The organism is Shewanella sp. NKUCC01_JLK (genome assembly GCF_019345615.1).
In the GTDB taxonomy this organism is placed as follows: domain Bacteria; phylum Pseudomonadota; class Gammaproteobacteria; order Enterobacterales; family Shewanellaceae; genus Shewanella; species Shewanella oncorhynchi.
Window position 1 is genome coordinate 57,672 of the sequence record NZ_JAHKRD010000002.1, and the last position, 230,686, is coordinate 288,357.

The window sequence follows — 230,686 nt, forward strand, 5'->3', positions numbered from 1 at the left end:
CATGCGCACTGTGTGGGGGATCATTAACCCGACAAAACCGATACCGCCACAGGTAGCCACCAAAATAGCGGTAATCAAGGAGCAGAGCAGCAACATATTGAGCCGCAGCTTAGGCACATTCACCCCTAAGGTATGCGCCGTTTCATCCCCCGCCTGCAACGCCATGATCTGCCGTTTCATGCCTAAAATAATGAATAAACTCGCGCCAATCACCAGTGTCGGCAGTACTAACAAGGACCAACTGGCCTTAGCGAAACTGCCTAAACTCCAAAACAGCACAGAGGCTGTCGCCTGCGGACTGGCGAAATACAGCAGCAGACTCGTTAATGCGCCGAACATAAAGGAGGTCGCCACACCAGAGAGCAGCATGCGCTCCACTTGACTATTGAGCCCTAAGCCTGACAAAGCAAGCACTATCAACACCGACAAACTCGCGCCAATAAAAGCGCCCAAGGGCAAGCTAAACCAAAGTAATCCAGACAAGGCACCCGAACCGCTAAAAAGCCCAGAATGTGCCGCCATGCCCGCATTATCAAAAAATCCAGAGCCAGTGAATAAGGTCAACATCACCACAGCGCCAAAGGACGCGCCAGAGCTAATGCCAAACAAATAGGGATCGGCGAGCGGATTGCGAGTCACGGTTTGCAACACACTGCCCGCCAGTGACAAACCCGCACCCGCCACAAAGGCAAGTAAAATGCGCGGTAGCCTGAGCTCCATCACAATGCGTTCGGTCATGCCATTGGCTTGAGTGAGGTTCGTCGCCTTATTGATAAATACTTGAATAACATCCGTAAAACTGATGTTCGCCGCACCAAAACTCGTCGCGGCAATAGGCGTTATCAAAGTGATGATACCTAATACGAGCAGCATCAGTTGTTGTCTCGTCAACGGTGTCACGATACGCCCCAAATATGAGATGAAATATTGTTTACTCCCCTGAGTCATCCACCCTCGCCTCGCTCATTCAGGCCATGATCTACATGGTGGTAACCATAAAAATAGCTGATTAAGGGCTTTTTATGTTGTGGATGGGGCGATACCTGAGCACACACGCCAAACACATCACCAATTCGCGCCTCGGTTAATACTTCGGTTGGCGTCCCCATAGCGCTGACTTCCCCGTTATGGATCAACAGCAAACTGTCGCACAGGGCACTGGCTAAATTAAGATCATGAATAGAGGCAATCACGCTGATGCCAAGGCTACGCACCAATTCGAGGATTTGAATTTGATAGCGCACATCGAGGTGGTTCGTTGGCTCATCGAGGATTAAAAGCTGCGGCTGCTGCACTATGGCGCGGGCAATCAAGGCGCGTTGCTTTTCACCGCCAGATAAGTGCTCATATTGTTGGTGCATCTTATGGCTCAAGCCAACTTTCTCTAAAGCCTTAGCAATACGCTCAGTATCACAGCTCGAATTGGTATCAAACATGCCCTTGTGGGGCGTTAAGCCCATGCTGACCAATTGCTCTGTGGTGAGGTCAAAATAGTGCGGTGTATCCTGCTGCACTACGGCAACGCGACAGGCAAACGCCTTGGGCGACAAACGCTCAATATCTTGATCAAAAAGGGTAATTTTGCCCTGAGTCGGGCGAACAAACCGATACAAACATCGCAACAAGCTAGACTTGCCCGCACCGTTAGGGCCAATCAACCCCAGCATCTGCCCCGTTGTCAGCGTAAAGTTAATATTGGAAAGAATGGTTTTGCCATCGATACACCAGCTCAACTGGCTCACATTGAGCGCGACTGACGGGCTCAATGATGGGTTAGTGTCATTCACGGGGCTATTAGTTTGGATTGCGGAAAGTTTCACCTAAGCGGCGCTCCTATCGAGTCCAAACCTGTATAAAAAAAGGTTGTGCATATTGTCATCTGCTCCCTCGAGTCACCCGCTCGAGAACTAAGGCTGCACGCAGCGATAACAGAAATAGGCAGGTCTCCTGACTCGTAGAAAAGAAGGAGCTAGGCTCTAGAATCTAGATTCTAGGTGCTTCTTTAAACTACTCACAGTTGCGGGCACAGTTCGGGCTGACTGACGAGCAGCTCCCCGATTCCCTATTATGTTTGGGTTGATATGCTCTTTGTTAACAACGCCACTGTGAATAAAAACAACGGAGCGATTCGAACAAAGAGAGTCTATTCCCAACACCTATTTCTGCGACGTTATCACTCATTGCGCATGTAATACGCTATCTCGTTCAAACGTCAGGGAAAAGCATTATCCTACATCTATCCCATTAGGCAATGCTGTTTAAATCAGAATATTTTCATGTCAGCTTATTCTCGCCAAACGATCACGCCTACATGATAGCGCCGAGATAGTGAAATAAGGCCTCAACACCTGCGCCCACTCGGCCAATCTAAACGCCAATAGCAGGCACCCTGTTCATCTTGCAGCACATTAATAGTCACCACGGCCGCCACGGGTAAATCGAGTTGACTATAAAACCCCACCGCCCGTTCAACCCCTAAGGCACGCGCCATTAAGTGACGGATCACACCGCCGTGGGTCACGACCCACACTTGAGTGGCTGGCATATTGTCACCGTTTTCATTAACGGCACTGTTTTCATTACCCATTTTATGTGAGTCAAGGGTCAATCGTTCAAACTCGGCGGCGAGTATCTGGTCAATCGTCCCATTCACCCGCGACTCGAAACTGGCCATAGTTTCCCCATTGGGCGGCGGTGTTTGCCAAGGGTTTTGCCAATAGGCCGCTAAGCGTTTGCCCTCTTGCTGATACAGCTCATCGAGTCGACAACCGTCCCAATCGCCAAAATCAATTTCCTGTAAACCCGACAAAAACTGCGCCTGTAATGGCCTTGACTCAGATATCAGTGCCGCCGTCGAATGCAGCTCGGCGGCAAAAGCGTGGGCAAAATCGGCGCAGCGGCGTGAAGTCGAGCTATAAATCGCGCTACACACGCTGGCCTGTGACTCAACTGCTGCCGACATTTGTTGCCAACCCTTTTTGCTTAAAGGCACATCCACACGACCCCGCAAAATAGCGCCGCCTTCACACTCACCGTGGCGTAACAATAACAATCGAACTTGTTTCATATATGCCTTTTTAGTTAGGGACTAGATGCTAGGAACTCAAGCCAAGGGCCTAAATTCTTGATTCTCGATTCTCGCTCCTAATGCCTTTGACTTTCATCTTGCCCTGACAATCATAAGTCGCGTATTATGGACGTCTATACGTTTAAATGTCCAAAACAAATTTTTAAGAACAAGTATTAAAAAATGTCGGCTGACGACAATAAAATGCACTTAGCATAACAATGGCCGATTTTTGGACTTAACTTAGCTGTATTTAAGGTAATTATTTATGACGATACCCTCTACCAAAGCCGGCCAGATATTGGCAGACATACGCAAACAGCTTGCAGAGCGCATTCTGATCTTAGACGGTGCCATGGGCACTATGATCCAAGGCTACAAGCTGGAAGAAGAGGACTATCGCGGCGAACGCTTTAAAGATTGGCACACTGACGTCAAAGGCAACAACGATTTATTGGTCTTGTCACAGCCTCACATCATCAAACAAATTCACACCGACTACTTAAACGCCGGTGCCGACATCATTGAAACCAACACCTTTAACGCCACCACCATCGCCATGGCCGACTACGACATGCAGTCGCTGTCCGCCGAAATTAACTTAGTCGGCGCGCGCCTCGCCCGTGAAGCCTGTGATGAAGCCTTTGCTGCCACAGGCATTCCACGCTACGTCGCCGGTGTGTTAGGACCCACTAACCGTACGTGTTCGATTAGCCCTGATGTGAACGACCCTGGTTATCGCAACGTCAGCTTCGATGAGTTAGTGACTGCTTACAAAGAATCCACTAAGGCGCTGATTGAGGGTGGCGCGGATATCATTATGGTCGAGACCATATTCGATACCTTAAACGCCAAAGCCGCGCTGTTTGCGATTGAATCGGTATTTGATGACTTATTCGGTCAGCATTCTAAAGACAGATTGCCGATCATGATTTCGGGCACCATTACCGATGCCTCTGGCCGCACACTGACTGGCCAAACGACTGAAGCCTTTTACAATTCCCTTCGCCATATCAAGCCGTTATCTATCGGTTTAAACTGTGCACTTGGGCCAAAAGAATTGCGCCCCTATGTAGAAGAATTATCCCGCATCAGCGAGTGCTATGTGTCGGCGCATCCGAATGCTGGCCTACCGAACGAGTTTGGCGGTTACGATGAAACCCCAGAGGACATGGCGAATGTGATCGAAGATTGGGCGCGCGAAGGCATGCTCAATATTATCGGTGGTTGTTGTGGTAGTACGCCTGAACATATCCGCGTGATCCGCGAAGCGGTGAGCCGTCACGATCCGCGTATTTTGCCGGACATTCCGGTAGCTTGCCGCTTGGCAGGTTTGGAACCACTGACTATCGATGCCAATACACTGTTCGTTAACGTGGGTGAGCGCACCAACGTTACAGGTTCGGCCAAGTTTTTAAAGCTGATCAAAGAAGGCAAGTTTGAGCAAGCGCTTGATGTGGCTCGCGAGCAGGTCGAAAGCGGCGCACAGATCATCGACATCAACATGGACGAAGGCATGCTCGATGGCGCCGAGATCATGCACAAGTTTTTAAACTTGATTGCCTCTGAGCCCGACATCAGCCGCGTACCTATTATGATCGACTCCTCTAAATGGGAAGTGATCGAAGCTGGCCTCAAATGTATTCAAGGCAAGGGCATAGTTAACTCTATTTCCCTCAAAGAAGGCGAAGCCAAGTTTATCGAGCAAGCCACCTTAGTGAAACGCTACGGCGCGGCGGCCATTATCATGGCATTCGACGAACAAGGTCAGGCCGATACTAAGGCACGTAAAATCGAAATCTGTACCCGCGCCTATCGGGTGCTGGTCGACAAGGTCGGCTTTCCGCCAGAAGACATCATCTTCGACCCGAATATTTTCGCCATCGCCACCGGTATCGATGAACACGACAACTATGCCGTCGATTTTATTGATGCCATTAAAGCGATTAAAGCCACCCTGCCCCACGCGATGATTTCGGGCGGCGTATCGAACGTGTCGTTCTCATTCCGCGGTAACAACCCAGTGCGCGAAGCGATCCACGCCGTTTTCCTGTACCACGCCATCAAAGTCGGCATGGACATGGGGATTGTCAACGCGGGCCAGTTAGCCATTTACGACGATATCGATCCTGAGCTTAAAGTACGGGTCGAAAACGTAGTGCTTAACTTGCCCTGCCCAATTGAAGGCTCAAGCAATACCGAGCAGTTACTTGAAATCGCGGAGAAATTCCGCGGTGATGGCGCGCAGGTCGGTAAAAAAGAAGATTTAGAATGGCGCATCTGGCCGGTGAGCCAACGCTTATCCCATGCGCTCGTCAAAGGCATTACCGAATTTATCGATGAAGATACCGAAGCCGCTCGCCAAGAAGCGAAACGTCCGCTGGATGTGATTGAAGGCGCCTTGATGGACGGCATGAACGTGGTCGGCGACTTGTTCGGCTCGGGCAAAATGTTCCTGCCGCAGGTGGTGAAATCGGCGCGGGTGATGAAAAAAGCTGTGGCTTACTTAAACCCCTATATCGAGCTAGAAAAGGTCGAAGGCCAATCTAACGGCAAGATTTTGATGGTGACAGTAAAAGGTGACGTGCACGATATCGGCAAGAATATCGTCGGTGTAGTGCTCGCCTGTAACGGTTTTGAGGTATTCGATTTAGGTGTGATGGTGTCGGTGGAGCGAATTCTCGACGCCGTGAAAGAACACAATATCGATATCATCGGCATGTCGGGCCTCATCACGCCGAGTCTGGACGAAATGGTGCACAACGTGAAAACCTTCCACCGCGAAGGCTTAACCATTCCGGCGATTATCGGCGGTGCGACTTGCTCGAAAATCCACACTGCGGTGAAGATTGCGCCCCATTATCCCCATGGCGCCATTTATATCGCCGATGCGTCCCGCGCCGTGCCTATGGTGAGTAAGCTCATCAACAACGAGACTCGCCAAGCGACCATAGACGAAACCTATGCCGAATACGACGACATGCGCACTAAGCGCCTATCCCAAGCAAAGCGCAAAGAGATAGTGTCACTCGAAGCGGCCCGTGAAAACCGCTGCCAACACGATTGGGCCAATTACACCCCGTTCACGCCAAACGTGCTCGGTCGCCAAGTATTTGATAATTATCCATTAGAAGACTTAGTCGAGCGTATCGACTGGACACCGTTTTTCCGCTCGTGGGAATTGCACGGCCATTACCCTGAAATCCTCACCGATAAAGTGGTCGGTGAAGAAGCGCAAAAGCTGTTCGCCGATGGTCAGGCCATGCTCAAACAAATCATCGAAGAAAAGTGGCTCACGGCAAAAGCGGTTATCGGCTTATTCCCAGCCAATACCGTGAATTACGACGACATTGAGCTCTACACAGATGAATCGCGCACCACAGTCGAAATGACCACACATCACCTGCGGATGCAGCTTGAGCGTGTCGGCAACGACAACTTCTGCCTATCCGACTTTGTTGCGCCAAAAGACTCAGGCGTCGCCGATTACATGGGCGGCTTTGCGGTGACCACAGGCCACGGCATAGACGAACATGTGGCACGTTTTGAAGCCAACAACGACGACTACAACGCCATCATGCTCAAATGCTTAGCCGACCGTTTAGCCGAAGCCTTTGCCGAGCGGATGCACGAACGGGTACGTAAAGAGTTTTGGGGTTATGCGGCCGACGAGCAGTTAAGCAACGAAGCCTTAATCCGCGAGAAATACAAAGGCATACGCCCCGCACCAGGCTACCCAGCTTGCCCAGACCACACAGAAAAAGGCTTGTTATGGGACTTGCTCAAGCCCGATGAAACTATCGACTTGAACATCACCGAAAGCTACGCCATGTTCCCCACAGCGGCAGTATCGGGCTGGTATTTCGCCCACCCGAAATCGCGCTACTTTGGCGTGAGTAATATCGGCCGCGATCAAGTGGAAGATTATGCCAAGCGTAAAGGGATGAGCATTGCGGAAACGGAGAAGTGGCTGGCGCCAGTGTTGGATTATGATCCTGACTGATTTTTAGAAATAGTCAGGATCTTTATTACGCTAACGCGGTTTGAGATCTAAGATCGGTCTTGCGACCGAAAGGTCGTGGGGCTTCACCCCACACCCGACCAAGGAGGACTGCTCGTCCTATCCTCCTTGGATTCTCCAAGACGCCCCTAGCGAAGTTACATGCATTGATTAGTGGCTTCGTGCTTATTCAAAAATCGCTAACGCTTCCGATGGTACATCCTGTACCCCGAAAGCTAGCGAGGCATCCATGCCTCGCTCACGCTATTTTCTTCAACGCCCTTCAGCAACTTCGCAGGGGATCAGTGAACTTCTGTGGCATTAGAGTTAACTTTTCGCATTGAAAGAGTTATGCCAACTCCACAAGCCTTATTGTCCTCAACATACCAATTTATATAGTAGACTCGAGCTTATCATTGATACTTTTATAAACTAAATATAAGTGTATCAACTCAACCAAAGCTAAATTAACTATTACGACGGTGAAATATTGAAAATGCCCCATAGCCCATAAGTTAAATAAAAAGAAAACTTCTATAAGTCGAAATTTAGACCATTTAAAGTAATTTGACGGATAATCTTTACCTATAAGCATAGGTAACAGTTTCAAATTAAAAGTGACTGCAATAGCAATATACAAACAGAGCATACTAAGTAACGAAAACAATAATTTAAAGCTAAAAATATTCATCTGCATAAAAATCGATTCAGACTTAAATTCAACCAAAAAATCAACAGCAAGGCCGATAACAAGTGTCAAAGCAAGCACTATGCTCATACCAAAAAAACTAATTTTTTTCATAAAAACTCTTATAAAATATCAAAGTCGTGGAATCCCATTCCACACCAGAGCAAGAAATCGTTAAAAACAACCATCATTGTCAAGCTACTACTGCGAGTCTTTTCTTTCCCTAATTATCGACTCCATTGCATCCATAAACCTCTTCGCATCATCAAGACTTCGAGTTCTCAAGGCGTGCTTTGTGATACGATCTTCAGCATCAACTAATGAGACTACATACCACTGCTTAAACTTGCGCTGCCAATCAAGTAACTTCACACCTTTAATTGTTCTAAAGTAAATACGCTCATTGTTTAATTTCGTTTCAGCCTGACTTTTCCCAACTATTGCTGTGTCAGCAATTATTGCAGCAGAACTCGATGAGTTAGTAACAAAGCCGTAATTCCAAAAAACATATTTATCCGTTATTCCAAATTCATCAGGTTTCCATTCTGAGTGTTGCGTCATAGTTAATTCCTCGACAACATTCAACGCCTCACTGTAACTCATTAGTGTAGGCTGATAAGAAATTGCATTAGAACCACATGCTGTAACGAATAACAGAAAAATCGGAAAAAAAATCCCTCTTATAACCGTAAATAGTAATCTATTCATTCCACACACCTTGCTTAATAAGTAATCACAAATGGTGTCAGAGTAAAACTTAAAAATACTCATCTACCAGTAGTTACAAACTTCGTAGTCATTCTTAAATCAAGGTCATGAGACTCCCTCCCCCACACACGACCAAAAGGTTAAAAACGCCTGTTCCTCTTTTGGAAATCCCTCGGCGTCCTTAGTGAAGTTACCAGCATTAGTTGGTGGCTTCGTGCTTATTTGAAAATAGCTAACGCTTTCGATAAAGTGTCCCTTCACCCGAAAACTATGCCTGTATAATTTCTTCTCATTATTTTTAATAATGGGGTCTTTATTTTTCTTAGCAGAAACCTTACTAGGTTATTTCTTTTTACTTAGCATTTTTTTAGCTTTAGCAACGAAATCATCTTCCTGAGTAATGCGCTTAACTAGTTCAGTTACAGCAGATTCAGAGTATTGATGCCGGTTTGCAAGCTTGGCATGGTAATGATATTCATTGTTAGATTGCTGCCAAGCAAGTCTCTGTATACACGCTTGAATACAATGGTTGTTAAGCTCTGGTCTTCCGGTAAATTTATTTCTTCCTGGGATACATTTCTCTAACTTCAACTGGTCACGATCGGTTTCTAATTTGGTATTTACCAATTGTTGTAGTTTTGTCTGCGAATACGGATGCGACTTATCTAAATCTATCGTCTTTTCTATAACCTTTAGCTTTTGACGTAATTCATTAAGATCACTTGCAGTACCCGAGGCCTTGGTCAATACCACTTGTGCATCCCCTTCACCTTGTGCAAAGACCAAATGAACCTTCAATGGTATTGCAAAGTTCATATCATCAGCTTTTTCAACTTCATACTGAATGCTGGTTGCTAATTCAAGAATTTCATATGCTGCAGCACCATACTGTGTTTTTAATAAAGACATTGCAGGGAGTTTAAAATCACCAACTATAGTCATCATTCCAGTATGTTGAACCGATATAAAAGCCACTTGTGAAAATGCCTCAAATTCAGATGAAAAGTTAAGTACACCTGATTGGAATATTCTAGAGGCAATAGCTTGTAGTTCTGGCATTAAGAGATGTACAGCTTGATCACGCCAATCAGCTACCATTTCAATGTTCTTTCGAACTAAATCTTTATCAGCATACAAACGCGCCAAACATGCCCTCAATGAAATCGTCTGGCGTATACCTTTCTTATTTGCTGGCTCGAAAATACTATCTTCACCGTCACGTTCAATTAAGCGTGCTTTAGAAAGTTGCTCCCACGCAGTACAGAATAGCAAAACAAAGCCGTCTAACTTATTCTCTAATGATGGACGATTATAAAGCTCTAACGCCAACATCATGTTATCGCGAGATTTTTTAAGTAACGCTTTGGAAAGTTGCGATTTACATTTATGACCAAGCTCCTGAAAGTGCTTACTTTGGGATAATCGCTTTTGGAACTCGACAAAAGTTAAATCCAGCGTATTTATTGCGCGGAAAATGCCATCACCGGTCTCTGTGACAAACTGTGTAATCTGGCCTTTGTTGTAATAGGTTTCAAATGTACTGACCTTCCAACCAGAGGCTACGATTAACTCTTCCCTAGAGAAACTTTTCCCAGAGTGCTCAGCATGTTGTAAGAAATTAAAGAATTTCCGCTGACTTTGACGTCCTGCCATATTTATCTCCCAATATCCTGATCAATTGAGTCAGATTACTATTCACTCTGACAAAAATAATTTCAGTATTATTGCCGCAATTAAGTCATTGTTATTAAATAGTAAAAACTTTATATCTTACATCACACCAAAACTCATTGAATACGCCCATCCCCTCGGAGTTGCCGCAGGGCGAATAGGCAAATTGCGTGAGTCTCGCCATGGATGGCGAGCTAGCTTTCGCAGGTGCAGGGACGCATCCTTCGGAAGCGATAGCAAATTTGCCAATGAGCACAAGGGGCTTTCAACTCCGTTGGGGCGTCTTGGAGCATCCAAGGAGGATAGGACGAGCAGTCCTCCTTGGTCGGGTGTGGGGTGAAGACCCACGACCTTGATTCACCTCGGCCGTTAGGCCGCACTAACTCAACGAACTCAACGCGAAACGGTTAACCCATAACACTCAGTACAGTGCTACAAACACAGAGCAACAAGAAAATAAGTGCCAAAGCATATTCACCAATTTGCAGGAGGAGTTGGGTATCTAAGAAAGAGAAAAGACACATCGTCCTGATGCAAGTGACTCGAATCGCGGGTACGCGATTAAAGCTCATCCTTGTTAAAAACCTAAGATAGCGACATAGCGTACACTTGTCTATAACTTTAGTATTACAAATCAAGTAATTAAGCAAGTGCTGATTTAACAATGTTGATATAAATGCATGTGACTAAACCAATCGCCATCAGATTGCACTATCTCTTGATCTTGCAGTGGCATGAAGTCTCGCTGTGTCAGGCGGTTTGGTTTTGGCAAGCGAGCCAATTTCGACATGCAAATAAGCCCCAATTGAGTGCATTGCCCAAGTGGCTCTGAGCAAAGGGCGCTGAACAAAATTCAGCCATAACGTAACTGAGTTGAATCACAGTGCGAACATCACTGCAGAAGCCTGATAACACGGGTTTTACACTCTGATTTAGCTTGGTCAAAACTGCAACGATTAACCGCCTAAATTTGCATTTTTGGCCCTACATGCTAACGTGGCTAATGTAAATTTACATTCAGTGTTTATCAAAGCTATGTCGCAACAATCAATAAAAAGTCGATCGACAACAAGCTTATATCGGGCGATACCATGCAGCGCGGCTGATATTACACGGAAGCACAACTGAGGTTGAGATATGGAACCATCTAATACATCACGCCGGACCTTTATCAAGCAATGTGTGATTGGCGGGGTTGCCGTATATTCGGCCCCTTTGTTGTGGGAAATGAGTCGCGCGAATGCGGCGATTGTCTCACCTGAACTGGCAGCCCAATGGCAAACTCAGGTTAATGGTCAATCCAAACCTAAGTTTCGTAACGACGGCATAGCTAAGGTCACAGGCCAAAAAGTCTATGGCCGTGATTACCGCGCTATGGACATGGAGGGCTGGCCCAAGCAGCAAGGTTACGCTTTTATACTTCGCGCCGCCGATGCCTCCCATGTTTATCAAGGCTTTTCACTCGACCACCTGCCCGCGTCGGCTAAGCCCTATAAAGTGATCACTGCGGCCGATCTGGCCCGTGATAAAATCAAGCTGCCCGATTTTTACGGTGACAACATGTTACTGGCCGAGGGGCAAACCGCCGACTACTTAGGTCATGCGGTGGCGATATTGTTGTTCGACAGTTTCCCCGCCTTTAAGCAAGCTAAGTCCTTGCTGCAATTTGACCAAACCTTACTGCGCTTTGGTGAGCAAACGCCGTTTGTATCGGACTCGAAAGACCCGTACGCCAGCTGGCGCCTTATTCGAGTGGAAGGTGAAAATGGCGCACGGGAAGATTTATATAGCCCGCTCCACGATGGGCTGTTTTTCCCTAGCGTAAAAGATCGCAAGCCAGAATGGTTAGGTAATCCGAATGCCAAAGGGACTGTGTCTGAGCGCGGGCTTTATTATGCGGGCGAGATAGATAAGCAAATTGCTAGCGCCCAAGCCAATCAACAATGGCAAGTGTTAGAGCGGGAATATCGCACCCAGATCATCGATCCTATGATGATGGAACCCGAAGCCTTTAACGGCTGGTATGATGCGGCTAGCCAAACCTTTCATACTGTGATTACCTCGCAGTCGCCGCAGGACTTTCAAGAGATGGCAGTGCACATGCTGTTATCTAGCCCACTGGCAGGCAAGGTAAAACATCTTGTGGTGCACTCGCCTTATATCGGCGGTGGATTTGGCGCGAAAGACCATTCGATATTTCCTTATTACGGCGTGATCGCGGCCGTTTATGCCAAAGGGCCAATCCGACTCGCCAATGACAGATTCGAGCAATTCCAATCTGGCCTTAAGCGTCATCCGTTCATCATGAAAAGCCGCTTAGCGGTGGATAAATCGACCTTAAAAATCCAAGCCTTAACTTCACAGATGACAGTCGATGGCGGCGGACGAGTCAACTTTACCCCGTCTGTGACCTCGGTTGGTGCGACAGCAATGCAAAGCATTTATTACACGCCGCGCAACGATATTATCGCCACCGCCTATGCGTCGCGTAACCCTGATGCGGGGTCGATGCGGGGTTATGGCACGCTGCAATCGATGACGGCGATGGAATGCATGATCCATGAGATCGCCGACGAGCTAAAGGTTGATCCCTTTAAACTGCGCGCCGCTAACGTGATGGAATCCGGCCAGCGCAACACTCAAGGCGCGATTCCTAACGGTACTTTACGTTACCGCGAAATGCTCGAGATGGCCGAGCAAGCTCCCGTGTGGCAAAACCGCGCGGTGAATAAAAAGGACTATGAGGCCAAACATCCGGGGATGCGTTACGGCGTCGGTTTTGGTATCGCCACCAAAGATTATGGTACGGGCGCAGCAGCACCAAGTGCGGCGGTTCGCCTAGCTAAAGACGGAAAAATCACCCTAGAAATCGGCTTTATCGAAATGGGCACAGGCACGCAAACCTCCCAAGCCGTTGTGATCAGCGATGCCCTTGGCAACTTTGCCGATGAGGTAAAACTCGCCGAAGTGGATATTTGGGATGCGATGCAATTAGTGCAAACCGATAATCCTTATATTATTTCGCAGCAACGCCAAGATGAAATGGCGGCCAATCCACGCTGGACACCGGTTAAAGCCATGGCATCGTCGGCGTCTATGTCGGCCTATTACCAAAGCCATGTTACCCGCATCGCCGCCGATATTATCTATCGCCACGGCCTATGGCCTGCGGCGGTATCAATTTGGAACGAGTTGTATTTTAATACGCCAATGGGCTCAACTAATTTGCATAACTCACGGGATGGTCGCTGGGTCGATGGCAAGCTAACCGCCTTGGGCTTTCCGCCATTGTCGCTAGATATCCTCGCGAAACGCGCCCACGACATGGGCTTAGTGGTCGGCGTGATGGGCCATGCCTTTAATCGCTGGGCTTGGGCCGAAGCCGATTTCGACATTCTTGGCACTAAAGAGCGTTTAGCACTCGATGCGCTGGCGCTGCAATACGGCGAAGGCAACGCGACGTTTGCGGCCACTTCCGACACGACTAAGAGTATCAAAGCGCGTCAAGCCAGCATGAAATCTAATGGCTATCACTTGATCGATCGTCAAGCCATGAGTTATCCCAAGGCCGAACTGAACAATGCCATGGTGACTTACTACGCCCCCTGCGCCACTTTGGTTGAAGTGGCCGTAAACGAAGGCAATGGCGAAGTCACGCTACTGAGTTCTCACACTTGGTTAGAGGCGGGCAAAGTGATTGTTAAAGAATTAGTCGAAGGGCAAATTCAAGGTGGCCTTGCGATGGGGATTGGCCATGCACTGCATGAAGGCTTACCGCCATTTGAAGCAGGCGCCGGCAATGGTACGTGGAACCTCAATCGCTATCAGGTGCCGCTAGCGCGGCATGTGGGCGTGTGGGATCAACGTCATACCATATTGCCGCAGTTGTCTGATAACGATCCCAGCCGTGGTATCGCCGAAGTGGTGATGATCCCTGTGGTCGCGGCGCTGATTGAAGCCGTGTATCAAGCAACCCATGTCCGCTTTTACGATTTACCTATGACAGCGAAAAAAATTAAGGAGGCCATGGCATGAGCCAGTCTATTAAACTGACCATTAATAACCAAGCCGTAGGCCCGATTGAAGTCGCCGATGGTGTGATGATGATTGAGTTTCTACACGAATACTTAAACCTCACTGGCACTAAGTTTGGTTGCGGCGCAGGCGTATGCCACGCCTGTACTGTGATCGTCGACGACGAGCAAGGCATGAGTGAAGTGGTACGTACCTGCATCAATGGTGTTGAGCGTTTTAATGGTAAACGCGTCCGCACTGTCGAAGGTCATGCTAGACAAAACTCCCTTGGCGAAATCACCGCCCTGAGCCCAGTGCAAGAAGCTTTTTTAGAGCACTTCTCGTTTCAATGTGGCTGGTGTACCTCGGGCTTTGTCAACGAATCAACCGCGCTGCTTGAGCGATTAGAGCGACAACCTATCGCTAAAGATCAAGTTGAAAAAGTCGTTGAAGATGCCTTGAGTGAACACGTATGTCGCTGTACTGGCTACGTAAAATACTATGCAGCGGTCAAAGATCTGATTCTCAAAACTAAGGGGCTAACCCTGTGATGACATCAGCCAATCTGCGCCATTTCTCGCGCTATTTCCCGCACATTAGTAGGATAAAAAATCTGTTGAGCCACAATCTACTCCTGAGTTTAGGGCTAGGTTTGCTCGCCTGTTCCAGCAGCGTTGCCGATGAAGGCGGCAATACGAATAACGACATCGCACGCGGCGCGTATCTGATGAAGATAGGCGACTGCGTGGCCTGCCATACTGCAGTGGGCGGGCGCGAACTCGCGGGCGGTTTGCCGTTCGAAACGCCCTTTGGCGCAGTGTACTCGACCAATATCACCTCAGACAAAGAAACCGGGATTGGCAAATACAGTTACGAAGAGTTTTTTGACGCCATGCACCACGGTGTTGGCGTCAACGGCAACCTTTATCCTGCTATGCCTTACACTTCCTACAGCCTGCTCACGGACGCAGACACTCAGGCGATTTATGCCTATTTGATGAGTACTAAACCCATCAAGCAAGCCAATCGCGACAATGATGTTTACTTTCCGTTTAACCTGCGTTTTGGCCTAAAAGCTTGGAACTTAGTCGCACACGATGCCAAGGAATTTACCCCGAGCAAGGAAAAAAGCGAACATTGGAACCGCGGCAATTACTTAGTCAATGCCCTAGGGCACTGCGGTGAATGCCACACCCCAAGAGACACGCTGTTTGCCATGGAGCAGGACAAGCACTTTGAGGGCGCGATTATCGAAGGGCTAGAGGCATCGGACATTCGCCCCGCCGAGCTTAACAGGCAGAACTGGACCCATGAGGATCTTAAGTCGCTGTTTACCGAAGGCTACTCCCGTAAAGGCACTGTCTTTGGCGGCATGTATCCCGTGGTGTATCACAGCTTTAGCCACTTGACCGATGATGATATGCGCGCGGTTAGCAGTTATCTGCTCGATACCGACGATGATCTTAAACCGGATCCGCTCACCTTTAACGGCCATAAACCTGAACTGCCAGGCTATACGCTCTACAAAGGTTACTGCGCCGGTTGCCATGGTCAAAATGGTGAAGGTCGTCCTAATGTCGCCCCCGCGATGGCAGGAAACGCCACCTTAGATAAAGCGAGTCCTCATAATATCGTCGCCGTAATACTAAAAGGTATTCAGAGCCAGCATTACAACGCTACCACCAGCTTTTATGCCATGCCGGGATATGCTGATGAGTTAAGCGACGAGCAGATTAAAGACTTAGCCAATTACCTAAGACTCACCTGGAGCACACAAGCTGGTAATCTCGATGTGAAAACCATCCAAAGCTTAAAAGAAGTGATCCTCGAGCACGACTAACCCACATAGGTATGTGGGATATTTAAGATAAAAGCCGCATAGGTATGTGGGAGATTTAAAATAAAAGCCGACTCTAGAGTCGGCTTTTGCTTGAATGATATAGAGCGCGAGAATCGGTCACTCATCGACTTAATCAAAGTAAGCGGAATTAGAATAAGCAGATCAGAATAAGCGGAGCTTTACTTTCACTTAGACACGCAGTCGAGTGTCAAAAAAGGCTAAGCTGCGCGCCCAAGCGAGTTCGGCGGTGGCTTTATCGTATCGTCCTGTAGAGTCGTTATGAAAACCGTGATTCACATTCGGGTAAAGATAGGCGACATAATCGGCTTTATTGGCTTTTAGCTGGGTTTCATACTCGGCCCAAGTGTCGTTTACCCGCTGATCGAGCCCAGCAAATTGCAACATAAGTGGCCCCTTTACTCGGCTACGCAGTTCCGCAGCGGCTGGCGTGCCATAGAAAGGTACGCCTGCATTGAGTTCATCGGGAATCGTGGCGGCCAGCATATTGACGATATAACCGCCAAAACAAAACCCCACGGCACCGAGTTTGCCATTGCTTTGAGGATGGGATTTTAAAAACTGCGCAGCGGCAATAAAGTCTTGCTCGATTTTGGCTCTGTCTAAACTGCTTTGCATGGCGCGGCCCGCATCATCATTGCCCGGATAACCACCTAGGGAATAAAGTGCATCGGGGGCGAAGGCGATATACCCCTGCGCGGCTAATCGGCGAGCCACATCTTCGATATAGGGATTAAGGCCACGATTTTCGTGCACCACTAATACCACAGCGGCTTTTTTACTGAGATCTAAGGTTTTCGGCTCACCTGCGGCACTGCCGGCGAGCAATAACTCATCGGGCATGACTAAGTAGCCGCGCCCTTCACCGTAACCATTGGGCGAGGGAAACTTAACATAGCTGGCTTGAATACTGGGATCGTTAAAGGAGACTTGCTCGGCGAGGGCATAGTTCGGCAAGAGTGCGCCCGTGAGCATCGTCATGGTAAAACCTAGCGCCACCAATCCTGCGAACCGCCCCATAAACTCACGGCGATCGATAATGCCATGGGCATATTCGTCATACCAGTCAAAGGCTTCCTGCGGTATCGGTTGTACTTTCTGGGCATGTATCTGACTTGTTTCTGCTAAGGCTTGCTTGTCTTGTTGTGTCATCGTTATTCCTCCATTGAACAAGCTAACCACAGGTAACACGTCTTCCCTAGCTTGTGGGTGTTAAGATTTAACTCAAGAGTAAAGTAAGAATCGCACTTAGGGCAACTGACTTTAACGTTTGCCGTTTGGTAAGTTTGTTTTGAAATAGCACACGATCGGCACAAACGGCTGTCGGTTAGGGCAAGGCTAGCTTAAAATAGGGATTTAGATTCTAGAGGGCCTAGCGTGATACAACATAGAGCTAGCCAGATGGTGATATTCCACACTCTGGTGACCAGTGGTAGTTTTACCCAAGCGGCGGCCAAGTTAAAAACCTCGACTTCCTATGTCAGCAAGCAGCTTGGCGCACTGGAAGCCGAGCTGAACTTGCTGTTAGTCCAGCGGACCACTCGCACCTTAGTGCTAACCGACGCGGGCCAACAGTTTGCCCATTACTGTGAGCAAGTGTTTGAAGCGACACAAAATGCCGATGCTATTATGCTAGATGCCCGCGATGACATTAGTGGTACGATTCGCCTCGGTTCCTCCCAGTCCTTTGGCACCTTACACATTATCCCCGCGCTGGAAGTGCTGCAGCAAAAATACCCCGAATTGCGATTTGAGCTAAGCCTGTTCGACCATAAAGCCGACATGCTAGAAGAAGGCCTCGATCTGTGGATCACTAACCATGAACAGCTGAACGAAGGTTATATCGCCCAGCACCTCGCCGAAACTAACTTTGTAGTGGTCGCCTCTCCCGATTATTTACTCAAGCATGGCGTGCCACACCATCCACAGGCGTTAGCGCAACATAATTGCGTTATCTATCAAAGCAAGAGCCGTAATTATGATCGCTGGAGTTTTGCTAAGGATGACCTAGAACAAACCGTGCATGTGGCGGGAAATTACCGTGTCGACTTAGCCGAAGCCGTGCGCAATGCGGTGATTGCAGGGCGCGGCATAGGCTATGTGGCCACGTATTTACTCAGTGATGAGTTTCAAAGCGGAAAACTGATCCAACTCTTACCCGATTGGAAACCACTGCAACAGATGCCCGTTTATGTGGTTTACCCAAGGCGGCGCCATTTACCGACTAAGTACAAGGTGATAATCGAGTGTTTAAAGTCCCATATCGGCCACCCGCCCTACTGGGATAAAAAGCTCAAACCTTGGTTAGGTAAGACAGTCACTTAAACTGCAGCCACTTAAGCTACTGTCATTTAAGCAACAGTCACTTAAGCTGCATTTCAAAAAAGTACTGACTACGACACCAGCCTAAAGTCGTCTGTGGCATGATTTCGATTATTGCCACAGGCACAAATATTATTTCCTCTGGGCAACAGTAGCTAAAATAGCTTTTATTCTCCTGCATAAACAGCAACTTAAACTGTTGCTATTTTCGACTATTTTATCGTAACAGCCCAGTAACGCCCTCGACTTGCCCTTACTGCGACTCGGCCTACAATGCGCGGCTTCTTCCTTAACTCAAAAGAATAACCCCTTATGATCGCGATATTAGGCATGATTAGTATCTTGTTTTTTGCTTGGTTACTGTCAGTGAACCGCAAGAATATTCCCTACCGCACTGTGATTTTAGCCCTAGGCTTACAAATTATATTCGCCCTGTTAGTGCTCTACGTTCCTGCGGGTAAGGCCGTATTGCAGTCTGTTACGGCGGGCGTGTCGAGCGTGATAGCCTATGGCAACGAAGGGATTGGCTTTCTGTTTGGCGATCTCGCCACGGGCAAAGTCGGCTTCGTATTTGCAATCAATGTGTTAGGTATCATCATCTTTTTCTCGGCACTGATTTCGGCCTTATACCATATTGGGTTAATGCCTAAGGTGATCAACATTATTGGTGGTGGTCTTCAGCGTTTACTGGGCACGGGCCGCGCCGAGTCTTTATCTGCCACGGCAAACATCTTCGTCGGCATGATTGAAGCGCCGCTGGTGATCAAACCCTATTTAAAGCACATGAGCGATTCGCAATTCTTCGCGGTCATGAGCTGTGGTTTAGCCTCTGTCGCGGGCGGTACCTTAGTCGGATATGCCGCTTTAGGTGTCGATCTTAACTATTTGATCGCCGCTGCCTTTATGTCGGCCCCCGCGGGTCTGTTGATGGCTAAAATCCTCATGCCGCCTAGCGACAATGACAAAAACAGTGCCGATGAAATCACCTCAGTCGAACTGCCACGCGCCACCAATGTGGTTGAAGCCTTAGCCGATGGCGCTATGTCTGGCATGCGGATTTCTGTCGGGATTGGTGCCACTCTACTGGCCTTTGTCAGTGTTATCGCCCTGCTGAATGGCATGTTAGGTGCTGTGGGTGAATGGTTCGGTTACCAGTTAAGCTTCGAATTTTTACTCGGTTATCTGTTCGCCCCTATGGCGTGGCTGCTGGGTATTCCTTGGCATGAGGCCATTACTGCAGGCTCACTCATTGGCCAAAAAATCGTAGTGAATGAATTTGTAGCCTTCATCCAGTTAATGAAAGTCGAAGACCAACTGAGCGCCCATTCTCAGGCCGTTGTGACTTTCGCCCTGTGTGGTTTTGCGAACATTTCAACCATGGCAATTTTGATCGGTGGACTGGGTAGCATGGTGCCAGAGCGCCGCGAATTTATCGCCCGTAATGGTTTTCGCGCCATTGCCGCTGGCGTATTCGCTAACCTCATGAGTGCGGCAATTGCCAGCGTGATCCTCTCGCTGTAATCCATCAGCTTGGGCTTTTTTAGGCTCTCATCTCACCACTGAGTTAACCACTAAGTTAGCCACTCTCGCGCAGCAAAACCGCGATCAACACAAACCCAAATCAAGCAAGCTTGGTTTGGGTTTTCTTTTATGCCTCAGATATTTTTTGTGTATAATGTCGCCAGAAAAAGATTAATGAGTTTACATTTCAATAACATGCGTAGCCAAAGGAGTACGAATGGCCATAGTGAAATACAAGGCAGTTAACGCCGCAATCACACTGACAATGGCAGGTATAACACTCTTGTTAACCGCCTGCGATAACTCAACGTCACCCTCCAATTCAGTTAATACCAACATACCCACAGAGCGTGAATATCAGATTATCTCCACCATAAACCTCAATGATGGCTTTGAAACCCGCAAAGTGCTGCAGGCACGACTGCTGCTGGATTACCAATTACAGAATGCAGAGGGTAAGGCGACCAGCTTAACAACGCCGTTAACCCATAACGCCCGTTTTTTTATCCAACCTAATATGCTGCAAATTAGCGATTATGGCATGCCGATTCCGGTGAGTAATATCGACCCTAAAGGTAACTCTAATGAAATCTTTCAGTTGGTTAAAGATGGCTTTAATGTGGAATTTAACAATGGTGAAGTCCGCCAACTGACTCCCATTGCCAAGATGGATCAAAAAGATATCAAGGAATTATTTGACCACTGGGTGAATCTTAATAGCTTGTTTAAACAGGCTCCAACCTTACCCGTGGCGCTAGAGCCTAAGGTCGGTTATAGCATTAGCGCCCCCATGGATGCACGCCTAACTTGGACGGTTGAGGGAGTGACCGAAGATAAGTTATTTGCGGTAGTACAAGGTGAGAAAGACAACTTTAAGGCCTATGGCAAGTTCGAGCTTAACCGCAAAACCGGTTGGTTAGAGAGCATGGCGTTTTTTCAACAAGAAGTGCAGCAAGGCAGTACTCTCACCCGCCGCATCGCCATGGCGCCCAAGGATAGCCCTTATATTATGAGCATGCTTTGGCATGCCGACGCTCGCTACGATGCCGAACGTGATATAGATGATCTGCAAAAAGAGCTCTACCCGATTAGCGATGTTCCGCGGGAATATAAAGCCCATGATAAGGACTTTATAAAATCCTTATTAGCTGATCAGCAAGGTATTCTTGATAATATTGGCCCATGGGGCGCTGACACGCCAGAAGTGCTGCAATTGCGCTTTGTGCATAATATGAGCCCGCGATATGTGGTTGCTAATGTGCATTATGAAGACTTAGCCGCCTTTGATGCCAGCGGAAATCCGATAGACATTCACTTCTGGCAGCACAGCAGAGGTGTGGCGATGAATTTCAACCGCTCGATTGAGTCTTCGGTAGATCTTATCGCCACAGGCTGGGACAACACCGCCAATAAACTCAAACAGATAGACCATATCACCGCCAAGCTGACCCTTATCCCCGAAAGCAATAAGATAGTCGAAAAGTCGTGGGATGAACTGGTCGCGAATCCTTACGCCTTCGGCGATGCGAGCCTCACAATTCAGGTGCTCGACGCCGAGGCAAAGCTATTTAAAGTCGTAACAAAGCAGAGTAACACTCAAAACATTAACCTTCCTTTTCAGCAATTTAAAGGAAAGATGGCCGAAGCCCGTCGCGATGGTGATTATCCTAAATGGTTAACGGTGACGGATAAGGAACTACTGGGGGAATTAATAGGTGTCGATGATCCTCATCACCTTAGCACCCGCGCCCTGCTACTTAAGCTAGATGAAATCCCTAAAACCGTTGTAATACTGGAGAACCAGCCACAGCCGGAGTTAAGCCAAACCAAGAACATCCGCTTTGTGACCTTTACCGACTACAACCAAAATCTGGCCAATCCCTTAAGCGAGTTTGGCGATTCGAGCCTCAATAACTTCCTCTATCAAGATCTTGAGCCATCAAACGCCGAAATCAGTGCGATCCAAGGGATAAAACCTGAGACTGAAAATGGCCATAATCTGTATATTCCTATGTCAGCCGCATTAGCGAGTGCCTGTAAACCTGAAATAGAACAAGGTTTTAAAGAGGGGAAACACGAAGTCACTTGGCTGTTTGAGCATAATGCCCCAAACGGACCAGCCTATACCCTGATGACGCCCGACCGCGAGCGGCAGTTTTTCTACGATAAACACATCCAAGGAAAAATCCATTGCCAAGGTGATATCAGTTGGCAACCCTTAGAGCAGGCAGCTAACCCACGTCCTTGGTTAATCGATTTACAAGCTTGGCTAACAAAAACCGGTTATGGTGACGAGCCGAGTAAAGATCTTAAGAACTACTTTAAAGTCGAGGATGCCCAAGGCAAATCCCTAACGATTCGACTGCCCGAAACCACCGAACTGCGGATTAAAGAGGCGCTGGTCGATGGCCGCTATTTGAGTGTAGAGGGCCCTGCAGCGAAGGTGAGTTATATGACGCTCTCTCAAAACCCCGTAGACATCCCCTATGAATTCACCTTTAAACCTTTGCCATAAGGAGCGGTTATGCGTCTATTTACAGTAAAACGGCTCCTTGGAGCACTGGTACTTATCTGTATCACTCTCAGTGCCAATGCGAATGCCAATGCACAAAAGGTGTTACTCGATGCCCATTGGAAGGTTGTCAAAGATGAAAAACAGGCTCAATACTATCTAAAACAATCGACCGAAGTTATCGACGGCAATTATAAGGCTGAGGTTTATTACAAAAATAACGATATGCTTTTCTGCGCCAGTGCCCTCGCCGATAACAAAATTGGCAAAACCCTCACCAGTGAACAATTCCGCGGTGCTTATCAATGTTACTTTGAGGATGGCAAACCCTATGAACAAGGCTTTCGCAATGGGCAAGGCCAACTTCATGGTTTACTTAAAAAATACATTGCCACCGGCCAATTGTATGTTGAATCCCACTATGAAAATGGTGTGAAACAAGGCCTCGAAACGGGTTACTGGGAAGGTGGGAAGATCCGTTACAAAACGACCTATAAAGATGGTAAAGAGGTCGGTATAAGCGAGCTTTTTGATAGCGAGGGCAAGCTTAGGGGCAAGGTCTGTAATAGCGGCACTTGTGTTACCCAGTACTATGACAATGGCAACTTACACGTCGAAATCCCTATGGTGGATGGGCTTACACATGGCAACGAGACCAATTGGGGCTTTGGTAAAATCATTTCGACCCAAGCTTATGTCAAAGGTAAGAAACACGGGGATTACTTCGAATATTTCGACGATGGCAAGATTAAGCGCCACTACCGCTATCACAATGACTATAAAGTCGGTGAACAGCTAGATTACTATGAAAATGGCCAGATAGCCCAAAAGGAAATCATAGAGGCGCCATGGAATGTGACCTTATCGGTTAAATACAATGAAAAGGGCGAAATGCTCAGTTCAACCGAAGAAAAACACCAAGACAACAACTGGGTTTACCGTAAGCATCAACGCTTTAGTGAAGGTCAACTTACCTCTAACACAGAGGAGGACAAACTTAAAAAATGGGTCCTCAACGAAACATTTGAGCAAGGTGAGTTAATCAGCCGCAGCGAGCATATCGATAACCAATTGACAGGTTTATATCTGCAAACCCTAAACCGAAGTCAAACTATAAAAGTGATTACCCGGGAATATTTTAAAGAGGGTAAGCGCGAAGGCCCCTACGAGATGCTGAAAATTAACCATGAGACAGGGGAACAATGGCTGGCCGAGCGCGGCCAATATGCCAACGACAAGCCCGTTGGCGCTTGGAAGAAACAACAAGAAGATGCCACCCTCACCTTTAGCTATGATGTCCAAGGCGAGCTCGATGGTGAGTTCCGTAATGAGACAAGTTCTGGGCAATTGCTTGAATTAATCAACTTTAACCATGGCAAACCCGAAGGATTAGTACAACGCTACGCCACTAACGGCCAATTGTATGAAAAGGGCGAATACCGCAATGGGCAACAGGATGGCGACTGGGTGTACACCCATGGTGAGTTCGGTTTCAACCCAATGCCAAATCCTGAGAGACACTATTGGTACGGACGCTTCGACCAAGGTAAACAAGTCGGCCACTGGGAACTGCGTAATACCGAAGACTATGTGCTTGAAATAGCGAATTATGACGAGCAGGGCAGGCTTCATGGTAAACAATACGAATTTAGGGATAATGGCTGGATAGAAGTGATCAATAGCTTCCATCATGGCGAGTTTTTAAATCGGGAAATACCGCCGCCGGTGATTACCTCGGACCATGTTTTCCCTATTTTTTAGCCTAAGCATATTCGCTTAATCGATTAACTTAACCCTTGGCGCTGTGTACTGTATATAAGTGCACAGCCCGATAAATAAACTCAACAGCAAAAAATTAGGATTCTTGTATAGGCTGCAAACCGCGCGGCCTTAAGACCCAGAACAGAGCAAGGAATCAGCATGTTCAATACGCCATTTAGCTTTATCAGCCTCGCGATTGCGGGAGCCAGCTTAATCAGTGTCCATGTACAAGCAGCGCAAAATCTCTCCTCCATGATGGTCGAAATCCGCCAACAGGACGGAATTCCCAGCTATTACAATCTCGCCACTGGAATGCCCTTAAATGGCGATATCGCAATAGTGCGCGATAACCAAGGCTATACCTTAGGGCAGTTTTCCGAGGGGATCCCTAATGGTAAATGGCAAGTATTTCATACCAATAACAGCAAGCTAGTCGAAGGAAACTATCAGCAGGGTTATCAAGATGGCACTTGGCATATGTTCGATTTGAGCGGCGCAGTTACTGAGGAACAGCAATTTGCCAAAGGCGTGCCCACGGGCGAATGGAAGGAATACAACAGCAGCGGCCATCTCAGCCAAACGACGCGCTATAAAGACGGTAAAAAGGAGCAAGTAAAACGTTTCTATGCCAGTGGCAAACTGCAAGCCCAAGAAAGTTACCTCGATAACCTGCGCCACGGGAAATGGGAAAGTTTCTATGAAAACGGTACCTTGTCCCAAAGCCAGAGTTATGCGAATAACCAACTCTCAGGTTCTTATTTAGAACAAAATCCCAATGGACAAGCCACAGTGACGGGCCGCTTCGATGCCGAAGGCCGTCGCCAAGGAGCATGGGAAACCTTTTTCGATGACGGGACTAAATCAAGCAGCAGCCAGTTTAATCTCAATCTGCTCGAGGGTGAAGAACGGACATTTTACCCCAATGGTGAACTCGCCAGCCGCTGCCAATATAGCGCTGGACAACGCCAAGGGAAATGCCAGCAATTTAATGATGCAGGTAAATTACAAGTTGAAGAATAGTATGTTAATGGTGCATTAGACGGGCCACAGCAATATTTTAATGCCGAGGGCATTCTCACCAGTGCTCTCAACTATAAACAGGATCTACTCGCTGGTACGCAAAAGTATTTCCACAACAACGGCCAACTTAAGGAATTACGTAACTACCAAGACTCAAAGCAGGCTGACAATGGCCAATACCCGCTTCATGGACCATCGGAGCGTTATGACACCGAAGGTCATTTGCTCGAAAAAAGCCACTACGACATGGGAATTAAGGATGGCCAATTTGAGCGCTATCACGCTGGCAAGCTGCAATCCTCCGAGCAATGGCGACAAGGGCAGCGTCACGGTGAATCACGCCGTTACCACAACAATGGCAAGCTGCGGACACTAGATCAATACGTTGAAGGTAAACCAACAGGGAAATCAGAAACCTATTTTGACGACGGCACAGTGGGTGAGCGCGGCGAACGTATCGATGGCCAATGGGTCGGAAAATATGAGTCATTTTACGATAACGGTAAACCTCGGGAAGTATCTCACTACGCACGGGATAAAAAAGACAATGCCAGTCGTTACCCTCTTGATGGCCATTTCGCCCGCTGGTATGCCAATGGTGATCCCAATGAAGAAGGCACATATCAAAGCGGCAATAAAGAAGGCCTATGGATACAGTACAGCGAAGGCCTGAAACAACGGGAGCAAACCTTCGCCAATGGCAAACTTAATGGTAACTATACAGAGTATTACCACGGACGCCGCCGTGTGACAGGGGAGTATCTGGACGACCAAAAAACCGGTCTATGGACGGATTATCGCTACGAAGAAAAAGACCCTACCTATGGCACAATCCCCGAGGGGAATATCCAGCAAAAAAGCCATTGGCAGGAAAACAAGCGCCATGGAATTCGAGAGTTTTACAGCTTTAAGCAAGTGGTTTACCGCTCAGAAACCTATGATAAAAATGATAAAACTGGCCCGTATGCTGAGTACTATCCCAACAATGGCCAACTAAAACTTAGTGGTGCTATGGATAAAGGTAATCAAACTGGATTGTGGGAAAGCTGGTTTGAGGATGGGATGCAAGCTGCTAGCACTGAGTTTTTAGAGGGTCAAAGCCATGGCCAAACGAAAGAATATTACAGTAACGGCCAACTCAAATTAGAGGCAACTTATGCTAAGGGTTCGCTTGATGGTCAAGTTAAACAATATCACCAGAACGGTAAGCCAGAACTCGTTGAAACTTGGGTGAAAGGCCAAAAAGAAGGCGATGCCAGCTATTACCACAACAATGGCAAGTTAGCCGAACAAGGCACTTATCTTAGGGATCGCAAGGAAGGTCTATGGCAAAGTTTTTGGCCTAATGGTGAAAAACGCACTGAAGGCAGTTATCTCAGCGATCGAGAATCAGGGGATTGGAATCATTATGATCAACTCGGCAAGCTGATTAAAACAGAACACCATGGCTAGCCTAAAAATGGGGTTTTAGATTAAAAAGCGATCTAGTTCAAACATTTATCCTTAACTCCAAATCTAAAGGAAGTTTCATGCAAAGTGTGCCATAACCAGTGTCTATACTAACGGCCTTTTTTTTCGTTTAGGACAAATTGCCTATGAAGACATTTATGAAAGACGAGTTAGCCCTGCTACTGGGAATACTGACCTTAGTATTCTTTAAAACCGGTGGCGATAGCTTACTCGCCGATGGCACCGCCCTCTCGACCTATATTCCCGTTTCGCTCGCCCTATTGGGTGTAGTGACTTGGGCTATTTTCTCTGTGGTGCGCCACTCAGATGCACTAGCGATTAAGCTTGGCGATCCCTATGGCACCTTAATCTTAACTTTATCGGTCATTTCACTCGAAGTGGTGATGATCTCCTCCGTGATGCTGACCGGAGAACCCAACCCTGTCATGGCGCGCGACACTATGTTCGCCGTCGTCATGTTGATCATCAATGGCTTAGTGGGCTTTACATTATTACTTGGTGGCTGGCGTTACCATACCCAGCATTTCAATTTAGATGGCGTAAAATCCTATCTCGTGGCGATTATTCCCCTCGCCCTACTCTGTTTAGTACTGCCTAATTTTACCGAAGGTGGCACTATTGGCGGCATGTCTAAAGCCATGTCTTGGATGCTGATCATTATTTCAATTCTGCTCTATGGCGTCTTTTTAGTGGTACAGACGAAGAGCCACAGCCATTTCTTTGTCGATGCCGATCATGAAGACCATGAGGAACACCACGGCATACTGCGCAGTAATGCTTACCATACGATTCTATTAATTGGCTACTTACTCGTGGTCATTTTGCTGGCAAAAACCTTAGCTATGCCCATCAATTACAGCGTAGCAACCCTAGGCGCTCCACAGGCATTAGGGGGCTTTATTGTGGCCTGCTTGATTTTATCCCCCGAAGCTGTGGGAGGCTTTAAGGCCGCGTTAAACAATCAATTACAGCGGGCGATGAATCTGTATTTTGGCTCAGTGCTCGCGACGATTGCACTCACAGTCCCTGCGGTATTAATTATTGGCAGCGTGATAGATCAAGAAGTCCATTTAGGCCTGTCACCCGCCGACATGGTGCTGTTAATCACCAGTTTAATGGTCTGTAAGGTAAGCTTTAGCAGCGGTCGCACCAATGCATTGCACGGCGCGACTCATATAGTCTTGTTTATCGTTTACTTGTTCTTAATGTTTGAACATGCCTAAACTTGATTAAATCCAAGGCCGAGCGTGATTTATTTGCGTCTCGGCTTTACGCTTTTCTCATCCAGATTGACCCGCAGTAAGAGTACAAACCAGACTAAAGCGCCAACAACAAACCAGATAAAAATCCACACTAACTTATGGCCATTACGAGCCTCAAATGGTTCAAATTTGGGCATAAAAATCGTTTGATGTTCAGCTTGATAAAGCGGACTTTTTTGTGCGGCGCTGAGCAACTCTGAACGAAGTGAGGATGGGGCTAATCGTTCAAGGTAAACAAAACTCTGGGGATCCAACTCATTGAACTCATTTAGGGATTTAGCCAAAAACGCTTTGAATTGCGCTTCTTTCTCATTGGGTTCAAGTCGATTACTGATCTCCTGCTGATAAACTTTACCATACCAAGCGAGGGCATTAGCATGCCAACTGTCTGCACGCTCTGCAAAAATCGGCATAGCGATATACAGCGCCATATTTAAGTGACTACTATGTTTACCTGTAACCTCTAGGCTTCGCTGCAAACCAATTTGCGTCTTATCAACATAAGATTGCTGCAACTGATAATACTGAGTATTTTCATGGAGATATAATTCTTGTATCGAAGCTAATTGCGTTAACTTGCCCATGGTAGTCTTGAGATATTCCTGCGCAACGATACAAGGAACAGCCATTAATTGCACCGCGATCAATAAATAGAAAAAGCGCGAATTATCTTTAACAAACTTGAGTCGTTTTAGCCTAGGTCGGATATAAATGATCGACAATAGCCAAGACAGTATCTGCGGCAGCCACAAATTAACGATATCTTCATCTAGGCTAAAAAACTCAAGGTTAACCAACAACAGCCAATGGACAAAACTGTAACCAGAAACAAATAACAGGCTGAGAAATAAGAAGGGAAAATAGATAAGTTGAATTTTTTTTAAAAATACATCCACACGAATGTCATCCTTGAGAACATAAAATAACGACTATGGTACGCTCAAATCCATAATAAATTTATCAAAATTGAGTAGAAACTCAAAGCGTTAAAACATAAAGGCCAGATTGATTGCTCATCTGGCCTTTATGTTTGTACTTTTATAAAGCTGCAACCGAGAAACTAGGTCTCACTCAACTTAGCTAATTGCTGCTGGCTACGTTGTTTCTTGTATTGCTTAGCTTCAGCAGGAATAGGAGTGACTTTGCCAGTCTCTAGCCAGTTACGTAAACGGTTAGCATCCGCAATATGAGTATATTTGCCGTAAGCATCGAGCACGACAAATGCCACTTGGCGTTTTGCCATTTCAGTACGCATCACAAGGCAGTGCCCTGCTGCATTCGTAAAGCCTGTTTTGGTTAGATGAATATCCCAGTTATCTTTATAAACCAAACGATTGGTATTACGAAAATCCAGACTGTATCTTGGGTTGGCAAAGGTAACCGTCTTCTTCTCGGTCGAACTCAGCTGGCCTAGCATAGGATACTTTTCACTGGCCTTAAGTAATACAATCAGATCACTGGCACTCGAAACGTTTTTATAGGATAAACCTGTAGGTTCAACATAGCGGGTATTTTTCATTCCCAGCGCTTTTGCTTTGGCATTCATCGCCTTAATAAAAGCTTTATGACCACCGGGATAATGATGTGCAAGACTTGCAGCTGCACGGTTTTCTGATGACATTAAGGTCAGCAATAACATTTCTTTACGGCTGATTTCACTGCCGATACGAACTCGAGAATAAACACCTTTCATTTCTTTGGTATCACGGATGTTTACCGCAAGCTTTTGCTCCATAGGTAACTTTGCATCCAGCACCACCATAGCTGTCATCAACTTAGTGACAGATGCAATTGACATTACTGCATTAGGATTATTGGAATAAAGCACTTCATTGGTTTTTAAGTCCACGACTATCGCACTACGTCCTGCAATTTCTTGCTTTAATGGTGCTTGCTTCGTTTTTGCTGTCGATTGAGTTTTGGTGCTTTTATATGCGACAGAGGCCGAATCGGCTGAATGCGCTGTCGTGGCAACGGTGAGACTGCTGCACGCAAGAATAAAACTACTGAGCAGAAAACGGATCTTCATATAGATTTCACTGAATAGATAAGGGATCGATTGTGCTATGGCACAGGTTTTGGCTAAGTATAGGAGTTCTACAGTGAAAGAAATAGAATGCAATTAGACTTTTATCAGTAAGATCAGCACTTTCTTCTCAATTTTTTTATGTAAAACCAGCTTAACCTGTCACCAATCCAGAGCAATAAAGCACCTAGATCTAGGCTTTTCAATTACAGTAGAGATAAAATCTTAGGAAGAGGCTTTTTTCAGTAGAATAATTTGAAATGAAAATAATGGGCGACTTTTTGCACTTTTAACAAAAGTCCCTGTACAACAGTGGTTTCAAGCATCTAAATACGTCATTTTAGCCGAATGAAAGCGTTAACATACGCCCTAAAATGTCGCGTTATAGCATCTTATCCGCTAGCGTAAGACAAATTCGAGTAAGGCTTCAGTATCTTCGCTCTCTTGTATCAGTTGGTCTGTCAGCACAAAACCGTGTTTGAGCAGTACTCGCTGTGAAGCTAAATTATGTTTAGCCACATGGGCAAAGAGGGGTCTTAAACTGACTAAAGGCAAAAATTGCGCTAAGGTCAGTGTCGCGATCCCTTTGCCCCAATATTCACGGTCAATCCAATACCCTATAAGCGCTTGTCCATCACTTTGCCAATGCCCAATATTGCCCACAAACTTGCCATCGACCACTATCGCCCTTGGCAATACATTTACTTGTCCCAGAATATTTTGATGCCAATGTTTAAAAAATGCTTCTCGATCCCGAGGAGGAAATTGAGCAAGCTGGTTAGCAATGGGATCGCTTTGATGCACAAAAATAGCTTCAAGATCACTTTCAATAATCTGGCGTAAACTCACGCTGTATTGCGTGTTTGGTTGTTTGTCTGACTTACTAAACATAGGTATCACCATTAATACTATGTATTTCAACTTGGTACAGCATGCCACATTTTATGAAGGTAAGCTCAAAAAAAAAGCGCATAACCGAGAAGGAGTTAGCGCTCGAAGAGGCAAATTTGCCGAAATTGAGGGGTGTAAATTCAAGCCATAAAACTCACACGATAGCATTCAAAGCCTAGATAAAAATCAATGCAAAAACGGGTGCGCCTAACACCATAGCGATACCAATAAAAATCATAGTCAAACTGGCGATAACGCCCTCTTGCTTGCCGATTTCATTGGCTTTTGCGGCGCCCGCACCATGGGCAGATGCCCCTAGAGCAACACCTTTACCTAACGAAGTACGAATACGCATAAATTTAAATAAGGGATCGCACACCAAGATGCCAATGACGCCTGTAATTAACACCATCATGGCCGTCAACTCAGGCACGCCGCCAAAGGCACTGGTCGCTTCCATCGCAAAGGGAGTCGACACCGAACGCACCAGCAAACTCTTAGACAATTCCAACGGTAAAGGCACAAACTTCACCAACAGCCAAGAAGACATCATCCCCAGAAACAATCCGGCCGTTACACCTAACCCTATCGTCAGCGGATACTGGCGGATCAAGTTACGCTCACGATAAATCGGCAAAGCAAAGGCGATAGTCGCGGGCGCTAACATGGCCATCAACCAATGGGTGTACTCAAAATAGGTTGGCAGCGGGATCTTAAGATTAAACACCAATAAGGTAATCACTATTGGCGCTAATACTATGGGCGCTAACCACCAGACTCTATGGTACTTATAGAGAAGCTTGGCGCCGAAGTAACAGAATATGGTCAGCAATAAGCTGAATAAGGCTAATCCCGTCTGCGACAACACAAAATCCACCACTTTTGAGTCAGTCATCATTAAGCCGCCTTAGCATGGCGACGGGCTTGCTTTTTGATGTTCAGTTGGCGCTCAAAACGAAACACTCTATCGACCACAAAGCCTGTACCAAACATCACACACACACTGCCCATCACTAAAGTGAATAAAATATTGGTGCCGTATTGCTCAAACAAACCTTCGTACTTAATAACAGATATCACTGGCGGGATGAAAAACAGCAATAACTCACCAATCAACCATGCAGCGCCCAGTTGTACGGCATTTTCAGGAATGAGTTTAAAACCTAATAAAAATAAGAGTATGCCTAAGCCAATCACACTCCCTGGAATAGGAGAATGTGCCCAAGTGGCGAACCAGTGACATGCGAAGGACAGTAAACAGAAGAGGCAGATTTGGCTTAATAACAAAGCCCAATGTCGACACTGACGTATTGCGGCTTGTGGGAATGACATGATTTTCTCGGTTAGAACAAAGTTTTCTATAGGGCTATTCTAGGCTTGCCTATTTGATAAAAAAAATGAATATTAAGAATGTAATGCATGAATTTTAAGAATACATTTAAAGGTGAACCTTAATGGACCTCAAAGTTATCCGCTATTTTATCGAAATCGTCGATGCTGGAGGCTTCGGTAAAGCCAGCGAAAAAGTCCATCTCACCCAACCTGCACTATCAAAGGCCGTACGCCAATTGGAAGAGGAGCTAGACCTCATCTTACTCGAACGCGGTAAACGCGGCACCCAAGTCAAACTCACGCCCGCGGGCGAAGTTGTTTATCGACATGGCAAAGAGTTACTCGCTGGCCGACAACGCATGCTCGCTGAACTCACGGCCCAACGCAGTTTAACCGCGGGCGAACTCAATCTCGGATTGGCTCCTCTAGGGAGTGCCGAAATTTTTGCCCCGATTATTGCCAAATATCGCCAGCAATATCCGCAGATAGAGATGCACTTACTCGTCCGTGGCGGTGTAGAGCAAACCGCGGCAATCCAAAAGGGCGAAATTGAACTGGCCACTGGGATTATTGATTTTGATGAGGGCTATGACGGCATACGCGTGTTTAACGATCCTATGGTAGTAGTGCTGCCTAAGGAAAATCCGTTATCCACCCGACAGATATTATCGTTTAGCGATCTCAGTGCCGACCCTCAGGTGATGTTCGAAACCGAATACACTCTCTATCAATTAGTGCTCAATGCCTGCCGACACGCCGGATTTGTCCCTAAAAACATTACCCGCGTTAGCCAAGCCGATTTCGGTATTGCCTTAGTCGCCGCGGGCACAGGGGTTATGGTATTGCCGCGCTCCATCGCGCGGCGCTACAGTGTACCCGGCGTCGTAAATATCCCGCTGGCGAGTGACGAGCTGCGCTGGGAGTTATCCCTCTTTTGGCGCAAAGACCAAGTCTTATCCTTCGCGGCTCAAGCAATGATCGCCTTAGTCGAGAAGCACTTAACCCATAAATAACCCTATTCTTACCAAGGAACAACTAAGCTTAAACGCACTAGCGTATCGCTATCCCATGGCAGAATAGGCAAATACTCAGCCGAGTTAACATCGACTTTGGCATAGTGGTCTAAATTGTACTGCGTGTGCTCAGCGCTCAGCATTAACACGCTATTGGGCCGCCAAAAATCGGTTTGGTAACTCAGCTCAAAGCGATATTGATTCTCTAACCATTGGTCTTCGTCTTGCCAGGTTTGTGAGGCCACTTGCATATGTAGCTTAGGCGTCACATTAGCCCCTACACTTCCCATAAAGGTATAAGCAAACGTACCATTCCCAAAATCGCCACGATCGTAACCTCGAGTTCTAGGCACATCGTCATCGATTTCGAGATAGTAATAACCCGCACCTGCCTTGAACTGGGCCTGTAATGCTTGTCCGTCAAAGTTAGCTGTCAGCCCAGGAAATACCTTAGCTTGTTTCTCAACCGAGCTAACGGTATTACGCTTTCCCTGTAAATCGAACTGCCAACCAAATGAAAACGCGGGATTAACACGATAAAGTTCACCGCTCGCGGCATAGGCAGACTTAAACCACACAGGGATGTGGTCAGGGTCGAGTTTATCGACATCTACGTCTATATAGGCATCCAGCGCCGCCGTCAGCAAAATATCGCTTTGGGTTTTATGTTCTAACAATAGACTCGCATTCACCCCTAAGGTGTGAGAATCCTCGACCACAAAATTATGGCTGCCTAAGCTGTAATGCCACTGAGTTTGCTCTTCGGCCTGCAGTGCACTCGATAAGCACAGGGCTAAGCACACTAATGCTGAGTTGAGATAGTTCACTTTTAACTCCTGAAACATCGTTTCTAGCTTGATAATCAAATCAGCCAGAGGATTAAACTGCATAAAATAGGAATAACACCAACTAAGGTTGCCGTTAAAGAGCGGCTAAACTAGCCAATTTAATCAAAGAATAATAGGCGATAGTTCAAATTATGACACTCTCATTGAGCTGCCGCTAATAAACACCACAGAAGTATAGATAGCCAAAAACCTAACAGTAACAATAGTTATAGACCAAAACACAATAATTCAACCCAGAGAAAACAACTTACACACAAATTTGTACAGGAAAGCAGCGGGCCTCAATCTTGCGACTGAAAACCGCAAAATAGAAATGAATTTTTAATCAAATTAACAGCATAATTATTGACACTTAATGCTCATCTGCCTATAGTCGCCACACTGATAGTGAAATCGAACAAGAGAGTCTTAAATGAAAAAATCCATGTTATTAGGCGGCCTGACCTTAACTGCCACCTTGTTGTTAGCTGGATGCGGAAAAAGCGATGACGTGTTAGTCGTTGGCACTAATGCCGCCTTCCCTCCTTTTGAATATGTTGGCGGCCAAAGTGGCGATGAAATCAAAGGCTTTGATATCGATCTGGCCAAGCAAATCGCTAAAGATGCGGGCAAGACGCTCAAAGTCGAAAACATGAAGTTCGATTCACTGATCGTCGCGCTTAATTCAGGCAAGATTGATTTTATCGCCTCAGGTATGACGATTACCGCTGAACGTCAGGCCAACGTAAACTTCTCTGAGCCTTACTACGAAGCGACCCAAGTGGTACTGGTTAATAAAGATAACAATAGTATTCATACGCTTGAAGATATTAAAGGCAAACACTTTGCGGTGCAGTTAGGCACAACCGCTGACATCATGTCGAAAAAATATACCCAAAATATCACCGCCTTTAATACGGGTTTCGAAGCCATTATGGAGCTTAAAAATTCAAAGGTAGATTTAGTGTTATTCGACAGCGAACCTGCCGCTAACTATCTGGCTAAAAATCCTGAATTAAAGATGATTAAACTGGATTTTCCTGCTGAGTTTTATGGTTTCGCCGTGTCGAAAGAGCAGCCTGAACTGCTGGCGAGCATCAATAAAACACTGGCTAATATGAAAGCTGACGGCCAATATCAGACGCTCGTTTCTGCCCATATAAAGTGATATCAGCATGATAGACGCAATTAATACCTCGCTGTTTAGCCCGATTGGCGAAGATGGCATGATAGGCATACTGCTGATATTAAATGGTTTGAAAGTGACGTTAATCGTCACTTTCTTCGCCATGTTATTAGGCGCAGTGTTAGGCATTGGCACTACCTTTATGAAGATGTCGTCTAAGTGGTATATCCGCTTCCCCGCCAATCTTTATGTCGGTGTGATCCGTGGCACCCCAGTAGTTGTGCAATTAGTGATCCTTTACTTCATCGTGCTTTCAGCCTTAGATGTCGATAAAATCACCGCCGCCATTATCGCTTTTGGTCTCAATAGCGGCGCGTATATTTCTGAGATAATCCGCGCAGGGATTCAAGCCGTTGATAAAGGTCAAACCGAAGCGGCCCGTTCACTTGGCTTGTCCCAAGCAATGACCATGAAATCGATTATTCTGCCCCAAGCGATTAAGAATATTCTGCCCGCACTTGGTAATGAATTTATCGTGCTCCTCAAGGAAACCGCCGTCATTGGCTTTATCGGTGGTGTTGACCTTATGCGCGCCGGTGAAATCATCCGTAGCCGTACCTTCGAGGACAGTGTGCCCTTATTTACCTGCGCCCTCATCTACCTATTCCTGACCTACAGCTTCACGTTTGTGCTGTCGAAATTTGAAAAGAGGTTGAAACAAAGTGATTAAAATAACCAACCTGCATAAAAACTTTGGCGATAACCAAGTGCTCAAGGGCATTAGCGAGCATATTCGTCAGGGCGAAGTGGTGAGTGTGATCGGCCCAAGCGGCAGTGGCAAGAGTACCTTTTTGCGCTGTATCAATCTGTTAGAGCAGCCAAGCCAAGGCGATATTGAGATTGAAGGTCAATTGATCACAGCGCCAAACGCCTGCGTAGATAAACTGCGGCAAAAAGTGGGCATGGTGTTCCAAAACTTTAACTTGTTCCCCCATAAAACCGTCATCCAAAACATCACCTTAGCGCCTATTAGTCTAAAACTGATGACGCCAGCTCAGGCCGAAACTAAAGCCCTCGACCTACTGGCACAGGTTGGTTTAAGTGACAAAGCCAATGCCTACCCCGCCAGTTTATCGGGCGGCCAAAAGCAAAGGGTCGCCATTGCCCGCGCATTAGCGATGGAACCAGACTTGATGCTGTTCGATGAGCCAACATCGGCACTCGATCCTGAAATGGTCGGGGATGTATTAGACGTGATGAAAGATTTAGCGCTAAAGGGCATGACCATGGTCATTGTCACCCACGAAATGGGCTTTGCGCGCGATGTATCCGATCGAGTGATCTTTATGGACGGCGGTTATGTAGTCGAATCAAGCCCACCCGATGAACTATTTAGCCACCCAAAAGAAGCCCGTACCCAAGCATTTTTAAGCAAAGTATTGCGCTAGCTAATGCGGATTCAGTTAAATTCATCATTGGAGACAGGGGCGGATGGTCATCTTGCAAATCACCCTAGCTTACCTTTTTAGCACTAGCGTAACCTTTAGATTTGAAAGAGATACATAACGTACTTTGGGACAAAAGTGCATTGGAAAATGTGCACAAATAGTACGATTGAGTAACTTATAACTTAAGCTATTGGGAACTTAATGCATAGGCCCCGACTTATAGGTTTGCCATGCCATTTGCTCGTCGACTCGCAGCAAGTCCGTCCGTGGATGCTCGACCGCCCCGTCCATGGGGCGGACGGTCGTCTCGCAAATCACCACGACTCACCTTTTTGGCTTTAGCATAACCTGTAGATTTAAAAGACACCGGACATACGCAACATACTTTGGGACAAAAGCATAATAGGCCCTTTGCTCTAACTCGTAAGTTTCGGATTAAAATTTCTATAGGTTTAACGCCGTGCTCAGTTGCGCAGCGTTTGTAGTGGAATTTGTGCAACAATGGCCGCAAGCTATGCACAAAAGGAGCGTAGACCACTGCGTCAACTGGAGCAATTTGTTAGCTTTTATTTAAACCTAGCTCAATTCTCATTTGTTGAATAATGCTTTCTTTCAGCGATTCCGCTTGCGCTCCTAACTTTTTCATTCGAATAGCTATTGGGGCCTCAAAATCGGGCATAGCCATAGACTGATTAAGCTCTCCTAACCACTCAGATACTAGCGTAAGTATTTGATTATTAAGATCTTCAAACTCTTTAGTAAGTGAGAGCAACTTCGAAGAACCAAGCACCTTTAACGAGGTTAACTCCTGGGTTGTTTTCCTGTGCGAATCTTGAACCTTCAGCGGGAACTCACCCACAACTTGTTGAAAATCCACAATAGATTCTGATGAACTGTCGGATTCAAGGAGTTTATAAAAGGCATCTTTAAATGTTACTTTTGAAAAATGTTCATAGTCCTGCCCTAGACTTGCAGCGGCTTCTTCGTACTTCTTAAAGTCTTCCGTATAAACGACTTTGCGTATATCAAATATTTTGTCGTTACGCTCTCTACGCCCTTTAAGATGGTGTAAAAGTATCGGAACAATTACGGAAGCTAGAATTACGCAAACTGCGGGAATGATTAACTTTGGATCAATCCAAGCGCTACATTCATTTGCAACCTGACTTGCAGATGTCATTCAGTTTCCTCGTTTTGAAGCTAACGTCTTAGTATTTAAAAAATCTGGCTAAAAATCTGGCCATCCATTTTAGATCAACAACATAATGCACTTTTGGTTTGCCTTCAACCAACGATGACTTTGTTAAGCAACTGAAATAATTCAGCTTTGCAGGGTGTTCATTGGAAGCAAGATATTCCGATAATACCTATTCTTGCTCCCAATTATCCCCTTCTCGGCGACAAACATAGTCATAGTAAAGGGTGGAACCAAAGGGCTGAAATTCCATCTCAATGCCGTTTTCGTAATACTGACCATTTTTACAGTCCATTCTGTCATTAAGTCGTACTAAGGCATCATGAATACCACCATGCCTAGCATTAATAAGCATCTTGACGAGAATCTCTCTTTGCTGGACAGTTAGTGACGTTAAGAACTCATTTATTTCTGAATTTTCCTGCCTGTTTGGATAGCTCCCTTCTTGCAAGACCCATTTTTCAAATACTCCATCATGTAACTGAGCAAACTCGTCAACAAAGCATTTCCACAATTCAACTGAACTCATTTTTTCTCCTGAAAGCATAACGCAGTGCCCATGCGCGTAAACTTGTGAATGCCGCAGGCCTCGAATACCTCACTCTGTTATGTGTCTGCTGCTTCATTAAACAAAATCCTGTTTGAAAACGGATCTGTTACAGTAAAGCAACGATCGCCCCAAGGCGCATCTTCAATACTAGGTTTGTTGTATTTATATGGCTTAGAAGTCACATGAGCAAATAATTGATCAAGTTCACTCACATTCACAAAAACCTTACAGCCAGGAGTACAGTCGCCTGAATGTTCGCTCAAGTGCAAAACAAAATTGCCAAGTGAAACTTGTATATAAATCGGGTAGCCATCCTCAAAGCGATGTTCCCAATCTAATTCCATCCCCAGAAAGCCAAGGTAAAACTCTTTGGCTTTATCTTCATCAAAGATCCGCATAATTGGGATTGTCTGAAACTTCATGCCATCGACTCCATCACACATAAGCTTTGTCTAGTACGCATAAGCACCCAGTTTCAAATTTTTTTTGAAACTAATACCTGCCTTGATCACATTGTTTTTTACTTAAACCTGCTTAAAATGCTGCCATTGAATTTGTATTCCTTAATGATTTGGAGCCGTTACATGAGTGATTTAAGTTTCTTCGCCAAAAAGCGCTACACCACTAAGGCCTTTGATCCAACTAAGACGATTCCTGCGGATAAAATAGCAGAAATCAAAACCTTATTGCAGTACAGCCCATCATCGACTAACTCACAGCCTTGGCATTTTGTGTTAGCGAGTACGGCGGAAGGTAAAGCGTTAGTTGCCCAAGCGACCGAAAACTATGCGTTTAATACCCAAAAAATTCTCGATGCTTCCCATGTACTCGTACTCTGTGCTCGTGCTCAATTAGATGAAGCACACTTACTGCAAGTACTCGAGCAAGAAGCGAAGGATGGCCGCTTTGCTAATGAAGAAGCCAAGCAAGGCCAACATAATGGCCGTTCTTTCTTCGCTAATATGCATAAATTTGAGCTGAAAGATGCCCAGCATTGGATGGAAAAACAAGTCTACTTAGCGCTTGGCACTTTAATGCTCGGTGCAAGTGTATTAGATATTGATGCGTGTCCGATCGAAGGTTTTGATGCCACTAAAATGAATCAAGTCCTAGGCTTAAGAGAACAAGGTCTAGGTGCCTGCGTGGTTGTTGCATTAGGTTATCACTCAGAAAATGATTTCAACGCTAAATTGCCTAAGTCTCGCTTAGATCAAGAAGTGATCTTCACCGAGATCTAGTCCTTCACTCTATGTAAAAATAAGCATGCCCTTGATTTTATGTGATATAAACAAGGGCATCATGTCTAAAACTAGCCCTCTCTTAACTGCCTTCCCCTAAAACCTAACTGCTGTTAACGGCTTATTTACGCCGAGAAACCATCTAAAGTAGGAGTAAACCATCACTGTATTGCTCTAAAATTCATCTTTGCCTACACTTTGGCTCTGTGGCATAGTTTGCGGCTCAACTTAGTGAATGATCATTTATCGTCGCCTTTCGAGTCATCTTTGTTGCAGCCCAGCGGTTTTATCGGCGCATTGGTAACACTCACAATTTAGGATGGGACAGTCAGTATGTTATTTGCCAAACCCTCACTCACTGAAGAACCTCAATCGATTCGAGTTGCAAACACTAAGGGCGATAACCCACTGATCTGGCCGTTGCTTACGGTTTTACAAGCCTCAAATCAAAGTTGGAAAATCCATCACTTAGCCACTGAATTACAAACCCAAGGGCTGATCCACCAACTTGATGAAAATCCGGGTAACGATTTATTCAAACGTAACTTCCTACTGATGAACGCCCTGTTTGAACTGCAGGAAATATTACTGCCCAAGCAATGGCTACAAGTCAAAGCCATGGAAATTCAAATCTTCCGCTTAGTACCATCAAATGTTAACCTACTGATAATGCAAGATACTTCCCTGCGTGAGTATTACCTCGATTGGAATAACTACGACACCAGCGAAAACGTAGTACGAGAATTACTTGAGGCATTCTGGAGCAATTATAAGAGCTATATTGGCTTAAATATCAATCTGATGAACAAAGGTAACGCGCTGCGAGTTTTCGAATTAGACGAGAGTGCTACCGCCCGTGATATCCGCAAGCAATGGCGTCGTTTAGCGCTCAAATGGCATCCAGACAGACCCGATGGCGATGCGGCGCGTTTTCGCGAGGTGTGCGAAGCTTGGCAGTCGCTTAGGGATATTGCGTAAGAATTTAGTCAGTGATGATGCAGAACTGGGCTTTAATCAACATGCACCGACTTAGCGATGCGATCCTGTCTACAGTCCTGCCAAATCTAAGGTAAAACTTCCATTGAGATCACAGATTTAGCCTACTAGCTTCATGCCAATTCAGTCATAATTAAGCCTTTCCATTTAACCTGAACCTATGTGTCAACGCTGGCATTTTGGCTAGCTTAACTCCTAGGTTGAAGCTCACTCTATCTCTTATGTTGACCGTTGAATGTCAACGATAACAACGACTGACATTGTAAATTCAATCCCACCGAATTTGAGGAAACTATGATTAAACAATTAGCCTTGGCTGTAACCTTAGCGATTGCACCATTGAGCACCTTTGCCGCCAATTTTGTTGAAGGCACACATTACACTCAAATCTCGACCAAAGCGCCTAGCAGCGAACCAAAACTCACTGAATTCTACTCATTTTATTGCCATAACTGCTTCAATATGGAAACCAACTATTTGCCTGATATCAAGGCGAACCTCAACAAACAGATAAGTTTCGACAATAAGCATGTCGACTTTATGAATAGCGACATTGGCACCGAAGTGATGCGTTCATTAGCCGTGATCCAAAGCGTTGATAACAAAGACGCCTTAACCCATGCCATGTTTACCGCAATCCAAGGCGCAGAGGGCGCAAACGGCCACGATCATAGTGCACCTGGCCATCAGCATGAGCCGCAAATTAACAGCCGGGATGACATCAAAAAAGTCTTCGCCCAATTTGGTGTCGATGCTGCTAAATACGATGAATTAGCCGATAGCAAAAGCACTAATGAAAAGCTTTCCCTGTGGCGCACCCAGCAGAATGAATTCAAAATCGACAGCGTACCCGCCTTTATCGTGAACGATAAATATGCGGTAAATTTAAACAGCATCAAAACCTTAGATGAGTTAATTGGGTTAATTAACTACCTTGCTGTTGAGAAAGATGCCGCCCCCGCTAAAACCTCATCGGGTGGCAGTCTAGGCTGGTTATTTCTAGTCTTCGCCGCCGCAATTGGTGTGACCCGTCAGCAACGTCTTAGCTAATTCAAAACAATTGTTGAAATAAAAAATGGCCTCCAAATTAGGAGGCCATTTTTATGCGTGTTCAATCCAAGTGATTGGTATAAGCGCTCAATATGGGTTCTGAAGTTTATTGCCGAATAAAGTCAAGAATATGGCTCGCAGCCAAGACGAGATGTAGGATCAAGAAACCAATAAAAGCCTGCGCAAAGACTTGATGATAACCACGCCATGCCAGTGCTGTTGGCGTCCCTTGAACAACAAACCAAACTAGGCCAGTAACCCCTGTAGCCACCAGCAACAGCATGCCAATACCTTCTATGGCACTAAACAGCCCTTTACCACCAGCGACGGGGAATTTGCCTTTAGCAAGTCCAACAATATCTTGCTTTAACTGTGCCCAATCGCCCGCCAACCAGCCAAAGTATTGGTGCCACTTGCCACGCAAGGTATTGCTGAGTAAAAAAAGAATCCCAAGCACAGTGCACGCTAAACCTAAATATACATGCAAATAATCCCAAAAACTGGCGTTATCGGGTATCCGTCGGCCCATAAAAATCCACGGACTGGAACACACGAGTAAAATAGTCAACACGACAATCCACACATGCAGTTGCGCCATAATGACTCGGCACAAGGAGCGAAGTTTAGTCATCATACTGATCATATTTAATGCTCCTTTGCCCTTGTGACTAAGGCATACATACAACTTGCAGGGCGCGAATAGAATAGAGCTAAATGAAGCACCGAAATTTGATATCAAGCTTAAGCGCTGTGGATCTGCTCACCAAACTCAGTCACTTTCTGCCAATCCGTATATTCAACATTAGTAACAGGGTCCGTAGGTCCTTTCGTTAACCACATGATGAAACGGATAATATTTCTATCTAAAGCGTTATAGCCTTGGTAATTCAAGTTACCCCCAAAAACGCGCAGCAATTGTGGCCGCCAAGTGGTTTTACTTAAAAATGCCTGCATGTAAGGATTGGTCTCTGGGGTGTTTTTCTCGGGTTTACGTGCCACTAAACTGACAGAGAAAAAACCACTGACCTTATCCGTCAATACGGCTTGATGCTTTTCAATAAACTCGTACAAACTTGGATTATGTTTACCATGGCGAATGCTGGCGCCTATAATGATTGTGTCGAACTCAGTGAGCACTGGAGCGGCCTTGATATCGGCAGTAACCACTTCATTACCTAAAGCCATTAACTGCTGTGCGAGCTTTTTAGCAATCTTTTGGGTCTGGCCGTGAACACTAGAGTAAATGATAAGAATTCTTTTCAATTTAGCCTCGATTAATCCCAAGCAAAATAACAATAAGCAGCCTAGAAAAGACGGTGCAGGCGACTTAATTTCGACTCTCTATGCCCGTTTGGCATATCAAATGACATCACAACGCTCAGACTAAATGCGCTAAAAGCAGCAATGGACACCCAGAGTCATTGGCATTCCAGTGGAATTTAACTTGGTATGCAAAAGTAAAATGACAATTATGATATTTCATACTAGGTGATTTACCCGCCAATTTACATGAAATAGATCACGGGCTTAGCGCCAAACACCCCAAGTATATGCGGTAGTTTTAACTGCCTCACAAAAATAACGCCTTAGGTATATTCTCGCTTTAGCGTCTTTGTAACCTAGGGAGTTAATTCGTCTAAACATTGTTACAAAATTGAAAGGGATAAGTCACACCTTATATAGCCAACCTAAGAAAAAAGCATTAGCATTTGAACACTTATCGCCTGAGTCCCTTATCCATGAAAGCTATTCAAGCAAAAGATCCTAAAGCACTCTTGCTGTGGATGACCTTTGTTATGTCACTCGTGTTTGCCGTTTGGCAGGCATTGCTCAACAACTTCGTGATTGAGAAAGCCCAATTCACTGGTGCTGAAATCGGCATGTTACAAAGCCTGCGCGAAATCCCCGGCTTCTTGGCTTTTACGGCGATTTTTGTGCTGCTGCTCATTCGAGAACAAGCCTTCGCCCTGCTCTCGCTCGCCATTTTATGTATCGGCGTAGCGGTAACAGGTTTCTTTCCTCAGGTCATAGGCCTATATCTAACTACTGTGTTGATGTCTGTCGGGTTTCACTATTTTGAAACCATCAACCAATCGCTAACGCTGCAATGGGTCGATAAAAAAGACGCAGCTGGATTTATGGGTAAAGCACTGGCGTGGCGTTCGGCGGCCGCTTTAGTCGGTTATGCCAGCATTTGGCTAGTAATGACTTGGTTGAAGCTAGACTACCTGCATATGTATTTGATCATAGGCGTATTAGGTCTCATCATTGTGCTAACCATAACATGGTATTACCCCAAGTTTGAGACAACGGAAATACAACACAAAAAAATCATACTGCGTAAACGCTATTGGCTCTATTACCTGCTCACCTTTTTTTCAGGTGCAAGGCGGCAAATCTTTATGGTATTTGCGGGCTTTATGATGGTTGAAAAGTTTGGTTATAGCGTCAGTGAAATCACTGCGCTGTTCTTAATCAACTATGCCGTTAATCTAATGTTTGCGCCTGCTATTGGTCGTTTGATTGGACGTATTGGTGAGCGTAATGCGCTTACTGTGGAATATATTGGACTCATCTTAGTCTTTATCAGCTATGCCCTAGTCGAACAAGCCCATATGGCGGCAGCACTCTACGTTATCGATCATTTACTTTTTGCGATGGCAATTGCGATGAAAACCTATTTTCAAAAAATCGCCGATAGCAAAGATATTGCCGCCACTATGTCAGTCAGTTTCACCATAAACCACATAGCGGCTGTGATTATTCCTGTGCTTTTGGGCTTATTATGGTTAACCGATCCCGCCTTTGTATTTTACATAGGGGCGGGCTTTGCCGTATGTTCGTTAATACTAGCGCTGAATGTTCCGCGCCATCCTGAACCGGGTAATGAAACCTTATGGTCTTGGCCAACTAAAAGTGCGACATCAATTGCTAAAGTCGTTAAATAAAACGGCATAATAACGAACCAAAGAATTGGCTTAACGAGATGCTCAAACTAAAGAGATGATCATCTAAAGTGAGCTACAACCGAATGTAAGAGTTCACTAAACCCTCACCTCAACCACAGTGCAGGCTCAAGGATTAATAACGCGATGAAGGATTCAGATATTTTACTGTTGGCAGAAGAAGGCGAGTCAGCATCCGAGGTATCCGCTCGCAAAAAAGCTCTGCTACTTGGTCGCCAATTAGGGCTCGCCAGTGAGCAAGAATATCGCCCTGCGAACGCCTCAATTGCCGAGCGAGCTCAACATAGAGCACGCAAGTTATCGAGCGAATATCAGGCTAATGTGGAAACCATTTTTGCCTTAGCCCTCAGTTATACCCACTCAGATGTCACTGGGGTCGATCTTGATCCCGATTGGAGCCATCAATTTTTCTTGATGGCGGAACAAATCCATAACCGTAAGATGCAAGATTTGTGGGCTCGGATATTGTCGAGCGAGATAGTCAATCCGGGCAACTTCAGTCTACGTACCCTAGCGCTGCTCAAGCAACTGACTCACAGAGAAGCACAAATTCTTGAAAAAGCCCTTGGCATGGCGGCTAAGGTAAATAACGAGCAGCGCCTAAAACTCATCAGTGGCTACCGCTTGTCAGGTGGGATTGGCCAGTATTTCCGTAAAACCACCTCAGTCAATTTAGGCTTATCCCAGTTTGGGCTACCTTATTCCAGTATTTTGACCTTAGTCGATGCGGGAATACTTCACAGCAGTGAGTTCGAAACCGGCCTACTCAATAACAAAACACCAATTCAATTTGCCCTGCAAGGCATACAAATGAAGCTTACGCCCAAGAGCGGTAATCTGCTTTTTAGCTATTATCGCTTAACACCGATTGGTGATGAACTCGCCCAACTCGTGCAACCTAAGCCGGATCAAGAATACTTGAAGGCTCTGCAGCTCTTATTTGCTAAAGACTTTAAAATAGAATAATGCTCACGTCATAAAAAATTATGAATCAATGGTATAAGCAGTAAAACCTAGAAATAACAAAGGAGCCTAAAGGCTCCTTTTAAGCAAGATAAGGGCTAAATGTTAAGCTAGCGCTTTTGCCTTATCGGCATTAATGACATTGATCGCCGTTAAATAATCGATTAATGCACGTACTTGAGTCACTAAATCGCCTTTGCTGGTATCTATGGTTAACTCGGCGGCCAATGGCGCTTCATAGGGTGATGAAATACCAGTGAAATTGCTAATTTCGCCACTGCGCGCTTTCACATACAACCCCTTAGGGTCACGCTGCTCGCACACACTCAAAGGCGTAGCTACATGCACTTCAATAAACTGCCCCGCAGGAAAACGGGCACGAATACCATCACGTTCTTCACGGGTCGGGGAAATAAAGGCCGATAACACCACAAGCCCTGCATCCACCATCAATTTAGCCACTTCGCCCACACGACGCAGGTTCTCATCACGGTCTTTAACCGTAAACCCTAAATCTTTACACAGGCCATGGCGCACATTATCGCCATCGAGCAGATAAGTGTGGAATCCCGCCTCAAATAACGCCCGCTCTAGTGCACCCGCCAATGTTGACTTGCCCGCGCCAGAAAGTCCGGTAAACCACAGTAGCACTGGATTTTGGCCTTTCTGCTCGGCTCTCGCGGCTTGGTCTACAGGATGTTGATGCCACACGATATTTGTCATAAAAACTCCTCAAACCCCATGTTGACTAACCGCTAACATAAGGGCAATAAACTCAAGCTAATCACTAAAATGGAAAGATGATCGGCACCATAAATATCACTATCAGGGAATACAGCACAGATAACGGCAATCCAAGGCGGACAAAGTCACTGAAGCGATAATTACCCGCATTAAATACCATCAAATTGGTCTGATAGCCGTAGGGTGAAATAAAGCTCGCGCTGGCACCAAAGACAACGGCCATAATAAAGGGCCTTGCATCGACACCGTAATTAAGCGCAATCGCGTAAGCGATAGGGAACGCCAGCGCCGCCGCTGCGTTATTGGTCACCAGTTCAGTCAGCAATAAGGTCATTAAATACACGCCGACAAAAGCGCCAAATACCCCATAACCGTTAATAACTGAGAGTAATCCTTGGGCTAAACTGTTCGCAAGGCCAGTACTCATCATCAAGTTGGCAAGCCCTAATGCACTCCCCACTATCACCACTAATTCCAATGGGAAACGGCGTTTAAGCTCAGCCAGCGTGACTGCGCCTATGGCAAAATAACTGAGCAGCAATATCACTAAACCCTTAGCCAAGGGTAATATGCCAGTGACACTCAGGATGATCGTTGCCGCAAAGCCCAGCAATACCCAACGACCACGACGACTGTCTAGACGCACATTCAAATCTAAGCCACTGATCGCTGCAAACTCTGAACTCAGCTTTGCGCTATTGCTAAAACCATCACCTGGCGTCAATAACAACACATCACCGGGTTGCAGAATAATGTCACCGAGTCCGCCCTTCAGCGGATGATTTCCGCGGCGAATGGCCATCACAGCTGCATCAAATTGCTCACGAAAACGCGACGCTTTCAATGAACTGCCCACTAAACTGGACGACGGTGCGAGTACAGCTTCAACTAAATTTTGTCCTTTGGCTTGATGTTTACCAAACCAATCTAAACCATCGAATTGGTGCAATAACTCAACCGATTCCACCGCGCCACTAAAGCGCAGCACATCGTCCGCTTGCAACACTAACTGGGGCGGCACAGGGCAAATACAAATGCCACTGCGTTCTAATTCAACCAGATATAACTTCTTCAGCGCCCTGAGTTTGTTATCCACCACACTGCGACCCACTAAGGACGAGCCTTTTGCCACATGGGCTTCGAGCAAATATGGCAGCGCTTCTTCACCTGATTCTTCCCGTCTGTCGGGCAGAATGTTCGCCAGTAAGGTCAGTAACAAGATGCCTGCGACGACGATCACCACTGCAACTGGTGTAAACTCGAAGAACCCTAAGGCGGGTAAGCCGGCGTTTTCTACAAAGGAGTTCACAATCAAGTTGGTCGAGGTACCAATCAGGGTCAGTGTGCCACCTAAAATTGCCGCATAATTTAACGGCAATAATAACTTAGCCGGCGCGTGTGCCTGATTGCGGCGCACAACACCAATCAGTGATGCCACAACTGCAGTGTTATTGGTAAATGACGACAGTAAAGCCGTCGAAAAACCGAGCTTTGCCATTGTCATAGGCAAAGAACTATTGCCTATGACTTGACTCAACTTTCCCAGCAGGGACGTTTTTTCTAACGCCGTCGCGGCCAACACCAACAAGACAAGCGTGACTAAGCCAATATTGGTAAAGCTTGTTAATGCGGTATCGAGCGCAACCATGCCAAGCAAATAACAGAGCAAAAATGCAAATAAAAACAATACCGCTGGATTGATACGGCCGCTAATTAAGCCAGCCACAAGCCCTAACAAAATAATCGCTAATAGCCACAAGTCACTCACAAATTAAGCTCCAAGCTTAGTGATATCTATCGCTTGCCAATGGGGGAAGTGTTTACGCACTAAGGCATTAAACTCGACTTCAAAGGCACTAAATTGTGACGCTGTTTGCTTGTTAACATGTTGACCCGACACCACCATAACCGCGGCAACCGTCGCATTACTCAGGCGGTCGATTAAGATCATTCCGCCGGTATCGCGTACTAACGAATATGCATCAAACACTATGTCTTCGGTCAGTTCTAAGGTCACACGCGCAATGGCGTTTAACCCAAGAGTGTCCGTCGCACTGCGTGCTAAGGTATTAACGTCAACCACATAATCGATAGCAGTCACAGAGGCTTGCGTCTTCTTACCAGCCACTTTGATGTCGTATAACTGACCGAGTTGTAATGGCTTTTCATCCATCCACACTATATCAGCGCTGATCACGTTAGCGACGGCTGGCGCAGAATCGGGTTTTGCCAGTAAATCGCCACGGGAAATATCAATTTCATCTTCCAGCGTGATAGTCACAGCTTGGCCTGCAACCGCTTCTTGTATGTCACCATCGAAGGTCACAATACGTTCAACCTTGCTGCGTTTGCCCGATGGCAAAGCGACTAACTCGTCGCCGACATTAATGATGCCAGAGGCTAAAGTGCCCGCAAAACCGCGAAAATCTAAGTGAGGGCGCGACACATATTGCACAGGGAAACGCACAGGCAATGAGCTGAGTTCACGCTGAGTATCAATGGTTTCTAACAGTTCAAGCAGTGTACCGCCTTGATACCAAGGGCTTTGGGTGCTGCGCTCAACCACGTTGTCACCATTAAGCGCCGATAACGGCACAAAGTGGATATCGAGATTACCGAAGTCTTTAACGAAATCCGTAAAATCGGCACGAATACGGTTGAATACTTGCTCGTCAAACCCAAGCAAATCCATTTTATTAACAGCAACAACAAAGTGACGAATACCCAGTAATGACGCGATAAACGCATGGCGCTTAGTCTGAGTCTGCACGCCGTAGCGGGCATCGACTAAAATCACCGCTAAATCACAGGTTGATGCACCCGTTGCCATGTTGCGAGTGTACTGCTCATGCCCTGGCGTATCGGCGATGATGAACTTGCGCTTATCACTTGAAAAATAACGATAAGCCACATCGATAGTGATGCCCTGCTCGCGCTCGGCTTGCAGACCATCCACCAGCAAGGCTAAGTCAATGGCTTCACCTGTGGTGCCCATCTTGGCGCTGTCGCTCTTGAGGCTCGCTAATTGATCTTCATAGATCTGGGCGCTGTCGTGTAACAGACGGCCGATTAAGGTACTTTTACCATCGTCGACACTGCCACAGGTTAAAAAGCGCAGTAAGCCTTTGTGCTGCTGCAGGGCTAGATATTCTTTCACACCATGGAGGGTAATTTCTGCCGCCATGAGATTGGTTTTATTGACCGCTTTGTCCATCTTATTCTCACTCTTGATCTGCTTGGCTGAAGGTCGCGCTTTACTTGCGCCACTTTCGCGAAATAGGGTTAACCCTGTAGAGATTAGAAGTAGCCTTGACGCTTCTTCTGCTCCATAGAGGCACTTTGATCTGAGTCGATCAATCGGCCCTGACGTTCGCTCGAACGGGTTAACAGCATTTCTTCAATAATCTTTTCTAGACTGTCGGCCTCAGAATACATGGCGGCCGTGAGTGGGTAGCAACCTAAGGTTCTAAAACGCACCACTTCTTCTTTAATCTGCTCGCCCTCGGCTAACTTCATCCGCTCGTCATCGGCCATGATTAACTGACCACCGCGCTCAACCACTTTACGTTTAGCAGCAAAGTACAAAGGCACTAACTCAATGTTTTCTTGATAAATATATTGCCAAATATCCAGCTCAGTCCAGTTAGATAATGGGAATACGCGAATACTTTCGCCCTTGTTCACTGCGCCGTTATAGGTGCGCCATAATTCTGGACGTTGATTTTTAGGGTCCCATCTGTGGTGGCGGTCGCGGAAGGAATACACGCGCTCTTTGGCGCGGGATTTTTCTTCATCGCGGCGAGCCCCACCGAAAGCCGCATCGAAACCATATTGGTTAAGTGCTTGCTTTAAACCTTGGGTTTTCATTATGTCAGTGTGTTTCGCACTACCATGGTCGAAAGGGTTAATCCCCTGCGCCAACCCTTCTGGGTTGATGTGCGTCAGTAACTCGAAGCCAAATTTCTTTGCCTGCGCATCACGAAACGCGATCATCTCTTTGAATTTCCAACCCGTGTCGACATGCAGCAACGGGAATGGGATCTTGCCCGGGTAAAAGGCTTTTCGCGCTAAGTGCAACATAACGGAAGAATCTTTCCCGATGGAATACAACATCACAGGATTATCGAATTCGGCTGCAACTTCACGAATGATCTGAATGCTCTCAGCTTCCAGTTGTTGTAAGTGGCTTAATTCACGCCCGGCCATACTATTCTCCGTTACCTTAAATTCGCCGTGTTACCACAGCATGGATTAGCTTAATTTGTTTAACTGCTTAATAGCTTTAACTGTTTGCGGCTTAGCTTATCGACGCGACGGCCGAGACTCTAACCGATTGAGTCTGTTCATCGCTAACCTGAGTCGATTCAATCGCTTCAGGTTTGAACCAATGCAAGGTGTCACTCAGCGTGACGACTTCACCTATGATCATCAAAGCTGGCATTTGTAATTCTGGATCGGCGGCAAGCTGTTCAAGCTCACCTAAACGGCCGATAAAACGACGTTGCTCTTTAGTGGTTGCCTTTGACACTATCGCCACGGGTGTTTCAGGGCTTCGGCCCGCATCGACTAGACCTTGGCGAATAATGCCTGCGTTCAGAATCCCCATATACACGACTAAGGTATTGTTAGGATTAGCATAACCTTGCCAATCCATAGGGCGACTCTCTAACTGACAATGGCCAGTGATAAAAGTGACGCCTTGGGCATGGTCTCTGTGGGTTAGGGGAATTCCCGCATAGGCTGACGTGCCGCTGGCAGCAGTAATGCCGGGAACGACTTCAAACTCAACCCCAGCTTCGACTAAAGTTTGTAACTCTTCGCCCCCGCGGCCGAAAATAAAAGGATCGCCACCTTTAAGGCGCACCACATTTTTACGGGTGTAGGCTTTAGTGACGAGTAACTGATTAATCTCGTCCTGTGCGGCGCTATGCTTGCCCGCACGTTTACCTACGGCAATCTTCTCAGCGTCTTTGGGAATAAGATCGAGGATATCTTGGCTGACTAAAGCGTCGTATAGCACTGCATCAGCAGCTTTAAGGATGCGCCATGCCTTTAACGTCAATAACTCAACGTCGCCGGGGCCGGCACCCACCAGCCAGACTTTGCCTTTGGCCGCTTGGCCCGGTAAAGAGAAAATTTCCATCAGAATCCCCAAGATCACTTTAGTCTGTAGAAATATAGCGCGTCTTATATTCCATAATAAATAGATAATTATTAGTTTTTATATCATTTAGATATAAAAGAATGAGTGACAACTCACTTAAAGTGGGGAAAACCTTGGGTTTCAAAATCAAAAATGCCATAAATCCAAGTTAACCCATTGAAATAAAAATGACTTAATAAGATTAAGCGAATTGCATCAAAATAATTTCTGTCCGCTAAGTGCATGATTTTGGCACTATGTTATTGCCAAAAATTCTACCTAAACATATCTCTATGGGACTAAAAATGGCTGACTACAAGATTTGTCATTAAGTGACACCGAATTTTTCCATAACCATAAATTCACTTTCTAATGTTAAGCTGGAAATAACTATCTTTGTTGAGTACGACTGACAAATAAATAAACACATCAAGGAGGGCAGATGAAACCACTTTACTCAGGTATTGCATTGGCAGGGCTATTAGCCTGTACGGACGTAAATGCCGAAGAATCATTAGTAAAAGGAAGAGTAAAAGATGAACTTGCCACGGCGGATCTACCTTTTGTGATTACGCCACATAAAGTGAATTACCTTTTACCAGTCACCTACAGCCCAGATCCCAACATGGCACCTTTCACCGAAGATGCAATACTCAACCCCTATTCTTTAGATGAGTTTGAGGCTAAGTTCCAAATCAGTTTTAAATTTCCTATTTGGTACAATGTGTTTGGTGATAATGGCCATTTATTTTTTGCTTACACCAATCAATCCTATTGGCAGGTTTATAACAAAGACACTTCATCGCCTTTTAGGGAAACCAATCACGAGCCTGAAGTCTTTATGCTGTTTAATAACGATTGGAAAATTGGCAGTGTGACCAATTCCTTTTGGGGATTTGGTGCCGTACATCAATCGAATGGTAAAGCAGGGCCACTTTCCCGCAGTTGGAATCGCCTCTATGCCACTATGATTTTTGATGCAGGCCCACTCGCCTTCTCCACCAAAGTGTGGTGGCGTATTCCTGAAGATGAAAAGACAGATCCATATAAAGCCAGCGGCGACGATAACCCTAATATTGATGACTATATAGGTAAAGCAGAGTTTATTGGCGTTTATGGTATCGATGAACATAGATTCACTTTAACCGTTAAAACGAATCTAGAAGATATCGACAGAGGCTCAGCAGAACTGACTTGGAGTCATCCTATCGTCGGCAACTTACGCTTTTATACTCAATACTTTAATGGTTATGGCGAAAGCCTAATCGATTACAACTATCACAATCAACGTATTGGTATCGGAATTTCACTCAACGATATTCTTTAAGAAAGATATACCCACTTGATCCCGCTATTTAAGATTGTTTGGGTATATAAAGTGACTAAGTACAAAAATCGACCATAATTTGCTGCTAATCTACCAAGCCTGCTGCTAAATTGCTCAGATGGACCTGAGTTTAGGGCAGAGCAGGACGATTTACATTGATCCGAATGGCATTTAAGCCGATAGTCGCACACCTTTTTGTGCCCTGAAGCAGCGCCTTAACATCATGGAGGAATATGAGTTTTAGCTACCGCAGCATAGTCATGCTACTCAGTGTCATTATTTTCGCGAGCTTACTTAAGCTCGCGTTTTTCGCTGTGCCAAAAGATAGCGCTGCACCAGTGCTGAATGCACAAGAGGTACGCCAAGATCTCTATGCCTTATTGGATCAAATCGAGCAACACTCAGCGTTTTATGCCTTAACGGCCGACAAAGCCAACCCGCAGCTTAAATTTATGGCTAGCCTTATTGTTGAACAGTATCAAGATATTACTCCCAATGATCGCTTTGCTGCTGAAGTCACTAAATTACTCAATACCCTCAAAGATCCAGGCGCTCAAGTGCATAACTTCGATGATCAAAGCGGCGATCTCCCGTTAACGCTAAGGCCAGTCAACGACCAATGGTTAGCCTTGGATAACGGTAATAATCCAGTCAACAACGACTTCCCCTTTATCACTCATATCGATGGTTTACCTATGAGCAAATGGGTAGCGGCCAGCCAAACCTACTTACCTGAGCCGGCAAAACAGAGTCAAGAAATGCAGTTACCTTGGCTGAAAAAACTTAACCTATTGCGCGAAGACTTAGGACTCAGCATAAAGCCCTATGTGGTCATTACGCTAATTAATGATGATCTGCAAAGCCAGCAGGTGACTCTCGCCCTGCCAAGCCATAAACCGCAAGTTCAATTAGCAACTATCAGTGAAAAAGACGAGACTCAAGATATTAATGTGCTCGAGTTTATTAACCAATTATCTCAATTTGAGCGCCCCGAATTTCAAGACATGCCAAATCAATTAGAGACGGTCAACAATACGACGGTCAAACTTAAGATCAGCGATCTCTACGCCTTTGAATTAGATAAAGAACAACAGCAAGAACTGCTCAAAGGCATGACACATCCCTTACTGATCATTGATTTACGTGATGCCAGTGGCTTTAGTCCGAAATTATTGACTATGCTGTCGCGATATCAAGATGCGGATTTAAATAACACTTTAGCACCTAATGTGATGGGATTTGCGCACTATCGCCGCTCACCAGAGCTGAGAAATGATTATCTACAGCCGCTCAATTTTATGCCTCTGGATGCGTTAGAGTACAGCCCTCCTAGGCTCAAATCTCTCACCCGTAACTTACCCTCTGTCGATAAAGAGAAATTCAGCCCTTGGTATGTTCGCACTAAGCCTGCGGTGGCTCCTGAAGGGCGAAATCGCTTAGCGCTACTCGTGAGTCCCCATTGTCGCCAAGAATGCGAGTGGATTGCCTATCGTACTAAATCTTGGTCTAGGGCAAATTTGATTGGTGAAAAAACCTCAGGCGACTTTGCACGTCAGTATCATTTCAAACTGCCAAACAGTGGATTAAACATAAGATTCAGCAGTTCGTTAACCTATGATGCACAGGGGAGACTCCTGTCCGGTATTGGGACTGAACCGGATATTTTGCTCCCTCAGAACAGTGATATTCAATGGCAAGGGCTCGTTAGTTTAATGCGCTCCGCCAAGCCCAAAGCGCAACTTGTTCTGCCAGCACAGCACACTAAGTTGGCTCAAGCTAAGCTAAATTAAGCCAAAAAAAGAGCCAGCAATCTGCTGGCTCATTTCAAACAAATATGAGTTTACTAACGCATTACTTCTTTTCAGTCGCTTTAGAATTGGCGACTGAACCTATGACCAAGCCTTGCTTATTCACATCGAAGCTCATTTGAACTCGCATGTTGTAATCTTTAAGCATTTGCATTTCTTCAGGGATCGGCTCACCGCTCATTTCTAACAGTGTAAGCACTGGCGTAAACATCTTGCCGTAATCAGCAGACAAGCTGTACATGCCATTAGCTGACAGTTTCTCGCCTGCTAATTTGTTGGCTAAAGCCAAGCCTTTATCACCGCTATACACCACTAAATGTTGGCCTTTAATCGCCAGCATTGGCTTAACACCTAACTCTGGAGGCAACATCAATATTGGAGATAAATCAGTAGCATCGCCGTTATCGGCTAATTGCACTTCAGCCAGCATAGGGGCGAAAGGTTTGACCATATTGAACAACATGGATGGGTTTTCGGCGCTAAGGCTGACTAAAGCATCTAAGCTTTCTAACTTAGGCTCTTGATCTTGTGTGCTCATTTTAAAATCGAGCAATGAAACGCTCATGCCTTTCACACCGTTAGCCATGCCAGTAAACATGCCTAGCATAGCAGGGCTCTGTTGGCTCAACTCAGCCTGCAACTCTGCCAATGGTGCACAGGTCAGTTGTGGCTTTTGCAGATCATCCCAAATAGCCGTTAATGAAGGGGTAATTTCATTGATATCTAAACCTATTCCCATGGAGAAGATAGTGCTGTCGATATCCGCCAGATGCGATGGAATAAAACCACGCATCTTTTGCATTGCCGCAAGAATAGGTTGATTCTTCGTTTCGACAACAAATGAAGCCGCCATATGGCTTTCTTTTTCAGTCACAGAAAACGCCGTTAAACCAGCAACGGTACGCGGCCAGTTAGCGGCAATCGCAGTCAGTTCGGTACGACATTCTGGTGTTCTGATTTGAGCTAATGGATCTTCACCCGCACTTTCATCAGCAAAAAATTGAGTCAGTTGCTTAGCTAGCATATTGCTATCTGCAGAGGTCAATGCCTTTACAATTTCCACATGGTTAATAAAGCTAATGCTGTCATCTTTAAAACCATGGGTCTTAATAATATCTTCTAATATGCCAGAAGCGGCTAATGACTGCGGCGCCTTCTTAATACCAAATGCCATTTCTAATAACTCAGGCTCGGTAATAGAGGTGCTGAAAGTCATCGTTAATATGCCATCTTTCTGGGCAAATAGCAGTTCTGCTTTCTCTGCTGAGCTTTCATCCGATAGTGCATAAGCGCGATAATCAACATCACCCACTTTACGCATTTCGTGGGTTACACCACTGTCTTTTTCGGCTTTATCTAATACAGCCCAAAATGCTTCGGCCTGATTAACATCAATCTTTAATACTGGCAAAGCACCTAAAGTATAAATATAAGGTTTAACTTCATCGGGGAAACCGAAGGTTTTTAACAGTAAGGCAGGATCTTTCATCCCATCCATATACTGCTGATAAATGCTAACGAAGAACTTGCCCATAGGGCTATCCTGCACACCGAGTTCATCAAGCGTATTACTTGGATATTGCTGATAATTTCCAGAAATAGACTGTAAATACGCTTTTAACGGGAAGGGTTTTAACTGGCCCGAAAATATCGGCGTATCGGCAGGCACATAGTCGAGCAAAGGATTAGCAGAGGCACTAGAACCCGCGCCATTCTGCATATACCAATAACCACCAGCACCTGCTGCAATAATTGCCGCGGCAATCACAATCTTTTTCATTTAAGAAACTCCATTTAATGACATTCAATTTTATGAAAACAATACCTAAAGAACTCACCTTAGGTATTTAAATATTTATCCGCTCTTACATATCCCTTACGCAGATAATGCAAAATCAGAAAACGCAACGACTCAGCCCTACGCAATACAAACCCAGTTTAAAATGCTTAGGCTAAGCGAAACTAAGGTATAAAATTTTCCCGATAATTTAACATTAAACCGACACAGAAGCGAACAGGATAGGAGTTCGCAGCATTAAAAACGCATTAGAATTAACGTTTATTAAACATAACTCCAATCTTATTTCAATTCGGTAATAAAACATCTCAAAGTCATCGACGATTAAGCAAAGAACTCAATGACAAATTAAGCTCATCTCACTCAAACTACCTCACCAGAGCGTCATCGTGCTTCGTGGACTTTTTTAAGCGTGACGTCACCTAGCTGACGCATTTGCTTACGGATCCAAGCTGAGCGCTGCTGCACATAGGATGACGGTGGAGACACCTTATAGCGCCAAGGATTGGGTAAAATGGCTGCGAGTAATGAGGCCTCGTATTGGGTAAGTTTTGCCGCTGACTTTCCAAAATAATGCTTTGATGCCGCTTCGGCGCCGTAAATACCTGGGCCAAATTCTACAATATTTAAATACACTTCAAGAATACGCGACTTATCCCAAGTCAACTCCATCAATAACGTAAACCAAGCTTCCAATCCCTTACGAAAGAAACTGCGACTCGACCACATAAAAAGGTTTTTCGCCGCCTGCTGACTTAAGGTACTTGCCCCACGGACTTTAGTGCCTTTTTGGTTGTATTTCAGTGCCGAACTTATCGCGGCTAAATCGAATCCAGTATGCTCAACAAAACGTTGATCTTCCGCAGCAATCACAGCCAATTGTAATTCGGGAGAAATTTGCGCTAAATCGCGCCATTGATGCCTGATCTCACCGATAGGTGCAGGTGGAAATAAGGCACGCTCGATACGCCAAGTCCACATAGGAGGATCGACGAATCGTAGTAGGATCACTAATAAAATTGAGCAAATAAATGCCCAAACTAATCCCTTAAATAACCAAGACAATAAACGACGAAAACCACGCTTTCGTCTCTGAGGTGCTGGGTCACTCGACTTATTAACACTTGGACGCCTGACATGATCTCGCATCGCATATAAAGGGGTCGTCATTTATACCATCTCATCCACACACTCTCATTTCTTGTTTCTCATCTATCCAGTCAAGCCATCCCATTGCAAGGATTCTTTGGGGCAACCTAGGCTTACAGAAAATATTCTAAAGCTTTACGCGAGTTGCAAGCTGATCATGCTACGAGAATAGAGGAAACACCAAGGATATCTTACTCGATAATCAAAGATAGGTTGAGAAATAACCATAACAAGAACAAATCACTATTGAAGATTGACTGGAGTCGACTTAACTTGACCTCGGCAGCTTTGACGACAGCTGACCGAGGTAATGATGGCTGATTAACGAGAGCTAGCAAGTCAATCAAACTGCTTGATACTCGCAGGTGCGAGTCAGGTTTTCAACGCTTTCACTGCATCCAATTAAGCCATATCGATACACAGCAAACCCAGCCCATAAATACCGATATACAACAACTTAACCTCATAAAAGACATGAATCATGTCAATTAACGCAGTAAAACGCTTCAAAACCATCTACGGGAACTTCAAAATATAGCGCAGGCTTAACCAATGTGCATAACTCTGTGAGTAAAAATGTACAACATTTTTAGCATTTAAAAATGAATGCAAACTAACTCTATGAATATCAATCTATCTTAGTTAAATGATGCTTAAATGACATCACTTAACTTCCTCGGCAATCCAGAGTATTAAATTCACCCCAAACCCCACCTACCTTAAAATGATAAAAAAACGCCCCAAACTAAGTTGAGGCGTTTAATATTTAAAATCAATAAAATGACTAGATATCGTAGTGCAAACCACACTCACGTTGTAGGCCATTAAAGCGAGTTTCTTCCTCTGTCATACCTAATTCGAGTGGTTTACTCGAATGGGTATCCCCCACAGAAACATAGCCTTGGTCCCAAAGTGGATGGTACGGCAAATCAAATTGAGTCAGATAGAGGTGCACATCTTTATTCGACCACTCGATAATCGGCAGTAACTTAAAGCGCGTGCCATGAATCGCCAGTATCGGCAACGCCTCACGGGTACTGGCTTGGCTGCGTCTCAGCCCTGCAAACCAAGTGCCTACCTCAAGCTCGGCTAAAGCGCGTTGCATAGGCTCAACTTTGTTTAACCGGTTGTATTGCTCTAGTCCGTTTACCCCTTGCTCCCACAACTGGCCAAAGCGCGCCTCTTGCCATGCCGATGTCATCACTGCTTGGTACACTTTTAAATTCAGTGATAAACGCTCTGTCAGCTCGTCGATAAACTGATAAGTCTCAGGGAATAAATAACCCGTATCCGTGAGAATAACCGGAATATTCGCCTGTGCCTGACTCACCATATGCAGCATTACAGCGGCTTGGATCCCAAAACTTGAGGACAGCGCATGATTACCGGGCAAATAAGTTAAGCCCCATAGCACTCGCTCTTGTGCGCTTAATCCACCTAAGAACTGATTAATACGTTCAAGCTCTATCGCTTGCTCTGCCTTAGGCGCACTCAATAATGCCTTGAGTTCGGCAGCGCTGACCACAGTCGGCACTTTATCACTGGTTTTTTGCTCAAGATCAGCCATGAAAATCCTTAGCGGCATCGATCACCGCCTTCACTACACCCACGCGGACGGTGAAGTTACCAAAGGTTTCGCCTGCATCACGCTCTACGGCGTAGCGGCCAAACAGGGTATCCAATTCGGCGAGAATGTCCGCCTCTTGGATATTTTCTCTGTGCATTTTGTTCAAACGAGTCCCTTCAAAACTTGCACCTAAGTACAAGTTATAACGGCCCGGCGCTTTACCCACAAGCCCAATTTCAGCGGCAAATGGGCGGGCACAACCATTTGGACAACCCGTCATCCGCACCACAATCGCTTGCTCGCTAATGCCGTGTTTTGCCTGCAGCGCATCGATATGATCGATAAACTCAGGGAAATAACGCTCGGCTTCCGCCATCGCTAATGGGCACGTCGGCAACGCCACACAGGCAATCGAGTGACCGCGAGTTTGCGTCAACACTTGGCCCAGCAGACCATGTTTACGGGCTAAACCTTCAATCGTGGCTTTATCTTCTGCCGCTACACCTGCGATAATCATGTTTTGATTCGAGGTCATGCGGAAATCGCCCTTGTGGATCTTAGCGATTTCACGCAGCCCCGTTTGCAGGGTTTGGCCTGGTAAATCTTTAATACGACCGCTTTCGATAAATAAGGTTAAATGCCACTTACCGTCAACGCCTTCGACCCAACCATAACGATCGCCGCGATCGCCAATCACTACATCACGTTTAGGTTCAAATTTCACCCCAGCACGTACTTCAACTTCGGCTTTAAATTTCTCATAGCCGTGGTCAACGATTGTGTATTTAAGGCGCGAGCGCTTACGATTAGAGCGATTACCCCAGTCACGTTGCACAGTCATCACAGCTTCGGCAAACTTCATCACGTCTTCAGTTTTGATAAAACCAAAGTCGTCCGCTAGGCGGGGAAAGGTTTCTACTTCGCCATGGGTCGAGCCCATGCCGCCGCCCGCGGTTAAGTTAAAGCCAACTAGCTCGCCGTTTTCGGCAACAGCAATAAAGCCTAAATCGTTAGTGTAAACGTCAACATCGTTATCGGGAGGAACCGCAACCGCCATTTTGAACTTACGTGGCAGATAGGTTTTGCCATACACAGGTTCGACGGTTTCATCTTCGGTTGAGAGTAACTTTTCTTCATCTAACCAAATTTCGGCGTAGGCGCGAGTGTGGGGTAATAGATGATCAGACAGTTGTTTCGCCACTGCATAGGCCTGCTCGTGCAGTTTCGATTCCACCGGATTGGGGTTACACATCACGTTACGGTTAACGTCACCACAGGCAGCAATCGAATCCAGCGCTTCGCGATCTAAGTCTTGAATAATGGTCTTCAAGTTACGCTTAGGAATACCGTGGTATTGGAAGGTTTGGCGGGTCGTCAAACGAATGCTGTTCGAGCTAGTTAAAGTCGAGGCAACTTTATCTACGCCTAACCATTGCTGCGGAGAACAAATACCGCCGGGTACACGGGCACGCAACATAAAACTATATAAAGGTTCGAGTTTTTGCTCTTTACGTTCATTACGTAAATCGCGGTCATCCTGCTGATAGAAGCCATGAAATTTGATCAGCTGCTGATCGCCGTCACTGAAACTGCCAGTCACAGAAGAATCTAAACCTTCTTTGATGGTCCCGCGCAGGTAATCACTGTCGGTTTTTAGGTATTCGTTTAACGCTAACTTTTGCTCACTCATGGCAACTGCCTCTTAAAATTGGGTTCGCTGGCTGCACAGGTCATCACGTGTGCAGCTTTGGCTATTCTTATGCGTTTCTTTATGCGCGCAACGGTTGAGATTAATACACGTCTTTTTGGTAGCGTTTATCGCTGCGCAGGGTTTCAAAATAGGCTTCGGCAGCTTCGGTATTCAAACCACCGACTTCGACTGCCACCTCAATCAAGGCTTGGTGAACATCTTTGGCCATACGTTCAGCATCACCACAAATATAAAGATGCGCGCCATTTTGCAACCATTGCCACAGGGCTTGGCCTTGCTCTTTAATGCGGTGCTGCACATAAATCTTATGGGCTTGATCGCGTGAGAACGCCACGTCGATACGGCTGAGATCGCCATTTTTCAAATACTGTTGCCACTCAGTTTGATACAAGAAATCCTGCTCAAAGTGTGGATTGCCGAAGAATAACCAGCTATCGCCTTGAATACCTTGGGCTACGCGCTCCTGCATAAAGGCACGGAACGGCGCAACACCTGTACCAGGGCCCACCATGATCACCGGTGTTTCTGGATTTTCGGGTAAACGGAAATGCTTGTTCGACTCAACATAAACCTTAACTTGCGTGCCTTCCTGCGCAGACGCTAAGAAGTGTGACGCGCCGCCAAAACGTGCTGAGCCGTGGCGCTCATCTTCCACTAAGGCCACAGTTAAGTGGACTTCTGTTTCAACTTCGCTTTGACTTGAGGCGATAGAGTAAAGTCTTGGCGTTAATGGACGCAGTAGCTCAAGCAGTTTTGCTGCATTTAAGGTTACTGAGTTGTTTGATAACGGATACTGAGTGACTAAATCGGCAAATTGATGCTTAAGGATAAAGTGGCGCACTTGTTCTTTATCTTCGCTCAATGCCAGCAGTTCAGCGCTGCCGCTCAATTCGGCCCAGCCTTTGACTAATCCAGGGTATAACTGGGTCAGTTCTTTCTTATCGACCAAAGCCTGCTTAAGGGTCAAAGATTCAGCACCAAGGGTCACTAACTCATCGGCGGCCAATGACAGACCCGCTAAGACTTCATCGACTAACACTTCGTTATTGCTAAACCACACACCGAGGGCATCACCCGCTTGATAGGTTAACCCTGAGTCGCCAAGGTCAATTTCAACATGGCGCACGTCTCGGTCTGATCCACGGCCGGTAATTTTCTGGCTCACAAGCACTTCGGCGCTATAGGGGTTTTGCTTAGTAAATTCACTTTCGCCAATCGCTTTAGCGGTGCCGATAGATACCACACTGGCGGACGAGGTTTCGATTAGCGGCTTAACGGCCTCTAATACATCGGCGTGCCACTGGCCCGCGGCAGCTTCATAATCCACATCACATTCAATTAAAGGTAATAGTGATTTAGCACCGAGTGCCGCTAGGCGGGCATCGAAGTCTTTACCGGTTTGGCAGAAAAATTCATAGCTAGAATCCCCCAGCGCAAGCACAGAGTAATGTAGATTGTCTAACTTAGGGGCACGTTTCGATGCTAAAAACTTGTGTAATTCAATCGCATCATCCGGCGCTTCACCTTCACCATGGGTGCTGACCACCAATAAAAGCACAGCTTCTTGCTTTAATTGGCGAACATTGTATTCGCCCATTGAAGCCAGATTGACCGCATAACCTTGCGCTTGCGCCTTATCGGCGAGCGCTTTGGCGACACCACGGCCATTACCCGTTTGGCTGCCATAGAGAATCGTCACAGTTTGAGCCGTTTGCGCCTGTGCGGCAGGCGCTAATTGGCCCGCATTAGCTGTAGCAGCAAGATAGCCACTCACCCAGGCCAATTGCACAGCACTTAACTCAGAAGTGAGTTGTTTTAGCTTCTCGACTTGTCCTTGAGACAATGGCGAAGCCAGCGATGAAAGTTCTTTTAACAACATGAGACGGCCCTATGACAGTGTAATGTCCACAAGCTTATCGCGGTTTAAGAAAAGCAAAAAAGAATAAAATAGGATTTTTAATTCCATTTTGGAATATACAAAGTGCAAAATTTAAGCTACAAAAGTGTGCACTGGTTAAAAGTTTTTGATCCGACCAGTGCAGAAACGGCCTGCTTGAGAAATATGCACTTGTGCCAAGCTAAAGTATTGCCACAATGGTCATGAGTCTGTCGAACAATAATTTCTGTTGCCCACAGAATAGTTTGTTTTAAAAACAAAAAGTGTCCATCCTAGATTGAATGCCCTAACTGACTCGAATCACCCGCCGAATAAACGCTGGTGACGACAGATTTTGCAGTTGAGTACGATGAAGGAAGAACAGCAGGCGGAACGATTATATAAACCATCAGGGAGTAGTCATGCAGATTGGAATACCGAGAGAAAGTCTCGCCGGTGAAACTAGGGTCGCCGCGACCCCAGCCACCGTTGAGCAGCTTAAAAAACTCGGCTTTGAAGTTGTTATTGAGGCCAATGCGGGTCAACTGTCAAGTTTCGATGATGCTGCTTTTGAAGCTGCAGGCGCGAAGGTGACAACAAACGTTTGGCAAGCCGATCTGATCTTTAAGGTCAATGCGCCAAGCGACGCCGAAATTGAACAAATCAAAGACGGGGCGACTATCGTCAGCTTTATTTGGCCCGCACAAAACCCTGAGCTGGTTGCGAAGTTATCTAAACGTAAGATCAACGTGATGGCAATGGACATGGTGCCACGCATCTCCCGTGCCCAGTCACTTGATGCCCTCTCCTCTATGGCAAACATTGGTGGATATCGCGCCGTTGTTGAAGCCGCACATCAATTTGGCCGTTTCTTTACCGGTCAAATTACCGCTGCCGGTAAAGTACCGCCCGCCAAAGTGTTAGTCATTGGTGCTGGTGTAGCTGGCCTTGCCGCCATTGGTACAGCTGGATCGCTTGGCGCCATAGTGCGCGCCTTCGATACCCGCTTAGAAGTGGCCGAGCAAATCGAATCTATGGGCGGCCAATTCCTTAAACTGGATTTTGGTAACGAGGAAGGTGGTTCATCGGACGGTTATGCTAAAACCATGTCGGATGAATTTATTGCCGCCGAAATGGCACTGTTTGCCGAGCAAGCCAAAGAAGTCGACATCATCATCACCACAGCGCTAATTCCTGGTCGTCCAGCGCCTAAGCTCATCACCAAAGCCATGGTCGATAGCATGAAGAGCGGCTCAGTGATCGTCGATTTAGCCGCTGCGACGGGTGGTAACTGCGAATACACTCAATCGGGTGAGCTGTTTGTTACTCCTAACGGCGTAAAAGTGATTGGTTATACCGACCTTCCCGGTCGTCTACCGGCGCAATCGTCACAGCTTTACGGCACTAACTTAGTCAACCTGATGAAGTTAATGTGTAAAGAAAAAAACGGCACAGCCAGCATCAACTTTGATGATGTAGTCATGCGCAATATGACAGTGATTAAAGAAGGTGAAGTGACCTTCCCGCCGCCACCGATTTCGGTTTCTGCGGCGCCAGCAAAACCAGCGGCGAAAATCGAGCCTAAAAATACCACCCCAAAGGCGCCATCTAAGCTCAAATACGTGCTCGCCGCCTTAGGCGTTGCAGGATTTGCTGCCGTGGCATCGGTAGCACCACCAGAGTTCCTGTCGCATTTCACAGTATTCTTGCTGTCCTGCGTTGTTGGCTATTACGTGGTATGGAACGTATCCCACTCACTGCATACGCCTTTAATGTCAGTCACTAACGCGATTTCGGGCATTATCGTGGTCGGCGCCCTACTGCAAATCGGTCAGGGTTCAACTTTGGTCACTGTACTGGCGTTTATCGCCGTGCTGATCGCCAGTATTAACATCTTCGGTGGCTTTACCGTCACTCAGCGCATGCTGAAGATGTTCCGTAAGGATTAAGGGGGTTTAACGTGTCTCAAGGACTGGTAACAGCAGCTTACATTATTGCCGCCATTCTCTTCATCTTCAGTCTCGCGGGACTGTCGAAGCAAGAGACGGCAAAACACGGCAATTTATTCGGTATCTTAGGTATGGCAATCGCCCTACTGGCTACCATTTTCAACCCCGATACTAACGGAATTGCGTGGATCTTAATCGCTATGGTGATTGGCGGCGCGATTGGTATCCGTTTAGCACTAAAAGTCGAAATGACTGAAATGCCTGAACTGGTTGCTATATTGCACAGCTTTGTGGGTATGGCCGCGGTATTAGTGGGTTTCAACAGCTTTATCGACTTACACCCACAGGAAGTATCACAAGTCGTGGTGGCTGTCGGTGGTGATATCAATACGACCCTCGCCGCAGTACAAGATGCACTAAGTGAAGCGGTGAAGACCGCCAGCAAAGAGCACCTCACTGGCGCTATGCTTAACATTCACTTAGTCGAAGTCTTCCTCGGGATCTTCATCGGTGCGGTGACCTTTACGGGTTCTATCGTTGCCTTTTGTAAGTTACGCGGACTGATTTCATCTAAACCTCTGATGCTGCCACATCGCCACAAGCTAAACCTAGTCGCAGTGCTAGTGTCTTTCGCCCTGTTGGTATACTTCGTACAGACAGGCGGCACTATGCCAGCATTGCTGTTGATGACCTTGATTGCCTTCGCCTTTGGCTGGCATTTAGTCGCATCCATTGGCGGCGCGGATATGCCAGTGGTTGTGTCTATGCTGAACTCCTACTCAGGTTGGGCAGCGGCAGCGGCAGGCTTTATGTTGTCGAACGACCTCTTGATTGTGGTCGGCGCGTTAGTGGGTTCATCGGGTGCTATCCTGTCTTACATCATGTGTAAGGCCATGAATCGCTCGTTTATTTCAGTTATCGCTGGCGGCTTTGGCACAGATGGTGTGGCCTCGACTGCCGATGAAGAAATGGGTGAATACCGTGAAACCAACGCAGAAGATGTGGCGGATATGCTGAAAAATGCCACTTCAGTCATCATAACCCCTGGTTACGGTATGGCAGTGGCGCAGGCGCAATATCCTGTTGCGGAAATCACTCAAAAACTACGTGATCGCGGCGTGAAAGTGCGTTTTGGTATCCATCCAGTTGCTGGTCGATTACCAGGCCATATGAACGTACTGCTCGCTGAAGCGAAAGTCCCCTACGATATCGTGCTCGAAATGGACGAAATCAACGAAGACTTTAAAGACACAGATGTCGTGCTCGTTATCGGCGCCAACGACACGGTTAACCCCGCGGCAATGGAAGATCCAGGCAGTCCAATCGCAGGTATGCCAGTGCTGGAAGTGTGGAAAGCGCAAAACGTGATTGGCTTTAAACGTTCGATGAACACAGGTTATGCCGGCGTGCAAAACCCACTGTTCTTCAAAGAAAATACCCAAATGCTGTTTGGGGATGCTAAGGCCAGTGTTGAAGCCATTTTAAAGGCACTTTGAGTTTGATTTAATATCAACAGAGTAGAAATCGTTTAGGCGATAAACACTATTCTAAAGAAATGAAGGGAGCCAATGGCTCCCTTTCTTTTCACATTTTTTTAAGCCTATTAAGCTAGTCTCTGCGCCAATATGATGCGAGGCTTATCTGCCCACAATGCTGATATGCTTAATGTAAGCTAAAACAGTAAGTTAAATCTAAAGCTGGTTTAAGGAAATAATAAATGTTGCTTGGGCTGTTTATCCTGTCTGCCGTATTAATCAAAACCTCATTACTCGGGCTTGGCTGGATATCGATTACTATCGGCCTGAGTGGGTACCTATTTTGTCGATGGTTTAATATCAATTTAGATATCAAACTGATTGATAAATTTAAACGACTCTTTATCACTGGCGCGGCTCTACATCTTCTCGTCTATATCGGCTTAATCACTAAGCTTTTCCTTATCGACAGCTTTGAAGACTTGCCCACATTCCTGATAAGTCACTTAGTCTTCCACCACGCAATCAGTGCCGTGATTGCTGCTGCATTAACCTTCTTGGCGATTCGCATCTATCTACAACAGCAAAAATTAACTCAAGCCTATCGACAGGAATTAAGCTAACTCAACATGGTTTTGATGACAAATGCAGACGAATAAAAGCTGGCTAGATTCATAATTAACTTAAGTGCCATAAAATAATGGGGGACTAAAGCTGATCAGGCAAAGGTGTTGTCAGCAACACTGAATTCATCAATGGATTCAAACATCAGGGATAAGAATGACCCCTGATGTTTGGTTGGAGCTAAGCCAAGATACGTTAGTCGACGGCAATATCGTTATCTTTAAGCTCTTTTGACAAGGTTTCATAATTCGTTTTGAGTTTTGGCAAAGTATCTTCTTTGATTTTACTCAATACATTTTGCAACTGATCCTTACCGTAAGAAACGCTATAGTGACGGGTTTCAATATTGCTAATGATCTTCTCAGACTCTAAATACAAACGACGAATATCAGACAAAATATCACTCGGTGTTTCTAGCGCATTGGCAGAATAGCGCATGTTATCCCAGACAAATAATCCCATCTGCGGATGCATTTTCACTAAACTATTACTACTCACAGTCTCAACTGTCTCAGCGTAATGACTCAAGATTTCAACATTGTCACTCACTTCGTCATATAGGGCATGACGCAGATGATAGTTATTCTGCATATTGCTCAGGGCATCAAATTTAATTGCCTGTGACAACCCTTCTTGCGCGGCTAAATACACGCCAACAACAGTCGCAATGATTATAAAAATCTGACTCACCCAAAAACTGGTTTTGATAAGCTCAGTGTTATCAAGCTTAATGGCGCGTTTAGGCATATCTGCCTCATTAGAGATGGGGGTCATGTCCATATGTTTTATCCTGTCAAATCAAGAGTAAAAGGCAATATCACTAACTTAAATCATTGTTAAGTGGTCATCCTACACTATTGGGGTATGACTTACCTCAGTACAAATCACGATTTTTACCCACAAAAAAGGAGCCATCTGGCTCCATTTTTATATTCATTGGTCAGTCTATTATGCTGCTTTTGCCACATCAAAATTGGATAACAACATCACAGCTGTACGGCCTAATAGGTGGTTGATCGTGCGATCGCCCGCTAAGCCTAACTCAGCAATCGCTTGCTGACGCGCTGTACTCACCGCTCTAAAGAGGGTAATTTCATTATTCGCACCACCACAAAGACTAAAGAACAGTCTTAATACTGCGCGGTAATGCTCTTCCTGCATTGCCTGCATCCAGGATGTTTCCAATGCCTCTTGGCTAGAAAAATCCAGCGCAGCAACAAATAGATTGCCGATACGACTATCTAAACGAACAAGAAAATCGCTTTTGCGTGGAAAATGGTGACTAATACCTGTGCGACTAATACCCGTTGCTTCAGATAACGTAGTATAAGACATAGTCTCAAAGCCGATAGTCAAAATTTGTCTTAACGCTTCATCCATAATTTGATTTATGGTTTGCTCAGTTTGTACTCGCGAGCGCTTAGCCATAGTAATGTCTCCCCTCTTATTTTTAGGGGGAAAGCTTACCAAAGCCGCTCAGGGATTACTGCTGTTCACTGGGCCGTAACCAGCGTATTTCACTTTTGTTCAGCTAGGGTTCAGTTTAAAACAGGCTTCACCACAGATTTAATTAACACATTCATAACATTGAATTTTGTACCAACCAGTTATGTGCTTTTTCTTCGCCCATGAGTAAAACGAACGTCGGTTGGAGATAGTGTCCAAGATCCGCTTTTCGCCAAAATAGATATTCAGGAAGGGGTTGCAATACACTCGCGCCAAAAGTGCGTTGCATTAAGCTCGAATACTCACCTAATAATCTCGGTTCTAATTGCTCGGCTTTAGGGTAAAAATTCGTTAAAAAGTCCCGATACTCGGCAAATTTAGCCACTTGAGCAACATCGTATCGATGCAACACTTGTATCAACATTGGCGAACTCCAATGCGACAAATATTGCGGACTTGTTAATGCATCAAGGTTGCGTCTGTGGTATTGCTGCCACGCCAAGGCAAAATCATTTTTCTCCCGAGCGATACGCCAAACCAAATAAATGTCAGCTAGCCATTCATGTTGATATGCACTCAAGTGAATAGGTAACACAGAGCCTTGCAGAGCAAGGTTCTCCAAATGCCCGAGCTCATGCCATAGGGTTAATTGCGGCTGTTCAAGCAAAGGTAATTGATAGGTCACCATATCGACACTGGCTAACTGTACTTGTGGTGTCAGCTGCTCATTCACTAAGACTAGGCCCGCAATCTTATTGTCATCGACGGGCATGACCATGGCACTTCTGCGGCCTAAATCAAGCCTAAATTGTTCGAGTGTTGCAGGAAGCTGCACCAACACTTGCTCTGGCAGTAATGCCAAGCAAGTGCCAAGCTCTGGTAAAGGGCAAATCAAAGCCTGCTTATCGGCAATGGGCGTCCAAGTCAGGCTAGATGCGAATGCCAGAGCGACTAAGCTCACTGATTCGCCATGATATTTTGTATAATCGCTGTCGTTGAAATACCATCCTCAAAGCCCAGCACTTGCACTTGGCCACCGGCGGCAATCACTTCAGCGCCACCAGCAATATCCTCAAGCTTATAATCACCACCTTTGACCAGCAGATTTGGCAGCAATCGAGTAATGATGCGCTGCGGCGTATCTTCACTAAAAGGCACAACCCAATCAACAGAAGCTAAGCCAGCGAGCACAGCCATACGACGATCAACCTGATTAACTGGACGGCCTTCACCCTTGAGGCGTTTAACCGAGGCATCATCGTTTACCGCGACGATCAAACGATCGCCCAAAGCTTTCGCCTGTTTAAGATAGCTCACGTGGCCCGCATGTAAAATATCAAAGCAACCATTAGTCATCACCACACGTTCACCGCGTAGTTTGGCTTGCTCTAAGGCGTAGGCCAGTTGATCTTCACTCACCACCCCAAAACCCGATTCTCCATGGTGCAAAGCTAAGGCTTCGATAAGCTCAATGCGGCTCACGGTAGAAGTGCCAAGTTTACCGACCACAACGCCAGCGGCGGTGTTCGCAATTGCGCAAGCCTGCGGTAAATCGGCGCCCGCGGCTAATGAGGTTGCTAAGGCCGAAATCACAGTATCGCCAGCCCCCGTCACATCATAGACTTCACGGGCAACGGTAGGAATGTGCAACTCAGGCGCATTAGCGGTCACTAAGGTCATGCCCTTTTCAGAGCGGGTGACTAAAATGGCATCAAAATGATGTTGCTTGAGTAAACCACGGGCTTTTTCCAGCAGGTCGGCTTCAGAGGTCACAGTGCCAACAACTGCTTCAAACTCGCTCATATTTGGGGTAATGAGTGACGCGCCATGATAACGACCAAAGTCACTACCCTTAGGATCGACTAATACCATCACACCTTTCGAACGCGCTAAGGCAATAAAATCACGTGGCTGATCGATAGCGCCCTTTGCATAGTCAGATAACACCACGACATCGACAGAATCGAGTAAGGCCTCGGATTGTTTCAATAAACGCACGCTATCGGCCTTGTCGAAGGCTTCTTCGAAATCGAGGCGGATAAGCTGCTGATTACGTGATAACACCCGCAACTTAGTGATGGTTGGTTTATCAGCAATACTTAACCATTGGGGTTCAACCCCTAAAGTTTGCACACCGAGCGTTAGGGCATGGGCAGTATCATCTTGGCCGACGAGCCCGGCAAGTTGGACTTGCCCCCCTAAGGTCGCGATATTGAGCGCCACGTTGGCCGCGCCGCCGGGTCTGTCTTCGACTTGATTAATCTTCACCACAGGTACGGGAGCTTCAGGGGAGATACGTCCCGTCGGGCCAACCCAATAGCGGTCTAACATCACATCGCCGACGACTAACACTCTGGCTTTTTCAAATGCTGGCAGAGAAACCTTCATAGTGCTCTTATCTTTATGCAGAAATTAAACCGTGATTGTACCTAATTTTCAGCAAAAATTGAGTTAGAATGAGCAGTAATTTTCAAAAGTAGTGAGTATTTTTGTGGTCGAGAAAGCCGAGTTTTCATCTTCTTTATATCATCCTAAGCATTGGCCCATGTGGTTTGGCGTATTTTTGATGCGTTTAACTCAGCTTCTACCGCTTCCTTGGCAGATGACGCTGGGGAAGGGATTCGGTCGCTTAGTAATGAAATTCGCAGCTGGCCGCACCCACACAGCGCGCCGTAACTTGACCCTCTGTTTCCCTGAAATGACGGAAGCACAGCGAGAAGATTTACTCACGCGTAACTTTGAAGAAACGGGCAAAGCCATTTTCGATACCATCAATGCATGGTGGTGGCCCGATGAAAAAGTGCAGCAGCACATGAGTATCAAAGGCGAAGAACACGTACAAGACACGTTAAATGCTGGCCACGGAGTTATCCTCTTTGCCGTGCATTGTTTGCCGCTGGAAATGGGCGCACGTATCTTCGGCCAATTCCAGCCCGGCGTGGGGGTTTATCGCCCACACAATAATCCAGTGATGGAATACCTGCAGGTCAAAGGCCGTTTACGCTCGAATAAAGGTCTCGTTTCTAAACGCGACTTGCGCCAAATGATACGCTGCCTACGCAATCCCGATGTGATTTGGTACACGGCCGATCAAGACTTTGGCCGTTCCAGCGCGGTATTTATCCCATTTTATGCCATGCCAGATGCGGCAACGATTACCGGTGCCACCACTTTAGCTAAACTCGGCAAAGCCAAAGTCCTGCCTTTTTTTGTGGAACGTACTACAGATGATAAAGGCTATCGAATTGAAGTGATGCCACCGCTGGATAATTTCCCCGGCGAAGATGAATTAGCCGACGCCATTCGCGGTAACAAGATTATCGAATCCATCATAGATAAAAACCGCGCCCAATATATGTGGTTACATCGCCGCTTTAAGACCCGTCCCGACCCAACGGACAAATCTTTATATCAATAAGCTCAATTAGCTTTGAATACAAAAATGCCAGCAAATAAGCTGGCATTTTTTATGGCGACTTTCGATAGTAAGGACCATCTAGCACATAGGATTAGAGCGCATTCTCAGTCGGTAAACGAATACCTACGTTAGTGACTTTGCCTTCATATAGCCCCGCCACCACCCAATGCAACGATTGCCAGTGGAACTGATCCCCAAGTACAGGATTGGCGCCAAGCTGAGATACCACAAGGTCTGCGACTGTCATATCATCAGCGAGATTATCTAAACTCAAACCATAAATAGGCGCGAGATCCGCAAGCTTAACGTCTGTTTCAATAAAGAAATCACCGAAGAATCGTTGTACTTCTTTATTTTCTGGCGCTTGGCTAAAGAGGTTACTCAAGGCTTCTAAACTTTTCTCCTGCCCCAGCACACAGAGTATATCGCCCGCCTCGAGACGAGTGCTACCCGATGGATGCAACAAAGTGTCATCCCTAAATACCGCCGCAATCCGTGTCCCATCAGGCATAGCCAAGCGCTTTAGCGGCTCACCAATACACCACTTACTTTCACTCAAACGATAGACAAACACTTCCCATTCGCTGCTCGGGTAAATTTCAACTCCCGAGCGCGAAACGGGTAACGGCTTTGGGGGCAATTCCACCTTAGCTAAACGCGCAGCAGTGGTCAAAGATGCACCTTGAACCAGCAACGACACTAATACAACGAAGAAGGCTAAATTGAAGTACAACTGAGCACCCGGTAAGCCCGCCATCATAGGAAATACTGCTAAGATGATAGGCACAGCGCCGCGTAACCCCACCCAAGAAATAAACCAGCGGTCGCGACTGCTAAAGCTCTTAAATGGCAATAAACTGATCCACACAGCGACAGGGCGAGCAAATAAAATCATTCCGAATGCCAGAGCAAAACCTGGGATCATGATATCGACTAAATCTGAAGGGGTAAGCAATAACCCTAATACGAGGAACATGCCGATTTGACTGACCCAAGTCATACCATCCAGTACGTTCAAAATCGCATGACGGCCACGGGTTGGCTTATTGCCGAGGAACAGACCCACTAAGTAAATCGACAGAATACCGCTACCACCCAGTTTGTTGGACGCAGCATAAATAATCAGACCACCGCTTAAAACTAAAATAGAGTACAGACCATCAGCTAACTTGCTTAAATTGACGAGCTTCCACAGCATCCAGCCGCCGCCCAAACCTAAACAGATCCCCAGACCAAATTGCTTAATAAAGCTAATAAGCATGAAGCTGAAGGACAACTCACTGTCGACATTGGCAAGAATGGCAATCAAGGTTACGGTTAAGAATACCGCCATAGGATCGTTACTGCCGGACTCAATTTCTAAGGTCGCACCAACCCGCTCATTAAGGCTACGCCCTTTAAGCAGGGAAAATACCGCAGCGGCATCGGTCGAGCCCACAATCGCGCCCACCAGCAAACCTTGCAACCAATGTAAGTCGAACAACCATGCGGCCATCATGCCGGTGATACTGGTCGTAATGGCAACGCCAAAGGTCGCCAACGATAATGCAGGCCATAGCGCCACCCTAAAACTGGCAACGCGGGTGCGCATACCGCCATCGAGTAAAATAATCGCTAAGGCTAAGTTACTGACTAAATAGGAAGTTGAATAATCATCAAACTGGATTCCACCAAGGCCATCTTCGCCAGCCAAAATACCCACAGCGAGGAAAATCAATAAAATAGGGATGCCCAAACGGGAAGACATAGGACTAAGTAAAACACTCACTGCTGTAAGCAAGGCGCCAATCAGAAAAAAACTATTGATGGAATCTGCATCCACAAACGCCTCCTTAATACAGGTTGTTTAGTTAAACGATAGACAAATCACCGAGGTTAAAAATGACTCAACTCACAATTTTATGATTTTATATTAGCACAAAAATATCGAATTATTGGAGCGTTAAATATTAAATTTCAATCATCTACATAAAAAATGTCATAAAACAAACTTTCTATTAACATTTAGATAAAAGCTAACGTAAAACCTAAAGGATAGCAGAACATCACCACACGACTTAATAAGCATTAAAATAAATAAATATCAAATAGTTAAAAATAACAAACTGAACGTAAACTCAAATCATTCAAGCAAAACTCAGCTCACAAACCTATATAAACTAACGGTATCATAGCCAATTTAGTGTCAGATAAAATAATGTCGTGTAAAGGGTGAATATTTGACCATTATCCTTAAGCTAATTGTTTTAACTCCATTTATTTGCCAATGAGATGATTTAAATTCACTTTATCCGATGAGCAATAGCCTTGTGAGAAAAGGACCACACACTGTTTTCCAAAATAAATCAATTCAGTTCCAGTAACGCCATACATGCTCGCCATTCAAACAGACACGTTTTAGATTGGTTAACACTGCAAATATTTTTCATCAAGCAGGAAGGCATACACAAGACAATTGAGTACAGCAGGTTTTAACGACAAGACTAAATACTGGCAATTGACGCCGCCAAGGAAAACCGTTAAAACAAAAAATTAAGCGATAAATACGCCGTACTGATCATATTTCAGTTGAAATAATGTCCAAAATAAGGAAGGATGCGAGCTTCGCGCGCCAGTGCATTTTGCTCGACAAATTGCCGCTCTCGTTTTAAGAGAGAAAGCTGCGTTAAACACGCTTTTTTATTAACAGGAATCGTAGTATCCGCTTATGAGTATGCTTCGCACCACAGCTTTATTATTGACTTTGGTTTTCCCTAGTCTGTCCGCTTTAGCAACGGAATATCCTTTACCAGCCGCCCAAAGCAGGCTAATTGGCGAGAACCAGTATTATACGGTTCCAGAGGGTAAACACACTCTCGAAGATATCGCAGCCAAATACCAGCTTGGTCTCAGTAACCTACTCGAAGCTAACCCAGGTGTGGATCCATTTCTGCCAAAACCAGGTAGCCAACTGATTATTCCATTGCAATTGATCCTGCCAAACGCTCCCCGTGAAGGCATAGTGATCAACGTGGCTGAAATGCGTTTATATTACTATCCCAAAGGCAAAAAGACTGTTGAAGTATTGCCTATTGGTATTGGCCAAATCGGTAAAGACACACCAGAAAACTGGGTGACCACAGTACAACGCAAGCGTGCGAATCCAACTTGGACACCCACACCGCGCATTCGTAAAGAATATGCTGCTAAAGGTGAAATCCTGCCAGCGGTATGGCCAGCGGGTCCAGATAACCCTATGGGACTGTATGCGCTGTATATCGGCAACTTGTATGCGATTCACGGTACTAACGCAAGTTTCGGTATCGGTTTGCGTGTCAGTCAAGGTTGTGTGCGTTTACGCCATGAAGATATCGAACATCTATTCAAGACTGTACCAGTGGGAACTCGGGTACAATTTGTGAACCAGCCGATTAAAGCAACCGAAGAGCCAGACGGTAAACGCTACTTAGCCGTGCATCAACCATTGTCTCGCACTGTGGCGGAGTTTGAATCAAATGAGCCCGTTGCGATATCACTGCCAAAAGAGATCGCTAAGTTTATCGCTAAAGCTGACACTGATTCTTCTGTGATCAAGAAGCTACTCGATGAACGTACTGGTGTGCCAATGCGAATTAATCAATAATTCACTGGCGAATATCACCTAAAAAAATACCCGCAATCTGCGGGTATTTTTTTGTCATGTCAGGCTATTCACTAACGTAATAGACTAAAATATCAATCACATAAAGGTGCACACAGGGCCAAGAAGTGAGTCATAGCAGCACTGTTTGCTAATACGCGTTGATCGAAGTTTTGCAACGCAGGCGTTTCAGTACAAGCACCGACACGAGCACCACTTCGTACTAAACAAGCTTCAAAAGACGTATCAAAATGATTGAAGATCAAACCATCCTTAACAGGACACCCATCAATCTCACCGTCTACCGCAATCGGGAAATAACCACCTAAAGTATCGCGCAGATCGAGACTAAAACGTCCAGGCACTTGGCTTGGCTCAAAAGAATACACATAGGCTTCACGACTCAAGACATCTTCATGGCAAGTTAAAATACCGTCTCGGCTCGCAGCAAGCAGTAACTGTGCGTGCTCTAACAATAGCTTACCTTCAACCGATGTATGTTCATTCGCTTTAGGTTTACCGTTCTCAAATACAAAACCACGATTTGGGTTTTCGCCGTATTTATTAAATCTATGACCACGACTGAATCCAGTAGGATTGACGAGAGGCAATAAACTCAAGTTCACCCGTTCAAATAGGTCTGCTGAAGCTTCACTCAAAAAATGCAACAAACCCCATGGGCCTGCAGATTCTTCGCCATGAAATCCTGTGCTGATCAATAAAGAAGGTAAGCCTGACTTAGCGGCCGGTGACTGATACAAGCTAACATCGTATTTACCCACTTCACCCAATGTTTTCTCAACCATGCCCAAACGGGTCATTTCCTGCTCAAGCAGCAGATAGAAATTATCAATATCAGTGCTTTCACAGTTAAAAATATCGCTTTTCCACTGAAAGGATTCGAACGGAGATCTGCTTACCATATCTTGTACTTATGCCAGAAAAAGAACTGTGCCATCATAGCAGTTCTTTTCAAAAACTGAATGCTATTCAACTGATTTCGATGAAATCCGAGCAGTCGTCGACAGTGGTGCAATCTGTATCGATACCTGCGAATGTATCAATTGCCTGTCGTTAATGGTATCCAGCTTGAGTAAGACATTTAACAAATTAAAAAATAAGCTCGGCAGGACGCACTTATGAACACTCAAATCACCTTTTTTATCGCCCTTTCGGCCAGTGTTTTCAGTCATACGCTACAGGCCCAATGCCACGCCGAGCAAGATGCACAAGCCTTATATGCGCTCGAAGCGAATATAGAGACCTATACACTACAAAATGGCCTGACTGTGCGATTACTGCCCATAGCAGATAAACAAACAGTCACAGTCGCCAGCCAATTTAATTTAGGCGCCCGCAACGAAGCCCAAGGTCAGAGTGGTTACGCCCATCTGTTTGAGCACATGTTGTTTAAAGGGAGTGAAAATGCCCCCGGCGATACCTATGCTCAGCAGTTCAGTGCTTTAGGTGCACGTTTTAATGCCAGCACGCATTTTGACTACACCAACTACTATGTGACGCTGCCAAACCAAGCATTAGAACTGGGCTTATATCTCGAAGCCGATCGCTTTATCCGCCCTAGCCTTAACGCCACTACGGTTAAAAATCAACAGGAAACCGTACTGCAGGAAATGGCACAAACCATAGATAATCAGCCCTATGTCCGTAGCGCGATGGCGTTTCTACTCGAGCAAGTAAAAGGCACTCCCTACGGTCACGGTATTATTGGCAGTCGCGAAGATATCTTGCAAGCAACACCAGAAAACCTAACGGCCTTTCACCGTGCTTATTATCGTCCCGATGCGATGCAGCTTTCCCTTGTCGGCAAACTGAGCCCACAAACCCGGCAATGGATTGAGCAAAATTTTGCGGCTTGGTCTAGGCCAACGACTGCTGAAACTGAATTTTCTGAGTTAACAATCCAGCCTAAACAAGTACATGCTGAGTTAGTCGATAAGCGCGGACCTTGGCCCGGATTACTGCTCGCTTGGCATACAGTAGGTAAAGATCACCCAGATGCTGCGGCAATTCGGCTGCTAGAAGGCTATTTATTTCAAAACACCACCAGTGCACTCGCTAAACTCAGTCTGCATAATCCCGAACAAATGCTCAGCTACTCCCTGCCCTTTGAGTTAGAAAATCATGGCATAGCGAATATCGTCCTGGTTCCACGGGCACGGACCTCACTCGATACCTTAGTGCAAAAAGTATTGGGACTTGTGGCACAAACACAGCAAGATGCTCTGGATGAAGCAAGTCTTTGCACACTTAAACAAGTGTGGTTAAACAATCAATTACAACAACTGGATGACACCCAGGCCTTAGCCATCAAGCTTTCCGCAACGTCGGCTCAAGATAAAGACCATCCCTTCACTGCGCAGTGGCAACGGATCAACGCAGTCACGGCCGACGATATCCAAAGCGTCGCAAAACGGTATTTCAACCAAGATTATGTCCGAGTCGACCTACTGCCACCTTGGTATATTCGCTGGGGTAAAACGCTACTGGAATGGCTGCCTAACGATATGAGTGACAGTTTAGAGGATGCGGTATTATGACGACTCAGACAATGTCAAAGCAGCTACAAGGCTTAATGTTCTGCGCTGTGGCTTTATCACTAAACGCCTGCCAGCAGACGCAAATCGTCTTCACGCCGAGCGAACCGCCGAGTTTGGCCCATTTTGAAACGCCAAACTCTTTAGCCCATTCTTTGCCTAGCTCTTTGAACAATCATTTACCCAAAAGCGGCGTCATTATCCCCGTAACGGATGAAATTTTTACCGATGAAGCCCATACCGAATTGGATTTACCCTATCAGTTACATCGCCTTGCCTCACTTCAAATGAATAACAGTGTGAGCAACAGGGTCAGTTTAGCGGCAGTGAGCCCGCAAGTTCCCTTCAATAATCCTGATATTTTACAGATTGCCTTTCAAGAAAAGGCCCGCGCACTTGCCATTAGCCGCGCAGATCCCTGTCTTGAGACTTTCAATATGCGTGTCAGCTTGCACAGCATTAATTTAAGCCTCACTTGCCCCGACGATGTTAACCATATCTACGGCTTACTACTGCAATTTTGGCAGCCAGATGCCTTTGTTGATGCGACAACCACCCCCGTCGATGTCGACAATATTCGCCGTCAACTCAAGCTCAATAAACACTTAAACGCCTTTAGTGGCGCCGAGATAGATAAAGTGTGGCGCGATAAACTGCTCGGCCCAGAACATCCCTACAATAGAGTGATCAATAATAATGCATTGTTCGATTCGCTCAGCCTAAGGCAACTGCAACAAATCCAACAGCAGGCGGTAACACAAGCACAGTGGCATCTTTTTCTACCCAACTCTTTGGCAAATAACGCTAAATTTGACCTTCAAGCTAGCCTTAAACTGTGGCCATTATTGCCTAATTCAGTGTGGAAAGCGGATAAAGCAGAGACAGTAAAGCCTCAGCAAATCAAGAGGATTTACCTTATTGATGCGCCGGGCAGCGTGCAAACCCAAGTCCGCCTAGGTTATGCCATAGATCATGTCCTAAGTGATGCATCAACTCAGCAGCAACTGAACCCACAGGAAGTCGCCTTAAGCTGCCGCAGTTTATCCGCACTCATGGGCCGCAGTTTTTCGGGCAGACTCTACTATGATTTACGGGAAAAACGCGGCCTCACCTATGGCATCTACGGCCAGTGCGCCAATGCACCGCTCTCCAGCAGCATCAAGTTTTATGGCAGTACAGCCATAGAACATACGGGCGCGTTTGTGGTGGGGATAGTAGATCACCTAACACTCGTTAAGACGCAAGGTGTTAGCCAAGGTGAAATCGATGCGCTTAAAACCTATTTGATCGGTGAAGATTTGCTCAGCCAAGACAACAGCATTCAACGTGAAAACCAATATATCCACCAAGTCGCGACAGGATTAACTCAAATTGAAGTTCAGCAGCTAAATGCAGGATTACAGGCTCTAACGCCCGAAAGGCTACAACAGTTAGCAAACGCGGCTTTTAGTGGTAATCCATTGATTATTTTGCGGGGCGATGTTGATCGAATTCTTCCTGACTTAAAAACCAAGCTACCAGAGTGGCTGTTTGAAAGGGTCAAGGTTGGCCTAACTGACAACTAAAGCCAAATAATCCTTCTAAAAGATTCAAATGCGCGATCGACAAATTAGAGCTTATTGGTCGCACTGTCGCTGGCACGCGGTGCGCCATTATCACCCTGCGTCATCTGTTCATGGCCTTGTTCCATTTGTTGTAAATCTTCCATCGCCGAATCCTGCTGCATGATCTGCGGATCAGGATCATCTGCCGGTAATACCGCCATATTGTCGGCATTCGCGCTATTTGGCGTAGCAGGTTGTTCAGGAGCCATACCATTTACGGCCTTAAGCCCCTCGATTGCCGGAGACACCTCAGTTTTCAGCGGGCTGTTACTAAGATTCGGTAACCACTCACGCAATTGCTCGGGTCCAAAACTAAAACCTAACGCTATGACGACAGTTGCCACTGCAACATACAGCCAAGGGCGAATCGCCAGATGATCACCTCTTAGTAAAGTGCTTTCACTGGCATATAAATGCGCATCCGAGCGTTGAGCTATTGGCGCGAGTGCTTGTAGCATGTCCGGCAAGGCATCAAGTTCAGGACCTTTAATACGCTGACCAATAAACTGCCCGCCTTCGTAAATCTCCATCTGATGACTGCCGACTTCACCGTCAACCACACCAGAACTGGTAATAATCAACTTATTACAACAGACTCTTCCGCGAAATACGCCACAAACCCGCAGCTCATGACAACTGACTTCACCAGAGATCTCGCCGCCAAGTTCGATCTTAATTTGTCCTGCTGATCTAATCTTGCCCTGCAATTTACCCGCAATGAATGCCGCGCTCTCTAACTGAATGTCGCCCTCAATCAAGGTTTGCGCACTGATAACCGTAATGCCATTGCCCTTACTCGCCATAGGATTCATTCCATATCATTATTTTTGTGACAAAGATGTTATGGTAAAAGTCCTCGAGAATAAAGCACTGGTTTCGCTTAGTATTTGACCTAAGCCCCAGAGCGGGACTTAAGTCACGTCAGCGACTATGTTACCCTGCGCAGCTTGCCATATGGCTCCCGAGTACCTGAATATGAGTAACAGGATGCCTCAAAAAGGTGAGTGCTGATATCGCACTAAAACAAAGCTAAAGAACACACTAGCAGCAAACACCGAAAACAAACCGCCAACGAGACCCCGACATGGCACATTCAAACTCCGCTAGCTCGCAATCGATAACCCCAATCGTGACACCACTTGAAGCGTATCGCGCCAAGGTGAGCATAGATCTCATTGACGATCCCGCGCAGCAACAGGCGGTGTTGGCGCTCGATGTGCTATTTAAGCAGTTGATGCTACAGCCACATTCAGCACAGTTTTCCCTTATCAACAAACAAGCAATCAAAGGTCTGTATCTGTGGGGCGATGTGGGTCGGGGCAAAACGTTTCTGATGGATTTGTTTTTCGATTGTTTGCCGAGTGAAGGCAAGTTAAGACTGCATTTTCACCGATTTATGGCGCGGATTCACCAAGCATTACGCGAACATTCGGGTAAACGAGATCCGTTAACTCTCATAGCTAAAAATCTCGCAAAAGAGTGCAAGGTGCTGTGTTTCGATGAGTTTTTTGTCTCGGACATTGGCGATGCCATGATACTCGCAGGGCTCTTTGAATGCCTATTCAAACAAGGTGTGGTACTGGTCGCCACCTCAAATATTCCTATTGAGCGCTTATATGAGAACGGCCTAGCTAGACACAGATTTTTACCTTGCATCCAACTGCTGCAAACACACACTCAAATGCTGCATCTCAATGGCAACCAAGACCATAGGATGCACGCCATCAATGCTTCATTAAACAACGAGATTGGCATTGATAGCGCTGAAGTTAACGCCTCGATTTCCCGCAATATCGGCATTACCGGAACACTCGATTTTGAGCAGATTTTTGACAAGCTAGTGAATGGGTTAACGCCAAATACACCCTATATGAGCGCTACTGCCATTAGTGATAGCAGAATGAGTAATACTAGCCTCACCATCTGCAACCGTGAAATTCCAGTGATCCGCGCCGCTATAGCACCAACAGGCAACTCAGTCGCTTGGTTCGATTTTTATGCCCTGTGTGACGGCCCGAGATCTCAACTCGATTATATCGAAATAGCCAGCCGATTTAAGATCTTAATGGTAAGCGGCGTTCCCAAATTAGGCGGCGAAATAAAAGGCTGGATCCGTGCCCGCGGCACAGAGGACGGTACAGGTGATAACCAAGCCGCAGCCACGGGCGAGCGCAAACTCTCCTATGCGGCCAACGACGACCCAGCACGGCGTTTTATCAGCTTAATTGATGAGTTATATGATCAAAATGTCAGCTTATATCTCAGCTGCGACGTGCCACTGAGTGAACTTTATCAAGGTGGCGCACTCAGTTTTGAATTCCGCCGCACCTACAGTCGATTAATAGAAATGAGTCGAAGTAAATGACCGTAAAACATTAGCAATTTATCGCTCTGTTGAGTTAGACCAAAAGCCTAATATTGATAAGCGAGAAGTTAGCCATCACGATAAAAATTCGAGAAACAATTAGTGACAAGATAATTCATGCATTAAGAATATAACAAGTCAAATACGCTATTTGCAGATACAAGCCTAGAAAGATGAATAAGTACCTAAATTGAAAATCTGCAACCATAGATAAACTAGTACAGAAAAAACATTATAATAATTAAAAATCAAATACATAAAATATAAAACCCATCTGCCATAATCGATTCAATCCACACAACCAAATGACTCATTACGTTCAATTTGCTTCTAGCTGTTGCTAACCTTGAGTTTTAAGGTACGGTGTAACTTAGTTTCAATTGTTCTAATTTACAGCCTATAGGTTTAAATCGATCAAATTTACAACCTGCAACATAAAAGCTCAAAAATATAATCTATAGTTTATGCAATCAACTAAAGACTCATGATTCTGAATAAGCGCCATGACACTTAGTTCGAAGTATTCGCTAGAAAATATTAAGAACAGCCTTAAACGGAACTCTTTTAAATACAGGGACGATTAACTTATGTGGTTACGACAATTTAAGATTGGCTCACGATTAATTGCTGCGTTTGGATTACTTGCTCTTGTGTTGCTACTTCAAGGAATCATGTCATTACAGACGATGTCATCCATGCGATCCACTGCAGAAGAAATTGAAGATAATACCCTACCTACGCTGGTCAGTCTGTCGAGCATCAACCTCAATGTGATGCGCGCTAGGGTGTTTACATTTCGCCTGTTATTAGCAAATTCGGCAGCAGAACTTAACAAAGGACTCGATACATTAAGGCAAATCCGCCAGAGTATTAAAACGGATCAAAAAAACTATGAGCCTTTAATTAGCCTGCCAGGTGAGCAGGAGCTCTATCAAGAATTTAGTGGCAGCCTTGATCTGTATTTAAAGCATCAAGATGAGATGATCAGCAAGCTACAGGCGAATGATGCAGCCGAAGCTAAACGGATCATGGATGATGTCATGATAGTGCAAGCCGAAAAAATGACAAAGACGCTCATTAGCATTGGCAGCTTGAATACTGAATATGCAAAGGAACAAGGTCAAATAACTGCACAAGCCTACGACGAGAGTAAATGGCTAAACAGCATTATGATAGTGGGCTCCTTAATCGCTGCATTTGTAGTAGCAATATTTTTAACTCGCAGTATCGTGCAGCCAATGAAGGAAGCTGTAGGCATTTCAGTGGCAGTCGCAAGGGGGGATTTAACGCAGAAAATCAGCACAGTGGGTAAAGATGAAACCAGTCAACTGATGCAATCATTAGCTGAAATGCAGCAAAACCTGCGTGACACTTTATCCCATATAGCAAACTCCTCTAGCCAACTCGCCTCCGCCGCCGAAGAACTCAATTCAGTCACTGAAGATGCTTCCCGCGGCATACAGCAACAAAATGATGAAATACAGCAAGCGGCAACTGCGATTACCGAAATGAGTTCGGCAGTAGATGAAGTTGCCAATACGGCGGTGCTCGCTTCAGAAGCCTCTGAAGAAACCGCCCGCAGTACCGAATTAGGTAAAAAACAGGTAGATCAGACAGTCGCAGCCATTATCGACATGAATCAGGATGTAACGCAAAGTTCACAGGTTGTTCAAACCTTAGCGATTCAAGCGAGGGATATAGGCAAAGTTCTCGATGTGATCCGCGCCATTGCTGAGCAAACGAATTTACTGGCCTTAAACGCAGCCATTGAAGCGGCGCGAGCGGGCGATACAGGCCGTGGTTTTGCGGTTGTTGCTGATGAAGTTCGCGCCCTAGCCCATCGCACTCAGTCCTCGACCCGTGAAATTGAAGACATGATTAACAAAATCCAGCACGGCACCGAAACGGCTGTGCAATCGATGCAGCACAGCGGCCAAAAGGCTGAACAGGCACTCTCAGTCGCAAGATTGGCAGGGGATGCATTAAACACGATTAATCGCCAAATCAGTACTATGAATAACAGCAACATGGTCATCGCAAGCGCCGCCGAAGAGCAAGCGAAAGTCGCACGCGAGGTCGATAAAAACATTGTGAATATTAGTGATCTTGCCAGCCAAAGTGCTGCGGGGGCACAGCAAACCAGTGCCTCAGCACATGAGCTCTCAAGACTCGCCGTTGAACTGAACAATCTACTGACGCGATTTAAAGTCTAGAGTATCACTTTATAATGGAATCAGAGGGTAATGGCACAAGATGTGTTAAACCGTTACCCTCAATGCATAACGCTATGATCTAGTTTAATAAAGCATTCCATAATACAAGCGAGACTCAAGAGTGCTAGGATCGAGTTTGCGGTGCATGATTAAAGTGCATAGCCAGTTCACTGATATCAGTGGCAACCCATTCTGGCTCGATACACTCGACCAAATGCGCCGCCATAAAGTCCACTAGTTGCATGGCGGCATAGGGCAAACGGCGATCTTTACGGCCAACTAGATACCAGTTACTTTCGAGCGGAAACCCCGTAACAGTTAGAATTGCAGGTTTTTCGCGCCCTTCTTGCAAGGTATGCGCCGAAATCACCGACAAACCTAAGCCCGACGCGACACTCAAGCGTATCGCCTCATTACTCTCGATTTGCATAGTGTCACCGAGCGTGATGCCTTGGCCGCTGCACCAAGACTCGAACATTAAGCGGGTGGCTGATCCCGGTTCGCGAACGATAAAACGCTCATTTTTAAGCTCGTTAAAATTCACTTGTTCACGACCCACTGCCCAATGCTCCTTTGGTGCAATCAGTTGCAGCGGATTTTTGATGATGCGTGCCGATAACACGTTATCGCCACTTGGAGGATGACTGAACAGGTATAAATCATCTTCTTGACGTTCAAATCTGCCTAATACATGGGCACGGTTACCAATGTTTAAGGTCACTTTAACCTGTGGAAACTGCCGATAAAATGCCCCTAAAATCCGTGGTAACACGTATTTTGCGGTAGTGACAATACCGATATTAATGTGACCGACACTGCCACCTTTAGCCTGCTGCATAAAAGCATCGAAATCCTCAAAACGACTCAAGGTATCGCAGGCTGCGCGGTACAACTCATTACCAATCAAGGTCGGTAACATGCGGCCATCACGACTCTCGAGTAATGGCTCGCCCAACACATCGGCCAGTTTTTTAAGCTGTAATGACACTGTGGGTTGAGTTAAATGCAATGCCCTCGCCGCTGCGGAAATATTACCTAACCGCACCACTTGCACATACACCTGCAGTAACCGAAAACTCAAATGCCGCAATTTAAGCTGAGTCGATGACGAACGCTTATCCATAGAAAATTATCTATACCTAGGTGGTAAACAATTTATTTTTCAATATAACTAATTAGGTCCAAAATCACCAGCCATCAGGATCACTCGACAATTAAGCCTGTTTTGTACGGCTTAAAAGTCAAACTTAATGAGATACCCATGCCCGATATTGTCATTGCATTTTTCGCCTTAGGCCTGTTAGCTGGCCTAGTGAAATCAGATCTTAAAGTCCCACCCGCGATCTACGAAACCCTATCCATACTGTTAATGCTTACCTTAGGTTTAAAGGGCGGAATGGCGCTCCACGGTCACACTCAAAACTTAGTGATCACTGAGCTGTTAGCGGTTGTTACCTTAGGTTTGATTATCCCCTTGGCCTTATACCCTGTACTAACTCGGCTGGTTCGCATTGGCCATACCGATGCCATTAGTATTGCCGCCCATTACGGCTCCGTCAGTGCGGGAACCTTTGCGGTGGTGATGGCTATGGTTGAAAAATCAGGGCTGATCTTAAGGCCAGAAACGACCCTGTATCTCGTGCTGCTGGAACTACCTGCTATTGTCGTAATGCTCTGGTTACACAGATACTTAAGCGCAAAACAAACAATTGAAACATCACCGAAGAATGAAACACAATCGAGCGTGTTACACGAAGCCTTAACCAGTCGTGGCGTTGTATTGCTCCTTGGCGGTGTGGTGATAGGTTGGCTTTATGGCCCAACGGGACTTGCGCCGCTTACACCTGTGCTACTAGGCGGGTTCAAAACTTTACTGGCATTATTTTTACTGGAAATGGGCTTAGTAACGGCCAAAGTGTGTTTGCCGCTACCACTTAAACAATGGCGCTTATTAGCGTTCGCCGCCGTAGCGCCCTTTGTATTGGCTTGGTGTGGTATTGGTGTAGGCGTTTGGCTGGACTTACCTTCAGGCAGCATTTTAGTGTTAGCAGCATTAAGTGCCAGCGCATCTTATATCGCAGCGCCTGCGGCCATTCGTGCCGCAATCCCCGAAGCCAATATAGGTCTGGCTATGCTAGCCTCACTCGGGATCACATTTCCGGTTAACGTGCTAATTGGCTTACCCTTATATCAACATTGGGTAACGCTCATTACAGCTTAACGGCGCAGTTAAGTTTTTCGCCTAATAAATGCCAATGAAAAGGGAGGCATTATTGTCTCCCTTTTCATTGGCATAAGCGTAAACAATTTAAGATGCATCACTGTGATGAGCAGCTTTATTCTGATACATGGCTTTATCGGCGGAATCTAACAGATCCTCTAAGCTCATATCTGAATCCGGCGTCCAATGGGCGATACCTATGCTGGTCGCCAATCTATGTTGCTTAGGATGCTGTTGATTATATTGCTCAAGTAACTGTTTAAAACGCTCGATGACCCGATTAACTGTATCTCTATGCACAAAACTTAACAGCACCACAAACTCATCGCCGCCAAGCCTTGCGATCACATCCGACTCCCTAAAAGCGGTCATTAAGATATGGGCAAAATCATATAACACCTGATCGCCCTTTAGGTGACCAAAGCTGTCATTCACTTCCTTAAAAAAGTCGAGATCGAAGAATACTAAGGCCGCCTCAGATTCGGTACGTCGACAACTCGCCATTGACTGATGGGCCAGTAATTCAAAACCACGTCGATTCGAAATAGCCGTCAAGGGATCTAAGGTATTTTGCGCGATAGAGAGTAATTCAGCCTCTACCATTTGTCCTAAATCCGTTAAGGTTTCAATGTCTTCAGCCGTAAAATCCCGCGGTTCAGTACCGATTAAACACAAAGTACCCACCCGATATTGCTCGTGAATGGTGAGGGGATAGCCGGCGTAAAAGCGAATGTGAGGCTGCTCAGTCACCAGAGGATTGTCACGAAAGCGGGGATCTTTGAGGGCGTCGTTCACGATGAAAATGCCGTCATGATTGATCGCATGTCCACAAAATGAAATTTCCCGAGGTGTTTCAGTCACCTCCAATCCTTGGCGTGATTTAAACCATTGCCGTTCGGCATCCACTAAAGTCACAACACAGATGGGCAAGGAGAAAATTCTGCGCGTAAGCCGAGTAATACGATCGAAACGTTCCTCGGCATCGGTATCGAGCACATTAAGTGCGCGTAACGTGGCCAAGCGTTGCAGCTCGTTTTCAGGAATTGTAGGTAATTGCATGGCACTCTCAGCTAACTGCTCTCATTAAACTCTAGCTTAAATGGTGTATTCTTGCGGTGTTAAGGCTGAAATTCGTATCAGCCTTAATCCCCTTAAAGACTGCACTATTCAAGCACAGCACGATAAATGTTTAACACCCGCTCAGCATGGTCTTCTACCTCTGACACTGGTAACTGCCCCGCCTTTTGTTGCAGAGTAAGTCGATGATTTTCATCCCGTAGTAAGCAATATGTCTGAGTTAAATGCTGGGCACTCATCATTGGCAAAAGTTCAAGCTCAGCTAACACACCAAAAATCCGCACATTATCAGACCAAATCGTTAGCTCTGGATACTCGTGGGCATTAGCCAGCACTAAGTACTGGGCAATAAACTCAATATCGGCAATCCCGCCTGGACTCTGCTTTAAATCAAACATGCCATCACTGACTTTAAGCAAGTGATCGCGCATCTTCTGACGCATCTCACGTACCGCTTTTTGCAGCTCAGCTTTATCCCGCGGCTTTTCCAATACTGAAGCGCGAATATGACTGAATTTAACCGCTAAACTATTGTCGCCAAAAACAAAACGCGAGCGAACTAAAGCTTGATGTTCCCACGTCCACGCCTCATTAGCTTGGTATTCGCCAAAACGCTCAATCTCACTGACCATCAAACCCGAGGCGCCAGAAGGACGCAGCCGCATATCTACTTCATACAACTCACCCGAAGTCGTGCGAGTCGAGAATAAATGCAAAATACGCTGGGCAAGTTTGAGGTAAAAATGGCCAACTTCAATCGGGCGATCACCATTGGTCAGGCCGTTTTCTGTTTTATTTTCACACAAGAAAACTAAATCGAGATCGGAGCCGTAACCCAATTCAATCCCGCCGAGCTTGCCATAACCGACAACGGCAAAGCCTGTGTCACTGCCCTCAAGGTATGCTGGCACGCCATGGCGCACTGAAACCTGTTGCCACGCCTGCATCACCACTTGTTCGATAATAGCTTCGGCTAAAAAAGTTAAGTGATCGCTCACTTGCATCACGGGTAAAACACCCGTGACATCGGCGGCGGCGATTTTAAGTTGTTGTGAAAGTTTAAATTGTCGCAGCGCTTCCATTTGCTGCTCCATATCATCCTCGGGCACGCGCATCATGTACTGACGCAGCTCGCTCGGATAATCGTCAATGGAGGTCGTGTCATAGAGCTGCGACGGATCGATAAGCTCATCGAGCAACATGGGAAATTTAGCCAACTGCGCGGCAATCCAAGGACTGGCGCAGCACAAGCTCACCAACTGCTGCCGCGCACCTGGGTTTTCACACAAAAGCTCAAGGTAAGTGGTGCGAGTTAAAATCTGCTCCAGCACCTTAGACACGGGCTCAAAAGCTGACGATGGACTCTGTTGATTAATCAATTCTTCCAATAATCTTGGCATTAACTTATCTAAGGTTTCCCGCCCGCGTGGACCAATGGAACGCTTAGTCACTGTTTCGCGCCAGCTGCTGAGCATAGGGCACAGCTTGTCATCATCAATTTGCTGTTCGGCCAACAACGTAATGCCATCATCAAGGTCTTGCATATTCCACAGCTGCGCTGTCCAATGTTCGGCTTTTTCTTCGCCTTCTTCGCCACCCACAGTGGCTTTAAAATGGCGATGGATTTTGCTCATTGCCGCTTCAATATGAGTGCGTAAATCAACCTCATTGGCCATATCGAGTACATGGCACAATCGCGCCCAATCGAGTGGATTATTCGGTAAGGTTTGGGTTTGTTTATCGTCAATGGCTTGCAGCAGATTCTCAACCCGGCGCAGCAGTAAATAACTGTGTTTAAGCTCATCCACCGCCAAATATTCAAACTGCCCTAAGCTGTAAAGCGTATCGATAGCACCGAATAAACTCTGCTGACGCAACGCAGGCTCACGGCCGCCACGGATCAATTGAAAACTTTGCACCACGAACTCGACCTCACGAATACCGCCTGCACCGAGTTTAATATTGTCGGTCAAATGACGGCGCCGCACTTCTTGCGCTATGAGTTGCTTCATTTTTCGCAGGGATTCAATTGCCGAAAAGTCGATATAACGGCGATACACAAAGGGTCTCAGGAGGCTGTGTAGTTCATCGGAGAAATGGTTCCAAGGCCCGAGCGCACGCGCCTTGACCATGGCATAACGCTCCCAGTCTCGCCCTTGTTCTTGGTAATAATCCTCAAGACCACTAAAACTCACCACCAAGGGGCCACTTTCACCGTAGGGGCGCAAACGCATATCCACGCGGAACACGAAACCATCGACAGTGACTTGATCGAGCAAGTTCACTAACCTTTGCCCCATGCGGATAAAGAATTGTTGATTATCTAAACTGCGACGACCGCCGACGGTTTCGCCATGCTCAGGAAACGTGAAAATCAAATCGATATCGGAGGAGAAATTAAGCTCGCGACCGCCTAACTTACCCATGCCTAAAATCAGTAGCGGTTGCGGATTCCCTTCTTTGTCCATCGGCGTGCCGTATTGAGCGCACATATCTTTATAGAGCCAATCGCGGGCGCAGATCACTAACGCTTCGGCGAGCGCCGACAGATCAAGCAAGGATTCCTCTAAACTGGCATAGTCTAAAAAGTCACGCCAAGCTAAACGCACCATTTGATAGTTACGAAACCGTCGCAGGGTGGTTTTAGCCATCTCCTCGGTGGTCGTGCTAGCCAGTTCTTCATGTAAATCAACATCAAAGTTTTTACGATCAATCAGGCTTAACTCGCCCGCAAACAGCATAGCGATCCACTCGGGATGTCGGCATAGTTGAGCCGCTACATAATCACTGAGTCCCAAAACCGTTTTGAGTTCTTGCTGCTGAGCAGGCGTTAATTGCGCAAGTCCTTCGGACCATGCTTCCTCTAATCGCAGCCAATTGCGTTCAGCGGTTTGATTAATAAGAATAGACAATGACTTATTACTGTCTTTTTGCATGGTCATAATAATCCCTAACAAATTTAGCTATCGACATATTATGTCGTAAATGATATAGATTGACGCCACATCATGTTATGTTCGACGAGACTTGCAGCTACCTGATGTAACACACAAATAAAGGTTTACACTTTTATCTGTGGCATTTAAGGGTACTATAACCTGCGCGGCAGGCATATTGGGCAAGCGGATTATTATTGCCTGCAAGTATTTGAGTTTTATTTCATTACCTTTTGGAGAAAACATGGCAGGAATGCTAACCCGTGTTCTCACATCGATACTTTTTTTAGCCGTTTCGCTATCGCTGACGGGTTGTGGCGATGACAGACCGGATAAAATCGCGAAGTATCAACAACTCACACAGCAACGTCTCGCTACGCTCACGACGATGATCGATGACGGCCAGTTGCGTAACGCTAATCTCTTAAAACAATACACGACACTGCTAAAGCAACAGAAACCCGATTTAGCACCCTTACTCGATGAATTAGCAAAGGATTCTGGTACCCAAGGTCCCATGTATACCTCGCTAAAACGTCGTTTAGATGAATCGAAAGTGGCGAGTAACTTTGCTGATCTCGATCAACAGCTGGCCGAAGCAGAAAATCTTTATCAAGCCGCAGATCCCAGTCTGTTTAACGATATGTTGTCTGATCCCGTCAACGTGGTCGCCGATATGTCCGACGGCAAACTGGCTCGCGTAAATGCGATTAGCCGTGAGGCCGCAACATTAGCCAATGGCGGTGAAGATTTTGGTCCAGGCAGTCAATTAGTTGGTAATCCCTCTTACGGCAACTGGCAAACCGACTCGAGCGGCACTTCGTTTTGGGCTTGGTATGGCATGTATTCGATGTTTTCGAATGTCTTCAATCGCCCAGTTTCCTACGATCGTTGGTCGGGTAACCGTGGTTATAGCTATTATAATGACGTAGGTCGTTATCGCTATACCTCACCCAAACAAGCGGATGCGCAAAATAAGACTTTCGAACAAACGAAAAAACGTTTCGACTCTCAAGGCAAACGCTTTGACAGCCCTTATGCTAAACCGCGAACTGGTGGCACGGCGTTATCCCGTGAAAGTACCAGCACACCTAAGGCCAGCACGACAAGTGCGAGCAAGAGTTCGAACAGTAAGTTTCGATCTAACTATGCTAAAGACAGCAGTTTCCGCAATTCCAGTAATCGCACGACCCGCAGTGTGCGCCGGGGCAAGTAACTAAGGATTTCCAATGACACTATTTCAGGATTTCGGTATCACACCAGAGCTAGCCATCATTCTGGCTATCGATCTCACCATAGCCGTGATTTTGCTAACGCTAATGCGTTATTTGCAAGGTTGGAGTGTAAAGGTCAATAGCAGTAAGGAGCTGGCAGAGCGGGATAACTTTGCCTTTGGCATAAGTACCGCTGGCGCAGTTGCCGCCCTAGGCATAGTGCTTACAGGCGCTATCACAGGCGCTGCGGCACACTCTTATCTTACCGAAGCGATTGGCATGAGCTGCTATGGTTTATTCGGTTTAGTACTGATTAAACTCGGCCGTTTTCTCCACGATAAAATAGCGCTAAATGAGTTTGATAAGAACGAGCAAATCATCAAAGGTAATGTGTCCGTCGCTATCGTCGATGCTAGCGTTGCTATTGCTACCGCCATTATCATTCGCTCCGTCTTGCTGTGGGCAGAAGATTTAACGGTCGATACCTTCATTGCCATCTTCAGCGCCTTTGCGATTTCGCAGTTGATGTTAGTGCTACTCACGCGCTGGCGTGAAAACCGTTTCGCAAGCCGCAATCAAGACTCGTCGATGCAGCAAGCCTTAGCCCAAGGTCATACAGCGTTAGCGCTACGCCATGCGGGTTACATGATTGCTATGGCACTGAGCTTTAATGCCGCCAGTCACTTTATTATTTATAATCCAACGGCTTATGTGACTAACGTGATCGGTTGGTTAGTGTTCTCAGTCATTATGCTGATCGCGCTCTCCTTACTGCTGTTCGTCGTGAAGAAACTGGTATTAGCCAGTATCGATTTAGCCGATGAAGTGGAAAGACAACACAATATCGGTATCGCCGCAGTAGAAATGGCGATCAGTATCGCTATCGCACTTATTCTTACGGCACTGATGGCTTAATCGAATGCAAGAAATTAGCTTAACTCCCTCGGCGGCTAAACCTAGCCGCCTAGGTTGGTTCGACGATGTTCTCTTATTGGGCATTATGGCCGTATTAGCAGGTTGCGGCCTGATCTACGAATATCTTTTATCCCACTATGCGGGCCGAATTTTAGGCGCATTAGAAGCCGCCATTTACACCATGATAGGCTTAATGATTGTCTCCATGGGACTAGGTGCCTTCGCCGCGCGTAAGATCCGTGATGCCTTTACCGGTTTTGTGATCTTAGAACTCACAGTTGCACTCTGTGGCTCACTCGCCATTTTAATCACAGCAGCGGTGATTGGTTTTGGTCAACAACTGCCATTGATCATTGCTAATACCTTAGGTTTACCGCCAGATCAACTGCCCGAAGGTGGCATGATAGGCTCGCTGCAAAAACTCAGCGAATACTTACCCTATGTGTGGGGTGTGTTATTGGGCCTGATGATTGGTATGGAAATCCCGCTGATTGCTAGGGTTCGCCAATCCCTTTCCGACGAGCATTTACTGCATAACGCGGGCACAATTTACGGAGCTGATTACATAGGCGCAGGCATAGGTGCCGCAATTTGGGTTGGCTTTATGCTCGCCATCGATATCCAACTCGCCGCCGCCTTAACCGCCAGTTTCAATCTATTGGCAGGTTTTGTGTTTATCTGGCGATTCTGGCCTAAAATCCGCCGCCCTAAACTGCTTTTGAGTGGGCATTTTATCGTGACTGGCGTCTTACTCGTATTAGCAATCCACGGCCCACGCTGGGAGCAAGAATTCAATAATTTGCTCTATAAAGACAAAGTGGTTTACGCCAAGGCGACACGTTTCCAACAGCTGACCTTCACCGAGCGGTTGCGCGGTAACGGTCTGCCGCCCGTTTATGCTTTATACATCAATGGTCGCTTACAATTTTCTAGCATAGACGAGCACATCTACCATACGTTTCTCGTTCATCCTACGCTCGCGGCCAGTGCCCGTCACAACAAAGTGCTGATCATTGGCGGCGGTGATGGACTCGGTCTCAAACAAGTACTGCGCTGGGAACCAGAACAAGTCACGCTGCTCGATCTCGATGTGGGCCTAGTGCAATTATTTAAATCGCCCGATACAGATATGCCCGATAGTCTCAGTCGCGCTATGTTGGCGCTCAATGGCAACGCACTGAATGATCCCCGTGTCACAGTGATCAACGACGATGCATTTAATGGTGTCGATAAACTGATTGCCACAGGCGTGAAATACGATGCGATTATCGTAGACTTGCCCGATCCGAGCCATCCCGATCTTAATAAGCTCTATTCGGACTATTTCTACCGTAAATTAAAGGAACTTATGAGCAGTGATGGCGCTCTGACTGTACAGTCGACATCGCCTTACCATGCCCCTAAGGCCTTTATTTCGGTAGCAAAAACCTTGGCATTGGCGGGATTTGACGTCAAGCAGTACCATCATAATGTACCCAGTTTTGGCGAATGGGGCTGGAGTATTGCAACATTAGGCGGACTCGATGCACAACACAGATTAGCGAAGTTAACTGAGTTGCCCATCAAAGATGACTGGCTCACTTTAGGTTTAGTGGATGGCGCCTTTGAGTTTCCAGCCAATTTTTATCAAGATGCCGCCAACATAAAACCCAATGAATTGGGTTCATTGCAGCTGTATCACTACCATTTGCAAGATTGGTCCGAGAATCAAGGACTGGATCTTTTTTAATAGGATGAGATAGTACTTGACATATTATGTCTCAGTGCTATCTTTGAACACAGACATAATATGTCAATAAGGACAAATATGAATATCCATACCATTGCCAATCACCTCAACAGTCTTGGCAACAACAGCCAAACTGGCTTTCAATTTGATTGTTATCCAATCGATGGTGAAGTCGAAGTGTTGCAAGTGAATGTGGTCGGCCGTGAAGAAATCCCGGTATTTGTATCGGTAACGGACAACCAAGTACTTTGCATCAGCTACCTGTGGGGCGAGAACGAAGTAAATCAAGAACGTCGCAGTGAAATGTTTGAAACCATGCTAGAGCTCAACATTCCAATGCCCTTGTCAGCTTTTGCAAAAATTGATGACAAATACGTGGTTTACGGTGCGCTATCACTACAATCTAGCATGCTCGAAATCGAGCAAGAATTAGCAGTTTTATCTGATAACTGTTTAGAAGTTATTGATGAATTGGTCGACTATCTGAAATAAGGAGCCACAAAATGGGCATTCTGAATAAAATTTTAACAGCGTTTCGCGGTGGTGCCACCGAAGTTGGCCAAAGCATCGTTGACGCAAACTCAACCCGTATTTTCGAACAGGAAATCCGTGATGCAGAAAAGCATTTAACCAATGCTAAACGTGAACTGACCGATGTCATGGCAAAAGAAATGCAAGCCAGCCGTGAAATCGACCGTCTGAAACGTTCGATTGCAGAACACGAAGGTTATGCGACTCAAGCATTGGACAAAGGTAATGAAGCCTTGGCGATTGAAATTGCTGAAAAGATTGCTCAGTTAGACCAAGAGTTGTCTGAGCAACAAAGCGCCAACGACAGCTTTAGCGCCCATGCTGCACGCTTGAAAGACTTAGTGAAGAAAACCGAACGCCAACTGTCTGATTATCAACGTCAGTTGAGCATGGTTAAAACCACTGAAAGCGTACAAAAAGCGACGGCAACCATTACTGACTCGTTCGCGTCTAGCAACTCTAAGCTGCTGAACGCTAAAGATTCACTAGAACGTATCAAAGCACGTCAGCAACAATTTGACGACCGTTTAAAAGCGGCTGAAACCTTAGCCGATGAAAACAGTGATAAGTCGTTGCAAGCCAAACTAGCCGAAGCGGGTATTGGTGAGCAAAAGTCAAACGCAAATGCAGTGCTAGATCGAATCAAAGCACGTAAAAGCTAAGCAATGATTGACCGAATGCCGAGTCTCAGTGGGATCATCACCCCCTACTGACCTCGGCATTTTTTTGTTTCATCCTCATTAAATAAAAATGACCACTATTGCCCGTGAATATCCGCAGCCAATCAATATGAGGCCGCACGCGAGCATAGTCAGCAGGAGTCACTATGGGATTTTTCAATAGTATTTTTGGTAAGAAAGCCCCGCCACAGCGCGAGCTCAATCACCCGTCCCAGCTCAATGTCGGCGACATGATCTCAATTGATGATAGTTTTGCCCTGCCACCACAACTCCGTGGTCAACAATTAAGAGTCGAAGCCGTACATACTTACGAGTCTGAACGTAAACAACACTCCGAGTGGTTACTCAAGGGACATGGTAGCGATACTCTCTTTTTGAGCATTGAAGAAGACGACGAAACCTATCTCGCCTTTTCGATTAAGGTTTCCCGCGCCCAAGTGGAGCAATTATTCGATCTAGAGCAATTCAGCGCCCTGTTCGAGGAACCGGGTCATGCCGAGTTAACTACGCAAGTATTACCGGCCGACTTAGCTGAACAACTTGAACAATGGCTTGGAAAACAATACCACCAAGTGACTTTTGCCGCTTTTGGCTATTTCCATCGTCAGGATTATCGTGGCCAAAAGCCGCCACAGGATGCCAATGGCGCCACAGGTGAGCCCTTTGAGTACTATTTATTACTTGATGACAATGAAAGCTGCGCCGTCGAAGTGGAAGTCTACGAAGGGGGTGATACCGATGTCGTCTTGACCCTATATCGCCCGCTAACGGATATTCGGGAATACTGGCCGGCGAAATAACACGAAAATAAGATAAAGTGCGTGCTCGCACTTTATCAATAATCCCAATACAATCTCACAGATAAGCGCTAGAAACGGTTGATAGCAATAGGTAATACGCCATGAGTAAAACCAAACACCCTCTGCCCGAGCAATGGTTAAAGAACCAACAAGCCGCTAAGGCGACACAGGTTGCCTTCGATCTCGATGAAAAATTTCAATACTCTATTCGTAAAGCCGCGTTAGATGCAGGCGTTAGCCCTTCTGATCAAATTCGCACTATTTTAGGTCTTAGCGTATCGAAACGGCCAACGCGTCCGCGTCTTACCGTGTCACTCAATGCAGATGACTATGTGCAACTGGCAGAGAAATATGGTGTAAGTGCCGATTCACAGCTAGAAATTAAACGCCGCGTACTCGACGATTTAGTCCACTTTGTTGATGAAACCTAAAGCAACGCTGAACTCAAGCGCCAACCCTTTTTGCCATTGGCTGGCGCGATTAATCGATATATAGCCCTTTAATTAACTCAGTCAATTTACTCACAGCCTAAAGTCTTTTACTTTAGTAGTGATATTCGCCGCACTTAACAGGGATCATGTTTGGCATGACAGATAAAACCCCATGGTCGCTTCGCACCCTTGGCACTCCTTCTCCATTCGAAATGGCGATGATGCTATTGTCCTTGCTGTCGGTGATCATAGTACTTGTCATGACCTTCGGCCGCCTAGATAGCGAAACCTACCGCTTGCTCTTCTTTGTCGATACCAGTATTTGTATGATTTTTATGATCAACTTCTTTGTTGGGTTGATCCGTGCTCGCGATAAACGCTTTTTCATTAAACACCATTGGATTGATTTTATTGCCAGTATTCCGGCGATTGAAGCCCTACGTATGGCACGGCTTTTTCAAATCCTACGGGTAATACGCCTGATCCGCATGAGTCGCTCACTGCTGCTCCCACTGGTAAAACAACGTAAACAAGCCACCTTAGCCAGTTTACTGGTTGCTATGGTGACGATTCTGACATTAGCCTCCGTCATTATGCTCATCGTCGAAAGCGGCACCGAAGGCGCCAATATCCAGACCGCTGAGCAAGCGATTTGGTGGGCATTAGTCACTATCTCTACCGTCGGCTACGGCGATTATTATCCTGTAAGCACAGCAGGCCACATCATAGGTGGCGTGGTCATTGTCAGCGGTGTGAGTTTTTTTGGTGTGATTTCAGGTTATATGGCATCGGTATTTGTCGCGCCAGATGAATCTGAACGCCAAGAACGCCAAGATGCGCATAAAGCCGAAATCAAATCAGAGCTTGAATTAGCCTTAGCGAGAATGGAAGAGAACCAACAAAAAATAGAACAAAATCAAGCGCAAATGCTGGCTCAAATTGCGGAACTTAAGCAGGCTATCGAAACAAAAAAATAGCTGACGTTGTTGCGAAAACGGACTAATGAAAAGGCTCAATCTATATTAGATTGAGCTCTTTGCCGTTTATCAGCGATAACAAGTAATACTACCAGTAGACCTGCTGTTGCATCGCGTTACGGCGTGTCGATTCCATAGCAAACAACAAACTCTGCTGCTTGTCTTCCAGCCACTCAGCTAAATTGATATCTAACTCCCGACTCGCATCCTGTAAGGCGCGATAACAAGCCAAAGTTTTAATCCCAAGCGCGAGATCTTGCCAAGGTGCACGAAATGCGTCCCGTGATTTCGCCTCATATAAACTGCCGTAGGCATGACCCACAAGAATGCTCGCATCCAACACAGTGGCCACTTGTAGATAATTCGCCGCTGTCATGACGCTATTGAGTGGCATGACCTCAATTATCGCCATCCAAGAAGCTTGCTGAGCACGATCGGCATGCTGGCGTAAGCTAGGCTGATGGGTGATGTCCACTTCACCAGCACTGATCTTTAGCAACAGTTCAACAATAGCCAGCTGTAATTGACCATATTCGGTCTGTTGCCATAGGGAGAGTAAGCGTTCCGTCAGATTAATCTCTGTCAGTTGCGCCAGAAGTCGCGCCTTAACTTGGGCATGTTGGCCAAGTTTAGCAAATAAGCCTCTTTGGCTACCAAGCAAAGCGGTCAACGCCTGTGCCTGCTCAATAAAATCGAGCTGCTTTTCAATCAGCATAAATTGGCTAGACAGTGTCACATTCAATAATTCGAACTGATTTAAGGTCATGCGCAGCAAACGAATACAGGCGCGCATCCGCCACCATAGTGCCACACAGGCTTCAGGGTCGCTTTCCTCTGCGATCATGCTCTCTAATAATTGCCAGCGCTCAAGGGCGGTTTCAAGCAGGATTTGGCAGTTTGCACTTAAATCCAGTAAAGAAGAATCGTGTGACTCGGCCAGTGGCAGAAATTCCAATGCTTTTAAATCGAGCGGCTTAGCCTTACCCGCCAATCGATAGCCCCGCTGCGCTTTACTGGCCTTACCTAAACGCACGGGCACAACGCTCGCCACTTGCATCGCCAGCTTAAGTAGCGCCTCAGTATCGCCACTGAGGAGTTCAAACTCGAGCTCACACAGGGCTTCTTGCTCGCCATTTGCGGTGATTTCACCTATGTCTAATGCAACTTCGGCTACGCTGTTATCAATCTGAACATGCCAAGCGCGACGATAAAAATCGGTGTGAAATATACAAGTCAACTGAGCTTGCGTCGCCGCTAAATCGGCATCAACGGGCCAAATGCTGGTAGGAAATAGACTTAAGTCTGGGCTATCGGATTGGATAGTCACATTGTATTCGGGCCGCGAATGAATGCCGCCCACGACTTGTCCTGCGGTTTTTATGGTCTGCTCTCGGTGCGCATCGTAACCGCGCACCCGCAATCCCATCTCCCACTGACGTAATTGCAAGTCAGGGGTGTCGAAGTAACCATTCGCCAAACGACGTTGACCTTGAGGTACGGCATTATCGAGACTATCTAACTTATTTATCAGGGATTCTTGATATATCGGCAGGAAAAACAGTTTTAATTCAATCTCAGCATTCATTGCATAACCGCTCATTTTGTCATCAAATATTCATCGATGCGTCATCTTTAGTTCATAATGTCACAAATGTGTCATAAAAATCCCGTAGGATTTGGTTTTGCAGTTGGTATATAACCCGTTAGAATAAACCTGTCGTTTTTTCTGAAAAAACACAGTTTCAATACGCGGACGCATAGGTTAACATGCGCCCGCTTTTTCCAATAATGGAACAATCTAAATAGGTAAACGGCAATGCCAGTAAACTCTATTTTGGGCGTGTTTGCAAAATCGCCAATTAAGCCTCTTCAAGAGCACATGGACAAAGTACACGATTGCGCATCGTTACTCGTCCCCTTTTTCGAAGCCACTATCACAGGCAACTGGGACAGTGCAGTTCAATTACGTAAGCAAATTAGTTTAGCCGAGAAGCAAGCAGATTCACTAAAACGTGAAATCCGCCTGACTCTGCCAAGCGGTTTATTTATGCCAGTAGAACGTACAGATTTATTGGAACTTTTAACTCAACAAGACAAGATAGCCAACAAAGCCAAAGATATTTCCGGTCGTGTTATCGGCCGTCAGCTGTTAATCCCTCAGGTCATGCAAGTCCCATTTATTGCTTATCTACAACGCTGTATCGATGCGGTAGCACTAGCAAAACAAGTCATTAATGAACTCGAAGATCTGTTAGAAACAGGTTTCCGTGGCCGTGAAGTCGACTTAGTGGCAAAAATGATCAACGAACTCGATATCATCGAAGAAGATACTGACGATCTACAAATTCAGTTACGCCGTCAGTTATTCGCTATGGAATCTGAATTGAATCCTGTCGATGTGATGTTCCTCTACAAAACGATTGAATGGGTCGGTGGTCTTGCAGATCTTGCCGAACGCGTCGGTTCGCGTCTTGAGCTTATGCTGGCTCGCGTTTAACAAATTAAGGTTATCAAGGTATCAATATGGTTGATGCAGGTATTGAGGTGGCTAACGTCTTAGTCACCAATGGCCCGTGGCTTATTGCCATTGCGGCTGCATTTGGTTTTCTCATGGCATGGGGTATTGGGGCGAATGACGTCGCCAATGCGATGGGAACCTCTGTAGGTTCAAACGCAATTACAATTAAACAAGCGATTATTATCGCAATGATCTTTGAGTTTTCCGGTGCATTTTTAGCTGGGGGCGAAGTTACCAATACAATTCGTAGCGGTATTATTGATTCTAGCTATTTCACTGCAACTCCTGAATTGCTGGTTTACGGCATGATAGGATCATTGTTGGCAGCAGGTATTTGGCTTGTCGTCGCATCGGCCCTTGGCTGGCCGGTATCAACGACTCACTCCATCGTCGGTGCCATTATTGGTTTCGCCGCCGTGGGTGTTGGCGCAGATTCAGTCTCATGGGATAAAGTGGGCGGGATTGTAGGCTCTTGGATCGTAACCCCCGCTATTTCGGGCTTTATGGCATTCATCCTCTTCCAAAGCACTCAAAAACTCATTTTCAACACTGACGATCCATTGAGTAATGCTAAGCGTTTCGTACCTTTCTATATGGCATTTGCTGGTTTCATCATGTCATTAATGACTATTATGAAAGGCTTATCCCATGTTGGTCTGCATTTCTCAGTTACCGAGTCTTACCTACTCGCAGGTGCTATTGCTGCTGTAGTTGGTATCTTAGGTAAAATCGCCATTTCACGCTTACAAATGAGCGATAAAGCAGATCGTCAAACCCAGTTCAAAAACGTTGAAAAAGTGTTTGCGATCCTGATGGTTCTGACAGCTTGTTGTATGGCTTTTGCCCATGGTTCAAACGATGTAGCAAATGCGATTGGTCCATTAGCGGCGGTTGTTTCAGTCGTCAATAGCGGTGGTGAGATTGCAGCGAAATCACCTCTAGTCTGGTGGATTTTACCTTTGGGTGCCGTAGGTATTGTGATGGGTCTGGCGATTTTTGGTCAGCGCGTTATGCAAACTATCGGAAAAAACATCACTCACTTGACGCCAAGTCGTGGTTTTGCGGCAGAATTAGCCGCGGCAACAACTGTAGTTATTGCTTCTAGCACTGGTTTACCTATTTCTACCACACAAACCTTAGTGGGTGCGGTATTAGGTGTAGGTATGGCCCGTGGTATCGCAGCGATTAACATTGGTGTGGTACGTAATATCGTCGTATCTTGGGTTGTGACCTTACCAGCAGGTGCTGGCCTATCAATCATCTTCTTCTATATGATTAAAGGTATTTTTAATTAAGAAGTCTCGCTAAATGTGTTGCTGACATTAAGCAGTATTAGCGCCTAGGACTAGAAGGTCGTAGGAAAGATTGAATTAAATTGGAATGGTCATAGCATGGATGCCGTAAAGTTGAGGGAAGTCTATGACTTCCCTCTTGCATTACAGGCCTCAAATCCCTAGCATGTGCAGACTATTTCGTTGATGAGAATACAAAAGTGTTTAGACTCCTGACTCTGGTAGGAATGATCTTGCTGTCTTCCAACCTGCTGGCCGAAGGCCAATCCCGCTACATCTCGGATAACGTGTTTCTTTATCTTTTAGGTGGCCCTGGTACTGAGTTTCGAATTGTTGGATCAATTGAAGCGGGTCAACCTGTGACACTGCTCAACGAAACTCAAGGTGATTATTCCAAAATAATCGACCATAAAGGCCGTGAAGGTTGGGTACAAACCAACTTGATCAGTTCGACTCAAAGTTTCCGTGAGCAAGTCCCTGCGTTAACAACTGAACTCGCACAGGCCAAAGCTAAGTTAGCAGAAGTATCAAGTTCAACGGATAATCATGCCGACGAACTGCTCGAATTAAAGGCTAAACTAAGCGAGTTAGAAACCAACCTAGCTAAAACGACTCAAGAACGTGATCAACTGAAAAATGCGGTAGATCGCACCGCTCAAGACGAACGTTTTGAACTTTGGCGCCAAGGTGGATTAATCGCAGGCATGGGCTTAATCCTAGGCATTATTTTAGTGTATTTACCTAGACCACAACGTCGCAATAAAAAACGTTGGATGTGAGTCTGACACACAAAAAGTCTTAATTTACCTTCCAAAAGCCAGTGTTTTCAAACACTGGCTTTTTTGTCAATCAAGCGTTACATCGACTTATTAACAAGCTAATCAAACAAGCTTCACAATCTTTCACGCTATAGTGTTGTCCGTCACATTTTGGTTGTATAATCTGCGCGCGCAAACCTTCATATTGTATACAAAATATCAAATGCGTTTGGCGCCTCCCAATTTGTTTCAACAATAGCGCCCCAATAACGGCCAAGATGGAAGCGATAACTATGTTCAAAGCGAGTGAAGTGCTGGCAGGCCGCTACGATTCTGCCAATCTCGACGAACTGTTCAAAGCAGTCAGCGACAACTACATTGTCGATGAAGAACAATACTTGTCAGAGCTGATCAAACTAGTTCCCTCAAGTGATGAAGCCATAGAGCGCGTCACTCGTCGTGCCCACGAACTGGTCAATAAGGTTCGTCAATTCGATAAAAAAGGTTTGATGGTCGGCATAGATGCCTTCCTGCAACAGTACAGCTTAGAAACACAGGAAGGCATTATCCTGATGTGTTTAGCCGAAGCTTTACTACGAATTCCCGATGCGGCCACTGCCGATGCGCTGATTGAAGATAAGCTTTCAGGTGCTAAGTGGGATGAGCACATGAGCAAGAGTGACTCAGTGCTGGTTAACGCATCGACCTGGGGCTTAATGCTCACAGGTAAAATCGTTAAACTTGATAAAAAACTCGATGGTACCCCAAGCAACTTGCTGAGCCGCTTAGTGAGTCGCCTCGGTGAACCCGTGATCCGTCAAGCCATGATGGCAGCGATGAAGATCATGGGTAAGCAGTTCGTACTGGGCCGCAACATGAAAGAAGCCCTGAAAAACAGCGAAGACAAACGTAAGTTAGGTTATACCCATTCCTACGACATGCTGGGCGAAGCGGCGTTAACGCGCAAAGATGCCGAGAAATACTATACCGATTACGCCAATGCGATCACTGAGCTCGGTGCTCAAAGCTATAACGAAAATGAATCACCGCGCCCAACAATCTCCATCAAGCTGTCGGCATTGCACCCACGTTACGAAGTGGCCAATGAAGACCGCGTCTTGACTGAACTGTACGACACAGTGATTCGCCTGATTAAGCTGGCACGTGGCTTAAATATCGGTATCTCTATCGATGCTGAAGAAGTCGATCGCCTCGAGTTATCACTAAAACTGTTCCAAAAACTGTTTAATTCTGAAGCAACTAAAGGCTGGGGATTACTCGGTATAGTCGTACAAGCCTACTCTAAGCGTGCCCTGCCCGTACTGGTTTGGTTAACACGTCTAGCGAAAGAACAAGGGGATGAAATCCCAGTGCGTCTGGTAAAAGGTGCCTATTGGGATAGCGAACTTAAGTGGGCGCAACAAGCTGGCGAAGCCGCTTATCCACTCTACACTCGCAAAGCCGGTACTGACGTTTCTTACCTCGCCTGCGCCCGTTACTTGTTATCGGATGCGACTCGCGGTGCTATCTACCCACAATTTGCTAGCCACAATGCGCAAACCGTGGCGGCAATTTCCGATATGGCGGGCGATCGTAACCATGAGTTCCAACGCTTACACGGCATGGGACAAGAGCTGTACGACACGATTCTGGCTGAAGCCGGTGCTAAAGCGGTACGTATTTATGCGCCTATCGGTGCGCATAAAGATCTACTGCCCTACTTAGTTCGTCGCCTGCTGGAAAATGGCGCAAATACTTCGTTCGTCCACAAACTGGTCGATCCTAAAACCCCCATAGAGTCATTAGTGGTACATCCGCTAACAACACTGACGGGTTACAAAACCCTGGCTAACAACAGAATCGTTTTACCTGCCGATATTTTCGGTAGCGAGCGCAAAAATTCCAAGGGACTCAATATGAACATCATTTCCGAATCTGAGCCATTTTTCGCGGCACTAGAACAGTTTAAAAATACCCAATGGCAAGCGGGTCCTCTGGTTAACGGTAAAACCTTAACTGGCGAACATAAAACGATTGTTAGCCCATACGACACCACCCAAACCGTAGGTCAAGTCGCCTTCGCCGACAAAGCTGCAATCGAAGCAGCCGTCGCATCTGCCGAAGCGGCATTTACCTCTTGGGCACGTACGCCAGTAGAAACCCGTGCCTCTGCACTACAAAAGTTAGCCGATTTGTTAGAAGAAAACCGCGAAGAATTGATCGCCCTGTGCACCCGTGAAGCGGGCAAGAGCATTCAAGACGGTATCGACGAAGTACGTGAAGCCGTTGATTTCTGTCGTTACTACGCAGTACAAGCCAAGAAGATGATGGCAAAACCTGAACTGCTTCCAGGCCCAACGGGTGAACTGAACGAACTGTTCCTCCAAGGCCGCGGTGTATTTGTGTGTATCAGCCCATGGAACTTTCCATTGGCCATCTTCCTCGGCCAAGTCTCTGCGGCATTAGCGGCGGGGAACACAGTTATCGCAAAACCTGCGGAGCAAACCTCAATTATTGGTTACCGTGCGGTGCAACTCGCTCATCAAGCGGGTATTCCTGTCGAAGTGCTGCAATTCCTACCAGGCACTGGTGCGACTGTGGGTAGCGCAATTACGGCCGATGAACGTATCGGTGGCGTGTGCTTTACCGGTTCAACTGGCACAGCAAAACTGATTAACCGCACACTCGCCAACCGCGAAGGCGCGATTATTCCATTAATCGCCGAAACGGGCGGCCAAAATGCCATGGTGGTGGACTCAACCTCTCAACCTGAGCAAGTGGTGAACGATGTGGTTTCATCGTCATTCACCAGCGCGGGCCAACGCTGCTCCGCACTGCGCGTGCTCTTCCTCCAAGAAGACATCGCCGATCGCGTGATCGAAGTCCTGCAAGGCGCCATGGATGAATTAGTGATTGGCAACCCAAGTTCAATCAAAACCGACGTAGGCCCAGTGATTGACGCCACAGCCAAAGCCAACTTAGATGCGCACATAGACCATATCAAGCAAGTCGGTAAGCTTATCAAGCAAATGCCGCTGCCTGCAGGCACTGAGAACGGTCACTTCGTGTCGCCAACTGCAGTGGAAATCGACTCAATCAAAGTGCTCGAAAAAGAACACTTTGGCCCAATCCTGCACGTGATCCGCTACAAGGCAGCCGAACTGAGCCAAGTGATCAACGAGATCAACAGCACAGGCTTTGGCTTAACCTTAGGTATCCACAGCCGTAACGAAGGCCATGCCCTTGAAGTTGCCGACAAAGTGAATGTGGGTAACGTCTACATTAACCGTAACCAAATCGGCGCTGTAGTGGGTGTACAGCCTTTCGGTGGTCAAGGCCTGTCAGGCACCGGTCCTAAAGCCGGTGGCCCACACTACTTAACCCGTTTTGTGACTGAAAAGACTCGCACCAACAACATCACCGCCATAGGTGGTAACGCCACGTTACTGTCACTGGGTGATAGCGAAGAATAATATCTCTCACCTGTGAGAGTTGAAAAAAAGCCAGACTAAGTCTGGCTTTTTTATTTGGTAATGAATGCTTATACCTAAATTCAATTCGAGAAATGAACACAGGAATCAGTGGCTTCCCCATCATTTTTTAGAGATAGCTTTTAGAGACCTGAGCATTGTGGGAGTCTTCGCATTTGCCATTTGAGTTTGTTAATTAAAATCAAAGTCGTGGGGCTTCACCCCACACCCGACCAAGGAGGACTGCTCGTCCTATCCTCCTTGGATGCTCCAAGACGCCCCTAGCGAAGTTACATGCATTGAATACTGGCTTCGTGCTTATTCGAAAATCGCTAACGCTTCCGATGGTACATCCTGTACCCGAAAGCTAACTCGGCATCCATGCCTCGCTCACGCGATTGTCTTCAACGCCCTTCAGCAACTTTGCAGGGGAAGATGAACTCCTGTGGTCACGGTGTTGGCAGTTAATTCCAAAAGAGTTCTGCATGTCTCATCTTTTATTTTATGTATTTCCCATCTTTTTGTGCTTGTTAGCACTAAGCAGGATTGCTTTCGCGGCGCAGGATAACTTGTTCTTGAAGTTCTTTTAGCATGTCATCTGCCTTTTTGTAATTGCCGGCTGGAAACTCGATAAAGTCTATATTATAAGCTTCCTTATATGCATTTTTTATGGATGTATTCATTCCTTCAGACACGAGGGCATAATGGGGGTGAGAGCCTTTATATGTTATGTTGGAATTCTCCAATAACAGCTGAATATCGGGGTCAGAAAGACTATAACCAACAAAGAATAAGGTATTAGTTAAGAATAATGCATCAAGTACTTTGTAAAAATTTGGGTGATTTTGACGCTCTCTAAAATACTGCGATCTAGTCAGTACTATTTTTGATGGGTCGCTTATACATCCGTGTGCTTTAACAACCTGTCTGACAGATGAACGTAAATCTGATACCAAGTGGCTCTCATAATATTTACATATATTATAAAGACCATTCTCTTGCCCACTACGACAATAGTTATCGTAGATATCATCATAATTTGTAGTAACGACAATTTTTGGGTCTATAGCCAAAACGCTTTCATGTATGGACGACTGTTTATAGCGTGGCTTAGCCATTACTTCTCTCATATATGCTGAAAAATCTGCTGAATTTGTACTACCAAATAGTACTTCAGCTGCATCGAGAAATTTTTCTTTAGCGATTAGATCATCAACGATTGTCAAAGAATCTTTATCTCTAGCAATGTCTTTTAAACCATCTAATAAATTTGACCATGTCGGTGGTGACGTAGGGTTATCTCCCGTTGTAATACACCCAGCTGAAGCTCCCGCTCCTAAAAATATAATACAACGCCTTGCGGCTAACTCTTCAATTAACGCTCGAGGCCACATACTTACCGCCCCATTTCTATGTTATTCACTAAGTTTGAGCATATTCCACCAAGAATCTCTTCGTATTGCTCTTTTTGCTTTCCTTGCGTACCTACTATCCCATCTCCACTTTTTAACTCGAAAAGAGGAGATGATACAGATTGTGCTAAAGGAATGAGACTATACAAATGAGGAACATCACCAAGCTGAAGGTTTTCTTTATCCATGCCTGTAGATAAATAATTAGATAGTGAATTTTCTATCTCAACAGGAACATTGCTTATTATTTGTTCATAAGCTCGTGTCGGCCTCCTAATACCACCTTTAGACTTAGTTATATACTGTTGAATTGTATATCCAATATATCCTTTTTTTATTGGTAAAGAGCGATCTATATTAAAAGCTGCTAATCTTCCTGCCGAGTTCCGCTCACAAAGTTCAAGGCCATTTTCATATCTATCAACCCAAGACTGCAACCATGTTGAGATATTTCTAATACCCAAAATGCTGAAAATATCTGTCCCCATTGGGGTCATGAATTTATCGCAACCAATAAGTACACTTCTATTTATTGAACCTAAACTAGGTCCCAAGTCATACAGCACATAATCATAGCTATTAAATATTTTCCTTTTAAGGTAAGTGTTCCAGTTTGTCTTTCTTATACCTCCAATATCGCCACCCATCAGGTCATGCCATGCAGCGCCCAACCTATCTTCAATTATTGAAAAAGATGGATGCCCTGGAATCAAATCAACACCAAATCGATTGTCTGAGCTTTTAATCGGAACAATTGAATGTGCAATGGTTGAATCGCCATCTTCTATTGGACGAAGGATATCACTGATGGTTGTCGTAGACCCGTTATTCGTATCAGAAAAATACAATTCTGCTGCGTAGTTCTCCCCCATAATTAGCTGAGTAGCGTTACATTGTGGATCACAATCGATAACTAATACCCTCTTATTCCCTTTCTTAGCAAGGTAAGAAGCGATATTACAGGTCAGAGTAGTTTTGCCTACCCCACCTTTATTATTAAACATTGCTAAGGCAATCATTTATTTTCCTTATTCATAATTTATGCTAGATCTTTTATGGGTGCTAACGTCTTAGTATTTATGCGCTGCGTGTTTGCAGGGCATAAATCGCTTGTTAGACTTGAGTGCTGCGACATCCATATAAATTGCTATCAATGATGCTAAAGGAATTTACTTTTTGGTGATAGCGTTTTTTATCGCGTTTGATGGCGAATCACCCATTATTAAATTTTCTAAAAGTGATGTTAGGCATCAGTCTGTTTGCTGTGCAGACTGCGCGAAAGCGACAGGAGTTCACCATCCCCTCGGAGTTACCGTAAGGCAAAAAGACAGGACATATATGGTCACCTCGGGGTTAGCAAGGCCAATGTCCTACTTTATTCAAACCAAAAATTTAATGTGTCACCCATTTTTAAATGTTCAGTTATTAATAACTCACTTTCAGGTTTATGAATGGTTAGAGTAATGAAGTTTTGTCATAAAGTGACCATTCGCAGCATGGTAACGCTAGTCTTTTGAATTAGCAGATTACGCTGATTTAAAAAGGCAAACCATGGTAATGGGCGAGACGACCGTCCGCCCCATGGACGGGGCGGTCGAGCATCCAAGGACGGACTCGCTGCGTGTTGGTGAGCGAATGCAATGGCGAGCCGCTGCCGGTGAATATCAGCAAACGCTAAGCACCCAACCATCCTTGCCGCTTGGCTGTAATCCCACAACACTCACCCTGCGAAAGGTTTCAACACCAATGTGAGCGGCTTCAAATTGTGAATAGGATAGATTTCAAAGTGATACTAGGGGATTGCGCCTAAGAGATAAAAACCTTCATAATCAGCCTTCAATCAATCGATTGTTTTTTCACTTTCTCAAGGTCACTTTCTCAAGGTAACTATGGAATTTTCGTTGTTAGATATTTCTGCATTGGTGTGGTTTATCGTTTCTTGGGCTGGCTATACCGCCTTTGCCCGTCGTAAGGCGAGAGATACCGACTGTATTGCCCGTGGTCTGCATAAGCATAGAATTTACTGGATGCTTGAGGTGATGACTCGCGGTGTACGTGTAGGTGATGCGGCACTACTGGCCAACTTAGAACGCAATATTGCCTTTTTTGCCTCGACCACGCTGTTTGTGCTCGCGGGTGTACTGACCTTATTTGCGCAAGTTGAACGACTAGAAAGTGTGATTGCCACCATTCCCTTCGCTACGCCACCGAATCATGCGCTGGTGCAAGTCAAGTTAGCTCTACTAGTCGGCATTTTTGTAATGGCCTTCTTCCAGTTTACTTGGTCAATGCGTCAATACGGCTTTGTGAACGTGATGATAGGCGCGGGTCCTCTCGACACCGATGGCTCAAATGACAATCTCAAAGCCTATGCAAGACAAATGGCAACAGTGCAAGATCAAGCGGCACACTCCTATAACTATGGTTTACGCGCCTATTACTTTTCAATGGCGGTATTGTGCTGGTTTGTACACCCGATACTCTTTATCTCGGCCAGCTTATTTGTGGTCGCAACCTTATATCGCCGCGAATTCAAGTCCCGTGCCGTTCTGGCGATCACGGCAGCAAAAGGCCATCTCCAAATAGAGAGCCAAGTGCGGGAAACCGCCCGCAACCACAAAATAGAATCATAGCCTTGGCGGTTTAGGCTGCTGCGTCATCTTGATTGGAATTATTGTTCTATACTCTTTGGGTTATGTTTCTATTGAATTACTGGGAGAGTGCCATGAGCGATAACTTATTAACCTTAGATGAAGTGTGCAAAATGTTAGATAAAACACCAGCGACCATTAAACGCTTCGCTCGGGAGAATTTACTCTCAAGTGTTCAAGATGGTGACGAATTAAAATTCCCTGAAGCGGAAGTTAAACGCTACCTCGCCTTTTCACAACGCTTAGGCTAAAACGCATCAAGTAACTAACGGCAAATAAAACTGAATAATCAGTATGTAAGCCGTTTGAATTTGTAAAGGTGGCTTGAATTGAAATGTGATACTCGAATTTAAGTACGCTGCTTAAGTTTAAGTCGTCGATAGCGAGTTAAAACAAACAGTGAATGCGGTATGGACAGTGAAGCTCAAAGGGATTTGAACTGAGCCATAGCGGTTTGTTGCGATGGATTGATTAGCCGAATTTAGCGATGTAAACCATAAAACTTAAGCGATGAAACTTTAAGCTATTAAGCCTCAAGCTGTTAATCCAAAAGATTGAACCATTACTTATTATTGAAAGCCTGCTGCAACTGCCGATAGGATAACCACTCTCGCTGCACTTCACTTAGGCCTAAGTCAGCGGCGAGTTGTTGCAATTGAACTTCATACTTAGGCAATAGGGTTTCATCATTGGTCATAATCGCGAGTTCAGCAAAATCCCCTAAACCTTCGATATGATCGATTGTTAGATGAAATTCACCCAGAAAATAGATACTGCGGCGCTTTTTAATTTCCAGTACGCACTCATAACCTAAGGTATGCAGCATACTTTTTGCTTTTGTTGCTTCAGTGATATTCACGGCTTCACAGCGGTCTTTTTCTGGCCCTTTCACTATCCACAGCATTATCCCCGATGGCTGCATCTCACGGATACACAAGCTCTTGTGCTCATTTTTAAGTGATTGTGATGGCAGATCAAAGTAACAGTCATGCTCAAGGTTATCTTCGAGCATGACCTCGGGATTTCTCATTTGTAAGGCAGCGAAAAAAGCGTGGCGATCCAATAAGCGATATTTAAGCTCGACCTCAAACTTACCATTAAAATGGGCATTAATTTGTGGGGCTAATGCTTCTGGCATCGCAGGGTTCATAGATTCATATCCGCTTTTAATGGGTAAAATATATCGCTATTTATAATATTGAGCGCCAACGTCTTAATTCTAAAAGATTAAATCCAAAACCTTAAGCGAGTCTTTGGTACAAGGCCTGATACTCTGCACTGTCTTCAATTAAGCTCTGGTGAGTACCAGACGCAATAATCTTCCCCTGACCGAGTAGATGAATTTGATCCATCTTCGCCATAGCAGTTAAACGATGGCTAATCATAAGTAAGGTTTTATCCTGAGCAAATTCAAACAGTAAACTTAAAATTTCCCGCTCGGTGCGTTTATCTAGCCCTTCGGTTGGCTCATCAAGCAATAGCAGCGGCGCATCACGCAGCAGCGCCCTAGCAACACCAATACGGCGCTGCTCGCCGCCCGAAAGCTGACGTCCACCTTCACCTATCCACATATCCAGCGGCTTATCACCCGTGAGTAAAGCCCCAAGCCCAACCCGCTGTAACACATCAATCAAGCGTGCGTCGTGGGCCGTGCGTTTCTCGCCTTCGATAACAGGTAGCGCTAATACTAAGTTTTCCCGCAATGTACCCGCAAACAAATAGATGCGTTGGCTAATCACAGTAATCGCATCCCTAAGACCGCGCTCGCTGTACTCTGAAAGTGCATGACCATCGAGTTTGATGTGCCCTTGCTGCGCTTGCCATTCGCGGGTAATCAGCGTCAATAAGCTCGACTTACCGCAACCCGTTGGCCCAAGTAACGCGACTTTTTGCCCGGCTTTTATCTCAAGGGACAAACCTTGCAGCACGTTTTGATCGTCTCGATAACCAAAGTGGATACCTTCAATCTGTAATGCGCCAGACTTTGCCCTCAAGCCAGTATCGACAGCAAATTGAATATCGGCCTTTTGTTCGGTGATTTCATTAATTCGCGTTGCGGCCAATACGCAACCTGACAAATGCTGAAACGCGCCCGCGATCGGCATCATCATCTCGACGCAGGCCATAGTCGCAAACACCATAAGTGCAAACATGGGCCCCGGCGGCACGGCATCACCCACACCTTGAGCGGCTAAATACAGCATCATGATCAAGGCTGAGCCCGTGGAGAGGATCAACATGGCTTGGCTGAGTGCAGTAATATTGGCCATCGCGCTTTGGCTGCGAAACAGCTCTGTCTGCGCATCATTCAGTTTTTGCCTGAATCTGTCGTTCGCGCCAAATAGACTGAGTTCGGCTTGGCCTTGCAACATATCCAGCAACTGCACCCGATAATGACGCTTGGTTTCGAGCATAGTTCGGCTTGGCGCGTGTCCAAGGCGATAAAATAGCAGTGGCATCACCAGCCAAACAGCGACTAAGAATAAGCAAAGACTGAGAGCAAGTTTGGCATCGAACCAAGCAAGAAACAGATACAAGAGCCCCGTCATCAGAAGGGATGCCGCCATAGGCGTGAGCAGTCGCAGGTAAAGATGATCGAGGGTATCGATATCGGCCACTAAGCGATTGAGCATGTCGCCACGGCGTAGCCCCTGCAGATTTTTAGCACTTAGCGGCAAGAGTTTACGCCACGCCCAAACACGAAGCTCAGTCAACAACTTAAAGGTTGCCTCATGGGTCGCTAAACGCTCGCCATAACGACTAGCGGTTCGGGCAATTGATAAGAAACGTACCCCGCCAGCAGGAGTGAAAAAGTTAAAGGACTGCGCCGTGACTATCGTCAAACCTGCAACAGCAGTAGCGGAAAGAAACCAGCCCGAAAGTGACAGTAAACCTATGCCCGCCATCAAAGTAATAATGGTCAGCAGCAAGCCCACGGACATCATCAACCATTGACGCGAGAACAATCGAATAAAGGGGATCAGCACTTTCATTGGGCATCTCCTTTAGTGGACTCGGCGGCAATGTCGAGTGGAGCGTCACTATCAGGCTGCGTCTCACTGGCGCTTGCCGATAACGGTACAAGTTCAATATCAGCCACGGACTCAACATTTTCACGCAGTAAAGTTTGGAATAAGCCGTTTGTGTTAGACAAAGTGGTAAAGTCGCCCCGCTGTACTATCAAGCCTTTATCGAGCACAAGAATAGTATCCATTTGATCTAACTGATCTAATCTGTGGGTCACCATAATGCACATCTTACCCGCCATGGCGCGATTCAGCGCAGAACTCACCGCCTGCTCACTCTGGCTATCTAAACTAGCTGTGGGTTCATCGAGGACAAACAAACTCGCCTGCTGCCCAAGCGCCCTTGCTAAAGCAATACGTTGAGCTTGGCCGACGGATAAACCGGAAGATTGCTCACCGACCGGCGCATCTAAACCCAGTGGTTGCGCCTTAACGAAGTCACTGATATTGGCCTCAGCCAGTAAGTGCCACAGCATATCGTCGGGCAGAGTAGGGTCGGCTAAGGCAACGTTATCCCGCACAGTGCCGTGAAATAACTGCGGTTCCTGTCCAAGCCAAGCTAAGTGCTGTCGCCAATGGGCTAAGTCTAATGCGGATAACTCATGGCCATTAATCAACAAATGGCCCTTGTAGGGTAAAAATCCCAATAAGGCGTTGAGTAAACTGGTTTTACCCGCTCCGCTCGGACCAACTAAAGCTAAGCGTTCACCCTCTTTTAACTCAAAACTCAGTGGGCCAAGTAAACGCGTACCATCAACACTGAACACCTCAAGATTGTCGGCACTCAGCGTCTCTATGCTATTGATACGGACGTGGCCGAAAAACTCAGGTTCCGGATGTTCGAGCAAGGTAATCAAGGCTTCTGCCGCGCCTATAGCCTGCGCCTTAGCATGGTAATGAGTCCCCATGTCGCGCAGCGGTTGATAAAACTCAGGAGCTAAAATCAGAATAAATAGCCCAGTAAATAGGCTGAAAGGAATACCACCCATGTCAGGAGCTGTACTTGAGCTGATATTGGCATGGGCGCCATAGTAGCCAAAATCTAAGTGACCTAAGTAACTAAAACCAAAGTAAACCGCCAAAACAGCAATCGATACCGCGGCAAAAAACTCTAAGACTGCTGAGCTTAAAAAGGCCATGCGTAGCACAGACATAGTGCGGCTACGAAACTCTTCTGAAGCACTCGCGATCACCTTAAGCTCGGCATCACCACGGTGAAAAAGTTTCAACGTGCTTAAGCCTTTTAATCTATCCATAAAATGGCCGCTCAATCTTGCAAGCGCACTGAAGTTTTTGCGATTAGCATCGGCAGCGCCCATGCCAACTAAGATCATAAACATAGGGATTAATGGCGCTGTGAGTAACAGGATTAAGCCTGCCGCCCAGTTAATCGGGAATACCGCCACTAAAATGAGTACGGGAATAAAACCTGCAAGGCTGATTTGTGGGAGATATCTGGCATAAAAATCTTGTAAATCTTCGACTTGCTCTAAAACTATGCTGGCCCAACTCCCTGCGGGTTTACCTTTAATAAATGCTGGACCTAGCTTAGTCAACTTGTCCATCACTGCCGCGCGAATATGGCCACGTAGACGCTTACCCGCCTCAAAACTGGCGCGCTCACGCCCATAAGCCAGCAAGGCACGCAGTAACATCAAGGCAATTAACGCAATAAAATGAGGAATATAGGTATCAATACTCACACTGGAACTGATCGTTTGGGCATTGTCAGTAAGCGGTATAACTTGCCCTATGATCACGCCATCCAGAATCGTCGCGATAATATAAGCCTGCGCCACCATAGCGACGGCGCTTATCATCCCAAGCCATAACGACAATTTAAGGAACAGGCCACAGGCTTTTTTCTGGGCTTTAAGCCAAACAAGAAGGGATTTTTCTAACGACTTATCCATGGTGCTCCAACAAGAAAACAATTAAGCGACTCGTAGCGGGGATCGACTATCGATAACAATTCAGTTTAAGGGGCTTGCAACAGCCAAAAAGTTCCGATAGGGGCGCAGTATCGCAGGCATCTACAACAGATGAAACCCTATCACAGACTTTTGCTAGCGGACTCACAAAAACGAGCTAAAGATAAATAAATCTAGGAGTTAACGGAACTTTACCTAGTACTAGCCTGATTTAAAAAACTTAGGTAGCATGAAGCTCTTTGTATTGAATGTCCTCTATCTATGCCAAATAAAAATGCTGGTTTCACCCTGATTGAACTCGTTGTGGTTATTATTATTCTTGGCGTATTAGCCGTAGTAGCTGCACCTAAATTCATTAATTTACAATCAGATGCATATAAGAGTCAGCTCTCAGGTGCACTGGCTTCGATGAAATCCGCCGTCACTTTATTCAAGGCAAAGTCGGAAATTGCTAACAGCGGCACCACGAATAGAGTCGTTTACGACGAAATCCGTGGCGAAAACTATCAGCCTTGGGCTGCCAGTACCAGCGGTATAACGCCAAGTACAGCTTACACGACTCCGCCAGAAATTTTTAAAGCGGCAGGGCTAAATGTGAATGAGTGGTCCTATCGAATTTACACCACCAACGGCACCTATGAAGTTATCGCCACACCAAAGCAAAAACTGAACCTTGCCACGCCCACAGAAGCGCAAGTCGAAGCGACAAATTGCTATATCGACTATAAATGGGAGACAACGGGCGTTCCCACTTATAAAAAAGTCGACACTGGTTGCTAGGCGACCTTAACGATAAAATATCTATATAAAAACAGCGAGTTAACCTGAGGTTATCTCGCTGTTTTATTTACGCCCTAAACTCACTTTGTTGTTAATGCTTACGTTTACAATTAAGCATTTTTAAAGAGTTCGCGCTTATTGCACTCCACCGTATTTCACTAGCACATGCCAGAGCAACTTAAGTTCATGGGCGACTTGCGCACGATTACCGCGGTCACGCCAATGCTGGGGAGAATGGTATAAATCCCGCGCCGCCACGCCTATGGCATAGGCATCGACTCTGTCTTCTACGGCAATCCGATTAGCCAGCGATGGCATAGTTGGCCCACGGAAATCACTGGGGATCTGTGCCGTATGCAGGCTAAAGCCACCATGATATTGCAGCTCAATATCATATTTATCGCAAATTTTACTTAAGCTTGCGCCAATATCAGTACCCTTAAAACTGGGGTCCGCCACCAGCATGGCGATATCTTCATCGAGGGAAACATCGCCATGGATCTGTGCCTCTATATAATGGTCAAGATTATTCGATAGCGGCCGCTCGAAACGTGACAGCAAGGAAGCATTGAGCTGATGCCCCAAATAATGGATCACATTCAGTGGCTTAAAGTCGGTTTTGCCTAAGGCATAGTGACGCTCAAAACTCTCAGTCAGCAGCGCCGCTAAAATATCATCGAAACATGACAGCGTGCCCTTCTCTTTCGGATTACGATACGAGTCGAGATAACTAAAGGTTGAGCGTGCCATCGCACTTGTATGAGTCAAAAAATAACAGCTTCCAAAACGTGGGGCGGGACCGTCCTGCCACATCCCCAGATCGAGTGCACCGTATTTAGGCCGAGATTTAGTGCCCTTGTATACATCCCCAAAAAGCTGATTTTCCCAATGATCCCGTGGGCCACCTAACTCAGGTGACAACTGACCATTGGAAATATGAGTCTCAAACTGGCTACGGTATTGACCATCGCGCAGTAAACCTTCGGCAACAGTCATACCACGGCTGTCGATTCTATCGGGGTGAAAATGCAGCGCAATTCGGCCACAGTTGAGCAATTGTTTAAGCGCGAGTTGCATCTCATGCATGGGGATATTTGACATCTGCTGCACATTTTTAATCACAGCGACGGCTTGTTCACTGCGTCCTCGTGCAAGGCGTTCAATATGCTGTATCGCTGTCATAATCCACCTATAAATGAGAGGCGTTTAACCGTTCCTACAATGCCTCATCCTAAAATAAACGTGAGATAAATCGCAAGCATGCAGAGAACTGCTCTTAAGCCACTCCATCTAAATAACTAAGTTAAACATGAATGACTCGGTTAAACATGAATGACTCAGTTAAACGTGACTGTGAAAACACTCAATAATTCTTTCGCTCGGTTCATTGTTAAAAATTCAGCGAATAACATCAATCACGAACTGAACAGATAGCGAAACCAATTGCGTCATTAGTTAATTCTACTCCAATCGACTTTAGTTTATACCACTCTCATTATTGTAGCGTGATCTACCGCTAACTCATTCTAACTCTGGATAAAAAATGCCTATGACTTCAATTGATATTATGAAATAGGCCTAATAGTCATCTTGTTCCTTGAAATCAATTAACTTCCATAACCTCAAACTCTGCCATCTAAACTTGCGCCTATAAAAATAAGCGAGGCCGAGTGAAAGCCGCCGACAAGCGATTTATGTGCCAATATGAATGAAACCCAGCCCAAAAACCTTTATTAGATGGCACTTAAAGCCCTGATCCTGTAAGCTGCACGCCCGCCAGCAGACCTGGCTATTGACCATAAATGCAGCACAGTGTTGCCACAAGAGACCAATCTATGAGTTTTACCTCCCTGGGCTTATCGGCCCCGATACTTAAAGCCGTTGCCGAACAAGGCTACGACACACCTTCGCCAATCCAAGCTCAAGCAATTCCCGCTGTGCTTCAAGGCAAAGATGTGATGGCGGCCGCCCAAACAGGAACAGGTAAAACAGCAGGTTTCACCCTACCTATGCTCGAACTCCTGAGTAAAGGTAACCGTGCCCAAGCAGGCCAAGTGCGCGCATTAGTGTTAACTCCGACACGCGAATTGGCAGCTCAGGTTGCAGAAAGTGTTGAAACCTATGGTAAGAATTTACCACTGCGCTCAGCGGTGATATTTGGTGGCGTGCCTATCAATCCACAAATCGCAAAATTGCGCCACGGTGTCGACGTATTAGTCGCGACGCCTGGTCGATTGATGGATCTATATAATCAAAAAGCGGTGAAATTCAGCCAGCTTGAGATCTTAGTGTTAGATGAAGCCGACCGCATGCTCGACATGGGCTTTATCCGCGACATCCGTAAGATTTTGGCCATTTTACCTAAGCAACGTCAAAACCTGATGTTTTCGGCCACCTTCTCCGATGAAATTCGTGAGCTGGCAAAAGGCTTAGTCAACAATCCGGTCGAAATTTCGGTCACGCCACGTAACGCGGCAGCGACCACAGTAAAACAATGGGTTTGCCCAGTTGATAAGAGCCAAAAATCGGCACTCTTGATCCAACTCATCAAGCAAAACGATTGGCAACAAGTGTTGGTATTCTCGCGCACTAAACATGGCGCTAACCGTCTGGCGAAAAGCCTTGAAGAGGCAGGTATCAAAGCCGCCGCTATCCACGGTAACAAGAGCCAAACCGCCCGTACTAAAGCCTTGGCCGACTTTAAAAATGGTCAAGCTCGCGTACTGGTTGCAACCGATATTGCTGCCCGCGGTTTAGACATAGACCAATTACCACAAGTGGTTAACTTCGACTTACCGAACGTGCCAGAAGATTATGTGCATCGTATCGGCCGTACTGGCCGCGCTGGCGCATCGGGTCAAGCCGTGTCACTGGTGAGCAACGAAGAAATCAAACTGCTGAACGATATCGAGCGTTTGATCAATCGCGTATTAGACCGAGAAATGGTTGAAGGCTTTAACCATGTATTGCCTGAGTCACGTTTGGGTGGCGGCGGGAAAAGTAGCGGTAAATCAGTACCAAGCCGTAGAAATACCCGCAGCTCAAACCAACCTAGCTCACGCGATGGTGCTCCAAGAAGCGCCGAGCATAAAGACGGTCAACGCAGCGGTGACGTCGCGCGCGGTCACAAGCCAAACGACAAGAATCCAAGACACAGCGGTGAAGCCAGTAGCGCCCCCCGCAGTGATGCCAAACCTCGTCCCCCACGTTCAAACGATGGCCGAGCCAATAGCGCAGGCGCTAGTCGTCCAAGTGAAAGCCGTTCAGGCGCTGGCGAAAATCGTGGCCAAGCGGGTGAGAATCCTTACGCCAATGGCCCAAAGAAAAACACCCGTCGCCCAAATAACGGTGCGAGTCGTCCAAGACATTCACAGGATTAATGCAAAAGCTAAGCGAACTTGCTTAGCGATTTAGCCGTATTAAGTCCTAAACAGAAACGCCCAACTCCATATGGAATTGGGCGTTTTTGTTTGTCTTTGTTTATTTTGATGTTTAGCTCGTTATCTACGCTTTGAACAATAATCGGCTTGAACAATCACTGCCTTAAACAACCTAAAACGGCAACCTAAGCTAATTCGCCTTTGTATCTGGCAACTGCTGCAGGACTTCATCCGTAAAATAAGGTTCATCTTCAACCCAAAAAATGTAGTCTAAGCCTAGGTAATTTTGCGCAAAATCCAGCAGCTCAGGCACAGTATTCTTTTTACCCGTTTTAGGATTAATCTGCCGCAAATTACCGTCTTGCACCGCCATACCTTTCACCAGTGTCGCTGGGTAATCTTTAATAAAGGCATAACTTTGTGCCATATGACTTTTACGGTAAGGCATCAAATCTGGGCCACCCACACCCATGTTGAGCGATTTGGCTTGCGCAAATAAGCCTCGCATATAGCCTTTGTCATTCCATGGCAGCCATTCGTCTGGCAAAAAGTTCAAATACACCATAGCGGTTGAATGCTGAAATGACTCAGCTAATACCTGCATATTCTCGCCAATCGCATCGATATAGGCTTTAGGATTAAAATCACTGGGGAAGGTGGTCGTTCCATCGGCGTTTTCAGTCCCCACATCAATTGAGCTTTCACTAAAGTTAATGCCCGCAATTTTCCCATCAAACTCTTGGCCAAGCTGACGCACCAATTGTTGATAACGTGCACGCACTGAGGGCTCCCACATTTTGGCTGACCAGCCATACTCATCATCCGTCACCGGTTTATTGGGATCACGCTCTGGTGCACTCAACATGCTTTGCTTCAACACACCGCCTTGATAAATAGGATCATCGAGCAAATAACGCGGCACATTGACTCTGGGCGTAAAGGATTTCTCTTGCAGCTGGATCCACAATTTTTTGCCTATCGAATCGAGATATGCAATATCGGCCCTAATCGCGCTGAAATCATATTCGCCCTGCTTAGGCTCTAAACTGCGCCAAGTATAAACAATCTGCGCACCGCCAAAACGGGGATCGCGCAGCGCCTTGTCGGCACGAATGTTTTCTCCGTTAGCCTCACGATGGTTAATGTAGATGAAGTGCTGTAACGGTTGCGGCTCTGACTTAGACTCCGGTTGCGGCTCTGGCAGAATTGATGCAGCGCTCGCTGCGCTCAAAAAGATGCTTAGTAAAATAGTCCATCGAAACATAAATACTCCAAACCGATGCAGCCTTATCACCTGACAAAGCCGTTAATCCGCTCATTTATTTTTTACTCAGAATCACTTCTAACACAGGCAAGCTGAGGGGCATATCAATTAAGCAGACAAATACAAAGTGTTACTTAATCGCCCAATAAGATTAGCGGTGACGTGGACAAAAGGCACAGTAACGGCGGTAATAAAACTCAACAAAAAAGGGAATAAACCTGAGTTTATTCCCTTTAAAAATAGAGCGAATTAAATCGAGGTACGATTCAACTCAAGCTAGGCCAAACTTACTTCATTGGCCAAGCGCGGTAAGATTTTCCTTTGATCCGGCCGCCAGTAATTTTGTTCAGTGCTTTCTTGGCAACCTTACGATTAACGGCCACATAGGCGCGGTAATCTGTCACTTGGATTTTACCCACCTGTGAGCCTTCGATACCGTTTTCGCCTGTCAGCGCGCCTAAGATATCCCCTGGGCGCAGTTTTTCCTTCTTACCACCATCGATCTGCAGAGTGATCATGGTTGGCGCTGCAGGCGTGTTGCCGAGCAGGCTTTCAGATGGCAGTGATTCACTGGTAATTTCGCGCTCTAAATACTCTTCTAACAAGGCAATTTTATAACCGTCTTGGTCGTTATAGAAGGTATAAGCGGCACCTTTACTGCCCGCACGGCCAGTACGACCGATACGGTGAATGTGCACTTCGGTGTCATAGGCGACGTGATAGTTAAACACGGCATCCAGCGCATCGATATCTAAACCACGGGCGGCAACGTCGGTCGCCACTAAGACGCAGGCACTCTTATTAGCAAATTGCAGCAGGGTTTCGTCCCTGTCTCTTTGCTCTAAATCGCCGTGCAAAGCCAATACGCTAAAGCCTAAACCTTCAAGCTCATCGGCCACTTTTTGGGTTTCGCGTTTAGTGTTACAAAACACCACTGCACTTTCAGGCTTATGTTCTAACAACAATAATTGCAGCGCTTGCATACGCGCCTTGTCATCGTCTAAGTGATAAAAATGTTGAGCTATGCTTAAGCTGTCGTGATTACCTTCAACTTTAACCATGCTTGGGTCATACATGATTTGCTTAGCAATCGATTGAATTTGCTCAGGGAACGTCGCGCTAAATAGCAGCGTCTGACGCTCACGTGGCGCTTGTTCGATAATCGCATCGAGAGCAGGTTGGAAGCCCATTTCTAACATGCGATCGGCTTCATCGAGCACTAACATGTTGAGATTACTTAAATCTAGACGATTGCGATCTAAGTGATCGACGATACGACCCGGCGTACCCACAATAATGTGTGCACCGTGTTCCAGCGAGCCAACCTGTGGTCCCATAGGTACACCGCCGCAAAGTGTCAGTACTTTAACGTTATGAATACCACGGGCAAGGGTGCGGATTTCCTGCGCCACTTGGTCGGCCAACTCGCGGGTTGGGCATAACACTAAGGTTTGAATGCGAAAGCGTTTAACGTCTAACTTGTTCAGTAACCCTAAGCCGAAGGCAGCCGTTTTACCCGAGCCAGTTTTACCCTGACCTATCACATCCTGCCCCGCTAAAATGGGTGGCAAACTTTGCGCCTGAATTGGCGTCATCTCGTTGTAGCCCATAGAAGAAAGGTTCTCAAGCAGTTCGGGTTTTAGCTTAAGAGTCGAAAAAGCCATTGATGGATTAGGCTTAGTATCAGAGTTGCTCAAGGTGAATATCCTGTGGTGGGTAACGAAGCGGCTGCTAGGTTACTGAAATTGCGTTACTTATCGATTTAACTGGTCTATCAAGATTCAGGTTAGCTTTGGGCTAGCTTGAGTTTAGATTTAAGCGCTAGGCTCGCTCACCCCAAAAGCACGGCTATTGTAGCAACAAAGCGCAGCTTTTGCCTCAAGTCCTTAAGCAATAGACATAGTAGGCGTAAACAGCAACAAAAAAGCCCTGCAGGAATACAGGGCTTAGGCTTGGATTTAGAATTAGCTCAGTGCGGCAGATTTAACAAATTACGCGATCTGGCCGAAACGCCCTTCTTGGTAATCGCGAATCGCCTGCTGAATCTCCGCTTGGGTGTTCATCACAAAGGGACCCATCTGGACGATTTTTTCACGGATAGGTTTACCCGCAAACAGTAGCATCCCAGCGCCGCGCTCATCCGCTTTAAGCTTAAGCACACTTTGGCTATCGAGCACTAAAAACTCGCCCTGATGATGTTGATTTGAAGCAGATGACCACTGTGAATCTTCACCTTTACTTAAGTCACCTTGGTACAAGTACAAGGCGACAAACTCATGTTGAGACAAATCGAGCGTGGCCTCAGCATTTGGCGATAGACTTAAATCAGCAATGGCTGCTTCGCCCGCTAACCCTTGAATAGCTGCACTAATAAGCGGTTGATCTTTAAAGCCCCAATCACCCGCTAAGGCTTTTAAGCTAGCACCCGTGTCATTGGCCACTTCAACGCTCGCGCTACCCGCAGTATCTTGATACTTCGCTGGACGCAGCTTGTCTTTGGCGGGCATATTGACCCAAATTTGGAATCCATGCAGACCATCGACAGCATCGGCCAGCGGCATTTCAGAGTGCACTACCCCGAACCCGGTACTCATCCACTGCACATCGCCGGCACGAATCGCCTTCACATTACCCATTTGGTCACGGTGCTCAAAACCGCCCTTACGAATATAAGTGAAGGTCTCCATTCCGCGATGAGGATGTGCGGGGAAGCCACCAATAAAATCTTGTTCATCATCGGATTTTATTTCGTCGATCATCAAGAAAGGATCAAATTTAGTCGTCACAAAATCGGCGACACGGCGAATATTGACCCCATCGCCATCCATCGCGGCTTGGGCGGAAAACTGACTTAATACTTTCATTGCTGCTCTCCTATCGGTTGAGCAAAGCGATACGTGAAACGCCAAGACCGTACGGCTAACACAAGACGCAAACGCTTTGCTGATGGAGGCAGAATAACAAGGAAGTTTACAAAAGAATAACGCGAAATCACGGCCTAAACATTCGAAAAAATAGAACGGTATGCAGGAAGGAGCGAGTAACCTAGTGTTCTAACTGGATAATAAAATAGTGGTTTAGTTGCCAAATCTTGCACTTCGGATTTGAACTCGTGGCTATCAAAAATAGCGTTAATAAAAAAATTTTAATTATTATGGTACATAAAAATCAAACCTTAAATCTGAATTAAATTACTTCCATTCATTAAAAATGTATTTCCGCACACTGTATACAAATACAGCCAACACAAAAATACTATAAAATCTAATTTAGTTCATTTAGAAACAATGAGGATTTAACAACAATTACTGCTTACCAAGTAAAATACATAGTGAATTACTGAAGTCTAAGAAGAAATAATAAATTATTACATTTGTTTCAATATAAGCTTACTGACATCTGCCCACTTATCGGGAGACCATACGAAATAAATAAAAACCAAAACATTTACAATTAGCAACCAAATCTGTTACTTTTAGCGTTCATGGATTAATGTGATTACAGGAAGTACAATGAAACGCTTATTTATACTTTTAGCTTTACTCATTTCCACTACAGCATCTAGCGCAGACGAAACCCATGGTTTCTCTGCAGGCTTGGGTTTAGGCTTAACAGAAGACTATGGGGGGATTACCCATTATGACTTTGCCTATCGCTATCAATTCACCCCAGATTGGGGAGTTGAAGTAGGTTACACACCATTTCAAAGTGAGCCTTTTACCGCAGCAATACATGGTGTTTTTGACGATTACGTGTTGGAGAACTCTTATTCCTCTCGGCTTGCTGGCACATATACATACCAAATATCAGCAAGACATAATGCGATATTTAAGGCCGGATTATCTCAATCTAAAGCTAATTATCAATTGAATGACTACGGAAATAGTGGTGATGATGTTATTACTATAGATGAGTATTCAGACGATGGATATGGCTTATATGCCGCATTAGGTTGGCGTTGTCGTTTTTATAATGGCTTCGAAATTATGACAACATTAGCCTACCAGGATTCTGGAGTATTTGAAATGACGAGCTTCACTGTAGGAATAGGCTACAGCTTCTAAGGCTATAAATTTAAAACCTTAATGCCAGTAAATACTGGCATTATGTTTCCAATAAAAATTTAATTTAGAATTCTAGAAAAAATCCATTTTCATCATAATTAATTACGTTATTTCTATTAACGCTATATAAAATTTATAGCAAATGCTGAAGAAAAACTTCCCATTCCACAGCTGATTAAACTATATCCTATAACTATATCTCCTAAGAATAGTCATCTTATATTCACTGAAGACACTATTTTAAGAAAATACCTACACATAAAAAACGCTATTGCAGATTGGCAATAGCGTTATATTTAAGATGACAAGTTAATAAGTCTAAAGTCTCATCATTATTCTCTGGGTCATCGAATTTATTTTTAGTAACTTACTCCGCCCATTTGCCCATAGTGCATCTATCATTACTGCCAAAGTCTCGCACTGTGGCGACATTCTCGTAGCCGAGTTCGATAAGCTTAGCTCTGAGTTTTACAGCTTGCTCAAAACCATGTTCGAGCAGGATATAGCCGTTAGGCTTTAAGTAATCTCGGGCAGTGTTGGCAATATAATAAAGATCGGCAAAGCCTTCCTCGGCGGCGGTTAACGCGCTTTGGGGCTCGAAACGCACGTCACCTTGGTGCAAGTGTTCGTCTGATTCATCAATATAGGGCGGATTTGAAACGATTAAATCAAAGTCCCGTGACTTTACGGCACTGAACCAGTCACTCTGGAGAATTTCGACCTGTGGCAGCTTTAAGTTCTCGCGGTTCGCGATAGCCAAAGCCACGGCATCATCGACTTTATCGACCGCGGTGATTTGCCATGACTCACGCTCAGACGCCAACGCCAGCGCAATCGCCCCAGTGCCTGTGCCTAAATCGAGCACTTTGGCGTAGGTGGAAAGCGGCATGTTCAAGGCGGTTTCAACCAGAATTTCCGTATCAGGACGCGGGATCAAAGTGGTGTCGTTGACGATAAAAGGCAACGACCAAAATTCGCGCTCACCGACAATATGTGCCACAGGTACGCCTTTTTGGCGTTTCTGTACCATTTGCTGGAAGCGTTTCCACTGTTCAACCGTTAGGGATTTTTCAGGCCAAGTATACAAATAGCTTCGGCTTTTATTGAGGCAATATAACAACAAAACCTCTGCATCCAAATGAGCGGATTCAGAGGTTGATGCTAACTGCACATAAGCCCATTGCAGGGCTTCGGCTATGCTAGATTGATCTGACAAAATTACCCCTGCTCGTCAGCCAGTGCGGCTAACTGATCGGCTTGATGCTCTTGCATCAGAGGCAATAAAATAGCATCGAGATCGCCTTCCATTACTTCGTTCAAGCGATATAAGGTCAAGTTGATGCGGTGTTCGCTCACGCGGCCTTGCGGGAAGTTGTAAGTACGTACACGTTCGGAGCGATCGCCACTGGCAACCAGACTACGACGGGTCGATTCTTCAGCGCTACGGCGTTTTTCGTCTTCAACAGCTTGAATACGTGCGGCCAGTACACTCATGGCTTGGGCACGGTTCTTGTGTTGCGAACGTTGATCTTGGCATTCCACCACGATCCCAGTAGGAATATGGGTGATTCGAATAGCTGAGTCAGTTTTGTTAACGTGCTGACCACCTGCACCTGATGAACGATAAGTATCGACTTTCAGATCGGCTGGATTGATTGAAATCGCTTCCGCTTCAGGCACTTCGTGAAGTACCACAACAGTAACCGCTGAAGTATGCACACGTCCTTGGGATTCGGTTTCTGGCACACGCTGTACACGGTGGCCGCCGGATTCAAACTTAAGTTTGCCGTATACGCCGTCACCGCTGACCTTCATGATCACTTCTTTAAAGCCACCATGTTCACCTTCGTTACAGCTCATGATTTCAATCTGCCAGCGATTCGCTTCAGCATAACGGCTGTACATGCGGAATAAATCACCGGCAAAAATAGCCGCTTCATCGCCGCCTGCACCAGCGCGGATCTCAACGAAGGCATTTTTATCGTCGTCAGGATCTTTTGGCAATAATAGAATTTGCAATTCGTCTTCGAGCTGCTCGAGTTTGGCCTTAGCGGCTTTCATCTCTTCCTGCGCCATTTCACGCATTTCAGCATCGTCTTCTTCCAGCATTTCTTTGGCAGAATCGAGATCGGCCTGCGCTTGCTGATAGGCTTTAAAGCCAGCAACAACGTCTTCTAACTGGGCGTATTCTTTCGATAACGCACGAAACCTGTCTTGATCAGAAATGACGCTAGCATCACCCAGCAAAGCCATGACTTCTTCATTGCGCTCGAGCAAGCCTTCCAGCTTGCGGATAACGGATTCCTTCATTTAACTCGCTAACCTTAGTTTTTATCTAATCCAAGCGCTGATCTTAACTGACCGAGAGTATTCAAATCCCCCTGACGACTCGCTGCCGTGAGGGCCTGTGTCGGTGCGTGGATAAGTTTATTGGTCAGGCGATTGGCTAGTTCAATCAATACCTGCTCAGTGTCTGAACCCTGGGCTAATTTATTCAGGGCGCGTTCCACTAACTCATCTTTTACCGCCATGCTCTGGCTGCGATACTCGCGAATACTGTCGACCGACTCTAAAGAACGGATCCAATCCATAAATAGGAAAGATTGTTCTTCAGTAATTACTTCAGCTTGCTCGGCGGCTTCTTTTCGAGAAGCCATATTCTGTTCAATAATGCTATGCAGGTCGTCCACTGTATACAGAAACGCGTCATCCAAATCGGCGACTTCCGGCTCAATATCCCGGGGAACTGCTATATCAACCAATAACATAGGTTGATGGCGACGCTGCTTTAGCGCTTTTTCGACCATGCCTTTACCTAGGATAGGCAGAGGGCTGGCGGTAGAGGATATCACGATATCGGCTTTTGGGAGATAATCTGGTATCTGCGCCAGTGTAATTGCTGTTGCGCCAAACTCCTCACACATGCCTTGGGCACGTTCTAACGTTCGATTTGCTACGACCATTGAAGCCACGCCGTTGTCTTTAAGATGCTTCGCAACCAGTTCTATGGTTTCACCCGCACCAATTAACAGCACTTTAGTGGTCGATATCGATGAGAAAATATGTTTCGCCATGCTTACCGCGGCAAATGCCACTGAAACTGCGGCGGCGCCAATTTCAGTGTCAGTGCGGACTTTCTTAGCGACTGAAAAAGTATTCTGAAAGAGTCTATCTATGGTTAGCGCAACCGTACCAGCCTCTTTAGCCTTAACAAACGCTTGCTTTACTTGACCGAGAATCTGCGGCTCACCAAGGATCAAAGAATCGAGCCCAGAGGCTACGCGCATCAAATGCCTGACGGCATCTTGACCATGATAGTTATAGAGACAAGGTGCTACATCCTCATGATCTAGGCCGTGATATTCTTCAAGCCACGCAATAATGTCGGCCTCATCGCCGTTGTTGCAATACAACTCAGTGCGATTACAGGTCGAGACAATAACGGCTTCACCCGAGCGTGTACGACTGGCCAGACTCTTCATAGCGTCATGAATTTTGTCCGGAGAGAAGGCGACTTTCTCACGCAGGTCTACCGTGGCTGTTTTATGGTTAATACCGATTGCTACAAGGCTCATCTGACTCTTTCTAGATTCTTGGCGACTCTCTTAATAAGGGCATTCTACTGAATCGGCCCAACTAAAAACAGAATACGCTTAACAAAACCGAATAAAGGTCTAACTTCTTACCTAAATTTTCTATCAATAATAGGTAAGGCAAAATTTGCCCCAAGGGAGCAAATCTAAGTGACCGCCGATGGAAATTTTACGTTTGGCATTGGTATTCTTTCCAAGCCCTCGTATCATAAGGACTTTGGTATATCAGTCATAGATGAATAATTTGAAGCGCCTCACAAAAACCATTTTCTCTTGTTTTACCTTAAGCGCCCTACTCTTGCTGGCGGGGTGTGAAACCTTGCCGCCGATGACTGACTTAAGCCCAATCACAGTCAATGATGCGCGCCAAGCCAAAGCTTGGGAATTACAGGGAAAACTAGCGATAAAAACTCCCGACGATAAACTCAGTGCCAATATCTACTGGCGCCACAGTGAAGATCGCGATGAACTCACTCTCACGACAATGCTAGGCACAACGGTGTTGACGCTTAACTCAACCCCAAATTCTGCCCATTTGCATATCGATGGCAAAGATTTTCGCGACGATAATGCCCAGCGTTTACTCGAGCGCGTCAGCGGTTGGTCCATCCCCTTGGCCGATTTACCTTTATGGATCACCGGCCAAGTTGGCCCGAATGACCAAGTACTGGAAAGCGATAGCCAAGGCAAACCCAAACAGCTCACGAACACTCAAACCCCACCGCCTTGGCAGGTAACATTTTTAAGTTGGCAATCCCAGAGCGGCGCCAACGTGCCCCATCAATTAAAGCTTGAGCGTGGTGACTTACAACTCAAACTACAATTGAATCAATGGCAAGCCCTCGGCAAGCCTGCAATCATACTCGAAGAGAAACCTTAGCATGCCCGCAGCAATTTCACGCCATTGGCCAGCACCAGCCAAGCTTAACTTATTCTTACACGTGAATGGTCGCCGCGCAGATGGTTATCATGAACTGCAAACCTTGTTTCAGTTTATTGACTACTGTGACATGCTCGATTTTAAGGTCACTGAAACCGCAGGACTGATTTTGCACTCCAATATCTCTAATGTTGTCGCCGATAGCGATAACTTAATTCTGCGAGCCGCAAAATCATTACAACAAACCACAGGCTTTACTGGCGGCGCCGAAATCTGGTTGGATAAACGTCTACCCATGGGCGGAGGTTTAGGTGGCGGCTCGTCAGATGCTGCCACCACCTTAGTGGCACTGAACACATTATGGAACACCCAATTATCGACCGAAGAACTGGCTAAAATCGGCCTTAAACTTGGTGCCGATATTCCTGTTTTTATTCATGGTTTCGCCGCTTTTGCCGAAGGTGTAGGTGAACGCTTACAAGCGGTAAATCCGAGTGAGCCTTGGTACTTAATCATCGCACCCGATGCCCATGTATCCACCGCTGAAGTATTCCAAGATCCACTTTTACCACGTGATACCCCGAAACTGGCCATAGAGACCTTAATGAACCAACCTTGGGCAAATGATTGTCAAAAACTAGTCGTTTCTAAATACCCTCAAGTTGCCAAGGCATTAGGCTGGCTGCTAGAATATGCGCCGTCGAGAATGACAGGAACAGGCGCATGCGTGTTCGGGGAATTCACACAAAAGCAACAAGCTCTCGCAGCCTTGGCGAAATTACCGTCTGAAATGCAAGGATTTGTTGCACAAGGGATGAATCTTTCGCCGCTCATCACGCGACTCAGTCACCCTTAAACTACTTTCTTCTAGAGCAACCACTTAACGATAACGCCTCGGGTTCCTCCCGTCCCTACATCGTCGTTACTCTAGCCACTAAAATATAAAGCAAACGCCTGAGGTTCATACAGTGCCCGACATCAAGCTCTTTGCTGGGAACGCCACCCCCAGTCTCGCTAAAAAGATAGCCGATCGTCTATTTTGCAAACTCGGAGACGCAGTGGTTGGTCGTTTCAGCGATGGTGAAATCAGTGTCCAAATTAACGAAAATGTACGTGGGGCCGATGTGTTCATCATCCAATCCACTTGTGCGCCGACAAACGACAACCTGATGGAACTCATCGTTATGGTTGACGCGCTACGCCGTGCATCTGCTGGCCGTATCACAGCTGTTATTCCTTACTTTGGTTATGCTCGTCAAGACCGTCGCGTTCGTAGCGCCCGTGTACCTATTACTGCAAAAGTGGTTGCCGATTTCCTGTCTAGCGTGGGTGTTGACCGCGTTCTGACCTGTGACCTGCACGCTGAGCAAATCCAAGGTTTCTTCGACGTTCCTGTTGATAACGTATTTGGTAGCCCAGTGCTACTAGAGGATATGTTAGCGAAGAACTTAGATAATCCAGTCGTTGTTTCTCCAGACATCGGTGGTGTTGTTCGCGCTCGCGCAGTAGCAAAACTGTTGGATGATTCTGATTTAGCGATCATTGATAAACGTCGCCCACAAGCGAACGTTGCGCAAGTTATGCACATCATTGGTGATGTTCAAGGTCGTGACTGCATTATCGTTGACGATATGATCGACACAGGCGGCACTCTGTGTAAAGCGGCTGAAGCCTTAAAAGAACATGGTGCGAACCGCGTATTTGCTTACGCAACTCACCCAGTGTTCTCTGGCAAAGCGGCTGAAAATATCGCTAACTCAGTGATTGATGAAGTGATTGTGACTGACACTGTTCCTTTAAGCCCAGAAATGTTGAAAGTGGCTAAAGTAACTCAGTTAACTATGTCTGCGGTACTGGCTGAGGCAATTCGTCGCGTAAGCAACGAAGAGTCTATTTCTGCCATGTTCCGTCACTAATAGTTCTGTTACTGAACGTTCTGACTAATCTGAGCGGTTCCAATGCACAGCTTGCTGTTTTAACGAATCACTAAGCTTGCAGAGCTAATTACTCAGACATAAAAACGCACTCCTCGGAGTGCGTTTTTGTTAGTGTATTTTTTAAGCCAGCTTCTGATCATCAGATGTAAACTGGCTTCTACGCATTAGATTTTAAAATTACTCACCGCACGGAATAAGAACTCAGCCTGCGCCTTAAGCTCATCCGATGCGGACGCATTTGCATCTGCCGCATGGGATGACTCCTCAGCGATATCGCGGATCACCACCACGTTCTTGTTCACTTCGGCCGCCACCATACTTTGCTCTTCAATAGCCGCCGCAATTTGAGTACTCATGTCCATAATATTACGCACGTCGTTATTGATAAGCTTCAATAAAGCGCCTGCACTTGCCGCTTGTTCAGCGCTTTCAACGCCTTGTTTTTGGCTAGATTCCATCAATTGCACAATCGATCGGGTACGCGTCTGCAGCGTTTGAATGATGTTAGCAATCTCTTGGGTTGACGATTGCGTCCGCATCGCTAAGTTACGCACTTCATCGGCAACCACAGCAAAACCACGGCCTTGCTCACCCGCACGCGCCGCTTCAATCGCGGCGTTCAAGGCTAAAAGGTTAGTCTGCTCAGCAATGCCGCGGATCACATCTAACACGCTACCGATAGTCTCGCTGTCACGTTCCAATTCGTTAACGACCGCTGCAGAGCTATTCAACTGCTCAGCAAGTGACTGGATTTTATGTATCGTTTGCTCAACCTCTAATTGACCACTTTGAGCATTATCGTGGGTCTGACCTGCTTTTGATGCCGCTAATTCGGTTGTTTTAGCGATTTCCTCAATCGTTGCGCCCATCTCAGTGATTGCTGTTGCGACCATGTCGGTCTCATTAAGTTGTTGGCCCACACCTTCGGAGGCGAGCATGGCATTTTCTGAAACACGTTTACAGGAAGTGTTAATCGTTGCGACCGACTCAATCACTTGCTCAATCAGCTGTTGGAAGCTACTCACCATGCTATTGAAATGCTGTGCAATTTCACCAAGTTCATCTTGGGTGGAGGCATCGCACCTCAATGTCAGATCTTTACTCACTTCGATGCGAGAAATGATCTGCGTGATACGCTCAACAGGCGCGATAATACTGCGGATAATCAAGTAGGTAATGATTGATAGTAGTAACGCAATAAAGATAAACACAGTAATACCGACATTAACACTACTACTCTCAGCATCATCAATGGCCTTAAGAGCTAAGTTTTTCAAGTCACTCGTACTGCTCTCAGTTTGCTGGTTTGCAGCTAAAACTCGCGCCATAGTACCGTCATTTTCGGTCAAACCAAGCTGCTGTTCTTTATTAATTAAGCTTTTGAAATCCTTTTGATATTGAGTAATAAGCTCTTCAATTTTTCGTTGAGTATCAATATCGATACTCGAGGCACGAAGCTTGTCATTAAACTTACCAATATTAGTATCGAAGGTTTCGACATAACTTAGCTCACGACGCAGCATAAAATCCTTTTCGTTACGCCTAAGTTGCAGCATTGCGGCTTCGAGTGCGGGCTGATCAAATTCCTTGAGTAGCGTTTCAACGTTATGCACCGCAGCTCGTAATGTACCGTACAAACCTGTTTTAGGTGTTAAGCCAATCTCTTGTTGTAGCTGCACCACTTCAGAAAAAGCGGCTTGATACTGATTTAAATTACGGTCAAAACTTTCAAGTGAGGCAGTCGACACCCCATATTCTTTAAAGACTTTCTCTAACTCAGGGACAATACTGTCGATTGCCATGTGGCTTTGCTTATGCAGCTCGACATATTTCAAATCCTTGCGAGCGAAAAAGTCCTTTTCATTTTTACGCAAAATTAAGACGTCGCGCTCTAAATCAAGCACACTTTGAGCCGCGTTAGAAAGTTCCGATTTCACCGAATTTGAATAGAGTTGTAATCCAAACATGGCAATTAGTGCCGAAATAGACACTGCAGCACTGAGTAACAACTTTGAGCGGATTAGCATAGAAAGTCCCCGAATATATAATCTATCTTAAAAAGATAGCTGGAAATTAAGCCTTTAACAGCGCAAACATAGCAATACATTAAAAGTTCACATCAAATACTTTGATAGCTTGTCGATTTAAGCTCCCATACTGTGAGTACCGCATTATTTTTAACTTATATTTAGCTTGGTGCTTCAGGGTGATACCCTACCGTTACTACAAAGTATTTCGTTTTAATTACGTTAAATATACCGTCTCAAAGCAGATGTAAGTGTCATAATATCAATTGATATAAAATGAATTACTTCATTAGCTTAGCAGTACTTTTTCGGGCGAATTCTACTACAAATTACAAAAATGTTACGCTGGATAATTGATCTAAATAAAATATATTTTTTAAGGTTCCAAACCTTTTGTAGCGCCCACTGCGTCAAAACTACAACACTCAATCATTATGGCAGGAAATTACAGTGACAGCAGGGATCCTCCCACTCAATGGCTCAATGTCTGACTTTGAACTGGTCACCTTAGCGAGCCAAGGAGACAGAACTGCCTTCAAGTTGCTGTATCAAAGCCATTACCAACGTATTTACGCCCTATCACTGCGCCTTTGCGGCCATAGCGCTATGGCTGAAGAAATTACCCAAGAGTGTTTTATTTTAGTGTGGCAGAAGTTGCCACAATTTCGAGGTGAGAGTCAGTTTTCCACTTGGTTACACAGTATTTGTGTCAATCAAGCATTGAGCAGCATTCGTAAACAAAAGTCCTTTTGGTCACGATTTATTCCGCTGGAACAAGAAACTGAACCCTTAAGCTCTGATAGCAGCTATAGCGGATTAGATAAGTTAATTTTCAAACTGCCAGAACGCGCTCGCATGGTTTTCGTACTCTGTGCAATCGAAGGTTATCAACATGATGAAATCGCTGACTTACTTGGCATTGCCGTCGGCACCAGCAAGACCCAATACCATAGAGCTAAGCAACTACTACAGGAGATGCTGTAATGACGTTAACGCCGCTTTCCCGTGAACAACAGCTTGAGCAATTGATCAATAGCGCGCCCAAAGAGATGTCGCCTACACATGATCTGTGGCAAGGCATTGAAAAACGCATGGATAAAACGCTGATAGCCCAAACGTACAAATCCCAGAAGAGTCACGCTTGGGCGATAGCGGCTTCGTTTATTATTCTAGCGGCATTGGGATATACCCAATTGCCCTATTTCAACTCATTCATTATGCAGCAGACAGAGCTTGCCCAGAACCAAGCTATGCCAGAGCAACCAGGGGATGCGGCCTTACATTTATTACTCACCCAAATTGCAACATCGCACCAAGCGCAAGTGGACAACCTAGAACAGGCGCCAAATGCGCTAATGTGGCAAACGAGCAGTTTCAGCGCACCCGTTGAGCAAGGTTTAACTGAGCTAAGGTTCGCAGCAACACAGATTTACCAAGCTTTACAAGCGAATCCAACCGATAAACAACTTTGGCAACTCTGGCTTTGGGTGCAGCAGCGTGAGCTCGACCTATTACAACAGGGCCAAAAATTACCCATTAGAAACTCGACACAAGGAAACACCCTATGAGCAACCGCAATCTCACTAAAGCTAGCCTATTGGTTTCGACACTCTGTTTAGGCTTAATGGGCAATGTGTTAGCAGCACAAAGCGTTGATAAACAGTTAAGTGTCAGCAGCGATACTCAACTGCAGATCAAAGTCCAACGCGGTGATGTGACCATTCAAACATGGGACAAGAATGAAGTGAGTGTCACTGGCACATTAGATGAATTGAGCGAAGGCTTTGTGTTTGAGCAACAGGGAAATAGTCTCAATATCGAAGACAAGATGCCTCGCCACTATAATGGCAATAATGACAAAGGATCACAGCTCACCATTAAAGTCCCAAAGACGGTTAAACTCAGTGCAGATACCATCTCTGCCAATCTGCAAGTTGCCGAAACTCAAGGTGAACTAGATTTGAATACGGTAAGTGGCAATATCAACGCCAACAACTTAAGTGGTAAACCTGAGTTACATACAGTCTCTGGCGATATCACGACCAAAGCACTTGATGGAAAAATCAAATTAGAAACCGTATCCGGCACGATTCAGGACACTGACAGTAAAGGAGAAATGAATTATCGCCTCGTTAGCGGTGACTTAAAAAGCCACACTCAGGCAGAAAAAGTCACGATTGAACAAGTCTCAGGTGAAGTGAATGCTAACTTTAGTGTCACCAAAGAAATCGAGCTCAGAACCGTCAGCGGAGATTCACAAGTGTCACTCGCTAAAAACTTCAACAAAGCGAATTTAGAAAGTGTGAGTGGCGATATTACCGTGATCTTTAATGATGTTCCCGATGCAAGCTTCAACTTAGATGGTGGTCCTGGTGGAAAAATCAACAACGGTTTAACCCAAGATGTACCACAAAAACAAAAATATGTACCAAGCACAGAGTTATCATTCCAAACAGGCTCTGGTGCAGCCAACGTGAAGATGAATACCATCAGCGGTCATCTGATTTTAAAGAAACAGTAATAAAAGCTATTTAGCACAAATAAAAATGCCGCCAAAGTAAAACTCGGGCGGCATTTTTTATATCAAACTCGTTAGACAGAAGCTATCTCTTCAGGCGTCAAATATCGCCATTCACCCAGTGCTAAGGAGGGGTCTAATTCAATTTGCCCAACACTTTCACGGTGCAACCCTTGCACATGATTGCCCACAGCGGCAAACATACGCTTCACTTGATGATACTTACCTTCAGTGATGGTTAATCGCACTAATTGTGGTTCAATAATCTCCAGTAACGCCGGCTTAGTTAGACCATCTTCACCACGCAATTCAACGCCAGCGGCAAATACCGCAATCAAACGAGCATCCACAGGCTCAGCGAGTTGCACTAAATAGCGTTTGCCACATTCTTTCTTCGGTGAGGTGATCTTATGCGACCATTGGCCATCACTGGTAATCAACACGAGCCCTGTAGTATCGGCATCTAAACGACCAGCAATGTGCAAAGTTTCTGGCTTAGGCACATCCACTAAGCTCAATACCGAAGGGTAGGTTTCATCTATCGTCGAGCAAATAGTGTCTACCGGTTTGTTAAGCATTAAATAACGCTCGCCCACTAAGACAATCGGCTCGCCTTCAAGGCAAACACACATACCTTCAGTCACTTTAAAACCCGAGTCTTTAACGACTAAGCCATCACAAGTAATATCACCGCGATGCAAGGCTTTTTTCGCTAATGAGCGAGTCAGTGAGGTACTCTCACAGATAAATTTGTCTAAACGCACGTTAATACTCAACTTCAATAAAGAAAACTGCCGTATTATGAAGCCGACCAGTTCAAAGGGCAAAGAATTGCTGCTCAACGCGAGCTGTGTTTCTATATTAGCCCTTACGCATTGACAGTAATCACCATAGGGAAAGATGCTATGACTGAATTCCAAAAGATGATCACAGGCCAAGAATATGATTGTCTTGACAGCGAACTCTTAAGTTTAAGAACACAACAGCAGCGACTGAATCGACAATTAAATCAAACGATTGCTCAAAATAGCACTGAGTACGCCCAACTCTGCCAACAACTTCTGCCCCTTAAATCGCCTGCTGCAACTATCTCCACGCCGATTTTTATCAGTTATGGCATCAATCTCACTCTTGCTGACAGAGTGTTCATCAATGTCAATGTCACCTTGCAGGATAATGCCCCCATTTTTATTGATGAACAGACTATGATTGGTCCCAATGTACAGTTTTATACCTCAAGTCACCCACTTGATGCCGAGCTACGTTGCTCAGGTTTGGAAACCGCTAAAGCGATTCACATCGGTAAACGGGTATGGATTGGCGGCGGCGCAATCATAATGCCAGGAATCAATATTGGTGATGATGCCGTCATCGGTGCTGGCGCCGTAGTAACTAAAAATGTCGCTGCCAAAACAGTGGTTGCAGGCAACCCTGCAAAACGAATTAGGCAACTGAATTAACCCTATTTAAAAATGAGAAATCGAAGTGCTCGCTTACCTGAAAAGGCCTGCATACGGTAACTTTACAGCGACTGACTTAAATATGCTAACTGGTAACCTTTAGTTACATATCACTCAAGATAAATCCACGATAAACACTGTAATGACCTTGTTTCGATTCCTAGTAAGGCATTAACATAGTTCATTGCGCCTGAAGCAATCCCATTTTGCCAAAATAACAGCCCCAATAATGGGCACAATAATAAACTCGAAGGAAACAACATGAGAAAAGTACTCATTGGGGGACTGTGTGCCTCACTTATCGCAGGCCTGACTGCCTGTAATGACAAGGCTGCCGAAGTTAAAGCACCTGAAACTGCTAAAACAGCCACCGCAGCGGCAGTGACTCAAGCACTAGGTTCTGGAATTGAATTTGCTAATTTTGATAAAGCGATTCGTCCACAAGACGATTTCTATAAATACGTTAACGGCACTTGGCTAAAAAACACTGAGATCCCAGCCGATCGCACTAGCATTGGCGCTTTCTACGATTTACGTGAAAAATCACGTGACGACGTAAAAGCCATTATCGAAGAAGTGGCTGCAACACCCAATCTTGCCGCTGGTACAGACGAGCAAAAAGTGGCCGATTTATATCGTTCATTTATGGATACAGAGACACTCAATAAACTGGGAGTCACACCAATCCAAGGCGAATTTGATGCTATTAATGCCTTAAAAGATAAGAATGAATTAGTGAAGTACTTCGCCCACAGCCAAATCGCTGGCGCGGGTACCCCAATAGCATTTTATATCGATATCGATGCGAAAAACTCTAGCCGTTACGCAACGCATCTCTATCAATATGGCCTAAGCCTGCCAGAGAAAGACTACTACTTTAACGAATCAGAACGCTTCGTTAATATCCGTAAGGCATATGTCGCCCATATCGAAAAAATGTTTACCCTTGCGGGTCTTGCTAACCCTAAAGCCAGTGCTGAAGCTATTTTAGCCTTAGAAACGGCCATTGCTGCCAAGCACTGGGATGTGGTTGAAAACCGCGACAGCACTAAGACCTACAATCTATATCAAGTCAAAGATCTACCAACACTGGCACCGGATATCGATTGGGCTGGCTACTTAGCCACTCTTGGCGCTGACAAGCAAACCGATATCATAGTTAACCAACCTAGCTATATCCAAGGGTTAAACGAAGTTTTAAAAACAACTGAGTTAGCCACTTGGAAAACCTATATGCAATGGCAAGTGCTGACGCACGCGGCGAGCAATCTGAGTGAAGCGTTAGACAATGAAAACTTCGCTTTCTTCTCTAAAACCTTGAATGGCCAAGAAGAACAAGAACCTCGTTGGAAGCGTGGCGTTGCAGCCGTCAATGGCGTTCTTGGTGAAGTTGTGGGTAAAGTGTATGTCAAACGTCACTTCACTCCAGAAGCCAAAGACCGTATGCAAGCACTGGTTGAAAACCTGCGTGGTGCTTACGGCGACAGCATCAAAGAATTAACTTGGATGAGCGACAGCACTAAAGTGGCTGCGGCGGATAAATTAGCAAAATTCAACCCGAAAATCGGTTACCCGAACAAATGGGAAGATTACAGTAAGCTGACCATCAAGGCAGACGACTTAGTCGGTAACGCTATGCGTGCCAGCGAAGTTGAACATGCTAAATCACTAGCCAAACTGGGCGCGCCAATCGATAAAGACGAATGGCACATGACGCCACAAACGGTTAACGCTTACTACAACCCAACCATGAATGAAATCGTGTTCCCTGCTGCCATTCTGCAACCACCCTTCTTCAATTTGGCGGCTGACGATGCAGTCAACTACGGTGGTATTGGTGCGGTGATCGGCCATGAAATGGGCCACGGTTTTGACGACCAAGGCGCTAAATTCGATGGCGAAGGCAACATGCGTGATTGGTGGACAGAGCAAGACTTGAAAGAGTTCTCTGCTCGCGGCAAAGCGCTAATCGCACAGTACGATGGTTACGCAGTGTTTGATGATCTGCATGTCAACGGCAGCTTAACCTTAGGCGAGAACATTGGTGACTTGTCAGGTGTGACTATCGCTTATCGTGCTTATAAGAAATCGCTTAACGGTAAAGATGCACCCGTTATCGATGGCTTAACGGGCGAGCAACGTTTCTTCATAGGCTTCACGCAAATTTGGCGCGCAAAAGCTAAAGAAGAAGCCATGCGTAACCGCGTAGCGACCGATCCACACTCACCTGCGGAATTCCGCGCTCTGGGTGCCCTATCTAACATGCCTGAGTTCTACACTACATATGATGTAAAACCTGGCGATGCCATGTATATCGCACCAGAGAAACGCGTAAAAATTTGGTAAGCCAAATTTAAATCACTGTTCAGCGGCATAAGCTGGCCAACAATGGCGCTCACTGTTAAAGGTGGCGCCATTTTTATTTCCTTAAACCACTGAGCCCCATGCGCAAGATGAACAAGTCTTCATGGTTGGTTCAGCTTTAATTAAGCAATAGAAGCCTATGGTGGGTGCGTGACCTGAATAACTCACCCATAAGGAAGTAGGCCGCATGACTAAGTTATTTCGTACTTTTTTTATTTTTCTACTCTTATTATCGAGCCGCGCTGGTGTAACAAATCCTCTCGACATCAGTGACAGTAAAGCAGAACGTGGTAATTACAGTGCAAGACAGGCATCAAGCCATGACCTACATGGTCTATATGCACTCAGCAGTCAGACCTTCGATGCGCCTCATCAACCCTCGAATGACTTATCCGTGCTCCATCACCAAGCCTATGATGCACAAGCTGAACTCGCCCAATTACTCACCAATATTGCCCATTATTCACAGGCACAAGTGATTGTTCCGCCAGTAAAGAGTTACCAAAGAGCAGCCGATAAAGTGGCCACAAAATTTAACGGTGATGCCAGCCAAATTACCGACCTTGCAAGGGCAAGTATTGTGACCGACAGCATTCAAGATCTGATGCAGGCCTACCAAACTTTGAATGAGCACACCCAAGTTGTGAAACAAAAAAACCGCTTTGCTGAACCTAAAGCCTCTGGCTATCGCGATCTCAATCTACTGGTACGCTTACCCCAATCAGGCATGATTGCTGAAGTGCAGTTACACCTACAGGATATCGCTGATATCAAAAATGGTCCTGAACACAAGGTATATGAAAAAGTACAAAGGATTGAGGCCAATGCTCGTAAACAACAACGTTCACTAAGTGAGTTTGAACTCGCGCAGATTGCCCAATTACGTCAAGAATCACATAAGTTGTACCACAAGGCATGGCTTAACTATAAACGGGTTGATGAAGCCAGTTTATTAAGAGCCTCAGTCGCTTAACTAAAAAGCTTCCACTCTTGCGCTGGTTATCTGTAAAGGTGCCAGCGCCTTTTTTTATATTTTACAGTGCCTGAAAAAACATATTAAAAATAAGCTGAAAAATGCACTCTCTCGCATCGAACGTCTTTTTAAGTATATAATCCCGCGCCATAGCCCTATCAGCAGGAAATGCCATGCACGACATTATTGAGCAACTCCAAGAACGCAGCGAAACTGTTCCTGTACCACTCGAATTACCCACATTTGAGCAGCTCGTCGAAGTCGAAGAGCAAATCCTGATTTCATTGCCAAGGGAGCTAAAAGAATACCTGTTGTATGCCAGTGATGTGATTTACGGCACGATAGAGCCAGTAACAGCATCGGATCCCTACTCGCACACCTACCTGCCCGAAGTGACTTGCTATGCGTGGTCCATCGGTATGCCAAGGGACATGATTGCCATATGTCAGCAAGGTGATGCTTTTTACTGTATCGACCAAGATGGTCAAGTACATTTCTGGAAAAACGGCGACTTTACCGATATCTATTGGGAGTCGTTTTGGGAATGGGTTGAAGAAATCTGGTTAAAGATCAAATACTAATTTTACTTTTATTGCATTGAGAACACGATTATGTCTAAGAACATTGGCTTGAATGCCATCGAAATGAGCTACTTACGCCAGTCACTCAGCTTAAGCACGGCTCAAGTTGGTGCTCTGACTAACCATAGCGAAGCCGATGTACTCGCCTGGGAAAGCGGTGAACAACTGGCACCTGAGCTGGCACAAAAGAAACTGCTTGATATTGATGACATCATTGAGATGCAAGTGCTCAACACCTGCGATGGTATCGAAGAACTATTTAAGAAAGAACCTAAGCGTCACTTAGCCTTCGTGGTCTACCCCACTCAAGCGGTTTACACACAATACAACCCCGAATTCTTAAGTTCACTGCCTTTTACTGAGCTGTACAACACGGCCGCTTGGCGCATCAAGAAAGAGTGCAAACTGGTCCTAGAAGTCGACGTCAGCCTAGTGGCCCTCGACGTGGAGGCCTACAAAGCCTTCCGTGAACCGACCAAAATGAGTGAAAGCCGCGAAAGTCGCGCAAAGTGGGCAGCGACGCAGTTATAAACTCAACCGTCACAAGTTTAACCCTATAAAAATAAAGGCCAATATCATTATTGGCCTTTTTTATTAGAGATCACACCACCCATCATAAATGACGCACCATTCCGAATGAAATGACGCTAAGCGGTAGTTAGAAGTTCATCGTGAATTTAGTGTAAATGTAGCGGCCCATAGGATTATGTACTGAAATAACATAGCCGTAGAGATCCGTATCCCCGTCACCGATAGCAAATGGTGGCTCTTCATCAAATACGTTGTTCACGCCTAGTGTCAGCTTGAACATTTCATTGAAGCGATAAGTACCAGACATGTCGACCAATAATTGAGAGTCGATCATACGAGACTTATTACTTTCAAAATCAAGTACACCATCGAAATTGATATCTGGGGTATCTTCAAATTCACCGATGTAACTCAAATTAATATTGGCGGCAAAATTATCCATAGTCCAGTTAGTGGTGAGTAACCAGCGATGTTGAGGGAACTTATACTCACCCGTGTAATCCAGACCATCTTTCTCAAAATTATGTAAGTAGCTGTACTCTAAGCCAAACTTCAAATCCCCATAGCTATCTAGCTCAAAACCATAATGACTAGAGACATCCATCCCTTGTACATCTTGAGAGCTTAAGTTGATAAAGCTTGAATGGATAATACTGATCGGACCTAAAGTTTGACCTAGCTGTGGCGCTAAGCGCTCGCACACTGTGCTATTTTGATCGTTACAATTTGCAGTATAGATATCGCCTAATGGCTGTTTATCAATTTTGTTGTCTTGCGTGATGCTAAAGATATCAAAACCCACATCAAACGTCTGACTCGGCGCCCAGATCATACCGACGTTCCAAGTTTCGGATTCTTCAGCATCCAGCTCAGAGTTACCTTCAAATTCAGTGTTGTAATCTAAGGCTTCACAATCAACATTATCGGCAGCGCAACGGTAAGTATCGACAAAGAAACTACTTTCGCGAGATGGACCAAGACCTATCTGCGCTAACGAGGGTGCACGGAAGCCCGTAGACCAAGACGCGCGCGCCGTTAGCTCGTCAGTCACTCCCCATTGAAAGGCGACTTTAGGGTTAGTCGTTGAACCAAAATCGCTGTAATGATCATATCGACCAGCGAGTTGCAACTCGAAGTTATCCGTGACTGGAATAGATAATTCCATATAAGCGGCATATTGCTCACGGGATGCCGCCGCAGAGACAGCTTCAGTACCAAAAATCAATCCACGTTGGAATTGCTCATCGGGCACATCACTGACATCTTCTTCGCGATATTCAGCTCCCGCCGCCATCATGATGTCGCGACCAGCCAAGGTAAATGCTTGACCAGATATGTTAGCCGCATAAGATGTCATGTTTGACAAACCTTGGCGTACTAAACTGGTGGTAATAGCGTCAATGACCTCTTGTGAGTTCATCGTGCCGCCGAAAGGATTGTAACGACCCGCATCAATTTCACGTTGCAAATAATCTGTTCTTACCCAGCCTTGGCTGCGATCACCCGTTTGAGTCGACTCACTGCGACCTTTTTGAACAGAAGCTTCCCAATCCCACTCTTTTACTACACCGCGTAAACCAGCAACTAAACGTAAACTATCGGATTCAATATCCCAACGTCGCGCCCCCGCATCAACCGTACGGAAGCGACCAATTTCAATATCTTTCCCCCAAGGATTATTCGGGTGAGATCCAGGTACAGTTAAACCAGCATCCTCGTCAAGTGGTGTCGGTGCTCCACCTGCGATTGAGGTATTGTGCTGCGCCGCTAACTCTAAAAATGCTGTTAAATCATCATTAAAATGATAGTCAAATTGGCCAATAGCCCCTACGCGCTCCGCAGCCGGCGCAACAAAATTGTATGAGCCGTACTCAAATAAACAACTTCCACTCGCGGTTGCACTATCAGCAGGACAAGCAGGATCGATAGTTTTAACACCATCAACATAGAAATACCCAGGAAAACCACGGGAAGAACGAAAATCTTCACCACCATAAGGTGATTGATTTGAAACACCAAAACGTCCTAAATCAGTCGCAGCTAAAGTATCATTTTTGAAATAGTCGAGGATAACGGAAGCACTGCCCTTATCGGACTTCATCCCCCACACCATATTCGCTGTCGTTTCATCGTAGCCAGTGCCTGAAGCATCACCGTAGCCAAGATTGACCTCAATGCCTTCAATATCTTTTTTCAGAACAATGTTAACCACACCCGCGATCGCATCAGAACCATAAATAGCCGATGCACCGTCCTTCAGTATGTCGATACGTTCAATAGCTGATACCGGAATATTATTGATATCAACAAAGGAATTAGTGATACCTTCGGCAAAAGCACTCGCCGCAACACGACGACCGTTAATTAACACTAAGGTCGCGTCTGGGCCTAAACCACGTAGACTGATAGATGCGCCGCCGTTGGCGGTTGAATCTTGGCTGTTTCCTCGGGTAGAAAACGCGCCAGCACCATTGGCAGGCATGCGTTCAAGTAATTGCTGCAGGTTATCAAATCCCATATTGGCAATATCGTCTTTACTGATCGATTGAATAGGGGAAGGGCCTTCAATATCGGTACGTTTAATACGGGAACCCGTTACTTCAATACGTTCAACTTTTTCTGCACCTTTATCGGCAGCATGGGCCACGGTTGGCGCATATGCCATAGCAATTGCGATTGCACAAGCACTGGGTAGAATCTGAGGTCTGTTCATACATTTCCCTTGTTTTATTTATCTCATTAAAATTATTTTAACAATAAGAAAACCCTAAATTAACAATACACAAGGTAATGAGTTACAAACCAAAGTCAATGGCAGAGAAATAAAAGTTAAGCTTTTGTTACATTTGAGGCAGTGTATTTTCCTCATACGAGAATCAAAGAAGGTCTAAGCACTAAAAATTCAACCTACAAGACAAGTCGCAGTATTTGAATATCAGAATTAAAGGAAGAAATATGGAAGACAAGATTATTTATCAAGCAGAGTTTGAAACCCATTTAGGTTGGTATTGGTTGCTTTCAGGGGCCGCCTATTTCAGCCTAAGCATAATAGGTATTCCCTTGTTATTACTTTGGTTTCCAATAGGGCTGTGGGGGACTCGCCGCTATATTAACAACATGAGTGCCGAGCTCACCAGCAATAAACTTATTGTCAGGAGGGGCATATTAACTCGTACTGAAAACACTGTGCCTTTGGACAAAATTACCGATATGGCATTGATCCAAGGCCCAATTATGCGCCTATTTGGTCTGCATAAACTCACGGTAGAAACCGCAGGGCAATCGGGCGCAGGCGCATTGATAAGCTTAGTCGGCATAGTCGATGCGCCTCGATTTAGAGCCCGCGTATTAGAACAAAAAGAACGGCTTACCCAGCCCTTGCACCCAATAAGCCCATCGGCACAGCCAGATAATACGCTGTTACAAATCGTAGTCGAAATGGCTGCAAGCTTAAAACGCATTGAAACTTTACTCAGTCAAAAATTAAACAGATAAATTGAATAAAACGACTTTTAGTTCAATCACTTTACCTTTAATGTTGAGCCACTCACTTAGCGTTAGCGCGGCTTTAACATGAGCGCAGCCTTAACATGAGGGAGTGTTCGATTCCCCAGATTAATTTTCAACAGGCATTTTTAATAACGACATGACAGAATCTTCAGTAACTTCTCCTTCATCCTCTTGGATGACACACCTAACTCTCGGCATTAAAGCCATGGGCCCAGGTGTTCTTATGGCCGCCGCGGCGATTGGCGCATCCCATTTAGTCGCCTCGACTCGGGCGGGCGCCGAATTTGGTTGGCAACTAGCTTGGGTTATTCTTGGGGTGAATTTACTTAAGTATCCCTTCTTTGCAGCTGGCGCACGCTACACAGCTGCCACAGGGGAGAGTCTACTGCACGGCTACCAAAAACAGGGCCGAGGTTACTTACTGCTGTTTACTGGGCTCAATGTGATCGCCGCCATTGCCAGTACTGCAGGGGTATGCATGTTAACCGCCGCTATGTTGACCCAATTTATTCCGCTGCCCATCGATTGGTTAGCCCTGCTGGTATTGCTAAGTTCATTGGCTTTACTGATTTTAGGCCATTATCAACTCCTTGATAGACTCACTAAGATCATCATGTTCGCCCTAACCTTAACCACCTTAATTGCCGTGGCCTTAGCTTGGGATCACGCTCAACCATTAGCGAGCAATTTTGCCTCTCCTTCACCTTGGCAATGGGCCCATGTGGGATTTCTGGTCGCCATGATGGGTTGGATGCCAGCCCCGATTGAAGTCAGCGCTTGGAATTCTCTCTGGTTGCTCGAAAAACAAAAAAGCCAGACAGTGACGAAAGCGCAGGCGCTGCTCGACTTTAACTTAGGCTATATCATCACTGCGATCCTCGCGATCGTGTTTTTGTCCTTGGGCGCTTTAGTGATGCATGGCAGTGGCGAACACTTTTCAGATTCCGGCGCGCAGTTTGCTAATCAATTGATTAATCTTTACAGCCAAGTGATGGGCGGCGAGAGTCGTTATCTTATTGGTATTGTGGCATTTCTGTGTATTTTCAGCACAACAGTTACAGTGATTGATGGCTATAGCCGTACCTTAGATATGGGCTGGCAGTTACTCACCTCAAAGACCAGTTCAGACAAACGCCTCACAGGGATCATGCTCGCCATCAGTGCCTTTGGCTTATTACTGATCCTCTTCTTTAAAGGTGCACTCTTACCGTTACTCGAGTTTGTGATGATCTTGGCCTTCATGACCACAGTCATTTTTGCTTGGTTAAATTACCGCTTAATGACCAGCAAACAGCTCCCCGAGACAGACAGATATGGCGCTAAGATGAAACTCCTCTCTTGGTTTGGCCTGATTTATCTACTGATTTTCGCAGCACTGTTTATCTATTGGTACAACATCATTAAAGGTTAATTGCCAGAATGTTTATGCCGGAGCAATAAATGGCCTTAACTAACTGCCATTAAATTCCCGCTGAATTCTGCAATTAAGGTGGTTTGGGTATATAATGCGGGCTCTTAAACCAGATAGCGCAGCCGCGCCAAGAGATGACCATGATTAATAATGATATTTTGCGCCGTTTGCGCTTCGTGTTTGATTTTAGCAATGCAAAAATGATTAAAATTTTTGCTAAAGCTGGAAGAGAAGTGCCTGTCGAAGAGATGATTGATCTTCTACGTAAAGAAGAGGAAGAAGGTTATAAAGCTTGTAACGACACGACCTTATGTCAGTTTTTAGATGGTCTTATCATAGAGAAGCGCGGTCTACGTGAAGGTGCAGAAATTCCAGCGCCCGTTTCACGTTTAAACAACAACCTCATCTTTAAAAAGCTGAGAGTTGCCCTCGAAATGCGTGAAGAAGACATAGTAGCAGCTTTGGCTTTAGCCGAAGTGCAAATGTCAAAATCAGAGCTAAGCGCCCTGTTCCGCAATCCAGACCACAAGAATTTTAAAGAGTGTGGCGATCAAATACTGCGTAACTTTATCCGCGGCTTATCACTTAAGTATCGCGGCGTATAACGCTAAACTTATGACATAAAACGCAGCTTAGGCTGCGTTTTTTTATATCCGTTTTTATCTACACCTGAGCTTGTTTGGATATAAACAAGACCTTAACAATTCCATCTCAACAACCTCAGAAATCCTGTTTAAAACAGCTGACTTTTTTACTGCTGCAAAAAAAACCACAAATACCTCGTTCCACGAACAACAAAGATCACATTTCATGATAACCTTACGTGACTTACAGCACGTATTGACCACTTAAACAATAACTCAAAAGGTTACCCATGGACGATAATAAACGCCCCCTCTATCTTCCGTTTGCAGGACCTGCCATTCTTGAAGCCCCACTGATTAACAAGGGCAGTGCATTTTCTGAAGAAGAGCGTATTTTCTTTAACCTCGAAGGCTTAGTCCCCTATGCCATTGAAACGATTGAGGAGCAGGCTTCTCGCGCCTACGATCAATTTAGAAGTTTCAATAACGACTTAGACAAGCATATTTACCTACGTAATATCCAAGACACAAACGAGACCTTATTTTATCGTTTAGTGCAAAATAACATCAGCGAGATGATGCCCATCATCTATACGCCGACGGTAGGTTTAGCTTGTGAACGTTTCTCGAAAAACTATCGCCGCAACCGTGGTTTGTTTATCTCCTATCCGAACAAAGATAGGATCGATGACATCCTCAATAACTCGACTCGTCAAAAAGTTAAAATTATCGTAGTCACTGATGGTGAACGTATTTTAGGCCTTGGCGATCAAGGTATTGGCGGCATGGGGATCCCTATCGGTAAGCTGTCACTCTACACTAGCTGTGGCGGTATCAGTCCGGCTTATACCCTGCCTATTACCTTAGATGTAGGCACAGATAATCCGCAGCTGTTAGAAGATCCTATGTATATGGGTTGGCGCCATCCACGCATCGGTGGCGAAGAATATGCCGAGTTTATCGAAGCCTTTATGCAAGCCGTCCACGTGCGTTGGCCGGATACTTTGATCCAGTTCGAAGACTTTGCCCAAAAGAATGCCATGCCGATCCTAGAGCGTTATAAGGATCGCTATTGCTGCTTTAACGATGATATTCAAGGCACTGCTGCGGTTGCTGTTGGTTGCTTGCTCGCCGCGTGTAAGGCTGCAGGCACTGAATTGAATCAACAACGTATCGCCTTCCTCGGTGCTGGTAGTGCCGGTTGCGGTATTGCCGAAGCTATCGTGGCACAAATGGTGTCTGAAGGGATCAGCGACGAGCAAGCTCGCACTCAAGTGTGTATGGTTGACCGTTGGGGCTTATTGCTGGACAACATGCCTAACCTGTTGCCATTCCAGCAAAAATTGGCGCAGAAATGCACCAACATCCAAAATTGGAGCAATTTCAGCGACAATATTTCACTGCTCGATGTGGTTAACAACGCCAAGCCGACAGTGCTGATTGGGGTATCTGGCGTTCCGGGTCTCTTCACCGAAGAAATCATCCGTGCTATGCACAGCCATTGTGCTCGGCCGATTATTTTCCCTATGTCGAACCCCACCAGCCGCGTAGAAGCGACACCGAAGGACATTTTGCATTGGACCTCAGGTCAAGCACTCGTCGCTACGGGCAGCCCATTCGAGCCTGTGGTTGTCGATGGTGAAACCTATGAAATTGCCCAGTGCAACAACAGCTTTATCTTCCCAGGTATTGGCTTAGGCGTATTAGCTTCTGGCGCACGTCACGTATCCGATGCCATGCTGATGGCTTCAAGTCGCGCACTTGCCGAATGTTCGCCACTGGCAATCGATGGTACAGGTCCACTACTGCCTAAACTGGAAGATATCCATGCGGTGAGTAAGCATATTGCTTTCGCCGTAGGTAAAGTCGCAGTTGAACAAGGGTTAACGCTGCCAATGAGCGATGAGATCTTACAGCAGTCGATTGAAGGCAATTTCTGGAGTCCAGAATATCGCCGTTACAAACGCACTTCGTTCTAAGCATAGCGTTGCCGCGACTTAAGTTGCAGTAAAACAGCTTAGTTGAGCGTTTGTGCTAGCCAGCAAAAAGCCCGTTACTTTGCAGTAACGGGCTTTTTCATTTCAGGCACAGTTTTTCATTTCAATAGAACACTAAGGTGCCATCACCTGTTTAAAGCTATTGAGCAAAGCGCGATCGGTACGCGCTTTCTTCAACTTACGTAGGCTTTCTTTGAGCGATTCATCGGCTAAGCGCGTAAAAATGCCATTATATTCTTGCTCTTGGATTGCACTATCGGTATCGGCTTGCTCAGAAATTTCTTGGGCGACACGACTCAATTGCAACCAAGCATTCGCGATATAGAAACCGTGGAATGCGGCTTGTTCCATTAGATTACGTGCACTGGCAGGTAAAGATGCCCAAGCTTGGCTAAATTTACCTTCCCTGTCTTCCAACAGTTCGGCACACAAACCTTGGTACGCTGCTAATAAGTCACCCGGTAATTTAGCCATTGGTAATACTTTATTCGCAACATTGTAAGAAATCTGCTCGGCAGTTTCGCGGTAAACAGCTGATAATTCGCTCATAAAAATCTCGATTCACATCCCAAAAAATAGTCTTAAAACTGACCACTCACATATAAACCATAAACGCCGTTACCCGCAATCGGCGTAACTGTAATCCCCTCATAGGGTTGAGTAAAATACCAACCCGCCAGCGCTCCAATCGCCGCGCCAGCTAACACATCCTCGAGATAATGTTGGTCGCTCGCCACTCGTGTGTAACCCACATAAGATGCGGCAACATAGGCAGGTAAACCATATTGCCAACCATAGCGCTGCTGAATAAACGTCGCCGCCATAAAGCTGTCTGAGGTATGACCCGATGGAAACGAATCATCGCCACTATCGTCTGGCCTGTCTTTACTCACACTATACTTAAGACCTTCAACAATTAACCGACTCGACACCGCTGCCTGAATTAACTGCCAACTACCGTCATAACCCTCTTCATAAAACAAGGTCGCGCCCATCGCAGTAGCGGGTAATAATAAATGCAATACATCGCCAGAGGTTTCTAAATCTGAGCCTGCCCAGCTAGTGCCACTCATCATGAATAATGCGGCACAGAGTAATTTCTTCAAGGGTGATTCCTTTGTGGGATAATAACCAAGGCGGAGTTTATACCTTGATCATTAACCGAATGCAAAATTGCTATACATCTATATTAAAAATGAACAAACAAGTTATGCTAAGCTAATAATTAGCTATTGATTTTAATGCGAACAGGAATCTTTTTTGCTACATAAACTTAGGTATTTATCATTCTCCTTATTGCTGCTTCTACTGCCGCTTAGCAACACTATGGCAGAAGAAAAAACTCAGGTTGATAAAATATTTGCAAGATTTGAAAGCGGCGTCCCTATGACCCGTGAAGAAATCGAAAGCAATCTAGTGTTATTAAGCAAACTAATTTCAACTGACGATGTCACCCGTCATGAAAAGCTGCAACTGCTTAAATGCTGGGATCAGAATACAGAAAACGACACCGCTATTGCACTGGCACTTAAAAATACTAACCAAGCACTGAGCAATATTCCGCCAACCGCCTCCCCCCATTTCATTACCGACCTCACGCTCTGCCGCTCTTGGTTTCTGCAATTAAGTGGTGATATGGATGGCGCGATGGAAGGCTATAATCTCAGTGTTAAACGTGCCTATGAGCATGAAGACCTTAAGCTAATCGCCGACTCGCGCAGCATTCGCGGCGCACTTTACTCTTATATTGGCGATTTTTCTGCGGCATTAGACGATCTCGTCACTGCACAAGATCTCTATGAATCACTCAATTTAAGCGGTTGGGCTAACATTAACCTTGCCGATGTTGCTACCAGTTTTAGACGTTATGGCGATCCCCAAAGTGCAATCCGCTATTACACCAAACTCAAAGCTCTCTATCTAAAAAACAATAACCAAGAACAGGCAATGTATGTCAACTCGGACATTGGCCTTGCCTTAGATGAACTCGGTGAACATCAACAGGCCGTAGATAATTTCTTAGTAAGTTATCAATACTTCAAGGAACATCAGCAGGAAAAAGTGGCAGCAACTATGGCAACGAATATTGCCTACAGCTTAATCAAACTCAATCGTCTAAACGAAGCCGAAAAGTATTTAATCGAAGCCGATACTGTTATTAATGAAAAAGATCTGACCGATTACAGCTTCATGAAGCTTTTTATGGCCGAGATAAAGTTTCAACAAGCTCGCTATAAAGAGGCGCTTACCGAACTTGAGCAAGGGGAAAAAGCCTTTCGCACTCTGCAGAATAATCGGGGACTCACTCAACTGCTGCAGCTTAAAAGTAACATATATGTGGCTATGAATGATTTATCTGCCGCCTACGGAGCGCTGCAAGAATTTGTTACCCTAACAAAAAAAGTCGATGGCAATTCTCTCTCCCATCATACGACAGAATTAAAGGTCAAGTTTGATACCAGTCGGATTGAATCTGAAAATCAACGCTTGATTGAAAACCAAAACCTTAAAGAACAAGAGCTCGCGCTACTCGAAAAGAACAAATCACTGCAACACATTATCCTATTACTAGCGGGCTTTATCCTGACGATAGTGTCTATATTCGCTTATAAACAAGTACATAGAAATCGCCAACTGCAAGTTATTGCCCTCACGGATTACCTTACCAAACTCCCTAATCGTCGGCATATTTATGCCCAAGCCGCGAAATATTTTCAGCAAGCCTTAAAACATCAAAGCCCTTTTTCAGTGATTATTTTTGATGCGGATCACTTCAAAAAAATCAACGATAACTTCGGCCATGAATTAGGCGATCGCGCCCTTATGACCATTGCAAATGCAGGCCGAGCCTTATCAGGTAATAAAGACCTCGTTGGCCGCATCGGTGGTGAAGAGTTTTTAATCCTATTGCCTAACACTGACGCCACAGGTGCGTTAGCGCTGGCGCATCAATTGCAGAACCATATTAGCCGCCTTAGCGCACAGAATTTACCAGCAGAACTCAAATTAACCGTTAGCGCTGGTGTCGCCACTTTAGAACCACAAAATAATACGGAAGATGCATATCAAGATAAAGATTTTGCCACCTTGCTAAAGCGGGCCGACAATGCTCTTTATGAGGCTAAAAATGCGGGCAGAAATTGTGTGAAATCAGCCAATAATGAGGCTTTAAGAGAGAATTAAACGGCCTTATGCCAAAACACTTGATGTTGTAATGGCGGTGGCAAAGTGCCAAACCATGTCTGATACAGACGACTAAATTCACCCGAGTCTTTCATTTTCTCAAGCTCTGTTTGCCAACTGATAACGGTTTCCGCCGACGTCCCTTTAGAAAAAGCTAAATAGAGATTAATCTCCGATACCACAAACACTTGGCGGATATCTGTCTCACTCGCGCCAACCTCTTCGAGTATCTGCTTTACCGCAAGATCCGCTTGGCACCAAAAACGAATTCGAGAAAACAGCAACTGTTTCGCCGATTGCTGTGGAAAACTCGCCACCAGCAAATTATCCACGCCCGCTTGTTGTAGCAACTGCGCACCCGCCGATTCCCGATAAACCCCCACAATATCTGTCGATTGAAGTTCAGCAAGTTGATCGAGAGCGATAGGATCTGCCGCCCTTGCGTACAATGCAATTTTGCTGGTCGCAATAGGACCGATAAAATCAAACTGCTCAGCTCGTTCATCATTAATTGACGTAGCAAAAAGTAAAACGTTCGCAGAGGTATTAGCAATCGAATACGCCCGAGCCCAAGGTAACACATCGATTTTTTCACTCTGACCCAGTCTTGATTGCAAGGTATTGACTAAGTCCACCGCAAAACCTTGCGGCACACCATTTTGCTCGTAACTCATGGGAGGCCAAGCTTCGGTCACCAATTTCAACTTGTCAGGCGCCGCAAAAACAAGATTAGGCATCAGGCCTAATAAGCTCATCGCAAGAAAACACGCCCTAAGGGGAATCGCACTCAGCATACGAATACCAAACGATAAACAGTAGACCTAATCATAGACTCAATCCCAACAGCAAATAAACAAATACCCCAAAGAAAATATCGCCTCACGCCCCCTTCTGAGTAAACTCGTCCTCAATAAGTGAAAACTGCTATCATATTGCCACCTAGCCAAGAGCCTCGCTGCAATCAATTCATGTCAACTTTAGTCAATCAAACCCCAAGCCAATCCTATGCCAGCATGCTGTCGCGGCTCGCTCTGCAAATTAAAACGTGGGGAAAAGCACTCGGATTTGCGCAGGTTGGCATTTGCGATACGGATTTAACCGCTGAAGAAGCCAAACTCCAAGCATGGCTAGACAAAGGTTTTCATGGCGAAATGGCCTATATGGCTACCCATGGCATGATGCGCGCTCGCCCGCAAGAACTGCATCCGGGCACAGTGCGGGTGATCTCCGTACGGATGGACTATTTGCCACCCGAAGCTGGCTTTGCAACGAATCTCACCGATCCCAACTTAGGTTATATTTCCCGTTATGCCGGAGGTCGCGACTATCACAAGTTGATCCGCGCTCGACTTAAAAAGCTCGGAGATCAAATCAGTGCAGAGTTAGTTGCTCTCGGTTTCGATGCCGCTGACTTTCGCCCCTTTGTTGACTCAGCCCCTGTACTTGAGCGCCCCTTAGCAGAAAAAGCCGGTATAGGCTGGACAGGTAAACACTCACTCATACTCAACCATGAGGCTGGCAGTTGGTTCTTTTTAGGTGAGCTACTGATCAATTTGCCTCTACCTGTGGATATTCCCATTCAAGAAGGCTGTAACACTTGTGTCGCCTGCATTACCTCCTGCCCAACGGGTGCAATCGTAGAACCTTATGTGGTCGATGGCAGACGCTGTATTTCCTATCTCACCATTGAACTGCAGGGCGCTATTCCCGAAGAATTTAGGCCACTCATGGGCAATCGCATCTATGGCTGCGATGATTGCCAACTCGCGTGTCCCATCAATCGCCAAGCGCCGCTGACTGAAGAAACTGACTTTCATATTCGTCCGCAGTTAAAGCAACCTGACCTTCTCAGCCTTTTTGCTTGGAGCGAGGCCGAGTTTCTTAAACAAACTGAAGGCAGCGCCATTCGTCGCATTGGACATAAACGTTGGCTACGTAATATTGCAGTAGCACTGGGTAACGCTCCCGCGAGCCCAAGCATTATTGCCGCACTTAACGCCCGCAATCACAGCGAAGATATCGATGAGATAGTGCGTGAGCATATTGAATGGGCGCTTAATGCCCAGCAATCGCGCCTTGCTGAAAGCGCAGCAACTGAACAACAAAAAGCCCGCCGCAAAACCGAGCGCATGGTGCGCATTATCGAAAAAGGCTTACCGCGAGATGCTTAAGTCAATCGGCAAGCAATAAACAACGGATGCATAAGCATCCGCTGTTACTAATTCAATAAGCTCAGTAAAAAAATATTTCACTCAAGCATAATATTAACCAAGGCGGCGACGTAGTTCTCGCGTGGCATCGACCATGTTTTTCAGTGCGGGTTCAACTTCATCCCAAGTACGGGTTTTTAGGCCGCAATCTGGATTAACCCATAGCTGACGTACGGGCACTTTTTGCGCCGCTTTCTCGATTAAGTGCACCATGGCCTCCACACTTGGAGTGTTTGGCGAATGAATGTCATACACACCGGGGCCAATTTCATTTGGATATTCAAAATCTTCAAAGGCGTTGAGTAACTCCATCCGTGAACGCGAAGTCTCGATAGTAATCACATCGGCATCCATGGCGGCAATCGCGGCAATGGTGTCATTAAACTCGCTGTAACACATGTGGGTGTGGATTTGAGTCTCATCAGTCACGCCAGCAGCGCTGAGTTTAAAGGCATTCACCGCCCAATCTAAGTAGGCTTGCCATTCACTTTGTTTCAATGGCAGACCTTCACGGAAGGCGGGCTCATCGATTTGTATAATGCCAATACCGGCATTTTGTAAATCCACCACTTCATCACGGATCGCCAGCGCCAGCTGAGTCGCAATCACATCGCGGCCGATATCTTCACGGGCGAATGACCAATGCAGAATCGTCACCGGGCCAGTCAGCATGCCTTTTACAGGCTTGTCGGTGAGACTTTGGGCAAACTCGGCCCAATCAACCGTCATCGCCTTTGGACGGCTAACATCACCATAGATCAACGGCGGCTTAACACAGCGTGAACCATAACTTTGCACCCAACCATTTTTGGTAAAGCCAACACCCGCAAGCTGCTCACCAAAGTATTCCACCATATCGTTGCGCTCGGCCTCACCATGAACCAGTACATCGATACCGAGTTTAAGCTGGCGGTCGATTGTATCGCGGGTGACTTGCTGCAATTGCTCTGTATATTGTGCATCACTCAGATCGCCCTTGCGCCAACGACTGCGTAGTCCACGGATTGCTGGTGTTTGTGGGAAGGAGCCAATGGTGGTGGTCGGCAACAGAGGTAAACGGTATTTCTGCTGCTGCACTGCTTGGCGTACGCTGAAATCACTGACGCGCTCATAATCGGCAGATGTCAACGCGGCAACGCGGGCAATCACTTGACTGTCGGCGGCCTGCGCTTTCGCCTCACGGCGCGCCAAACAGGTTTGCACAATCTCTTTTGCCGCGGCCGATTCAGGTGCCAGTAGCAATTGGCGCACATTGGCCAGTTCGAGTAATTTTTGCTTCGCAAACGCGAGTTGTTGACGCAGCGCAGGCTCAAGCGTGGCTTCCACCTCTAAATCCACAGGGCTGTGCAGGAGTGAGCAAGAAGTACCGATCCACAAGCGATCTCCGAGATCACGGGCAACCGCGCCTATGCGTTCGGCAATTAAATCCGCCTCTGCCGCCCACACGTTGCGGCCATTGACCACACCCGCCGACAAAATTTGATCTTGACCAAGCGCATTGGCAAAGACTGCCAATTGATCCGGCGCTGTGACTAAATCGACATGCAACCCCGCGACCGGCAAGGCCGATACCAGCACTTGATGGTGTGCGATACCGCCGTAATAACTGGTAAGAAGGATCTTCACCTTCGCAGTGCTGAGTGCTTGATACGCCTCAATGATCGCCGTTTGCCATTCGCCATCCAATTCCAATGCGAGAATGGGCTCATCGAGCTGTACCCAATGCACTCCCTGAGCAGCAAAACGCGCCAAAATGTCAGCATAAGCAGCTAATAAATTGGGTAATAAGCTTAACTTATCAAACTCTTGGCCCACGGTTTTAGCAAGGAACAAGTAGCTAACAGGGCCGAGTAGCACAGGTTTTACTTTATAGCCTAAGGACTGCGCTTCACTGACTTCATCGAAAAATTGCTCATAGGCAATCGAAAACACTTGGTTTTGGCTGAGCTCAGGTACCAGATAGTGATAGTTAGTATTGAAATACTTGGTCATTTCAGAGGCTGGCGCATCTTGTCCCGTTGGCGCTCTGCCGCGGGCAACACGGAATAAAGTATCGAGATCGATTGTCCCTTCACCACGATGACGCTCAGGAATGGCATTTAAAGTCGCGCTTAAGGTCAGCACTTGATCATAAAAGGCAAAATCACCTACGGGAACTTGCTCAATGCCCGCAGCAGCTTGCCACTGCCAATGGGTGCGGCGAAGTTCACTCGCCACTTCACGTAATTCCACCTGAGTGCTCTCACCACGCCAGTATTTTTCTAAGGCAAATTTCAATTCACGACGACGCCCAATACGGGGAAACCCAAGACTATTTAATTGCATACTCTATCTTCCTTTATTTGAGATAAGCCACATTCGGCACTTGCACCCACCAGATTGTTTTCTCTTGGCACTTTTCAGCACTTCAGCCTTGATAAATAACAATGGGCGTCTGGACGTCTAGAAGTTTATTGTGTTAGTCTCTATGCCAGCAACCGAATTGATTTCAAGCACAACATGAGCGAAATTCACTTGGAGTGAACATGATCGAACTAAGACACCTGCGAACCTTAATGGCCCTGAAAGAAAGCGGCAGTTTGGCGGGCGCAGCCAAAAAACGTTTTGTCACTCAATCCGCCCTCTCCCACCAGATTAAGGAGTTGGAGCAAAGGATTAACTCGCCCATTTTTGTGCGTAAGAGTAAGCCACTGTCATTCACCCAAGAAGGTGCACGCCTGCTGCATCTGGCCGAAGAAATTTTGCCTAAAGTGTTAGAAACCGAGACAGATTTGAAGAATGGGCTGGAAACCGAAACCAATCAGTTGCGTGTCGGCATTGAGTGCCATAGCTGTTTTCGCTGGTTAATGCCTGTAATGGAGCAATTTAGGCAAGATCATCCGGCAGCCGAGTTAGACTTGTCGAGCCGTCATCTGTTCGACTCGCTCAATGCCTTAGAAATGGGTGAACTGGATATTGTATTAACCTCAGATCCTGTGCCTGGGCATTCACTCGCCTACCAGCATTTGTTTGATTTTGAAGTGAGGTTAGTGGTTGCTAAGGATCATCCTTTAGCGAAAGAAGCCTATGTCACCCCTAAGCAATTAGCACACTTGCCTATTATCAGTTATCCAGTGCCGTTGACACGTTTAGATATTTATCGCCACTTTTTAGAGCCTGCGGGCATAGAGGCGGGCGAGCAAAAAACCTGTGATTTAACCATGATGTTATTGCAACGCATCGCCTGTAAAGACGGCATAGCCGCACTGCCAAGCTGGTCGATTAATGAAGGACATGGACTGAGTCTCGCTACGGTAAAACTCGGCCAAGAAGGCCTGAAACGACCGCTATTTGGTGCCTATCGCCGCCACAGTGCTAACTCTGCATTGATCCAAAATTGGTTACAACTGGTGGCGAGGGAAGGTTTATCCCGCCAGCAGAAGACGAATTAATGCGGGTGACATTGAATAAAAAAGCCTGCGAATGCAGGCTTGTTTATTGAGTCAAATGACTATTTCATAGCATCGACAAATTACAGCGGATTCATCAACAATCCACGCATAGACAAGACACGGCGCAGTATCAACCCTGATGAATTAGGATTACGGGTCTGACGCAAATTATGGGCGATCATAAATTCTTGACGCAGATCCTGATCGAGATCTAACGCCTCGAACGCTTCGATGGTTAAGGTCTGTTGTTGATTATCAATCAATGACTTAATCACACTTAAAGGAAATGACTGTTCGGCATTAGCATTTAAATAGGCAAATGCGGTCAGTGCGATAATTTGGCCGAACACACTGAACAGAGCTAAGGTTTGTACTTCGTCAGCATCAACCTCCACACCTTCCATATCCGCTAAGCTATCTACCGCATCCGTTGCAATATCTTCAGTCAGCTTCCAATAACCTTGGACCAACTTTTTATAGGGCTGTGGCAGTTCATCGAGGCGTTCTTTTAAATAGAACGTAAAAGCGTAGCGATAGATATTAACTTGACCTAAGCGGATCAAAGCTTCTTTCAACGAACGAGTTTTGTGATTTTCCACTACAGCAGCCTGTGCGGAATTACTGCGCATAAGCATGTGCGCTGCCAATGCGGGATCGCTCGAGATAATGTCAATCACATTACGAATGTCGCCTTCAGCAAGGATCGCTTTTTTGAGTGGAATTAGAATTCCTCGGCGGCCAATCACTTGCTCTTCGTTCGCTATGATAGCTCTAACTTGAGTAAAAACCTGTTGCTCAAGATCAGTCATAAGACACTTTACACCTGTTTATTAACAATAAGATGATTCGGTTACAGCTCACATCATACCTAAAATACTAAGAATTTCAGCCATAAACAGCAGAGTAAAATATAAATTACTCCTATTTAGTGATGACTGCCCGCTAACACTATAGATAACGACAATTAAACCACTCTACTAAAACGATATTCAAGACTATACCTATTTTAAGATTTATTCTTTGAACTCAGCGTAAAAAATAAAAAGCCAGACTCAGTCTGGCTTTGTTATTAGATAGCTCATTAATAATTAGAAGCGGTAGCCCACAGTGAAACGAATATCACGGCCTCGACCAGAATAGTAACTATCCCCCCAATCGCCACCGTAATAACCTGCACTGACATAATCTTTATCGAATACATTATCGATACGCAAACTAGCAAGCCAAGCATCACGATTATAATTCAAGGCTAAATTACCAAGCACGTAACTTGCTAGCTTATCACCTTGATTAGCGTTATCGCCTTCGATAAAACGATCACCCGTGTAGATAGCTTCGGCAAATACTTGGAAATGCTCAGCAAAATCCATGCTGACATAACCGCGTCCCGTGTGTTTTGCCACCCAAGACAGCTCTTTGCCATCGTTAGCACCATCGGTAAATTCGGCGTCGGTATAGTTATATTCCAGCCCTAGCTGCAGCGCTTTAGTGATCTGCCAATCCCAATCGGCACCCGCGCCATAACGACGAGAAGCGTCGGCATTAACGTTTGCACCGTTGAAATTTCCACCTATGGGTTTAACTGCACTCGAGTCATAAACAATTTCATCCTCTAAATCGAGACGATATAGGCTGACTCGCAGGGTTTGACTAGCGACAGCCCAATCCCAACCCGCCTCATAGGAACGGCCTGTTTGCGGCTTTAAGCCAAATACGCCCGGCGATGTATAAGCTTGCTCATCCACTTTGGCAAAACGGAAGTTATCATCGGCGCGCACGTAGAGTCTGTGCTCCGCAGTTGGGCGGTAATTTAAACCCAGTTCGAATGCGTGGGCATTTTCGTCTAAATCCATGCCATTAGGATAGACATTGCCATCGACTAACTCGTCGGTCACCCGCGCATAACGGCCACCCACAACGTAACTTAAAGTATGGCTTAAAGGCACTGTAGCTTGTAGATAGGCGCTTTGCATTTGCTGCACATTACTGCGCGCCATAGTGTCAAAATCAGCCTTGCCACGGCTGATGTCTAAACCTGTGACTAGGTTTAGCTCGCCTTGACGCGTGCTGTAATTCGCTAACGCTTTAGGGCTAAACATTAACAGTGAGCGTGTGTTATGGCTGTTCGCCCCCCAATTAAGAGAAGACACCAAGGTATCGCTGTAATCTAAATCCGCTGCCAGCGCCCAGTTTTGATTAAGCTGATGCTGGTAACCCGTTCGCGCCGCAGTGGTCATCTCGTGGGCATACTCTACCTTATTTGATGAAGCACGGGGATCGTCTTTAAATTGCTTTTCAGTAAGCGAGCCCGGATTTTCACGATCGTTATCGTAGTAGCTGGTTTCAACAAAGAACGAGTCTGTGGCTGTTTTATATTGAATGCGGCCAAGAATAGAGCCGGTTTCGTTGGCATTATGCTGGCGATAGTTGTCACCTTGGTTGTAACTACCGGTGAAAAAGTAACGCCAATCTTTGTTGATCGCGCCAGACACATCACCACGACCTTCATAGGTATCAAAGCTACCGCCAGATAACTGCACGCTGCCGCCAGTATTTTCAGGGGACTTAGTGACAATATTAATCACCCCGCCCACGGCTTGATCGCCATAAAGTACACCTGCACTACCCGATAAAATTTCAATACGATCCACTTGATTAAGCGGAATGGCATTAAGGCTAGGTGCGGCGATATCGATATTATTGAGACGACGACCATCAAGTAAAATCAGTGTGTTATTAACGGCAGTGCTGGCGCTAAAACCACGCATAGCAAAGCTAGTTCCAATATTGTTATCCGAAATTTGAATACCGCTTTGACCGCGTAAGACGTCGGTCAAATTAGTCGCGCCACTCATTTCAATCGCAGCGGCATCAATCACATTCACATTGGCGGCAATATTTAACGGGGTCTTATCAGAGCGGCCGATCACGACAAGATGCTCGTCGACTTTAGCTGTGCTGGTATCGTCAGCCGCCATAACGGGCGCGATAATTGAAAAACTGCAAAGGCTGCCGATCAGCAGCGCGATTTTTGTTGGATTTGTTCCCATTTTACCTTTAACTCCTGCAAGGAAAACGGGGCATTGACGCCACGATACCGTTAATTCAGTCGTAAATACTGACGGTGATTATCGCATTTTGAGATCTGCCCACCGAAATCTCAAAAACACCTTTAGGGCCGGTCTCCGGACTTAGGCTATGTTAATCCATTAAAAGTTAGATTAACGCGAGACTGACCTTTCACATTCTGACTTTCGGGTTCACTCTTGAACACACCAATCAAACGCGGTCTTCTCTCACCTTTTACCGTTGCGGGGGCAGTGCCAGAATTTCACTGGCTTCCCGATTATCTCACGACACTATCATCGTAAGCACCACAGAAGGTTGACTCAAAATTAGGTTCAAAGGGCGTACAATCTGTTAACGCCCAACAAGGCTCAGAGCATATCAGACCTGAGCGCGCGCATTATAGACGTCTATACGGATGAAAGTCCATTAATCTCAAGTTAGCGAGAAAACTCACATGAGCTAGAAAACACCATCCCAGTTTTTTGCCGCAGGTTTTGGTCTGTCTTTGCTCAAAATCGCCTGACGCTGCTCAGGGGTTTCACATTGGGCAACGGGGGTAAAATCCAGCGGTTTAATCACTAACGAGTCAGCAGGTTGCACTGGCGACTTGTCGAACATTGGCAAATTCATCGACCAAGAGACCAGCTCCCCCTTTTCGCTGATGCCAACATAACCGTCATTTGCGCCATCTAACCAAGTAAGGCGCGGAATACGTGCAATCAACTTCTCCACATTTTCACGGTTGGCGCGATAACCAACAGGCACCACTTTGCCATCGGGACGCGTAAACACAAAGGAGGCAGGCCCTTGGGTAATGATGCTGCCTTCCTGCCAATATTTATCAAGAATCTCTTGGGCATAGTGAAACCCAAACATATGAGCGTAATCAGTATCGTCGGCCACTATTTGCGGCACGGCCTTATCCCGCAGTAATAAAAAGCCTGAGCCAATGCTGATAATCTCTTTTACCCCTGTGATATTGTTTTTTTTAATCCAATCGACACCACAGTTAATCCCATCGCCCCAAAAATGCGCATCCCCCGTAGGACTTAAAATCGCAAAGGCACAATTGTTTGCCGTCATACTCGCCACATCCTTTAAGGCGCTGCGGATCGAGTAAGCATCACTGCGCCAACCCCAACTCACCACAGTGCCGTCCTTTTTCAAGGCGGCATAGGTGTGTTGAAAATATTCGATCTTCGCCACATCCGTAAGCTGCGGGAGTAACTTTTTCATATTGGTCGACTCTTCAACCTGCCCCCAAATCACCGCGCTACCTTCTTTTTTGAGGGCGACAAAACTGCGTCCTCTGGCAAAGATATCGACAACATCAACTAATTGATCCTGCACATGTAAGCTATTGCCGCCGTAGGGGCCATAACCCCAAGTGTGTACCTTGCCATTAGCATCAAGGGCCGCAATGGCCTCTTGATTAGCGAACAACTTGGTAATATTGGTCATGCGGTTTTGTAGGGCTTTGTCGAGGCTATATTTCCCCGCATTGCCCCAGTACACCACAGTGCCATCTTGACGTAGCGCGGCAAACCCGTCCTTAACTGGGACGATTTGCTTAACTTGCTTAAGCTGCTCCGTCACCTCCCTGCTATCACCGCCAGCATAACTGTCGCCCCAAGTGATCACCTCACCAGATTGTGTTAACGCCGCAAAGGCCGAACTGTTGGTGACCACAGTCTCGACTGCGGGTAAATCACAGGGAATATGGCGATACTGTGGACTCGGATTTTCCTTAAGTTGGAGTAGTTTGCCGTTATCAAACTGCAGCAATGACTCGTTATTACTTTCCAGAACGGCCATAGGTTGAGGATCGCTACAGCCAGAAATCTGCATGGCAACCATGCCCGCGAGTAAAGCCTTAGGCCAAGTGATTCGATAAGTGAGCATTACTTATTTCCTTGTATTTGCTTGGATATGTCATTCAATGTTGTGCAGCGGACAGAGCGAGAATGGATTTACCTAACATCGCCTAATGTCAAAAATGGGCAGAATTCTAGCAGCTTGTTGATAAAAAGACGAAAATGCTCACAGTTTACTCTGCAAGTCCCCTCCTCAGGCTAGCGCCTAACTGATGGCATGCTATTCTAAGCACCCATCACCGCTGTTTAAAGGAGTAACAGTATGACTCGCCCTATTATTCTGGATTGCGATCCCGGCCATGACGACGCTATTGCGCTCATTTTAGCTCTCGCCCATCCAGAGCTGGTTCCACTGGCCGTCACCACCAGCGCCGGTAACCAAACGCCGGATAAAACGCTCAATAATGCCCTGCGGATCTTAACCTTATTAAATCGCAGTGATATTCCTGTCGCTGGCGGCGCCGTCAAGCCATTAGCTCGCGAATTAATCATTGCCGACAATGTCCATGGTGAAACCGGACTCGACGGCCCTGCATTGCCAGAGCCCAGCTTTGCGCCACAAACACTCAATGCCGTAGAACTGATGGCCAAGAAAATTCGCCAAAGCGATAAGCCTGTGACACTCGTCCCCACAGGACCACTCACCAATATCGCGCTTTTGCTCGCCAGCCACCACGAATTACACGCCAAGATCGAACGCATAGTGCTAATGGGCGGCGCAGCCGGTGTCGGCAATTGGACGCCTGCCGCCGAGTTTAATATTTTTGTCGACCCTGAAGCCGCCGATATTGTCTTTAAATCCGGTATTCCCATTACTATGTGTGGGCTCGATGTGACTCATCAGGCGCAAATCATGGATGAAGACATAGAACATATTCGCGCGATTCAAAATCCAATTGCTCAGTGCGTCGCCGAATTATTGGATTTCTTTATGATTTACCACAGAGATCCTAAATGGGGCTTTATTGGTGCGCCATTGCACGACCCCTGCACTATCGCTTGGTTGCTTAAACCTGAGCTATTTGAGGCGCAAGATTGCTGGGTAAGTATTGAAACCCAAAGTGAGTTGACCTTAGGCATGACAGTGGTCGATCGCTATCAGCTCACAGGTAAAGCCGCCAATGCGACTGTGCTGTTTGGGATCGATAGGCAAGGCTTTGTCGATTTACTGGTAGACAGTTTACGCGTCTATGATGCAACTTATCTCAATCGCAGATAAAAATGACAGTGAGTCTTCTATGAGCCAGATACTCGTTATCGGCAGTGCAAATGCCGACCATGTGATGAAATTTGAGTACCTGCCCGCTGCAGGGCAAACCTTAATGAGCCGAGATTATCGCCTCGAACTGGGCGGTAAGGGGGCCAACCAAGCCGTCGCCTGCGCACGCTTAGCCAAATCAGGTTCACGCACTGATTTTATCTGCCATCTCGGCCAAGACAGTATCGGCGATAATATGCGTCAAAGCTGGATGAAAGATGGCATCAGTGCGGAAGGGATCCGCCAAATAGCCGGACTGAGCACAGGCACTGCCATGATTTTTATCGGTGATAACGGTGAGAATACGATTGGCGTTGCCGCAGGTGCCAACGCCAGCCTTTCACCCGATGACTTAGAAGCTCATTACGCTCTGTTTGCTAATGCGGAGTACTTGTTAGCACAATTGGAAACGCCCGCTGCCACAGTGGCAAAGGCGCTGCAAATAGCCAAGAATCTTGGCGTGACGACTGTGCTAAATCCTGCTCCAGCGACGGCACTTGGCCAAGATGTACTCAAGTGGGTAGATATTATTACCCCCAATGAAACCGAAGCAGAAGCCTTAACGGGAGTTGAGATCAACCATCTTGATGATGCACACATGGCAGCGCAACTTCTCCACCAGCAGGGAGTAAAGATTGTGGTCATAACCTTAGGTAGCCGTGGCGCATATATCAGCAGCCCAGGTTTTAATGGGCTAATACCTGCGTTTGAAGTGCAGGCCATAGACACAGTCGCCGCAGGGGATACCTTCAATGGCGCCTTAGTTGTGGGCTTAAGCGAGGGCATGTCGATTGCTGCAGCCGTGGGATTTGCCAATGCAGCCAGTGCCATTACTGTCACTCGCCCTGGTGCACAACGTGCGATTCCCTATCGACAGGAGCTTTCGTACTAAAAACGTAAGACGTTCTGAAGTAGACGCTCTGCGTTAGAACCTATAAATTATCATTTATAAATCAAATATATAAATAATAGTTCCTGAGTACTTAGTTCACTCCAACTAAGTACTCACCTATGTTTACCGCTAACAATTTTGCCGCCAATAACAATGTAAGCTTTCAACCGAAAGTTGCATATACATAATTTACACGCTGATTTCATTCCCATTTAATGAAGATTGCTTATGCTGGCAGGTGCATGTCCGAGTCAAAACGGCTCGGCTACCCTTGTTCAAATAAGGAAGTACCAGATGAAAGCAAAAAGCACAGCTTTACGTAACGTGACCAGCACTAGCCTAATCGGCCTAGGATTATTATTCGCTAGCCAAGCGAGTGCCAACGAATGTGAACTGAAAATTGCCGCCACTGATGCAATGCAATTTGACACTAAAGAGCTGTCAGTACCTGCAAGCTGTAAAGAAGTGACCTTAACCTTAACCCACTCAGGCACCTTGCCAAAAGCAGCGATGGGCCATAACTGGGTATTAACTAAGGCAGCCGATATGTCAGCCGTAGCGACCGAAGGTATGAGCGCCGGTCCTGATGCAGCCTATGTCAAAGCCGGTGATACGCGCGTTATCGCACACACAGATTTAGTGGGCGGTGGCGAATCAACGTCTATCACCTTTAGCACTGCCGGTATGAGCGCCACCGAAGCCTACCAATTCTTCTGCAGCTTCCCAGGTCACTGGGCGATTATGCAAGGCAATTTCAAGTTAAAAGCTTAAGGTGAATGGCTTAGCCTAACGTTAAGTGATAAAAACAAAAAAGCGGATCTTAGGATCCGCTTTTACATTTCAGCCATTGCATTTAGCCGCACTAATTCATCATGGTCTTGGTTGGATGACTAATGGCGCAAAGCTCGTCATCGCATTACCGTTAGCGCCGTTCAAGTTAGGATATTCAACCCCTTCCTGTAAAGTGTAATACACGTCGACAAAGTCATCGTCATTGGTGAACCAAGCATCCGGCATCACACTTAAAATACCATTGGTAATTTGCGGGATCAGCGCATAACCCTGAGCTTCAGGATCGGGGATCGACTTTAAGATCTGCTCCGCCGCTTCCAACAGCTTAGTGGCCAACACTTTATAGTTAGTACCATCGTCATGCTCCATTAAGATCATGTCCGCAGCCGCCCAACGATAACGCTCCCAATGTATGATGATTTGATTCGGATAATAGGTCGTATCCGCATAATCTAAATAGGGCATTTCGACGATATCGAGCACTGGCTCTTCACGGCTTGGATCAACCCCAGTCACTATGCCGTAAATTTCGGCACGACCAGAAATCCACGGCTCATGGTCATCCTTCAAGGATATTTGTTTGATCACTGTGGTTGAAATCGGCTTGTCTGCCACCGCCTGTGTTTGCGCACGGCTCAGTAGCGCGCCCTCTTTTTTCGCTGACTGCGCCTCGGCAAATGTCGCCCGCATCACCTCTAAGCCAGCCACAAAGGCTTTTTTGCTATCGATACCGACCACAAACACTGGCTGCTGCGGCAGGTTATACACGTCTAATTGATGAACTTTCCCATGAATATCAAAGGCTTCAATATAATCCCACTGACTCTCGTCACCATCGGGCTCATAGGCAAATAAAGGAGACTCACCTTGCTGCCATGTGGTTAACATGGCTTCATCCGCTAGACGCACTTGCACCAGAGAATCCGCTTTGGCACTTAAGCCCTTCACTCGGCGAATTGATGCATCGGCTTTGGTGATCACATTATCATTGAGCCTATGCTGAGACAGAATGTCATCGGCATTTACTGCCAACTGATACTGGTTTATTTCAGTCTGTAAGATAGGCGCGAGCTGCGCATATTGATGGCTTAAATCTAACGCCAATGCCCGTTTAGTATTGGTTAACTGCGCTTGTGTATCCAACGTCGAATCCTTTAGCGACGCTTGTAGTAAGCGTAACGCATCTCCATCTAAGGCTTGGCCATAACTCAGGGTTGCCGAAGCTGACAAACACAGCAATAAACTGGATTGAAGTAGTTTCATAGGAGTTCCCTTACCTTGATAAAGTTAAACGTGCGTTCGAATTCCTTACATATGAGCACAGAGCAGCATCTAAGTAAATCAAATGATAATAGTTATCGTTAATTATTAATGGTATAGGGTACGTAATCCCGGCTAAATGCTATAAAAACAAGCTAATGACAGCATCAACAGATCAGTCCAGCCGAACAGAGTGTATGAAGATAAACGAGGAAATAGGATGAAATGAATTGATATGCGCAGTTTCGCGAGCGACAAAAACACAAAAGGCAGATCTTAAGATCTGCCTTTTGCTGTTCATCGCCAGAGTGACGTTTCAGAACCCGTTATGCGCGCCCTAACAGTCACACTGGCTTGATAAGACAAGGTTAAACGAATGAGTATTACTCTTCGTCGAAATCATCTTCATCAAGATCTTCGGCATCAGTAGCCGCTTCAGCCGCTAATGCTGCGGCTAATTTTGCTTTAGCTTGTTTCTCTGAGCGACGTTTATTGCGCTCAGTTAACGTGCCTAAAAACACTTGTAATTCAGTTAAGCCCCACGCTTGCGCTTCGGCTTCGGTCGCAAAGCCATCGTGGCTCTTAGACACAACTGTTTTAGTTGATGTCATGCGACGAGTGATTTCAGTTTTCCAACCGTTGTCGCCCTGTGTCACGCGAAAATCGTATTTTTTGCCCTTGCTCATTCTGCTCTATTTCCTAAATGATGCTTGTCACGTTTGTCTTATCAAGCGAACCAAACGCTCATCATAAAACAAAAGGAGCGCAGTGTACTTGATTTCGGCCCAGAAAGATCGCCCAGATGAAAATATTCATGCCAGTTTCATCGACTCGCTCAGTGGAGTCAATGCTCACATCTAAAGCAACACTGTGCATATATCCCGACCGTCCTCTGTCTAAGGCAGTTTATCGCAAGCTAGCGTGCCTTAGATAATAGTCGTGCAAACGGTATATATTCTTGTTTATGTCATACAAATAGGCTTTTTCAGTCACATTAACACTTTAGAGTTTCTGATTAATATTAATAATTTACATCATTACTCATAGGTAAATCTGATGAAACTACGCCCTATTTCGTCGCTCTCACTCGGCCTGTTAATTGCCACGAGCGCTTTATTAGCCGGTTGCAATAATGACGATGATAACGCCGCAGTCACGCCACCCACCAGCAAACCCGTTCCTGCTCAAGTGGGAGAAAGACCCTTATTCCTCGTACGTCAGATGCAAGACAGCACACTTAAAACCCGCTTAGAACAATGCACCACTGACAGTTTTTATCGCAGCGAATTTTCCATAGGTCACCGTGGCGCGCCAATGAAATTCCCTGAGCATACAAAGGAATCCTACCAAGCGGCTATCGATTCGGGCGCAGGCATAGTCGAGTGTGATGTCACCTTCACCGCCGATAAAGCTTTAGTTTGCCGCCACTCACAGTGCGATCTTGCCAGCACGACCAACATTTTAGCCATACTCGAACTTGCCAATAAATGTTCGAGCCCATTCATTCCTGCCGATCCCGCCAATGGCGTCAGCGCATCGGCGACCTGTTGCACTAGCGATATCACCCTTGCCGAATTTAAAACTCTCAAGGGTAAGATGGAAGGCAACAATCCGAAAGCGACCACTGCGGCCGAATTCATCAATGGCACCCCAAGTTGGCGCACCGATCTTTATGCTGGCAATGGCACCTTGATGACCCACGCTGAAAGTATTGAAATGTTTAAAAAAGCCGGTGTGAAGATGACGCCTGAGCTAAAAGCGGCGAGCGTATCTATGCCCTTCGATGGTTTTACTCAGCAGGATTACGCGCAAAAAATGTTGGATGAATACACGGCGGCGGGCGTCGATGTTTCGCAGGTATTCCCCCAGTCATTTATTTTGGATGACATCAAATATTGGGTCGCCAACGCACCTGAATTTGCGAAGCAAGCCGTGTTTCTCGATGACCGATACGATTATAACAGCGCCTTTGATCCGCAGAACTCTGCCACTTGGTCACCATCAATGGCGGATTTAAAGACCCAAGGCGTCGAAATTATTGCGCCGCCACTCTGGGTATTAGTCGCCTTAGATGCGGATAAGAAAATCATTCCTTCGGAATACGCTAAGGCCGCTAAAGGCGCTGGGCTTAAGATCATCACTTGGTCGCTAGAACGTTCTGGTTTATTAAAAAATGGCGGCGGCTTTTACTTTCAAAGCATTACCGAAGCGATAGATAACGAAGGCGATACCTTTGAATTACTTGATGTACTGGCGAAAGATGTTGGCGTGATTGGAGTGTTCTCCGACTGGCCAGCCACAGTGACTTACTATGCTAACTGTATGGATTTATAAGTTTTAAAATAGAAAAAATGCGTTACCGATTCATCGTTAACGCGTTTTTTTATTGCGAAAATAGTCTTTATCTCGCCGCGAGCGAGCTATTTAAACAGGTGCTGGATATTCTTTAAATCGCCCTTACCTTCGGCAATTTCTTCAGGCGTTAAACCTGTAACTTCGTGCGGGAAAACTAACCAGTCTTCAGAGGCATGAATGTAATAGTCGGGTTTTAAAGGCACTGCGGTATTTTTTGGCTTGTAATAAGGGCAAGCGATACGGATATCGGTTGGCATATTTAGGCGCATCAGTTGGCTGAGTTTTTCTTTTAATGCATGAATACTACGGCCAGAGTCAAACACGTCATCCACAATCAACAAACCGTCACTCGCGTTCGCATTTTCAACGATGTAATGCAGGCCATGAACTTTGATTTCTTTGCTTTGTTTGTCGGTGCCAATCCCATAATAAGAAGAGGTACGCACGGCAATGTGATCAGTTTCAACTTGTTTAAAATCGAAAAACTCCTGTACCGCGATCCCGATTGGAGCACCGCCACGCCAAATACCCACGATAAATTGCGGACGAAAGCCACTCTCATACACTTGCGAAGCTAATAAAAATGAATCTTCCAGCAATTGCTGCGCGGTAACAAAATACTTTTCTGACATGACACAGTCCCCATCACATTGATTTTATTCTTAGGTCGTTAAAGCTTATGACCCCTGTAAGGTCTGTTCGGCGGGTAAAGGTTCCCAAAACACTAGAACAGCTTTGCCTTAGCAAGTGTAGGCAGCCGCCGAATTTTGGGAGCGAATTTTATACCAAAAAAATGCGATGTGCTGCAGTAATAGTAAGAACTTGCGTGACAACAGACATTTATTTTGCCTTTTAAAGCCAAAAGCAACAAAAAGGCCACCCTAAGGTGGCCGATAAACAAGCGAACAATACCGCATTAAACGATAGGCGTAATCACATGCTCACCTACTTTTGTCTTAGTGCTATAACCACGGGCCGTTGCGACTTGGAAATCCTTCGACAAAATGGTATCCACATAATGCCAGTCGCTGCGCACCTCATCAGCGGTAAAGGTGAGCGTCATAAAGCCTCGGTCTTTTAAGTTAGCGTACTTAAGATCTGGCACTAACTCGACGATTGCCGCCTCGGTCGCGGGGATCTGTTCCGCTGGCAGATTCAAGTAATATTCAAGGCCTGGCGATGATACTGAGCTAGTCGCAAACTCAACACCCACAGTATCGCCTTGCACGTCTTTAAGCTCGTTTGCCCATGCATTATGGGTGTCACCCGCGATCACAACTAGGTTAAGATTTTTCGATTTAGCCGTACCTAAAATCACTTCACGCTCATAGGCATAACCATCCCAAGCATCTAAGTTGTACGGGATTGCAGGTAATTGCAGCAGTCCGATAACTTCTGGCGTGAGTAAGGCTTGATTGGCTTGAAGATATTGCAGCTCTTGGGCGGTCAGCGTGGGATCATTTGCCGCCGCACGGGCCGCTAACTTAGCTAAAGCCCCTAACATGGCAAATTGGGGAATGCTCATCTGCTGAGTGGCAATCGCAGCAGGCAATGACATCTTACCCATTAATACCTGCTGTCCCAGTACTTGCCACTTGCCTGTCGATTGTAGCAATGTGCCCTGCAGCCATAATAATTGCGTCAGCCCCAGCATAGTGCGAGTGGTAGAAGTGACATCAGCAAGGAAACGCTCTCCCGCAAACGAGCCCGTGGTAGGATCCATATAATCGGCATAATCGAGCTGTTTATCACGGGCTAATACGCGAGTATCCAGCATATGCAGATCGACGAGATTGCCGTAACTGAAGCTGCGGTAAATCTCTTCATGATTCCCTTCACGCCATGGGCGAATCGGCAACCACTCGAAATAAGCTTGTAGTGCCGCTTCTTTACGAACGGCAAAATCCCCTTCGCCTTCGTTGTGATTCTCGGCACTATCACGCCAAGTATCATTGGCCACTTCATGATCATCCCACACTGTAATAAAAGGCACTTTCGCGTGTAACTTTTGCAGACTCGCATCGGTATGGTACTGACCATGGCGAGTGCGGTAATCGCTCAACGTCAGCAACTCATTGGCCGGTAACACTTCACGGCCCAATTCGGCAGCATGCTCACTGGCATAACCACCGCGGGCATATTCATAGATGTAATCGCCTAAATGCACCACAGCATCTAAATCATCCTGCGCCGCCGCTAACTCATAGACGTTAAAATAACCGGCAGGAAAGTTAGCACAGGACATCACGGCTAATTTGACTGAGCTTACGTCACCCTCAGGCAGAGTGCGGGTTTTACCCACAACAGAGGTTTTATCACCCGTCATAAAGCGATAAAAGTAGGTTTGCCCGGCACGTAAACCACGGGCATCAATCTTAACCGTGTAGTCACGGCTCGCATTAGTGACAGTCTCACCTGTGGTCACTAATTGACTAAAGGCCGCATCACTTGCCACTTGCCAACTCACTTTTACATCGCCCTCAGATTCAGGCGTGACACGGGTCCAGAGGATCACGGCATCGACGGCCGGATCGCCACTGGCAATTCCATGTAAAAATTGAGCGGGTACAGAATTATCATCATTACTATCACTACAGCCCATCAAGCCGTAAGAGATCACAGCAACACCAACACCTTTGGCCGACATAGCCAAAAAATCACGACGAGTTACGGTACGATTCATTATTATTCCTTGTTAGATAAGGCTTCACTGGTATGAGGTCTAATAAGACCACGATTGTGAGATATCACTGTTACATATTTGTGACATCTTTGTCAGCCTTTTATGATATCTATCAATTCAAACACTTATACTGGATAGCGTACTTTATTTGTGCAGGACTGGCGTAGCTTACAGAGAAGCTGCTAACATCGGTGCAGGCTAACGCAGCGTGTTAAATGCACGCCTAAGAATGGCAAGAAAAGGAATTTAACAATGAAAGTCAGCGATATTATGAGTGATCAAGTCATCTGCATCAGCGATGGCGCCAGCTTGAAAGATGCCCACCATCTGATGCAAACCCGTGGCGTACGCCACTTACCCGTGATTTCTGAAATTGATGGCACCCTCGTTGGCGTACTCACCCATAAAAAGATGATCGCCAGCGTGATGACTATGTTGAACAAGTACGGCCAAGGCGCGCTCGAACGTAAAGAGCGATACACGCCAATCACGACAGTGATGGATAAAGAGTATCAGCATCTCACCGCCGACGAGCCCTTAACTGTGGTGGTGGAATATTTTATCGAGAACAAACTTGGTTGCCTGCCCGTCGTCGATGCCGATAAAAAAGTGCTCGGTATCGTCACTTCATCGGACTTTATTAAGCTGTGCCGTACCCTACTGCAACAGCAAGCGTAACGTTTTACGCTCCTTTTCTTCTATGTCAGCCTTTTACTACGTAAAGGCTGGCGTTGTATTTTTTATAAACTGTATTTTCTATAAAAAGAAAGGATTCCCTTGGCTAAATTACTCTCACAAGAACAATTTATTCGCGCCTATGAATGCGCAGAATTTGGCTGTTTTGCCAATCAACAACAACTCGCCAAATTACTCGCCGATCCCGATTACGACTTTTTACATCAAGACAGTACCTACTTTGGCAAAGCGGCGACGCAAATCACCTGTATCAGTGACTTACAAAGTATGGAGGAATTGCATTTTGTCGCGGCCAACTTGAATTGGGATAACGATGATCCCGACATGGTCAGGGCGATTATCGAACATCCACTCTGCGACGCAGGTACCGCCTTATTACTCTACTGGTACGGACAAGGCTTTTATTACTCCACGCCAGAGACGCTCGATACACCTTTTGGACAGCTATTCAAAACCATAACCGATAGATTTGTTGAGCGCGGCTATGCCAGTTATAAAATCCATTTTGACCCGATTAAAGAATGTTTTATGCCCTCATTAGAAGACGTTCTTACTAGAGGATGCCAAATTCCAGGGGCTATTTTTGCCCCCTACAGCACTATGGAAATCGAAACCTATGAAGGGCATCCAAGGTATCTACAATTTAAAAATGAACTACTGAAATCGGGCAAATGGGGCAACCAATAAGTGCTGACCTTTTGTTATCAGCGCGGTTTAAGCTAGGGTTACTGGCGGAATACGCGTAAAACGCTGCCAGCGACCCGAGCGCCAACGCTGCACCATAATCAATCCACGCACCCACTCATCTGCCGCAACGGCCAGCCAAGCAGCCAACACGCCATAACCTAAATGCAAGCCAAAGAACCAAGCAAAAAATACCCCAATACCCCACATGCTAAAAAGACCTATACGCACAGGGAACGCCACATCACCGGCGCCCTTGAGCGCCGAGATAATCACCAGATTAAACACTCGCCCAGTTTCAAGGGCGATGGAACCCGCAAGCAATAACGCTGTTAATTGGATGACTTCTTCGTTTTCACTCAACCAGCCGACAATAACGAATCGCTGCCAGTAGAAGACTAATACTATGGTCAGTGAAGCGATAAAGCCCACCAAACAGTAACGCTGCACCCGAGTGGTGATTTCATCGAACCATTGTTTACCCACATAATATCCAGTCTGGATTTGCGTCGCCTGCCCGAGTGCGACTGCAAAACAATAGATAAAACGGCTAATGTTCAAGCCATAGGTGTAGGCCGTGAGCGATAAAGTACCCATCTGGCTGATAAAGTAGATGATGGTCATCTGAGCCACATTGTAAGACAGCATCTCGCCAGCATTGAGCAGGCCAATACGCATCACACTCCAATAAGTGCTGCGCGGTAAAAGCTTAAGTCGGCGCAGTGGCAGCGGAATTTGCTTATGCCGGATCACCATCAACATGATACACGCACCGATGATCTGGCTGGTCACTGTCGATATCGCCACCCCAGTTACTCCATAAACAGGTAAACCAAAGGGTGAATACAGGGCAATATAATTACCGATCACGTTCATTAAGCCTGTGCTCGAGGTGACTAACATGGCCGAGCGGGTAAAACCGTAACTACGCAAAATAGCAGCGAAGGCAATGTTCATCACTAGCCCTATGCTCAAGCTGCCGCAAATCACTAAATAGTCATATCCAAAACCAGCCACATCGTGCTCAAGCGCAAATAAGCCGATAATGCTCTTAGCACCAAAGAACATAGATGCGCCCATGACCAAGGCTAATACCAAGCTCAATACGACACTCGCCACCCCGATATCGACAGCCTGCTGCGGTTGGCCTGCCCCATTGCTTTGGCTAATCAAAATACTTGCGCCCGTACTCACCATCATGGACATGACCATCATGAAGAACATCAACTGAGTCGTGAGTCCCACCGCGGCAACCGCATTATCGGAATAATGGCTCAGCATAAAGATATCGCTGATCCCAAGCAGAGATTGCAACAAGGTCTCGATAAAAATCGGCCACGTCAGGGCAACTATGCCCATGCGCTGTTGCAATGTTTTGGGTGCTTTTGCCACGAAAGATTCCTGCAAATAGAGAACGAATAACGAGTGTGATCGCTGGCTCAATGTGTCGCTCAAACAGCATCTTGGCAACCTATATTTTAGCCAATAGACTGAAACCCACTTTCACAAATAGACATCAAAGTGCTATCGAACGCACAATCAGGCGGACATTTAAGCGCATTAAGCCTGACAGTCAATTAAGTTGGTAATTTTCTTACAAGACACCCTACAACTCAATCTGTAATAGTCAAAAAGATGCCGACTGCAACCGTATTCATTACTAAGTTAATACCAAAGTTAATTTCCGCAATCATGATAGAGCTCATGGCTGAGTGTGAATCTAGGCTACCAATTCAATTAAGCTGCCGATAAACTCAGCCCATTGCAGAACAGCCGAGCGCACTAAAAATTGAGGGAGTATTAAATGAGCCAACTCTATTTAGAAGAGGGAATTAAACAATTGGTTAGCGAGTTTATCGCGGCGGGTTGCCCATCGGTGCGAGAGCAAACCATTGAGCAACGTAGGCAAGGTTATATCGCCAGCACTGTACTCGCGGGTGAGCCTGAAGAGGTGTTCGAGGTTAGATCTATTTCCATCGATGGCGCAGAATTAACTCTGTTCAAACCCTCGGCGGCAAACAATTTACCTATCGTCATTTATTACCATGGTGGCTGTTTTGTCAGTGGCGGCGTTGAAACCCACAATCAACAACTGCGAAAACTCGCCAATGATTCTGGCGCACTGGTGATCGCCGTTCGCTATCGCCTCGCCCCAGAACATGTTTATCCCGCTGCCCACGACGATGCCTGCCATGCAGCAGAAGTCATCTATCAACATTGCCACCAATGGGGCGGTGATAACACCAAGATCACCCTAATGGGCGACAGCGCTGGCGGCCATTTAGCCCTAGTCACTTGCCTGCGTTTAAAAGCCAAAGGGCAATGGTTGCCACACAAACAAGTGCTTATCTATCCTATGCTCGATGCCACCGCGAAGAGCCAAAGCTATAGCGACAATGGCGAGAAATACATCATCACCCGCGATACCTTGCTAACAGGTTTCGATCTGTATTTAGATTGGCACCCCAGAACCGATGCAGAAGCTAGTCCACTACGCCGTGATGACTTAGCAGGCTTACCCGAAACCCATATCATCACCGCCGAATTCGATCCACTCGTCGATGAAGGTGAACAGCTATTTAGGAATCTATTAGAGGCTGGCGTAAATGCCCACTGCCGTCGTTATCTTGGCGTCATCCATGGCTTCTTCCAACTCTCGGGCGTGAGCCGTTCCGCTCGGGATGCCATGGTGCAGGTGACTAATATAGTGAAGACAGCCTAACGTCATACTTGATGATTAATTCATTCATAAAAAAGGCTTTCTATCTAGATAGAAAGCCTTTTTTAACCGTTTGATATTTAGATTTAAACGGTTTTCTTTCGATACGCCAAGAACAACAAGACTATACCTACGGCTAAAAACGGTAAGCTCAGAAGTTGTCCCGCACTTAAGAAAGTTTCAGAGTAAGCCGCTTGGCTAACTTTAATCGACTCAATCGCAATTCGCGCACTAAACACCGACACCAGAAACAGGCCGAAAATAGCCCCATGTCTTTGTTTAATCTGCGTGTATTGATACAAAGCATACAGACCAATAAAGATAGCTAAATAAGCGAAAGCCTCATAGAGCTGTGCTGGATGTCTTGGCAACATGTCGACACGGGCAAATATAATGCCCCAAGGTTGAGTCGTAGGATCGCCTAAAATCTCTGAGTTGGCGAAGTTTGCCATACGCACAAAAAAGCCAAAAATGGCAGTGGCGATAGCGAGTCTGTCCAACAAAAACAGGAAGGGTAGCTTCACTTTACGTTGGTAATAATACAAGGCCAGAATCGCGCCTAAACCACCACCGTGGCTGGCGAGTCCGCCTTCCCAAATCGCCAAGATCTTAAGCGGATGAGCAAAGTAATAAGTCGGATCGTAGAACATACAATGGGCCAAACGCGCGCCCACAATAATGCCAACCACACAATAAATCAGTAAATTATCAAGGGACTCAAGATCGAGATTTTCCTTGATATAAATCCGCTTCATCACCTGAAAACCAGCAGTAATAGCAACAGCAAACAGGACTCCATACCAATGTATTTTTAGTCCCATAAACGAGATTAATACAGGATCGAGCTCCCACACTAAGTGTTCCAAATTCAATTACTCCATAACACTTGGTACATAGAGGTACGCCAAAAAGCATGTTTTACGTGGTTAAACGCCAATAGACAAGCCTTGTCGCGGGGATATCTTACTATTGAGTCAAATTTAATGACTCTGAGCGACCTTGGTTTTGCCGAATGAGGCAATGTCAACCAAGTTACCATTTAACGAATCAACTGGCTAAATTTAACTGACTTTAGCACTTCCCTAACGGCTCAGACGTTGGATGATGTCACTATGCTGTGGATATTGGGCTAACAAAGTTTGTTGGCTAAACAGCTCAAAATCATCAAAGGTAAAACCGGGCGATACCATGCAACCCACTAATGAAAAACCATCTTGATTCATGGCTGAACCAAAGATACAGCCCTTAGGGACTAAAAACTGTGGCCGCTCGCCCGCAGCTATATTAAGCCCTAATTGCGCCGTCGTTAGCACCCCATCAGGATCAATCATGTAAATCGTCAGCGATTGCCCCGCATGGAAATACCACATTTCATCAGCTGTCAGACGATGGAAATGGGAAACCTCTCCCGTACGCAGCAAAAAATAGATACTGCTCCATAATGCCCGAGTCTGATCAAATGCCGTTTCTGAACGATAGGATGAGCGGTAATAACCGCCTTCAACATGCTGCTCTAGCGCTAAATGTTCAATAAAATCATCTGCAGTATGCATTATAAATCCCTGTGTAAAATTAAAACCACAATTAAGGCCCTAGATTCTACTCGAAAATCATTTGTCCACTAAACACCGCAATGAAGCTTTTTGAACATAAGCACAAACGCTAAAGTTCAAGACATCACGACTGACTCGATACGATCGCAGGGCTTAGGTTTTAAGCCTCAACAGGGATACAACTCTGCGCCATCGAACGCTCTGATGCCTTGGTAAAATCGCGACGACAAATAAATTGTACGGCATATTGTTATGGTTTGTTGTTACCCACAAAAGCGGCTAAATTGTAATGAGTTCGCAGGATGCATTCGCGGCTAAAGCGCCAAAGAGTAGTTTATCTATGATAACTTGGACACGCGGACTTAAGGTTGGGTGATTTTCCACAGGGATTTTAATCGATGATCAAAATAGAAGAAATGGCTTTAGTCCTTGATGCACTTCCTGATCCTACTTTTGTTCTGTCAAAAAGTGGTAAATACATTGCCGTCTTCGGTGGTAAAGATGACCGTTATTACCACGATGGTAGCGGCCTAATCGGCTTGTATCTTAGCGATGTGTTAAAGGCTGATAAACTCAATTACTTTTTACAGGTTATCGACAGTGCATTAATCAGCCGAAAATTACTGATCGAAGAATATGAATTGAGCAATAAAGATGTCAAAGGCTTACCCGATATAGGCCCAGAACAACCCATTTGGTTTGAGGGACGCATTCAAGCACTAGACTTTCTGGTTGATGATGAGCCTGTGGTGCTTTGGGTCGCCAGTAATATTTCCAAGCGGCATGAACTTGAACTGCAACTACGTCAACTAAGCGATACCGATCAGCTGACAGGGCTGTATAACCGTCGCCGCTTAGAACGTGATTTAACCTTTCAATTCGATATATTTCAGCGCCACCGTATTCCTACCTCAATCTTGATCCTCGATTTAGACCATTTAAAGTCCATCAATGATCAGTTGGGTCATTATGCTGGCGATCAAATCATCATCGCGGTTGCCGAAACCTGCCGAACTCAATTTAGAAAAACCGATAGCGCGTATCGTTTTGGTGGCGATGAATTTGTGATTGCCCTACCTGGGGTTGAGCATTCGCAAGCGGTTGAATTTGCAGAATACCTCTGCGATTGCTTTTACACTGAACTGCAAAAATATGCGGTCAATGGCTTGTTTGCCACCGTAAGCATTGGAGTCGCTTCTATCGAACCATTGGATAAGTCCTATGAAGAAACGCTTAAGCGGGCCGATGCGGCCTTGTATCAAGCTAAACGTAACGGTAAAAATCGAGTTATATCAAATACAGCCTAAGCGGGCTGAACATTTCAAACCACACATAGCAATAACAAGTGCCATTAATAAGTGATAGCCACAAGTGCTCATAAGAAGCGCGAATCAAAAGAGCAACAAACAAAAAAGCGAACCAAAGGGTTCGCTTTTAAACACATTAAGCTAATGCCAACTAACAGAATTAATTCAGATTTTTCGCAGCTTTACGGGCTTGATGCAGCTTCTTATAGCTTTCAATCAATCTTAAATGCGGCTCAATACCTTCGAGCTGCATGCTGGTCTTAGTTAAGCCATAAAAACGCACTTTACCTGTGACTGAACCGACAACATTGTCCATCACATCTTTACCGAACATACGGTTGAAGTTATGGATAAAATCATCAAGTTCTAACTCTTCATCTAAAGTCACTTCCAGCACAGCATTCATGGCTTGGTAGAACAGGCCACGTTTAACGGTATTGTCGTTAAACTGTAGGAACTCACCGACCAGCTCAATCGCGTCTTCGTGTGCACCGAGTGCCAAATAAATCAGGATCTTAAGCTCAATAATCGTCAGTTTTCCCCACACGGTATTTTCATCAAATACAATGCCGATTAAGGTGCGAATATCCGTGTAGTTATCGAGTTGGCTTTCTTCTAAACGGTTGACCAAATTAGCCAATTGCTTAGTGCTTAACGAATGTAGATTTAAGATATCTTCACGGTACGCCAGCGCCTTGTTGGTGTTATCCCAAATCAAGTCATCAACTGGATAAATCTCAGAATAATCAGGAACTAAAATACGGCACGCCGATGCGCCTAAATCGGTAAACTCGGCGATATACACCTCTTTACCTAACGCTTCTAAGATCCCAAACAGGCCGTCAGCTTCTTCTTCGCTAGTGCCAGAAAAATCCCATTCGCAGAATTCATAATCAAATTTACTGCTAAAGAAGCGCCATGAAATCACTCCTGTTGAATCAATAAAGTGCTCAACAAAGTTTTCTGGCTCGCTAACCGCCATGCTGTTAAAGGTCGGTTTTGGCACATCGTTTAAGCCTTCGAAGCTGCGGCCTTGCAGCAATTCAGTTAAGCTGCGCTCTAACGCCACTTCAAAACTTGGGTGCGCGCCAAAAGAGGCGAATACACCGCCAGTTTTCGGGTTCATCAGGGTGACGCACATCACTGGGAACTGGCCGCCGAATGAGGCATCTTTAACCACAACAGGGAAACCTTGCTCTTCTAAACCGTTAATGCCCGCGAGGATGCTTGGGTACTTTTCTAGTACAGACATGGGCACATCGGGCAGGACAATTTCTTGCTCAATGATTTGGCGTTTTACAGCGCGCTCAAAAATCTCTGATAAGCACTGCACATGGGCTTCTTGCAGGTTATTACCCGCACTCATGCCATTGCTTAAGAATAAGTTTTCAATCAGGTTCGACGGGAAGTAAACCGTTTCACCGTCAGATTTACGGGTGTAAGGAATCGCACAAATGCCGCGCTTAACATTACCCGAGTTAGTATCAATCAAGTGCGAGCCGCACAGCTCGTCATCTGGGTTATAAATCTCTAAGCAATAGTCATCGAGAATACCCGCTGGCAGCGCATCGTCTTCCTCTAACGCAAACCACTTTTCATTGGGATAATGCACAAATTCGCTATTGGCGATTTCAGTCCCAAAGAATTGATCATTATAGAAAAAGTTATTATTTAACCGCTCAATAAACTCGCCGAGTGCCGAGCACAGCGCGCTTTCTTTGGTCGCGCCTTTACCATTGGTGAAACACATTGGCGAAGCGGCGTCACGAATGTGCAGTGACCACACGTTCGGCACTATATTGCGCCATGATGAGATCTCTATCTTCATTCCAAGATCGGCGAGCATGCCCGTCATATTGGCAATGGTTTGCTCCAGCGGCAGATCTTTACCCAGAATAAAGGTGCTCGATGCGCCATTAGGCTGACCCATCAACATGGCATTGGCGTCTGAATCTAGGTTCTCAACGGTTTCAATTTTAAATTCTGGGCCCGTTTGCACCACTTTTTTAACCGTACAACGGTCAATCGAGCGCAAAATACCTTCGCGATCTTTCTCCGAAATATCATCGGGTAACTCAACTTGAATTTGGAAAATCTGGTTGTAGCGATCTTCTGGATCGACAATATTGTTCTGCGACAGTCTAATGTTATCCGTTGGAATATCACGGGCTTTGCAATATACCTTCACGAAATAGGCCGCACACAGGGCTGACGACGCTAAGAAATAGTCAAACGGACTAGGGGCAGAACCATCACCTTTGTAGCGGATTGGCTGATCGGCGGTCACGGTAAAATCATCAAACTTGGCTTCAAGTCTAAGATTGTCGAGAAAATTAACTTTGATTTCCATTGAATATGATTTCCACTAAATATGCGAGTCTGTAGCAGCCCATCGACCAAGTCGCGTCATTGGTAATGAGTCATTAAGGGTGAATTATCGGTGTTTTTGGCCCATTAGTCTTGGGTTAATTATGTTAAAAACCATAATCAGGCCATTTACGGCTGAGCTTGACGGTTTGAATAGCAGGGTTAAGCGAGTACTTAGATTGAGTTTCAAGAAGGCGAGGAAACCAATGAGTCGCAGAGTAACACTCTGCGCAAAAACACATTATGGATGTTTTTCAGTTTCTCGCTTAACCAACAGAAAGGTTAAATACATCTTAGTCGGTAATGACAAGGCCATGCCAAAGGCGACACACATGGCGCTGATAATAATCCCTTGCACGCCCATCGCCTCAACGGTGTCATTAAAGTTATGCAAGTAGATGCCCAGCGCAATAAGACAAATGCCTACAGTAATGCAGATTTTCAGCGTTAGGATCAGCTTTTCATTTGTCACAACCTAGCCCTTACTGTTCGCCACTATCTACACCAGCCTGCACCAGCTCTAGCTAATTTTGCATCAATTTTAGCTAATATAGTGAACTCATTGGGCCCATATAGTGTTGATAAAGATCAAAAGAAAGGCCTAGATTCACAGCATAGTTAACGATTTTGGAATCAATCAACAGCGCGCATTTTATCGATTTCCATTACATTTTTGTTAACTTAAACACTTAAGAATGCAGGAAATTAGTTATACTGCCCTGCAATAAAAGAGATGTTCATCATGGAGTCGTCAAGCATGCCTAATTTCAGCCTACGTAATAAATTACTGCTGTTGTCGTTATTCCCTTTAATTTTTACTTTGTTCGTACTCATGACAGTTTCTTATTATGTCGAAAAAGACGCCCTTGCAGATGAAGTGACGACCTTTAGAACTAAGCTCATCGGTGAACGTAAAACACAAATAAAAGAAGCCACCGAAATTGCCGCAGGAATAGTGCAGTATCAGTTGTCTTTAAAAGAAAATGGCAATGTAAACCAAGCGCTCCGTGATATCCGTTTTGGCAGTTCTGGTTACTTCTTTATTTACGACTCCCAGGGTAAAAACCTGTTCCATGCCGTCATGCCCAACCTCGAAGGGCAAAATAAAATTGATATGACAGATCCCCGCGGCACTAAAATCATTGTCGGTTTACTCGATGCCGCTAAAAAAGGGGACGGTAACTTCTCGTTCTACTTTCAAAAACCCAATACCAATGAGCAAATTGAAAAAATCGGTTACTCCATGATGATCCCTGGCACTGACTGGATGCTAGGCACGGGAGTCTATATCGATGATATCGACACTGTCGTTGAGGATTATCGTGCGACGGTCACTGAGCAGATGATCGAAAAATCCTATGCCATTCTGTTAATTGCGCTGTTACTCGCCGCGATTACTACCGTTGTTATTCTGATCACCGCCCAACGTATGGTCGCGCCAATTAAAAATATGGCGAATAACTTAAACGATATAGCTAAAGGCGAAGGCGATTTAACCAAACGTCTTATTGTTAAAGGTGAAGATGAAATTGCACAACTAGGTCAATCCTTTAACCTGTTTGTCGATAAACTCCAAACCATCATAAGCGATGTGGCAAACGCGACGGCTAAAGTTAAAACCGCCGCCAACGCGATTCACGATCAAACCAAAGTCATGTCGAGCCAACTCATCAGCCATAACAATGAAACTGATCAAGTGGTTACCGCTATTACTGAAATGTCAGCCACCGCCAGCGAAGTAGCGCAAAATACCACGCAAGTGGCTGAAGCGACTCACGCTGCCACTGGCGATGTAGCCAATGCTCAGCGCTGCGTCGATGCTTCTTTAGAAGAAATTTCGGCACTCATGGCGCAAATCAACAATGCGGCGGGCAGTATTCAATCCTTGAGCGAACAGTCTAAAAAAATCAACAACGTGCTGTCAGTGATTGGCGGTATTGCTGAGCAAACTAACCTATTGGCATTAAATGCAGCCATCGAAGCGGCCCGCGCCGGAGAACAGGGCCGAGGCTTTGCCGTGGTGGCCGATGAAGTGCGTAACTTAGCGAGCCGAACGCAATCAAGTACTTTAGAAATCAATGAGATGCTGTCAGAACTGCACAAGCTTGTCGCATTGGCAGTAAAAACGATGGAAGAAAGTCAGCAAAGCTGCGTACGCTCGGTAGACTCATCTCGCGCGATCTCAGAAAGCCTAGGCTCAGTGACATCGGCGGTCACGGCCATTAACGACATGAGCACCCAAATTGCGACGGCGGCCACGGAACAAAGCTCTGTGACCGAAGAAATCAACCGTAATGTGTTCGCCATCCAAGAGATTGTGAATGAGTTACTCCATTCCAGCGAAGATGCTGCCAGAGTCAGCCAAACCGTGTCGCAGGAAGGAATTAACTTAGGTAAGCTCGTCGGTCAGTTTAAGATTTAAAATATTTTCAATGGGTTGTAAGCTAAATAAGACATAGCAACCCATTAGTTTGCTGCAAATGTAAGATAAGGTCTCAGCCTTGCTGAGGCCGATGGCAGTGGAATTGAAGGATTGTGGGATCGTGGGATTTTTTAATTTCAAAAAGTAAAACTTAAATCCCATTGCCTACGTATATAAGTCCAAATACCCAATCCAATAGAAATGGCCATGTTCTCAATATTTAAGAAAAATCCCTTAAAAAAATTAACTCAGCAATATAACGCCAAGCTTGAACAAGCTATGCATGCCCAGAGAAAAGGCGATATTAGATCCTACTCAATGCTGACCGCTGAAGCCGAGCAAATCGAAAATCAAATAAAAGTGTTAGAAACAACAAGCCATAAATAAACCTTCAACGCAAAAACACTCAGCAGACAAACTACCAAGAGTCAGCTTGAAAACGTGCCAATCTGGCCTCTGTGACTGTGCATTGAGTCAATTGCATCAACTCACCTAAGGTAATCGCAGGGTTGTCTGTGATAAGCCGAATCAGCTTAGCGTCTAATGGTTCAAGTTTGTCCGCATGTTGCAGCAAGGCTGACTCAAGCTTTTGAATAAGATAACGAAATGCTCCATCGGTCATCAGTAGCTGCTCGGCTTGTAAACGAGCGGTGCAGGATTGGATCTTGAGCGCCCCGCCAACAATGCACCAATTTCTCGAACGCCGCACACGCTTAAGCTCGCAATCATATTGGGTTGCAATCGCTTGAGCTTGTTTAACCGCCTCCCGCCCAATTCGATGAATAAGCGAGGGCAGCGAGATACTAATGTCGTCGTTCATAACGCTTGGTTCATCGCCGCTCTTTTATGCCTGCATGGGAAAAGCCTGTTCGACTTTACATTCAAATACAAAAATTCAATGCGCGGCAGTGTACTCTGCCTCACTTTATTCTAAAAGCTCCGCCCCCTGCCGGATAAGATTTGATGCGATTATGCTTTTACTCATTAACCCACATATTTTGAGTGAGTTTCGCACCACGTTTGTAGCTTATTTTGTAAATCGCGCAGCTTCTTTGGGTAATGGCTCTGCTTGGCATAAACCATATACAACTCATGTGGATAGCATTGCCATTGGGGAACGAGCAAAGTGAGTTTGTGCTGAATGATATCCTCCTCTACCAAATAATAAGGCAGGCTAGCGATACCTGTACCACTCAAAGTAAGCAGATGTGTAGTGGCATAGTTTGAACTACACAGTGCAGGCTCAAAAGTGAGTGTGAGACTGTCCCCCGCGAGCGGTTCAAACACCCACTGAGTTTCGCCCGAAGACAATAGACGATAATGGCGTAAATCATCAGGGTGACGAACCTCTGCGGCTGCGGGATGTGCGGGCGCAACCACTAAGACATGGCGAATTCTGCCAAGATATCTGGCGATCAGATTATCGCTGTGCGCAATGCTTGTTCTTAAGGCGAGATCAAACTTGCCGAACTCAACATCTTGAATATTCTGCTCAAAACACAGTTCGAGTTTCACTTGAGGATACGCAGCAATAAACTGAAGCAGCATAGGACTCAGCAATTTTTTGCCCAGTTCCGTTGGGGCGGTAAATTTTAAAGCGCCACAGGAGTCCTGCGTTAAATCCTGCACTAAACGCCCTGCTTCATTGGCCAGCCTCTCGATTTCGCAGGCTTTACCATATAACGCTTGCCCTGCTTCGGTCATTGATACTCGCCGAGTGGTTCGGTGGAGTAATTGACAACCCATTTCATCTTCAAGGGATTTAACATGGCGCGACACTAAGCCTTTAGAAGCACCGAGTTGTTCAGACGCAGCGCTAAAACTGTGCATTTTGGCAACCAGCATAAATGACTGCAGATGGGTGAGATTCATCAATTAAACCTATTAACGAAACAATGTGGTGATTATATGCGCTTTTTCTATTTAATTAACCAGACTATCCTTAATTCGTATTCAATTTAGGAGCATGTCATGAAAATAGTCGTAGTGGGTGCATCAGGCACAATCGGACAAGCCATAGTCCGCTTATTTCATTCAACTCAGCATGAAGTTATTCAGGTAGGGCGAACAACGGGGGATGTCCTGATAGACATTCGGGATGAACATTCACTCCATCAAGGGCTAGAAAAAATCGGTAAAGTCGATGCAATGATTTCGGCCATGGGTGATGTCGTGTTTAAACCCTTCAACGCTATGACCCAAGCAGACTGGTATACAGGGCTCCAAAGTAAGTTATTGGGGCAGATACAGTTAGTGCAAATAGGTAGCCAATACCTCAACGCTGGGGGCAGTTTTACGCTAACCAGTGGCATTATTGCCGATGTCCCAGTAAAAGATGGCATCAGTGCAGCCACAATCAATGGCGCACTTGAGCATTTTGTTACCGCCGTCGCGGGTGAATTACCTGCGCAGCAGCGGATAAACATTGTCAGCCCAACGGTATTAAGCGAGTCATTAGCGAGCTATCAGGACTATTTCCCCGGTTTTAGTGCAATCAATGCCGACACATTAGCCAAGGTTTATTTGCGCTCAGTCATGGGCAGAGAAAACGGCCGAGTGCTGAAAGCCTTTTCCAGCTGCGGCACAGTGTCCTAACAGCAGTGTCCTAACAGCAGTGTCCTAACAGCAGTGTCCTAACAGGACAACTTAACCTTGGCTAACGCAAGGCGCGCAATCAGTCACAGTTAAAGTCTTGAGCGTTGCGCTGGGATTGCCTACAATAGCGCACGCTTTTTCACTATAGACAACGACAGATCACGACCATGACCGACACAACATCATTACCTGCTTTACCGGATCGCCTTTCCGTTAACCCACGCAGCCCACACCATGTGGCAGAAATTTTCGAGCACGATATCGGTATTAAGCTCAACGGCAAAGAGCGTTTTGATGTCGAAGAATATTGCATCAGTGAAGGTTGGGTAAAAGTGCCAAGCAAATCCTTAGACCGTCGCGGCCAACCTCTTTTGCTCACAGTAAAAGGCACAGTTGAAGCCTTTTATCGTTAAGCTTTAGCGCAAAGAGCAGGATCATGACAACGGCCAATCTAATTGGTCGTTTTTGTTTGCCCAGCAGCAAATGATACTAATTCAATACTACTTGCTGAAACTGCACCAGTGCAGTGAACGACTATTCGGAACAGCTATCTAGTCGGTTTTTGGCGAAATGGATTAAATAAAATAGCATTATGCATGCCTACTTATTTGAATATCATCAAGTTTATTTGGGGATTCGCTAGAGAAAGCATTAGAGAGAGGAGAAATAGTTGATGTCTCGGTAACTCCAATATATAAAGGTCCTTCCAGAATATCGGCAGGTATAACAGTAAACGCTCAAGGTAGTGGTGGTTTCTTTGAAAGCATTGCTCTTCTTAATCCTCGGGAATGTAGATCATGACCCTATCTGTATTAAATAGCATTTTAACTCCCCCTAACTTCCCTAATGAATCTGGGATTAGTAACGTTTGGCCTTCTATAGATGAAGGTCTTAGTTTTCCCAGGGATTACATTGCGTTTATTAATCGTTATGGCACAGGAAGAATTGCCGATTTTATAGCGATATTCAATCCATTTACTACAAATTATGACCTTGATTTTTTTGAGCAGAAGAAATCAATCATTGAGGATTTCAATTACCTTAATAATGAAGACCCAGAGTATTTTAAATATAATCTCTATCCAGAAATTAATGGCCTTTTACCAATAGGCGTAACGGATAATGGTGATTGCATATTTTGGGTTGTTTCCGATCTGAAAGACAGTGAGACATGGGGCACTGCAATAATCGCATCTAGATCGCCAGATGTAGAATATTTTGATGAAAATATAACCTCTCTATTGACTGGTTTATTGTTAAGAAAAATAAGATCAGGATCATTACCTAATAGTTTCCCTCCTAAAAATGTTACCTTTGAAAAAATTTAAACAAAAAATAAATGGTCATCCGCAATAAATCATGGACCGCCACGGCCAACCACTGCTACTCGCAGTAAAAGGCACAGTTGAAGCCTTTTATCGTTAAGCTTTAGCGCAAAGAGCCGGATCATAAAATGAGTAAAGGCTAGCGATGGGAACCCTAGCTAGCCTTAGATAACAAACACCGCCTTCCTTAGGTTATTGTTTGCGCAATAGTTTATCCGCAAGATAGTCAGCTAATTCAGCAAGAGGGATATGAGTCATCACACCGTCTTTGCGGCACTTAACTGACACACACTTCTCGGCCTCTTCTTTATCCCCAACCGTTAAGATATAAGGCACTTTTTGCTTGTGAAAGCGTTTCATTTTGCGGGCAACTGAGTTTTGACTGATATCAACCAACACTCGCATGTCTCGTGCTAAACATAGTGCGGCTAACTGACGGACAAATTGGCTGTTTGATTCATTTACAGAGGCAATAGCAACAGGTACAGGATGTAACCAAACAGGAAGGTTACCCTGTGAGACTTCCAAGAGAATCCCCAACCAACGCTCGATAGAGCCATACATAGCTTGGTGCATAATCACTGGCCGTTCGAATTCACCTTGCTCATTTGTGTACTGAACATCGAATCTTTCAGGCAAATTGAAATCAAACTGGATAGTGCCACACTGCCAGCGTCTTCCCATAGAATCTGTCAGTGACAATTCAATTTTGGGACCATAAAAAGCCCCTTCGCCAGCTTGATACTCGGCATCAAAGCCCTCAATCTGGCAGGCTGAATCCAATAGCTTTTGTGCTCGGCACCATTGCTCATCGCTGCCTAATGCCTTCTCAGGTTTAGTCGATATTTTTACGTCTAAATTATGGTAGCCGTAATCACCATAAACCTGCTTTGCACGCTGGAGAAAACCACGTATCTCCTCCTCTGCCTGAGACCAACAGCAAAAAACATGGGCATCATCCTGAGTGAACTGGCGTGCGCGCAGGCAACCATTTAACGAGCCTGAGGATTCATTACGGTGCACCAAGCCAAACTCAAATAGTCGCAGTGGCAAATCTCTATGGCTATGTACCCCGCGCTTAAACAGCAAAATATGGGCAGGACAAGACATAGGTTTTAAAACATATTCATCCATGTTTTCCTTTCCGCCACCGAAAAACATGTTCTCTGCAAACATGTCCATATGCCCAGACGTTTGCCATAACTCCTTCTTCATAAAAACAGGCGTGTTCACTTCCTCAAAACCATTTCGGCGATACACGCGCCTCATGTGCTCTTGAATATCTCGGAATAACGCCCAGCCATTCGGGTGCCAAAAAATCATACCCGGCGCCTGTGGTTCAGAGTGAAATAGGTCAAGTTGTTCTGCAATTTCGCGATGTGTTTTCATCATTCTCTCCTGAGTAAAATCTGAGCGAAATACAAAACCAAGGTATAAAAAAACCCTCTGGCGATTTCGCTCAGAGGGTTTTTTTAAAGACGCAAAAAACTACCCCCCGAGAATTCTCGTGGTGGTAGTGGTGGTGTTAATTGCGCTTACGTATATTTTTTTCATGCGCCAGTAATAACAAATCATCCCTATCGCAGCAAGCATTTTGTTTATAAAAAAATAAATGGCAGACAAAATAAAGACAAAATAAATGGTCATCCGCAATAAATCATGGACCGCCACGGCCAACCACTGCTACTCACAGTAAAAGGCACAGTTGAAGCCTTTTATCGTTAAGCTTGCAAAGAGCTAGATCATAAAAACGGCCAATTAATATTGGCCGTTTTTGTTTGCCTATTCTACTTCTGCGGCTAAACCATAGGCCTGGTAAATCTGTTTTACACGGCCCGATGCAGCCATATCAAGCAGCGCCCGATTAAGTTCATCGAAAATAGCAGCATGGGTAGAGTTACGGGACATACCAAAATAATGTTCGATCCGATTCGACTGACGGTAATCGGCATAGCTGAAACGATCGTAACCGAGCTGCTTGAAGGCATTCTCAATGGCGGCACGATCGAGCACCACCATAGTGTCAAAACGCCCCATGATAAACATGCGAGCCATGTTTTCATCATCGGTAGACTCAATTTTACGTAGCGCGGGATCCGTATTAAAACGCTCAAAATAAACTGTGCCCCGTTTAACCCCTACAGTAAGCTGATACAAATCCTCATAGGACTTAATCCGTCCTTCCTCGCCGGCTTTTACGAGAAACAAAATATCGCGAGTCTGAGTGCCGATAGGACCAAGAAACCGTACAAATGCCTCTCGCTCTTCGTCTCGTATCGTGCGCGGCACAATGTCGACCGTGCCTACCCGCAACTCATGAATGCTGCGAGCAAAAGGACGCGCGCTCCATTCGACGCGATAACCGACCTTAGCCGCCGCTTCCTCAAGAATATCCTTTAACGGACTCGTCATAGTATTAGTTCGCTCATCAAGCACCATCTCAGGAGGACGATGCCGAAAATCGGCACGCAACACGTTAGAAAAAGTAGCCGATTGCAGCTCAGCGGCGACAATGATGCCCGCGAAAAAACCACAACCAAGTACACACAAAATTGCGTAAACAGAAGGCAACGAAACAAGGATACTTTTAAAATACATAGAGATACCCGCAAATTTATATGTTGCATTTAGCATAACTCAAAAAATCGAAAACTAAAGTGCATAAAACATTAAAATAAATGGCCATCCATAATGAATCCTTAGACCGTCGCGGCCAACCTCTTTTACTCGCAGTAAAAGGCACAGTTGAAGCGTTTTATCGTTAAGATGTATGCGTACTGATAATATCGGTACGACTGTTGATGTAGTGGCTAACAAGATGTAATCACTACACTCAAAGACTCATTATTTTTGGCATAAAAGTACTAGCAGCTAACGGATATGTACTTAGCAAGTTACAATGACAATACTAAACAAGGATGTAATGATGAATTCTAATCAATTAATACTTATCGGGCTGGGTTTGGCGATTATCATTTTCGTGCCGCTACTCTTACGCATTTTCACTAATCTGCTTATCCCATCTTCAGATAATAACTATCGCTACCGTAAACAAGATGCCCTATTTTCCAGTGCTGAACGCTCCTTTCTCGGGATATTAGATCAAGCTGTAGGCGAACAATTCCGAGTTCTGGGCAAAGTGCGTATCGCCGACGTTATCACCCCAGAAAAAGGCATGAACCGCAAACACTGGCAAATTGCCTTTAATAGAATTTCAGCCAAGCACTTCGATTACTTACTCTGCGACAAAAATACACTTGAAGTTATCGCCGCCATCGAACTCGACGATAAAAGCCATAAGCAAACACGTACTCAGCAACACGACCTCCTCATCGAGCAAGCCTGCGAAAGCGCCAAACTGCCATTAATCCGCTTCGATGCCAAACGCAGCTATCAGCTAGCGCTTATTCGCAGCACTATACATGCAGCCTTACCAGCAAAAACTCACGCTGCTGAAGAGTCGCCAATCATACTGACCGCGGACTAAACATAAACTAAATCCATGAACACTACATATCCTGAGTTTGAGGATGTTAAGCTTGACTCGATTTTTTACCCTTATGCTGCTTTTTGAATTCATGTACATCATGTAAGCGGGCAGCGCTTACTCGTCTAACAGCGCTTGAGATTTAAAGCGGCCTTCCCCAAACGCACCTTTAATACTTGTCTTCACGATTGGCCTTGCGAGCAATTTCTTCAATAAAACAAAGCATAAGCTAGCTAATACTACTTAGCAGCTCATTCTACTCGGCGAGCAACACGTCAAGTAACATGATTTCACCACAGTTCAAAGTATCAGCATTATTCGGGCAATTTAAAAGCGGTGCTAAAAAATGCAAAAAGATGTGGCTTTACTGGCTTAAATTACAATTGACTCATGGAGGTAAAGCAGCTTTGACTGGCTTACCTCCATATTATTGATTATTTAGAGATATATTTAACCACAATATCTTACTCGCCGACTATTCGCCTGTTAATGACGATTAAAAAAACCTGTTTCAATAATCTTATCCGCAAAAACTTTATGCACGGCAGTCGTTGGATGAGTGATCCCCCAAAACAGATACTTATCAGAGCCATAGTAGGCGCAATCTTTTGTTAAGCTGTGTGACAACAAATAATCCTTACTACTATCTCTATTGATATCTAAGCAAGCATCTGTGACATTAACAAAACCATACTCTTTAGGATTTTGAATAATTTCATCAAAGATAGAATGAGCATCAAACAACACAAGATCTATACCTTTTGCTTGATACAACAGAGCCTGCTGTTTAATAAAGCCATTGAACTCTTCAATTTTTGATTTTATTTTCACAATATTCTCTTGAGTAGAATACTTGAACTGTGGTGCGCGCGTAGCATCTGGCAATGTGAATAAAATAATATGCTGAGCCCCGCCTTCATCAACTAAACGTTTTAACCCATCACTTAAATTCTGACTCACATCTTTAACCTCACGATCATAATTCATAAAATCATTAAGGCCAATTTCAAGTGTAAATAACGTATTTGCAGGCTGGTAATTTTCAGCCTTTTTTAAATAATGAAAATAGGATTGTATTTGATGACCTAAACCGGGAATAATCTTATATTCATCAATACCTGCGGCCCCGCCAACAGACCAATTATACAGAGGAATATCCTGCGATTTAGCTAAATATTCCGGCCATACAAATCCATTAGAAAAATGCCCTAAAAACCAAGAGTTAGGATTTGGAAATCGCCACTCAGAACCATTAAATAGATTTCCCGTATCAGACAAACTATCACCAAATGCGATAATTTTGTTAATTTTATTCCCTTGATCCGCCTTATCTTGCGTCCAGATAGTCTGATTAAATGACAATTTTTCATTAGCAGCAAAGAAGGTAATGTCTGCGACTTCGTTGTTTGAAACCCCTAATGTATCGACACACCGTTGCATGATTTCATCTTGTGACGTCTCTGTATAAAACATATTTTTACCCGAAAGCTTATGTCTCCAAGCACCTTGAATAGAATAATATTCATCACTGTCCTTTTGCTTTGCCCACCTATGTTCAGTTGCAGGATTATTATGCGTTTGATCTAATCTATACCAACAACGAATATAAGTATGACTGTGACCAGCTTCCAAATGGTTATCTGGACCATCTGTCTCATCTATATCATCTATATCATCTATCTCATCGATATCCGCAGATCTAAGCGTTTCCAATATGCTAGCTTGGCTCTCCATATCATCCCTAAACGTTTCATTAGCAGCCCAAGCAGCTGAAAAAGGTAGGGTTAATGAAAAAAATAATAAAGCCTTATTCATACATTTCCTTAACAAAAATAAAATCAACACACATAAATTGGCCATAAAATTAAAATTGAGAAACCTAGTCATTCAACAGACTAATAAGTTTTGTCACAGCCAATATCAGAATAAATATTAAGTATGGGAGAATAATGATAAAAAACTAAAAAAAATATTATAATTAGTATGTTGACACTTGAAACTGGTCCGATGAGGCAATATAAAATATCCTTACTAGGGGCAGTTATTTACATGAAGTGCTTAATCTTGTTTAACACTTGTGTAGATCTGCAAGTTTAGTAAGGAAAAATATCAGAATCTAAAAACGCGACGCGACAAATGATGCCTATCAGATCTTTTCCCCAGAGTAACTTGTATACAAGTTGTTATTTAAAATACGTTTTTGTGATAAAGCGCATTGATTAAACCGTATAGAGCGGGTTAAAGTGTGACCACAAAGTAAAAAGTGTGACCACTTAAGGAAAATGCAGGGCAAACTCGAACTCAATCATCGAGCACGCCATTTAGGGAAGAAGAAGCAAATCAGCAATGTGCGCCCAAACTCTAAGCAGACAAGTCTGCCACCACTTTCCAAAATAATAAGTACATTTTATTAGCGGGTTATGTCATCGGGTTAACTATTGACTCGCATTACTTCAGGGACGTAAATGACCGATTTCAGCAGCATTCTTTTATCCTACGGGATACTTCTCTCTGGCCTTCTTGTCACAGTGGGTGTGATGTATGTGTTGCTCAAACATCGCGATGCAACCGTCAAGTTGCCCGTTGATCGTGAGCAACTGACCCGTATCCCCGCCTATGGCTTACAAGAGCAAATCCATGATCTGCAATTAGATTTAATCGGCTGCATGATGATGGGACTATTGATTGTTTGCCTTCCATTTGCCGCCAGCAGCATCCAAGCGCATATCACAGTCGGAAAATTCCCTTGGTTGTTCGCCTTAACAGGTTTAATAGGAGTAATTTACTTCGGCATTAAAATCTGGAAACTCTTTTCCAAACTCATCAAATTACGCCTCGGCCATACCGCAGAAATCGCCACAGCCAATGAGCTCATAGGCTTACAAGCATTGGGTTATCAAGTATTTCACGATATCCAAGCCGACGGCTTTAACATCGACCATCTTGTCATCGGCAAAAATGGTGTATTCGCCATTGAAACCAAAGGCCGCCATAAACGGAACAAAGACCTACTCCAAACCAATGGAACTGGCCCAGGCTCTGGTAAAAAAGGCTATCAAGTATTTTACAAAGACGGACGCTTAAACTTCCCCTCATGGACTGAAACCAAACCCATAGAACAAGCCGAACGCCAAGCCAAGTGGGTAAGCCAATGGTTAACCAAAGCCACAGGAACACCAGTATCATCAACCCCTGTACTCGTATTCCCCGGCTGGTATGTCACCTGTCAGACCAGACCACCGTTCCCGATCGTTAACCACAAACAATTAGTCGGCACTATACCAAAAATAAAAAACCAAGACCTTACCCAGCAACAAGTCGACACCATCATCTACCAAGTCGCCCAAAGATGCCTAAGTAAAAGCGAGGTAGGGAAATGATGGGAATAAAAACTTAAAGAACTACTCCAAGGTTTATAAAGGCTCAATACCCAACATGTATAAATTAATTAAATTATAAAAATTAATAGTCAACAATTAATATTCTGAGGTCAAAATGATAAAAGTAAATCATGCTATAGCATATAGTGGTTTGAGTTCCGAAAAAGATGATGAGACTTCATGGAATTTTACGCCGGGTACACTATGGGATACAGAGTCTAAAGATGTAAACTCATTTGTAAAAAAAGTTTATGATAGAATAGGAAAAAGCGGAAAAGAACATACTGAATTCAAACCAACTGATGAACCAAGAGCATTTCCAAACCTATTAAAAAATTATTTGTGTAACAATTCAAATAGCAAAGAAAGTTTTGAAACACTAGCATCAACCTTCACTGATTACGGGCTTAAAAAGGAGTTAAAGGCCTCTAGACTAAATGAAGGAATTGTTATTGTTTTTGTAAATTTCGACCATTATTCAGACCCTATATTTACCATTAATGAAAACGGAGAAGATGTAGAACACCCAGACCACCCTACAGTGCATTTAGCTAGTAAGTTTTTAGTATTAATGGTTAGAAATACTGGAGCATTAAAATTTACCGATGATCTACAAATTAGCAATGTTGATGTAATAGACATGAAGCAACTAATCCAGGGGGCTCAGATTGATATTCCTAGGTTTATGAATAGCTACCCAAAAATAGATTTTGAAAAAGAACATGATAATTACATTTCTTTTGTAAAGGGAATTGGAGACATTCGAGATTATTTCAAAAAATCAATGAATGCAGAAGATATGGTTACAAATAAAAAAAGTTCTGAAAACTTGAGTGTCGCTATTGAAGAGTTTTTTTCAGAATATAAATTGGAAAGAAATACCAAAGAAGACATAAAGCTAACACTATATAATTTTTCTAAAGAAAATAAAAATCAAGTTACAACCATTGAGCAAATCGAAGATGAGATAGATAGATGCATACCGATTTCAAATGAGAACGCAAGAAAGTCATTTATTAAATTCATCAATGACAAAAATTATGAGATTAACGACGAGTTTGAAATTAAAGAAAATATTATAAAAACATTAGTATTCATCGATCTTGAATTGGGATTCGCAAAACTAATACTCAGCCAGTCTGCACTGGGTAAAGTTGGTGAGAACAAAAAGGCAAAGTTCAATCCAGCAAGTAATGAACTTACTTTTACAGCAACCATATCAAACCAGGAAGAAATTAATAAAATATTGAGCATTATTAATGGATAATTCAACTTTAATATTAAATCTTAAAAGCTTAGTTGCTATTAGTGATAGCACTCAATTTGATTCTTTTGTATTTATATTTAACTTAAAACCTGAAAAAGAGTTAGAGGCTAAAAAAATAACAGAAAAGATCATTGATAGTAACAAAGATTTCTTTTATGAACTATATAAAAAAGATGGTGAATTACTTCAAATTACATTTGTAAAAGAAAAAATAAATAATTGGTTTTCAAACTATCAAGAATTTTTTAATGAGTATCTAAAACTCGCATTAAAAAGTGAACTAAGTGAAATTCATAAATTTTGTTACGTCCATGAAAATGAAAATTACCAAGATAAGGTTAATGCATTTTTAAACCTACAAAAATGGATAAATTTATTTAAGAAAGTAACAAAAAACTATTTCTATTCTCATGATCATAATTCAATCACATTTCATATTTTTGAAGACGTTGACTCCGATAAAAAAGTAAGGAAGCATGAAATCATTATTGATAGTGAAGAAACTCAACTTAATTTAATGAAAATTAATAAATTCCCAGCTTCCTTAGATATCAGTGAGAACTGCATTTATAATATAGAAAAACATTTGGTTTTAAAAATTGCCACTCTAAGTACAATCAAATCAAAAGCTGATAACTTTTCGCTTACAAGAGATATATTATGTAATGCAGATGAATTTATTGAGAGATATGAAAAAGGTTATGAATTCTATATAAACAAGTATTCTATAGACAAAATAATTAGAGAGGTTGAAAAGGCAAAAATTGATTACTTTGAAAAAATAAACAATATCATAAATGATAATCAAACAAAATCGATGAGTATACCTGCAATCATATTAGGCACAAGTTTAGTTAGAAGTTGGAACTTATCATCTGCCGCATTAATTATCTCATCAATGCTCCTGGCCGCATACTGGGTGTATTTAAATCTAACCCACAAAATCGAGTCAATAGATGATTGTGTTATAAGTGCAGAAAAAGTCTTAGACCATGTTAAAAATGAACAAGTTAGTGAGGTTGAAAAAATAGTAAGCGAGTGTATTTTTAAAAACTCAATAAAAGAAATAAAGAAAAAATCAAAGTCAGCAAAAAATACAATTTGTAAAATGATATATTCGATTTTTATCGCCATTTTTATTTGGGCTATTTACCTTATTTTAAATATAAATAACTAAAATTAATCTACTGCAATAAAAATTTCACTGTAAAAAGTCTTTTAATACAAGTTAGACAAGCACAACTCAATGCTTAGTATTTGCACGAATGACCTTATAAAACATATATGTTTTAGCAGAGCATACAGGGATGACTAATGTTTATATCATGGCCGGCGTGTCACTGATGTAGCCTGTATAAGAGAATGCGAAAGCCTGCGGCAGGCAATTAGAAAATATCGTGGCAATAAGCCACGATAAATCCCATTAATAGCACTCAACCCGTCAGATATCATTCACATAAAACATAAAGTGGCATAAAGGTCGATTTTTCACATTCAGACTAAAGATCGACCGTAGACTACCATCTAAAGTCAACTCAGTTACACAGGGTTTAACAATGAACACATAAATCTACTTTATGTATATCACCTGAAAAAAATGGCCTAAGCCCTAAAGATTCCAATAACTCCCATAGTTCGATAAGTTTTTTATCTAATATTACGGATTTTCCAGCTTTCGTATCGATAAAATACCATTTCTGATTAAAACCTTGAGAATGATACTCGCTAGTTAAAAGAGATGGTCGAACGCATTCATAGCGGTAAGATTCTTTAGATATAACAGAAGTTATTTCATCCGCCTTAGAATTATCATTAACTCCTTGTAAAAGACTCACCATCATTTTAAGTCTTCGCTCTTTAGCGCAAGGCTCATCTGAAGTTATATGTGCAAATATTTTAGTCTCCGTAGAATTAAAAATTGGAGCTGCAACATCGAAAATATGAGAAATAATGGTATGTTTCTCACTACCTTTCCGCACCGCATCTAAAATATCATTTTTTATTTTTTCAATATTATCAATATAACCTTGAATCCTTGATTTAAAGTCAGCGACTTCTTCAAGTTCTCTTTTACTCCTTGCTTCAAAAATATTATTTTCATTTGTTAATTTTATTTGTTTGACTTCATCCATAAATTTCATAACTATCCTTTGATGTTAATTTTTTAACAAATTGAAATTATTAGCAGATTAACTCCACACAGACAATAAGTCGAGTTTAAGAATTAAAAAAATAAAGCGAACGACTAAAAAATTTTCAAAAGTAACTCGACATGTAACATGTTACCCCCCGATTAAGCATTGTTGCACCAGTGACCTTCTAAAACACGGATGTTTTAGTAGAGCCTACAGGGATGTATCCACGGCGTGTCACTGGTGTAACAGTGCGAGAGCCTGCGGCAGGCAATTAGCAACACCGCATTATCAGCGACTTATAAAGCTAATTAGCGGCTCAATCTCGGCAGAATGAATAACTAACCAATAAAAAAGCGAACCGCTAAGGGTTCGCTTTTGTATGTCCATAATTGCGTTGCTGGCGAAGCTAATGCAAGGCGGATTGAAAGCTTTCGCGCGGAGTTGACTCCTGTCAAACTCTCTATTTCGAGCTATGCGAAAGCCTCATTCAACGCCGCAGTAGCTAGCCTAAGCAGCAATGATTACTCGTAGTCTGATAATGGTGCACACGAACACATCAAGTTACGGTCGCCGTAAACGTCATCGATACGATTCACGGTTGGCCAGAACTTGTTAGTGCGCACTGCGGCACTAGGAAACACGGCCACTTCGCGGCTGTATGGACGCGTATCAAACTCTGGGTCCATGATATCGGCCATAGTGTGCGGTGCGTTGTGCAGCGGGTTGTTGTCCGCTGGCCATTCACCCGATTCCACTTTGGCGATTTCAGCGCGGATTGACACCATAGCGTCGATGAAACGATCGAGTTCCACCTTAGACTCAGATTCCGTCGGCTCAATCATCAGGGTTCCCGCAACAGGGAAGCTCATGGTTGGCGCGTGGAAACCGTAGTCATTCAAACGCTTAGCGATATCCATTTCGGTCACGCCTGAAGCTTCTTTCAGTGGACGTAGGTCGATAATACATTCGTGCGCGACGCGATCGTTACGGCCACGGAACAATACTGGGTAGTGTTCAGACAGCTTCTTCATCACGTAGTTAGCGTTTAACAGCGCAGTTTGGGTCGACTTTTTCAGACCCTTTGAACCAAGCAGCTTAATGTACATCCAGCTGATCGGCAGAATGCCTGCGCTACCGTAAGGGGCAGCCGATACGGCGCCGTTGTTGTCACTTTCACGGCCCGGTTTAACCACAACGTGACCCGCAACGAATGGGGCTAAGTGTGATTTCACGCCGATTGGGCCCATACCTGGACCACCGCCGCCGTGTGGAATCGCGAAGGTTTTGTGCAGGTTAAGGTGTGATACGTCGGCACCGATAAAGCCAGGAGACGTTAAGCCAACCTGAGCGTTCATGTTGGCGCCATCTAAGTACACTTGACCGCCGTGCTGATGCACTATGTTGCAGATTTCACGGATAGATTCTTCATACACACCGTGGGTCGATGGGTAAGTGATCATGATGCAAGACAAGTTTTCAGCCACTTCGGCAGCTTTCGTCTTCAGATCTTCTAAATCGACGTTACCTTGCTTATCACACGCCGTCACCACCACTTGCATACCGGCTAATTGTGCCGATGCTGGGTTAGTACCGTGGGCAGATTGCGGGATCAAACAGATGTTTCTGTGCGCATCGCCGCGTGACTCATGGTATTTCTTGATGGCTAATAAGCCAGCGTATTCACCTTGAGCGCCAGAGTTAGGTTGGATACACACAGCGTCGTAGCCTGTGATGTTCACTAACCAAGTCGACAACTCTTCAATCAACTGAGTAAAGCCTTTAGCTTGATCCAGTGGGCTGAATGGGTGCATGTTGGCAAATTCTGGCCAGCTCACAGGGAGCATTTCAACCGCTGCGTTTAACTTCATGGTGCAAGAGCCCAGTGAAATCATCGAGTAGTTAAGTGCTAAGTCTTTGCTTTCGAGACGTTTGATATAACGCATCATCTCGGTTTCGCTTTGATAGCGATTGAAGGTTGGGTGGCTTAAAATCGCATCTTGGCGCACGAGTGCCGCCGAAATCGATTGGCTACCTTGGCTCACGATTTGCGCGTCTAACGCGGCAACATCTAAACCATGGCCGGCACCTAAGATCACATCGAACAAGGCTTCGATATCTGTGCGTAATGTGGTTTCGTCTAAGCTCACGCCCACAATACCATCGGCATCGAAACGTAGATTCATTTCAGCAGCCAGTGCGCGTGCATTGACGGCAGCAACATCTAAGCCTTTGATGCTAACAGTATCAAACCAAGTGCTATTCACTAAGTTCACGCCCTTCGCTTTTAAGCCTGCCGCTAAAATGTCGGCGAAACGGTGAATGCGTGATGCGATAGTTTTCAGGCCATCTGGGCCGTGGAATACGGCGTAGAAAGACGCCATATTCGCTAACAGAATTTGTGCAGTACAAATGTTTGAGTTGGCTTTTTCGCGGCGGATATGTTGCTCACGAGTTTGCATTGCCATACGCAGTGCGCGGTTACCACGGGCGTCTTTTGACACTCCAATGATACGGCCAGGCATAGAACGTTTGTGCTCGTCACGGGCAACGAAGAAGGCCGCGTGTGGACCACCAAAGCCCATTGGCACGCCAAAACGCTGCGCACTACCGAATACCACATCGGCGCCCATAGCGCCCGGTGATTTCAGTAATACCAAGGACATAATGTCGGCGGCGACAGTCACAACCACATTCTTCGCACGCAGAGTTGCGAATAATTCGCTGAAGTCAGTGATTTGACCAAAACGGTTAGTATATTGGAACAAAGCACCAAACAGCTCATGGTTAACGGCCTCAGATGCAGGGCCAACCACCACTTCAAAACCAAAACACTCAGCGCGGGTTTTCACTACGTCTAAGGTTTGCGGGAACACATCATCGGCAACGAAGAAGATATTGGCTTTTTTCGCTTTAGAAACGCGCTTTGCCAGCGCCATCGCTTCGGCAGCAGCAGTTGCTTCATCTAACAAAGAAGCAGAAGCCAAATCTAAACCCGTTAAGTCCATCGACACTTGTTGGAAATTTAGAATGGCTTCTAAACGGCCTTGGGCGATTTCTGGCTGATATGGCGTATAAGCCGTGTACCAACCTGGGTTTTCAAATACGTTACGCAGGATCACGTTTGGCACTTGAGTGCCGTAGTAACCCATACCGATATAGCTCTTAAATACTTGGTTTTGTTTCGCTAAACCACGAATGTAAGCAATGCCTTCGGCTTCGCCGCAGGAATCACCAATGCTCAGATCTTGGCTTAAACGGATCGACTCAGGCACAATTTGCGCGGTCAGATCGTCCAGAGACTCAGCACCAACATAGTTCAGCATGGCTTGCTGTTGGCTGCTATCTGGGCCGATATGACGACGTAGGAATAAATCGTGCTGTTCTAACTGAGTGAGGGTTTGCTTGGTCATGATAAACCTTGTTCCAGATTTGCCGAAATTCAGAACTGTAGGGTACTGATTAACGGACTGTTGTTATGTCAATCTTGCGCTAAAACAAACGAAGCCCCTTAGGGCTTCGTTAGCGTCGACGATTATTCTTCGTCGATGACAGCTTGGTAGCCTTCAGCATCCAGCAGAGCGTCGACTTCTGATTCGTCAGAAGGCATTACGCGGAAGAACCAGCCTTCGCCGTAAGCACTGCTGTTAACGAGTTCTGGCGAATCTTCCAGCGCTTCGTTCACGGCAATCACTTCACCAGAAATGGGGGCATAAATGTCAGACGCCGCTTTTACTGATTCAGCTACAGCACAGTCTTCACCCGCAGTCACAGTGTCGCCAACTTCTGGGAGTTCAACGAAAACCATGTCACCTAACAGCTCTTGGGCGTGCTCAGTGATACCTACTGTGTAGCTACCGTCTTCTTCCTTGCGGATCCATTCGTGTGAAGAGGCGTATTTCAGTTCTGTCGGAATATTGCTCATTGTTCTTGTTCCTTGTTCCGTTTTTTTTAAAATGCTTGTTTACCGTTGCGCACAAAGTTTGGCGCAACTACTCTAACAGCCACACGTTTTTTACGCATTTCGACTTCCGCAGTATCCCCAATCGAACTAGGAACACGTGCCATCGCAATAGAATAGCCCAATGTTGGCGAGAAAGTCCCGCTGGTGATCACGCCTTGTTGCTCTACACCGGCTGAGTCGGTGAAAAATACTGGCATATCATGGCGTAACACGCCCTTTTCTTCCATCACTAGACCAACAAGTTTGCTGGTTCCGGCATCGCGAAGTGTTTCGAGGGCTTTACGGCCGATGAAGTCACGGTCGTTTGGTTCCCATGCAATAGTCCAGCCCATGTTGGCGGCCAATGGGTTGATGGTTTCGTCCATGTCTAAGCCGTAAAGGTTCATACCGGCTTCGAGACGCAGCGTGTCACGGGCACCGAGACCACAAGGTTTAACCCCTTGATCTAACAATGCTTGCCACAAGGCTTGGGCTTCATCTTCTGGGACGATAATTTCGTAGCCCGCTTCGCCTGTGTAACCCGTAGTCGCAATAAACAGTGAGCCAGCTTGCTTACCGAAGAAAGGTTTCATGCCTTCGATGGCGGCGTTTTGCTCGGCACTGAACACGGCAGCGGCTTTCGCTTTTGCGTTAGGACCTTGAACGGCAATCATCGCCAGCTCAGGACGCTCAGTCACAGTGACATCAAAACCTTGGGATTGCTTGGCGATCCAAGCGAGATCTTTTTCGCGGGTCGCTGAGTTCACTACCACACGGTAGTTAGTGTCAGTGAGGTAATAAGTGATGAGGTCGTCGATGATACCGGCATTGTCATCTAACATGCCGCTGTATAAGGCTTTACCTGGCACTTTAAGTCTAGCCACATCGTTCGCCAGCAACTTACGTAGAAATGCACCAGCGTCGCTACCTATCACATCAACCACAGTCATGTGGGATACGTCGAACATACCCGCGTCTTGACGCACAGCGTTGTGTTCTTCGATTTGTGAACCATAGTTGAGGGGCATATCCCAACCGTGGAAGTCGACCATCTTAGCGTTTGATTCTAAGTGCTTGTTAAACAGAATAGTTTTGTTAGCCATTGTTATCCCTTTTTGCGGCCTTTTTCAGGTCTCTGCCTAGTGTAGGGTGTAGATACTAGGGTCTAAAATGCGGCGAAATTATACCTTGCGTCACAAATTTGTATACAGGAGATTTTTCTAATCCGAAGCCATTGCCATTAGATTTTCTCATCTTCAACATGTAATTTTTTTACATGCGAAGGCCAGATTTGCGCAGCTTGCAGTCAATATGCTGATATTAGCGGCAATTCTGATCACATTAGCGCAACCTAGGCTAACGGCACAACTTAGGCAGTGCCGACTTATTGCCCATGGCCTGTTGTATGAACACTGTTTTCAGCCCAGCGACATTATCAACGAGATTTAATCCCAGATCGCGAATCGCCTTTTTGACTGGGTTTGAACCTTCGAATAGGCGTTTAAAGCCCTCCATCGCTGCGATCATCTCCATTGCATCGGCTTTGCGCCAACGTTCAAGTGCACGCAGCTGCGCATAATCGCCGATATCTTTACCCGCTTGCTGTAATTCGCTGATCACTTCGATAATGCTGGCCGCATCTAAAAAGCCGAGGTTCACCCCTTGGCCAGCCAGCGGATGAATAGTATGGGCAGCATCGCCTGCCAACACTAAACGGTGGCGGGCAAAATGGCGGGCGTAACGCATCCGTAATGGAAAAGCGTGGCGCTCGCTTTCCAGCTTGCAAATCCCTAAACGACCGTCGAAAGCAGCGGTTAAGTTGCGCTCAAATTGCACTTTATCCATTGCCAATAACTCAGTGGCGCGCTCGGGCGGCACCGACCAGACGATAGAGCAAAGATTGTCTTCATACAAAGGTAAAAATGCTAGCGGGCCGTCCTGCAAAAACACTTGGCGGGCGGTGGCAAGGTGTGGCATTTCGGTACAAATAGTTGCGACGATTGCGTGGTGGCCGTAATCCCAAAAGGTCAGCGGGATCTTGCATTGCTCGCGCACCCAAGAGTTGGCGCCATCAGCGGCTATCACAAGTGCGGCACTGACACTTTCTATTTCAGAATCGGCGCCATTGGCAAGGGTCAACCAAGCTTCGCGCTCACCAAAAGCAATGCGCTCTATGCGTTGGTTTTGAATATGGGTGATATTATCAAACTCACTGGCGCGTTTGGCGAGGGCAAAGCTAATGGCATCGTTTTCGATAATCGCGCCGAGACTGGTTTCGCTGATGCTGTTGGCATCAAAGGCAATTTTACCGAAACCGTCTTTATCCCACACCGCCATTTTTTGATAAGGCGTAGCGCGGGAAGTATCTAAATAACTCCATGCCCCTAAGTTTTCTAACAAGCGCTGGCTCGCCTTATTGATGGCGCTCACCCGTAAACGCGGCTCGCCGCTCACGGCCTCAGTGTGGCCCGCATCGATAACGACGACATTCAGATCGGCCTGCGCCAATCCAATCGCGGTGGCGAGTCCCACCATGCCGCCACCCACAATGGCGATGTCATAGGCTTGTGAACTTAACATGGGTACATCCTTTTCGCGTTGCGATACCAGTAAATTGCGGAGTTATTTCCAGCCCATTGCCTTTTGAGCGACGGGGGTTTTCAGTGGCGGAAACCAAGACAAAAGCCGTAATCCTAAGTTACGCCCCAGCGCCATCGGCCAATATTGGTTTGAAAAGCCACGGACTAAAAATTCGATATTTCGGATAGTGCTGTTTCTGTCGTGCTCGCGGGCATTAAGGTACGCATGGGTCAAAGCGGCGGAGCCGATATCTTCGCCCTGCGCGAGCGCCGTTTGGATCACCTCGAGCAAACTCACCACATCCCTCAACCCTAAGTTAAACCCTTGCCCCGCAATCGGATGCAGTGTCTGCGCCGCATTGCCGATAAACACACATCTGTGATGAATTGGCCTTGGCATATAGGACAAATTAAGCGGATACGCATGGCGCGCGCTGACATCGATAAACGTGCCCGCACGATAACCAAAGGCCTGTTGCAGCGCCGCTAAAAACTCGGCCTTAGGTGCGTCTTGCATCTGTTTAGCCCGCACATCATCGAGCGCCCACACGAGAGAAAAGCGAGGTTGACCTTGGCTATCAGCCATAGGCAATAACGCTAAGGGACCCGTTTGGGTAAAGCGCTCATAGGCCCAATGTTTGTGAGGCCTATTGGTTGGCAAATCGGCAGTTTGAATATTGGCAATAATGGCCGTTTGCTCAAAGGCCACTTGGGTCACAGGCAAATTAAAACTGCTGCGCACTTTGGATTGCAAACCATCTGCGGCAACCACAAGTTTGGCTTTAATTCGCTCGCCCGTATCGAGCACTAAGGTGTGACCTTCAACGTCGGGTTCTACTTGGGCAAGCTTGGCGGGGCAATAGAGTTTGACACTACTCTTATTCAACTCGTTAAACAGCACTTGGCCAACCCGTTCAAGCTCAACCACTTGGCCTAGGGCATCTAAATGAAACTGCGCCGCATTGAGTTCTGTCATGCCAAAGTGGCCGCGATCCGACACATGGATATTTTCAATCGCCGTGCCCAAATGGGCGAGCTTTTGCCATAAACCTAAACGGGATAATTCGAAAATAGAACCATGGGCGATAGCAATAGAGCGGGCATCGAACCCGGGGTGTTGCTTATCGGGAAGGTGCGCTTCGATTAAGGCGATAGAAAGTGGCCGAGCTGCGGATAAAGAAAGACGCGCGAGAGCTAACGCTAGGGTCGCCCCCGCCATCGCACCGCCTACAATCGCAATGTCGACGTGTTGAACTGAAGTATCCATGTGATTTGTGGCCGTCATGGGGATCTCATTCAAGCTTTGGCATAACACTAAGGCATGTAAACATAAAAGATGTAAACATCAATGCTATGCACTCAAAAACACCAGTGCTATGGACTCAAAGGCAGGTTTGCCCACCTTTGACATCTAATGAAGCCACTACTGTGTTAACTTATTGAACATTAAACAACTGCGGTAAATTAATGCACAACCGCAGTATCGTCAGCCTCACCATGGGGAAGCTCAGGACCAAACTCCGAGTAACACATGATGGCTGCAATACGAACAAACTCGAGTAATTCAGTGTAAGCGGCTTCGGATTCTTCATCGTCGGCAACATCAAATTCCACTTGGGCAATTTCCGCCAAGTCTTTGATCACTTCACGTACTTCTGCCGAGGCTTGATTCAATTTAGGCTGAATAATCGCCATGCCAGTCAAAAAACTCTGGGTCCACAGGGACAAGGCTTCAACACGTTGGCTGAGCGGCTCTTCTTCTTCGGGCAACAGCGGCATGAAACCAAATTCAAAATCCACTAAACGCGTCACTGAATCGTTAAACAAATCACACACTAATTGGTGCAACTGCGCCGGCAAAGGTTGACCATCGTTCATCAGGTCGAATAAAGGCTTGATCCAAGTGTCGCCAGTTTGCTCTACACCACCGCAAATTAAGCCGACTAAAGCACCGTGAACTTCTACCGGATGCTGGCCGATTTCAGCCGCATCTAAGGCGAGTTTTAAGCTGTCGATACGTAACGAAGGAGGGGTTGCCATATCAGATCCCAATAAGATTTTTCCAGCAGCAATGCTAGCAGAGATAAAGACTTGAACCAATACTGAATCCCAATAATGGCGAAATCGGCCACGCCCTGATAAAAAACTATCCAACTGCTCACACAAACAGCAAACAAAACCGTCAAAGACCAATCCATTTGCGGCTTACCTTGCACTTTTAAGATCAGCCCTATATAGTCCGCCCTAAGAGGCTAACGAAAGGATCACCCGCGACATGAGTAACAGTGCTGTTGAAATTACCCTACTTGGGCGCACCTACTCTATCGCTTGCCCGAAAGGTCAAGAGGATGCCTTACGTACGGTAGCGTTGGGAGTTGAACAACAACTCAGTGCGTTAAAAACCCGAACCAATAGCCTAAGCCGTGAAGAAATTGCGATCATGGCGGCGCTGAATATTGGACACGAGTTGTTCCAAGAAAAGCAAAAAAATAAGCACTACATGCAACAGATGGACGACAGGATCAGCTTGCTGCAGTCGACCCTCGAATGTGCCTTAGTTGAGCGTTCAACTAAATAGATTTAAACTGTGCACCTTAGTGATTTAACACTCATTGAGTTAAACCAACTGACGCACAGTGAATGGCTAAACTGGATTATCAACATAAACCAATGCTTTAGCGATTCAATACCGTTTTGCTCCCTGGGATGCATGCCAACTGGTAATGTCCCTGTGCCGATAATTTTTATCTCAGGGTGAATGCTTTACTGACATTGTGCATGCTCGGCTTGTACCGAGAAGCCTTAGGAGGTAATCATTTACCCGCCTTGAACCTACGGTTCAAGGGCTACACCGGTAGCGGCATTCTGGGGAGCATCTTAATTCTATGTCTACATCTTCCAAACTTTCTCATTTGAATCCCCAAAGCAACACGGCGCAGCTTGCCGTAGAAGTCGCTGATGCCGTAGATGTCGCAAGCTATGCGGCAAATATCGCACTCCATACAAAAGAAAGCCGCAATCTGTTACGCAAAGCCATTCGCACCGCCCGTAAATCTCTCTCCGAAATAGAACAAACCCAAGCAAGTTTAAACGCCTGCCAGCGAATGCTCGATGCATTGCAGACCAACAAAGCGCAACATGTGGCATTATATCTCACCCATGATGGCGAACTCGCCACGCCGCCGCTGATCGCTGCGCTGTGGCAGTTGGGCATAAACACCTATCTACCTAGGTTGCATCCCTTCAATGCCGGACAATTGTTATTCCTGCATTACACCGCAGACACCCCCATGCAGGCGAATCAATTCGGCATCTTAGAACCTAAATTAGATGTGCGCGCCATTATCCCAGTGACAGAATTAGATGTTGTTATCACACCATTAGTGGCTTTTGATTTAATGGGCAATCGCATGGGCATGGGCGGCGGTTATTACGATAGGACGCTGGCGAACTGGCAGCTTAAGGGTAAACCTTTGCCTATGGGTTACGCCCACGACTGTCAGCAAGTGACGAGTTTACCTTGCGAACATTGGGATGTGCCTTTACCGTTCATCATCACCCCAAGTCGGGTACTGACGTTTTGAAAAAGAAGGATCGAGAAACTAGAAGCTAGGGCGCTTCGCTGCTAGAAAAAGCAGAGCGTCGCTCCATAACTGCTCCTGCACTCTTTTTATTAAAGAGTTCTACCTCCTACATCTGACCACTATGGAGGGTAAAAATGTCATATTTGGTATGAAACAAAATAGATCATGCAGTCGTTAGCTCCTTCTAGAATCTAGAGCCATGCAGTGGCGTTCTAGAGCCTTCTCTACCTTAAATGCCGGCCACCATCGACATTATGGCAACGACCACTGACGTAGCGGCTATTCAGCAGATATTCCACTAAGTCGATAATTTCCTCATTCCCCGCCTCTTTCGGCAACAGCGCTTTGGCTAATGTTTTTTGCTGATAGGCAACATCATCTCCTGCATTAAATAGGATCATCGCAGGCGCAATCGAATTCACTTTGACCTCGGGCGCAAATTTGGTGGCAAAGGATAGCGTCATATTGTGCAGCGCGGCTTTACTGGCGGCATAGGCGATATGCTTCTGACTGCCCTTCTCTGCCACATAGTCAGTAATATGAATCACATCACTGCCGCCGATTTCATCGCCAGCAGCCGCACGTAGCTGCGCCTCTAAGGCCAAGTTCAACTGATAGGGTACGCTCACATGCACTTGCATCATGCGCTGCAGCACTTGGCTCGGCGCAAAAGTGGTACTCTTTAAAGATTCATTCTTTGTAAGCACAGGATCAGGCAGCCAGTCAGAGGCATTGTGAATAATGGCGCGAATTTGCGGCAATTTAGCTAACTCAGCAATTAAGGTTCGCACTTGGGCATCGTCATAAAAATCACAGGGATACAGGGTCGCACCTAAGGTGGTAAGCTCATCAATGCTAGCGTAATGGCTGCGATAAGTACCAATCACGCGCTGACCTTGGGCGAGAAAATGTTTGGCTAAGGCGTAACCTATGCGTTTACCTACGCCTGTGATTATGATGGGAGATGTCATACCTATCCTTTTGAGTCGTTATTTGTCAGGCTTTACCTTGTGCACTTAAAAATCAGCAATCAAGTTAAACTGATGAATAACCAAGATGTTACTGCACTCATTTGAATTTAACCTAACAAAAAGCCAAATGAGGGGCTGATCCGTTCAACAATCGCTTCGATCTAAAACCCTTTCTTCTGCGTATAGGGTAGAAGAAAACCAAGTTTAAGTACTTACTTCAAGTATTGTGATCAAGTCATCAGAGGTAATACCGATGGAACTGCGGATTTTTTACGATGGGAATTGTCCATTATGTAGCGCCGAAATGCGTCAACTGAAAGCGCGCGATCCGAAGAACTTGATTGCGCTTGAGGATTTAAATGCGCCGGACTTTAATGAGCGCTTCAGCCATATCAATAAAGACTACGCAAATACGATTCTCCATGGCGAAACCGCAACGGGCGAAGTGTTACTCGGGTTAGATGTCACCTGTAAAGCGTGGGCACTGACAGGCACACGTGCTTGGATCCAACTGTTACGCCTGCCCGTGATTAAAACTGTGGCCGATTGGTGCTATCTCAGATTCGCAAAACACAGATATCGCATCTCTTATTTACTGACGGGCAAAGCCCGCTGCGACGATAATTGCCAAATTCCCACTAAGCGCCGCTGATCGACTGAATTCGATTGGTAAAGCGTAAAACCCAGGCATAAAAAAACGGAGCTCAATGGCTCCGTTTTTAATTCGTCATAATCTAAAAAGATTATCCGAAAGATTATTTAACGAAATCAACGCCTAGTTTGATATCGCCTTTCAGCGTATCTAACATAGAATCACGAGCGTTAGCTTCGAATGCACTCACTTCACCGTAAGGCAGTACTTTTTCAATACCGTTTTTGCCTAACAGCACAGGTTGTGCGAAGAATTCAGCATGCTCGCTGCCGCCGTCAACATAGGCGCATTCAACGATGTTAGCTTCGCCTTGCAGACCACGAACCAGAGACAAACCGAAACGGCAAGCCGCTTGACCCATAGACAGAGTCGCGCTTCCGCCACCGGCTTTAGCTTCAACCACTTCGGTACCCGCGTTTTGGATGCGAGTCGTCAGACTTGCCACTTCTTCGTCAGTGAAAGTCGCGCCTTCAACTTGAGACAGTAATGGCAGAATAGTCACGCCGCTGTGGCCGCCGATCACATTCACTTTAACGTCAGCAACGTTCAGGCCTTTTAATTCGGCGATGAAAGTTTCAGAGCGGATCACGTCTAGAGTCGTGATACCGAACAGACGGTTCTTATCGTAAACACCCGCTTTTTTCATCACTTCTGCAGCGATAGCTACGGTCGTGTTGACTGGGTTAGTGATAATGCCAACCAAAGCCGTAGGGCAAGTTGCCGCTACTTTTTCGATCAGGTTGCGAACGATACCCGCATTGATATTGAACAGATCAGAACGATCCATACCAGGCTTACGCGCAACACCAGCAGAAATTAGAACAACGTCAGCACCCACTAGGGCAGGCGTTGGATCTTCACCAGCAAAACCTTTGATTTCAACAGCAGTTGGAATGTGGCTCAAGTCAACCGCAACACCCGGAGTTACCGGTGCGATATCATATAGAGACAATTGTGAACCCGCAGGCAATTGAGTTTTTAACAGTAGGGCAAGAGCCTGGCCGATACCACCAGCAGCACCAAGTACAGCAACTTTCATAGTTATCTCCGTTATTTCTCGGATATGTGTGACATGGATCTAATTTGCGTTGGCGTCACATTACTGGAATGTCACAACAATTTCAATTATCCCTTAGTCGTGGGACAAAAGAATTCCTGGATAACGTAGAAGCAATGTAGAACAATTACTCAAATTGGGATTTTTACGCCCCCTACAAACGCTTAACCACTGGGGCTTAGTGAATTTTTATTCAACCAATCTGGTTATTTGTTGACAATTTTTCTAAAAATATTCAAAATGGGCCTGTTTTTTTGAATAACGAATAATAATATTATGCAAACGACCAAGAATCAGGATGACCTTGTTAGAATTTTTAAGTCGATTTTAAAAGAAGAGCGCTTTGGCTCTCAGAGTGAAATCGTCACCGCCTTGCAAGCTGAAGGCTTTGGTAATATTAACCAATCGAAAGTGTCACGCATGCTCAGCAAGTTCGGCGCAGTGCGGACTCGCAACGCTAAGCAAGAGATGGTGTATTGCTTACCAGCCGAATTAGGCGTACCCACCGCGGGTAGCCCACTGAAGAATTTGGTACTCGACGTCGATCACAACCAAGCTATGATCGTCGTGCGAACTAGCCCAGGTGCCGCACAGCTGATTGCCCGCTTGTTGGATTCTATCGGTAAACCAGAAGGCATTTTGGGTACGATTGCCGGTGATGACACTATCTTTATTTGCCCATCGAGCATCCAAGATATCGCCGATACCTTAGAAACCATCAAATCTTTATTCAATTACGCAGAATAAAAAAACAGGTCAGTGAGCTGACCTGTTCTATTTTATCTGTACATTTTGAAGTGCAATATAGCGCTGGTTATTTGGCCATTGTCCCGATTACGTTACACATTCCAGCACAATATCTAACTCACAATATCTAACTCAACTATAACGATATCAGTAAGCCACGCTGATACGCTGATTTGGGTGAGTGCCCTTTTCGGCTTCATCTACCATGGCTTTTGCGTAATCGGTTACAGAGATACGGCTTTGACCATTAGCATCGGTAAAGAAGCTGTCGCCACCAAGACGGTACGGGCCTTCACTCTCACCGGGATAAATCTCAGCGGCTGGGCTCACAAAGGTCCAATTGATTGCCGTTTGCGCCGCACGGAATACCTGCAAAGCTTCACCCTGAGCTAACGCCTCATCTTTATATGCTGCTGGGAAATCTGGACTAGAGACCAGCGTCACACCCGGCGCCACTTCTAAACTCCCAGCACCACCGACCCACAATAAACGTGACACGTTAGCGTTAGGCAGCACATCCAGTAAATGCTGAACCGTACTCGCCACTAGACCATGATTTTGTTGGGCGCGGCCACCAACGGCGGCAATCACGACATCTACGCCAGCAAAGGTATCGGCGACCAATGGCTGCTCTAAATCCACGGCACGTACTGCCACGTCAGCCACGGATAACTTACTTGGATCACGCACTAACGCTGTCACTTGATGTCCACGACTCTGTGCTTCTTTTAAAATTGCACCACCGATCCAACCCGTTGCACCTAAAATTGCGATTTTCATTTCATTGTCTCACTCAGATGATTTACATTGGATCCAGTTTACTTGCAGTTTTTCACCTAATAAACATCAATAATTGAGCATGATTGTTTCAATATAGGATACTAATGTGGATAAAATTGCCGCTATACGCAGTTTCGTCGAAGTCGCAAACTGTGGCAGCTTTACCAAAGCTGCCGAACATTTAGACCTCAGCCGCCTGCAGGTTTCCCGTCATATTCAAGAAGTGGAGCAGTGGTTGAGTTTACGCTTATTACACCGCACCACGCGCAGCGCCAGCTTGACTTTGCAGGGTGAGGAAGCGCTGCAATTTTGCCAGCGGATCTTAAGTGAAGTTGCTGCCATGGAGAGCCGTGCCCACAGCCATAACAGTGAACTGGTAGGCAGTATTCGTATCGCTACGCCTATTGGCCTAGGGCAGCACAGTCTATTTGATGTCGTCGATCGCTTTATTAAAATTCATCCTAAGGTCAACATTCAACTGGTGATGTCGGACAGTTTTGCGCAATTGGTAGATGAAAGAGTCGACGTGGCGCTACGCTATACCGAGCAACCCGATGAGAATCTCATAGCTCGGCGTTTGATGACCATAGATGCGGTACTTTGCGCGGCGCCGAGCTATCTTGATAGCGCAACGCCACTCCTCGAACCCATAGATCTGCTGGCCCACAACTGCCTCATACACTCAGCGCAACAAAACTGGCCTTTTCTAAAAGAACTGCAAGCCGAGCACGTCAAAGTTACAGGGAATCTTAGGGCTAACGATATGGGAGTGTTGGTCAGTGCGGCGCTACGTGGACATGGCATAGTGCGTTTACCCTGTGACTTAGCTAACCAATACCTTGCCAGTGGTCAACTCAAAGAAGTCCTACCCGAATTTACGACACCAGGCCAAACCCTGTGGGCGGTATATTTGTCCCGCAGTTATCAGCAAAATCTAGTGCGCGCCTTTATCGATTTCACCGCCCAGCAATGGCAGCTCGATATCAAAAAATGGGTTCCCGCGCATTAGCATAAAAAAACGCACTTAGGCGTTAGCTTAAGTGCGTCTCGATTAATGCTAATTCGGCTTGATTATAGAAAGCTTATTCGTCGAACTGCAGCATAAAATCCAGTGCGGGGGCAAAGAAAGATGAACCTGTCATCGCCTTAGTAAAATGCATCAAGTGATCATGATTGCCTTCGCCATCACCAAACATCATGCTATGCAGCATCTTTTCAAAATGTTCTGGCGTGCGGCAGTTAGAGATAAACATTAATCCCTGCTCCTTCAGCGAACCATAGGGCATACTCTGACGCAGGATCTCCATTGATTTACCATCGGCGTCTTTAAGATTAACGCGCTTGATATGGCTGGTCAGTGGCTTATCTTCAGATTCATACTCGATATTATCTTGCTTGGTTCGACCGATTATATCCTCTTGTTTTTTAACTGGTAACCTATGCCACTTACTTAAGTTATGGGCATATTTTTGCACATGAATATAGCTGCCACCCTTAAACTCAGGATCTTCATCACCCACAAGTGCCACTTCTTGGCGGTGGCGCCCCTTAGGGTTTTCGGTGCCATCGACAAAACCAGTCAAATCACGGCTATCCATAAATCTAAAGCCACGCTCTTCTTCAACTAACTCCACTAAATCTTCAAACATTTGGCTGATTTCATTAGCCACTAAATGCAGAATATCGTAACGATCACTGCGAATATGCACGAATAAATCATATTCAATTGCAGGTGCTTCACGACTGCCCACTTGCATCGCAGGGAAAGGTTTAAGCAGTTCTGGGCGAGCAGTAGGATAGAGGCTATCCCAATAATTAGCACCAATACCAACAAAACCATTGAATGCACTGTCGGAATATTGATCTGTCAGCTCATAAATATACTGCGCAACGTTGGCAAGACAGGGACGTAATTGCGACTCGACATTGTCATTGGCATTAAACATCAAATAGACACTGTGTAAGTTCCCCTCTGCACACACACCCAACTGTTCACGCGGCATATTTTGAATATCCATTTGGTTATCACCCTTTTTCTAAATTCATTTTCGGCAATATTATCCGCAACTTTACCTAAAAATGACATTAACTAACGCACAGTTTGCTCTGATCTGTTTATGATAATGCCAATAGCGGAGCATTATCCCACCCCAGATCCTTAAACATAAAAATTGACGAGACCATTAAAGTCTCGCCAATCAGTTAAATCGAATCAATGACGTCAGGTTCACTCAGTGTTGAGCTTACCTTAGCATTTATCTTAGTGTTAATAGCCTGCGGCGTGACCATCCTTGCGACTCTCAGAGGCCGCACGATATACGCCGGTTTCGGCATTAAATCCAATGGCTTGATAGCCACCAAACTCCCCAAGTCCATCACGCAGCACATGGCCTTTCTTAATCAACTCACGACGGGTTTCTACCGGAAAACCTGATTCCAGACTGACGTAGCCGCCATCCTTCATCACTTCGCCAGTGGGCTCGGTTGAACCCATATGCAAAATTCTGGGGGCATCGCCCGCTTCTTGCAAGTTCATTTTAAAATCAATCAGATTCATTACAATCTGCGCGTGCATTTGTGGCTGAGTCGCGCCGCCCATCACCCCAAAGCTCAGCCAAGGTTTACCGTCTTTGGTCACAAAAGCCGGAATAATGGTATGGAATGGACGCTTGCCCGGTGCGTAGGTATTAAAACGCCCTTCTGTTAAATCAAACATCTGCCCGCGGTCTTGCAGCACAAAGCCGAGATCCGGCGGTGTCATCCCTGAACCCATACCACGGTAATTACTCTGAATGAGTGACACCATGTTGCCATCTTTGTCGGCAGTAGTCAGGTACACAGTATCGCCATGTTGCAACGCTGGATTACCCGCATCGACACTCTTGGCGGCTTTTGTAGGGTCAATCAACTTAGCGCGATCATAGTTATATTTCTGTGAGATAAGCTCGGTAACGGGCACTTTATTAAAGGCCATATCGGCATAAAACTTAGCTCTGTCAGCAAAGGCGAGTTTCTTTGCTTCGACAAATAAATGGACATATTCAGGACTATTAAAGCCCATGGCAGCCACATTAAAGGGTTCCATGGTTTTTAAGATTTGTAGCGCCGCAATGCCTTGACCATTAGGTGGCAGTTCCCACACATCGTAACCACGGTAGTTCACCGAAACGGGATCTATCCAGTCGCTAGTATGGCTCGCTAAGTCATCATAACTTAAATAACCACCTTGGGATTTCATGTACTTATCAATACTTTTGGCAATATCACCTTTATAGAAAGCATCGCGGCCGCCCTTGGCAATTTTCTCATAGGTGTTAGCAAGCGCGGGATTTTTAAAGATTTCCCCTACGGTAGGCATCTTACCATTAGGCATATAGGTTTCTTTAAAACCGGGGAATTTAGCCAGTTTTTTACCACTGCCATCAAGGTAATAGGCAATCAACTCTGACACAGGGAAACCATCACGGGCGTAATGAATGGCAGGCGCGAGGTTATCAGCCATAGCTAATTTACCAAACTTATTATGCAGCTCATACCAACCGTCCACAGTGCCCGGTACAGAAACCGGCAAAGGTCCAAGCGGCGGTAAATAGTCTAATCCGAGGGATTTAAGCTTTTCTAAACTTAAGGATTTGGGACTGCGCCCCGATGCATTTAGACCATAGAGGCGTTTATCTTTTGCGCTCCAAACGATAGCAAATAAGTCCCCGCCGACACCCGAGCCCGTTGGCTCGACTAATCCTAACATAGCGTTAGCGGCAATCGCTGCATCGACCGCACTGCCGCCCTGTTTGAGTATATCAATAGCGACTTGCGTGGCTAAAGGCTGACTGGTCGCCGCCATCCCTTGGGTTGCATACACTTCTGATCGCGTTGCGAAGGCTTTACCTGTGATCCTATCCATGGCCATCACTCCTGAAGACGATATTGCCGTTGCTACAATAACGAGGGTGCAAATTGAATTTATTGTTTTTATCATAATTCCTCCAAAACCGGAGGATAAAAGTAGCAAGGATGGTCGAAAATATCACCAACCAATACCGTATAGACCCAAGTTAAACGTAAGCAAAAATGTCGTACTTTAGTTGGCTATGCTATATCAGCATTGAATAAATACTCATCGCTTAGATTGGGTCCCCACAGTTTGAATATGCTGAAGATTCAAACAGCACAAGCGAATGCGGCTCTGTCGTTACCCCAACCTTTTGACCGATACTTAGCTGCATCATTTGGCTACGCACCTCCACATAATAAGCATGGGAAGCGGCCTCAATTTTGACCCAATAATGACAAAAGGCGCCTAAGAAACGTCGCTCAGTGATAGTACCAACGCCCTGTTCATCTGCGCTGAGCGTCAATTGCTGTGGTCGCAAGAATACTGTTCCGCTGAACTCGCTCGGCAAATTTAATGGCGTGAGGCTGGTTAAATGACCTATGGGAGTGACAACACTGTGCCCATCAAACACTGCTGCAGGTAAGTAATTACCGCTACCTAAAAAGTCCGCCACATAGCGGCTGTTTGGGGCGGCATATAAGGCTTCGGCACTACCATGCTGCACTATGATGCCTTGATTAAAGATGGCTAAAGTATCTGCAAATACAAAGGCTTCATCCTTGCTATGAGTAACAAACACCGCGCTGACATTACGCTGTTTTAAGATGCTGCGAATTTCCGCCATCATCTCGTAGCGCACTTGGGCATCAATATTGGAAAAAGGCTCATCGAGCAGCAATAACTGCGGCTCATAGGCAAGTGCCCGCGCAATCGAAACTCGCTGCTGCTGACCGCCAGATAATTCATGGGGATAACGCTGTGCCAACCCTTCAAGTTTGACCAAGGCTAGCATTTCATCCAAACGTGCCTGACGTTCTGCGCCCGACAATCTAGCCACCCCAAAAAGGATATTTTCCGCCACAGTCAAATGAGGGAAAAGCGCATAGTCTTGAAAAATCATGCCGATGCCGCGCTGCTCGCTAGGTACAAACTGGCTATCGCCACTCACTATACGACCATTAATCTGGATTTCACCTTGGCTTATGGCCTGTAATCCAGCAACTGCACGCAATAAGGTCGTCTTGCCACAACCGCTTGGGCCTAACAACGCCAGGATTTCCCCTTGGGCGAGCGTTAAACTCAAACCCTTAAGTACTTGCAGGCCCTTATAATCGCTATGAATTTGCTTAAGCTTGAGCGTACTTGTCATCAGCTGTGGTGCTCCAATGAACGGTTTAAATAAATAAGCGGCACTAAACCCACCAGTACAATCACAATAGCAGCTAATGCGCCGTGCTCGAGTTTTTCATCGGACGCAAACTGGAATACATAAGTTGCAAGATTCTCAAAGCCGATAGGCCGCAGCAATAACGCAGCGGGCAGTTCCTTCATGCTTTCGATAAACACCAATAAAGCGCCCGCAAATAATCCCTTGGCAAGTAAAGGCAAATGCACCCGCCGCAAAAGTTGCCTAGGAGTTTGCCCCATGGTCAGGCTCACCATGTCTAGCGATGGCGAGATGCGTTTATAACTGCTTTCAACACTGCCAATCGCAATTGCCACGAAACGCACACAAAAAGCAAAAATCAATGCCATCACACTGCCTGTTAGGATAAGACCAGGACCTGCGATGCCGACAAGATCCGCCAGATCGTTAATCGCAAAATCTAACATAGTTAAAGGCACTAATACCCCAATAGCCAGCACAGTGCCTGGTAAGGCATAGCCCGTCGAAGCTAACCGTGAGGGCAAAGCATCACTCTGTCTTGGGCTTATCCGGCGAACGAACATAAGCAGTAAGGCGATTAAGCAACAGAGTAAACTGGTGATCAGCGCAAGACTGAGGCTGTTAAGACTCAATTGCCAAAAACTCTTATCCCAGCTTTGTTCAAAGTAACCAATCGCATAGGATAATAAAATCCCGAAAGGTAACAGAAAGGCTAATAGCAATAGCATGCCGCAAAAGCTGAGTGCGACCAAGGTTTGAGTCATCGAGAGTCGATACAAGTCTGTGGCTTGTATACGTGATTGTTTTTGGAATAACTGCTGTTTACGACGGGCAAAACGCTCAAATCCAATCAGGCTAAATACCACCAGCAAGATAATCGCCGATAACTTAGCGGCGGCGGTCAAATTGCCATAACCCAACCAAGTGTCGTACACGGCTGTCGTTAAGGTGGGCACGGCAAAATAGTTAACCGTTGCAAAATCAGCGGCCGTCTCCATCGCCACTAAAGCCACCCCAACGGCGAGCGCAGGCCTTGCCATAGGCAAAGATAAACGCCAAAAACTTTGCCACGGTGAACAGCCCATAATGCGCGAAGCATGCGCCAAACTTAAGGATTGCTCCATAAAAGCGGTACGCGCCAAGAGATAAATATAGGGAAACAATACCAGCGACAACATACACGCCGCGCCGCCTAAGGTACGAATATCGGGGAAGAAATAATCCTGCGGTGAGTCCCAGCCAAATATCGAACGAAGACCGCGCTGCACTGGCCCCGCATAATCGAGTAAATCGGTATAGACGTAGGCAACAATATACGCAGGCATAGCGAGGGGCAATAATAGCGCCCATTGCAAATATCGCCTGCCTACAAAGTCACAACGAGCCATCAACCAAGCGCAAGGTAACGCGAGTAATAACGCCCCCAGACTCACCCAGAAAATCAGCAATAAACTATTAATGATATATGTCGGCAGAACCGTTGCCATCAAGTGCCCAAACACGGCTTCGTCAGGCTGAAAAGCTTGAAATATCAACGCAAATAGTGGCAATACCAGCAAGGCGGCCACGGCATAACCAGCAAGCGACCAGCTTCTGGCTAATCCTAAAATCATGTCAATCCTTAAAACGTCACAGCGCCAATCACTGGCGCTGATAACCTAAATCTGCATTTTGTCGCTAGTACTGGAGCTAGAGATCAAACTGCACTTCATCTAATAGCTTAACCGCCGCTTGGTGATATTCTGCCAACTTAAAAATGGGCAATTGATCTGACTTAAACTTACCCCATGAAGCCACTAAAGATGAAGGTGCCACATCGGCTTTCACTGGATATTCCATATTCACATCGGCATAAGCCTTCTGAGCCACATCGGCGGATAAGAACTCCATCAATTTGATCGCATTGGCTTTATTAGGCGCATGGCGAGTGAGTACCATACCAGACACATTCACATGGGCACCGCGGTCAGCTTGGTTCGGGAAGTTGAGCGTCACAGCTTCGGCAATCGCCTTTTGCTCAGGATCCTGCAACATATTGCCGTAATAGTAGCTATTACCAATGGCGATCTCACACACACCTTCTTTTACTGCGGCAATTTGCCCCCTGTCGTTCCCCTGAGGTTTGCGGGCTAAATTAGTTTTCACGCCTTGTAACCAAGTTTTTGCCTCAGCTTCACCGTGATGAGCAATCATAGATGCGACTAACGCTATGTTGTATGGATGCTTACCACTGCGAGTACAAATCTTTCCTTTATATTTGGGATCGGCTAATTCTTCATAGGTCAATTGCTGCAGGCCTAAACGAGCCTTGGCTGTATAGAGATTTCGCACCCGCATAGTCAGGGCATACCACTGGCCATCGGGATCGCGATACTGCGCAGGAATATTGCTCTCTAGCAGGGGATTTTTGACTGGAGAGGTTAGATCTTTATCCACTAATTCAACTAAACGTGAAAAATCAGACGTCAGCACAAGATCTGCTGGGGATAAACGGCCTTCACGGACGAGACGCTCGGCAATACCGTCTTTAGCAAATACCAAATTCACACCTATGCCAGTTTCTTCGGTGAAACGCGTCAGGATAGGCTCCACCAAGAAAGCTTGGCGATAAGAATAAACGGTTAATTTATCATCTGCATTCGCTGAATGCCCAACCGACATTAACCCAAAAACAGCCGCGCAAGTTACCCATTTCATTACCGAATTCTCCCCAAAGTGATGACGTGTTCAGTAAAATTTGAACACTAACGCATTAATGATAATGCTTATCAGTTTCGCAAGAGTAATAGATACAGAACTTGAGAGCAAGCAGCTAATTAACTTTATGTTTTTAATGGTATTAATCTGAAAATTTGAGATTATCTCAAATCAAACTAAACTGAACCTTAATTTGATAAAAATGCTTTCAGGAGGCGTTATGTTAACTGTTTTGCTGCTAGGCGTAGCCGCAATTGCGCTATTTGGCTTATTCAAACTCAATAGTCGTCCCAAAAGACATAAACACTCTTCTCAAGCTGCTGATCCCAGCATTAATAAGACTCACAGTTTTCACAGTGTGAGCATAGTGAATAACGGCAGTTGCTGTGAGCAGATTGAAGCGCTTTCTGGAAAACGATTTTTATCAAAAGATGCGCCCGAAATTCCGATGGAAGAATGCACTATGGCAAACTGCCAATGCCGCTATCAACATCATGAAGACAGGCGCCAACTAGGCAATGATCGCAGAGTAGAATATGGGGTTACTCGTGAATTATTCGGCGCTTTTGGTGAACAAAATCGCCGTGATAGGCCAAAAGGAAGACGCGCAACCGACGGTTGAGCATCCTCTGCGGATTATTGGGGACGAGTTTGAATAAATGCAGGTAAATCACGCATTTCACTGAACCAAAGTGCTGTCGCAGGTGCAACCTTACGCCAATCTAGCTCTGGATGTCTAAAATCCACATAATCGAGTAAGCAAATCAAAGCTAATTGCGGTGCTTGAATCGTGGTTTGGGTGATCACAGTTTGAAGCTCAATCTGCATAAGGCCGCGCAGCAGTGCTTGTTCAAAACGTGCAGTCCAAAATACTGATCTCACGCCTTCTTCTTCACGCATTTGCTCTTGGCGTAATTTCACCGCGCTATCGATTAAGCCTTTGACTAAAGAATACTGACACTCCAGCACCCAGTTATTATTTGAGATCCCAAACATCTTACGATCGCCAAGCTCTGCATCTAGGTAACGCATGATCACTTCACTATCGAATAGTGCTACACCATCGTTGGTAATAAGACATGGGATCTGTCCTAACGGGTTAGCATCGAGTAATTCGGCGCTGTTTTCAAAGGGATTAACTAACTGCTCTTCAATATTGTTAATCCCTAGATACTGGATTAAGGCTCTTACACAACGGGCATAGGGCGAAGCTTGAGAACTTAACAACTTCATCAAAAATTTCCTTTTGTTTGCATTAAACGCTATGGCTTTTTAGGGGCAAGAACGGCAACAAGTTTACTCTCGCCTTCTATGTAAAATTGAGATTACCAGTATTTTTCAACGGTAATTTGCCCAGGAGCACGGCGTAAATTCTTCACTAACCCTTTATCGAGTAAAGCGGCTTGCGCACCGTTAATCATACCCGGATTGCCGCAGATCATAACTTGAGAGTCAGCAGCGTTTAAGGTTAATCCTGCCTTTTTTTCGATTTCACCCGAGACTATTCCCTCGGGAATGCGGCACTGCAAAGCATCGGCAAAGGGTTTACGGGTCACACTCAAGACTAATGTAAATTGTTCAGGGTATTTGCGTTCTAAATTACGCAGCTTATCAAGATATGCCAAATCCTGTGCCTCGCGCACGCCATACACAAGCACGACTTTTTCAAAACGCTCCCAAGGTTCATCGGTGTCGAGCATAGACAAAAATGGCCCTACTGCTGTTCCTGTGGCTAAAAACCACAAATGCTTCCCTTGGAGTTCACCCTTAGGAATTTCAGCTAAGGTCATAAAACCGGTCGCGGTTGAGGTAATTTCAATTTCATCGCCTATTGCAAGGTTGTGTAATTGAGGCGATAACAGGCCATCCTCTACTGCAACGGCGAGCACCTCGGCATAGGGTTTATCGGGAGAATTTACTAAGGAGTAGGCTCTAGCCACACGCTTATCATCTTGCATTTGACTTAACTTGATAAACTGACCAGGAATAAATGGAGCTAACTCGGCAGCAATGCGCAATGAGAATAACTTATCACTCCAATCAATACGTTCTATCACTTGTCCCCTAATCCACATAACTTGCCCTCAAGCGAAACGTTAAATAGGCTTCCAGCATAGACTTTTTTCTGCACAACAAAAACCCCTTATATAAGGGGCTTATGACTATAACGCTGAATATAGAACTGAAAATACTGAGGTATTAACTCGGACTCGATACTGTCTCATCAGTCTTCTTGTTAAAGCTATCTCTAAAGGCTTGCAGCCCCTCTTGCACTAAGCTGTAGGTTTTATCGACACCATCGGCAATATCACCCTGCAATACTTTAAGGCCGGACAGAATATCTTTAGCCTCTTTAAAGCCATTGTCGATGGCACCGCCAATAATCCCCATAAAGCTATCGAGTTGATCACTTAGACTCATACCCGAATTTTGTTGTTGGTGAATGCTAAAAAACTGCGTCGCAAAACTCACGATACGATCTGCAGTCGCTTCTGGAGAAGTATCTACGCCATTATCATAAGCCGTCTGAATCGCGTTCTCGCCCATAGTGGGCGCTAATTCTTTATTAATCGACTCTATCGCTGCGCGATAAAGCAAGGCCATAGACTGATCGCCTGACTTGATATTCACATCTTGCTGTGCCGATAAAATCGCTTGATTCATCAGCTGCTTGCTCGTTTGCTGCGCAGTTTGCTTCGAGGTTACTTCTGTGGCTTTCGCGTCCTTCGAATCACTCACTTCGGTGCCCTTAGACGCCGCGTTTTCAGCATATTTTTTCTGTGGCAAAGGGGTACTTTGCACTTGAGGGGGTTTATTGATTTCCATGATGACTATCCATTCAATTCGGGTCGACTTAATTATCGACCAAAATTTAACCAGCTTTAGTAATTTTTAGAATTGAAGTACCATCTGACCACAAGGCCATGATAAGGCCCACATAAATTAAGTGGGTTCATTCTTTAATAAGGTGCATAAAGCGCCAACCCACCGCAATGCAGATCATTACTATCGCTGAGCTTAGACATAAGCCAATAGAAAAGGATGTTACACCATGGCAGCAGGCCGCAGTTTGAGTCATTTCCGCTTTCACGGGTTTACACTAATCCTTAAGCACTATTTTAAGCATAATCTGGGTATCAATATAAAACGCTTTAGCCTGCTAACAAGCCTCGTCATATTCACTTGCCTCGGCTTTACTCCCATTAGCCAAGCTCATGCGGAGAGCAGACTAATTATTTTAGTCAGACATGCCGAAAAAGCCGACACGCCAGCCAATAACCCGCAGTTATCACCCAAGGGAGAAATGCGCGCAACATCACTGATCACTGCCTTGAGCCGCACGCCGCTTTCGCAACTTATTGCGACTCAATACCTAAGAACCCAACAAACACTCGCGCCCATCGCCGAGGATCGCCATTTACCTGTGACGATAGTAGAAGCAGCCAAACCTATCGAAGGACATATCCAACACATTGTTGAACAAGTGCATGCTGTAAAGGGCAATACACTCATCGTTGGGCATTCAAACACTGTCCCACTGATCATTAAAGCCCTTGGCGGACCAGAGATCCAAGCGATCAGTGAAGATGACTATAGCCAGCTGTTTTTACTCTCTCTTAATGATGACCAACCTGCGAGCTTGATCGCCACCCGTTACGGACAAGAATAAGGATAAATAACATGAGTGAACTCAATTGGTTTATGTGGGGACTCGATCTATTTTCAGGGTTGTTTTTAATTGTAATAGGACTCGCAGTACTCGCGGTTATTTACATGTATATCGCAGATAAAATGCAGACCAAACAAGCGGTAAGACATAACTATCCTGTAATTGGTCGCTTTCGGTATCTGTTCGAGAAACAAGGCGAGTTCTTTAGACAATACTTTTTTGCCCAAGACAGAGAAGAACTACCATTCAACCGTGCAGAACGCAGTTGGGTTTACCGCGCGGCTAAAAATGTCGATAGAACTATCGCCTTTGGTTCGACTCGCCCCTTAGATAACGCCGGTACCATTATGTTTATGAATACCGCCTTCCCAACCCAAGATGAAGAGATCACACCCATTCATCCACTGACAATTGGCACCAATTGCCGCCAACCCTATACGACTCAAGCCATTTGTCATATTTCAGCCATGAGCTTTGGGGCTCTATCGCGCCCAGCAATTACCGCCCTTTCCCACGGTGCAGCGCAGGCGGGTTGCTGGCTTAACACAGGTGAAGGCGGCTTGAGCCCTTATCATCTAAAAGGTGGCTGCGATATCGTCTTTCAAATTGGAACGGCCAAATACGGTGTACGTAATGAGCACGGACATTTAGACGATGAAAAGCTCAAGTCGATAGCCATTCATCCCGAAGTCAAAATGTTCGAAATTAAAATGAGTCAAGGAGCTAAACCGGGTAAAGGTGGCATTTTACCTGGGATCAAAGTCACGGCTGAAATTGCCCATATTCGCGGTATTCCTCAGGGTTATGACTCTATTAGCCCTAATGGTCATATTGAGTTCAAATCCGTGAACGATATTTTGGATATGGTTGAACGAGTACGTGAAGTTACAGGTAAACCAACGGGCATTAAGGCCGTACTCGGTGACGTGCAGTGGCTCGAAGATTTATGTGATGAAATTGAACGTCGTGGCGAAGACTCTGCCCCCGACTTCTTTACCTTAGACAGTGCCGATGGCGGCACAGGCGCAGCACCACAACCTTTAATGGATTATGTAGGATTACCACTGAAGGAAAGCTTACCTATCCTAGTTAATGTCTTGATCCAACGAGGCTTGCGTAAACGTATCAAAGTCATCGCTTCGGGTAAACTCATAGTGCCATCAAGAGTCGCTTGGGCTTTGGCATTAGGTGCCGACTTCATCGCATCGGCCCGTGGCAATATGTTCGCCCTAGGTTGTATTCAAGCCTTACAGTGCAATAGAGATACCTGCCCAACGGGCATCACAACGCACAATCCCAAACTACAACAAGGACTCGATCCTAGGGATAAATCGGCTCGTGTTGCTAACTATAATCATAATTTACACCATGACTTAGCCTTAATTGCGCACTCTTGCGGAGTCACAGAACCAAGACAACTCAAACCTTCACATGTCCGAATTGTGCTCGATAGCGGTTTATCCATTTCACTCGATAAATACTATGCACATATGGATAAGTAGCCGCGAACCCTCGCGGTTAATGGCGAATACAACTTTCGTCTATATAGGGTTTACATAAGGTATATTTGAATGCGTATCACAAAAGAGGTAAGATCCGTGACGTGAGACATTATTCAAATGTCTTACCCACAATTGAACTTAAGGAAACACTTTGAAATCTAGCTTCGTAAGCCAACTGCCCGCCAGTAAAACTGTAAGCACTAGCTGTAAGAGCTGTAATCGCCTGACCGAGATCGAAGGTGAACTAGTGTGTTTTCGCGAAGGGCAGATCATTCGACTCACTTTGATAGATGAGTCAGTACCTAAATTGAATCTTTTATGTGAAGGTTGGAAAGCGGGGAAGTTGAACGGCGTAGCTTAATTCAGCCATATTTTATCTCTGGAGTCTCTCTAGAGCATCAAGAATAGAGGCTCACCTCTATTCTCGGACGTTCTCACCTAAACTGTACTAAAGCACTAGCGAACACACCTAACGCATACCCATAAAGTCACTTGTCGGCGCGTTCATATCGCGGATGACACCTGCCAGCACCATTTCTGGATTGACTTTAGCCAAGGTAAGTCGCCGAGTTGTAACCAACAGGCCCGCGTTCAACTCAGCATGAATGCGTTGCAATGAATCATAATCAACACCACGTTTTTTCAATGTCGCCATGATGGCATACCAATCAGTGGCGACTTTTTCTTCTTTGCCTTCAATATTAGCTCTCAGTGTAATATTTTCCATGCCAGATCTCTTCCGATTGATGTGTTGACATTGAGTATAGAGAGCCGAAGCTGAATAAAGACTGAACTGTATTACGCTATTAACTGCTCAGAGGAGTATGTTGTTGCTCATTTTGTATCCGCCATAATTTGGCATAGAGACCATTTGCCAACAGCAAAGTCTGATGATTACCTTGCTCAACTATTTCTCCTTGGCTTAATACGACTATTTGATCGGCATCAACTATCGTCGATAGCCTATGAGCCACCACTAGGCTAGTGTGCCCCTTAGCGACTTCCCGCAGTGCCGACAAAATAGCTTGCTCGGAGCGACTATCGAGTGAAGATGTCGCCTCATCAAACACCAGCACGGGCGAGCCCTTCAAAATAGCCCTTGCTATCGCGACCCGCTGTTTTTCTCCGCCAGATAGCTTTAAGCCGCGCTCACCCACCTTTGTGTCCCAACCAAGGGCAAGTGATGCAATAAATTGCTCTAAGTGCGCTAATTTAATAGCGTTACGCACCTCTTCATCCGTCGCGCTTGGGCGACCATAACGTATATTTTCGACTAATGAATCGTTAAACAGCACAGTATCCTGCGGCACTATAGCAATGGCACGCCGCAGCGCATCTTGGGTGAGATGGCGGATATCTTGTCCATCGATTTTAATCGCACCTTGGTCCACATCGTAAAATCGAAATAGCAGTTTAATCAGGGTCGATTTACCTGCACCACTATCACCTACAACAGCCACCTTTTTACCGGCTTCAACCTTAAAGCTCACGTCCCGCAGAATTTGCCGCTCATCGTAGCTAAAATTAACATTTTCAAATATCAACTCACCCTTAGTGGGTTGAAAATCGAGCGCTTGGGGTAAGTCGACTATCATAGGATGTTTATCGAGCAGGCTAAACATGCGCTCAATATTGGCTAACGCGCCGCGAATTTCGCGATATACAAAACCTAAGAAGTTAAGGGGTAAAAAGAGCTGCATCATAAACGCATTAATCAACACAAAATCACCTAAGGTCATATCGCCATAGGTAACTCTGTATGCCGCCAGCGCCATCATAGCCGTCATCGCCAAAGCGATAATCACAGCTTGTCCACCATTGAGCGCAAACAAAGATAAGCGGTTTTTACGTTTAGCGACTTCCCACTGTTCAAGCGCTTGGTCATAGCGCTGCGACTCATACTTTTCATTATTAAAATACTTTACCGTTTCATAGTTCAGCAAGCTGTCGATGGCACGGGTGTTCGATAACGAGTCAGCCTTGGCCGCATCACGTACATACTCAGTGCGCCATTCGGTCGCGACCACAGAAAAAATAATATAAGCCAGCACAGCAATAAAGGTGATTGCCGCAAACGCAATACCATAGTTATAGAAGAAAATGCCAATCACCATGACAATTTCGAGCAAGGTTGGCACTATGTTGAACACCATAAAACGCATGAGGAAACTCACGCCGCTGGTGCCGCGTTCAATATCGCGGGATAAGCCACCGGTTTTGCGCTCTAGATGAAAATCGAGGTCAAGTCGGTGTAAATGGTCGAATACCGCTAAACCTAAACGGCGGATCGCCCGCTCTGTTACGCGGCCAAACAAGGTATCGCGGATCTCCCCCGTAATCGCCGTCAGTAAACGAATCGCACCATAGGCCAACACTAATCCTACGGGCACACTGAGGGCTTGCGCGGTTTTATCGGCATCTAAGGTGTCGACCAAATGCTTCAGAATAAAAGGCAGACCAACGCTGGTCAGCTTAGCGATGATGAGACATGACATCGCCAGCGCAATACGGCCTTTGTATTCCAATAAGTAAGGCCAAAGCAGTTTCATGACGTGCCAGTTTAATTTATCGACTGGACCTTCAAAATATAACGTTGGGCGCATAAGACATAACCTTGAATGAGTTATGCCAATTGTAACAGTTCACACCGGACATAAGCTAAGCGAAACTAGCAAAGTCTGAATAAAATCAATCAGATTTTCCTGACAGACAAATAGACTTATTCACGACATACTCAGCAGCTATTTTGATTGTATTTAAAGTCAAAACATCATACTTACGCATTACACTGGCGTATTCACAATAAATGAATTTATACTGATTTGTGTTCAGGCATGTACCGTTTTGCTTAACCTCAGAGCCGTATGTAAGAGGATAAGAGTGCAATGGAAGAAGGCTTGGCACAGAGTTGCTGCTGTTGATTATTTTTGCAGTTTTGCCCAAAATGCCATGGAGGCGGTTATACAAATCAATAGAATTTGTTAACCTCTACGCGCTAGATTTTGCGATTCATACGCCCAAGTTCTAGCGAGAACATTAAGACAAACAAATTAAATTAAGATCAAAGGAAGCTTTATGTTGGATTCCGCTAAAGTTCAATACCCGCCATTACCACTGATCCAAACTTGGGTGTGGATGATGATCGAATCAGGCAATCCAGAGATACAAGATAAAGGTAGAAACAACCTTATTGCCGCCTTTGGTAGCTTAGCCAAAGCAAATGAATACATTGTTGAAATAAGCAATAAATAGATAAAACAAAGGCGCCGGGATAGCGCCTTTGTTTTTACTTAACCCGCAATCGTTAACGGCAAACTCAGGTATAGTTGCGGTTTATGTTCGCTCGAGCAGACAATTAAACCTGACGGCGTTCGATAATGCTTTGGTTCAAAATGGCTAACAGACGCTCGGTATCATCCCAACCAATACACGCATCGGTAATACTCTGCCCATAGCATAACTCTTGACCTTCAATAAGATCTTGACGACCTTCCACTAAATGGCTTTCTACCATAACACCAAAAATAGCAGTATTTCCCGCCGCCACTTGACCAGCTACATCTTCAGCAACCACTAACTGACGTTGATACTCTTTACTACTATTAGCATGGCTAAAGTCGATCATGATGTTGTCGGCAAGCTTTGCTTTTAACAATTGCTGGCTAATCTCAGTGACATGCGGCGCGCTATAATTGGGCTCGCGGCCACCCCGTAAAATAATGTGGCAATCAGGATTGCCCTTAGTCGAAACGATCGCCGAATGGCCCAACTTAGTCACAGATAAAAAATGGTGTGGTGCATTGGCAGCACCTATCGCATCAATAGCAACTTTAATCGTGCCATCAGTACCATTTTTAAAACCGACCGGACAAGAAAGACCCGAGGCTAACTCTCTGTGTACTTGAGATTCTGTCGTACGGGCACCAATGGCTCCCCAGCACATTAAATCAGCCATATATTGTGGGGTGATCATGTCAAGAAACTCACCCGCGGTTGGCATACCGCTGTCGTTCAAATCCACTAATAATTTACGGGCGGTGCGTAAACCATCATTGAGTTTAAAGCTGTTATCCATGTAAGGATCGTTAATCAGCCCTTTCCAACCCACTGTGGTTCTTGGTTTTTCAAAATACACTCGCATCACAATTTCGAGTTGATCTTTATAACGTTCACGCAGTGAGACCAAACGCTGTCCATATTCCAACGCAGCTTTGGGATCGTGGATAGAACAAGGCCCAATCACCACTAATAGACGATCATCAGACTTAGCCAGAATATTATGGATACTATTACGCGCATTAAACACAGTCGCAGAGGCTTTTTCGGAAGCAGGAAATCGTTCAAGAATCGCGATAGGTGGAAGTAACTCTTTTACTTCTTTAATGCGAACATCATCATTTTGGTAATACATAATTTTACTGCTCCAACGCTGGTGTTTTAGGCTATTTCTATCGCTGCGATAAGGGATCTCAACTGCAATACTGAGTTCAATTTATCGAGTCTCAGGCGCCAATGCAACCAAGTTGTCTCCATTTCAAAAAATCAAATATAACTTATTGTTTTAATATATTTAAAAAAAATCAAAATTCAAATATGCCAGCTAACTCACAGCCTTGATGAACAAAATCGAATATGGCGGATAAAAAGGAATAAACATATTTACTGCAAGTGTATTTAGGTGCCCTATGTAAGCAAGCAAAGATGTTTACCCGTAATAAGCTTAATTGATGGCCAGCGCTCTATAGAAAAGAGCGGGCAAATGCTAATGCTGTAACATGACTTGTAACTTGCTCTGATAGCGTTGACGCTCTGACTCATCTCGACTCAAAGCCAAGGCTTTATCCATATTCAGTTTGGCACGCTTTTCGTCCCCCAGCGCCCAGTAGGTTTTAGATAAACCGAAGAAGAACTCATGACGATAATCCGCTTTTGCCAACGCCCTTTGATACCAAGCCAAGGCCTCGTTGTATTGATGCTCATCATAGGCTTGCTGCCCCATGTCATAGTAATAATAGGGATTACGTATTCGCGCTAATTCAAGCACTTTATTAATTTCGGCCCATTCATCAAGCCGCCCCTGCTCCCCTAAAATCAAGGCTAAGTTATAAAGCGTTGTCAGATTTTTCGCATCAAACTTGAGTGCATAGCGATAAACCTGTTCGGCCCGCTTTTCATCACCTTTATGCCGGTAAATAATGGCGAGCGTGTTGAGTGAAGGAACAAACTGGCCGACTTTTAAACCCACTTTAATCAAGGCATAGGCCCTGTCTAAATCACCGTTCACCAAAGACTCTGCCGCCATGTTGTTGTAAAACATGCTGATTAAGGTCTGCCGATCCACTTGGGTTTTACCGTATCCCCGTAGAGCTCGCTCTGGCATAAAGTCCACTAAAACTGCGGTAGATGACACATAAACTGAATGTGCGTTTTCAGGTGGAAGTAAGCGTAAATTCACATGCCCATTGATTAAATAGAAATCACCTTGCTTATCCCATACCGGTTCTATCGCAATATCTTGATACTCAGCACTCACATTCAATATGTCCGCTAACGCAGAAGTCATGACCACTAAAGACATGCAATTACCCGCCCTTTGGGCATAGGTTTCACGGGCAATTTGGGTCAGATTATCTTGATATCGAAAATCAATGTTAGCGCTATTGGTTTGACTCGCATTGATATAACTAGCTAACCATTCATTAGCTAACATGTTGTTATTGTGTGACAAAGTGTATATCCCATAGCGACGTTTTACGTCTGTCACGACCTCGGGTGGCAGATAAAAGATATCAGCAACAGAAGGAATATCGGCCACAGGGGTAAACAGTGAATCGGCAAGTAACGACTCAAGATCCGACGGATTAGGCTCAATGGTCGTCGAGCTACAAGCAAACAATTGACTGAATACAACGCTCAAGATCGTACTCAAGTATACGGCTCGGAATAGTTTCGACATACGCCCTCCCACACCATTAGCTCCTATTTGAGCTTATTACAAATGGCGAAAAAGACGACATAAAATGGTTACAAAA

General features: G+C 45.6%; 189 protein-coding genes, 1 other RNA gene, 2 pseudogenes and 2 riboswitches (1 of these 194 running past the window's edge). Of the genes and pseudogenes, 95 read left to right on the forward strand and 97 right to left on the reverse strand.

The window, feature by feature from the left end; genetic code table 11:
* From KO537_RS02590 to KO537_RS02600, 3 genes are all read right to left on the reverse strand, one after another.
* Positions 1-948 carry the 5' portion of an iron ABC transporter permease gene (locus tag KO537_RS02590; protein WP_105251612.1) on the reverse strand. The gene continues 183 nt to the left of window position 1, outside the view, so only the first 948 of its 1,131 coding nucleotides appear in the window; it begins with the start codon at positions 946-948; the stop codon falls past the left edge of the window.
* Positions 945-1,820: an ABC transporter ATP-binding protein gene (locus tag KO537_RS02595; protein ID WP_219233789.1), complete on the reverse strand. Its 876-nt coding sequence runs from the start codon at positions 1,818-1,820 to the stop codon at positions 945-947. The genes KO537_RS02590 and KO537_RS02595 overlap by 4 nt, the downstream gene beginning before the upstream one ends.
* 99 nt (positions 1,821-1,919) lie before the next feature.
* Positions 1,920-2,120: riboswitch (cobalamin riboswitch) on the reverse strand.
* A gap of 221 nt (positions 2,121-2,341) precedes the next feature.
* Complete coding sequence (locus KO537_RS02600; RefSeq protein WP_219233790.1) at positions 2,342-3,067, reverse strand: histidine phosphatase family protein; 726 nt, start codon at positions 3,065-3,067, stop codon at positions 2,342-2,344.
* A gap of 268 nt (positions 3,068-3,335) precedes the next feature.
* On the opposite strand from KO537_RS02600, the gene metH reads away from it, so the two are divergent.
* Positions 3,336-7,070, forward strand: a complete 3,735-nt coding sequence (gene metH, locus KO537_RS02605) for a methionine synthase (RefSeq protein WP_219233791.1) — start codon at positions 3,336-3,338, stop codon at positions 7,068-7,070.
* A 388-nt stretch (positions 7,071-7,458) separates the two neighbouring features.
* Here the strand turns inward: metH and KO537_RS02610 are convergent, their stop codons facing one another.
* The 3 genes from KO537_RS02610 to KO537_RS02620 form a co-directional block, all read right to left on the reverse strand.
* Positions 7,459-7,869, reverse strand: coding sequence for a hypothetical protein (locus tag KO537_RS02610; protein WP_212599394.1), 411 nt, complete (start codon positions 7,867-7,869; stop codon positions 7,459-7,461).
* An 87-nt stretch (positions 7,870-7,956) separates the two neighbouring features.
* Positions 7,957-8,463 carry a hypothetical protein gene (locus tag KO537_RS02615; protein ID WP_212599395.1) on the reverse strand — a complete coding sequence of 169 codons (507 nt, stop codon included), beginning with the start codon at positions 8,461-8,463 and terminating at the stop codon, positions 7,957-7,959.
* 342 nt (positions 8,464-8,805) lie between these two features.
* Positions 8,806-10,116, reverse strand: coding sequence for a DUF3644 domain-containing protein (locus KO537_RS02620; protein WP_212599396.1), 1,311 nt, complete (start codon positions 10,114-10,116; stop codon positions 8,806-8,808).
* Between the two features lie 1,155 nt (positions 10,117-11,271).
* Between KO537_RS02620 and KO537_RS02625 the strand changes: the two genes are divergently transcribed.
* Genes KO537_RS02625 through KO537_RS02635 form a run of 3 tightly spaced genes read left to right on the forward strand, consistent with a single transcriptional unit; the run spans position 11,272 to position 15,988 of the window.
* Positions 11,272-14,169 carry a molybdopterin cofactor-binding domain-containing protein gene (locus KO537_RS02625; protein ID WP_219233792.1) on the forward strand — a complete coding sequence of 966 codons (2,898 nt, stop codon included), beginning with the start codon at positions 11,272-11,274 and terminating at the stop codon, positions 14,167-14,169.
* Positions 14,166-14,699, forward strand: a complete 534-nt coding sequence (locus tag KO537_RS02630) for a 2Fe-2S iron-sulfur cluster-binding protein (protein WP_006082848.1) — start codon at positions 14,166-14,168, stop codon at positions 14,697-14,699. Before KO537_RS02625 ends, KO537_RS02630 begins: the two co-directional genes overlap by 4 nt.
* Positions 14,699-15,988, forward strand: coding sequence for a cytochrome c (locus KO537_RS02635; RefSeq protein ID WP_219233901.1), 1,290 nt, complete (start codon positions 14,699-14,701; stop codon positions 15,986-15,988). Before KO537_RS02630 ends, KO537_RS02635 begins: the two co-directional genes overlap by 1 nt.
* Before the next feature lie 189 nt (positions 15,989-16,177).
* On the opposite strand, the gene KO537_RS02640 is transcribed toward KO537_RS02635, so the two are convergent.
* A complete protein-coding gene (locus KO537_RS02640) occupies positions 16,178-17,158 on the reverse strand; it encodes a dienelactone hydrolase family protein (protein WP_219233793.1) in 981 nt (326 codons plus the stop codon).
* 225 nt (positions 17,159-17,383) lie between these two features.
* Between KO537_RS02640 and KO537_RS02645 the strand changes: the two genes are divergently transcribed.
* The 6 genes and pseudogenes from KO537_RS02645 (at position 17,384) to KO537_RS02670 (ending at position 27,835) form a co-directional block, all read left to right on the forward strand.
* Entirely contained in the window at positions 17,384-18,331 is a 948-nt protein-coding gene (locus tag KO537_RS02645; protein ID WP_028761657.1) for a LysR family transcriptional regulator, read from the forward strand.
* A 309-nt stretch (positions 18,332-18,640) separates the two neighbouring features.
* Positions 18,641-19,849: a NupC/NupG family nucleoside CNT transporter gene (locus tag KO537_RS02650; protein ID WP_219233794.1), complete on the forward strand. Its 1,209-nt coding sequence runs from the start codon at positions 18,641-18,643 to the stop codon at positions 19,847-19,849.
* A 217-nt stretch (positions 19,850-20,066) separates the two neighbouring features.
* On the forward strand, positions 20,067-22,364 hold the full coding sequence (locus KO537_RS02655; protein WP_219233795.1) for a hypothetical protein: 2,298 nt from the start codon (positions 20,067-20,069) through the stop codon (positions 22,362-22,364).
* 9 nt (positions 22,365-22,373) lie between these two features.
* Positions 22,374-24,122: a hypothetical protein gene (locus KO537_RS02660; RefSeq protein WP_219233796.1), complete on the forward strand. Its 1,749-nt coding sequence runs from the start codon at positions 22,374-22,376 to the stop codon at positions 24,120-24,122.
* Positions 24,123-24,281: 159 nt separating this feature from the next.
* Positions 24,282-26,594 (forward strand): annotated as a pseudogene (locus tag KO537_RS23295) (hypothetical protein).
* Positions 26,595-26,737: 143 nt separating this feature from the next.
* Complete coding sequence (locus KO537_RS02670) at positions 26,738-27,835, forward strand: calcium:proton antiporter (RefSeq protein WP_025008445.1); 1,098 nt, start codon at positions 26,738-26,740, stop codon at positions 27,833-27,835.
* 29 nt (positions 27,836-27,864) lie between these two features.
* Here the strand turns inward: KO537_RS02670 and KO537_RS02675 are convergent, their stop codons facing one another.
* From KO537_RS02675 to KO537_RS02695, 5 genes are all read right to left on the reverse strand, one after another.
* Positions 27,865-28,770, reverse strand: coding sequence for a hypothetical protein (locus KO537_RS02675; RefSeq protein ID WP_251071004.1), 906 nt, complete (start codon positions 28,768-28,770; stop codon positions 27,865-27,867).
* Positions 28,771-28,934: 164 nt separating this feature from the next.
* A complete protein-coding gene (gene pbpG / locus KO537_RS02680) occupies positions 28,935-29,903 on the reverse strand; it encodes a D-alanyl-D-alanine endopeptidase (protein WP_105251600.1) in 969 nt (322 codons plus the stop codon).
* A 396-nt stretch (positions 29,904-30,299) separates the two neighbouring features.
* Complete coding sequence (locus KO537_RS02685) at positions 30,300-30,791, reverse strand: GNAT family N-acetyltransferase (protein WP_219233797.1); 492 nt, start codon at positions 30,789-30,791, stop codon at positions 30,300-30,302.
* A gap of 175 nt (positions 30,792-30,966) precedes the next feature.
* Positions 30,967-31,686 carry an LrgB family protein gene (locus KO537_RS02690; RefSeq protein ID WP_219233902.1) on the reverse strand — a complete coding sequence of 240 codons (720 nt, stop codon included), beginning with the start codon at positions 31,684-31,686 and terminating at the stop codon, positions 30,967-30,969.
* A 2-nt stretch (positions 31,687-31,688) separates the two neighbouring features.
* The gene (locus KO537_RS02695; protein WP_219233798.1) at positions 31,689-32,123 is read right to left on the reverse strand and encodes a CidA/LrgA family protein; all 435 of its coding nucleotides are present in this window, start codon (positions 32,121-32,123) and stop codon (positions 31,689-31,691) included.
* Positions 32,124-32,245: 122 nt separating this feature from the next.
* On the opposite strand from KO537_RS02695, the gene KO537_RS02700 reads away from it, so the two are divergent.
* A complete protein-coding gene (locus KO537_RS02700; RefSeq protein ID WP_028761648.1) occupies positions 32,246-33,136 on the forward strand; it encodes a LysR family transcriptional regulator in 891 nt (296 codons plus the stop codon).
* 8 nt (positions 33,137-33,144) lie between these two features.
* Here KO537_RS02700 and KO537_RS02705 read toward each other — a convergent pair whose 3' ends face one another.
* Complete coding sequence (locus tag KO537_RS02705) at positions 33,145-34,026, reverse strand: hypothetical protein (protein WP_173243002.1); 882 nt, start codon at positions 34,024-34,026, stop codon at positions 33,145-33,147.
* A 370-nt stretch (positions 34,027-34,396) separates the two neighbouring features.
* Here KO537_RS02705 and KO537_RS02710 point away from each other — a divergent pair, with 370 nt between their 5' ends.
* From KO537_RS02710 to KO537_RS02720, 3 genes are read left to right on the forward strand one after another with little or no spacing between them, the layout of a single operon-like run.
* Positions 34,397-35,131 carry a basic amino acid ABC transporter substrate-binding protein gene (locus KO537_RS02710; protein ID WP_071940133.1) on the forward strand — a complete coding sequence of 245 codons (735 nt, stop codon included), beginning with the start codon at positions 34,397-34,399 and terminating at the stop codon, positions 35,129-35,131.
* Between the two features lie 7 nt (positions 35,132-35,138).
* Positions 35,139-35,819, forward strand: a complete 681-nt coding sequence (locus tag KO537_RS02715) for an amino acid ABC transporter permease (RefSeq protein WP_006085903.1) — start codon at positions 35,139-35,141, stop codon at positions 35,817-35,819.
* Positions 35,812-36,537 (forward strand): amino acid ABC transporter ATP-binding protein, encoded by a 726-nt coding sequence (locus tag KO537_RS02720; RefSeq protein WP_028761645.1) that lies wholly within the window; start codon positions 35,812-35,814, stop codon positions 36,535-36,537. Before KO537_RS02715 ends, KO537_RS02720 begins: the two co-directional genes overlap by 8 nt.
* 559 nt (positions 36,538-37,096) lie before the next feature.
* Here KO537_RS02720 and KO537_RS02725 read toward each other — a convergent pair.
* The 3 genes from KO537_RS02725 to KO537_RS02735 form a co-directional block, all read right to left on the reverse strand.
* Complete coding sequence (locus KO537_RS02725) at positions 37,097-37,717, reverse strand: hypothetical protein (protein ID WP_219233799.1); 621 nt, start codon at positions 37,715-37,717, stop codon at positions 37,097-37,099.
* A gap of 187 nt (positions 37,718-37,904) precedes the next feature.
* On the reverse strand, positions 37,905-38,261 hold the full coding sequence (locus tag KO537_RS02730) for a DUF6547 family protein (RefSeq protein WP_251071005.1): 357 nt from the start codon (positions 38,259-38,261) through the stop codon (positions 37,905-37,907).
* Between the two features lie 77 nt (positions 38,262-38,338).
* A complete protein-coding gene (locus KO537_RS02735) occupies positions 38,339-38,704 on the reverse strand; it encodes a glyoxalase superfamily protein (RefSeq protein ID WP_105251592.1) in 366 nt (121 codons plus the stop codon).
* A gap of 162 nt (positions 38,705-38,866) precedes the next feature.
* On the opposite strand from KO537_RS02735, the gene nfsB reads away from it, so the two are divergent.
* The 3 genes from nfsB to KO537_RS02750 all read left to right on the forward strand — a co-directional run bounded on the left by nfsB (position 38,867) and on the right by KO537_RS02750 (position 41,566).
* Positions 38,867-39,520: an oxygen-insensitive NAD(P)H nitroreductase gene (nfsB, locus tag KO537_RS02740; RefSeq protein ID WP_219233801.1), complete on the forward strand. Its 654-nt coding sequence runs from the start codon at positions 38,867-38,869 to the stop codon at positions 39,518-39,520.
* Between the two features lie 333 nt (positions 39,521-39,853).
* Entirely contained in the window at positions 39,854-40,498 is a 645-nt protein-coding gene (locus KO537_RS02745; RefSeq protein WP_006082872.1) for a DNA-J related domain-containing protein, read from the forward strand.
* A 312-nt stretch (positions 40,499-40,810) separates the two neighbouring features.
* Positions 40,811-41,566 carry a DsbA family protein gene (locus tag KO537_RS02750; protein WP_105251591.1) on the forward strand — a complete coding sequence of 252 codons (756 nt, stop codon included), beginning with the start codon at positions 40,811-40,813 and terminating at the stop codon, positions 41,564-41,566.
* A 106-nt stretch (positions 41,567-41,672) separates the two neighbouring features.
* Here the strand turns inward: KO537_RS02750 and KO537_RS02755 are convergent, their stop codons facing one another.
* Both KO537_RS02755 and hemG read right to left on the reverse strand, forming a co-directional pair.
* On the reverse strand, positions 41,673-42,200 hold the full coding sequence (locus tag KO537_RS02755; RefSeq protein WP_219233903.1) for a cytochrome b/b6 domain-containing protein: 528 nt from the start codon (positions 42,198-42,200) through the stop codon (positions 41,673-41,675).
* A 107-nt stretch (positions 42,201-42,307) separates the two neighbouring features.
* Positions 42,308-42,829 carry a menaquinone-dependent protoporphyrinogen IX dehydrogenase gene (hemG, locus tag KO537_RS02760; protein WP_219233802.1) on the reverse strand — a complete coding sequence of 174 codons (522 nt, stop codon included), beginning with the start codon at positions 42,827-42,829 and terminating at the stop codon, positions 42,308-42,310.
* A 476-nt stretch (positions 42,830-43,305) separates the two neighbouring features.
* Here hemG and KO537_RS02765 point away from each other — a divergent pair, with 476 nt between their 5' ends.
* Both KO537_RS02765 and KO537_RS02770 read left to right on the forward strand, forming a co-directional pair.
* A complete protein-coding gene (locus KO537_RS02765) occupies positions 43,306-44,514 on the forward strand; it encodes an MFS transporter (protein WP_219233803.1) in 1,209 nt (402 codons plus the stop codon).
* Positions 44,515-44,658: 144 nt separating this feature from the next.
* Positions 44,659-45,498, forward strand: coding sequence for a TIGR03899 family protein (locus KO537_RS02770; RefSeq protein ID WP_028761753.1), 840 nt, complete (start codon positions 44,659-44,661; stop codon positions 45,496-45,498).
* A 102-nt stretch (positions 45,499-45,600) separates the two neighbouring features.
* Here the strand turns inward: KO537_RS02770 and cysC are convergent, their stop codons facing one another.
* From cysC to cobA, 5 genes are all read right to left on the reverse strand, one after another.
* Positions 45,601-46,218 carry an adenylyl-sulfate kinase gene (gene cysC, locus KO537_RS02775; RefSeq protein ID WP_219233804.1) on the reverse strand — a complete coding sequence of 206 codons (618 nt, stop codon included), beginning with the start codon at positions 46,216-46,218 and terminating at the stop codon, positions 45,601-45,603.
* A gap of 64 nt (positions 46,219-46,282) precedes the next feature.
* The gene (locus KO537_RS02780) at positions 46,283-48,007 is read right to left on the reverse strand and encodes an SLC13 family permease (protein ID WP_198571839.1); all 1,725 of its coding nucleotides are present in this window, start codon (positions 48,005-48,007) and stop codon (positions 46,283-46,285) included.
* Positions 48,008-48,010: 3 nt separating this feature from the next.
* On the reverse strand, positions 48,011-49,453 hold the full coding sequence (gene cysN, locus KO537_RS02785; RefSeq protein WP_219233805.1) for a sulfate adenylyltransferase subunit CysN: 1,443 nt from the start codon (positions 49,451-49,453) through the stop codon (positions 48,011-48,013).
* 83 nt (positions 49,454-49,536) lie between these two features.
* On the reverse strand, positions 49,537-50,445 hold the full coding sequence (gene cysD / locus KO537_RS02790; protein ID WP_105251586.1) for a sulfate adenylyltransferase subunit CysD: 909 nt from the start codon (positions 50,443-50,445) through the stop codon (positions 49,537-49,539).
* 91 nt (positions 50,446-50,536) lie between these two features.
* A complete protein-coding gene (gene cobA / locus KO537_RS02795) occupies positions 50,537-51,382 on the reverse strand; it encodes a uroporphyrinogen-III C-methyltransferase (RefSeq protein WP_219233806.1) in 846 nt (281 codons plus the stop codon).
* Between the two features lie 442 nt (positions 51,383-51,824).
* Here cobA and KO537_RS02800 point away from each other — a divergent pair, with 442 nt between their 5' ends.
* Together KO537_RS02800 and KO537_RS02805 are read left to right on the forward strand one after the other, a co-directional pair.
* The gene (locus KO537_RS02800; RefSeq protein ID WP_219233807.1) at positions 51,825-52,709 is read left to right on the forward strand and encodes a phospholipase A; all 885 of its coding nucleotides are present in this window, start codon (positions 51,825-51,827) and stop codon (positions 52,707-52,709) included.
* A gap of 233 nt (positions 52,710-52,942) precedes the next feature.
* The gene (locus tag KO537_RS02805; RefSeq protein WP_219233808.1) at positions 52,943-54,499 is read left to right on the forward strand and encodes a S41 family peptidase; all 1,557 of its coding nucleotides are present in this window, start codon (positions 52,943-52,945) and stop codon (positions 54,497-54,499) included.
* Between the two features lie 61 nt (positions 54,500-54,560).
* Here the strand turns inward: KO537_RS02805 and KO537_RS02810 are convergent, their stop codons facing one another.
* The 5 genes from KO537_RS02810 to KO537_RS02830 form a co-directional block, all read right to left on the reverse strand.
* Positions 54,561-56,297 (reverse strand): hypothetical protein, encoded by a 1,737-nt coding sequence (locus KO537_RS02810; RefSeq protein WP_105251582.1) that lies wholly within the window; start codon positions 56,295-56,297, stop codon positions 54,561-54,563.
* A gap of 402 nt (positions 56,298-56,699) precedes the next feature.
* Positions 56,700-57,485, reverse strand: a complete 786-nt coding sequence (mtgA, locus tag KO537_RS02815; RefSeq protein WP_198571842.1) for a monofunctional biosynthetic peptidoglycan transglycosylase — start codon at positions 57,483-57,485, stop codon at positions 56,700-56,702.
* A gap of 763 nt (positions 57,486-58,248) precedes the next feature.
* Entirely contained in the window at positions 58,249-59,031 is a 783-nt protein-coding gene (locus KO537_RS02820; protein WP_219233809.1) for a phosphoadenylyl-sulfate reductase, read from the reverse strand.
* Positions 59,024-60,721, reverse strand: coding sequence for an assimilatory sulfite reductase (NADPH) hemoprotein subunit (gene cysI / locus KO537_RS02825; protein WP_219233810.1), 1,698 nt, complete (start codon positions 60,719-60,721; stop codon positions 59,024-59,026). Before cysI ends, KO537_RS02820 begins: the two co-directional genes overlap by 8 nt.
* A gap of 100 nt (positions 60,722-60,821) precedes the next feature.
* Positions 60,822-62,621 (reverse strand): assimilatory sulfite reductase (NADPH) flavoprotein subunit, encoded by a 1,800-nt coding sequence (locus KO537_RS02830; protein ID WP_219233811.1) that lies wholly within the window; start codon positions 62,619-62,621, stop codon positions 60,822-60,824.
* Positions 62,622-63,040: 419 nt separating this feature from the next.
* Here KO537_RS02830 and KO537_RS02835 point away from each other — a divergent pair, with 419 nt between their 5' ends.
* From KO537_RS02835 to KO537_RS02845, 3 genes are all read left to right on the forward strand, one after another.
* Positions 63,041-64,567: a Re/Si-specific NAD(P)(+) transhydrogenase subunit alpha gene (locus tag KO537_RS02835; RefSeq protein ID WP_219233812.1), complete on the forward strand. Its 1,527-nt coding sequence runs from the start codon at positions 63,041-63,043 to the stop codon at positions 64,565-64,567.
* Between the two features lie 11 nt (positions 64,568-64,578).
* The gene (gene pntB, locus KO537_RS02840; RefSeq protein ID WP_105251576.1) at positions 64,579-66,063 is read left to right on the forward strand and encodes a Re/Si-specific NAD(P)(+) transhydrogenase subunit beta; all 1,485 of its coding nucleotides are present in this window, start codon (positions 64,579-64,581) and stop codon (positions 66,061-66,063) included.
* A gap of 221 nt (positions 66,064-66,284) precedes the next feature.
* Positions 66,285-66,665 carry a hypothetical protein gene (locus tag KO537_RS02845; protein WP_105251574.1) on the forward strand — a complete coding sequence of 127 codons (381 nt, stop codon included), beginning with the start codon at positions 66,285-66,287 and terminating at the stop codon, positions 66,663-66,665.
* A gap of 196 nt (positions 66,666-66,861) precedes the next feature.
* Here KO537_RS02845 and KO537_RS02850 read toward each other — a convergent pair whose 3' ends face one another.
* The 4 genes from KO537_RS02850 to hldE all read right to left on the reverse strand — a co-directional run bounded on the left by KO537_RS02850 (position 66,862) and on the right by hldE (position 70,500).
* Positions 66,862-67,446, reverse strand: coding sequence for a hypothetical protein (locus KO537_RS02850; protein ID WP_219233813.1), 585 nt, complete (start codon positions 67,444-67,446; stop codon positions 66,862-66,864).
* A gap of 168 nt (positions 67,447-67,614) precedes the next feature.
* Positions 67,615-68,094: a TetR family transcriptional regulator gene (locus KO537_RS02855; protein WP_006082899.1), complete on the reverse strand. Its 480-nt coding sequence runs from the start codon at positions 68,092-68,094 to the stop codon at positions 67,615-67,617.
* 151 nt (positions 68,095-68,245) lie between these two features.
* Positions 68,246-69,073 (reverse strand): hypothetical protein, encoded by an 828-nt coding sequence (locus tag KO537_RS02860; RefSeq protein WP_219233814.1) that lies wholly within the window; start codon positions 69,071-69,073, stop codon positions 68,246-68,248.
* The gene (gene hldE, locus KO537_RS02865) at positions 69,070-70,500 is read right to left on the reverse strand and encodes a bifunctional D-glycero-beta-D-manno-heptose-7-phosphate kinase/D-glycero-beta-D-manno-heptose 1-phosphate adenylyltransferase HldE (protein WP_028761811.1); all 1,431 of its coding nucleotides are present in this window, start codon (positions 70,498-70,500) and stop codon (positions 69,070-69,072) included. Before hldE ends, KO537_RS02860 begins: the two co-directional genes overlap by 4 nt.
* 103 nt (positions 70,501-70,603) lie before the next feature.
* Here hldE and KO537_RS02870 point away from each other — a divergent pair, with 103 nt between their 5' ends.
* Positions 70,604-71,530, forward strand: coding sequence for an LpxL/LpxP family Kdo(2)-lipid IV(A) lauroyl/palmitoleoyl acyltransferase (locus KO537_RS02870; protein ID WP_113939016.1), 927 nt, complete (start codon positions 70,604-70,606; stop codon positions 71,528-71,530).
* A 91-nt stretch (positions 71,531-71,621) separates the two neighbouring features.
* Here the strand turns inward: KO537_RS02870 and KO537_RS02875 are convergent, their stop codons facing one another.
* Positions 71,622-73,352, reverse strand: a complete 1,731-nt coding sequence (locus KO537_RS02875) for a potassium/proton antiporter (protein WP_105251569.1) — start codon at positions 73,350-73,352, stop codon at positions 71,622-71,624.
* Between the two features lie 885 nt (positions 73,353-74,237).
* On the opposite strand from KO537_RS02875, the gene KO537_RS02880 reads away from it, so the two are divergent.
* A complete protein-coding gene (locus KO537_RS02880) occupies positions 74,238-75,152 on the forward strand; it encodes a L,D-transpeptidase family protein (RefSeq protein WP_105251568.1) in 915 nt (304 codons plus the stop codon).
* Between the two features lie 92 nt (positions 75,153-75,244).
* On the opposite strand, the gene KO537_RS02885 is transcribed toward KO537_RS02880, so the two are convergent.
* On the reverse strand, positions 75,245-76,072 hold the full coding sequence (locus KO537_RS02885; protein WP_105251567.1) for a M14 family metallocarboxypeptidase: 828 nt from the start codon (positions 76,070-76,072) through the stop codon (positions 75,245-75,247).
* Positions 76,073-76,288: 216 nt separating this feature from the next.
* On the opposite strand from KO537_RS02885, the gene KO537_RS02890 reads away from it, so the two are divergent.
* On the forward strand, positions 76,289-77,707 hold the full coding sequence (locus KO537_RS02890) for a pitrilysin family protein (protein ID WP_219233815.1): 1,419 nt from the start codon (positions 76,289-76,291) through the stop codon (positions 77,705-77,707).
* Positions 77,704-79,269 (forward strand): insulinase family protein, encoded by a 1,566-nt coding sequence (locus tag KO537_RS02895; RefSeq protein WP_251071006.1) that lies wholly within the window; start codon positions 77,704-77,706, stop codon positions 79,267-79,269. The genes KO537_RS02890 and KO537_RS02895 overlap by 4 nt, the downstream gene beginning before the upstream one ends.
* Before the next feature lie 44 nt (positions 79,270-79,313).
* On the opposite strand, the gene KO537_RS02900 is transcribed toward KO537_RS02895, so the two are convergent.
* Positions 79,314-80,111, reverse strand: a complete 798-nt coding sequence (locus KO537_RS02900; RefSeq protein WP_173248554.1) for a polymer-forming cytoskeletal protein — start codon at positions 80,109-80,111, stop codon at positions 79,314-79,316.
* A gap of 281 nt (positions 80,112-80,392) precedes the next feature.
* Here KO537_RS02900 and zapE point away from each other — a divergent pair, with 281 nt between their 5' ends.
* Together zapE and KO537_RS02910 are read left to right on the forward strand one after the other, a co-directional pair.
* The gene (zapE, locus tag KO537_RS02905) at positions 80,393-81,673 is read left to right on the forward strand and encodes a cell division protein ZapE (RefSeq protein WP_173242955.1); all 1,281 of its coding nucleotides are present in this window, start codon (positions 80,393-80,395) and stop codon (positions 81,671-81,673) included.
* Between the two features lie 587 nt (positions 81,674-82,260).
* Positions 82,261-83,886, forward strand: coding sequence for a methyl-accepting chemotaxis protein (locus KO537_RS02910; RefSeq protein WP_173242952.1), 1,626 nt, complete (start codon positions 82,261-82,263; stop codon positions 83,884-83,886).
* A gap of 124 nt (positions 83,887-84,010) precedes the next feature.
* Here KO537_RS02910 and KO537_RS02915 read toward each other — a convergent pair whose 3' ends face one another.
* Entirely contained in the window at positions 84,011-85,009 is a 999-nt protein-coding gene (locus tag KO537_RS02915) for a LysR family transcriptional regulator (RefSeq protein WP_173242949.1), read from the reverse strand.
* 138 nt (positions 85,010-85,147) lie between these two features.
* On the opposite strand from KO537_RS02915, the gene KO537_RS02920 reads away from it, so the two are divergent.
* The gene (locus tag KO537_RS02920; protein WP_131524286.1) at positions 85,148-86,107 is read left to right on the forward strand and encodes a sodium-dependent bicarbonate transport family permease; all 960 of its coding nucleotides are present in this window, start codon (positions 85,148-85,150) and stop codon (positions 86,105-86,107) included.
* Between the two features lie 87 nt (positions 86,108-86,194).
* Here KO537_RS02920 and KO537_RS02925 read toward each other — a convergent pair whose 3' ends face one another.
* Together KO537_RS02925 and glnE are read right to left on the reverse strand one after the other, a co-directional pair.
* A complete protein-coding gene (locus KO537_RS02925; RefSeq protein WP_219233816.1) occupies positions 86,195-87,166 on the reverse strand; it encodes a sensor domain-containing diguanylate cyclase in 972 nt (323 codons plus the stop codon).
* Between the two features lie 104 nt (positions 87,167-87,270).
* A complete protein-coding gene (glnE, locus tag KO537_RS02930; RefSeq protein ID WP_219233817.1) occupies positions 87,271-90,126 on the reverse strand; it encodes a bifunctional [glutamate--ammonia ligase]-adenylyl-L-tyrosine phosphorylase/[glutamate--ammonia-ligase] adenylyltransferase in 2,856 nt (951 codons plus the stop codon).
* Positions 90,127-90,364: 238 nt separating this feature from the next.
* Between glnE and KO537_RS02935 the strand changes: the two genes are divergently transcribed.
* The 8 genes from KO537_RS02935 to KO537_RS02970 all read left to right on the forward strand — a co-directional run bounded on the left by KO537_RS02935 (position 90,365) and on the right by KO537_RS02970 (position 97,397).
* Positions 90,365-91,336 (forward strand): hypothetical protein, encoded by a 972-nt coding sequence (locus tag KO537_RS02935; protein WP_219233818.1) that lies wholly within the window; start codon positions 90,365-90,367, stop codon positions 91,334-91,336.
* A gap of 13 nt (positions 91,337-91,349) precedes the next feature.
* On the forward strand, positions 91,350-92,249 hold the full coding sequence (locus KO537_RS02940) for a DUF350 domain-containing protein (protein ID WP_219233819.1): 900 nt from the start codon (positions 91,350-91,352) through the stop codon (positions 92,247-92,249).
* 4 nt (positions 92,250-92,253) lie between these two features.
* On the forward strand, positions 92,254-93,978 hold the full coding sequence (locus KO537_RS02945) for a polyamine aminopropyltransferase (RefSeq protein WP_219233820.1): 1,725 nt from the start codon (positions 92,254-92,256) through the stop codon (positions 93,976-93,978).
* A gap of 78 nt (positions 93,979-94,056) precedes the next feature.
* Positions 94,057-94,470 (forward strand): DUF2170 family protein, encoded by a 414-nt coding sequence (locus KO537_RS02950; RefSeq protein WP_105251554.1) that lies wholly within the window; start codon positions 94,057-94,059, stop codon positions 94,468-94,470.
* A gap of 11 nt (positions 94,471-94,481) precedes the next feature.
* Positions 94,482-95,171 (forward strand): PspA/IM30 family protein, encoded by a 690-nt coding sequence (locus KO537_RS02955; protein ID WP_028761835.1) that lies wholly within the window; start codon positions 94,482-94,484, stop codon positions 95,169-95,171.
* A gap of 164 nt (positions 95,172-95,335) precedes the next feature.
* Entirely contained in the window at positions 95,336-95,989 is a 654-nt protein-coding gene (locus tag KO537_RS02960) for a hypothetical protein (RefSeq protein WP_028761836.1), read from the forward strand.
* Between the two features lie 101 nt (positions 95,990-96,090).
* Positions 96,091-96,420: a hypothetical protein gene (locus tag KO537_RS02965; RefSeq protein ID WP_219233821.1), complete on the forward strand. Its 330-nt coding sequence runs from the start codon at positions 96,091-96,093 to the stop codon at positions 96,418-96,420.
* Between the two features lie 155 nt (positions 96,421-96,575).
* Positions 96,576-97,397: an ion transporter gene (locus KO537_RS02970; protein WP_198571859.1), complete on the forward strand. Its 822-nt coding sequence runs from the start codon at positions 96,576-96,578 to the stop codon at positions 97,395-97,397.
* Positions 97,398-97,485: 88 nt separating this feature from the next.
* Here the strand turns inward: KO537_RS02970 and KO537_RS02975 are convergent, their stop codons facing one another.
* Positions 97,486-98,982 (reverse strand): CYTH and CHAD domain-containing protein, encoded by a 1,497-nt coding sequence (locus KO537_RS02975; protein WP_219233822.1) that lies wholly within the window; start codon positions 98,980-98,982, stop codon positions 97,486-97,488.
* Positions 98,983-99,213: 231 nt separating this feature from the next.
* Here KO537_RS02975 and KO537_RS02980 point away from each other — a divergent pair, with 231 nt between their 5' ends.
* The 4 genes from KO537_RS02980 to putA all read left to right on the forward strand — a co-directional run bounded on the left by KO537_RS02980 (position 99,214) and on the right by putA (position 105,438).
* A complete protein-coding gene (locus tag KO537_RS02980) occupies positions 99,214-99,894 on the forward strand; it encodes a TIGR00153 family protein (RefSeq protein ID WP_105251552.1) in 681 nt (226 codons plus the stop codon).
* 26 nt (positions 99,895-99,920) lie between these two features.
* Positions 99,921-101,210, forward strand: a complete 1,290-nt coding sequence (locus KO537_RS02985; RefSeq protein ID WP_113939029.1) for an inorganic phosphate transporter — start codon at positions 99,921-99,923, stop codon at positions 101,208-101,210.
* A gap of 224 nt (positions 101,211-101,434) precedes the next feature.
* Entirely contained in the window at positions 101,435-101,986 is a 552-nt protein-coding gene (locus tag KO537_RS02990) for a TIGR04211 family SH3 domain-containing protein (RefSeq protein WP_113939030.1), read from the forward strand.
* A gap of 257 nt (positions 101,987-102,243) precedes the next feature.
* Complete coding sequence (gene putA, locus KO537_RS02995; protein ID WP_219233823.1) at positions 102,244-105,438, forward strand: bifunctional proline dehydrogenase/L-glutamate gamma-semialdehyde dehydrogenase PutA; 3,195 nt, start codon at positions 102,244-102,246, stop codon at positions 105,436-105,438.
* Positions 105,439-105,971: 533 nt separating this feature from the next.
* Here putA and KO537_RS03000 read toward each other — a convergent pair.
* Complete coding sequence (locus KO537_RS03000) at positions 105,972-106,829, reverse strand: SIR2 family protein (RefSeq protein ID WP_105251549.1); 858 nt, start codon at positions 106,827-106,829, stop codon at positions 105,972-105,974.
* Positions 106,830-106,831: 2 nt separating this feature from the next.
* On the reverse strand, positions 106,832-107,866 hold the full coding sequence (locus tag KO537_RS03005) for a ParA family protein (RefSeq protein ID WP_219233824.1): 1,035 nt from the start codon (positions 107,864-107,866) through the stop codon (positions 106,832-106,834).
* 870 nt (positions 107,867-108,736) lie between these two features.
* Between KO537_RS03005 and KO537_RS03010 the strand changes: the two genes are divergently transcribed.
* Entirely contained in the window at positions 108,737-109,480 is a 744-nt protein-coding gene (locus KO537_RS03010; RefSeq protein ID WP_105251545.1) for a DUF599 domain-containing protein, read from the forward strand.
* Between the two features lie 92 nt (positions 109,481-109,572).
* The gene (locus KO537_RS03015; protein WP_006082937.1) at positions 109,573-109,749 is read left to right on the forward strand and encodes a helix-turn-helix domain-containing protein; all 177 of its coding nucleotides are present in this window, start codon (positions 109,573-109,575) and stop codon (positions 109,747-109,749) included.
* A gap of 311 nt (positions 109,750-110,060) precedes the next feature.
* Here KO537_RS03015 and cyaB read toward each other — a convergent pair whose 3' ends face one another.
* The 3 genes from cyaB to cydD all read right to left on the reverse strand — a co-directional run bounded on the left by cyaB (position 110,061) and on the right by cydD (position 114,437).
* Positions 110,061-110,648 (reverse strand): class IV adenylate cyclase, encoded by a 588-nt coding sequence (cyaB, locus tag KO537_RS03020; protein WP_219233825.1) that lies wholly within the window; start codon positions 110,646-110,648, stop codon positions 110,061-110,063.
* Between the two features lie 91 nt (positions 110,649-110,739).
* A complete protein-coding gene (gene cydC, locus KO537_RS03025) occupies positions 110,740-112,491 on the reverse strand; it encodes a cysteine/glutathione ABC transporter ATP-binding protein/permease CydC (RefSeq protein WP_219233826.1) in 1,752 nt (583 codons plus the stop codon).
* On the reverse strand, positions 112,488-114,437 hold the full coding sequence (cydD, locus tag KO537_RS03030) for a cysteine/glutathione ABC transporter permease/ATP-binding protein CydD (protein WP_219233827.1): 1,950 nt from the start codon (positions 114,435-114,437) through the stop codon (positions 112,488-112,490). Before cydD ends, cydC begins: the two co-directional genes overlap by 4 nt.
* Positions 114,438-114,716: 279 nt before the next feature.
* Here cydD and KO537_RS03035 point away from each other — a divergent pair, with 279 nt between their 5' ends.
* On the forward strand, positions 114,717-115,235 hold the full coding sequence (locus KO537_RS03035; protein ID WP_113939039.1) for a prepilin-type N-terminal cleavage/methylation domain-containing protein: 519 nt from the start codon (positions 114,717-114,719) through the stop codon (positions 115,233-115,235).
* 135 nt (positions 115,236-115,370) lie between these two features.
* Here KO537_RS03035 and KO537_RS03040 read toward each other — a convergent pair whose 3' ends face one another.
* Positions 115,371-116,417, reverse strand: a complete 1,047-nt coding sequence (locus KO537_RS03040; protein WP_173242912.1) for a DUF3626 domain-containing protein — start codon at positions 116,415-116,417, stop codon at positions 115,371-115,373.
* Positions 116,418-117,070: 653 nt separating this feature from the next.
* Here KO537_RS03040 and KO537_RS03045 point away from each other — a divergent pair.
* Complete coding sequence (locus KO537_RS03045) at positions 117,071-118,615, forward strand: DEAD/DEAH box helicase (RefSeq protein WP_173242909.1); 1,545 nt, start codon at positions 117,071-117,073, stop codon at positions 118,613-118,615.
* A gap of 190 nt (positions 118,616-118,805) precedes the next feature.
* Here the strand turns inward: KO537_RS03045 and KO537_RS03050 are convergent, their stop codons facing one another.
* The 3 genes from KO537_RS03050 to KO537_RS03060 form a co-directional block, all read right to left on the reverse strand.
* Entirely contained in the window at positions 118,806-119,879 is a 1,074-nt protein-coding gene (locus tag KO537_RS03050) for a hypothetical protein (protein ID WP_219233828.1), read from the reverse strand.
* A gap of 287 nt (positions 119,880-120,166) precedes the next feature.
* Positions 120,167-121,543, reverse strand: a complete 1,377-nt coding sequence (gene dbpA, locus KO537_RS03055) for an ATP-dependent RNA helicase DbpA (protein ID WP_011847678.1) — start codon at positions 121,541-121,543, stop codon at positions 120,167-120,169.
* A 327-nt stretch (positions 121,544-121,870) separates the two neighbouring features.
* Entirely contained in the window at positions 121,871-122,743 is an 873-nt protein-coding gene (locus tag KO537_RS03060; protein ID WP_219233829.1) for a pirin family protein, read from the reverse strand.
* Positions 122,744-123,391: 648 nt separating this feature from the next.
* Between KO537_RS03060 and KO537_RS03065 the strand changes: the two genes are divergently transcribed.
* Positions 123,392-123,943, forward strand: a complete 552-nt coding sequence (locus tag KO537_RS03065) for an outer membrane beta-barrel protein (RefSeq protein ID WP_219233830.1) — start codon at positions 123,392-123,394, stop codon at positions 123,941-123,943.
* A 367-nt stretch (positions 123,944-124,310) separates the two neighbouring features.
* Here the strand turns inward: KO537_RS03065 and prmC are convergent, their stop codons facing one another.
* Genes prmC through hemA form a run of 3 tightly spaced genes read right to left on the reverse strand, consistent with a single transcriptional unit; the run spans position 124,311 to position 127,518 of the window.
* Positions 124,311-125,159 (reverse strand): peptide chain release factor N(5)-glutamine methyltransferase, encoded by an 849-nt coding sequence (prmC, locus tag KO537_RS03070; protein WP_198571870.1) that lies wholly within the window; start codon positions 125,157-125,159, stop codon positions 124,311-124,313.
* A gap of 2 nt (positions 125,160-125,161) precedes the next feature.
* Complete coding sequence (gene prfA / locus KO537_RS03075) at positions 125,162-126,253, reverse strand: peptide chain release factor 1 (protein WP_131523734.1); 1,092 nt, start codon at positions 126,251-126,253, stop codon at positions 125,162-125,164.
* A 14-nt stretch (positions 126,254-126,267) separates the two neighbouring features.
* On the reverse strand, positions 126,268-127,518 hold the full coding sequence (gene hemA / locus KO537_RS03080) for a glutamyl-tRNA reductase (protein WP_028761678.1): 1,251 nt from the start codon (positions 127,516-127,518) through the stop codon (positions 126,268-126,270).
* A 253-nt stretch (positions 127,519-127,771) separates the two neighbouring features.
* Between hemA and lolB the strand changes: the two genes are divergently transcribed.
* The 3 genes from lolB to KO537_RS03095 all read left to right on the forward strand — a co-directional run bounded on the left by lolB (position 127,772) and on the right by KO537_RS03095 (position 130,332).
* Positions 127,772-128,416 carry a lipoprotein insertase outer membrane protein LolB gene (gene lolB / locus KO537_RS03085; RefSeq protein ID WP_168824762.1) on the forward strand — a complete coding sequence of 215 codons (645 nt, stop codon included), beginning with the start codon at positions 127,772-127,774 and terminating at the stop codon, positions 128,414-128,416.
* Between the two features lies 1 nt (position 128,417).
* The gene (gene ispE, locus KO537_RS03090) at positions 128,418-129,272 is read left to right on the forward strand and encodes a 4-(cytidine 5'-diphospho)-2-C-methyl-D-erythritol kinase (RefSeq protein ID WP_219233831.1); all 855 of its coding nucleotides are present in this window, start codon (positions 128,418-128,420) and stop codon (positions 129,270-129,272) included.
* Positions 129,273-129,384: 112 nt separating this feature from the next.
* Positions 129,385-130,332, forward strand: coding sequence for a ribose-phosphate pyrophosphokinase (locus KO537_RS03095; RefSeq protein ID WP_006080255.1), 948 nt, complete (start codon positions 129,385-129,387; stop codon positions 130,330-130,332).
* A gap of 185 nt (positions 130,333-130,517) precedes the next feature.
* On the opposite strand, the gene KO537_RS03100 is transcribed toward KO537_RS03095, so the two are convergent.
* Positions 130,518-132,380, reverse strand: coding sequence for a methyl-accepting chemotaxis protein (locus KO537_RS03100; RefSeq protein ID WP_105250151.1), 1,863 nt, complete (start codon positions 132,378-132,380; stop codon positions 130,518-130,520).
* A 450-nt stretch (positions 132,381-132,830) separates the two neighbouring features.
* Here KO537_RS03100 and KO537_RS03105 point away from each other — a divergent pair, with 450 nt between their 5' ends.
* Genes KO537_RS03105 through KO537_RS03115 form a run of 3 tightly spaced genes read left to right on the forward strand, consistent with a single transcriptional unit; the run spans position 132,831 to position 134,901 of the window.
* A complete protein-coding gene (locus KO537_RS03105; RefSeq protein WP_113939254.1) occupies positions 132,831-133,364 on the forward strand; it encodes an RNA polymerase sigma factor in 534 nt (177 codons plus the stop codon).
* Positions 133,364-133,948 (forward strand): anti-sigma factor, encoded by a 585-nt coding sequence (locus KO537_RS03110; RefSeq protein WP_219233832.1) that lies wholly within the window; start codon positions 133,364-133,366, stop codon positions 133,946-133,948. Before KO537_RS03105 ends, KO537_RS03110 begins: the two co-directional genes overlap by 1 nt.
* On the forward strand, positions 133,945-134,901 hold the full coding sequence (locus KO537_RS03115; RefSeq protein WP_219233833.1) for a DUF4097 family beta strand repeat-containing protein: 957 nt from the start codon (positions 133,945-133,947) through the stop codon (positions 134,899-134,901). The genes KO537_RS03110 and KO537_RS03115 overlap by 4 nt, the downstream gene beginning before the upstream one ends.
* A 71-nt stretch (positions 134,902-134,972) precedes the next feature.
* Here the strand turns inward: KO537_RS03115 and rsuA are convergent, their stop codons facing one another.
* Positions 134,973-135,725 (reverse strand): 16S rRNA pseudouridine(516) synthase RsuA, encoded by a 753-nt coding sequence (gene rsuA / locus KO537_RS03120; RefSeq protein ID WP_219233834.1) that lies wholly within the window; start codon positions 135,723-135,725, stop codon positions 134,973-134,975.
* Positions 135,726-135,803: 78 nt separating this feature from the next.
* Here rsuA and KO537_RS03125 point away from each other — a divergent pair, with 78 nt between their 5' ends.
* The 5 genes from KO537_RS03125 to KO537_RS03145 all read left to right on the forward strand — a co-directional run bounded on the left by KO537_RS03125 (position 135,804) and on the right by KO537_RS03145 (position 140,807).
* Positions 135,804-136,358: a sugar O-acetyltransferase gene (locus KO537_RS03125; protein ID WP_219233835.1), complete on the forward strand. Its 555-nt coding sequence runs from the start codon at positions 135,804-135,806 to the stop codon at positions 136,356-136,358.
* A 261-nt stretch (positions 136,359-136,619) separates the two neighbouring features.
* Positions 136,620-138,704: a M13-type metalloendopeptidase gene (locus KO537_RS03130; protein WP_219233836.1), complete on the forward strand. Its 2,085-nt coding sequence runs from the start codon at positions 136,620-136,622 to the stop codon at positions 138,702-138,704.
* 205 nt (positions 138,705-138,909) lie between these two features.
* A complete protein-coding gene (locus KO537_RS03135; protein WP_219233837.1) occupies positions 138,910-139,695 on the forward strand; it encodes a RelA/SpoT domain-containing protein in 786 nt (261 codons plus the stop codon).
* A gap of 173 nt (positions 139,696-139,868) precedes the next feature.
* Positions 139,869-140,276 carry an SMI1/KNR4 family protein gene (locus tag KO537_RS03140; protein WP_113939053.1) on the forward strand — a complete coding sequence of 136 codons (408 nt, stop codon included), beginning with the start codon at positions 139,869-139,871 and terminating at the stop codon, positions 140,274-140,276.
* A 30-nt stretch (positions 140,277-140,306) separates the two neighbouring features.
* Complete coding sequence (locus KO537_RS03145) at positions 140,307-140,807, forward strand: DUF4447 family protein (protein WP_173242879.1); 501 nt, start codon at positions 140,307-140,309, stop codon at positions 140,805-140,807.
* 127 nt (positions 140,808-140,934) lie between these two features.
* Here KO537_RS03145 and KO537_RS03150 read toward each other — a convergent pair whose 3' ends face one another.
* Complete coding sequence (locus tag KO537_RS03150; protein WP_113939055.1) at positions 140,935-143,520, reverse strand: TonB-dependent receptor; 2,586 nt, start codon at positions 143,518-143,520, stop codon at positions 140,935-140,937.
* A gap of 242 nt (positions 143,521-143,762) precedes the next feature.
* Here KO537_RS03150 and KO537_RS03155 point away from each other — a divergent pair, with 242 nt between their 5' ends.
* The 4 genes from KO537_RS03155 (at position 143,763) to KO537_RS03170 (ending at position 148,291) form a co-directional block, all read left to right on the forward strand.
* A complete protein-coding gene (locus KO537_RS03155; protein ID WP_113939056.1) occupies positions 143,763-144,302 on the forward strand; it encodes a PH domain-containing protein in 540 nt (179 codons plus the stop codon).
* Positions 144,303-144,453: 151 nt separating this feature from the next.
* Positions 144,454-145,728: an Nramp family divalent metal transporter gene (locus tag KO537_RS03160; RefSeq protein WP_173242876.1), complete on the forward strand. Its 1,275-nt coding sequence runs from the start codon at positions 144,454-144,456 to the stop codon at positions 145,726-145,728.
* Between the two features lie 140 nt (positions 145,729-145,868).
* Positions 145,869-146,333, forward strand: coding sequence for a DUF1456 family protein (locus KO537_RS03165; protein ID WP_168824742.1), 465 nt, complete (start codon positions 145,869-145,871; stop codon positions 146,331-146,333).
* A gap of 269 nt (positions 146,334-146,602) precedes the next feature.
* Positions 146,603-148,291, forward strand: a complete 1,689-nt coding sequence (locus KO537_RS03170) for an NAD-dependent malic enzyme (RefSeq protein ID WP_105250164.1) — start codon at positions 146,603-146,605, stop codon at positions 148,289-148,291.
* Positions 148,292-148,423: 132 nt separating this feature from the next.
* Here KO537_RS03170 and KO537_RS03175 read toward each other — a convergent pair whose 3' ends face one another.
* Together KO537_RS03175 and KO537_RS03180 are read right to left on the reverse strand one after the other, a co-directional pair.
* On the reverse strand, positions 148,424-148,858 hold the full coding sequence (locus tag KO537_RS03175) for a DUF3069 domain-containing protein (RefSeq protein WP_105250165.1): 435 nt from the start codon (positions 148,856-148,858) through the stop codon (positions 148,424-148,426).
* Positions 148,859-148,890: 32 nt separating this feature from the next.
* On the reverse strand, positions 148,891-149,415 hold the full coding sequence (locus KO537_RS03180) for a phosphatase PAP2 family protein (protein ID WP_105250166.1): 525 nt from the start codon (positions 149,413-149,415) through the stop codon (positions 148,891-148,893).
* 220 nt (positions 149,416-149,635) lie between these two features.
* Between KO537_RS03180 and KO537_RS03185 the strand changes: the two genes are divergently transcribed.
* On the forward strand, positions 149,636-151,492 hold the full coding sequence (locus tag KO537_RS03185) for a GGDEF domain-containing protein (protein ID WP_173242872.1): 1,857 nt from the start codon (positions 149,636-149,638) through the stop codon (positions 151,490-151,492).
* Here KO537_RS03185 and KO537_RS03190 read toward each other — a convergent pair.
* The gene (locus KO537_RS03190; RefSeq protein WP_173242870.1) at positions 151,489-152,286 is read right to left on the reverse strand and encodes a transporter substrate-binding domain-containing protein; all 798 of its coding nucleotides are present in this window, start codon (positions 152,284-152,286) and stop codon (positions 151,489-151,491) included. The genes KO537_RS03185 and KO537_RS03190 overlap by 4 nt on opposite strands.
* A gap of 174 nt (positions 152,287-152,460) precedes the next feature.
* On the opposite strand from KO537_RS03190, the gene queG reads away from it, so the two are divergent.
* The gene (gene queG / locus KO537_RS03195) at positions 152,461-153,663 is read left to right on the forward strand and encodes a tRNA epoxyqueuosine(34) reductase QueG (protein WP_173242868.1); all 1,203 of its coding nucleotides are present in this window, start codon (positions 152,461-152,463) and stop codon (positions 153,661-153,663) included.
* Between the two features lie 93 nt (positions 153,664-153,756).
* Here queG and metE read toward each other — a convergent pair whose 3' ends face one another.
* Complete coding sequence (gene metE, locus KO537_RS03200) at positions 153,757-156,027, reverse strand: 5-methyltetrahydropteroyltriglutamate--homocysteine S-methyltransferase (protein WP_173242866.1); 2,271 nt, start codon at positions 156,025-156,027, stop codon at positions 153,757-153,759.
* A gap of 200 nt (positions 156,028-156,227) precedes the next feature.
* Between metE and KO537_RS03205 the strand changes: the two genes are divergently transcribed.
* A complete protein-coding gene (locus KO537_RS03205) occupies positions 156,228-157,133 on the forward strand; it encodes a LysR family transcriptional regulator (RefSeq protein WP_173242864.1) in 906 nt (301 codons plus the stop codon).
* A gap of 80 nt (positions 157,134-157,213) precedes the next feature.
* Here KO537_RS03205 and KO537_RS03210 read toward each other — a convergent pair whose 3' ends face one another.
* The 3 genes from KO537_RS03210 to KO537_RS03220 form a co-directional block, all read right to left on the reverse strand.
* Positions 157,214-157,942: an HDOD domain-containing protein gene (locus tag KO537_RS03210; RefSeq protein ID WP_105250172.1), complete on the reverse strand. Its 729-nt coding sequence runs from the start codon at positions 157,940-157,942 to the stop codon at positions 157,214-157,216.
* A 279-nt stretch (positions 157,943-158,221) separates the two neighbouring features.
* The gene (locus KO537_RS03215; protein ID WP_198571887.1) at positions 158,222-160,183 is read right to left on the reverse strand and encodes a TonB-dependent receptor; all 1,962 of its coding nucleotides are present in this window, start codon (positions 160,181-160,183) and stop codon (positions 158,222-158,224) included.
* A gap of 108 nt (positions 160,184-160,291) precedes the next feature.
* Positions 160,292-160,527, reverse strand: a riboswitch (cobalamin riboswitch).
* Positions 160,528-160,661: 134 nt separating this feature from the next.
* Complete coding sequence (locus KO537_RS03220; protein ID WP_219233838.1) at positions 160,662-162,104, reverse strand: hypothetical protein; 1,443 nt, start codon at positions 162,102-162,104, stop codon at positions 160,662-160,664.
* A gap of 234 nt (positions 162,105-162,338) precedes the next feature.
* Between KO537_RS03220 and rihA the strand changes: the two genes are divergently transcribed.
* The 3 genes from rihA (at position 162,339) to azu (ending at position 164,997) form a co-directional block, all read left to right on the forward strand.
* Positions 162,339-163,295 (forward strand): pyrimidine-specific ribonucleoside hydrolase RihA, encoded by a 957-nt coding sequence (gene rihA, locus KO537_RS03225; RefSeq protein WP_219233839.1) that lies wholly within the window; start codon positions 162,339-162,341, stop codon positions 163,293-163,295.
* Between the two features lie 19 nt (positions 163,296-163,314).
* Positions 163,315-164,226, forward strand: coding sequence for a ribokinase (gene rbsK / locus KO537_RS03230; protein ID WP_219233840.1), 912 nt, complete (start codon positions 163,315-163,317; stop codon positions 164,224-164,226).
* Between the two features lie 294 nt (positions 164,227-164,520).
* Positions 164,521-164,997 carry an azurin gene (gene azu, locus KO537_RS03235; protein WP_219233841.1) on the forward strand — a complete coding sequence of 159 codons (477 nt, stop codon included), beginning with the start codon at positions 164,521-164,523 and terminating at the stop codon, positions 164,995-164,997.
* Positions 164,998-165,096: 99 nt separating this feature from the next.
* On the opposite strand, the gene KO537_RS03240 is transcribed toward azu, so the two are convergent.
* Both KO537_RS03240 and KO537_RS03245 read right to left on the reverse strand, forming a co-directional pair.
* Positions 165,097-166,281: a DUF3103 domain-containing protein gene (locus KO537_RS03240; RefSeq protein WP_219233842.1), complete on the reverse strand. Its 1,185-nt coding sequence runs from the start codon at positions 166,279-166,281 to the stop codon at positions 165,097-165,099.
* Between the two features lie 380 nt (positions 166,282-166,661).
* Positions 166,662-166,964 carry a DUF3622 domain-containing protein gene (locus tag KO537_RS03245; protein WP_105250177.1) on the reverse strand — a complete coding sequence of 101 codons (303 nt, stop codon included), beginning with the start codon at positions 166,962-166,964 and terminating at the stop codon, positions 166,662-166,664.
* A gap of 370 nt (positions 166,965-167,334) precedes the next feature.
* Between KO537_RS03245 and KO537_RS03250 the strand changes: the two genes are divergently transcribed.
* Positions 167,335-168,612: a glycerophosphodiester phosphodiesterase family protein gene (locus KO537_RS03250; protein ID WP_219233843.1), complete on the forward strand. Its 1,278-nt coding sequence runs from the start codon at positions 167,335-167,337 to the stop codon at positions 168,610-168,612.
* A gap of 86 nt (positions 168,613-168,698) precedes the next feature.
* On the opposite strand, the gene KO537_RS03255 is transcribed toward KO537_RS03250, so the two are convergent.
* Both KO537_RS03255 and KO537_RS03260 read right to left on the reverse strand, forming a co-directional pair.
* The gene (locus KO537_RS03255) at positions 168,699-169,265 is read right to left on the reverse strand and encodes a phosphoribosyltransferase family protein (protein WP_028759331.1); all 567 of its coding nucleotides are present in this window, start codon (positions 169,263-169,265) and stop codon (positions 168,699-168,701) included.
* Positions 169,266-169,549: 284 nt separating this feature from the next.
* Entirely contained in the window at positions 169,550-171,316 is a 1,767-nt protein-coding gene (locus tag KO537_RS03260; RefSeq protein ID WP_219233844.1) for an alkaline phosphatase D family protein, read from the reverse strand.
* A 252-nt stretch (positions 171,317-171,568) separates the two neighbouring features.
* Here KO537_RS03260 and KO537_RS03265 point away from each other — a divergent pair, with 252 nt between their 5' ends.
* Together KO537_RS03265 and KO537_RS03270 are read left to right on the forward strand one after the other, a co-directional pair.
* Positions 171,569-171,994, forward strand: coding sequence for a CBS domain-containing protein (locus KO537_RS03265; RefSeq protein WP_105250180.1), 426 nt, complete (start codon positions 171,569-171,571; stop codon positions 171,992-171,994).
* Positions 171,995-172,093: 99 nt separating this feature from the next.
* Complete coding sequence (locus tag KO537_RS03270; protein ID WP_105250181.1) at positions 172,094-172,699, forward strand: DUF4274 domain-containing protein; 606 nt, start codon at positions 172,094-172,096, stop codon at positions 172,697-172,699.
* Positions 172,700-172,726: 27 nt separating this feature from the next.
* On the opposite strand, the gene KO537_RS03275 is transcribed toward KO537_RS03270, so the two are convergent.
* Positions 172,727-174,088 (reverse strand): MATE family efflux transporter, encoded by a 1,362-nt coding sequence (locus KO537_RS03275; RefSeq protein ID WP_219233845.1) that lies wholly within the window; start codon positions 174,086-174,088, stop codon positions 172,727-172,729.
* Between the two features lie 412 nt (positions 174,089-174,500).
* Here KO537_RS03275 and KO537_RS03280 point away from each other — a divergent pair, with 412 nt between their 5' ends.
* A complete protein-coding gene (locus KO537_RS03280) occupies positions 174,501-175,418 on the forward strand; it encodes an alpha/beta hydrolase (RefSeq protein WP_219233846.1) in 918 nt (305 codons plus the stop codon).
* 83 nt (positions 175,419-175,501) lie between these two features.
* On the opposite strand, the gene lgt is transcribed toward KO537_RS03280, so the two are convergent.
* Positions 175,502-176,281 (reverse strand): prolipoprotein diacylglyceryl transferase, encoded by a 780-nt coding sequence (gene lgt, locus KO537_RS03285; protein WP_131523760.1) that lies wholly within the window; start codon positions 176,279-176,281, stop codon positions 175,502-175,504.
* Between the two features lie 216 nt (positions 176,282-176,497).
* Positions 176,498-176,968: a cupin domain-containing protein gene (locus KO537_RS03290; protein WP_168824705.1), complete on the reverse strand. Its 471-nt coding sequence runs from the start codon at positions 176,966-176,968 to the stop codon at positions 176,498-176,500.
* A gap of 398 nt (positions 176,969-177,366) precedes the next feature.
* Between KO537_RS03290 and KO537_RS03295 the strand changes: the two genes are divergently transcribed.
* On the forward strand, positions 177,367-178,275 hold the full coding sequence (locus KO537_RS03295) for a GGDEF domain-containing protein (RefSeq protein WP_219233847.1): 909 nt from the start codon (positions 177,367-177,369) through the stop codon (positions 178,273-178,275).
* A 160-nt stretch (positions 178,276-178,435) separates the two neighbouring features.
* Here the strand turns inward: KO537_RS03295 and KO537_RS03300 are convergent, their stop codons facing one another.
* Entirely contained in the window at positions 178,436-180,625 is a 2,190-nt protein-coding gene (locus KO537_RS03300; protein ID WP_219233848.1) for an OsmC domain/YcaO domain-containing protein, read from the reverse strand.
* A gap of 258 nt (positions 180,626-180,883) precedes the next feature.
* Positions 180,884-181,114, reverse strand: coding sequence for a hypothetical protein (locus KO537_RS03305; protein WP_219233849.1), 231 nt, complete (start codon positions 181,112-181,114; stop codon positions 180,884-180,886).
* A 285-nt stretch (positions 181,115-181,399) separates the two neighbouring features.
* Here KO537_RS03305 and KO537_RS03310 point away from each other — a divergent pair, with 285 nt between their 5' ends.
* The gene (locus tag KO537_RS03310; RefSeq protein ID WP_219233850.1) at positions 181,400-183,064 is read left to right on the forward strand and encodes a methyl-accepting chemotaxis protein; all 1,665 of its coding nucleotides are present in this window, start codon (positions 181,400-181,402) and stop codon (positions 183,062-183,064) included.
* A 207-nt stretch (positions 183,065-183,271) separates the two neighbouring features.
* On the forward strand, positions 183,272-183,451 hold the full coding sequence (locus KO537_RS03315) for a DUF6435 family protein (RefSeq protein ID WP_028759324.1): 180 nt from the start codon (positions 183,272-183,274) through the stop codon (positions 183,449-183,451).
* A 31-nt stretch (positions 183,452-183,482) separates the two neighbouring features.
* On the opposite strand, the gene KO537_RS03320 is transcribed toward KO537_RS03315, so the two are convergent.
* Positions 183,483-183,884, reverse strand: coding sequence for a ribosome recycling factor family protein (locus KO537_RS03320; RefSeq protein ID WP_219233851.1), 402 nt, complete (start codon positions 183,882-183,884; stop codon positions 183,483-183,485).
* A gap of 164 nt (positions 183,885-184,048) precedes the next feature.
* Positions 184,049-184,936 carry a LysR family transcriptional regulator gene (locus KO537_RS03325; RefSeq protein ID WP_219233852.1) on the reverse strand — a complete coding sequence of 296 codons (888 nt, stop codon included), beginning with the start codon at positions 184,934-184,936 and terminating at the stop codon, positions 184,049-184,051.
* 99 nt (positions 184,937-185,035) lie between these two features.
* Here KO537_RS03325 and KO537_RS03330 point away from each other — a divergent pair, with 99 nt between their 5' ends.
* The 3 genes from KO537_RS03330 (at position 185,036) to KO537_RS03340 (ending at position 186,987) form a co-directional block, all read left to right on the forward strand.
* The gene (locus KO537_RS03330; RefSeq protein ID WP_131523768.1) at positions 185,036-185,659 is read left to right on the forward strand and encodes a short chain dehydrogenase; all 624 of its coding nucleotides are present in this window, start codon (positions 185,036-185,038) and stop codon (positions 185,657-185,659) included.
* A 167-nt stretch (positions 185,660-185,826) separates the two neighbouring features.
* Positions 185,827-186,072, forward strand: coding sequence for a DUF3297 family protein (locus KO537_RS03335; RefSeq protein WP_006080205.1), 246 nt, complete (start codon positions 185,827-185,829; stop codon positions 186,070-186,072).
* Between the two features lie 384 nt (positions 186,073-186,456).
* Positions 186,457-186,987, forward strand: coding sequence for an SMI1/KNR4 family protein (locus KO537_RS03340; RefSeq protein WP_219233853.1), 531 nt, complete (start codon positions 186,457-186,459; stop codon positions 186,985-186,987).
* A gap of 189 nt (positions 186,988-187,176) precedes the next feature.
* On the opposite strand, the gene thrS is transcribed toward KO537_RS03340, so the two are convergent.
* Together thrS and KO537_RS03360 are read right to left on the reverse strand one after the other, a co-directional pair.
* Positions 187,177-188,376, reverse strand: a complete 1,200-nt coding sequence (gene thrS, locus KO537_RS03350) for a threonine--tRNA ligase (protein ID WP_276572360.1) — start codon at positions 188,374-188,376, stop codon at positions 187,177-187,179.
* Positions 188,377-188,766: 390 nt separating this feature from the next.
* The gene (locus KO537_RS03360; protein WP_251071007.1) at positions 188,767-189,582 is read right to left on the reverse strand and encodes an ABC transporter substrate-binding protein; all 816 of its coding nucleotides are present in this window, start codon (positions 189,580-189,582) and stop codon (positions 188,767-188,769) included.
* A gap of 86 nt (positions 189,583-189,668) precedes the next feature.
* Here KO537_RS03360 and KO537_RS03365 point away from each other — a divergent pair.
* Positions 189,669-189,749: pseudogene (locus KO537_RS03365) on the forward strand (DUF3297 domain-containing protein); the annotation flags it as partial.
* Between the two features lie 161 nt (positions 189,750-189,910).
* Positions 189,911-190,471, forward strand: a complete 561-nt coding sequence (locus KO537_RS03370) for a DUF2726 domain-containing protein (protein WP_219233854.1) — start codon at positions 189,911-189,913, stop codon at positions 190,469-190,471.
* A gap of 486 nt (positions 190,472-190,957) precedes the next feature.
* Here the strand turns inward: KO537_RS03370 and KO537_RS03375 are convergent, their stop codons facing one another.
* The gene (locus tag KO537_RS03375; protein WP_219233855.1) at positions 190,958-192,286 is read right to left on the reverse strand and encodes an SGNH/GDSL hydrolase family protein; all 1,329 of its coding nucleotides are present in this window, start codon (positions 192,284-192,286) and stop codon (positions 190,958-190,960) included.
* Between the two features lie 650 nt (positions 192,287-192,936).
* On the opposite strand from KO537_RS03375, the gene KO537_RS03380 reads away from it, so the two are divergent.
* The 3 genes from KO537_RS03380 (at position 192,937) to KO537_RS03390 (ending at position 196,295) form a co-directional block, all read left to right on the forward strand.
* Positions 192,937-193,851, forward strand: a complete 915-nt coding sequence (locus tag KO537_RS03380; RefSeq protein ID WP_219233856.1) for a nuclease-related domain-containing protein — start codon at positions 192,937-192,939, stop codon at positions 193,849-193,851.
* A 115-nt stretch (positions 193,852-193,966) separates the two neighbouring features.
* Complete coding sequence (locus KO537_RS03385) at positions 193,967-195,118, forward strand: nucleoid-associated protein (protein WP_219233857.1); 1,152 nt, start codon at positions 193,967-193,969, stop codon at positions 195,116-195,118.
* A complete protein-coding gene (locus KO537_RS03390; protein WP_219233858.1) occupies positions 195,111-196,295 on the forward strand; it encodes a hypothetical protein in 1,185 nt (394 codons plus the stop codon). Before KO537_RS03385 ends, KO537_RS03390 begins: the two co-directional genes overlap by 8 nt.
* A 373-nt stretch (positions 196,296-196,668) precedes the next feature.
* On the opposite strand, the gene KO537_RS03395 is transcribed toward KO537_RS03390, so the two are convergent.
* The 7 genes from KO537_RS03395 to KO537_RS03425 all read right to left on the reverse strand — a co-directional run bounded on the left by KO537_RS03395 (position 196,669) and on the right by KO537_RS03425 (position 205,812).
* On the reverse strand, positions 196,669-197,259 hold the full coding sequence (locus KO537_RS03395) for a hypothetical protein (RefSeq protein ID WP_219233859.1): 591 nt from the start codon (positions 197,257-197,259) through the stop codon (positions 196,669-196,671).
* A gap of 515 nt (positions 197,260-197,774) precedes the next feature.
* Positions 197,775-200,663, reverse strand: coding sequence for an aminomethyl-transferring glycine dehydrogenase (gene gcvP, locus KO537_RS03400; RefSeq protein ID WP_219233860.1), 2,889 nt, complete (start codon positions 200,661-200,663; stop codon positions 197,775-197,777).
* 122 nt (positions 200,664-200,785) lie between these two features.
* Positions 200,786-201,175 carry a glycine cleavage system protein GcvH gene (gene gcvH, locus KO537_RS03405; protein ID WP_011845766.1) on the reverse strand — a complete coding sequence of 130 codons (390 nt, stop codon included), beginning with the start codon at positions 201,173-201,175 and terminating at the stop codon, positions 200,786-200,788.
* 26 nt (positions 201,176-201,201) lie between these two features.
* The gene (gene gcvT, locus KO537_RS03410; protein ID WP_212599688.1) at positions 201,202-202,296 is read right to left on the reverse strand and encodes a glycine cleavage system aminomethyltransferase GcvT; all 1,095 of its coding nucleotides are present in this window, start codon (positions 202,294-202,296) and stop codon (positions 201,202-201,204) included.
* 253 nt (positions 202,297-202,549) lie between these two features.
* Positions 202,550-203,773 (reverse strand): FAD-dependent monooxygenase, encoded by a 1,224-nt coding sequence (locus KO537_RS03415; RefSeq protein ID WP_219233861.1) that lies wholly within the window; start codon positions 203,771-203,773, stop codon positions 202,550-202,552.
* A gap of 42 nt (positions 203,774-203,815) precedes the next feature.
* Positions 203,816-205,057 carry a 2-octaprenyl-6-methoxyphenyl hydroxylase gene (ubiH, locus tag KO537_RS03420; protein WP_219233862.1) on the reverse strand — a complete coding sequence of 414 codons (1,242 nt, stop codon included), beginning with the start codon at positions 205,055-205,057 and terminating at the stop codon, positions 203,816-203,818.
* 179 nt (positions 205,058-205,236) lie between these two features.
* Complete coding sequence (locus tag KO537_RS03425; RefSeq protein WP_105252998.1) at positions 205,237-205,812, reverse strand: UPF0149 family protein; 576 nt, start codon at positions 205,810-205,812, stop codon at positions 205,237-205,239.
* A 235-nt stretch (positions 205,813-206,047) separates the two neighbouring features.
* Between KO537_RS03425 and KO537_RS03430 the strand changes: the two genes are divergently transcribed.
* The 3 genes from KO537_RS03430 to KO537_RS03440 all read left to right on the forward strand — a co-directional run bounded on the left by KO537_RS03430 (position 206,048) and on the right by KO537_RS03440 (position 207,356).
* Positions 206,048-206,350 (forward strand): cell division protein ZapA, encoded by a 303-nt coding sequence (locus KO537_RS03430; RefSeq protein ID WP_219233863.1) that lies wholly within the window; start codon positions 206,048-206,050, stop codon positions 206,348-206,350.
* Between the two features lie 117 nt (positions 206,351-206,467).
* Positions 206,468-206,648, forward strand: a non-coding RNA gene (gene ssrS, locus KO537_RS03435) — 6S RNA.
* 9 nt (positions 206,649-206,657) lie between these two features.
* Positions 206,658-207,356, forward strand: coding sequence for a 5-formyltetrahydrofolate cyclo-ligase (locus KO537_RS03440; protein ID WP_219233864.1), 699 nt, complete (start codon positions 206,658-206,660; stop codon positions 207,354-207,356).
* A gap of 224 nt (positions 207,357-207,580) precedes the next feature.
* Here the strand turns inward: KO537_RS03440 and folM are convergent, their stop codons facing one another.
* Positions 207,581-208,327, reverse strand: a complete 747-nt coding sequence (gene folM / locus KO537_RS03445; protein WP_219233865.1) for a dihydromonapterin reductase — start codon at positions 208,325-208,327, stop codon at positions 207,581-207,583.
* Positions 208,328-208,580: 253 nt separating this feature from the next.
* Between folM and KO537_RS03450 the strand changes: the two genes are divergently transcribed.
* Positions 208,581-208,979, forward strand: a complete 399-nt coding sequence (locus KO537_RS03450; RefSeq protein WP_219233866.1) for a DUF393 domain-containing protein — start codon at positions 208,581-208,583, stop codon at positions 208,977-208,979.
* 103 nt (positions 208,980-209,082) lie between these two features.
* On the opposite strand, the gene mdh is transcribed toward KO537_RS03450, so the two are convergent.
* Positions 209,083-210,018, reverse strand: a complete 936-nt coding sequence (gene mdh / locus KO537_RS03455) for a malate dehydrogenase (protein ID WP_105250210.1) — start codon at positions 210,016-210,018, stop codon at positions 209,083-209,085.
* A 294-nt stretch (positions 210,019-210,312) separates the two neighbouring features.
* Between mdh and argR the strand changes: the two genes are divergently transcribed.
* Positions 210,313-210,783 (forward strand): transcriptional regulator ArgR, encoded by a 471-nt coding sequence (gene argR / locus KO537_RS03460; protein WP_006080175.1) that lies wholly within the window; start codon positions 210,313-210,315, stop codon positions 210,781-210,783.
* A gap of 147 nt (positions 210,784-210,930) precedes the next feature.
* Here argR and KO537_RS03465 read toward each other — a convergent pair whose 3' ends face one another.
* The gene (locus KO537_RS03465; RefSeq protein WP_219233867.1) at positions 210,931-211,563 is read right to left on the reverse strand and encodes an NAD(P)-dependent oxidoreductase; all 633 of its coding nucleotides are present in this window, start codon (positions 211,561-211,563) and stop codon (positions 210,931-210,933) included.
* Between the two features lie 106 nt (positions 211,564-211,669).
* Here KO537_RS03465 and KO537_RS03470 point away from each other — a divergent pair, with 106 nt between their 5' ends.
* Entirely contained in the window at positions 211,670-212,572 is a 903-nt protein-coding gene (locus KO537_RS03470; RefSeq protein WP_219233868.1) for a LysR family transcriptional regulator, read from the forward strand.
* Positions 212,573-212,645: 73 nt separating this feature from the next.
* On the opposite strand, the gene KO537_RS03475 is transcribed toward KO537_RS03470, so the two are convergent.
* From KO537_RS03475 to KO537_RS03495, 5 genes are all read right to left on the reverse strand, one after another.
* A complete protein-coding gene (locus KO537_RS03475) occupies positions 212,646-213,581 on the reverse strand; it encodes a Dyp-type peroxidase (protein ID WP_113939098.1) in 936 nt (311 codons plus the stop codon).
* Positions 213,582-213,829: 248 nt separating this feature from the next.
* Positions 213,830-215,542 (reverse strand): gamma-glutamyltransferase, encoded by a 1,713-nt coding sequence (ggt, locus tag KO537_RS03480; protein ID WP_173496717.1) that lies wholly within the window; start codon positions 215,540-215,542, stop codon positions 213,830-213,832.
* A gap of 145 nt (positions 215,543-215,687) precedes the next feature.
* Positions 215,688-216,767, reverse strand: a complete 1,080-nt coding sequence (locus KO537_RS03485; protein WP_219233869.1) for an ABC transporter ATP-binding protein — start codon at positions 216,765-216,767, stop codon at positions 215,688-215,690.
* Positions 216,767-218,398 (reverse strand): iron ABC transporter permease, encoded by a 1,632-nt coding sequence (locus KO537_RS03490; RefSeq protein WP_219233870.1) that lies wholly within the window; start codon positions 218,396-218,398, stop codon positions 216,767-216,769. Before KO537_RS03490 ends, KO537_RS03485 begins: the two co-directional genes overlap by 1 nt.
* A gap of 76 nt (positions 218,399-218,474) precedes the next feature.
* Complete coding sequence (locus KO537_RS03495) at positions 218,475-219,482, reverse strand: Fe(3+) ABC transporter substrate-binding protein (RefSeq protein WP_105250217.1); 1,008 nt, start codon at positions 219,480-219,482, stop codon at positions 218,475-218,477.
* A gap of 220 nt (positions 219,483-219,702) precedes the next feature.
* Between KO537_RS03495 and KO537_RS03500 the strand changes: the two genes are divergently transcribed.
* On the forward strand, positions 219,703-220,104 hold the full coding sequence (locus KO537_RS03500; protein WP_105250218.1) for a hypothetical protein: 402 nt from the start codon (positions 219,703-219,705) through the stop codon (positions 220,102-220,104).
* A gap of 14 nt (positions 220,105-220,118) precedes the next feature.
* On the opposite strand, the gene KO537_RS03505 is transcribed toward KO537_RS03500, so the two are convergent.
* The 3 genes from KO537_RS03505 to KO537_RS03515 form a co-directional block, all read right to left on the reverse strand.
* Positions 220,119-220,715: a glutathione S-transferase N-terminal domain-containing protein gene (locus KO537_RS03505; protein ID WP_131525196.1), complete on the reverse strand. Its 597-nt coding sequence runs from the start codon at positions 220,713-220,715 to the stop codon at positions 220,119-220,121.
* Between the two features lie 92 nt (positions 220,716-220,807).
* Positions 220,808-221,557 carry a ferredoxin--NADP reductase gene (locus tag KO537_RS03510; protein ID WP_105250220.1) on the reverse strand — a complete coding sequence of 250 codons (750 nt, stop codon included), beginning with the start codon at positions 221,555-221,557 and terminating at the stop codon, positions 220,808-220,810.
* 124 nt (positions 221,558-221,681) lie between these two features.
* Positions 221,682-222,308, reverse strand: coding sequence for a DUF5610 domain-containing protein (locus KO537_RS03515; RefSeq protein ID WP_105250221.1), 627 nt, complete (start codon positions 222,306-222,308; stop codon positions 221,682-221,684).
* Between the two features lie 226 nt (positions 222,309-222,534).
* Here KO537_RS03515 and KO537_RS03520 point away from each other — a divergent pair, with 226 nt between their 5' ends.
* The 3 genes from KO537_RS03520 to KO537_RS03530 all read left to right on the forward strand — a co-directional run bounded on the left by KO537_RS03520 (position 222,535) and on the right by KO537_RS03530 (position 225,015).
* Entirely contained in the window at positions 222,535-223,152 is a 618-nt protein-coding gene (locus KO537_RS03520; protein ID WP_219233871.1) for a histidine phosphatase family protein, read from the forward strand.
* 11 nt (positions 223,153-223,163) lie between these two features.
* A complete protein-coding gene (locus KO537_RS03525) occupies positions 223,164-224,654 on the forward strand; it encodes an FMN-binding glutamate synthase family protein (protein ID WP_105250223.1) in 1,491 nt (496 codons plus the stop codon).
* A 151-nt stretch (positions 224,655-224,805) separates the two neighbouring features.
* Positions 224,806-225,015: a hypothetical protein gene (locus KO537_RS03530; protein WP_105250224.1), complete on the forward strand. Its 210-nt coding sequence runs from the start codon at positions 224,806-224,808 to the stop codon at positions 225,013-225,015.
* Positions 225,016-225,123: 108 nt separating this feature from the next.
* On the opposite strand, the gene KO537_RS03535 is transcribed toward KO537_RS03530, so the two are convergent.
* Complete coding sequence (locus tag KO537_RS03535) at positions 225,124-225,381, reverse strand: hypothetical protein (protein WP_105250225.1); 258 nt, start codon at positions 225,379-225,381, stop codon at positions 225,124-225,126.
* Positions 225,382-225,460: 79 nt separating this feature from the next.
* A complete protein-coding gene (locus KO537_RS03540) occupies positions 225,461-227,257 on the reverse strand; it encodes an ABC transporter ATP-binding protein/permease (protein WP_219233872.1) in 1,797 nt (598 codons plus the stop codon).
* 472 nt (positions 227,258-227,729) lie between these two features.
* On the opposite strand from KO537_RS03540, the gene KO537_RS03545 reads away from it, so the two are divergent.
* Positions 227,730-227,906 carry a hypothetical protein gene (locus KO537_RS03545; protein WP_105250227.1) on the forward strand — a complete coding sequence of 59 codons (177 nt, stop codon included), beginning with the start codon at positions 227,730-227,732 and terminating at the stop codon, positions 227,904-227,906.
* Positions 227,907-228,009: 103 nt separating this feature from the next.
* Here KO537_RS03545 and aroG read toward each other — a convergent pair whose 3' ends face one another.
* Both aroG and KO537_RS03555 read right to left on the reverse strand, forming a co-directional pair.
* Positions 228,010-229,065, reverse strand: coding sequence for a 3-deoxy-7-phosphoheptulonate synthase AroG (gene aroG, locus KO537_RS03550; protein ID WP_131525191.1), 1,056 nt, complete (start codon positions 229,063-229,065; stop codon positions 228,010-228,012).
* 351 nt (positions 229,066-229,416) lie between these two features.
* A complete protein-coding gene (locus tag KO537_RS03555) occupies positions 229,417-230,610 on the reverse strand; it encodes a hypothetical protein (protein WP_219233873.1) in 1,194 nt (397 codons plus the stop codon).
* Positions 230,611-230,686: the final 76 nt, after the last annotated feature.

Coding starts and splice junctions, on each gene's coding strand:
- KO537_RS02600 (WP_219233790.1), bottom strand. CDS start 3,067: ATGAAACAAGTTCGATTGTTATTGTTACGCCACGGTGAGTGTGAAGGC.
- metH (WP_219233791.1), top strand. CDS start 3,336: ATGACGATACCCTCTACCAAAGCCGGCCAGATATTGGCAGACATACGC.
- KO537_RS02610 (WP_212599394.1), bottom strand. CDS start 7,869: ATGAAAAAAATTAGTTTTTTTGGTATGAGCATAGTGCTTGCTTTGACA.
- KO537_RS02615 (WP_212599395.1), bottom strand. CDS start 8,463: ATGAATAGATTACTATTTACGGTTATAAGAGGGATTTTTTTTCCGATT.
- KO537_RS02620 (WP_212599396.1), bottom strand. CDS start 10,116: ATGGCAGGACGTCAAAGTCAGCGGAAATTCTTTAATTTCTTACAACAT.
- KO537_RS02625 (WP_219233792.1), top strand. CDS start 11,272: ATGGAACCATCTAATACATCACGCCGGACCTTTATCAAGCAATGTGTG.
- KO537_RS02630 (WP_006082848.1), top strand. CDS start 14,166: ATGAGCCAGTCTATTAAACTGACCATTAATAACCAAGCCGTAGGCCCG.
- KO537_RS02635 (WP_219233901.1), top strand. CDS start 14,699: ATGACATCAGCCAATCTGCGCCATTTCTCGCGCTATTTCCCGCACATT.
- KO537_RS02640 (WP_219233793.1), bottom strand. CDS start 17,158: ATGACACAACAAGACAAGCAAGCCTTAGCAGAAACAAGTCAGATACAT.
- KO537_RS02650 (WP_219233794.1), top strand. CDS start 18,641: ATGATCGCGATATTAGGCATGATTAGTATCTTGTTTTTTGCTTGGTTA.
- KO537_RS02655 (WP_219233795.1), top strand. CDS start 20,067: ATGGCCATAGTGAAATACAAGGCAGTTAACGCCGCAATCACACTGACA.
- KO537_RS02660 (WP_219233796.1), top strand. CDS start 22,374: ATGCGTCTATTTACAGTAAAACGGCTCCTTGGAGCACTGGTACTTATC.
- KO537_RS02670 (WP_025008445.1), top strand. CDS start 26,738: ATGAAGACATTTATGAAAGACGAGTTAGCCCTGCTACTGGGAATACTG.
- pbpG (WP_105251600.1), bottom strand. CDS start 29,903: ATGAAGATCCGTTTTCTGCTCAGTAGTTTTATTCTTGCGTGCAGCAGT.
- KO537_RS02685 (WP_219233797.1), bottom strand. CDS start 30,791: ATGTTTAGTAAGTCAGACAAACAACCAAACACGCAATACAGCGTGAGT.
- KO537_RS02690 (WP_219233902.1), bottom strand. CDS start 31,686: ATGACTGACTCAAAAGTGGTGGATTTTGTGTTGTCGCAGACGGGATTA.
- KO537_RS02695 (WP_219233798.1), bottom strand. CDS start 32,123: ATGTCATTCCCACAAGCCGCAATACGTCAGTGTCGACATTGGGCTTTG.
- KO537_RS02700 (WP_028761648.1), top strand. CDS start 32,246: ATGGACCTCAAAGTTATCCGCTATTTTATCGAAATCGTCGATGCTGGA.
- KO537_RS02705 (WP_173243002.1), bottom strand. CDS start 34,026: ATGCAGTTTAATCCTCTGGCTGATTTGATTATCAAGCTAGAAACGATG.
- KO537_RS02710 (WP_071940133.1), top strand. CDS start 34,397: ATGAAAAAATCCATGTTATTAGGCGGCCTGACCTTAACTGCCACCTTG.
- KO537_RS02715 (WP_006085903.1), top strand. CDS start 35,139: ATGATAGACGCAATTAATACCTCGCTGTTTAGCCCGATTGGCGAAGAT.
- KO537_RS02725 (WP_219233799.1), bottom strand. CDS start 37,717: ATGACATCTGCAAGTCAGGTTGCAAATGAATGTAGCGCTTGGATTGAT.
- KO537_RS02730 (WP_251071005.1), bottom strand. CDS start 38,261: ATGAGTTCAGTTGAATTGTGGAAATGCTTTGTTGACGAGTTTGCTCAG.
- KO537_RS02735 (WP_105251592.1), bottom strand. CDS start 38,704: ATGAAGTTTCAGACAATCCCAATTATGCGGATCTTTGATGAAGATAAA.
- nfsB (WP_219233801.1), top strand. CDS start 38,867: ATGAGTGATTTAAGTTTCTTCGCCAAAAAGCGCTACACCACTAAGGCC.
- KO537_RS02745 (WP_006082872.1), top strand. CDS start 39,854: ATGTTATTTGCCAAACCCTCACTCACTGAAGAACCTCAATCGATTCGA.
- KO537_RS02750 (WP_105251591.1), top strand. CDS start 40,811: ATGATTAAACAATTAGCCTTGGCTGTAACCTTAGCGATTGCACCATTG.
- KO537_RS02755 (WP_219233903.1), bottom strand. CDS start 42,200: ATGATGACTAAACTTCGCTCCTTGTGCCGAGTCATTATGGCGCAACTG.
- KO537_RS02765 (WP_219233803.1), top strand. CDS start 43,306: ATGAAAGCTATTCAAGCAAAAGATCCTAAAGCACTCTTGCTGTGGATG.
- KO537_RS02770 (WP_028761753.1), top strand. CDS start 44,659: ATGAAGGATTCAGATATTTTACTGTTGGCAGAAGAAGGCGAGTCAGCA.
- cysC (WP_219233804.1), bottom strand. CDS start 46,218: ATGACAAATATCGTGTGGCATCAACATCCTGTAGACCAAGCCGCGAGA.
- cysN (WP_219233805.1), bottom strand. CDS start 49,453: ATGGACAAAGCGGTCAATAAAACCAATCTCATGGCGGCAGAAATTACC.
- cysD (WP_105251586.1), bottom strand. CDS start 50,445: ATGGCCGGGCGTGAATTAAGCCACTTACAACAACTGGAAGCTGAGAGC.
- cobA (WP_219233806.1), bottom strand. CDS start 51,382: ATGGAAATTTTCTCTTTACCGGGCCAAGCGGCCAAAGGCAAAGTCTGG.
- KO537_RS02800 (WP_219233807.1), top strand. CDS start 51,825: ATGAAACCACTTTACTCAGGTATTGCATTGGCAGGGCTATTAGCCTGT.
- KO537_RS02805 (WP_219233808.1), top strand. CDS start 52,943: ATGAGTTTTAGCTACCGCAGCATAGTCATGCTACTCAGTGTCATTATT.
- KO537_RS02810 (WP_105251582.1), bottom strand. CDS start 56,297: ATGAAAAAGATTGTGATTGCCGCGGCAATTATTGCAGCAGGTGCTGGT.
- mtgA (WP_198571842.1), bottom strand. CDS start 57,485: ATGACGACCCCTTTATATGCGATGCGAGATCATGTCAGGCGTCCAAGT.
- KO537_RS02820 (WP_219233809.1), bottom strand. CDS start 59,031: ATGGCTGATCTTGAGCAAAAAACCAGTGATAAAGTGCCGACTGTGGTC.
- cysI (WP_219233810.1), bottom strand. CDS start 60,721: ATGAGTGAGCAAAAGTTAGCGTTAAACGAATACCTAAAAACCGACAGT.
- KO537_RS02830 (WP_219233811.1), bottom strand. CDS start 62,621: ATGTTGTTAAAAGAACTTTCATCGCTGGCTTCGCCATTGTCTCAAGGA.
- KO537_RS02835 (WP_219233812.1), top strand. CDS start 63,041: ATGCAGATTGGAATACCGAGAGAAAGTCTCGCCGGTGAAACTAGGGTC.
- KO537_RS02845 (WP_105251574.1), top strand. CDS start 66,285: ATGTTGCTTGGGCTGTTTATCCTGTCTGCCGTATTAATCAAAACCTCA.
- KO537_RS02850 (WP_219233813.1), bottom strand. CDS start 67,446: ATGGACATGACCCCCATCTCTAATGAGGCAGATATGCCTAAACGCGCC.
- KO537_RS02855 (WP_006082899.1), bottom strand. CDS start 68,094: ATGGCTAAGCGCTCGCGAGTACAAACTGAGCAAACCATAAATCAAATT.
- hldE (WP_028761811.1), bottom strand. CDS start 70,500: ATGAAGGTTTCTCTGCCAGCATTTGAAAAAGCCAGAGTGTTAGTCGTC.
- KO537_RS02880 (WP_105251568.1), top strand. CDS start 74,238: ATGAGTATGCTTCGCACCACAGCTTTATTATTGACTTTGGTTTTCCCT.
- KO537_RS02885 (WP_105251567.1), bottom strand. CDS start 76,072: ATGGTAAGCAGATCTCCGTTCGAATCCTTTCAGTGGAAAAGCGATATT.
- KO537_RS02890 (WP_219233815.1), top strand. CDS start 76,289: ATGAACACTCAAATCACCTTTTTTATCGCCCTTTCGGCCAGTGTTTTC.
- KO537_RS02895 (WP_251071006.1), top strand. CDS start 77,704: ATGACGACTCAGACAATGTCAAAGCAGCTACAAGGCTTAATGTTCTGC.
- KO537_RS02900 (WP_173248554.1), bottom strand. CDS start 80,111: ATGGCGAGTAAGGGCAATGGCATTACGGTTATCAGTGCGCAAACCTTG.
- zapE (WP_173242955.1), top strand. CDS start 80,393: ATGGCACATTCAAACTCCGCTAGCTCGCAATCGATAACCCCAATCGTG.
- KO537_RS02910 (WP_173242952.1), top strand. CDS start 82,261: ATGTGGTTACGACAATTTAAGATTGGCTCACGATTAATTGCTGCGTTT.
- KO537_RS02915 (WP_173242949.1), bottom strand. CDS start 85,009: ATGGATAAGCGTTCGTCATCGACTCAGCTTAAATTGCGGCATTTGAGT.
- KO537_RS02920 (WP_131524286.1), top strand. CDS start 85,148: ATGCCCGATATTGTCATTGCATTTTTCGCCTTAGGCCTGTTAGCTGGC.
- KO537_RS02925 (WP_219233816.1), bottom strand. CDS start 87,166: ATGCAATTACCTACAATTCCTGAAAACGAGCTGCAACGCTTGGCCACG.
- glnE (WP_219233817.1), bottom strand. CDS start 90,126: ATGACCATGCAAAAAGACAGTAATAAGTCATTGTCTATTCTTATTAAT.
- KO537_RS02935 (WP_219233818.1), top strand. CDS start 90,365: ATGGCAGGAATGCTAACCCGTGTTCTCACATCGATACTTTTTTTAGCC.
- KO537_RS02940 (WP_219233819.1), top strand. CDS start 91,350: ATGACACTATTTCAGGATTTCGGTATCACACCAGAGCTAGCCATCATT.
- KO537_RS02945 (WP_219233820.1), top strand. CDS start 92,254: ATGCAAGAAATTAGCTTAACTCCCTCGGCGGCTAAACCTAGCCGCCTA.
- KO537_RS02950 (WP_105251554.1), top strand. CDS start 94,057: ATGAATATCCATACCATTGCCAATCACCTCAACAGTCTTGGCAACAAC.
- KO537_RS02955 (WP_028761835.1), top strand. CDS start 94,482: ATGGGCATTCTGAATAAAATTTTAACAGCGTTTCGCGGTGGTGCCACC.
- KO537_RS02960 (WP_028761836.1), top strand. CDS start 95,336: ATGGGATTTTTCAATAGTATTTTTGGTAAGAAAGCCCCGCCACAGCGC.
- KO537_RS02965 (WP_219233821.1), top strand. CDS start 96,091: ATGAGTAAAACCAAACACCCTCTGCCCGAGCAATGGTTAAAGAACCAA.
- KO537_RS02970 (WP_198571859.1), top strand. CDS start 96,576: ATGACAGATAAAACCCCATGGTCGCTTCGCACCCTTGGCACTCCTTCT.
- KO537_RS02975 (WP_219233822.1), bottom strand. CDS start 98,982: ATGAATGCTGAGATTGAATTAAAACTGTTTTTCCTGCCGATATATCAA.
- KO537_RS02980 (WP_105251552.1), top strand. CDS start 99,214: ATGCCAGTAAACTCTATTTTGGGCGTGTTTGCAAAATCGCCAATTAAG.
- KO537_RS02985 (WP_113939029.1), top strand. CDS start 99,921: ATGGTTGATGCAGGTATTGAGGTGGCTAACGTCTTAGTCACCAATGGC.
- KO537_RS02990 (WP_113939030.1), top strand. CDS start 101,435: ATGATCTTGCTGTCTTCCAACCTGCTGGCCGAAGGCCAATCCCGCTAC.
- putA (WP_219233823.1), top strand. CDS start 102,244: ATGGAAGCGATAACTATGTTCAAAGCGAGTGAAGTGCTGGCAGGCCGC.
- KO537_RS03000 (WP_105251549.1), bottom strand. CDS start 106,829: ATGTGGCCTCGAGCGTTAATTGAAGAGTTAGCCGCAAGGCGTTGTATT.
- KO537_RS03005 (WP_219233824.1), bottom strand. CDS start 107,866: ATGATTGCCTTAGCAATGTTTAATAATAAAGGTGGGGTAGGCAAAACT.
- KO537_RS03010 (WP_105251545.1), top strand. CDS start 108,737: ATGGAATTTTCGTTGTTAGATATTTCTGCATTGGTGTGGTTTATCGTT.
- KO537_RS03015 (WP_006082937.1), top strand. CDS start 109,573: ATGAGCGATAACTTATTAACCTTAGATGAAGTGTGCAAAATGTTAGAT.
- cyaB (WP_219233825.1), bottom strand. CDS start 110,648: ATGAACCCTGCGATGCCAGAAGCATTAGCCCCACAAATTAATGCCCAT.
- cydC (WP_219233826.1), bottom strand. CDS start 112,491: ATGAAAGTGCTGATCCCCTTTATTCGATTGTTCTCGCGTCAATGGTTG.
- cydD (WP_219233827.1), bottom strand. CDS start 114,437: ATGGATAAGTCGTTAGAAAAATCCCTTCTTGTTTGGCTTAAAGCCCAG.
- KO537_RS03035 (WP_113939039.1), top strand. CDS start 114,717: ATGCCAAATAAAAATGCTGGTTTCACCCTGATTGAACTCGTTGTGGTT.
- KO537_RS03040 (WP_173242912.1), bottom strand. CDS start 116,417: ATGACAGCGATACAGCATATTGAACGCCTTGCACGAGGACGCAGTGAA.
- KO537_RS03045 (WP_173242909.1), top strand. CDS start 117,071: ATGAGTTTTACCTCCCTGGGCTTATCGGCCCCGATACTTAAAGCCGTT.
- KO537_RS03050 (WP_219233828.1), bottom strand. CDS start 119,879: ATGTTTCGATGGACTATTTTACTAAGCATCTTTTTGAGCGCAGCGAGC.
- dbpA (WP_011847678.1), bottom strand. CDS start 121,543: ATGGCTTTTTCGACTCTTAAGCTAAAACCCGAACTGCTTGAGAACCTT.
- KO537_RS03060 (WP_219233829.1), bottom strand. CDS start 122,743: ATGAAAGTATTAAGTCAGTTTTCCGCCCAAGCCGCGATGGATGGCGAT.
- KO537_RS03065 (WP_219233830.1), top strand. CDS start 123,392: ATGAAACGCTTATTTATACTTTTAGCTTTACTCATTTCCACTACAGCA.
- prfA (WP_131523734.1), bottom strand. CDS start 126,253: ATGAAGGAATCCGTTATCCGCAAGCTGGAAGGCTTGCTCGAGCGCAAT.
- hemA (WP_028761678.1), bottom strand. CDS start 127,518: ATGAGCCTTGTAGCAATCGGTATTAACCATAAAACAGCCACGGTAGAC.
- lolB (WP_168824762.1), top strand. CDS start 127,772: ATGAATAATTTGAAGCGCCTCACAAAAACCATTTTCTCTTGTTTTACC.
- ispE (WP_219233831.1), top strand. CDS start 128,418: ATGCCCGCAGCAATTTCACGCCATTGGCCAGCACCAGCCAAGCTTAAC.
- KO537_RS03100 (WP_105250151.1), bottom strand. CDS start 132,380: ATGCTAATCCGCTCAAAGTTGTTACTCAGTGCTGCAGTGTCTATTTCG.
- KO537_RS03110 (WP_219233832.1), top strand. CDS start 133,364: ATGACGTTAACGCCGCTTTCCCGTGAACAACAGCTTGAGCAATTGATC.
- KO537_RS03115 (WP_219233833.1), top strand. CDS start 133,945: ATGAGCAACCGCAATCTCACTAAAGCTAGCCTATTGGTTTCGACACTC.
- KO537_RS03125 (WP_219233835.1), top strand. CDS start 135,804: ATGACTGAATTCCAAAAGATGATCACAGGCCAAGAATATGATTGTCTT.
- KO537_RS03130 (WP_219233836.1), top strand. CDS start 136,620: ATGAGAAAAGTACTCATTGGGGGACTGTGTGCCTCACTTATCGCAGGC.
- KO537_RS03135 (WP_219233837.1), top strand. CDS start 138,910: ATGACTAAGTTATTTCGTACTTTTTTTATTTTTCTACTCTTATTATCG.
- KO537_RS03140 (WP_113939053.1), top strand. CDS start 139,869: ATGCACGACATTATTGAGCAACTCCAAGAACGCAGCGAAACTGTTCCT.
- KO537_RS03145 (WP_173242879.1), top strand. CDS start 140,307: ATGTCTAAGAACATTGGCTTGAATGCCATCGAAATGAGCTACTTACGC.
- KO537_RS03150 (WP_113939055.1), bottom strand. CDS start 143,520: ATGAACAGACCTCAGATTCTACCCAGTGCTTGTGCAATCGCAATTGCT.
- KO537_RS03155 (WP_113939056.1), top strand. CDS start 143,763: ATGGAAGACAAGATTATTTATCAAGCAGAGTTTGAAACCCATTTAGGT.
- KO537_RS03160 (WP_173242876.1), top strand. CDS start 144,454: ATGACAGAATCTTCAGTAACTTCTCCTTCATCCTCTTGGATGACACAC.
- KO537_RS03165 (WP_168824742.1), top strand. CDS start 145,869: ATGATTAATAATGATATTTTGCGCCGTTTGCGCTTCGTGTTTGATTTT.
- KO537_RS03170 (WP_105250164.1), top strand. CDS start 146,603: ATGGACGATAATAAACGCCCCCTCTATCTTCCGTTTGCAGGACCTGCC.
- KO537_RS03175 (WP_105250165.1), bottom strand. CDS start 148,858: ATGAGCGAATTATCAGCTGTTTACCGCGAAACTGCCGAGCAGATTTCT.
- KO537_RS03185 (WP_173242872.1), top strand. CDS start 149,636: ATGGCAGAAGAAAAAACTCAGGTTGATAAAATATTTGCAAGATTTGAA.
- KO537_RS03190 (WP_173242870.1), bottom strand. CDS start 152,286: ATGCTGAGTGCGATTCCCCTTAGGGCGTGTTTTCTTGCGATGAGCTTA.
- queG (WP_173242868.1), top strand. CDS start 152,461: ATGTCAACTTTAGTCAATCAAACCCCAAGCCAATCCTATGCCAGCATG.
- metE (WP_173242866.1), bottom strand. CDS start 156,027: ATGCAATTAAATAGTCTTGGGTTTCCCCGTATTGGGCGTCGTCGTGAA.
- KO537_RS03205 (WP_173242864.1), top strand. CDS start 156,228: ATGATCGAACTAAGACACCTGCGAACCTTAATGGCCCTGAAAGAAAGC.
- KO537_RS03210 (WP_105250172.1), bottom strand. CDS start 157,942: ATGACTGATCTTGAGCAACAGGTTTTTACTCAAGTTAGAGCTATCATA.
- KO537_RS03215 (WP_198571887.1), bottom strand. CDS start 160,183: ATGGGAACAAATCCAACAAAAATCGCGCTGCTGATCGGCAGCCTTTGC.
- KO537_RS03220 (WP_219233838.1), bottom strand. CDS start 162,104: ATGCTCACTTATCGAATCACTTGGCCTAAGGCTTTACTCGCGGGCATG.
- rihA (WP_219233839.1), top strand. CDS start 162,339: ATGACTCGCCCTATTATTCTGGATTGCGATCCCGGCCATGACGACGCT.
- rbsK (WP_219233840.1), top strand. CDS start 163,315: ATGAGCCAGATACTCGTTATCGGCAGTGCAAATGCCGACCATGTGATG.
- azu (WP_219233841.1), top strand. CDS start 164,521: ATGAAAGCAAAAAGCACAGCTTTACGTAACGTGACCAGCACTAGCCTA.
- KO537_RS03240 (WP_219233842.1), bottom strand. CDS start 166,281: ATGAAACTACTTCAATCCAGTTTATTGCTGTGTTTGTCAGCTTCGGCA.
- KO537_RS03245 (WP_105250177.1), bottom strand. CDS start 166,964: ATGAGCAAGGGCAAAAAATACGATTTTCGCGTGACACAGGGCGACAAC.
- KO537_RS03250 (WP_219233843.1), top strand. CDS start 167,335: ATGAAACTACGCCCTATTTCGTCGCTCTCACTCGGCCTGTTAATTGCC.
- KO537_RS03255 (WP_028759331.1), bottom strand. CDS start 169,265: ATGTCAGAAAAGTATTTTGTTACCGCGCAGCAATTGCTGGAAGATTCA.
- KO537_RS03260 (WP_219233844.1), bottom strand. CDS start 171,316: ATGAATCGTACCGTAACTCGTCGTGATTTTTTGGCTATGTCGGCCAAA.
- KO537_RS03265 (WP_105250180.1), top strand. CDS start 171,569: ATGAAAGTCAGCGATATTATGAGTGATCAAGTCATCTGCATCAGCGAT.
- KO537_RS03280 (WP_219233846.1), top strand. CDS start 174,501: ATGAGCCAACTCTATTTAGAAGAGGGAATTAAACAATTGGTTAGCGAG.
- KO537_RS03290 (WP_168824705.1), bottom strand. CDS start 176,968: ATGCATACTGCAGATGATTTTATTGAACATTTAGCGCTAGAGCAGCAT.
- KO537_RS03295 (WP_219233847.1), top strand. CDS start 177,367: ATGATCAAAATAGAAGAAATGGCTTTAGTCCTTGATGCACTTCCTGAT.
- KO537_RS03300 (WP_219233848.1), bottom strand. CDS start 180,625: ATGGAAATCAAAGTTAATTTTCTCGACAATCTTAGACTTGAAGCCAAG.
- KO537_RS03310 (WP_219233850.1), top strand. CDS start 181,400: ATGCCTAATTTCAGCCTACGTAATAAATTACTGCTGTTGTCGTTATTC.
- KO537_RS03315 (WP_028759324.1), top strand. CDS start 183,272: ATGTTCTCAATATTTAAGAAAAATCCCTTAAAAAAATTAACTCAGCAA.
- KO537_RS03320 (WP_219233851.1), bottom strand. CDS start 183,884: ATGAACGACGACATTAGTATCTCGCTGCCCTCGCTTATTCATCGAATT.
- KO537_RS03325 (WP_219233852.1), bottom strand. CDS start 184,936: ATGAATCTCACCCATCTGCAGTCATTTATGCTGGTTGCCAAAATGCAC.
- KO537_RS03330 (WP_131523768.1), top strand. CDS start 185,036: ATGAAAATAGTCGTAGTGGGTGCATCAGGCACAATCGGACAAGCCATA.
- KO537_RS03335 (WP_006080205.1), top strand. CDS start 185,827: ATGACCGACACAACATCATTACCTGCTTTACCGGATCGCCTTTCCGTT.
- KO537_RS03340 (WP_219233853.1), top strand. CDS start 186,457: ATGACCCTATCTGTATTAAATAGCATTTTAACTCCCCCTAACTTCCCT.
- thrS (WP_276572360.1), bottom strand. CDS start 188,376: ATGATGAAAACACATCGCGAAATTGCAGAACAACTTGACCTATTTCAC.
- KO537_RS03360 (WP_251071007.1), bottom strand. CDS start 189,582: ATGTATTTTAAAAGTATCCTTGTTTCGTTGCCTTCTGTTTACGCAATT.
- KO537_RS03370 (WP_219233854.1), top strand. CDS start 189,911: ATGAATTCTAATCAATTAATACTTATCGGGCTGGGTTTGGCGATTATC.
- KO537_RS03375 (WP_219233855.1), bottom strand. CDS start 192,286: ATGAATAAGGCTTTATTATTTTTTTCATTAACCCTACCTTTTTCAGCT.
- KO537_RS03380 (WP_219233856.1), top strand. CDS start 192,937: ATGACCGATTTCAGCAGCATTCTTTTATCCTACGGGATACTTCTCTCT.
- KO537_RS03385 (WP_219233857.1), top strand. CDS start 193,967: ATGATAAAAGTAAATCATGCTATAGCATATAGTGGTTTGAGTTCCGAA.
- KO537_RS03390 (WP_219233858.1), top strand. CDS start 195,111: ATGGATAATTCAACTTTAATATTAAATCTTAAAAGCTTAGTTGCTATT.
- KO537_RS03395 (WP_219233859.1), bottom strand. CDS start 197,259: ATGAAATTTATGGATGAAGTCAAACAAATAAAATTAACAAATGAAAAT.
- gcvP (WP_219233860.1), bottom strand. CDS start 200,663: ATGACCAAGCAAACCCTCACTCAGTTAGAACAGCACGATTTATTCCTA.
- gcvH (WP_011845766.1), bottom strand. CDS start 201,175: ATGAGCAATATTCCGACAGAACTGAAATACGCCTCTTCACACGAATGG.
- gcvT (WP_212599688.1), bottom strand. CDS start 202,296: ATGGCTAACAAAACTATTCTGTTTAACAAGCACTTAGAATCAAACGCT.
- KO537_RS03415 (WP_219233861.1), bottom strand. CDS start 203,773: ATGTTAAGTTCACAAGCCTATGACATCGCCATTGTGGGTGGCGGCATG.
- ubiH (WP_219233862.1), bottom strand. CDS start 205,057: ATGACGGCCACAAATCACATGGATACTTCAGTTCAACACGTCGACATT.
- KO537_RS03425 (WP_105252998.1), bottom strand. CDS start 205,812: ATGGCAACCCCTCCTTCGTTACGTATCGACAGCTTAAAACTCGCCTTA.
- KO537_RS03430 (WP_219233863.1), top strand. CDS start 206,048: ATGAGTAACAGTGCTGTTGAAATTACCCTACTTGGGCGCACCTACTCT.
- KO537_RS03440 (WP_219233864.1), top strand. CDS start 206,658: ATGTCTACATCTTCCAAACTTTCTCATTTGAATCCCCAAAGCAACACG.
- folM (WP_219233865.1), bottom strand. CDS start 208,327: ATGACATCTCCCATCATAATCACAGGCGTAGGTAAACGCATAGGTTAC.
- KO537_RS03450 (WP_219233866.1), top strand. CDS start 208,581: ATGGAACTGCGGATTTTTTACGATGGGAATTGTCCATTATGTAGCGCC.
- mdh (WP_105250210.1), bottom strand. CDS start 210,018: ATGAAAGTTGCTGTACTTGGTGCTGCTGGTGGTATCGGCCAGGCTCTT.
- argR (WP_006080175.1), top strand. CDS start 210,313: ATGCAAACGACCAAGAATCAGGATGACCTTGTTAGAATTTTTAAGTCG.
- KO537_RS03465 (WP_219233867.1), bottom strand. CDS start 211,563: ATGAAAATCGCAATTTTAGGTGCAACGGGTTGGATCGGTGGTGCAATT.
- KO537_RS03475 (WP_113939098.1), bottom strand. CDS start 213,581: ATGGATATTCAAAATATGCCGCGTGAACAGTTGGGTGTGTGTGCAGAG.
- ggt (WP_173496717.1), bottom strand. CDS start 215,542: ATGATAAAAACAATAAATTCAATTTGCACCCTCGTTATTGTAGCAACG.
- KO537_RS03485 (WP_219233869.1), bottom strand. CDS start 216,767: ATGACAAGTACGCTCAAGCTTAAGCAAATTCATAGCGATTATAAGGGC.
- KO537_RS03490 (WP_219233870.1), bottom strand. CDS start 218,398: ATGATTTTAGGATTAGCCAGAAGCTGGTCGCTTGCTGGTTATGCCGTG.
- KO537_RS03495 (WP_105250217.1), bottom strand. CDS start 219,482: ATGAAATGGGTAACTTGCGCGGCTGTTTTTGGGTTAATGTCGGTTGGG.
- KO537_RS03500 (WP_105250218.1), top strand. CDS start 219,703: ATGTTAACTGTTTTGCTGCTAGGCGTAGCCGCAATTGCGCTATTTGGC.
- KO537_RS03505 (WP_131525196.1), bottom strand. CDS start 220,715: ATGAAGTTGTTAAGTTCTCAAGCTTCGCCCTATGCCCGTTGTGTAAGA.
- KO537_RS03510 (WP_105250220.1), bottom strand. CDS start 221,557: ATGTGGATTAGGGGACAAGTGATAGAACGTATTGATTGGAGTGATAAG.
- KO537_RS03515 (WP_105250221.1), bottom strand. CDS start 222,308: ATGGAAATCAATAAACCCCCTCAAGTGCAAAGTACCCCTTTGCCACAG.
- KO537_RS03520 (WP_219233871.1), top strand. CDS start 222,535: ATGGCAGCAGGCCGCAGTTTGAGTCATTTCCGCTTTCACGGGTTTACA.
- KO537_RS03525 (WP_105250223.1), top strand. CDS start 223,164: ATGAGTGAACTCAATTGGTTTATGTGGGGACTCGATCTATTTTCAGGG.
- KO537_RS03535 (WP_105250225.1), bottom strand. CDS start 225,381: ATGGAAAATATTACACTGAGAGCTAATATTGAAGGCAAAGAAGAAAAA.
- KO537_RS03540 (WP_219233872.1), bottom strand. CDS start 227,257: ATGCGCCCAACGTTATATTTTGAAGGTCCAGTCGATAAATTAAACTGG.
- KO537_RS03545 (WP_105250227.1), top strand. CDS start 227,730: ATGTTGGATTCCGCTAAAGTTCAATACCCGCCATTACCACTGATCCAA.
- aroG (WP_131525191.1), bottom strand. CDS start 229,065: ATGTATTACCAAAATGATGATGTTCGCATTAAAGAAGTAAAAGAGTTA.
- KO537_RS03555 (WP_219233873.1), bottom strand. CDS start 230,610: ATGTCGAAACTATTCCGAGCCGTATACTTGAGTACGATCTTGAGCGTT.